The organism is Polynucleobacter asymbioticus, from assembly GCF_018687575.1.
Taxonomy (GTDB): Bacteria; Pseudomonadota; Gammaproteobacteria; order Burkholderiales; family Burkholderiaceae; genus Polynucleobacter; species Polynucleobacter asymbioticus_C.
Genome location: NZ_CP061297.1, coordinates 57672 through 284516 on the forward strand (window position 1 = coordinate 57672; position 226845 = coordinate 284516).

241 protein-coding genes, 1 tRNA gene and 3 pseudogenes (2 of these 245 running past the window's edge) are annotated in these 226845 nt (G+C 46.1%); 158 read left to right on the forward strand and 87 right to left on the reverse strand.

What is annotated here, in order from left to right; all coding sequences use genetic code 11:
- The 19 genes from rplX to dsbD all read left to right on the forward strand — a co-directional run.
- Positions 1-295, forward strand: the 3' portion of a protein-coding gene (rplX, locus tag AOC19_RS00325; RefSeq protein ID WP_015420242.1) for a 50S ribosomal protein L24. The gene continues 14 nt to the left of window position 1, outside the view; only the last 295 of its 309 coding nucleotides appear in the window; its start codon lies beyond the left edge, outside the window; the stop codon is at positions 293-295.
- 16 nt (positions 296-311) lie between these two features.
- Positions 312-854, forward strand: coding sequence for a 50S ribosomal protein L5 (gene rplE / locus AOC19_RS00330; RefSeq protein ID WP_046329383.1), 543 nt, complete (start codon positions 312-314; stop codon positions 852-854).
- A gap of 9 nt (positions 855-863) precedes the next feature.
- Complete coding sequence (gene rpsN / locus AOC19_RS00335; RefSeq protein ID WP_046329384.1) at positions 864-1169, forward strand: 30S ribosomal protein S14; 306 nt, start codon at positions 864-866, stop codon at positions 1167-1169.
- Positions 1170-1193: 24 nt separating this feature from the next.
- Positions 1194-1589: a 30S ribosomal protein S8 gene (gene rpsH, locus AOC19_RS00340; RefSeq protein WP_015420245.1), complete on the forward strand. Its 396-nt coding sequence runs from the start codon at positions 1194-1196 to the stop codon at positions 1587-1589.
- 10 nt (positions 1590-1599) lie between these two features.
- The gene (gene rplF, locus AOC19_RS00345) at positions 1600-2133 is read left to right on the forward strand and encodes a 50S ribosomal protein L6 (protein WP_215302347.1); all 534 of its coding nucleotides are present in this window, start codon (positions 1600-1602) and stop codon (positions 2131-2133) included.
- A 13-nt stretch (positions 2134-2146) separates the two neighbouring features.
- Positions 2147-2500 carry a 50S ribosomal protein L18 gene (gene rplR / locus AOC19_RS00350; protein WP_015420247.1) on the forward strand — a complete coding sequence of 118 codons (354 nt, stop codon included), beginning with the start codon at positions 2147-2149 and terminating at the stop codon, positions 2498-2500.
- Positions 2501-2518: 18 nt separating this feature from the next.
- On the forward strand, positions 2519-3037 hold the full coding sequence (gene rpsE / locus AOC19_RS00355) for a 30S ribosomal protein S5 (protein WP_015420248.1): 519 nt from the start codon (positions 2519-2521) through the stop codon (positions 3035-3037).
- Between the two features lie 24 nt (positions 3038-3061).
- A complete protein-coding gene (gene rpmD / locus AOC19_RS00360) occupies positions 3062-3250 on the forward strand; it encodes a 50S ribosomal protein L30 (RefSeq protein WP_015420249.1) in 189 nt (62 codons plus the stop codon).
- 27 nt (positions 3251-3277) lie between these two features.
- On the forward strand, positions 3278-3718 hold the full coding sequence (gene rplO / locus AOC19_RS00365; protein WP_015420250.1) for a 50S ribosomal protein L15: 441 nt from the start codon (positions 3278-3280) through the stop codon (positions 3716-3718).
- A 17-nt stretch (positions 3719-3735) separates the two neighbouring features.
- Positions 3736-5073, forward strand: a complete 1338-nt coding sequence (secY, locus tag AOC19_RS00370) for a preprotein translocase subunit SecY (RefSeq protein WP_215376438.1) — start codon at positions 3736-3738, stop codon at positions 5071-5073.
- A 4-nt stretch (positions 5074-5077) separates the two neighbouring features.
- The gene (infA, locus tag AOC19_RS00375) at positions 5078-5296 is read left to right on the forward strand and encodes a translation initiation factor IF-1 (RefSeq protein WP_015420252.1); all 219 of its coding nucleotides are present in this window, start codon (positions 5078-5080) and stop codon (positions 5294-5296) included.
- 35 nt (positions 5297-5331) lie between these two features.
- On the forward strand, positions 5332-5448 hold the full coding sequence (gene rpmJ, locus AOC19_RS00380; protein WP_012357167.1) for a 50S ribosomal protein L36: 117 nt from the start codon (positions 5332-5334) through the stop codon (positions 5446-5448).
- A gap of 24 nt (positions 5449-5472) precedes the next feature.
- Complete coding sequence (rpsM, locus tag AOC19_RS00385) at positions 5473-5838, forward strand: 30S ribosomal protein S13 (protein ID WP_015420253.1); 366 nt, start codon at positions 5473-5475, stop codon at positions 5836-5838.
- A gap of 18 nt (positions 5839-5856) precedes the next feature.
- Positions 5857-6264, forward strand: coding sequence for a 30S ribosomal protein S11 (gene rpsK / locus AOC19_RS00390; RefSeq protein ID WP_015420254.1), 408 nt, complete (start codon positions 5857-5859; stop codon positions 6262-6264).
- A 116-nt stretch (positions 6265-6380) separates the two neighbouring features.
- Positions 6381-7004 carry a 30S ribosomal protein S4 gene (gene rpsD / locus AOC19_RS00395; RefSeq protein ID WP_068320135.1) on the forward strand — a complete coding sequence of 208 codons (624 nt, stop codon included), beginning with the start codon at positions 6381-6383 and terminating at the stop codon, positions 7002-7004.
- Positions 7005-7027: 23 nt separating this feature from the next.
- Entirely contained in the window at positions 7028-8008 is a 981-nt protein-coding gene (locus AOC19_RS00400; RefSeq protein WP_015420255.1) for a DNA-directed RNA polymerase subunit alpha, read from the forward strand.
- Positions 8009-8024: 16 nt separating this feature from the next.
- On the forward strand, positions 8025-8417 hold the full coding sequence (gene rplQ / locus AOC19_RS00405; protein WP_015420256.1) for a 50S ribosomal protein L17: 393 nt from the start codon (positions 8025-8027) through the stop codon (positions 8415-8417).
- A 68-nt stretch (positions 8418-8485) separates the two neighbouring features.
- On the forward strand, positions 8486-8818 hold the full coding sequence (gene cutA / locus AOC19_RS00410) for a divalent-cation tolerance protein CutA (RefSeq protein ID WP_215376440.1): 333 nt from the start codon (positions 8486-8488) through the stop codon (positions 8816-8818).
- A gap of 5 nt (positions 8819-8823) precedes the next feature.
- A complete protein-coding gene (dsbD, locus tag AOC19_RS00415; RefSeq protein ID WP_215376442.1) occupies positions 8824-10497 on the forward strand; it encodes a protein-disulfide reductase DsbD in 1674 nt (557 codons plus the stop codon).
- Between the two features lie 50 nt (positions 10498-10547).
- Here the strand turns inward: dsbD and hemB are convergent, their stop codons facing one another.
- The gene (hemB, locus tag AOC19_RS00420) at positions 10548-11567 is read right to left on the reverse strand and encodes a porphobilinogen synthase (RefSeq protein WP_215376444.1); all 1020 of its coding nucleotides are present in this window, start codon (positions 11565-11567) and stop codon (positions 10548-10550) included.
- On the reverse strand, positions 11551-12216 hold the full coding sequence (gene yihA / locus AOC19_RS00425; RefSeq protein ID WP_215376446.1) for a ribosome biogenesis GTP-binding protein YihA/YsxC: 666 nt from the start codon (positions 12214-12216) through the stop codon (positions 11551-11553). The genes hemB and yihA overlap by 17 nt, the downstream gene beginning before the upstream one ends.
- 114 nt (positions 12217-12330) lie before the next feature.
- Here yihA and AOC19_RS00430 point away from each other — a divergent pair, with 114 nt between their 5' ends.
- Positions 12331-13065, forward strand: coding sequence for a c-type cytochrome (locus tag AOC19_RS00430; protein WP_215376448.1), 735 nt, complete (start codon positions 12331-12333; stop codon positions 13063-13065).
- A 90-nt stretch (positions 13066-13155) separates the two neighbouring features.
- On the opposite strand, the gene lysA is transcribed toward AOC19_RS00430, so the two are convergent.
- Together lysA and lptM are read right to left on the reverse strand one after the other, a co-directional pair.
- Positions 13156-14454 (reverse strand): diaminopimelate decarboxylase, encoded by a 1299-nt coding sequence (gene lysA, locus AOC19_RS00435; protein WP_215376450.1) that lies wholly within the window; start codon positions 14452-14454, stop codon positions 13156-13158.
- Positions 14451-14642 carry an LPS translocon maturation chaperone LptM gene (gene lptM, locus AOC19_RS09370; RefSeq protein WP_215376453.1) on the reverse strand — a complete coding sequence of 64 codons (192 nt, stop codon included), beginning with the start codon at positions 14640-14642 and terminating at the stop codon, positions 14451-14453. Before lptM ends, lysA begins: the two co-directional genes overlap by 4 nt.
- A gap of 2 nt (positions 14643-14644) precedes the next feature.
- Between lptM and cyaY the strand changes: the two genes are divergently transcribed.
- Positions 14645-15073 carry an iron donor protein CyaY gene (cyaY, locus tag AOC19_RS00445; RefSeq protein ID WP_251368034.1) on the forward strand — a complete coding sequence of 143 codons (429 nt, stop codon included), beginning with the start codon at positions 14645-14647 and terminating at the stop codon, positions 15071-15073.
- 19 nt (positions 15074-15092) lie between these two features.
- Here the strand turns inward: cyaY and aroB are convergent, their stop codons facing one another.
- From aroB to AOC19_RS00465, 4 genes are read right to left on the reverse strand one after another with little or no spacing between them, the layout of a single operon-like run.
- A complete protein-coding gene (gene aroB / locus AOC19_RS00450; RefSeq protein WP_215376455.1) occupies positions 15093-16175 on the reverse strand; it encodes a 3-dehydroquinate synthase in 1083 nt (360 codons plus the stop codon).
- A gap of 8 nt (positions 16176-16183) precedes the next feature.
- On the reverse strand, positions 16184-16708 hold the full coding sequence (locus AOC19_RS00455; RefSeq protein ID WP_285896593.1) for a shikimate kinase: 525 nt from the start codon (positions 16706-16708) through the stop codon (positions 16184-16186).
- A 12-nt stretch (positions 16709-16720) separates the two neighbouring features.
- Complete coding sequence (locus tag AOC19_RS00460; protein ID WP_251368035.1) at positions 16721-17824, reverse strand: secretin and TonB N-terminal domain-containing protein; 1104 nt, start codon at positions 17822-17824, stop codon at positions 16721-16723.
- A 14-nt stretch (positions 17825-17838) separates the two neighbouring features.
- Positions 17839-18519 (reverse strand): hypothetical protein, encoded by a 681-nt coding sequence (locus AOC19_RS00465; RefSeq protein WP_215376457.1) that lies wholly within the window; start codon positions 18517-18519, stop codon positions 17839-17841.
- Positions 18520-18659: 140 nt separating this feature from the next.
- Here AOC19_RS00465 and AOC19_RS00470 point away from each other — a divergent pair, with 140 nt between their 5' ends.
- From AOC19_RS00470 to hisD, 16 genes are all read left to right on the forward strand, one after another.
- Positions 18660-20996 (forward strand): penicillin-binding protein 1A, encoded by a 2337-nt coding sequence (locus AOC19_RS00470; protein ID WP_215376459.1) that lies wholly within the window; start codon positions 18660-18662, stop codon positions 20994-20996.
- A 12-nt stretch (positions 20997-21008) separates the two neighbouring features.
- Positions 21009-21713: a transposase gene (locus tag AOC19_RS00475; protein WP_215376461.1), complete on the forward strand. Its 705-nt coding sequence runs from the start codon at positions 21009-21011 to the stop codon at positions 21711-21713.
- A gap of 194 nt (positions 21714-21907) precedes the next feature.
- Entirely contained in the window at positions 21908-26653 is a 4746-nt protein-coding gene (locus tag AOC19_RS00480; protein ID WP_215376463.1) for a glutamate synthase-related protein, read from the forward strand.
- Between the two features lie 46 nt (positions 26654-26699).
- On the forward strand, positions 26700-28163 hold the full coding sequence (locus AOC19_RS00485) for a glutamate synthase subunit beta (protein ID WP_215376465.1): 1464 nt from the start codon (positions 26700-26702) through the stop codon (positions 28161-28163).
- 10 nt (positions 28164-28173) lie between these two features.
- Positions 28174-29040, forward strand: a complete 867-nt coding sequence (locus AOC19_RS00490; RefSeq protein ID WP_251368036.1) for an ABC transporter ATP-binding protein — start codon at positions 28174-28176, stop codon at positions 29038-29040.
- On the forward strand, positions 29037-29834 hold the full coding sequence (gene mlaE / locus AOC19_RS00495) for a lipid asymmetry maintenance ABC transporter permease subunit MlaE (RefSeq protein ID WP_215376468.1): 798 nt from the start codon (positions 29037-29039) through the stop codon (positions 29832-29834). Before AOC19_RS00490 ends, mlaE begins: the two co-directional genes overlap by 4 nt.
- Before the next feature lie 21 nt (positions 29835-29855).
- Entirely contained in the window at positions 29856-30338 is a 483-nt protein-coding gene (mlaD, locus tag AOC19_RS00500; RefSeq protein ID WP_215376471.1) for an outer membrane lipid asymmetry maintenance protein MlaD, read from the forward strand.
- Complete coding sequence (locus AOC19_RS00505) at positions 30338-31084, forward strand: MlaA family lipoprotein (protein WP_215376474.1); 747 nt, start codon at positions 30338-30340, stop codon at positions 31082-31084. Before mlaD ends, AOC19_RS00505 begins: the two co-directional genes overlap by 1 nt.
- A gap of 73 nt (positions 31085-31157) precedes the next feature.
- Positions 31158-31805 carry an MlaC/ttg2D family ABC transporter substrate-binding protein gene (locus AOC19_RS00510; RefSeq protein ID WP_215376476.1) on the forward strand — a complete coding sequence of 216 codons (648 nt, stop codon included), beginning with the start codon at positions 31158-31160 and terminating at the stop codon, positions 31803-31805.
- Between the two features lie 34 nt (positions 31806-31839).
- Complete coding sequence (locus tag AOC19_RS00515) at positions 31840-32100, forward strand: STAS domain-containing protein (protein ID WP_215376479.1); 261 nt, start codon at positions 31840-31842, stop codon at positions 32098-32100.
- 1 nt (position 32101) lies between these two features.
- Positions 32102-32854 (forward strand): ABC transporter ATP-binding protein, encoded by a 753-nt coding sequence (locus tag AOC19_RS00520; RefSeq protein ID WP_215376482.1) that lies wholly within the window; start codon positions 32102-32104, stop codon positions 32852-32854.
- Positions 32851-33639 carry an ABC transporter permease gene (locus AOC19_RS00525; protein ID WP_215376485.1) on the forward strand — a complete coding sequence of 263 codons (789 nt, stop codon included), beginning with the start codon at positions 32851-32853 and terminating at the stop codon, positions 33637-33639. The genes AOC19_RS00520 and AOC19_RS00525 overlap by 4 nt, the downstream gene beginning before the upstream one ends.
- A 63-nt stretch (positions 33640-33702) precedes the next feature.
- On the forward strand, positions 33703-33951 hold the full coding sequence (locus AOC19_RS00530) for a BolA family protein (RefSeq protein WP_215376488.1): 249 nt from the start codon (positions 33703-33705) through the stop codon (positions 33949-33951).
- A gap of 33 nt (positions 33952-33984) precedes the next feature.
- Positions 33985-35259, forward strand: coding sequence for a UDP-N-acetylglucosamine 1-carboxyvinyltransferase (murA, locus tag AOC19_RS00535; RefSeq protein WP_215376491.1), 1275 nt, complete (start codon positions 33985-33987; stop codon positions 35257-35259).
- Between the two features lie 20 nt (positions 35260-35279).
- A complete protein-coding gene (gene hisG, locus AOC19_RS00540; protein ID WP_015420282.1) occupies positions 35280-35906 on the forward strand; it encodes an ATP phosphoribosyltransferase in 627 nt (208 codons plus the stop codon).
- Positions 35907-35918: 12 nt separating this feature from the next.
- The gene (hisD, locus tag AOC19_RS00545; protein WP_215376494.1) at positions 35919-37241 is read left to right on the forward strand and encodes a histidinol dehydrogenase; all 1323 of its coding nucleotides are present in this window, start codon (positions 35919-35921) and stop codon (positions 37239-37241) included.
- 2 nt (positions 37242-37243) lie between these two features.
- On the opposite strand, the gene hisC is transcribed toward hisD, so the two are convergent.
- Positions 37244-38317 carry a histidinol-phosphate transaminase gene (gene hisC / locus AOC19_RS00550; RefSeq protein ID WP_215376496.1) on the reverse strand — a complete coding sequence of 358 codons (1074 nt, stop codon included), beginning with the start codon at positions 38315-38317 and terminating at the stop codon, positions 37244-37246.
- Positions 38318-38443: 126 nt separating this feature from the next.
- Here hisC and hisB point away from each other — a divergent pair, with 126 nt between their 5' ends.
- The 10 genes from hisB to tatC all read left to right on the forward strand — a co-directional run bounded on the left by hisB (position 38444) and on the right by tatC (position 44179).
- On the forward strand, positions 38444-39031 hold the full coding sequence (gene hisB / locus AOC19_RS00555; RefSeq protein ID WP_173959420.1) for an imidazoleglycerol-phosphate dehydratase HisB: 588 nt from the start codon (positions 38444-38446) through the stop codon (positions 39029-39031).
- Positions 39032-39093: 62 nt separating this feature from the next.
- Positions 39094-39756, forward strand: coding sequence for an imidazole glycerol phosphate synthase subunit HisH (gene hisH, locus AOC19_RS00560; protein WP_215376499.1), 663 nt, complete (start codon positions 39094-39096; stop codon positions 39754-39756).
- Between the two features lie 20 nt (positions 39757-39776).
- Positions 39777-40538, forward strand: coding sequence for a 1-(5-phosphoribosyl)-5-[(5-phosphoribosylamino)methylideneamino]imidazole-4-carboxamide isomerase (gene hisA, locus AOC19_RS00565; RefSeq protein WP_215376502.1), 762 nt, complete (start codon positions 39777-39779; stop codon positions 40536-40538).
- Between the two features lie 11 nt (positions 40539-40549).
- Entirely contained in the window at positions 40550-41308 is a 759-nt protein-coding gene (hisF, locus tag AOC19_RS00570; protein ID WP_215376505.1) for an imidazole glycerol phosphate synthase subunit HisF, read from the forward strand.
- Between the two features lie 41 nt (positions 41309-41349).
- Positions 41350-41754, forward strand: a complete 405-nt coding sequence (hisI, locus tag AOC19_RS00575; RefSeq protein WP_215376508.1) for a phosphoribosyl-AMP cyclohydrolase — start codon at positions 41350-41352, stop codon at positions 41752-41754.
- A 44-nt stretch (positions 41755-41798) separates the two neighbouring features.
- Positions 41799-42200: a phosphoribosyl-ATP diphosphatase gene (locus AOC19_RS00580; protein WP_215376511.1), complete on the forward strand. Its 402-nt coding sequence runs from the start codon at positions 41799-41801 to the stop codon at positions 42198-42200.
- Between the two features lie 44 nt (positions 42201-42244).
- The gene (locus AOC19_RS00585) at positions 42245-42601 is read left to right on the forward strand and encodes a histidine triad nucleotide-binding protein (protein WP_215376514.1); all 357 of its coding nucleotides are present in this window, start codon (positions 42245-42247) and stop codon (positions 42599-42601) included.
- Positions 42602-42616: 15 nt separating this feature from the next.
- Positions 42617-42847: a Sec-independent protein translocase subunit TatA gene (gene tatA, locus AOC19_RS00590; protein ID WP_215376516.1), complete on the forward strand. Its 231-nt coding sequence runs from the start codon at positions 42617-42619 to the stop codon at positions 42845-42847.
- Between the two features lie 28 nt (positions 42848-42875).
- On the forward strand, positions 42876-43352 hold the full coding sequence (gene tatB, locus AOC19_RS00595; protein WP_015420293.1) for a Sec-independent protein translocase protein TatB: 477 nt from the start codon (positions 42876-42878) through the stop codon (positions 43350-43352).
- Positions 43353-43384: 32 nt separating this feature from the next.
- Entirely contained in the window at positions 43385-44179 is a 795-nt protein-coding gene (tatC, locus tag AOC19_RS00600) for a twin-arginine translocase subunit TatC (protein ID WP_215376519.1), read from the forward strand.
- On the opposite strand, the gene AOC19_RS00605 is transcribed toward tatC, so the two are convergent.
- A complete protein-coding gene (locus tag AOC19_RS00605; RefSeq protein ID WP_215376522.1) occupies positions 44164-45639 on the reverse strand; it encodes a tetratricopeptide repeat protein in 1476 nt (491 codons plus the stop codon). The genes tatC and AOC19_RS00605 overlap by 16 nt on opposite strands.
- A 208-nt stretch (positions 45640-45847) precedes the next feature.
- On the opposite strand from AOC19_RS00605, the gene AOC19_RS00610 reads away from it, so the two are divergent.
- Positions 45848-47026 carry a porin gene (locus AOC19_RS00610; protein WP_215376524.1) on the forward strand — a complete coding sequence of 393 codons (1179 nt, stop codon included), beginning with the start codon at positions 45848-45850 and terminating at the stop codon, positions 47024-47026.
- Positions 47027-47148: 122 nt separating this feature from the next.
- Here AOC19_RS00610 and AOC19_RS00615 read toward each other — a convergent pair whose 3' ends face one another.
- From AOC19_RS00615 to AOC19_RS00625, 3 genes are all read right to left on the reverse strand, one after another.
- Complete coding sequence (locus AOC19_RS00615; protein ID WP_215376527.1) at positions 47149-48306, reverse strand: phage integrase SAM-like domain-containing protein; 1158 nt, start codon at positions 48304-48306, stop codon at positions 47149-47151.
- A 176-nt stretch (positions 48307-48482) separates the two neighbouring features.
- The gene (locus tag AOC19_RS00620) at positions 48483-49718 is read right to left on the reverse strand and encodes a porin (protein WP_215376530.1); all 1236 of its coding nucleotides are present in this window, start codon (positions 49716-49718) and stop codon (positions 48483-48485) included.
- Between the two features lie 66 nt (positions 49719-49784).
- The gene (locus tag AOC19_RS00625) at positions 49785-50312 is read right to left on the reverse strand and encodes a hypothetical protein (protein WP_215376532.1); all 528 of its coding nucleotides are present in this window, start codon (positions 50310-50312) and stop codon (positions 49785-49787) included.
- A 173-nt stretch (positions 50313-50485) separates the two neighbouring features.
- Between AOC19_RS00625 and AOC19_RS00630 the strand changes: the two genes are divergently transcribed.
- Positions 50486-50836, forward strand: coding sequence for a winged helix-turn-helix domain-containing protein (locus tag AOC19_RS00630; protein WP_215376535.1), 351 nt, complete (start codon positions 50486-50488; stop codon positions 50834-50836).
- Positions 50837-50849: 13 nt separating this feature from the next.
- Here AOC19_RS00630 and mscL read toward each other — a convergent pair whose 3' ends face one another.
- Positions 50850-51272 (reverse strand): large conductance mechanosensitive channel protein MscL, encoded by a 423-nt coding sequence (gene mscL / locus AOC19_RS00635; RefSeq protein WP_215376538.1) that lies wholly within the window; start codon positions 51270-51272, stop codon positions 50850-50852.
- Positions 51273-51409: 137 nt separating this feature from the next.
- Here mscL and petA point away from each other — a divergent pair, with 137 nt between their 5' ends.
- From petA to AOC19_RS00665, 6 genes are all read left to right on the forward strand, one after another.
- On the forward strand, positions 51410-52012 hold the full coding sequence (gene petA / locus AOC19_RS00640) for a ubiquinol-cytochrome c reductase iron-sulfur subunit (protein WP_215376541.1): 603 nt from the start codon (positions 51410-51412) through the stop codon (positions 52010-52012).
- 10 nt (positions 52013-52022) lie between these two features.
- Positions 52023-53423 carry a cytochrome b gene (locus AOC19_RS00645; RefSeq protein WP_215376544.1) on the forward strand — a complete coding sequence of 467 codons (1401 nt, stop codon included), beginning with the start codon at positions 52023-52025 and terminating at the stop codon, positions 53421-53423.
- A 28-nt stretch (positions 53424-53451) separates the two neighbouring features.
- On the forward strand, positions 53452-54225 hold the full coding sequence (locus tag AOC19_RS00650; protein ID WP_251368037.1) for a cytochrome c1: 774 nt from the start codon (positions 53452-53454) through the stop codon (positions 54223-54225).
- A 79-nt stretch (positions 54226-54304) separates the two neighbouring features.
- A complete protein-coding gene (locus AOC19_RS00655; protein ID WP_015420301.1) occupies positions 54305-54916 on the forward strand; it encodes a glutathione S-transferase N-terminal domain-containing protein in 612 nt (203 codons plus the stop codon).
- A gap of 31 nt (positions 54917-54947) precedes the next feature.
- Positions 54948-55349, forward strand: a complete 402-nt coding sequence (locus AOC19_RS00660) for a ClpXP protease specificity-enhancing factor (RefSeq protein WP_215376547.1) — start codon at positions 54948-54950, stop codon at positions 55347-55349.
- A gap of 18 nt (positions 55350-55367) precedes the next feature.
- A tRNA-Thr gene (locus tag AOC19_RS00665) sits at positions 55368-55443 on the forward strand.
- Between the two features lie 79 nt (positions 55444-55522).
- Here the strand turns inward: AOC19_RS00665 and AOC19_RS00670 are convergent.
- The 6 genes from AOC19_RS00670 to hemA form a co-directional block, all read right to left on the reverse strand.
- Complete coding sequence (locus tag AOC19_RS00670) at positions 55523-56839, reverse strand: MFS transporter (RefSeq protein WP_215376550.1); 1317 nt, start codon at positions 56837-56839, stop codon at positions 55523-55525.
- A 14-nt stretch (positions 56840-56853) separates the two neighbouring features.
- The gene (rmuC, locus tag AOC19_RS00675; protein ID WP_215376553.1) at positions 56854-58128 is read right to left on the reverse strand and encodes a DNA recombination protein RmuC; all 1275 of its coding nucleotides are present in this window, start codon (positions 58126-58128) and stop codon (positions 56854-56856) included.
- 28 nt (positions 58129-58156) lie between these two features.
- Positions 58157-58465, reverse strand: a complete 309-nt coding sequence (gene grxD, locus AOC19_RS00680) for a Grx4 family monothiol glutaredoxin (protein ID WP_215376557.1) — start codon at positions 58463-58465, stop codon at positions 58157-58159.
- 105 nt (positions 58466-58570) lie between these two features.
- The gene (gene prmC / locus AOC19_RS00685) at positions 58571-59389 is read right to left on the reverse strand and encodes a peptide chain release factor N(5)-glutamine methyltransferase (RefSeq protein ID WP_251368038.1); all 819 of its coding nucleotides are present in this window, start codon (positions 59387-59389) and stop codon (positions 58571-58573) included.
- A gap of 40 nt (positions 59390-59429) precedes the next feature.
- Positions 59430-60509 (reverse strand): peptide chain release factor 1, encoded by a 1080-nt coding sequence (gene prfA / locus AOC19_RS00690; protein ID WP_215376563.1) that lies wholly within the window; start codon positions 60507-60509, stop codon positions 59430-59432.
- Complete coding sequence (gene hemA, locus AOC19_RS00695; RefSeq protein ID WP_215376566.1) at positions 60510-61826, reverse strand: glutamyl-tRNA reductase; 1317 nt, start codon at positions 61824-61826, stop codon at positions 60510-60512.
- A 1-nt stretch (position 61827) separates the two neighbouring features.
- Between hemA and AOC19_RS00700 the strand changes: the two genes are divergently transcribed.
- Positions 61828-62127, forward strand: a complete 300-nt coding sequence (locus AOC19_RS00700) for a hypothetical protein (RefSeq protein WP_251368039.1) — start codon at positions 61828-61830, stop codon at positions 62125-62127.
- Here AOC19_RS00700 and AOC19_RS00705 read toward each other — a convergent pair.
- The 4 genes from AOC19_RS00705 to AOC19_RS00720 are packed head-to-tail and all read right to left on the reverse strand — an operon-like array spanning position 62124 to position 66680.
- Entirely contained in the window at positions 62124-62900 is a 777-nt protein-coding gene (locus AOC19_RS00705) for a uracil-DNA glycosylase (protein ID WP_215376568.1), read from the reverse strand. The two genes, AOC19_RS00700 and AOC19_RS00705, sit on opposite strands and share 4 nt — an antisense overlap.
- Positions 62900-64684 (reverse strand): M61 family metallopeptidase, encoded by a 1785-nt coding sequence (locus AOC19_RS00710; RefSeq protein ID WP_215376572.1) that lies wholly within the window; start codon positions 64682-64684, stop codon positions 62900-62902. Before AOC19_RS00710 ends, AOC19_RS00705 begins: the two co-directional genes overlap by 1 nt.
- Positions 64685-64696: 12 nt before the next feature.
- Complete coding sequence (locus tag AOC19_RS00715; RefSeq protein WP_251368040.1) at positions 64697-65413, reverse strand: DsbC family protein; 717 nt, start codon at positions 65411-65413, stop codon at positions 64697-64699.
- Entirely contained in the window at positions 65406-66680 is a 1275-nt protein-coding gene (locus tag AOC19_RS00720; protein ID WP_215376578.1) for an FAD-dependent monooxygenase, read from the reverse strand. Before AOC19_RS00720 ends, AOC19_RS00715 begins: the two co-directional genes overlap by 8 nt.
- Positions 66681-66719: 39 nt before the next feature.
- Here AOC19_RS00720 and ychF point away from each other — a divergent pair, with 39 nt between their 5' ends.
- On the forward strand, positions 66720-67814 hold the full coding sequence (gene ychF, locus AOC19_RS00725) for a redox-regulated ATPase YchF (protein ID WP_215376581.1): 1095 nt from the start codon (positions 66720-66722) through the stop codon (positions 67812-67814).
- Positions 67815-67876: 62 nt separating this feature from the next.
- Here ychF and AOC19_RS00730 read toward each other — a convergent pair whose 3' ends face one another.
- Complete coding sequence (locus AOC19_RS00730) at positions 67877-68227, reverse strand: hypothetical protein (protein ID WP_215376583.1); 351 nt, start codon at positions 68225-68227, stop codon at positions 67877-67879.
- A 110-nt stretch (positions 68228-68337) separates the two neighbouring features.
- Between AOC19_RS00730 and AOC19_RS00735 the strand changes: the two genes are divergently transcribed.
- The gene (locus AOC19_RS00735; RefSeq protein ID WP_215376586.1) at positions 68338-68892 is read left to right on the forward strand and encodes a hypothetical protein; all 555 of its coding nucleotides are present in this window, start codon (positions 68338-68340) and stop codon (positions 68890-68892) included.
- Here the strand turns inward: AOC19_RS00735 and trpC are convergent.
- The 5 genes from trpC to rpe are packed head-to-tail and all read right to left on the reverse strand — an operon-like array spanning position 68889 to position 73530.
- A complete protein-coding gene (gene trpC, locus AOC19_RS00740; RefSeq protein WP_215376589.1) occupies positions 68889-69692 on the reverse strand; it encodes an indole-3-glycerol phosphate synthase TrpC in 804 nt (267 codons plus the stop codon). The genes AOC19_RS00735 and trpC overlap by 4 nt on opposite strands.
- A gap of 11 nt (positions 69693-69703) precedes the next feature.
- Positions 69704-70726 (reverse strand): anthranilate phosphoribosyltransferase, encoded by a 1023-nt coding sequence (gene trpD, locus AOC19_RS00745; RefSeq protein ID WP_215376592.1) that lies wholly within the window; start codon positions 70724-70726, stop codon positions 69704-69706.
- A 23-nt stretch (positions 70727-70749) separates the two neighbouring features.
- A complete protein-coding gene (locus AOC19_RS00750) occupies positions 70750-71316 on the reverse strand; it encodes an aminodeoxychorismate/anthranilate synthase component II (RefSeq protein ID WP_215376595.1) in 567 nt (188 codons plus the stop codon).
- On the reverse strand, positions 71300-72805 hold the full coding sequence (gene trpE, locus AOC19_RS00755) for an anthranilate synthase component I (RefSeq protein ID WP_215376598.1): 1506 nt from the start codon (positions 72803-72805) through the stop codon (positions 71300-71302). Before trpE ends, AOC19_RS00750 begins: the two co-directional genes overlap by 17 nt.
- The gene (gene rpe, locus AOC19_RS00760) at positions 72805-73530 is read right to left on the reverse strand and encodes a ribulose-phosphate 3-epimerase (RefSeq protein ID WP_215376601.1); all 726 of its coding nucleotides are present in this window, start codon (positions 73528-73530) and stop codon (positions 72805-72807) included. The genes trpE and rpe overlap by 1 nt, the downstream gene beginning before the upstream one ends.
- A 49-nt stretch (positions 73531-73579) precedes the next feature.
- Between rpe and apaG the strand changes: the two genes are divergently transcribed.
- From apaG to AOC19_RS00775, 3 genes are all read left to right on the forward strand, one after another.
- Positions 73580-73954 (forward strand): Co2+/Mg2+ efflux protein ApaG, encoded by a 375-nt coding sequence (gene apaG / locus AOC19_RS00765; protein WP_015420328.1) that lies wholly within the window; start codon positions 73580-73582, stop codon positions 73952-73954.
- Positions 73955-74078: 124 nt separating this feature from the next.
- Positions 74079-75233 (forward strand): murein transglycosylase A, encoded by a 1155-nt coding sequence (gene mltA / locus AOC19_RS00770; protein ID WP_215376604.1) that lies wholly within the window; start codon positions 74079-74081, stop codon positions 75231-75233.
- A gap of 25 nt (positions 75234-75258) precedes the next feature.
- Positions 75259-76035 carry an enoyl-CoA hydratase gene (locus AOC19_RS00775; RefSeq protein ID WP_215376607.1) on the forward strand — a complete coding sequence of 259 codons (777 nt, stop codon included), beginning with the start codon at positions 75259-75261 and terminating at the stop codon, positions 76033-76035.
- A gap of 21 nt (positions 76036-76056) precedes the next feature.
- Here AOC19_RS00775 and AOC19_RS00780 read toward each other — a convergent pair whose 3' ends face one another.
- The 4 genes from AOC19_RS00780 to bioA are packed head-to-tail and all read right to left on the reverse strand — an operon-like array spanning position 76057 to position 80561.
- The gene (locus tag AOC19_RS00780; RefSeq protein WP_215376610.1) at positions 76057-77250 is read right to left on the reverse strand and encodes a M20 aminoacylase family protein; all 1194 of its coding nucleotides are present in this window, start codon (positions 77248-77250) and stop codon (positions 76057-76059) included.
- 19 nt (positions 77251-77269) lie between these two features.
- Positions 77270-77992: a dethiobiotin synthase gene (gene bioD / locus AOC19_RS00785; RefSeq protein WP_215376613.1), complete on the reverse strand. Its 723-nt coding sequence runs from the start codon at positions 77990-77992 to the stop codon at positions 77270-77272.
- A complete protein-coding gene (locus AOC19_RS00790) occupies positions 77989-79218 on the reverse strand; it encodes an aminotransferase class I/II-fold pyridoxal phosphate-dependent enzyme (protein WP_215376616.1) in 1230 nt (409 codons plus the stop codon). Before AOC19_RS00790 ends, bioD begins: the two co-directional genes overlap by 4 nt.
- Complete coding sequence (gene bioA / locus AOC19_RS00795) at positions 79215-80561, reverse strand: adenosylmethionine--8-amino-7-oxononanoate transaminase (protein ID WP_215376619.1); 1347 nt, start codon at positions 80559-80561, stop codon at positions 79215-79217. Before bioA ends, AOC19_RS00790 begins: the two co-directional genes overlap by 4 nt.
- A gap of 89 nt (positions 80562-80650) precedes the next feature.
- Here bioA and bioB point away from each other — a divergent pair, with 89 nt between their 5' ends.
- From bioB to lpxC, 19 genes are all read left to right on the forward strand, one after another.
- On the forward strand, positions 80651-81688 hold the full coding sequence (bioB, locus tag AOC19_RS00800) for a biotin synthase BioB (RefSeq protein WP_215376622.1): 1038 nt from the start codon (positions 80651-80653) through the stop codon (positions 81686-81688).
- Positions 81689-81701: 13 nt separating this feature from the next.
- Entirely contained in the window at positions 81702-82331 is a 630-nt protein-coding gene (coq7, locus tag AOC19_RS00805) for a 2-polyprenyl-3-methyl-6-methoxy-1,4-benzoquinone monooxygenase (RefSeq protein WP_215376625.1), read from the forward strand.
- Between the two features lie 274 nt (positions 82332-82605).
- Positions 82606-83034, forward strand: coding sequence for a division/cell wall cluster transcriptional repressor MraZ (gene mraZ / locus AOC19_RS00810; protein WP_215377940.1), 429 nt, complete (start codon positions 82606-82608; stop codon positions 83032-83034).
- A 12-nt stretch (positions 83035-83046) separates the two neighbouring features.
- Positions 83047-83997, forward strand: a complete 951-nt coding sequence (gene rsmH / locus AOC19_RS00815) for a 16S rRNA (cytosine(1402)-N(4))-methyltransferase RsmH (protein WP_215376629.1) — start codon at positions 83047-83049, stop codon at positions 83995-83997.
- Positions 83994-84260, forward strand: coding sequence for a cell division protein FtsL (gene ftsL / locus AOC19_RS00820; protein ID WP_015420340.1), 267 nt, complete (start codon positions 83994-83996; stop codon positions 84258-84260). The genes rsmH and ftsL overlap by 4 nt, the downstream gene beginning before the upstream one ends.
- Positions 84257-86029, forward strand: a complete 1773-nt coding sequence (locus tag AOC19_RS00825; protein WP_215376632.1) for a peptidoglycan D,D-transpeptidase FtsI family protein — start codon at positions 84257-84259, stop codon at positions 86027-86029. Before ftsL ends, AOC19_RS00825 begins: the two co-directional genes overlap by 4 nt.
- Before the next feature lie 5 nt (positions 86030-86034).
- Complete coding sequence (locus tag AOC19_RS00830) at positions 86035-87579, forward strand: UDP-N-acetylmuramoyl-L-alanyl-D-glutamate--2,6-diaminopimelate ligase (RefSeq protein ID WP_251368042.1); 1545 nt, start codon at positions 86035-86037, stop codon at positions 87577-87579.
- A 35-nt stretch (positions 87580-87614) separates the two neighbouring features.
- Positions 87615-89024: a UDP-N-acetylmuramoyl-tripeptide--D-alanyl-D-alanine ligase gene (locus tag AOC19_RS00835; RefSeq protein WP_215377941.1), complete on the forward strand. Its 1410-nt coding sequence runs from the start codon at positions 87615-87617 to the stop codon at positions 89022-89024.
- On the forward strand, positions 89015-90184 hold the full coding sequence (mraY, locus tag AOC19_RS00840; protein ID WP_215376638.1) for a phospho-N-acetylmuramoyl-pentapeptide-transferase: 1170 nt from the start codon (positions 89015-89017) through the stop codon (positions 90182-90184). Before AOC19_RS00835 ends, mraY begins: the two co-directional genes overlap by 10 nt.
- A 10-nt stretch (positions 90185-90194) precedes the next feature.
- Positions 90195-91814 (forward strand): UDP-N-acetylmuramoyl-L-alanine--D-glutamate ligase, encoded by a 1620-nt coding sequence (murD, locus tag AOC19_RS00845; RefSeq protein ID WP_215376641.1) that lies wholly within the window; start codon positions 90195-90197, stop codon positions 91812-91814.
- Positions 91811-93082, forward strand: coding sequence for a putative lipid II flippase FtsW (ftsW, locus tag AOC19_RS00850; protein ID WP_215376643.1), 1272 nt, complete (start codon positions 91811-91813; stop codon positions 93080-93082). Before murD ends, ftsW begins: the two co-directional genes overlap by 4 nt.
- Positions 93079-94152, forward strand: coding sequence for an undecaprenyldiphospho-muramoylpentapeptide beta-N-acetylglucosaminyltransferase (murG, locus tag AOC19_RS00855; RefSeq protein WP_215376646.1), 1074 nt, complete (start codon positions 93079-93081; stop codon positions 94150-94152). The genes ftsW and murG overlap by 4 nt, the downstream gene beginning before the upstream one ends.
- Entirely contained in the window at positions 94149-95585 is a 1437-nt protein-coding gene (gene murC / locus AOC19_RS00860) for a UDP-N-acetylmuramate--L-alanine ligase (protein ID WP_215376649.1), read from the forward strand. Before murG ends, murC begins: the two co-directional genes overlap by 4 nt.
- A complete protein-coding gene (locus tag AOC19_RS00865) occupies positions 95578-96591 on the forward strand; it encodes a D-alanine--D-alanine ligase (RefSeq protein ID WP_215376652.1) in 1014 nt (337 codons plus the stop codon). The genes murC and AOC19_RS00865 overlap by 8 nt, the downstream gene beginning before the upstream one ends.
- Positions 96588-97454 carry a cell division protein FtsQ/DivIB gene (locus tag AOC19_RS00870; protein ID WP_251368044.1) on the forward strand — a complete coding sequence of 289 codons (867 nt, stop codon included), beginning with the start codon at positions 96588-96590 and terminating at the stop codon, positions 97452-97454. Before AOC19_RS00865 ends, AOC19_RS00870 begins: the two co-directional genes overlap by 4 nt.
- 9 nt (positions 97455-97463) lie before the next feature.
- Entirely contained in the window at positions 97464-98693 is a 1230-nt protein-coding gene (gene ftsA / locus AOC19_RS00875) for a cell division protein FtsA (RefSeq protein WP_173959480.1), read from the forward strand.
- Positions 98694-98738: 45 nt separating this feature from the next.
- Positions 98739-100079, forward strand: a complete 1341-nt coding sequence (ftsZ, locus tag AOC19_RS00880; RefSeq protein WP_215376654.1) for a cell division protein FtsZ — start codon at positions 98739-98741, stop codon at positions 100077-100079.
- Positions 100080-100190: 111 nt separating this feature from the next.
- Positions 100191-100691, forward strand: a complete 501-nt coding sequence (locus AOC19_RS00885; RefSeq protein WP_215376659.1) for a peroxiredoxin — start codon at positions 100191-100193, stop codon at positions 100689-100691.
- Positions 100692-100719: 28 nt separating this feature from the next.
- Positions 100720-101634: a UDP-3-O-acyl-N-acetylglucosamine deacetylase gene (gene lpxC, locus AOC19_RS00890; protein WP_215376662.1), complete on the forward strand. Its 915-nt coding sequence runs from the start codon at positions 100720-100722 to the stop codon at positions 101632-101634.
- Between the two features lie 2 nt (positions 101635-101636).
- Here lpxC and AOC19_RS00895 read toward each other — a convergent pair whose 3' ends face one another.
- Positions 101637-102170 (reverse strand): hypothetical protein, encoded by a 534-nt coding sequence (locus AOC19_RS00895; protein WP_251368045.1) that lies wholly within the window; start codon positions 102168-102170, stop codon positions 101637-101639.
- Between the two features lie 24 nt (positions 102171-102194).
- On the opposite strand from AOC19_RS00895, the gene secA reads away from it, so the two are divergent.
- The 4 genes from secA to AOC19_RS00915 all read left to right on the forward strand — a co-directional run bounded on the left by secA (position 102195) and on the right by AOC19_RS00915 (position 107568).
- Positions 102195-104960, forward strand: a complete 2766-nt coding sequence (gene secA, locus AOC19_RS00900; RefSeq protein WP_215376666.1) for a preprotein translocase subunit SecA — start codon at positions 102195-102197, stop codon at positions 104958-104960.
- Positions 104961-105030: 70 nt separating this feature from the next.
- Positions 105031-106266 (forward strand): bifunctional glutamate N-acetyltransferase/amino-acid acetyltransferase ArgJ, encoded by a 1236-nt coding sequence (argJ, locus tag AOC19_RS00905; protein WP_215376668.1) that lies wholly within the window; start codon positions 105031-105033, stop codon positions 106264-106266.
- Positions 106267-106277: 11 nt separating this feature from the next.
- Entirely contained in the window at positions 106278-107138 is an 861-nt protein-coding gene (locus AOC19_RS00910) for an ATP-binding protein (RefSeq protein WP_215376671.1), read from the forward strand.
- Positions 107139-107151: 13 nt separating this feature from the next.
- Complete coding sequence (locus tag AOC19_RS00915; RefSeq protein WP_215376674.1) at positions 107152-107568, forward strand: NUDIX domain-containing protein; 417 nt, start codon at positions 107152-107154, stop codon at positions 107566-107568.
- Here the strand turns inward: AOC19_RS00915 and zapD are convergent.
- Genes zapD through AOC19_RS00945 form a run of 6 tightly spaced genes read right to left on the reverse strand, consistent with a single transcriptional unit; the run spans position 107565 to position 112890 of the window.
- Positions 107565-108317 (reverse strand): cell division protein ZapD, encoded by a 753-nt coding sequence (gene zapD, locus AOC19_RS00920; protein WP_215376677.1) that lies wholly within the window; start codon positions 108315-108317, stop codon positions 107565-107567. The genes AOC19_RS00915 and zapD overlap by 4 nt on opposite strands.
- A gap of 35 nt (positions 108318-108352) precedes the next feature.
- Positions 108353-109015 (reverse strand): dephospho-CoA kinase, encoded by a 663-nt coding sequence (gene coaE / locus AOC19_RS00925; RefSeq protein WP_435367676.1) that lies wholly within the window; start codon positions 109013-109015, stop codon positions 108353-108355.
- Positions 108970-109428 carry a prepilin peptidase gene (locus AOC19_RS00930; protein ID WP_215376679.1) on the reverse strand — a complete coding sequence of 153 codons (459 nt, stop codon included), beginning with the start codon at positions 109426-109428 and terminating at the stop codon, positions 108970-108972. The genes coaE and AOC19_RS00930 overlap by 46 nt, the downstream gene beginning before the upstream one ends.
- Positions 109429-109469: 41 nt before the next feature.
- A complete protein-coding gene (locus tag AOC19_RS00935; RefSeq protein WP_251368047.1) occupies positions 109470-110543 on the reverse strand; it encodes a type II secretion system F family protein in 1074 nt (357 codons plus the stop codon).
- The gene (locus tag AOC19_RS00940; protein WP_215376682.1) at positions 110534-111604 is read right to left on the reverse strand and encodes a GspE/PulE family protein; all 1071 of its coding nucleotides are present in this window, start codon (positions 111602-111604) and stop codon (positions 110534-110536) included. The genes AOC19_RS00935 and AOC19_RS00940 overlap by 10 nt, the downstream gene beginning before the upstream one ends.
- Complete coding sequence (locus tag AOC19_RS00945) at positions 111601-112890, reverse strand: HlyC/CorC family transporter (RefSeq protein ID WP_215376683.1); 1290 nt, start codon at positions 112888-112890, stop codon at positions 111601-111603. Before AOC19_RS00945 ends, AOC19_RS00940 begins: the two co-directional genes overlap by 4 nt.
- A 117-nt stretch (positions 112891-113007) precedes the next feature.
- Here AOC19_RS00945 and AOC19_RS00950 point away from each other — a divergent pair, with 117 nt between their 5' ends.
- Entirely contained in the window at positions 113008-113502 is a 495-nt protein-coding gene (locus AOC19_RS00950; RefSeq protein WP_215376686.1) for a methylated-DNA--[protein]-cysteine S-methyltransferase, read from the forward strand.
- Here the strand turns inward: AOC19_RS00950 and AOC19_RS00955 are convergent.
- Positions 113499-114488 carry a squalene/phytoene synthase family protein gene (locus AOC19_RS00955; RefSeq protein WP_215376689.1) on the reverse strand — a complete coding sequence of 330 codons (990 nt, stop codon included), beginning with the start codon at positions 114486-114488 and terminating at the stop codon, positions 113499-113501. The two genes, AOC19_RS00950 and AOC19_RS00955, sit on opposite strands and share 4 nt — an antisense overlap.
- A gap of 108 nt (positions 114489-114596) precedes the next feature.
- Between AOC19_RS00955 and AOC19_RS00960 the strand changes: the two genes are divergently transcribed.
- Together AOC19_RS00960 and AOC19_RS00965 are read left to right on the forward strand one after the other, a co-directional pair.
- On the forward strand, positions 114597-116012 hold the full coding sequence (locus AOC19_RS00960; protein WP_215376692.1) for a sodium:solute symporter family protein: 1416 nt from the start codon (positions 114597-114599) through the stop codon (positions 116010-116012).
- A 101-nt stretch (positions 116013-116113) separates the two neighbouring features.
- Positions 116114-117133: a 2-dehydropantoate 2-reductase gene (locus AOC19_RS00965; RefSeq protein ID WP_215376695.1), complete on the forward strand. Its 1020-nt coding sequence runs from the start codon at positions 116114-116116 to the stop codon at positions 117131-117133.
- A 123-nt stretch (positions 117134-117256) separates the two neighbouring features.
- Here AOC19_RS00965 and AOC19_RS00970 read toward each other — a convergent pair whose 3' ends face one another.
- Positions 117257-118024 carry a fumarylacetoacetate hydrolase family protein gene (locus AOC19_RS00970; protein WP_215376697.1) on the reverse strand — a complete coding sequence of 256 codons (768 nt, stop codon included), beginning with the start codon at positions 118022-118024 and terminating at the stop codon, positions 117257-117259.
- Positions 118025-118080: 56 nt separating this feature from the next.
- On the opposite strand from AOC19_RS00970, the gene AOC19_RS00975 reads away from it, so the two are divergent.
- Positions 118081-119016, forward strand: a complete 936-nt coding sequence (locus AOC19_RS00975) for a glycine/sarcosine/betaine reductase selenoprotein B family protein (protein WP_215376701.1) — start codon at positions 118081-118083, stop codon at positions 119014-119016.
- On the opposite strand, the gene AOC19_RS00980 is transcribed toward AOC19_RS00975, so the two are convergent.
- On the reverse strand, positions 119013-120017 hold the full coding sequence (locus AOC19_RS00980; RefSeq protein WP_215376703.1) for a polyprenyl synthetase family protein: 1005 nt from the start codon (positions 120015-120017) through the stop codon (positions 119013-119015). The two genes, AOC19_RS00975 and AOC19_RS00980, sit on opposite strands and share 4 nt — an antisense overlap.
- Before the next feature lie 75 nt (positions 120018-120092).
- Between AOC19_RS00980 and rplU the strand changes: the two genes are divergently transcribed.
- The 4 genes and pseudogenes from rplU to proB form a co-directional block, all read left to right on the forward strand.
- Complete coding sequence (gene rplU, locus AOC19_RS00985) at positions 120093-120404, forward strand: 50S ribosomal protein L21 (RefSeq protein ID WP_041484800.1); 312 nt, start codon at positions 120093-120095, stop codon at positions 120402-120404.
- Between the two features lie 33 nt (positions 120405-120437).
- A complete protein-coding gene (gene rpmA / locus AOC19_RS00990; RefSeq protein ID WP_215328605.1) occupies positions 120438-120698 on the forward strand; it encodes a 50S ribosomal protein L27 in 261 nt (86 codons plus the stop codon).
- Positions 120699-120785: 87 nt separating this feature from the next.
- Complete coding sequence (gene obgE / locus AOC19_RS00995) at positions 120786-121880, forward strand: GTPase ObgE (RefSeq protein WP_215376706.1); 1095 nt, start codon at positions 120786-120788, stop codon at positions 121878-121880.
- Positions 121881-121909: 29 nt separating this feature from the next.
- A pseudogene (proB, locus tag AOC19_RS01000) lies at positions 121910-122686 on the forward strand (glutamate 5-kinase); the annotation flags it as partial.
- A gap of 30 nt (positions 122687-122716) precedes the next feature.
- Here the strand turns inward: proB and AOC19_RS01005 are convergent.
- Together AOC19_RS01005 and AOC19_RS01010 are read right to left on the reverse strand one after the other, a co-directional pair.
- A complete protein-coding gene (locus AOC19_RS01005) occupies positions 122717-123286 on the reverse strand; it encodes a CNP1-like family protein (RefSeq protein ID WP_251368048.1) in 570 nt (189 codons plus the stop codon).
- On the reverse strand, positions 123283-123879 hold the full coding sequence (locus tag AOC19_RS01010; protein ID WP_215376709.1) for an RNA pyrophosphohydrolase: 597 nt from the start codon (positions 123877-123879) through the stop codon (positions 123283-123285). Before AOC19_RS01010 ends, AOC19_RS01005 begins: the two co-directional genes overlap by 4 nt.
- 50 nt (positions 123880-123929) lie before the next feature.
- Here AOC19_RS01010 and AOC19_RS01015 point away from each other — a divergent pair, with 50 nt between their 5' ends.
- Positions 123930-125672 carry a proline--tRNA ligase gene (locus AOC19_RS01015; protein WP_215376712.1) on the forward strand — a complete coding sequence of 581 codons (1743 nt, stop codon included), beginning with the start codon at positions 123930-123932 and terminating at the stop codon, positions 125670-125672.
- An 18-nt stretch (positions 125673-125690) separates the two neighbouring features.
- Here the strand turns inward: AOC19_RS01015 and ffh are convergent, their stop codons facing one another.
- Positions 125691-127073, reverse strand: a complete 1383-nt coding sequence (gene ffh / locus AOC19_RS01020; RefSeq protein ID WP_215376715.1) for a signal recognition particle protein — start codon at positions 127071-127073, stop codon at positions 125691-125693.
- A gap of 20 nt (positions 127074-127093) precedes the next feature.
- Here ffh and AOC19_RS01025 point away from each other — a divergent pair, with 20 nt between their 5' ends.
- The 5 genes and pseudogenes from AOC19_RS01025 to AOC19_RS01045 all read left to right on the forward strand — a co-directional run.
- Positions 127094-127942 carry a cytochrome C assembly family protein gene (locus tag AOC19_RS01025; RefSeq protein WP_215376718.1) on the forward strand — a complete coding sequence of 283 codons (849 nt, stop codon included), beginning with the start codon at positions 127094-127096 and terminating at the stop codon, positions 127940-127942.
- Between the two features lie 43 nt (positions 127943-127985).
- Positions 127986-128762, forward strand: coding sequence for a 1,6-anhydro-N-acetylmuramyl-L-alanine amidase AmpD (gene ampD, locus AOC19_RS01030; protein WP_435367682.1), 777 nt, complete (start codon positions 127986-127988; stop codon positions 128760-128762).
- A 274-nt stretch (positions 128763-129036) separates the two neighbouring features.
- The gene (locus AOC19_RS01035; protein ID WP_215376721.1) at positions 129037-132003 is read left to right on the forward strand and encodes a ribonucleoside-diphosphate reductase subunit alpha; all 2967 of its coding nucleotides are present in this window, start codon (positions 129037-129039) and stop codon (positions 132001-132003) included.
- 47 nt (positions 132004-132050) lie between these two features.
- Positions 132051-133235, forward strand: a complete 1185-nt coding sequence (locus tag AOC19_RS01040) for a ribonucleotide-diphosphate reductase subunit beta (RefSeq protein ID WP_215376724.1) — start codon at positions 132051-132053, stop codon at positions 133233-133235.
- Positions 133236-133575: 340 nt separating this feature from the next.
- A pseudogene (locus AOC19_RS01045) lies at positions 133576-134006 on the forward strand (histone H1-like repetitive region-containing protein); the annotation flags it as partial.
- A gap of 81 nt (positions 134007-134087) precedes the next feature.
- On the opposite strand, the gene AOC19_RS01050 reads toward AOC19_RS01045, so the two are convergent.
- From AOC19_RS01050 to AOC19_RS01075, 7 genes and pseudogenes are all read right to left on the reverse strand, one after another.
- On the reverse strand, positions 134088-135047 hold the full coding sequence (locus tag AOC19_RS01050; protein WP_215376730.1) for a carbohydrate kinase family protein: 960 nt from the start codon (positions 135045-135047) through the stop codon (positions 134088-134090).
- A 57-nt stretch (positions 135048-135104) separates the two neighbouring features.
- Entirely contained in the window at positions 135105-135677 is a 573-nt protein-coding gene (locus tag AOC19_RS09285; RefSeq protein WP_251368085.1) for a DUF3426 domain-containing protein, read from the reverse strand.
- Positions 135678-135731: 54 nt separating this feature from the next.
- A pseudogene (prmA, locus tag AOC19_RS09290) lies at positions 135732-136652 on the reverse strand (50S ribosomal protein L11 methyltransferase); the annotation flags it as partial.
- A gap of 27 nt (positions 136653-136679) precedes the next feature.
- Positions 136680-138050, reverse strand: a complete 1371-nt coding sequence (gene accC, locus AOC19_RS01060) for an acetyl-CoA carboxylase biotin carboxylase subunit (RefSeq protein WP_215376736.1) — start codon at positions 138048-138050, stop codon at positions 136680-136682.
- A gap of 53 nt (positions 138051-138103) precedes the next feature.
- Entirely contained in the window at positions 138104-138565 is a 462-nt protein-coding gene (gene accB / locus AOC19_RS01065; RefSeq protein ID WP_215376739.1) for an acetyl-CoA carboxylase biotin carboxyl carrier protein, read from the reverse strand.
- Positions 138566-138601: 36 nt separating this feature from the next.
- A complete protein-coding gene (aroQ, locus tag AOC19_RS01070; protein WP_215376742.1) occupies positions 138602-139051 on the reverse strand; it encodes a type II 3-dehydroquinate dehydratase in 450 nt (149 codons plus the stop codon).
- A gap of 249 nt (positions 139052-139300) precedes the next feature.
- Complete coding sequence (locus AOC19_RS01075) at positions 139301-139828, reverse strand: TlpA family protein disulfide reductase (RefSeq protein ID WP_215376745.1); 528 nt, start codon at positions 139826-139828, stop codon at positions 139301-139303.
- A gap of 26 nt (positions 139829-139854) precedes the next feature.
- Between AOC19_RS01075 and mpl the strand changes: the two genes are divergently transcribed.
- From mpl to mtgA, 6 genes are read left to right on the forward strand one after another with little or no spacing between them, the layout of a single operon-like run.
- On the forward strand, positions 139855-141261 hold the full coding sequence (mpl, locus tag AOC19_RS01080) for a UDP-N-acetylmuramate:L-alanyl-gamma-D-glutamyl-meso-diaminopimelate ligase (RefSeq protein WP_215376747.1): 1407 nt from the start codon (positions 139855-139857) through the stop codon (positions 141259-141261).
- A 5-nt stretch (positions 141262-141266) separates the two neighbouring features.
- Positions 141267-141995 carry a 3-oxoacyl-ACP reductase FabG gene (gene fabG / locus AOC19_RS01085; RefSeq protein WP_215376750.1) on the forward strand — a complete coding sequence of 243 codons (729 nt, stop codon included), beginning with the start codon at positions 141267-141269 and terminating at the stop codon, positions 141993-141995.
- A gap of 2 nt (positions 141996-141997) precedes the next feature.
- Entirely contained in the window at positions 141998-143986 is a 1989-nt protein-coding gene (locus AOC19_RS01090; protein WP_215376752.1) for a ribonuclease catalytic domain-containing protein, read from the forward strand.
- Positions 143970-144830 (forward strand): energy transducer TonB family protein, encoded by an 861-nt coding sequence (locus tag AOC19_RS01095; protein ID WP_215377955.1) that lies wholly within the window; start codon positions 143970-143972, stop codon positions 144828-144830. Before AOC19_RS01090 ends, AOC19_RS01095 begins: the two co-directional genes overlap by 17 nt.
- A gap of 40 nt (positions 144831-144870) precedes the next feature.
- On the forward strand, positions 144871-145779 hold the full coding sequence (gene aroE, locus AOC19_RS01100) for a shikimate dehydrogenase (protein WP_215376755.1): 909 nt from the start codon (positions 144871-144873) through the stop codon (positions 145777-145779).
- A gap of 17 nt (positions 145780-145796) precedes the next feature.
- On the forward strand, positions 145797-146537 hold the full coding sequence (gene mtgA, locus AOC19_RS01105) for a monofunctional biosynthetic peptidoglycan transglycosylase (protein ID WP_215376758.1): 741 nt from the start codon (positions 145797-145799) through the stop codon (positions 146535-146537).
- A gap of 26 nt (positions 146538-146563) precedes the next feature.
- Here the strand turns inward: mtgA and pyrF are convergent, their stop codons facing one another.
- Complete coding sequence (pyrF, locus tag AOC19_RS01110) at positions 146564-147409, reverse strand: orotidine-5'-phosphate decarboxylase (protein ID WP_215376761.1); 846 nt, start codon at positions 147407-147409, stop codon at positions 146564-146566.
- 74 nt (positions 147410-147483) lie between these two features.
- Between pyrF and corA the strand changes: the two genes are divergently transcribed.
- A complete protein-coding gene (corA, locus tag AOC19_RS01115; RefSeq protein WP_215376764.1) occupies positions 147484-148455 on the forward strand; it encodes a magnesium/cobalt transporter CorA in 972 nt (323 codons plus the stop codon).
- Positions 148456-148473: 18 nt separating this feature from the next.
- Here corA and AOC19_RS01120 read toward each other — a convergent pair whose 3' ends face one another.
- Genes AOC19_RS01120 through thiL form a run of 3 tightly spaced genes read right to left on the reverse strand, consistent with a single transcriptional unit; the run spans position 148474 to position 150595 of the window.
- Positions 148474-148998: a CinA family protein gene (locus AOC19_RS01120; RefSeq protein WP_215376767.1), complete on the reverse strand. Its 525-nt coding sequence runs from the start codon at positions 148996-148998 to the stop codon at positions 148474-148476.
- Complete coding sequence (locus tag AOC19_RS01125; protein WP_215376770.1) at positions 148995-149576, reverse strand: phosphatidylglycerophosphatase A family protein; 582 nt, start codon at positions 149574-149576, stop codon at positions 148995-148997. Before AOC19_RS01125 ends, AOC19_RS01120 begins: the two co-directional genes overlap by 4 nt.
- Positions 149573-150595: a thiamine-phosphate kinase gene (gene thiL / locus AOC19_RS01130; protein ID WP_215376773.1), complete on the reverse strand. Its 1023-nt coding sequence runs from the start codon at positions 150593-150595 to the stop codon at positions 149573-149575. The genes AOC19_RS01125 and thiL overlap by 4 nt, the downstream gene beginning before the upstream one ends.
- A gap of 84 nt (positions 150596-150679) precedes the next feature.
- Here thiL and AOC19_RS01135 point away from each other — a divergent pair, with 84 nt between their 5' ends.
- Both AOC19_RS01135 and AOC19_RS01140 read left to right on the forward strand, forming a co-directional pair.
- On the forward strand, positions 150680-153007 hold the full coding sequence (locus AOC19_RS01135; protein WP_215376776.1) for an NADP-dependent malic enzyme: 2328 nt from the start codon (positions 150680-150682) through the stop codon (positions 153005-153007).
- Positions 153008-153145: 138 nt separating this feature from the next.
- The gene (locus tag AOC19_RS01140) at positions 153146-153766 is read left to right on the forward strand and encodes a barstar family protein (protein ID WP_215302474.1); all 621 of its coding nucleotides are present in this window, start codon (positions 153146-153148) and stop codon (positions 153764-153766) included.
- 32 nt (positions 153767-153798) lie between these two features.
- On the opposite strand, the gene AOC19_RS01145 is transcribed toward AOC19_RS01140, so the two are convergent.
- Positions 153799-154560 carry a 16S rRNA (uracil(1498)-N(3))-methyltransferase gene (locus AOC19_RS01145; RefSeq protein ID WP_215376779.1) on the reverse strand — a complete coding sequence of 254 codons (762 nt, stop codon included), beginning with the start codon at positions 154558-154560 and terminating at the stop codon, positions 153799-153801.
- A 43-nt stretch (positions 154561-154603) separates the two neighbouring features.
- On the opposite strand from AOC19_RS01145, the gene tkt reads away from it, so the two are divergent.
- Together tkt and gap are read left to right on the forward strand one after the other, a co-directional pair.
- A complete protein-coding gene (gene tkt, locus AOC19_RS01150) occupies positions 154604-156598 on the forward strand; it encodes a transketolase (protein ID WP_215376782.1) in 1995 nt (664 codons plus the stop codon).
- Between the two features lie 54 nt (positions 156599-156652).
- Entirely contained in the window at positions 156653-157681 is a 1029-nt protein-coding gene (gene gap / locus AOC19_RS01155) for a type I glyceraldehyde-3-phosphate dehydrogenase (protein WP_215376785.1), read from the forward strand.
- A 105-nt stretch (positions 157682-157786) separates the two neighbouring features.
- Here gap and fur read toward each other — a convergent pair whose 3' ends face one another.
- Positions 157787-158245: a ferric iron uptake transcriptional regulator gene (gene fur / locus AOC19_RS01160; protein WP_215377957.1), complete on the reverse strand. Its 459-nt coding sequence runs from the start codon at positions 158243-158245 to the stop codon at positions 157787-157789.
- 76 nt (positions 158246-158321) lie between these two features.
- Here fur and AOC19_RS01165 point away from each other — a divergent pair, with 76 nt between their 5' ends.
- The 10 genes from AOC19_RS01165 (at position 158322) to hemL (ending at position 169122) form a co-directional block, all read left to right on the forward strand.
- On the forward strand, positions 158322-159008 hold the full coding sequence (locus tag AOC19_RS01165; protein WP_215376788.1) for an outer membrane protein assembly factor BamE: 687 nt from the start codon (positions 158322-158324) through the stop codon (positions 159006-159008).
- Between the two features lie 68 nt (positions 159009-159076).
- A complete protein-coding gene (gene dapB / locus AOC19_RS01170; RefSeq protein WP_215377959.1) occupies positions 159077-159877 on the forward strand; it encodes a 4-hydroxy-tetrahydrodipicolinate reductase in 801 nt (266 codons plus the stop codon).
- A gap of 54 nt (positions 159878-159931) precedes the next feature.
- On the forward strand, positions 159932-162604 hold the full coding sequence (leuS, locus tag AOC19_RS01175) for a leucine--tRNA ligase (RefSeq protein ID WP_215376790.1): 2673 nt from the start codon (positions 159932-159934) through the stop codon (positions 162602-162604).
- A gap of 35 nt (positions 162605-162639) precedes the next feature.
- On the forward strand, positions 162640-163167 hold the full coding sequence (gene lptE / locus AOC19_RS01180; RefSeq protein WP_215376793.1) for an LPS assembly lipoprotein LptE: 528 nt from the start codon (positions 162640-162642) through the stop codon (positions 163165-163167).
- Positions 163168-163186: 19 nt separating this feature from the next.
- On the forward strand, positions 163187-164248 hold the full coding sequence (holA, locus tag AOC19_RS01185; RefSeq protein WP_215376796.1) for a DNA polymerase III subunit delta: 1062 nt from the start codon (positions 163187-163189) through the stop codon (positions 164246-164248).
- Positions 164249-164281: 33 nt separating this feature from the next.
- Positions 164282-165568 (forward strand): glutamate-5-semialdehyde dehydrogenase, encoded by a 1287-nt coding sequence (locus AOC19_RS01190; protein WP_215376799.1) that lies wholly within the window; start codon positions 164282-164284, stop codon positions 165566-165568.
- Positions 165569-165619: 51 nt separating this feature from the next.
- The gene (locus AOC19_RS01195; protein WP_215376802.1) at positions 165620-166045 is read left to right on the forward strand and encodes a CopD family protein; all 426 of its coding nucleotides are present in this window, start codon (positions 165620-165622) and stop codon (positions 166043-166045) included.
- A 68-nt stretch (positions 166046-166113) separates the two neighbouring features.
- On the forward strand, positions 166114-167580 hold the full coding sequence (locus AOC19_RS01200; protein WP_215376805.1) for a THUMP domain-containing class I SAM-dependent RNA methyltransferase: 1467 nt from the start codon (positions 166114-166116) through the stop codon (positions 167578-167580).
- Positions 167581-167604: 24 nt separating this feature from the next.
- The gene (locus AOC19_RS01205) at positions 167605-167775 is read left to right on the forward strand and encodes a rubredoxin (RefSeq protein ID WP_011902084.1); all 171 of its coding nucleotides are present in this window, start codon (positions 167605-167607) and stop codon (positions 167773-167775) included.
- 54 nt (positions 167776-167829) lie between these two features.
- Entirely contained in the window at positions 167830-169122 is a 1293-nt protein-coding gene (gene hemL, locus AOC19_RS01210; protein ID WP_215376808.1) for a glutamate-1-semialdehyde 2,1-aminomutase, read from the forward strand.
- Between the two features lie 33 nt (positions 169123-169155).
- Here the strand turns inward: hemL and AOC19_RS01215 are convergent, their stop codons facing one another.
- Together AOC19_RS01215 and AOC19_RS01220 are read right to left on the reverse strand one after the other, a co-directional pair.
- Positions 169156-169995 carry a symmetrical bis(5'-nucleosyl)-tetraphosphatase gene (locus tag AOC19_RS01215; protein ID WP_215376811.1) on the reverse strand — a complete coding sequence of 280 codons (840 nt, stop codon included), beginning with the start codon at positions 169993-169995 and terminating at the stop codon, positions 169156-169158.
- A gap of 36 nt (positions 169996-170031) precedes the next feature.
- Positions 170032-171522 carry a cryptochrome/photolyase family protein gene (locus AOC19_RS01220; protein WP_215376813.1) on the reverse strand — a complete coding sequence of 497 codons (1491 nt, stop codon included), beginning with the start codon at positions 171520-171522 and terminating at the stop codon, positions 170032-170034.
- Positions 171523-171649: 127 nt separating this feature from the next.
- Between AOC19_RS01220 and AOC19_RS01225 the strand changes: the two genes are divergently transcribed.
- The 4 genes from AOC19_RS01225 to AOC19_RS01240 are packed head-to-tail and all read left to right on the forward strand — an operon-like array spanning position 171650 to position 174161.
- A complete protein-coding gene (locus AOC19_RS01225) occupies positions 171650-172249 on the forward strand; it encodes a YqgE/AlgH family protein (RefSeq protein WP_251368086.1) in 600 nt (199 codons plus the stop codon).
- Positions 172242-172664: a Holliday junction resolvase RuvX gene (gene ruvX / locus AOC19_RS01230; RefSeq protein ID WP_251368049.1), complete on the forward strand. Its 423-nt coding sequence runs from the start codon at positions 172242-172244 to the stop codon at positions 172662-172664. The genes AOC19_RS01225 and ruvX overlap by 8 nt, the downstream gene beginning before the upstream one ends.
- Before the next feature lies 1 nt (position 172665).
- Complete coding sequence (gene pyrR / locus AOC19_RS01235) at positions 172666-173172, forward strand: bifunctional pyr operon transcriptional regulator/uracil phosphoribosyltransferase PyrR (protein ID WP_435367683.1); 507 nt, start codon at positions 172666-172668, stop codon at positions 173170-173172.
- A complete protein-coding gene (locus AOC19_RS01240) occupies positions 173169-174161 on the forward strand; it encodes an aspartate carbamoyltransferase catalytic subunit (RefSeq protein WP_251368050.1) in 993 nt (330 codons plus the stop codon). The genes pyrR and AOC19_RS01240 overlap by 4 nt, the downstream gene beginning before the upstream one ends.
- A 27-nt stretch (positions 174162-174188) precedes the next feature.
- Here AOC19_RS01240 and AOC19_RS01245 read toward each other — a convergent pair whose 3' ends face one another.
- Entirely contained in the window at positions 174189-175253 is a 1065-nt protein-coding gene (locus AOC19_RS01245; protein ID WP_215376819.1) for a glycosyltransferase, read from the reverse strand.
- Positions 175254-175417: 164 nt separating this feature from the next.
- On the opposite strand from AOC19_RS01245, the gene AOC19_RS01250 reads away from it, so the two are divergent.
- Positions 175418-175966, forward strand: a complete 549-nt coding sequence (locus AOC19_RS01250; RefSeq protein ID WP_215376822.1) for a methyltransferase domain-containing protein — start codon at positions 175418-175420, stop codon at positions 175964-175966.
- 29 nt (positions 175967-175995) lie between these two features.
- Positions 175996-176967, forward strand: a complete 972-nt coding sequence (locus tag AOC19_RS01255) for a hypothetical protein (protein WP_215376825.1) — start codon at positions 175996-175998, stop codon at positions 176965-176967.
- 8 nt (positions 176968-176975) lie between these two features.
- On the opposite strand, the gene AOC19_RS01260 is transcribed toward AOC19_RS01255, so the two are convergent.
- Complete coding sequence (locus tag AOC19_RS01260; protein WP_215376828.1) at positions 176976-177950, reverse strand: hypothetical protein; 975 nt, start codon at positions 177948-177950, stop codon at positions 176976-176978.
- Positions 177951-177981: 31 nt separating this feature from the next.
- The gene (galE, locus tag AOC19_RS01265) at positions 177982-178995 is read right to left on the reverse strand and encodes a UDP-glucose 4-epimerase GalE (RefSeq protein ID WP_215376831.1); all 1014 of its coding nucleotides are present in this window, start codon (positions 178993-178995) and stop codon (positions 177982-177984) included.
- 156 nt (positions 178996-179151) lie between these two features.
- On the opposite strand from galE, the gene AOC19_RS01270 reads away from it, so the two are divergent.
- The gene (locus tag AOC19_RS01270) at positions 179152-180456 is read left to right on the forward strand and encodes an O-antigen ligase family protein (RefSeq protein ID WP_215376834.1); all 1305 of its coding nucleotides are present in this window, start codon (positions 179152-179154) and stop codon (positions 180454-180456) included.
- 14 nt (positions 180457-180470) lie between these two features.
- Positions 180471-181574 carry a glycosyltransferase family 4 protein gene (locus AOC19_RS01275; RefSeq protein WP_215376837.1) on the forward strand — a complete coding sequence of 368 codons (1104 nt, stop codon included), beginning with the start codon at positions 180471-180473 and terminating at the stop codon, positions 181572-181574.
- Here AOC19_RS01275 and AOC19_RS01280 read toward each other — a convergent pair whose 3' ends face one another.
- Positions 181575-182399 carry a glycosyltransferase family 2 protein gene (locus AOC19_RS01280; protein ID WP_215376840.1) on the reverse strand — a complete coding sequence of 275 codons (825 nt, stop codon included), beginning with the start codon at positions 182397-182399 and terminating at the stop codon, positions 181575-181577.
- 136 nt (positions 182400-182535) lie between these two features.
- Between AOC19_RS01280 and rfbB the strand changes: the two genes are divergently transcribed.
- From rfbB to waaC, 5 genes are read left to right on the forward strand one after another with little or no spacing between them, the layout of a single operon-like run.
- On the forward strand, positions 182536-183594 hold the full coding sequence (gene rfbB, locus AOC19_RS01285) for a dTDP-glucose 4,6-dehydratase (RefSeq protein WP_215376842.1): 1059 nt from the start codon (positions 182536-182538) through the stop codon (positions 183592-183594).
- Positions 183595-183618: 24 nt separating this feature from the next.
- Positions 183619-184587: a dTDP-4-dehydrorhamnose reductase gene (rfbD, locus tag AOC19_RS01290; protein ID WP_215376845.1), complete on the forward strand. Its 969-nt coding sequence runs from the start codon at positions 183619-183621 to the stop codon at positions 184585-184587.
- Between the two features lie 25 nt (positions 184588-184612).
- Complete coding sequence (gene rfbA, locus AOC19_RS01295; protein WP_215377968.1) at positions 184613-185536, forward strand: glucose-1-phosphate thymidylyltransferase RfbA; 924 nt, start codon at positions 184613-184615, stop codon at positions 185534-185536.
- Positions 185533-186099, forward strand: coding sequence for a dTDP-4-dehydrorhamnose 3,5-epimerase (rfbC, locus tag AOC19_RS01300; protein WP_215376847.1), 567 nt, complete (start codon positions 185533-185535; stop codon positions 186097-186099). Before rfbA ends, rfbC begins: the two co-directional genes overlap by 4 nt.
- 41 nt (positions 186100-186140) lie before the next feature.
- Positions 186141-187172 carry a lipopolysaccharide heptosyltransferase I gene (gene waaC, locus AOC19_RS01305; protein ID WP_215376850.1) on the forward strand — a complete coding sequence of 344 codons (1032 nt, stop codon included), beginning with the start codon at positions 186141-186143 and terminating at the stop codon, positions 187170-187172.
- Between the two features lie 22 nt (positions 187173-187194).
- On the opposite strand, the gene AOC19_RS01310 is transcribed toward waaC, so the two are convergent.
- Positions 187195-188811 (reverse strand): TolC family protein, encoded by a 1617-nt coding sequence (locus AOC19_RS01310; protein ID WP_215376853.1) that lies wholly within the window; start codon positions 188809-188811, stop codon positions 187195-187197.
- Positions 188812-188929: 118 nt separating this feature from the next.
- Here AOC19_RS01310 and AOC19_RS01315 point away from each other — a divergent pair, with 118 nt between their 5' ends.
- From AOC19_RS01315 to trmB, 3 genes are read left to right on the forward strand one after another with little or no spacing between them, the layout of a single operon-like run.
- Positions 188930-189778 (forward strand): undecaprenyl-diphosphate phosphatase, encoded by an 849-nt coding sequence (locus tag AOC19_RS01315; RefSeq protein ID WP_215376856.1) that lies wholly within the window; start codon positions 188930-188932, stop codon positions 189776-189778.
- A 40-nt stretch (positions 189779-189818) separates the two neighbouring features.
- A complete protein-coding gene (locus AOC19_RS01320; RefSeq protein WP_215376858.1) occupies positions 189819-190277 on the forward strand; it encodes a DUF2721 domain-containing protein in 459 nt (152 codons plus the stop codon).
- Between the two features lie 38 nt (positions 190278-190315).
- Positions 190316-191113: a tRNA (guanosine(46)-N7)-methyltransferase TrmB gene (trmB, locus tag AOC19_RS01325; protein ID WP_215376861.1), complete on the forward strand. Its 798-nt coding sequence runs from the start codon at positions 190316-190318 to the stop codon at positions 191111-191113.
- A 70-nt stretch (positions 191114-191183) separates the two neighbouring features.
- Here the strand turns inward: trmB and AOC19_RS01330 are convergent, their stop codons facing one another.
- The 4 genes from AOC19_RS01330 to ribBA form a co-directional block, all read right to left on the reverse strand.
- A complete protein-coding gene (locus AOC19_RS01330; protein ID WP_215376863.1) occupies positions 191184-192662 on the reverse strand; it encodes an NAD-dependent succinate-semialdehyde dehydrogenase in 1479 nt (492 codons plus the stop codon).
- Positions 192663-192800: 138 nt separating this feature from the next.
- Entirely contained in the window at positions 192801-193310 is a 510-nt protein-coding gene (gene nusB / locus AOC19_RS01335) for a transcription antitermination factor NusB (RefSeq protein ID WP_215376866.1), read from the reverse strand.
- Positions 193311-193318: 8 nt separating this feature from the next.
- On the reverse strand, positions 193319-193837 hold the full coding sequence (gene ribH, locus AOC19_RS01340) for a 6,7-dimethyl-8-ribityllumazine synthase (RefSeq protein ID WP_215376869.1): 519 nt from the start codon (positions 193835-193837) through the stop codon (positions 193319-193321).
- A gap of 11 nt (positions 193838-193848) precedes the next feature.
- Entirely contained in the window at positions 193849-194991 is a 1143-nt protein-coding gene (ribBA, locus tag AOC19_RS01345) for a bifunctional 3,4-dihydroxy-2-butanone-4-phosphate synthase/GTP cyclohydrolase II (protein WP_215376872.1), read from the reverse strand.
- 411 nt (positions 194992-195402) lie between these two features.
- Between ribBA and AOC19_RS01350 the strand changes: the two genes are divergently transcribed.
- The 5 genes from AOC19_RS01350 to AOC19_RS01370 are packed head-to-tail and all read left to right on the forward strand — an operon-like array spanning position 195403 to position 198730.
- A complete protein-coding gene (locus AOC19_RS01350) occupies positions 195403-196029 on the forward strand; it encodes a hypothetical protein (RefSeq protein ID WP_215376875.1) in 627 nt (208 codons plus the stop codon).
- A gap of 34 nt (positions 196030-196063) precedes the next feature.
- Positions 196064-196366, forward strand: coding sequence for a hypothetical protein (locus tag AOC19_RS01355; protein ID WP_215376878.1), 303 nt, complete (start codon positions 196064-196066; stop codon positions 196364-196366).
- Entirely contained in the window at positions 196359-196907 is a 549-nt protein-coding gene (locus AOC19_RS01360; RefSeq protein ID WP_251368051.1) for a GspH/FimT family pseudopilin, read from the forward strand. The genes AOC19_RS01355 and AOC19_RS01360 overlap by 8 nt, the downstream gene beginning before the upstream one ends.
- Positions 196908-196954: 47 nt before the next feature.
- Positions 196955-198070 carry a bifunctional diaminohydroxyphosphoribosylaminopyrimidine deaminase/5-amino-6-(5-phosphoribosylamino)uracil reductase RibD gene (ribD, locus tag AOC19_RS01365; RefSeq protein WP_215376881.1) on the forward strand — a complete coding sequence of 372 codons (1116 nt, stop codon included), beginning with the start codon at positions 196955-196957 and terminating at the stop codon, positions 198068-198070.
- A gap of 42 nt (positions 198071-198112) precedes the next feature.
- Positions 198113-198730, forward strand: coding sequence for a riboflavin synthase (locus AOC19_RS01370; RefSeq protein ID WP_215376884.1), 618 nt, complete (start codon positions 198113-198115; stop codon positions 198728-198730).
- Positions 198731-198740: 10 nt separating this feature from the next.
- Here AOC19_RS01370 and queC read toward each other — a convergent pair whose 3' ends face one another.
- The 3 genes from queC to pal are packed head-to-tail and all read right to left on the reverse strand — an operon-like array spanning position 198741 to position 200742.
- A complete protein-coding gene (gene queC / locus AOC19_RS01375) occupies positions 198741-199481 on the reverse strand; it encodes a 7-cyano-7-deazaguanine synthase QueC (RefSeq protein ID WP_215376887.1) in 741 nt (246 codons plus the stop codon).
- Between the two features lie 29 nt (positions 199482-199510).
- Entirely contained in the window at positions 199511-200242 is a 732-nt protein-coding gene (gene ybgF / locus AOC19_RS01380; RefSeq protein WP_215376890.1) for a tol-pal system protein YbgF, read from the reverse strand.
- The gene (gene pal, locus AOC19_RS01385; protein ID WP_215376892.1) at positions 200242-200742 is read right to left on the reverse strand and encodes a peptidoglycan-associated lipoprotein Pal; all 501 of its coding nucleotides are present in this window, start codon (positions 200740-200742) and stop codon (positions 200242-200244) included. Before pal ends, ybgF begins: the two co-directional genes overlap by 1 nt.
- 174 nt (positions 200743-200916) lie before the next feature.
- Between pal and parS the strand changes: the two genes are divergently transcribed.
- Together parS and AOC19_RS01395 are read left to right on the forward strand one after the other, a co-directional pair.
- Positions 200917-201417 (forward strand): type II RES/Xre toxin-antitoxin system antitoxin, encoded by a 501-nt coding sequence (gene parS / locus AOC19_RS01390; protein ID WP_215376895.1) that lies wholly within the window; start codon positions 200917-200919, stop codon positions 201415-201417.
- Entirely contained in the window at positions 201414-201902 is a 489-nt protein-coding gene (locus tag AOC19_RS01395) for an RES family NAD+ phosphorylase (protein ID WP_215376898.1), read from the forward strand. Before parS ends, AOC19_RS01395 begins: the two co-directional genes overlap by 4 nt.
- Here the strand turns inward: AOC19_RS01395 and tolB are convergent.
- The 4 genes from tolB to tolQ are packed head-to-tail and all read right to left on the reverse strand — an operon-like array spanning position 201899 to position 205114.
- A complete protein-coding gene (tolB, locus tag AOC19_RS01400) occupies positions 201899-203206 on the reverse strand; it encodes a Tol-Pal system beta propeller repeat protein TolB (protein WP_435367677.1) in 1308 nt (435 codons plus the stop codon). The two genes, AOC19_RS01395 and tolB, sit on opposite strands and share 4 nt — an antisense overlap.
- 3 nt (positions 203207-203209) lie before the next feature.
- Positions 203210-204016, reverse strand: a complete 807-nt coding sequence (tolA, locus tag AOC19_RS01405) for a cell envelope integrity protein TolA (RefSeq protein WP_215376902.1) — start codon at positions 204014-204016, stop codon at positions 203210-203212.
- 19 nt (positions 204017-204035) lie between these two features.
- Positions 204036-204455, reverse strand: coding sequence for an ExbD/TolR family protein (locus tag AOC19_RS01410; protein WP_114651896.1), 420 nt, complete (start codon positions 204453-204455; stop codon positions 204036-204038).
- A gap of 2 nt (positions 204456-204457) precedes the next feature.
- The gene (gene tolQ / locus AOC19_RS01415) at positions 204458-205114 is read right to left on the reverse strand and encodes a protein TolQ (protein WP_215376905.1); all 657 of its coding nucleotides are present in this window, start codon (positions 205112-205114) and stop codon (positions 204458-204460) included.
- Positions 205115-205190: 76 nt separating this feature from the next.
- Between tolQ and glyA the strand changes: the two genes are divergently transcribed.
- Positions 205191-206435: a serine hydroxymethyltransferase gene (glyA, locus tag AOC19_RS01420; RefSeq protein ID WP_215376908.1), complete on the forward strand. Its 1245-nt coding sequence runs from the start codon at positions 205191-205193 to the stop codon at positions 206433-206435.
- A gap of 11 nt (positions 206436-206446) precedes the next feature.
- Positions 206447-206893: a transcriptional regulator NrdR gene (nrdR, locus tag AOC19_RS01425; RefSeq protein ID WP_215376911.1), complete on the forward strand. Its 447-nt coding sequence runs from the start codon at positions 206447-206449 to the stop codon at positions 206891-206893.
- 163 nt (positions 206894-207056) lie between these two features.
- Here nrdR and AOC19_RS01430 read toward each other — a convergent pair whose 3' ends face one another.
- The 7 genes from AOC19_RS01430 to AOC19_RS01460 form a co-directional block, all read right to left on the reverse strand.
- On the reverse strand, positions 207057-207971 hold the full coding sequence (locus AOC19_RS01430) for a hypothetical protein (RefSeq protein WP_215376914.1): 915 nt from the start codon (positions 207969-207971) through the stop codon (positions 207057-207059).
- 104 nt (positions 207972-208075) lie between these two features.
- On the reverse strand, positions 208076-208741 hold the full coding sequence (adk, locus tag AOC19_RS01435) for an adenylate kinase (RefSeq protein ID WP_215376917.1): 666 nt from the start codon (positions 208739-208741) through the stop codon (positions 208076-208078).
- 104 nt (positions 208742-208845) lie between these two features.
- Positions 208846-209595: a 3-deoxy-manno-octulosonate cytidylyltransferase gene (gene kdsB, locus AOC19_RS01440; RefSeq protein WP_435367684.1), complete on the reverse strand. Its 750-nt coding sequence runs from the start codon at positions 209593-209595 to the stop codon at positions 208846-208848.
- 31 nt (positions 209596-209626) lie between these two features.
- Positions 209627-209806, reverse strand: a complete 180-nt coding sequence (locus AOC19_RS01445; RefSeq protein ID WP_215376924.1) for a Trm112 family protein — start codon at positions 209804-209806, stop codon at positions 209627-209629.
- A 19-nt stretch (positions 209807-209825) separates the two neighbouring features.
- A complete protein-coding gene (gene lpxK, locus AOC19_RS01450; protein ID WP_215376927.1) occupies positions 209826-210917 on the reverse strand; it encodes a tetraacyldisaccharide 4'-kinase in 1092 nt (363 codons plus the stop codon).
- A gap of 42 nt (positions 210918-210959) precedes the next feature.
- Positions 210960-211406, reverse strand: a complete 447-nt coding sequence (locus AOC19_RS01455; RefSeq protein ID WP_215376929.1) for an ExbD/TolR family protein — start codon at positions 211404-211406, stop codon at positions 210960-210962.
- Positions 211403-212029, reverse strand: a complete 627-nt coding sequence (locus AOC19_RS01460) for a MotA/TolQ/ExbB proton channel family protein (RefSeq protein WP_215376932.1) — start codon at positions 212027-212029, stop codon at positions 211403-211405. Before AOC19_RS01460 ends, AOC19_RS01455 begins: the two co-directional genes overlap by 4 nt.
- 314 nt (positions 212030-212343) lie before the next feature.
- Between AOC19_RS01460 and xseA the strand changes: the two genes are divergently transcribed.
- Positions 212344-213558: an exodeoxyribonuclease VII large subunit gene (gene xseA / locus AOC19_RS01465; RefSeq protein ID WP_215376934.1), complete on the forward strand. Its 1215-nt coding sequence runs from the start codon at positions 212344-212346 to the stop codon at positions 213556-213558.
- Here the strand turns inward: xseA and murB are convergent.
- A complete protein-coding gene (gene murB / locus AOC19_RS01470; RefSeq protein WP_215376937.1) occupies positions 213555-214595 on the reverse strand; it encodes a UDP-N-acetylmuramate dehydrogenase in 1041 nt (346 codons plus the stop codon). The two genes, xseA and murB, sit on opposite strands and share 4 nt — an antisense overlap.
- A gap of 118 nt (positions 214596-214713) precedes the next feature.
- Between murB and AOC19_RS01475 the strand changes: the two genes are divergently transcribed.
- The 7 genes from AOC19_RS01475 (at position 214714) to AOC19_RS01505 (ending at position 218840) form a co-directional block, all read left to right on the forward strand.
- A complete protein-coding gene (locus AOC19_RS01475) occupies positions 214714-215199 on the forward strand; it encodes a YajQ family cyclic di-GMP-binding protein (protein WP_215376940.1) in 486 nt (161 codons plus the stop codon).
- Complete coding sequence (gene xerD / locus AOC19_RS01480; protein WP_215376943.1) at positions 215192-216115, forward strand: site-specific tyrosine recombinase XerD; 924 nt, start codon at positions 215192-215194, stop codon at positions 216113-216115. The genes AOC19_RS01475 and xerD overlap by 8 nt, the downstream gene beginning before the upstream one ends.
- Positions 216116-216194: 79 nt before the next feature.
- On the forward strand, positions 216195-216830 hold the full coding sequence (gene plsY / locus AOC19_RS01485) for a glycerol-3-phosphate 1-O-acyltransferase PlsY (protein WP_215376946.1): 636 nt from the start codon (positions 216195-216197) through the stop codon (positions 216828-216830).
- Complete coding sequence (locus tag AOC19_RS01490) at positions 216827-217198, forward strand: MAPEG family protein (RefSeq protein WP_215376949.1); 372 nt, start codon at positions 216827-216829, stop codon at positions 217196-217198. The genes plsY and AOC19_RS01490 overlap by 4 nt, the downstream gene beginning before the upstream one ends.
- Before the next feature lie 51 nt (positions 217199-217249).
- A complete protein-coding gene (gene folE / locus AOC19_RS01495; protein ID WP_215376953.1) occupies positions 217250-218080 on the forward strand; it encodes a GTP cyclohydrolase I in 831 nt (276 codons plus the stop codon).
- Positions 218081-218112: 32 nt separating this feature from the next.
- Entirely contained in the window at positions 218113-218352 is a 240-nt protein-coding gene (locus AOC19_RS01500) for a hypothetical protein (RefSeq protein WP_215376956.1), read from the forward strand.
- Positions 218353-218531: 179 nt separating this feature from the next.
- Positions 218532-218840, forward strand: a complete 309-nt coding sequence (locus AOC19_RS01505; protein ID WP_215376959.1) for a high-potential iron-sulfur protein — start codon at positions 218532-218534, stop codon at positions 218838-218840.
- A gap of 61 nt (positions 218841-218901) precedes the next feature.
- Here the strand turns inward: AOC19_RS01505 and AOC19_RS01510 are convergent, their stop codons facing one another.
- Positions 218902-220812: an acyltransferase family protein gene (locus AOC19_RS01510; protein ID WP_215376962.1), complete on the reverse strand. Its 1911-nt coding sequence runs from the start codon at positions 220810-220812 to the stop codon at positions 218902-218904.
- A 135-nt stretch (positions 220813-220947) separates the two neighbouring features.
- Between AOC19_RS01510 and AOC19_RS01515 the strand changes: the two genes are divergently transcribed.
- From AOC19_RS01515 to AOC19_RS01540, 6 genes are all read left to right on the forward strand, one after another.
- Positions 220948-221487, forward strand: a complete 540-nt coding sequence (locus tag AOC19_RS01515; protein ID WP_215376965.1) for an HPP family protein — start codon at positions 220948-220950, stop codon at positions 221485-221487.
- A gap of 74 nt (positions 221488-221561) precedes the next feature.
- Entirely contained in the window at positions 221562-223100 is a 1539-nt protein-coding gene (locus tag AOC19_RS01520) for a mannose-1-phosphate guanylyltransferase/mannose-6-phosphate isomerase (RefSeq protein ID WP_215376968.1), read from the forward strand.
- Positions 223100-224074: a GDP-mannose 4,6-dehydratase gene (locus tag AOC19_RS01525; protein WP_215376970.1), complete on the forward strand. Its 975-nt coding sequence runs from the start codon at positions 223100-223102 to the stop codon at positions 224072-224074. Before AOC19_RS01520 ends, AOC19_RS01525 begins: the two co-directional genes overlap by 1 nt.
- 32 nt (positions 224075-224106) lie before the next feature.
- The gene (gmd, locus tag AOC19_RS01530; protein WP_215376973.1) at positions 224107-225237 is read left to right on the forward strand and encodes a GDP-mannose 4,6-dehydratase; all 1131 of its coding nucleotides are present in this window, start codon (positions 224107-224109) and stop codon (positions 225235-225237) included.
- An 18-nt stretch (positions 225238-225255) separates the two neighbouring features.
- Positions 225256-226242, forward strand: coding sequence for a GDP-L-fucose synthase (gene fcl, locus AOC19_RS01535; RefSeq protein ID WP_215376976.1), 987 nt, complete (start codon positions 225256-225258; stop codon positions 226240-226242).
- Positions 226243-226291: 49 nt separating this feature from the next.
- Positions 226292-226845, forward strand: partial view of a DegT/DnrJ/EryC1/StrS family aminotransferase gene (locus AOC19_RS01540; protein ID WP_215376979.1) — the beginning only. The gene runs 562 nt beyond the window's last position; 554 of the gene's 1116 nt are visible here — the first part of the coding sequence; it begins with the start codon at positions 226292-226294; its stop codon lies beyond the right edge, outside the window.

The window sequence follows — 226845 nt, forward strand, 5'->3', positions numbered from 1 at the left end:
TAAAGGTGATTCAGTAGTTCTCTTGACTGGCCGCGATAAAGGCAAACAAGGAACTGTTACAGCCGTTCTCGAGAACAAGTTAGTGATCGAAGGCGTAAACATTTATAAAAAGAGCGTTAAGCCAAATCCAGCAGCCGGTGTTACTGGCGGCATGATTGACAAGACGATGCCTGTTCACATTTCTAATGTGGCTTTGGTTGACGGTAACGGCAAACCATCACGTGTTGGTATCAAACTCGTTGATGGTAAGAAGCAGCGTTTCCTCAAAACCACTGGCGCGACTTTAAGCGCATAAGGGGCACGGAGAAATTATGAGCACACGTTTTCAAGAACACTATCAAGCTAAAGTAGTTGCTGATTTGATCGCCAAGTTTGGTTACAAGTCAGTAATGGAAGTTCCACGTATCACTAAGGTAACCCTGAATATGGGCTTAGGCGATGCAGTGAACGACAAGAAAATTATCGAAAATGCAGTTGGTGATTTGACTAAAGTAGCAGGTCAAAAGCCAGTTGTGACAAAAGCGAAAAAAGCGATTGCTGGTTTCAAAATTCGTCAAGGCTACCCAATCGGTGCCATGGTTACATTGCGTGGTGCACGCATGTACGAATTTTTAGATCGTTTCGTAACTGTTGCTTTGCCACGCGTACGTGACTTCCGCGGAATTTCCGGTAAGGCATTTGACGGCCGTGGTAACTACAACATTGGCGTTAAAGAGCAAATCATTTTCCCTGAAATCGAATACGACAAAATTGACGCCCTCCGTGGTCTCAATATCAGTATTACGACAACCGCTAAGACTGACGAAGAAGCAAAAGCTTTGTTAGCAGCGTTCAAATTCCCTTTCCGCAATTAAGAGGCTAACGTGGCAAAACTATCCCTAATTGAGCGCGAGAATAAGCGCACAAAAACTGTAGAGAAGTACGCTGTAAAGCGTGCTGAACTCAAGGCAATCATTGCTGATCAATCACGCAGTGATGAAGAGCGCTATGAAGCTCGCTTGAAGCTACAGGCACTTCCACGTAACGCAAGCCCGATTCGTCAAAGAAATCGTTGTTCATTAACCGGTCGTCCGCGCGGTGTATTCAGTAAGTTTGGTTTAGCGCGTAGCAAAATTCGTGAAATCGCCTTCCGTGGCGAAATCCCCGGTTTAACCAAGGCCAGCTGGTAAGCGGCGAAAGAATTAGGAGAACTCATGAGTATCAGCGATCCAATCGCCGACATGTTGACAAGGATCCGCAATGCGCAAGCAGTGCAGAAACCCGTAGTCTTGATGCCGTCGTCAAAAGTTAAAGTAGCTATTGCAAAAGTCTTGCAGGATGAAGGTTATATCGATAGTTTTGAAATCAAAGGTGAAGCAGCTAAGCCAGTGCTACACATTGAACTCAAATACTATGCAGGCCGCCCTGTTATTGAGCGTATCGACCGTGTTTCTACACCAAGTCTACGTATCTACAAAGGCCGCCATGACATTCCTGAAGTAATGAATGGCTTGGGCATTGCAATTATTTCAACCCCACAAGGCGTAATGACAGACCGCAAAGCACGTGCAAACGGCGTTGGTGGCGAAGTTATTTGCTACGTCGCGTAAGGAGAGAAATATGTCCCGCGTTGGTAAATCACCTATTCCAGTCCCAAAGGGCGCTGAGATCAGCATCAACGGTGCAAACATTACTGTTAAGGGCCCATTGGGAACTTTGACACACAACTTGCATCCTTCTGTTGGTTTGAAACAAGAAGATGGCGTATTGACAGTTGTTTTAAATAACGACACACCAGAAGCTGGTGCACAGTCAGGTACAGCTCGCGCCTTAGTAAACAACATGGTTGTTGGCGTAACTACTGGCTTTGAGCGCAAGCTTAGCTTGGTAGGCGTTGGTTATCGTGCTGCTGCTCAAGGCGAATCACTTAAATTGCAGTTAGGTTTCTCACACGACATTATTTACAACCTGCCAAAGGGTGTAAAAGCTGAGACTCCAACTCAAACTGAAATCATTATCAAAGGTTCCAACAAGCAACAGGTTGGCCAGGTCGCAGCTGAAGTTCGCGCATACCGTTCACCAGAGCCATATAAAGGCAAAGGCGTTCGCTACGTGGATGAGGTTGTACACCTGAAAGAAACTAAGAAGAAGTAAGCGAGATTAGAAAATGAATAAAGACGAATCCAGACAAAGACGTGCTAGGCAGACTCGTATTCGCATTGCCGAAGCATTGGCAAATCGCTTAACAGTTATCCGTAGCAATTCACATATTTCTGCACAGGTATATAGCCCATGCGGAACCAAAGTTGTAGCAGCTGCTTCAACAATGGAAAAAGATTTGCGCCAAGCGATCAAAAACGGCGGCAACGCTGATGCGGCAAAACAAATCGGCAAATTAGTTGCTGAGCGTGCTGTTAAGGCAGGCATTGTTGATGTTGCTTTTGATCGTTCCGGTCATCGTTACCACGGCCGTATTAAGGCCTTAGCTGAAGCTGCGCGTGAAGCCGGCCTGAAGTTCTAATAGGGTTTAGGAAAAAACATGGCAAAAATGCAAACCAAGATGCAAAACGAAGAGCGTGATGATGGTCTTCGCGAGAAGATGATTGCTGTTAATCGTGTAACTAAAGTGGTTAAGGGTGGTCGTATTCTCGGCTTCGCTGCACTCACTGTAGTTGGCGATGGCGATGGTCGTATCGGCATGGGCAAAGGCAAATCAAAAGAAGTTCCAGTTGCTGTTCAAAAGGCAATGGACGAAGCACGTCGCAAGATGATCAAAGTTTCCTTACGTAAAGGTACTTTGCAACACACTGTGATTGGTAAGCATGGCGCGTCACGCGTGATGATTTCTCCAGCTAAAGATGGTACTGGCGTTATCGCCGGTGGCCCAATGCGCGCAATTTTCGATGTAATGGGTGTAACTAACGTTGTTGCTAAGTCACTTGGCTCTACAAACCCTTACAACATGGTTCGTGCAACGATTGATGGTTTGAGCAAGATGAGCACTCCTTCTGAAATTGCTGCTAAGCGCGGTAAGTCAGTTGAAGAGATTCTCGGCTAAGACCAAAAGATTAGGAATCTATAAATGACAACATCTAACTCCAAAGTCAAACTGCAATTAGTGCGCAGCTTGATCGGCACACGCGAAAGCCACCGTGCAACTGTTCGTGGCTTAGGCCTCGGACGCATCAATTCTGTTTCAGAATTGGAAGACACTCCAGCTGTTCGCGGAATGATTAATAAAGTTTCTTATCTAGTTAAAGTCATTGGCTAATAACTAGCAAGTAAATAGGCGAAGAATATGCAACTCAATACACTCAAACCCGCAGAGGGATCTAAGAAAAACCGTCGTCGCGTAGGTCGCGGCATCGGCTCTGGTCTTGGTAAAACTGCTGGCCGCGGTCACAAAGGTCAAAAATCACGCTCAGGCGGATTCCACAAGGTTGGATTCGAGGGCGGTCAGATGCCAATGTACCGTCGTTTGCCAAAACGTGGTTTCGTGTCTTTGACACGTCGTCACGTTGGTCAAATCACTTTGAATGACTTAGCAAAAATCAACTTGCCAGAAGTGGACTTGTTGGTTTTGAGAGCTCACGGTTTTGCTGGCGAGCAAATCAATGCAGTCAAAGTAATCAAGACTGGCGAATTGTCAATTGCTGTGACCCTCAAAGGTATTACAGCAACTGCAGGTGCGAAAGCGGCTATTGAAGCAGCTGGCGGCAAATTGGTTGACTTGGTTTAATTAGTTTTTAGTAAACGATGGCACTCGCACCTACCAACACAGCAAATATTGCTCAATCAGGAAGCAAGTTTGGCGAATTACGCCAACGCTTGATATTCCTGGTTTTGGCATTGCTCGTGTTCCGTTTGGGCGCACACATTCCTGTTCCAGGTATTGATCCTGACCAATTGGCTCAATTGTTCTCCGGTCAAAAAGATGGCATCTTGGGAATGTTCAATCTGTTCTCAGGTGGTGCTTTATCTCGCTTTACAGTTTTTGCTTTAGGAATCATGCCGTACATCTCCGCGTCGATCATCATGCAATTGATGACGATTGTTGTTCCCTCGCTAGAGTCCTTGAAAAAAGAAGGTCAAGCAGGACAGCGCAAGATTACCCAATACACCCGTTATGGCACTGTATTCTTGGCAACATTTCAGGCTTTAGGCATTTCAGTTGCATTACAGGCGCAACCAGGTTTAGTAATTAATCCAGGCTTGATGTTTGAACTCAACACAGTAGTTACTTTGGTGACTGGCACGATGTTCCTAATGTGGCTAGGTGAGCAGATTACTGAACGCGGACTTGGTAACGGCATCTCCATCATTATTTTTGGCGGTATTGTTTCTGGATTGCCTTCAGCAATTGGAAGCTTGCTTGAGCTAGTACGTACAGGCTCTATGAATATTTTGTCTGCTCTGTTGATCGTGGTGATTTGCGTTGCAGTGACTTATTTTGTAGTGTTTGTTGAGCGCGGTCAGCGCCGTATCTTGGTGAACTACGCCAAGCGCCAAGTTGGTAATAAGGTTTATGGCGGTCAGTCTTCATACTTCCCATTGAAGTTAAATATGGCTGGTGTTATTCCCCCAATTTTTGCTTCATCAATCATTTTGTTTCCTGCAACAATTGCCGGCTGGTTTACATCAGGCGAGCCAACCAATATGTTCAGCCGAGTGATTAAAGATTTGGCAGCAACATTGGCCCCGGGTCAGCCCGTGTACACAATTTTGTATGCCGCAGCGATTATTTTCTTCTGCTTCTTCTACACAGCTTTGGTTTTCAATAGCCGTGACACAGCAGATAACTTGAAGAAGAGCGGTGCTTTTGTTCCAGGTATTCGTCCTGGCGATCAGACTGGTCGCTATATCGACAAGATCTTGGTTCGCTTAACATTGGCTGGTGCGATTTACATGGTTTTGGTTTGCTTGTTGCCAGAATTCTTAGTCTTGAAGTACAACGTGCCGTTCTATTTCGGCGGTACTTCATTGTTGATTATTGTCGTTGTTGCAATGGATTTTATGGCTCAAGTTCAGTCATTCGCAATGCAGCAACAGTATGGTTCTTTGATGAAAAAAGCTAATTTTAAGATGGGCGCTTAACTGAATGTCTAAAGACGATGTAATTCAGATGGCGGGAGAAATTATTGAGAATTTGCCGAACGCGATGTTTCGCGTGAAGCTAGAGAACGGACATGTGGTTCTAGGGCACATTTCTGGAAAGATGAGGATGCATTACATCCGCATATTGCCAGGAGATAAGGTAACGGTGGAGATGACTCCTTACGACCTAACGCGCGCCAGAATCATTTTCCGAGCGAAGTAAAGATTAAGTAGTACATATTTTTTTAGAGGTGAGTTATGAAAGTTTTGGCATCCGTTAAGTGTATTTGCAGAAATTGCAAGATCATTAAGCGCAAACGCGTTGTGCGTGTGATCTGTTCTTCAGACGCACGTCATAAGCAGCGTCAAGGCTGATCTGGTTAATTAAGAGGAAATCTCATGGCACGTATCGCTGGGGTAAATATCCCAAATCATCAACATACTGTTATCGGTTTAACAGCAATTTTTGGCATCGGCACAACACGTGCTCGCAAAATTTGTGAAACCACAGGTGTTGCTATCGACAAAAAAGTTAAAGACCTTACTGACGGTGACTTGGAAAAGTTGCGTGATGAAGTAGGTAAGTTCATCACTGAAGGTGACCTTCGTCGTGAAGTAACGATGAGCATCAAGCGTTTGATGGACTTAGGCTGCTATCGTGGCGTTCGTCATCGTAAGGGCTTGCCTGTACGTGGTCAACGTACTAAGACAAACGCGCGTACCCGCAAGGGCCCACGTAAGTCTGGCGTGCAACTCAAGAAATAATCAAGAAAGTTTATTGACATGGCAAAACAACAATCCGCTTCTGCAGCTTCACAGCGTGCACGCAAGAAGGTTAAAAAGAACGTTGCTGACGGTATTGCACACGTTCACGCTTCTTTTAATAACACCATTATTACGATCACTGATCGCCAAGGTAATGCTCTCTCATGGGCAACATCTGGTGGCCAGGGCTTCAAGGGCTCACGTAAATCAACACCTTTTGCTGCTCAGGTAGCTGCTGAAGTTGCTGGTAAGACAGCCATTGAGTGCGGTATTAAGAATTTGGAAGTTCAGATCAAGGGCCCAGGCCCAGGTCGTGAATCAGCAGTTCGTGCATTGAACTCATTGGGCATCAAGATCACTGAGATTCAAGACGTAACTCCAGTTCCACACAATGGTTGCCGTCCTCCAAAGCGTCGTCGTATCTAAGCTAGGTAGTTGGCAGTACAAGTTTTAGTAGTTTTTTATTAAAGCCCACCGTTCATCTGAATTAAAGGGTGAACTCACCGTAGGTCGTAAGACTGCGGCAAAGAAAGGAAAGCATCGTGGCACGTTACTTAGGGCCTAAGGCCAAATTAGCACGTCGGGAAGGTACCGACTTATTTTTAAAGAGCGCACGTCGCGCCCTGTCAGACAAGTGCAAGTTAGATACTAAGCCTGGTCAACATGGCCGTACATCTGGCTCAAGAACATCTGATTACGGTAATCAATTGCGTGAAAAGCAAAAGGTTAAACGTATCTATGGCGTATTAGAGCGTCAATTTCGTCGTTACTTCGCAGAAGCTGAGCGTCGTAAGGGCAACACTGGTGAAACATTGCTCCAGTTGCTTGAGTCACGTTTAGACAACGTGGTGTATCGCATGGGCTTTGGTTCAACACGCGCTGAAGCACGTCAGTTGGTTTCTCACTGCGCAATTTTGCTCAATGGCAATCCAGTAAACATTCCATCTATTCAGGTTAAGCCTGGTGATGTAGTGGCGATTCGTGAAAAAGCGAAGAAGCAAGCGCGTATTACAGAATCACTCAATTTGGTTGGGCAAATGGCAGCAGTTACTTGGGTTTCAGTTGACGCAGCCAAGCTCGAGGGAACATTTAAGCAAGTGCCTGACCGCGAAGATATTAGCGGCGAAATTAATGAAAGTTTGATCGTCGAATTGTATTCACGCTAATTAGGCACTCTCAAGGAAAAAATATGCAAACAAATTTGCTCAAGCCAAAAATTATTTCTGTTGAAGCGCTTACCGCCAACCAAGCTAAGGTTGTTATGGAGCCGTTCGAGCGTGGCTATGGCCACACACTCGGCAATGCATTACGTCGTGTTTTGTTGTCCTCGATGGTTGGTTATGCACCAACTGAAGTAGCAATTGCTGGTGTTGTTCATGAGTACTCCACATTAGATGGCGTTCAAGAGGATGTTGTTAACCTTTTGTTGAACCTCAAAGGTATCGTATTTAAGTTGCAGTCACGTGACGAAGTTACTATCAATTTGCGTAAAGAAGGCCCAGGCGTTGTTACTGCAAAAGATATCGATTTGCCACATGATGTAGAAATCATTAATCCTGATCACGTTATTGCTCACTTGTCAGCTGGTGGCAAGTTGGATATGCAGATCAAGGTTGAAAAAGGCCGTGGCTATGTACCAGGCAATATGCGTCAATACCATGACGAAGCTACCAAGATTATTGGTCGCATCGTGTTGGATGCCTCATTTAGCCCAGTAAGCCGTGTTAGCTATGCTGTTGAGTCTGCTCGTGTTGAGCAGCGTACCGACCTCGATCGTCTCGTAATGACAATCGAAACAAATGGTGTGTTGTCTCCTGAAGAGGCGATTCGTCAAGCCGCTACCATTTTGGTTGATCAGTTAGTTGTATTCGCAGCCCTTGAAAGCAGCGAAGTTTCTGGTGATCTCGCACCAAGCCGCTCTTCAATGGTTGATCCAATGTTGATGCGTCCGGTTGATGATCTCGAACTCACAGTTCGCTCTGCAAACTGCTTGAAGGCTGAGAACATTTACTACATCGGTGACTTGATTCAACGTACAGAGAATGAATTGTTGAAGACGCCTAATTTAGGTCGTAAGTCTTTGAATGAAATCAAAGATGTATTGGCGGCTCGTGGCTTAAGTCTTGGCATGAAACTCGAAAGCTGGCCTCCAGCTAACCTCGAGAAATAATTAGAAAGGAAGCATCATGCGTCACGGAAACGGCTTACGCAAACTAAATAGAACATCATCACATCGCTTGGCGATGCTGCGCAACATGTCCAATTCTCTTTTGGAGCACGAAGTGATTAAAACCACTTTGCCAAAAGCAAAAGAATTGCGCATGGTTGTTGAGCCTTTGATTACCTTGGGTAAAAAAGACAACTTAGCAAACCGTCGCTTAGCATTCAATCGCACACGTGATCGTGACATCGTGACCAAACTCTTCACAGAGCTCGGCCCACGTTACGCAACCCGTCCAGGCGGCTACCTTCGCATTTTGAAGTTCGGCTTCCGTCATGGTGACAATGCACCAATGGCTTTGGTTGAGTTGGTAGATCGTCCAGAAGTTGAAGAAACAGCAGTAGCTGAAGAGGCTTAAGCCCTTTAGCAAGATTAAAAGCCAGGCTTCGGTCTGGCTTTTTTCATTTATACGGTTATAAATACGCCATGACCCAAGAGAAATCTTTCGAATTACTGATTGTCCTTACTACTTTTGCATCACTTGAAGATGCAAAGAAAATGGCGCATCAACTGATTGAAAGGAGTCTGGCTGCCTGTGTGCAAATTCAAGAGGGCGTGCATTCCGTTTATAGATGGGACGGCAAGGTATGCGAAGGACACGAAGTTCTGTTGTCTGCAAAGACAGTTGCAGATAAATGGGTAGATATTTCTCATTTCATCAAAAGCCATCACCCATATGACCTACCAGAGCTGATTGCCTATGCTCCTGAGAAATATGAAGCGCAGTATGGCAAGTGGGTGCAGGCCGAGTTAAAGTGAGTCCCATGAGATTGATTAATAAATTCATTCCGGTTCTGGCTGTATTCTTATTCTTTATTGGCAATGCTTTTGCAGCCCCAGAATTTCTGCCGCCTGAGAAAGCCTTTCAGGCTGAAGCAACATGGGCGGTGAATACGAATGACATCGAGTTGGAGATTTTTCCAGCCAAAGGTTATTACATCTATCAAGAGTCCCTGCATTTCAAGATGGGCTCCCAGCCCAACAAATTAGAGGCAGTAAAGGCAACATTACCGGCAGGCATTGAAAAATTTGATGAAACTTTTCAAAAGAAAATGCAGGTTTATAAACAAGCATTTCTCCTCACGCTGGATAAAAAAGCAGAAATAGGCAAGCCACTGTACTTCGAGTTGGAATTGCAGGGGTGTGCTGAAGCCGGGATTTGTTATCCACCCATGACCCTGAAGTTTTTACTTGCAGGGCCTGGTGTGAAGGCTAGTCCAATCCCTGAAATATTGGATGGGGTGGGCGCAGGGAATGCTGCCAAAAAAGAATTTAGCTTGATAGATGTATGGCGTGAGCGTGATGATGTCAATGCCATCAGCCGATTCTTAGAAAGTACGCCAACAGGCTATTTATTTTTAGCCTTTTTTATTCTTGGCTTAGCTTTAGCGTTTACGCCTTGCGTTCTCCCGATGTTGCCTATTTTGTCGAGCATCGTGTTTGGAACACAAGGCAAACAATCTATTAGCAAGACCCGCGCAAGCCTCTTGGCAGCAGCCTATGTGCTCGGAATGGCCTGTGTATACGCATTGGCAGGGGTCTTGATGGCAGCCTTGGGTGGTAGCGTTCAAAGAGCCCTACAGAGCCCTGTAGCGCTAATTGGGTTTGCATTGCTGCTATTGGCCTTATCAGGCAGTCTATTTGGCTTATACGAGCTCAGAATGCCCCACTCATGGCAGCAAAAGGTGGATCAATTGGCAGGCCGACACAAGGGTGGCAGCTTCGCGGGTGCCTTTGCATTGGGCGGCATTTCAACATTAGTTGCCAGCCCATGCATTACGGCCCCATTAGCCGGGGTGCTGGCCTTTATTGCGCAAACAGGCTCAATGAGTTTGGGGGCAGGCCTCCTGTTTGTGATGGCCTTGGGCATGGGCTTACCACTGCTGTTTATTGCGATTGAGGCTCGTATTTTGATCCCATCAACTGGCATGTGGATGGTTTGGCTGCAAAGAACCTTGGGCGTTTTATTGGTCGCAACGGCGGCTTGGATTGCATCTCCTTTAATGCAAATGAATGGTGGCGAAGTTGGCAAGACAATAGCCAATGGTCAGCGCCAACATCAGATTGGAAAAGCCAGTTTTGCTGTAATTGACTCAAGCGCTCAGCTGGATCAATTTTTATCTCAAGCAAAAGAACAAAAGAAATTAGTGCTCTTGGATTTCTATGCTGACTGGTGCATCTCTTGCAAGGAGATGGAGGTCAACACTTTTGCCAATCCTGAAGTAAATCAAGAGCTGCAGAAATTTGTTTTGCTACAGGCTGACGTAACAAAAAACAGCCCTGAGAATCAGGCGTTATTGAAACGCTTTGGATTGTTCGGACCACCTGGAATTTTGATCTTTGATCTCAATTCTGAAGAGTTAAAAGAACAGCGGGTGATTGGCTATATGCCACCTCAACGTTTTGCTGAGCGCTTGAAAAAAGCACTAGGAAATTAAATTATCTGAGGCTGAATCAGCAAGAACTGATTCAGTTTTTACCATCAAATTTATTTACTTGCCTTGAGAAGGCGTGCAGCTTCGAGTGCGAAGTAAGTCAAGATACCATCGGCACCGGCACGTTTAAATGCGAGCAATGACTCCATCATCACCGCATCATGATCAAGCCAACCATTTTGTGCAGCAGCTTTCAGCATGGCATATTCACCACTGACTTGATAGGCATAAGTGGGGTAGTTAAATTCATCACGCACCCTACGAACAATGTCCAGGTAAGGCATGCCAGGCTTGACCATCACCATATCAGCACCCTCGCCGATATCAAGTACAACCTCCCTCAAAGCCTCATCAGTATTGGCGCAATCCATTTGATACGTTTTTTTATCAGCCTTACCTAGATTTTTTGCTGAACCTACTGCATCACGAAACGGACCATAAAAAGCTGACGCATATTTAGCCGAGTAAGCCATGATGCGAGTGTGAATGAGTTTCTTCTGCTCTAGCGCTTCACGAATTTTTCCGATGCGACCATCCATCATGTCTGATGGCGCAACAATATCAACACCAGCTTCAGCCTGAGCAACAGCTTGTTGCACCAAGATAGCCGTAGTCTCATCATTCAGAATACGACCTTGCTCATCTAAGACACCATCTTGACCATGACTTGTGTAAGGGTCAAGTGCAACATCCGTCATGATGCCCAAGTTAGGAAAGCGATTCTTCAGTTCGCGTACTGCAGTTGGAATTAATCCCTTGGGATTAAAAGCTTCTTTACCATCAGGTGTTTTTAGTGATGCATCGATTACCGGGAAGAGTGCCATCACCGGAATGCCTAATGCAACGCACTCTTCGGCAACGTTAAAAAGTAAATCGAGAGATACGCGATTGACTCCAGGCATCGAAGCAACGGCTTGAGATTGATTCTTACCCTCAAGCAAGAAGACTGGATAGATTAGATCGCTCGAGCTGAGATGATTTTCTTGCATCAGGCGACGGGACCACTCATCACGTCGCATGCGACGAGGGCGGTGCGCCGGAAAGTTCAATAAAGAGTTAGCTTGTGATTTCATCTTCTTGAGTCTCTGCTTCAAATAACCATTTAATAACAATATTGTCGGCCTCTTCAAGACCAATGCGCTTGGTGCTAGAGAATAATTGTGCCGTAAGTTTCTTGGATTCACCGTTGCCATCAGGCAATGCTGGATCGTATTGTTGTAGTTGCTTACGCACAGCCTCTAGAGCATGCTTGCATTCACTCTTATTGAGCTTGTCGCACTTGCTGAGCAAAATATGGATTGGTTTGCCGGTTGGTACAAACCACTGAATCATTTGCTCATCCAGATCGGTGATGCCGCGCCTGGAGTCCACAATCAAGACCATGCCTACCAACTGCTCTCGCTCCTGCAGATAATCGCTTAAAAGGGCATTCCAGTGGTATTTGGTCTCGTGGTTGACCGCCGCATAGCCATAGCCAGGCAAATCCACTAGATAGGCTAAAAGATCGTCTTTTGCAAAAAGCCCAAAATAGTTAATGTGCTGAGTACGACCTGGCGTTTTACTCGCAAAAGCAAGGCGTTTTTGGTTACAAAGGACGTTAATTGCGCTAGATTTGCCCGCATTTGAGCGCCCAGCAAAGGCCACCTCTCGGAGCGGGGTGGCAGGAAGGCAATGGGTGTCATTGACTGTGGTCGCAAATCGGGCTTGAAAGAGTTTAGACATGTCTAGAAGCTATTGTAAAATCACGCCAAATCATGAAATATCTCATGGTGTTGGGTAAAAGGTTGTAAAAGTAGGGCCCAAACACTTTTAGGAATTTTTGCCAAGGTAAACATAATGCGTCAAACCTCTCAAATCTCCAAATTAACTAGCGTAAGCGCTAGCCTAGCCGCCAGCTTCTTTCTGGCAATTACCAGCTTCTCTAGCGTGGTTAGTGCTGCAGATCCTGCGCCTGCCGCTGCTCCGATGGCTGAAGCCGCAGCAAAGCCGGCAGTTCCAGGTAAGCCTAAGGTCGATCTGGCTGTTGGTGAAGCCCTTTATTCAAGTGGCGATGCTAGCCGCGGTGTAACTGCCTGCCTTACATGTCATGGTCCTAAGGGTCAAAGTGCAACCCCAGCTTGGCCTAAGCTCGCTGGGCAGCATGCCGCTTACATCACCAAGCAACTGAAAAATTACAAAGACGGTACCCGAGCTAACCCAATCATGATGGGTATGGCCGCCACCTTAACTGAGCAAGATATGAATAATATTTCTGCTTATCTGGCTAGTCAGCGTGCATCCCAAGGCGTTGCCCAGAACAAAGACACAATTGAGCTAGGTCAAAGCATTTACCGTGGCGGTATTGCAGCCAAAGGTGTTCCAGCATGTGCAGGATGTCATAGCCCAACTGGCGCCGGCATCCCATCACAGTATCCACGTATGGGTGGTCAATGGGCTGATTACAACGCAGCTCAGTTGCTAGCTTTCCGCGAAGGCACTCGTAAAAATAGTACACAGATGACTACGATTGCAACTAAGCTTTCTGATCAAGAAATGAAAGCCGTTGCTGATTACATGGCAGGCTTGCATTAATTTACGTTAGTAGGAAACAAAAACCCCGCTGATGTAGCGGGGTTTTTTATTGCCCAGAATTCACCAAGCTCAATAAATTATGCATTGAATTTAGTTTGGCAAGACAGTTTCACTCGCAAAGAGGTCGCCAACATTCTCACGCGCACGTATGACGTATGCATTTTTTCCATCAACCATAATTTCCGCAGGCTTTGGTCTGGTGTTGTAATTCGATGCCATGACAAAACCATATGCACCCGCTGACAGAATGGCGAGTAGATCACCCTCTTCAACGGCAAGCTCACGATCTCTTCCGAGCCAGTCACCAGATTCACATACGGGCCCAACGATGTCATAAGTAGAGCTTGCAACATTCTTGCTTTGGACTGGAACGATGCCGTGATAAGCCTCGTAGAGGGCTGGACGCATCAGCTCAGTCATTGCTGCATCCACAATACAAAAGTTTTTCTCAGCACCGGGTTTGAGATACTCCACTTGGGTCAACAGCACGCCAGCATTACCTACTAGGGATCTGCCAGGTTCTAACACCACATCGAGATGCGCAAAGCCGCGCTCAGCAACGCGATTGAGCAAGGTGTTGGTGAACTCAGTAATATCGGGCGGGTTATCGTCGCCATAGGAGATACCAAGACCACCACCCAAATCGAGATGATGAATCTCGATACCTTCTTTTTTCAATTGAGCCACTAGCTCGAGTACTTTATCGAGCGCATCTAGATAGGGCGCAGTCGTTGTGATTTGTGAGCCAATATGACAGTCAATACCAACCACATCAATTTGTGACAGTAGTGCGGCTTCACGATATGTTTTTAGAACCTCGTGATAAGCGATACCAAATTTATTCCCTTTTAATCCAGTAGAAATATAAGGGTGGGTTTGTGCATCAACATCGGGATTCACACGTAAAGAAATTGGCGCGCGGCAATTCAGCTTAGTAGCGACGCGATTAATTTGATGCAGTTCTGCAATCGATTCTACGTTGATACATTTAACGCCAGCTTCTAATGCCTGCGCAATTTCGGGGGCGGATTTACCAACACCTGCGAATACCAAGCTCTTTGGATCTGCGCCAACTGCAAGAGCACGAGCTAATTCTCCGCCACTCACTAAGTCAAAGCCAGAGCCTAATTTTTTAAAACAGTCGATCACCGCTAAATTGCTATTAGCCTTCATCGCATAGTGGACGCGAGCACGTCTTTTGCCGGAAGAATCTACACAAGCTTTGTCATAGGCCTGATAAGCCTCGGCCAATGCTTTTTTGCTATAGACATACAAGGGCGTGCCAAATTCTTTTGCCAAATCTGACAAAGGAATTTCTTCTGCATACCAAGTGCCATTGCGTTCTGTAAATCCAGCTAAGTCGGGGGGTGGAATCGCTTTACTTGTCATTGCTTGGTCGATATTGGGTTAGTAGCAGCTGGGCTTTGGGGTGGATAGAGCTTACCTTTGGGTTCTGGCTCAGAGGGAGGGCTGGGTGCTGGTGGCACATTTGGCAGATATAAAGGCCCTCTAACCCCACATCCAACAAGGGATATTAGAAGGCTAATGCCGAGAGTTCTTTTAAGAATCGCTATCATGAATGTCTCTAAAACGAATGATTGAATATAGCATGCAGGACTCTAATATGAAGCCAGGCAATTTAACGGTGGAAACCATTGATGACAAGCAATTCCATCAGCTGGGCAGTAATTTATTGCAGTCAATAGAAGTGGCCTTGGAAGCTGCAGACGATACGCTGGATCTAGATCTCGATGTAGAGCGTCAGGGTGGTAATGTCATCAACATCCGATTTAGGGATCGCAGTGTCATTGTGGTCAATACACAGCCACCATTGCATGAAATCTGGGTAGCTGCGAAATCTGGCGGCTATCACTATCGCTGGGCTGGTACTGTTGCCTCCCCGTTATGGCTGGATACTAAAACTGGGCGCGAGCTCTTGGGTGACCTGTCAGAGTTTGCTAGCGCTCAATCTGGGCAGACAATTACTATTGGTCTGCTGCAGAAATAGCATCCAATATCATGCGAAATTAAACTGCCCCAGTGGCAGTTAGGGTCTCGATGACCTGAGCATCAGGAACGCTTTGAATTTGTGCCTTGCCAATCTTTTCTAAGACGACATATCGAATCTGACCGCCCTCAGTCTTTTTGTCGACTTGCATTAATTCCATATAGCGCTGTGCGCCAAATTTTGGGGGCGCAATCGGCAGATTCATAGCCTGAATAATTTGAGTCAGGCGATTGACTTCATCCTGAGTGATGAAGTTCAGGCGTCGTGAAAGGTCTGCACCCATCACCATCCCGCAGCCAACAGCCTCACCATGTAACCATTCGCCGTAACCCATGCCAGCTTCTATTGCATGACCAAAGGTATGTCCGAAATTCAGCGTGGCACGAATGCCACCTTCTCTTTCATCTGCTGACACAACGGCTGATTTAATTTCACAAGAGCGCAGCACTGCATGTGCCATTGCCTCTGTATCGCAGGCTAGCAATGCCTTTGCATTTGCTTCTATCCAGTTTAAGAACTCAGCGTCTGCAATGGCACCATGTTTAACCACTTCAGCCAGGCCTGCAGAAAGCTCGCGGGCAGGCAATGTCTTTAAGGTATTCAGGTCGGCAATGACCGCTGCTGGCTGATGAAACGCCCCAATCATATTTTTTCCGAGCGGGTGATTAATGCCTGTCTTACCGCCGACAGAAGAGTCCACTTGAGCCAATAGGGTTGTTGGCACTTGAATGAAGCGAATGCCGCGCATAAAGCTGGCAGCAGCAAAGCCAGTCATATCGCCAATGACACCTCCACCCAAGGCTACCAACATAGTTTGACGATCTGCGCCAAATTTGAGAAGGTCATCAAATATCAACTGGAGATTTTTCCAGTCCTTATAAGACTCTCCATCAGGCAAAACAATGGTTCTGACGGGCTTACCGAGTTTTTCTAAAGTCTGGGTGAGGCGTGCTGCATATAAAGGGGCAACAGTCGTATTGCTCACAATATAAATCGATGTCGCTTTTTCACAGGCGCTAAATAATTGTGGTTGATCGATTAAATCCGTACCAATATGAATGGGGTAGCTGCGATTGCCTAGATCAACTTCTAATGTTTTCATGGATAAATTTATGCGGAGAGTTCGAGTTGCATGATTAAGGTGTTGACCAACTGATTGACGCTGGGCTTTCCAGTCTCAATCACATAGTCAGCAATTTCGCGATAGAGTGGATCGCGGATAGCATAGAGATTTTCTAAAATCTTTTTGGCGTCGCCATTTTTAAGGAGTGGTCGACCTTCGCCGCCTTTAGTGCGGTGCCACAGCTCCATAGGATTAGCATGGAGATAAATTACGGTTCCTCTTTCACTGAGAAATTGTCGATTCTCCGGAAGCAGTACAGCACCGCCACCGGTTGCCAAGATGACATCAGGTTCTGCGGTAATGTCTTTGATGGCCTGAGCTTCACGTTTGCGAAACCCATCCTCACCTTCCATTTCAAAAATGACTGGGATTTTGACTCCACAACGATCTTCAATCACATGGTCCGCATCTAAAAAGCGACGACCCAATTTCTTGGCCAGCAATTTGCCGACGGTCGACTTCCCAGCGCCCATGAGGCCAATGAGGAAGATATTGTTGGATGAAGAGTTCACCCTTTGATTTTATTAGTGTTTGTCCAGTACGGTGGGGGTTAAGAAGACTAATAGTTCCGTTTTATCCGCTAACTTCGATTTATGCCGAAATAAATACCCAATTAACGGAATATCTCCTAGGAGTGGAACTTTGACCTCATCATCACGCTCGGTAGTTTGAAAGATGCCCCCAATGATGGCTGTTCCCCCATTTTCAACCGTCACTTCAGAGCTGAGGTTTTTGGTGTCAATCGCATAGCCCTGCTCTGTTTTCATACCAATAGTGTCTTTATTGATGCCTACCAGCATGGAGATCATTCCGTCTGGATGAATTTTGGGCAAGACCTCTAGGCGCAAATTAGCCTTACGAAACTGCAATTTGCTCCCGCTTTGAGAGCTCACTTGATACGGCAACTCGGTTCCTTGCTCAATCGTGGCTTTCACCTGATCGCCAGTCATGATGCGGGGGTTGGATAGGATCTTGCCCTGACCATCGGATTCTAGGGCTGAGAGCTCAATCTGTAAAAGACGGGCCGCATTCTTCGAAATCAGGGTTGCAGCTAAGGTAGCTGGGTTAAAGCCGGCTAAGCCAGTTCCTGCAAGATCCAGGTTGGTGCTTGCGTTTTGGCCTGGCTGCTTGCCAATGTCATTGACCTGGTATCCCAGCTTCACGCCGAGTTCACGGGCAAAGCGCTGGTCAGCTTCAACAATGCGGGCTTCTATCAGAATCTGGCGAGGGCTATTAATATGGTCGCCTCCAAATGGCAGGGCAGCATCCTCCCGCCTAAATTTTTGGAAACTTTGAATTTCTGCGTGAGGCCCAATCCAGTAGATATCGCCATTTCGGACTAGTCGCAACCCTCGGCTAGCTAAGATCGAGTGAAGGGCGGTTTGCCAAGGAGTGTCCTTGAGGTCAACCGAAATCTTGCCCTGAATAGATTCACTAAGAAGAAAGTTGGTATCCCCCATTTTGGCTAAAACCTGCAAAAGCTCAGTTATTTCAATTTGGCTAAATTGCAGGCTAATGCGACTATCTTTGGGTTTGCTGGATGCGCTAATTTCGGGCTGATTTCCGAATGCTGGGCTGAGTAAGAAAACCAGGATTATCAGCGCCAAGCTGGGAGAGAATTTTGGCAAGATCGTTATCACTGTCACTCCGATTGGGTGGATTTAAAAGGAATGGATTTGCCTTTGGGATGGGTCAAGATAGCCAGCTCTTTTGCTGCCTGAGTCAGGCGCCACTCGCCTAGGGCCAGATCCCCATTGCCAACCATTCTGGTGGTCTTGCCGGTATGAAAAAAGGCCTGTTCCGTAGATCCCATTCGGGTGACGCCTAGATATCTCCAGCGACGAAGTTCTGCCTCATGGGGAATGGCTATAGACTTGATTTGGGTGGTCTGAATTGGCGGCTTTAGCTCTAATGAGTGAATGCTTACTTCTATTTCATCTATTAACTCATATAGATCTTCCTGCTCAGACTGCCATTCGCTTTGGGAGAATTCAAATTCTTCTTTGAGGGTTAATAGTTGATTTTGTAGGGCGATTATTTCCACCTCAACCCCTGGTTTACTGAGACCAAAATAAAAAAAGAGGGTGCCGCCGCAGATACATGAAATGACAAAAAGGATCCAAATTGGATTGAAGTTAAGTTTGTTTAGCTCAAAGGATTTGGCCAAAAAAGCGGGTTTTGGAGCCTTGGCTTGGGGTGATGGATCAACCCTGGGTGGGTTGGATGTTTTGCGAATTCCATGGGGGTCTGGAATGGCGGGGTCATCTCCCAACTCACTCAGAATGTCGTCAAACGATTGGGGGGAGATATGGCGTGGAGGCATGCCATATTGTTCGCCCTGGGGATAGTAAAAACGATCAGGAAAAGCAGAATTTAGTGTCAGAGTAATCTGCCAAAAAATATTTCAAACAAGGGTATTGGAGCTTTAAGGAAAAGTACGTAAGCACCCTATAATTTGACTCTATGGCTCTACCCCCAAAAGACAAGCCGCCACTAAACCGGCGGTTTAACCGACAGCCTGATAGACGTCTCGGTCAGCCAAGAGCGGACCATTTCTCGTCCAGAAAATCAGGAAGTAATCCCCTGATTAAGGCGCTGCTGATTATCAGCATGGTCTTTGCGGTGGTGATTACCTTGTTGCTGGGATACGCCTTCTTAATAGCAAAACCGAATTTGCCGAAGATCTCGGCATTGGTTGATTACAACCCGAAAACACCGTTGCGGATTTACACGGCTGATAAGGTGCTGATTGGCGAGTTTGGAGAAGAGCGCCGCAAGGTGATTCCTTTAAATGAAATACCCATGAGCATGCGTAACGCAGTTTTGGCTATCGAAGATGATCGCTTTTACTCTCATGGTGGGGTCGATTACGTCGGCATCCTGAGGGCTACGCTCACCAATTTACGTGGCAACCTCTCCCAAGGTGCATCCACCATCACCATGCAGGTTGCTCGCAACTTCTTCCTGAGTAATGAGAAGACTTTCAGTCGCAAGATTTATGAGGTGCTCCTGTCTTGGGAAATTGAGTCTCAACTAAGTAAAGATAAGATTCTGGAGATCTACATGAATCAGATCTTCTTGGGTCAGAGGGCATATGGATTTTCGAGTGCGGCCCAGATCTACTTCGGTAAAGAATTGAAGGACATCACGATTGCAGAGTCAGCGATGTTAGCCGGCTTACCAAAAGCGCCATCCGCTTATAACCCTGTCAGTAATTTCCGTCGCGCAAAAATTCGCCAGGAATATATCTTGCAGCGTATGCGGGATTTGTCTTACATCACACCCGAGCAGTATCAAATTGCCATGGCGGAAGAGCTGCATATTCGAGGCCTTGGAAATGAATTTAGTACTCGCGCTGATTTTGCTGCAGAGATGGTACGTCAATTGTTGTTTACCCAATACGGTGAAGCAATTTATTCTCAGGGGATAGATGTCTACACCACGATCTTGAAGGCAGATCAGGAAGCCGCCTACAGGGCAGTGCGTCGCGGTATTTTTGAATATGATTTGCGTCACGCCTATCGTGGACCAGAAGGATTTATTGATTTACCAGAAGACACAGTGAAGCGTCAGCGGGCAATTGATGAAGCTTTATTAGCTTATCCTCAGTTAGATGATTTGCAGTCTGGGGTTGTGCTCGATGTCAAGCCAAAAGAAATGCAAGTGATGATTTCTACTGGAGATACCATCACACTCAAGGGTGAGGGCATGAAGCTTGCTGCGGCCTCTTTAACTGACAGTACTCAACCTAAAAAACGTTTACGTCCTGGTGCGATTGTGAGATTGCTTTCGGATGGCGGCATTTGGAAACTGGCGCAATTGCCACAAGTTGAAGCAGCTTTTGTCTCTATGAATGCCGAGACAGGCGCGATTCTCTCCTTGGTGGGTGGCTTTGATTTCCGCCGCAATCAATTTAATCATGTGACTCAAGCACAACGTCAACCAGGCTCATCATTTAAGCCATTTATTTATGCTGCTGGAATTGAAAAAGGCTTTTCTCCAAGCACAATGGTGAATGATGCCCCGCTATCGATTGGTAGCATGGAAACTGGAAGTAAAGCTTGGGAACCAAAGAACTATGATGGTAAGTACGAGGGCATGATGCGTTTGCGTACTGCTTTAGCTAAATCAAAAAATTTGGTATCGGTACGATTAATTCGCGCTATTGGCCCATCTTACGCACAAGAATATATTCAACGTTTTGGATTTGAGGCAGAGAAGCATCCTCCTTACTTAACAATGGCTTTGGGTGCAGGCTCTGTGACACCTTTGCAAATGGCGTCGGCTTATAGTGTGTTTGCCAATGGAGGCTATCGCGTAGATCCATTCTTAATTAATAAGATGACGGATTCAAAAGGTGTTGTTCTTTTTGAAGCGAAGCCTACACGTGCGGGTGAGGATGCTACCCGAGTACTAGATGCTAGAACTGCTTTTGTGATGGATAGCATGTTGCAAGAGGTTACAAAAACTGGCACGGCTGGAAGTGCGAGAGCGAAATTAGGCCGCAGTGATATTGCAGGTAAAACAGGTACAACCAATGACTCACATGATGCTTGGTTCGCAGGATATAACCCGAAGGTGGTAGCTATTGCATGGATTGGTTTTGATAAGCCGGCAAGTTTAGGTGATCGTGAAACTGGTGGCGGGCTTGCTCTGCCGATGTGGACCTCTTACATGAGTACTGCGTTAAAAGATCAACCGCAACAAGGGCGCGAAGTGCCTGCTGGTGTGACCCAAGTTGATGGCGATTGGTTTATCCCCGAGTTCTCTAGTAATGGCGGTGTGCGCGAACTGCAGTAGTTCGTATTAGCAATGGCAAGGCAAGCGCGCACCATTATTCCTGGCCAAGCAATGCATGTCATGGTTCGTGGCAATAATCGGGAAACACTCTTTTTTAATGATGCTGATCGCTGCATCTATTTAGATTGGCTGCGAGAGGCGGCAAAACAATTTGGCAGTTCGGTACACGCATTCGCCTTGATGCCAAATCATGTTCATCTCTTAATGACCCCCCAAAATGCAGATTCGCTTGCAAAGACCATGCAGTCTTTAGGCAGGCGTTATGCCCAGTATTTCAATCAACAGCACAAGCGCTCGGGAACGATTTGGGAAGGGCGCTATCGCTCTTCACTAATAGACCCAGATTATTTTTTACGTTGCCAGCGCTATATAGAGCTTAATCCCGTGAGGGCCGGCTTTGAATCGAGCCCCCAGGATTCCACTTGGACGAGCTTTGCTTCCCACATTGGCGGCAATGCAGAACCTTGGTTGGTGGATCACCAACACTTTTGGAGGCTAGGTAATACACCATTTGAGCGACAAATGACTTGGGCAGGATTTGTGAAAGAGGGGGCGCCACATTGGGAGGATCGCCAAATTACCGATGCCCTAGTTAGGTCTAAGCCGTGGGTGAGCGACATGTATGCCCAAAAGTTATTTAAGGACAATCCTGATCAGGTATTAATCCGTCATCGCGGGCGCCCAAAGAAATTAAATGCAACGAATTCAATAAGTTAGGCAGTTTTCTGGCGGATTAGTTTTTAGCCTTACCGACTTGAATCTATGACTCTGTCCCCTTAATAGAGGTTCAATTTGCTGGCGACCTCATTTAAATGGGACAGACTCATTTTATTTCTATTGCATCAGCATGGGTATTCCCCTATATTTGATCCTCCAAAAGTAATCAAGCCCTAGGGGCCAACGGAAATACCATGACTACACAAATGAATACAGACCTTCGTCCAATTGCACAAGGTCTATACGACCCACAAAATGAGCACGATGCTTGCGGCGTAGGATTCGTCGCTCACATCAAGGGCAAGAAGTCACATGAGATTGTTGCTCAAGGATTGAAAATTCTTGAGAACTTAGATCACCGGGGCGCAGTTGGTGCTGACCCATTGATGGGTGACGGTGCAGGAATATTGATTCAGGTTCCCGATACTTTGTATCGCGAAGAGATGGCTAAGCAAGGCATTGAGCTACCTCCATTCGGTGAGTACGGTGTTGGTATGATTTTCTTGCCTAAAGAGCACGCCTCTCGCTTGGCTTGCGAACAAGAGTTAGAGCGCACGGTCCGCTTGGAAGGCCAAGTGGTTTTAGGTTGGAGAGATGTGCCGATTGATGTGAAGTTGCCGATGTCTCCAACCGTTCAAATGACAGAGCCATTTATTCGTCAAATTTTTATTGGACGTGGCCGCGACATCATGACAACCGATGCGCTTGAGCGTAAGTTATATGTGATTCGTAAAACTGCAAGCCATGCAATTCAAGACTTACATTTAAAGCATGGCAAAGAATATTTTGTAGCATCGATGTCTGCTCGCACCATTGTTTATAAGGGTTTGCTGTTAGCGAATCAGGTAGGCGCGTACTACAAAGATTTGCAAGATCCACGCACAGTATCTGCCTTAGCATTAGTGCATCAACGCTTCTCTACCAATACATTCCCAGCTTGGGAATTAGCTCATCCATATCGCATGATCGCGCACAACGGAGAGATTAATACTGTTAAAGGCAACGTGAACTGGGTGAATGCACGTGAAGGTGCAATCAGCTCACCAGTGTTGGGTGATGATCTCAAAAAATTATGGCCACTGATCTATCCAGGTCAATCTGACACCGCATGTTTTGATAACTGCTTAGAGTTGTTGGTAATGTCGGGTTACCCATTGGCACAAGCCATGATGATGATGATTCCAGAAGCGTGGGAACAGCACTCATTGATGGATGAAAATCGCCGCGCATTCTATGAATATCATGCAGCAATGATGGAGCCATGGGATGGTCCAGCAGCAATGGCATTTACTGATGGCCGCCAGATTGGCGCTACTTTGGATCGCAATGGATTGCGCCCAGCACGTTACTACGTAACTGAAGATGACTTAGTCATCATGGGTTCTGAGGCCGGTGTACTACCAATTCCAGAGAGCAAGATCGTTCAAAAATGGCGCTTGCAGCCAGGCAAGATGTTCATGATTGATATGGAGCAGGGTCGCATTATTGATGACGTTGAATTAAAGGATGCCGTCTCTAAAGCAAAGCCTTATAAGAGCTGGATTGATGCAGTGCGCGTGAAGCTTGATGAAGTTGATGCAAGTAAGGATGACTTGGTTGATGAAAAAACCACGATTCGTCCAGCAGCCAAATTGTTAGATCGTCAGCAGGCTTTTGGTTACACCCAAGAAGATATTAAGTACCTCATGGCACCAATGGCTATGAATGGTGAAGAAGCAATTGGATCGATGGGTAACGATAGCCCATTGGCCGTACTCTCTAATAAAAATAAGCCTCTCTATAACTACTTCAAGCAGTTGTTTGCGCAGGTGACCAATCCTCCGATTGACTCTATCCGTGAAAACATGGTGATGTCTTTGGTGTCTTTCATTGGACCAAAGCCAAACTTGTTGGACACCAACAATATCAACCCACCAATGCGCTTGGAAGTGAGTCAGCCGATATTAGATTTTGATGATATGACCAAGATTCGTCATATCGGTCATTACACCAACGGTAAGTTCCGCTCATATGAGTTGGATATTTGCTACCCAGCGTCTTGGGGCAAAGCAGGTATTGAAGCTCGCTTAGCGTCCTTGTGCGCAGAAGCAGCAGATGCCGTTCGCTCTGGTTACAACATCTTGATCGTCAGCGATCGTCAGGTTGATGAGCAGCACGTAGCCATTCCCGCGTTGTTGGCGACTTCTGCAATACATCAGCACCTAGTAGAAAAAGGTTTGCGTACTAGCGTTGGCCTGGTTGTTGAAACAGGTAGCGCGCGTGAGACCCATCACTTTGCACTTTTAGCTGGCTATGGCGCTGAAGCAGTTCATCCTTATTTAGCAATGGAAACTTTGGCTGAAATGGCCAAAGGTTTATCGGGTGATCTGTCAGCAGAAAAAGCGGTTAAGAATTTTGTCAAAGCAGTTGGTAAGGGCTTGCAAAAAGTGATGTCCAAAATGGGTATCTCTACTTACATGTCTTACACCGGCTCACAGATTTTTGAGGCGATTGGTTTAAATAAAGACGTCATCGATCATTACTTCAAAGGTACGCCATCTAACGTGGGTGGCATTGGCGTATTTGAAGTGGCTGAAGAAGCTTTGCGCATGCACCAGTCTGCATTTAGTAATGACCCAGTATTGACCAATATGCTCGAAGCGGGTGGTGAGTATGCATTCCGTATTCGCGGTGAAGATCATATGTGGACTCCAGATACGATTGCGAAGTTGCAGCACTCCACTCGCATTGGTGTAGAGAAGGGCTATCAAACCTATAAAGAGTACGCCAATCTCATCAATGACCAAACCAAACGTCAGATGACATTGCGCGGCTTGTTTGAGTTCAAGATTGATCCATCTAAAGCGATTCCATTAGATGAAGTCGAGTCCGCAAAAGAAATCGTGAAGCGTTTTGCAACGGGCGCGATGTCTTTGGGCTCTATTTCTACTGAAGCCCATGCTACTTTGGCCATTGCTATGAACCGTATTGGCGGTAAGTCTAATACGGGTGAGGGCGGTGAAGATCCAAATCGTTATGTGAATGAACTTAAAGGCATTCCAATCAAGAAGGGTGAAACCTTAGCCAGCATTTTGGGTGATGATGTTGTTGAAGCAAATATTCCTTTGCTCGATGGCGACTCATTGCGCTCCAGAATTAAGCAGGTTGCATCAGGTCGTTTCGGTGTTACTACTGAGTACCTACGTTCTGCTGATCAGATTCAGATTAAGATGGCCCAAGGTGCTAAGCCTGGTGAAGGCGGTCAGTTGCCAGGCGGCAAAGTTTCTGATTACATCGGTAAGCTACGCTTCTCCGTGCCGGGCGTTGGTTTGATTTCTCCTCCTCCGCACCACGATATTTATTCGATTGAAGATATTGCCCAGTTGATTCACGATCTGAAGAACGTGAATCCAGCTGCTGACGTATCTGTGAAGCTGGTATCTGAAGTCGGTGTTGGTACGATTGCAGCCGGTGTTGCCAAGGCGAAAGCAGATCACGTCGTGATTGCTGGCCATGACGGCGGTACAGGGGCATCACCACTGTCTTCTATTAAGCATGCTGGTTCCCCATGGGAATTGGGCTTGGCTGAAACCCAACAAACATTAGTGCTCAATGGTTTGCGTAGTCGTATTCGTGTGCAAGCTGATGGCCAAATGAAAACGGGTCGTGACGTCGTGATTGGTGCCTTGTTAGGTGCTGACGAGTTTGGTTTTGCAACTGCACCATTGGTTGTTGAGGGTTGCATCATGATGCGTAAGTGTCATTTGAATACCTGCCCGGTTGGTGTTGCTACACAAGACCCTGAGTTGCGTAAAAAGTTCTCTGGTAAGCCAGAACATGTCGTGAACTTCTTCTTCTTTATTGCTGAAGAAGTGCGCGAGATCATGGCGCAACTCGGCATTCGTAAGTTTGATGATTTGATTGGTCGTGTTGATCTCTTAGATACCCGTAAGGGCATTGAAAACTGGAAAGTACATGGCTTAGACTTCAGTAAGATTTTTGCTGAGCCAGCAGTGGCTAAAGATGTGCCGCGTTATCAGGTCCTGACTCAAGATCACGGTTTAGACAGTGCGCTAGATAAGGTTCTGATTGAGAAGAGTGAGCCTGCACTGCAGCGTGGTGAGAAAGTCTCATTCATTGTTCCAGTGAAAAACGTGAATCGTACTGTTGGTGCAATGCTCTCCGGAGAAATCGCTCAGCGTTACGGTCATGCTGGTTTGCCTGATGACACGATTCATATTCAATTAAATGGCACTGCTGGTCAAAGTTTCGCCGCCTTCTTGGCTCGCGGTATCACCTTGGACTTAGTTGGTGATGGCAATGACTACGTCGGTAAGGGCTTATCTGGTGGACGCGTGATTGTGCGTGCTCCACATGAGTTCCGTGGCGACACAGCAAAGAACATTATTGTTGGTAACACTGTTCTCTACGGTGCAATCGGCGGTGAAGCATTCTTCAACGGCGTTGCTGGTGAGCGTTTCGCAGTTCGTAACTCTGGCGCTACAACTGTTGTTGAAGGTACAGGCGATCACGGTTGTGAGTATATGACTGGTGGCACGGTAGTGGTCTTGGGCGCAACTGGCCGTAACTTTGCGGCAGGTATGAGCGGCGGTATCGCTTATGTTTATGACGAAGATGGTCTCTTTGAGAAGCGTTGCAATACCAGCATGGCGACTTTAGAAAAAGTACTACCTTCCGCTGAGCAGATTGCCAAGATGCCTCAATCACAGTGGCATGCCCCTGTTGATGTGAAGGATGGTGGCGAGCGTATGACGGATGAGCAAATTCTGAAAAGCTTGATCGAGCGTCATTTCCGTCACACAGGTTCAGAGCGTGCAAAAGCACTCTTGGCTGATTGGGAAAATGCCCGCGGTCGTTTTGTGAAGGTCCTACCTACTGAGTACAAGCGTGCTCTAGGCGAGTTATGGGAAAAAGCGCAAAACAAAACTGTAGCTGCGTAAGTTGCTTAATTAATAAAACATTAAGAAAAGATACTAAGGATTCAATATGGGTAAGGTCACTGGATTTATGGAGTTTGAGCGCGTAGACGAAACCTACGAAGCTCCTGTTAAACGTCTCCATCACTACAAAGAGTTCGTTGCAGCACTAACGGATGATGAAGCTAAAGTGCAGGGTGCGCGCTGTATGGATTGTGGCATTCCGTTTTGCAATAGCGGATGCCCTGTAAACAACATCATTCCAGACTTCAATGATTTGGTATTTCATGATGATTGGAAGAATGCATTAGATGTTTTGCAATCTACCAATAACTTCCCAGAGTTCACTGGCCGGATTTGCCCAGCACCTTGCGAAGCTGCATGTACCTTAGGAATTAATAGTGATGCGGTAGGTATTAAGTCTATTGAGCACGCCATTATTGATAAGGGCTGGGAGAATGGCTGGGTTAAGCCGCAGCCATCTAAAACTAAAACAGGTAAGAAGGTTGCCGTTGTTGGTGGTGGCCCTGCTGGTATGGCAACTGCACAGCAATTAGCTCGTGTTGGTCACGACGTTACTGTGTTTGAAAAGAATGACCGTGTTGGTGGATTATTGCGCTACGGTATTCCGGATTTCAAAATGGAAAAGTGGTTGATCGACCGTCGCGTTGAACAAATGCAAGCTGAGGGCGTGAAGTTTGAGACTGGTGTATTTGTGGGTAAAGAGGCTATTGGTGCTGAAGTAAAAAACTATTCCACAAAAACAGTTTCACCTGATCAGTTGATGAAAGATTTTGACGCTGTTGTGATTAGCGGTGGATCAGAGCAGCCACGTGATTTACCAGTTCCTGGTCGTGAGCTAAAGGGCGTTCACTATGCCTTGGAATTCTTAATTCCACAGAATAAAGAAAACGCAGGTGATTTCAAAAACGAAATTTCTGCAGCTGGCAAGCATGTAGTGGTGATTGGTGGCGGTGATACTGGATCTGATTGTGTAGGAACATCTAATCGTCATGGCGCTGCCAAGATTACGCAGTTTGAATTGTTGCCACAGCCACCAGAAACTGAAAACAAGCCTTTGGTATGGCCTTACTGGCCAACCAAGTTACGCACATCCTCCTCACATGAAGAAGGTTGTGAGCGCGATTGGTCTGTTGCTACTAAGCGTTTTGAAGGTAAAGATGGCAAATTAGAGAAATTAATCTGTGTGCGTTTGGAGTGGAAAGACGGCAAGATGTCAGAAATGCCAAACTCTGAGTTTGAGATTAAGGCAGACCTGGTTTTCTTGGCAATGGGCTTTGTATCTCCCGCAGCTCAGGTCCTAAATGCCTTTGGTGTTGAAAAAGACGCTCGTGGCAACGCAAAAGCCACTGTTGACGGCCAAAATGCTTACCAAACTAACGTTCCTAAGGTATTTGCTGCGGGTGATATGCGTCGCGGACAATCTTTGGTAGTTTGGGCAATTCGTGAAGGTCGTCAAGCGGCTCAGGCAGTAGACGAGTATTTAATGGGGTCTTCTGTTCTGCCGCGATAATATCGAGGATATGAATAGTGGCCACTCCAATTCGGTGGAAGTGAAGCAAAAAACCTCTAGTGGTGGCCAGGGCGAAGTTGTAGTTCAGATTAAGGACGTCAACTTTTCCTATGCCCCTGGTGAGCGGCAAATTTTATCGGGGCTCAATATGGAGTTCCGCCGCGGCCAAGTCGTTGCGGTGATGGGCGGTTCTGGTTGTGGCAAGACCACGATCCTAAGGCTTATCGGCGGTCAGTTCACTGCACAGTCGGGCGAAGTTTTATTTGAAGGCCATGATATTGGCCAAATGAATGGCGCTGAATTAATGGCTGCCCGTCGAAGAATGGGAATGCTCTTTCAGTTTGGCGCACTCTTTACCGATCTTAGTGTTTTTGAAAACGTCGCCTTTCCTTTGCGCGAACACACCGACTTAAGTGAAGAGTTATTACGCTCTTTAGTACTGATGAAACTCAATGCAGTCGGCTTGCGTGGTGCACGCGATTTGATGCCGGCACAAATTTCTGGTGGCATGGCACGTCGTGTTGCTTTGGCAAGAGCGATTGCGCTTGATCCTCCCTTGATCATGTATGACGAGCCTTTCGCGGGCTTGGATCCGATTTCACTGGGAATTACTGCACGCTTGATTCGGGATTTGAATCAGGCTCTAGGTGCAACGAGCCTATTAGTTACACATGATGTCGAAGAGACTTTTGAGATCGCAGATTATGTGTATTTCATTGCTAATGGCCGCATTGGTGCCGAAGGTACGCCAGAAGAATTGAGTCGCTCAAGCGATCCTTTCGTTCGTCAATTCCTAGATGCATCACCGGATGGTCCTGTGCCATTCCATTATCCAGGCCAAAGCCTTGCAGAAGATTTTGGGGTGAGTCTGAAATGAGCATGCTTCATAAAGCCTTGGACCTCTTTGGCGATCTTGGATTTTTTATTCGTCGCAACTTAACAAGCCTTGGTCTAGCTGCACGTATGTTTGCAGCCGTCATTTGGCGCTCTGGATTTTTATTAAAAAGACCGCGCTTAGTTTCGGATCAAATTCTGTTTGTTGGTAATCACTCATTTGTAATCATTGCGGTATCTGGTTTGTTTGTTGGCTTTGTTCTGGGTCTGCAGGGCTACTACACCCTGAACCGTTATGGCTCAGAGCAGGCTCTAGGTTTGTTAGTTGCGCTGTCGCTTACCCGTGAATTAGGCCCCGTGATTACAGCATTGTTATTTGCTGGTCGCGCTGGCACATCTCTCACCGCTGAGATCGGTTTAATGAAAGCGGGTGAGCAGCTTAGCGCTATGGAAATGATGGCGGTGGATCCATTGAGCCGTGTGATTGCACCGCGACTATGGGCCGGCATTATTGCGATGCCAATTCTGGCTACGATCTTTACGGCTGTTGGTGTGATGGGCGGTTACTTTGTTGGGGTACCCTTAATTGGGGTGGACTCCGGCGCCTTCTGGTCGCAGATGCAGGGCGGGGTAGATCTCTTTTCTGATATTGGCAATGGCCTGATTAAAAGCCTGGTTTTTGGTGTCGCAGTGACTTTTATTGCCTTGTATCAGGGTTATGAGGCAAAACCGACACCTGAGGGTGTATCGCAAGCCACCACGAGAACTGTGGTGATCTCCTCTTTATCGGTTTTGGCATTGGACTTCTTGCTCACTGCGATGATGTTCTCGAATTAGAAAGAATAAACTGGGACTCTTATGAGAAAAAGTGCAATTGATGTTTGGGTCGGAATCTTTGTAGCCATTGGTTTATTGGCTGCTTTGTTTCTCGCATTGAAGGTCGGCAATATGAATGCCGTTTCCTTTGCGCCTACCTACAAAATTTCTGCGCGTTTTGACAATATCGGTGGACTTAAGCCACGTGCACCAGTCAAAAGTGCTGGAGTAGTTGTCGGCCGTATTGCCAATATTTCCTTTGATGACAAGACTTATCAAGCAACTGTCACTATGACGATTGAAGACACCTATAAATTCCCGAAAGATTCTTCCGCAAAGATTTTGACTTCAGGTTTATTAGGCGAGCAATACATTGGGCTTGAGGCCGGCGGCTCTGATGATATGTTGGCCGCTGGAGATAAGATCACTCAAACGCAGTCTGCAGTGGTTCTGGAAAATCTGATTAGCCAGTTCTTGTACAACAAGGCTGCCGACAGTGGTAAAGATAAGGGCGCTGAAAAGTAATGCAGTGGCTTGTGAAACTGAAACGTCTTGTGCTGCTTGGTTTGGTGGCTGGCATGGTGGGCTGTGCATCTATTCCCGCTGGAGTAGAGCCTTCCCCACATGATCCCTGGGAGCCGTTTAACCGTTCTGTTTTTGAATTCAATGAAGGCTTAGATGCCTACCTGCTCAAGCCAGTAGTTGCTGGCTACCGTTTTGTCTTGCCAGAGTTTGTGCGTGACGGTATTTATAACTTCTTTAGTAACTATAGCGATATCTACACTGCATTACAGAATCTGTTGCAGGGCAAGCCAGGCGATGCTTTTAGTGATTTGATGAGGGTGGTAGTCAACACTACCTTTGGTTTGGGTGGCTTGATTGATATGGCTACACCTGGCGGCCTACCAAAGCATAAAGAAGATTGGGGTCAAACCTTTGGTGTCTGGGGCATTCCTTCTGGCCCCTATGTGGTTTTGCCATTCTTTGGACCAAGTAGCGTACGCGATACGTTTGGTACAGCAGCTGATATGGAGTCTGATTACTTATTTAGACTGCTACCAGACGTTGCTCTCCGAAACAGTATTACTGGTTTAAGGGTAGTCAATGCGCGTAATACGTATTACGAGGCTGGTGATCTATTGGATGGCGCTGCAATCGATAAATACAGCTTTATGCGAGATGCCTATATTCAGCGACGTGAGTATCAGATTAATGAGGGACGTGAAGGTGAGGAGACATTAATGCCTCCTTATCAGAATCCCTATGAATAAAGGCCCTCAAGCCTAACCCGGTTTCCTTAAAGAGCTAAAATGGGCTCCAATGACTAGCATTAATCGAGGACACATGAAAAGCCAAAAAACTATTCAAAAATACTGTGCAGCATTGCTATCCAGCTTGTTTTTGTTTGCCGGCAGTGCTTCTGCCCAAGCAGTTGATCAGTCCACGCCAGACGGTTTGATTAAGGCTGTAGTTTCTGACGTGATGGCCTCTGTGAAGTCTGATCCGGAAATTCAAAAAGGGAATATTCCGCGTATTGTGGATTTAGTGGATAAGAAAATTGTTCCCTACACTGATATGCGCCGCACTACCGAAATGGCAATGGGCCCCAATTGGAAAAAAGCAACTCCAGAGCAGCAAGCCCAATTGGTTAGTGAGTTTAAGAATTTGTTAATTCGTACTTACTCAGGCGCCTTAAGCCAACTGCGTGATCAAACTATTCAATTCAAGCCTTTGCGTGCAGCTCCAGATGATAAAGAGGTGGTTGTAAAGACTGTAGTGATTGGTCGCGGTGATCCCATACCACTCGACTATCGCTTAGAAAAAACCGCTAACGGCTGGAAAGTCTATGACATGAACATCATGGGCGTCTGGCTGGTTGAGGCTTATCGCAATCAGTTTGCGAATCAAATTAGCCAGAATGGTATTGAAGGTTTGGTGAAGTTCTTGCAGGACCGTAATAAGCAGCTTGCTGCTACAAAGCCGGCAAACTGAAGACTACACAAGCTCAATCAAAGATAAACATCAGATGCCATTTTTATTGCCCGCTTCAGTGACGCAGAACAATGTCCTGCAGTTGGAAAAAGATGGCCTGTTAAATCTTGCGTCATTAAGAACTATAGATTGCATCCATCTCCAGGATTTTGACTCTACTGTGCTCACAGTTTTATTAGCATGGCAGAAAAAATTACATGCCAATGGTGAGCAAATCTCCATACAAAACGCACCGAAAAAATTAACCGTATTGGCTGGCGTATATGGCGTTGCTGAGTTGCTAGGCTTGTCATAGCATGCACTCCGCAATATCGATTAAAAACGTATCAAAAAATTATGGCGTACTCCAGGCGCTAGATGATGTTTCTTTATCAATTGAGCAAGGCGAGTTCTTTGGCCTCCTTGGTCCGAATGGTGCCGGTAAGACAACGTTGATCTCCATTCTGGCTGGTTTAGTGACTGCGGATAGGGGTCATGCTGCCATCATGGGCGCTGATGTGCAAAGTCAATTCCGTGATGCACGCCGGATGTTGGGAGTCGTGCCGCAGGAGTTGGTATTTGACCCTTTCTTTACCGTCAGAGAAACGCTGCAATTTCAGTCGGGCTATTTTGGGATTCGTCACAACGATGCCTGGATTGACGAGATCATGGCCAACCTAGATCTCACCAATAAAGCTGACAGTAATATGCGCTCTTTATCTGGTGGTATGAAACGACGTGTGTTGGTGGCTCAGGCTTTAGTTCACAGACCGCCAGTGATTATTTTGGATGAGCCAACAGCAGGTGTTGACGTAGAGCTGCGCCAATCTCTCTGGCAATTTATTAGTCGACTAAACCAAGATGGTCATACGATTGTTTTAACAACCCATTACCTTGAAGAGGCTGAGGCTTTATGTCAGCGCATTGCCATGCTCAAGCAAGGAAAGATTGTGGCTTTAGATACCACTGCGAATCTATTGAGCCAATATGGTTCAGTAAAAATAGATGGTGAGGGTAAAACAGATCTCGAAGATGTGTTTGTCAACATCATGTCGGGGGGTGTTCGATGAAGTCCGTCTTGAAGAAATTGCCAATTGCTTATGGCAGCGGCTTCCCCACGTTGTTGCGTAAGGAAATTAAGCGTTTTTATAAAGTGGCGTTTCAGACGGTAGCTGCCCCAGTGCTTACTGCTGTTTTGTATTTAATGATTTTTGGTCATGTACTAGAGGGTAAAGAGGTCTATGGGCGTCTGAATTACACAGCCTTTCTCATTCCAGGTTTAGTCATGATGAGCGTATTGCAGAACGCATTTGCAAACACCTCATCATCCCTCATTCAGTCGAAGGTGACCGGTAACCTTGTCTTTGTTTTACTGGCTCCATTTAGTCATCTCGAGTTTTATGCTGCGTATGTTTTAGCCGCAGTATTTCGTGGAATCGTTGTTGGTGCCGGTGTATTGCTGATTACTGCATGGTTTGCCATGCCATCTTTTGAATACCCCTTATGGATCATGGCATTCGCGCTGTTGGGCGCTGCAATTTTGGGAAGCATGGGTCTAATTGCGGGTATCTGGGCCGATAAGTACGATCAATTAGCAGCCTTCCAGAATTTCATCATCATGCCGGCAACGATGTTGTCAGGTGTGTTTTATTCCATTCATTCTTTGCCGGCAGCATGGCAAGTGGTGTCTCACTTCAATCCATTCTTTTACATGATTGATGGTTTCCGTTACGGTTTCTTTGGGGTGTCAGACATATCCCCTTGGAGTAGTTTCGCGATTGTGGCGTGTTTCTTTGCCGTAGTGTCAGCGATTGCTTTGCGCTTACTGCAAAAAGGCTACAAGCTTAGAAACTAGCTGTTAATCCTTCCTTAAATACGCATTAAAAATTACCAAGAAATTAGAAATTAGGAGATTGTGATGTTGCCAACCCCAGAACAAATTGAAGGCTATATTCAGCAAGGCCTTGCATGCACCCATGTCAAAGTTGAGGGTGATGGCCAGCATTTTTTTGCGACGATTGTGAGTCCGGAGTTTGAGGGTAAGCGTTTGATTCAGCGTCATCAGTTGGTATATGGCGCTATGGGCGATCGTATGAAAGCAGAGGTACATGCTTTATCAATCAAAGCTTTCACTCCTGAAGAATTTACACAAAACACCCCAACATAAAATACGACATTAGCTTTTAACTGGAATAGATTCATGGATAAATTACGAATGGTTGGCGGCACCCCCCTGAAAGGTGAGGTAGCGATTGCTGGCGCAAAGAATGCAGCGTTACCAATTTTGTGCGCTTGCTTGCTAACAGATCAACCCATTACTTTGCGTAATGTTCCAGATTTGCAAGATGTACGCACCATGCTCAAGCTCCTCCAAGAAATTGGAGTGACAGTTACTTTTCCAGATGCAAATGATCGTAATTGTGTCGTTCTCAATGCTGCCAATATTAAGAGTTCAGAGGCAACTTATGAGATGGTCAAAACCATGCGTGCCTCTATTTTGGTTTTGGGTCCATTGCTTGCCAGAATGCACAGCGCTAAGGTTTCACTGCCAGGCGGCTGCGCTATTGGGGCGCGTCCAGTAGATCAGCACATTAAGGGCTTGAAGGCCATGGGTGCCACTATCAAGATTAAGAGTGGCTACATTCAGGCAGAAACTAAATCTGCTACGGGTCGCTTACAAGGCGCTTCTATCTTGACTGACATGATCACTGTAACCGGGACAGAGAATTTATTGATGGCCGCTACTTTGGCATCAGGCACAACGATTCTGGAGAATGCTGCACGCGAGCCTGAAGTAGGTGACTTGGCTGAGTTGCTCGTTAAGATGGGTGCAAAGATTACCGGTATCGGAAGTGATCGCTTAGTCATCGAGGGTGTGGAGAAGCTCCATAGTGCAGAGCATGCTGTCATTGCTGATCGTATTGAGGCGGGCACATTCTTATGCGCAGTCGCAGCTGCTGGGGGTGAGGTGTTGGTGAAGCACTGCCGTCCAGACACATTGGATGCAGTAATCGTCAAACTCAAAGAAGCCGGTTTAGAAATGGAAGTCGGTCCTGACTGGATAAAGGCCTCTATGAAGGGGCGCCCTAAGGCTGTCAGTTTCCGTACCTCTGAATACCCTGCTTTCCCAACCGATATGCAGGCTCAACTCATGGCAGTCAATGCGATTGCCGAAGGTAACGCCACCATCACGGAAACTATCTTTGAAAACCGCTTTATGCACGTGCAAGAGATGAACCGCCTCGGCGCCGATATCGCAATTGAGGGAAATACGGCGATTGTGCAAGGTGTAGAAAAGCTGTCAGGAGCCATCGTGATGGCTACTGACTTGCGAGCCTCAGCCAGTTTGGTGATTGCCGGCTTAGCCGCCCAAGGCGAAACCCAGGTAGATCGGATTTATCACTTGGATCGTGGATATGACCGTATGGAGCAAAAGTTGACCCTCTTAGGTGCCAACATTCAGCGAATCAAGTAAGCCTGATAGATAATTAGTCCATGAAGTTAACTTTAGCCCTCTCGAAGGGGCGCATCTTCGAAGAAACCGCTGAGATCTTGTCTAAGATCGGTATTCGCCCGCTCGAGGATCCGGAAAAGTCACGCAAGCTCATTATCGAGACCTCTAATCCTGATGTCCGCCTGATTATTGTGCGTGCTTCGGATGTGCCGACCTATGTTCAGTTTGGCGGAGCTGATTTTGGGGTTGCTGGCCTGGATGTCTTGATGGAAAACGGTACTGATGGTCTATATGTACCTTTTGATTTAAACATCGCTAAATGCCGTATGTCAGTTGCAGTGCGAGAGGGTTTTGATTACGCCGCTGCAGTAAAGCAAGGTTCTCGTTTGAAGGTCGCAACAAAGTACGTCAATTGCGCGCGTGAACACTTTGCTAATAAAGGTGTTCACATCGATACGATTCATTTGTATGGCTCAATGGAGTTGGCTCCATTAGTTGGTTTGGCTGATGCGATTGTGGATTTGGTATCTACAGGCAACACCTTGCGCGCTAATGGCCTCGTTGAAGTTGAGCCAATCGCTGATATCAGCGCACGCTTGGTGGTTAACCAAGCTTCGTATAAACGTAAGCGCACACAGCTCCAACCATTCTTTGAATTATTGAAGTAAAGAAAAATTCATATGTCAGCGCAAGTTAAAGTCAAACGCCTTAATAGCAAAGACACAGGGTTCAAAGAAACCCTGCTCTCCAGTCTTTCTTTGCCAATGGCGGATGACGAAGCGATTGATGCTGCTGTAGTCAACATTCTGGCGAAAGTCAAAAGTGAGGGCGATGCTGCAGTGCTCTCCTTTACAAAGCAGTTTGATCGCCTCAATGTTTCCAGTGTGGCTGAGTTAGAAATTTCTCAAGAAGAATTAAAAAAATCTTACGAAGCCTTATCGGCTGAACAAAAAAATGCCTTGGATATTGCTGCACAAAGAGTCTGCGCGTATCACGAGAAGCAAAAGATTGAGGCGGGTTGCCACTCTTGGGAGTATGAAGAGGTTGATGGCACACGCTTGGGCCAGAAAGTCACGGCCTTAGATCGCGTCGGAATTTATGTTCCGGGTGGTAAAGCAGCCTATCCATCTTCTGTTTTGATGAATGCGATTCCTGCAAAGGTGGCTGGTGTTAAGGAAGTCATCATGGTGGTGCCTACTCCAGATGGCGCTCGCAATAGCTTGGTCTTAGCTGCTGCTTACTTATCCGATGTTGATCGCGTCTTCACGATTGGTGGTGCACAAGCTGTAGGTGCTTTAGCTTATGGTACTCAAACTATTCCGCCGGTGGATAAGATTGTTGGCCCTGGTAATGCTTATGTAGCAGCTGCTAAGCGCAGAGTTTTCGGCACTGTTGGTATCGACATGATCGCTGGTCCTTCAGAAATCTTAGTTCTCTGTGATGGCTCTAGTAATCCTGATTGGATTGCAATGGATTTATTTTCTCAAGCAGAGCACGATGAGTTAGCACAATCTATTTTGCTTTGCCCAGATGAGCAATTTATTGAGCAAGTGCAAGCAAGCATTAATCAGTTGTTGCCTCAGATGCCCAGAAAGAAAGTGATTGAAACATCACTTACGAATCGTGCTTTATTGATTCAGGTAAAAGATATGGGCGAGGCTTGTGAGATTGCCAATGCCATCGCTGCTGAGCATTTAGAAATTTGTGCAACTGAGCCACGCAAGTGGGCTGAATTAATTCGTCATGCTGGCGCTATCTTCATGGGCAACTACACCAGTGAATCTTTGGGTGATTATTGTGCAGGTCCGAATCACGTTTTACCAACAGCACGTACGGCACGCTTCTCTTCACCTTTGGGTGTATATGACTTTATCAAGCGCTCAAGCATGATTGAAGTGAGTGAGGCGGGTGCTCAAACTCTAGGTGCTGTAGCCAGTACTCTCGCTCACGGTGAGGGTTTGACGGCCCATGCACGTGCTGCTGAAATGCGACTGAAAAAATAAACTTAGGCGCTAGCCAGAATTTCTTTCAAAGCTGCAATCAATTCATTCGTTTGATCATCAGTACCGATGGTGATGCGCAAAAATTCTTCAATGCGTGGCGATTTGAAGTGACGCACAATGATTCCGCGATCACGTAAGGACTGATACAACTTTGCACCAGCGTGTTTTGGATGGCGCGTAAAAATAAAGTTGGCTGTCGACTGCAAGGTATCAAAACCCAGTGAGGCTAACTCAGTCACTAAACGCTCTCGAGTTTGAATAACTTTTTTGCTCGTCAATTCCAAATGGGCTTGATCTTGTATTGCAGCAACTGCTCCCGCTTGAGCCAAGCGTCCAAGTGGATAGGAGTTAAAGCTATTCTTCACCCGCTCCAGACCTTCAATGAGAGCTGGATGCCCCACTGCAAATCCAACGCGAAGTCCAGCTAGGGCGCGAGATTTAGATAGAGTATGTACAACCAAGAGGTTTTCTGGGCAAGCGCTGCCGCGAAGCAGCGGAATGCAAGACTCGGTTCCATAATCGACGTAGGCTTCATCAATGACCACGACTGAATCTGTATTTCTGCGCAGAAGGAGTTCTATATCGGATCTGGGGATGGCTCGACCAGTTGGGGCATTCGGATTGGGGAAAATAATTCCACCATTAGGGGTTTTGAGGCCCTGAGTTTGAATCTCAAAATTAGGGCCTAGGGGGACCGTTTGATAGTCAATGCCGAATAATTTGCAATAGACTGGGTAGAAGCTATAAGTGATATCCGGAAACTGGACTGGTTTAGCTTGCTTTAGTAGGCCTAAAAATACGTGGGCTAGGACCTCATCGGAACCATTTCCTAGAAACACCTGTTTCGGGTCCAGACCATGTAAATCGGCAATGGCTTTTTTGAGTGCTGCCCCTTCGGGGTCTGGATAGAGTCTTAAATCATCTGTATTTTGCTGGGTTATGGCAGCTAGAGCCCTGGGGGATGGGCCATAAGGGCTCTCATTGGTATTGAGCTTTACCAGCCGCTCCATCTGCGGTTGCTCCCCGGGAACGTAAGGGGTGAGGGTCTGAACAACGGGGCTCCAAAAGCGGCTCATGAGGGACTCTAGTCAAAAATCAGCAAAAGTGAATAAACGCCAGCAATCAAAATCAGCATTTATATCTGTATTAGGAATGATATTATGAGGCTTCAATCAACACTTCGCCTCGCGGCGCACTGAAGCATGCGGCAAGCCGACGTTACCCGAAACACTTCGGAAACCAAAATTCAAATTGCTATCAATTTAGATGGCACAGGTAAGGCTGAGCTAGCCTCTGGCGTACCCTTCCTGGATCACATGTTGGATCAAATTGCCCGTCACGGCATGATTGACCTCAAAGTGGTCGCAAATGGCGATACCCACATTGATGATCATCACACCGTTGAGGATGTAGGAATTACTCTGGGACAAGCATTTGCTAAGGCAGTTGGCGATAAGGCGGGCATTACCCGCTACGGCCACTCTTACGTTCCTTTGGATGAAACCCTTTCCCGTGTAGTAATCGACTTTTCTGGTCGCCCAGGCTTGGAATTCAACGTTCCATTTACTCGTGCGCGTGTGGGTGACTTTGACGTGGATCTCAGCATCGAGTTCTTCCGTGGTTTTGTAAACCATGCTGGAGTCACTTTGCACATCGATAACTTGCGTGGCATTAATGCCCACCACCAGATTGAAACTGTGTTCAAGGCCTTTGGTCGTGCCTTGCGCATGGCTTTAGAGTTAGATCCACGCGCTTCCGGTGTTGTTCCTTCGACTAAGGGCAGCCTCTAATCTAGAAAATTTCTAGTGTTGAGTAGAAGACTGTCAAAACACTTCAGAATATAGGCTAACCATTGGCGCAAACCATTGCGATCGTTGACTACGGAATGGGTAACCTACGTTCCGTGTATCAGGCCTTTCATCATGTGGCGCCTGAGGCCAATATCCTGATAGCTCACACCCCAGAAGAAATCCTCTCCGCTGAGCGTGTTGTTCTTCCGGGGCAGGGTGCTATGCCCGATTGCATGAAACATCTCCAAGAGTCTGGTTTATTAGAGGCATTGCTAGATGCAGCCAAAAACAAACCGCTCTTAGGCGTTTGTGTGGGCGAGCAGATGCTCTTTGATCAAAGTGCTGAAGTGCGAGCGAACTCCAATACCGCCTGGACACCTTGTTTGGGATTAATTCCTGGTGAAGTCAGACGATTTGAATTGGCTGGCAAATTACAACCAGATGGCTCGGCATACAAAGTGCCCCATATGGGTTGGAACCAAGTACGTCAGGATCATCAGCACCCACTTTGGGATGGCATTCCAGACTTGACTAGTTTTTATTTTGTACATAGTTACTATGTTGTGCCGCAGCGTAAGGAAGATATCGCAGGCTCAACTGAATATGGTGATTGGTTTACTTCTGCTGTTGCAAGGGATAATATTTTTGCAACGCAATTTCATCCAGAAAAAAGTGCAGAATACGGATTAAAGCTCTACAAAAATTTTGTTTCTTGGCAACCTTAATACTTCTATAACGTACCGCTATGCTGCTCATTCCCGCGATTGACTTAAAAGATGGTCACTGTGTTCGACTCGAACAAGGTGACATGGATAAAGCTACCGTATTTTCTGAAGATCCAGGGGCGATGGCTGCGCATTGGATTAGCAAGGGCGCACGTCGCTTACACCTCGTTGATTTGAATGGTGCATTTGCTGGCAAGTTAAAGAATGAATCTGCTATCAAATCTATTCTGAAGGCAGTGGGCGATGAGATTCCAGTTCAGTTGGGTGGCGGTATTCGTGATCTTGAAACGATTGAACGTTTATTGGACGACGGTATTAGTACAGTGATTATTGGTACAGCTGCGGTGAAAAGTCCTGGCTTTGTGCAAGATGCTTGCACCGCTTTTCCTGGCCACATCATGGTGGGTTTGGATGCACGTGATGGCAAGGTTGCAACAGATGGTTGGAGCAAGATTACGGGTCATGAAGTAATCGACCTTGCCAAGAAATTTGAAGATTATGGTGTTGAAGCCATTATCTATACCGACATTGGTCGCGATGGCATGATGAAAGGCATCAACATGGATGCCACAATTAAATTAGCGCAAGCGATTCGGATACCGGTAATTGCTAGCGGTGGTTTATCTAATAATCACGATATTGAAGCGCTGTGCGAAGCAGAGGCTGAGGGTGTGATGGGCGTGATTGCAGGTCGATCAATCTATGCTGGTGATTTAGATTTAACCGCGGCACAAAAATATGCTGATGAGTTAACTCTGAAGTTTGCTAAGAAAATTATCTAGATTGTTCAATAGTGCTCACTAAACGAATTATTCCTTGCCTTGATGTGACGGCAGGGCGCGTTGTGAAAGGCGTAAACTTTGTTGGGCTGCGTGATGCGGGTGATCCTGTAGAGATTGCAAAACGCTATGACACACAAGGTGCTGACGAGTTAACGTTTTTGGATATCACGGCAACCTCCGATGGGCGTGATTTGATATTGCACATCATTGAAGATGTTGCTTCGCAGGTATTTATTCCTCTGACTGTTGGTGGTGGTGTTCGTGCGGTAGCGGACGTGCGCCGTTTACTGAATGCAGGCGCTGATAAGGTGAGTATGAATTCATCTGCAGTGGCGAATCCAGATTTAGTTTCTGACGCTGCTGCGTATTACGGTTCGCAGTGCATCGTGGTTGCGATCGATGCTAAAAAAACGGAAGCGGGTAATTGGGAAGTATTTACTCATGGCGGACGAACTGCGACAGGCATGGATGTCGTTACATGGGCTTCTGAAGTTGCGAAACGTGGTGCTGGCGAAATTCTTCTCACCAGCATGAATCGTGACGGCAGTAAAGATGGTTTTGATTTGGAGTTAACTGCAGCAGTAAGTGATGCGGTGAGTGTCCCGGTGATTGCTTCTGGTGGCGTCGGTAATTTGCAGCACTTGGTCGATGGTATTACTAAAGGTCATGCCGATGCAGTTCTCGCAGCCAGCATTTTTCATTATGGTGAATACACTGTTGGCCAAGCGAAAGAATATATGGCAAGCCAAGGAATTCCGGTTCGGATTTAATGTGTAGACAGATCAACTGAGAAAACCAGACGAAGATGACCATGAAAAATACCTTCACTCCGATGGAGTCTTTAGAGGCTGGAGCATGGCTTGATGCCGTCACCTGGAATGAACAGGGTCTGGTCCCAGTCATCGCTCAGGAAGTCGGCAGTAAAGACATCTTGATGATGGCTTGGATGAATCGTGATGCCTTATTGGCAACTTTGCATTTAGGGGAGGCCGTATATTGGACTCGCTCTAGGCAGAAACTTTGGCATAAAGGTGAAGAATCTGGTCATACCCAAAAGGTGAAAGAAATTCGCCTCGACTGTGATGGCGATACGATTTTGCTTATGGTGGAGCAAAAAGACGGTATTGCTTGCCATACTGGCGAGCACAGCTGTTTCTTTCTGAGGTGGGATTCTGGTAAATCTGCCTGGGTGGATGAGTCCAAAGCTCATAAATAAGACCATCCCAGCATTCCCGGCAATAAAAGACATAAAATCACTTTATGACTAGTCCAGCACAAAACCCTTCTAATTTAGACTCCGCCTTAGCCTATCTGGCTGATGTGGTGGATCAACGACGTGATGCGTTTAAAGCTGGAGTGGCCGACCCCAAGACTTCCTATACCGCCTTGCTCTTTTCTAAGGGTGATGATGGGATTTTGAAGAAAATTGGTGAAGAAGCAACTGAGGCTGTAATGGCGGCAAAAGATGCGCGTAATTCCAACCTAGCTCCTGAGCAGCAAAAGCTCTTGGTTGGGGAGATGGCTGACCTTTGGTTCCATTGCTTAATTGCGCTTTCCCAGTTTGGCTTACGCCCAGAAGATGTGGTGGCTGAACTGAATCGTCGCCTAGGTACCTCGGGTATCGAAGAAAAAGCAGCCAGAAAAGCTGCTGGTGCAGAGTAAATTTAGAAAAACCCCATAAATTCATCAAAACTAGAGGCAAAAGCGTGAGCCACGATCCTAATTGCTTGTTTTGCAAAATCTCCAAGGGCGAAATCCCATCCCAAAAGGTATATGAGGATGAGGAGATTTATGCGTTTAAGGATATCAACCCAGCTGCGCCGGTCCATTTCTTAATAATTCCTAAAAAACATATCCCTATGTTGGAGTCTGCGGAAGTGGTGGATGCGCCATTGCTAGGTAGAATGATGGAATTGGCACCGCGTCTTGCCAAAGAGCAAGGTTGTCGCCCTGGAAAAGATGGCGGCTTTCGATTGGTAGTGAACAATGGTGCAGATGGTGGGCAAGAGGTTTATCACTTGCACTTGCATGTGATGGGCGGTCCGCGCCCCTGGAAAAAATAGTCCGAGGAGATAAAAATGGGTTCATTTAGCATTTGGCATTGGTTGATTGTTTTAGTAATTGTGATGTTGGTATTTGGTACCAAAAAATTACGTAATATCGGCTCTGACTTAGGTGGTGCCGTTAAAGGCTTCAAAGACGGCATGAAGGCGCCTGAGGCGGCTGAAGAGCCAAAAGAGCAAATTCAGAGCGCTGCTGCATCAACAGAGAAAACTGTAGATGTTCAGGCAAAAGACATCAATAAATAATTGTTGATAGAAATAATGCGCAGCTGCAATGATTGACCTCGGAGTTTCAAAGCTTGCACTCATTGCAGTAGTTGCATTGGTAGTGGTCGGCCCAGAGCGTCTTCCTAAGATCGCCCGCATGGCGGGTAATTTGTTTGGACGCGCGCAACGCTATATGGCGGATGTCAAATCCGAAGTGAGTCGGCAAATGGATGTTGAGGAGTTCAAAAAACTCCGTGAAGAAAGTGTCTCCGCTTTTAAAGATGTCGAGAGCTCCATTCAATCTACCGTTCAAGAAGCGGGCGCCAATTTAAGTGACCAAGCTGATATCGGTTCGAATATGTATACACGAGCCCCTTTGGATGAAAAAGAAGTCCTGCAAAAATCGATACGCCAGGGTCGCAAGAGCTGGGGTGTGAGACGCGCAGCAAGGCCGGTGTGGTTCAAGCGTTCGACTGGCATGCGCACAAGAGTTCAGTCTGGTGCTGCACGCATGAAGCGCTTTCACCACAGCGCGGGCAAATAATTTAGCCCAAAGAAAAGTAAATACCAATATCAATGACGCAAAATAACTCAACAGAAGATTCCGGCTTACAAGAATCCTTCCTATCTCATTTATTTGAGTTGCGTGATCGCATCATTAAGTCAGTATTAGCAATCATCGCAGTGTTCGTTTGCCTTGTTTATTGGGCGCCGGATATTTTTCATTTGTTCTCGCAGCCACTCTTAAATGCTCTGCCCTCTGGTGGCAAGATGATCGTGACAGATGTAACGGGTTCATTCTTTGTGCCGATGAAGGTCACCATGTTGGTAGCTTTCTTAATTGCACTGCCCGTAGTGATGTATCAATTATGGGCGTTCATTGCCCCGGGGCTGTATCAGCATGAGCGCAAACTGATTGTGCCTTTGGTGGTGAGTAGCTATAGCCTCTTTATATTTGGCATGGCATTTGCTTACTTCTTAGTATTTCCGACGGTGTTTGAGTTTATGGCTAGCTACAACGCTCCCTTGGGCGCGGAGATGTCAACGGATATTGATAAGTACCTTGGTTTTGCCATGAATACCTTCCTAGCTTTTGGACTTACTTTTGAAGTGCCCGTTGTAGTGGTGGTTTTAGTGCGTATGGGTATGGTTCCCCTAGAAAAACTCAGAGAGATTCGTCCTTACGTAATTGTTGGTGCTTTTGTGATTTCAGCAATTGTGACGCCACCAGATGTGTTGTCTCAACTGTTGTTGGCTGTGCCAATGTGCCTGCTCTATGAGTTGGGACTTCTCATAGCACGATTTTATGTGCCTAAGCCCTCGGACGACGAGGCTGGCACAACAAACTCAGATACTCAAGCAACTGTTTGATCTTGGGAGAAGGTGGCAGTGAGCCACTCTGTTACCCGATCAAATCGATAACGTCTTTGCCTGAGATTTCCTTCCAAGTCTGATTCGCTTCCTGCGAATACTTTTCCTGCCGCAAGTAAAGAGCGGCGCTGTTGAGTGGTATCAATCTGAATCAATCTAGGTAGTATCTTCGGCAATTCATGGCGAATATCGACAACGACACAATGTTCGTGTTGCAACTGCCCAACCTGGCATAGTAATAACTCTGCTTTACTCAAATTAAATTGATTGGCGATGATGAGTCGGTGGCATAGCAAGATCCACTCCTCATCTAATTTGTGTTCAGCGTGATGGCTTAATGCCTTTTCAGCATAAGTGGCTAATTCGAACCAATCATTTTTCTTTGGGCTTGAGACATTCTCTAAAATTTTCCCAAGTAATTCTTTTGCTTCGGGTACGCCTTGTTGGTGTGCCTGCCAAATCCAATAGGAAGCTTGTAGCCCCCGAACCTTTTCTTCAATCTTTTCACGCTTGCGCCATAAATTGGCACCTTTTCTAAATTGCGAATATGCATGCCCTAAGTCTGCAGCGCGATCAAAGCATCGATCACTTTCACTGGCGTTATATCCAGAGAACTGTGGGCGACGATAAATCTCCCCAAGTGCAAACCAGGCATCGCGATCACCATCTTTTGCGGCAAGCTCTAACCAATAGGCTGCTTTCTTAAGTGAGGCATTCGACTTGCTGCTGCCCACCCCAATCAAATCTTTCGCATCAGAATCAACTTCATTGAATTGGGCTAGGCGTAAACCTAAGGTAAGTTTTGCAATCGTTAGGCCAAGTTCTGCTGCTTGTATTAATGCCGCCTCATTCTTTTCTGAGGTCCAAGCATTCCAAAGCGAGGAGAGTGCCTCATCTTTTGGTTGTAGCTTAATAAGTAGCTCTTTGGCAGAATTGGTGAAAGGCGTTTCTGAGTCTGCTAACTCATGAAGGAAATCTTTTGCGGTTTTTTGAAGTGCAGAAAAATCACGTTCACCATCCTGCTTAGAAACCCAACTAGCAATTTCGGTTTGCAGATCTTTTTTATTGGGATCGAGTAATAACTCCGCGAGTTGCCATTGCGCCGCATATCTCGCAGAAACATTGGTTTGCGCTAGCTTCCAAAACGAGTTCCATCCAAAAGGGAATGCTGGCGAGCTCAGGGTGGCAGCAAGTGGAACCGCTGAAATCTGTTCAAACATTGCCAAAAAATCTGGGGAAGCTGCTTCAAGATGGGTAGTTTCAATATCGCTTGAGCTTGTAGCGCTAACCAACTGATTTTTAAGTAATAAATATGATTTTTCTAACCAAATCAAAGCATTAGCAGGCTGGATTGGGGTTTTAAAGGCCCCCGTAAGATAGGCTGAGGCCAAATTTTGTTGTGCAGAAACGTCACCTATGCGGGCTAATTGGAGGATTTTTAAGAATTCACGGCTTGCCATATGACAATTTTGACATTCAAGGCCCCAAAAAGACAGAAATCAAAGCCCTTGTTGCCCTGATACAACGAAGAAAGCCAAAAAACTGCCTTTTGACAAGCAAAAAGAGCTCCTAAATACCCTTACCCCCAGTCTAGCAAGGCAAAACAAGCAAAATTCATAGGTCCCAGTTTTGTTTGGGCATTACTTTCAATTTATGGAGATTTAAAGAATGAAAAAATCGCTATTAGCAGTTGCAGCAATCGGCGCATTTGCGTCAGCAGCTCAAGCTCAGTCATCAGTAACCGTATACGGTATCATGGACGTTGGTTTCCAAGGCGTTACAACACGTAATGGCTCAACAAAAACTAACGTAACTCGTTTCTCAGGCGAAGGCTCTGAGACAACTTCACGTTTAGGCTTCCGCGGCACTGAAGATTTAGGCGGCGGCATGTCTGCTTTCTTCACAGCTGAATTTGCATTGAATTCAACCAACGCAACTCTCTCTGGTGATGCAAACAATGGTTTGTTTAACCGCCAATCATTCGTTGGTTTGAAAAAGAATGGTATTGGTCAAGCTGCAATCGGTACTCAGTACACACCAATTCATTTGGCAGTTGGTCGTACAGACCCAGGCCAGCAGAACAACATGTTGGGTAACGTAATTTACGCAACTTCAGCAGCTCAAGGTTCAGGCCAAACAACGGCTTCTTACACAGTTCGTTACAACAATGCTTTGACATTGGCAACTGACCGCATGGCTGGCTTTGTAGTTAGTGCAATCTATAACAACAACAACAGCGATACAAACCAAACTGCAACTGGTGGTGGTTCTGCCAATAACAATGCATGGGGCGCTGGTGTTAACTATGTATGGAACAAGTTAAACGTTGATGCAGCAATCCAGAATTCAAGCTCTTCAAACTGGGCAGCTCAACAAACTACTGGTCCAGCTTTGCCAGCAACGCAAACTGTTGGTTTAGCTCCATCAAACCCATTGGGCGCGGCTGTTCAAATGTCCCAACAGTACTACGGCGCAACTTATGACTTCGGCATCTTGAAGGCATACGCTGGCTATGTAAGCAACAAAGTTCAGGCTCAAGCTAGCAATGCTCAGCTCGAAAGAACTGCTCAGCAGATCGGTGTTCGTAGCTTCGTAACTCCAAAAGTTGAAGCTTGGGCATCTGCTGGTACAGGTCGTTACACAGCACAAAACTTGTCAGCATTGTCAAGTGCAACTGCTGCTTCAGCATCACAAAACTTCACTGGTTACCAGTTGGGTTCTAACTACTGGTTGAGCAAGCGTACAAACATGTATGCAATTTTCGGCTCAACACAAGTATCAAGCTCTTCAATTGCTGTATCTGAAGGCGGTTCAAGCTACGGTGTTGGCGTACGTCACACTTTCTAATTTAACGCTAGCGTAAGCTAGTTAGAATTAGTCTTGCATCAAATTAACCCACTGCTGAAACGCAGTGGGTTTTTTATCGCCTATATAGGTGCTTAGTTTATTAAAATAGCTAATTATGGACGCTACTGCTTCACGGATGTTCTTTTAGATTGAAGCATTTCAATATTCATCTCAGCAGTTAGATTCGATGAATAAAATCGCTCTATCATTTCTACCGACGTTCTGGCATTTCTTGCAAGAGTAAGCAGGTCGATTCCCTGACCATATAGAAGCCTGAATGTAATCGCTGTATGTCTGAGGCTATATAGCGTCCTTGTTTGACCCTCTTGACCAATAGTGCCGCCACTCTTTTTAAGAATTTTTCTAAAATGAGACGTAATTAGCTGAATTGCTCCAGCCCTATCTTTTGCTTCGGGTAGAAATAGGTAGTCTTCACTTTTACCGTATCCTCTAGATGCTTGATAACGCTTTAATCTCTCGTAGATAAAAGCGCCAGCTCTTAGGGTAACTATCTGACCAGTATGAGACTTTGTTTTTGGCAAACTTAATCTTAAATAGGTATTAGCCCCTAAAATCATCTCAACATGCTTGTGTTTAATGATTTTTATATCTACTGGCCTGACAAATGAATTCACCATAAATTGTATGAGCCAAGTCATTTCCATCGGGACCGTATCACGATGCATATATGCCCCACCAGAAGTTACTCGATGGTTATTCGGTACGGTATGGCAAGTTCTAGAGAGCTGCCTACTAGCTTGCAAGATTTTCCTATACTCTTTGCATGTAAAGCTCCCCCTTGGAGTGCTTTTGGCTTTAATTTTTGGGAAAAGAGGTATCTTATAAATCCACTCTAACTCTAGTGCAATTTGTAGGATTCTTTTCAGTAGACCTAGATATTGTTTAATTGTTATTGGTTTAATGTCTTTTGAATTTAAAAAATTCACGAATTGAGCCACGGTACTGTAGTCAATTTCAATGATATTTATACCGGTAAAAAATGGAAGAAGTTTTGACTTAAGTCGACTTTGAAACATTCCAAGGGTCTGGGCGGTAATTTCACCCCGGGAATGCTTGGCAATCTCCCTTCTGAGTGCAATTTTTACTGCGTCGTCAAAAATGATTGGGTTAGGCTTCGCTATAAATTCAGAAAGAAATTGAGAGGACTTCTGAGATGGCTTGGCTACCAAGTATTCAATATTTATCGGATTGACCGCTCCGATGCAGTCATCATTGGCTGCATTGCATTTGATATGGGGATGCAAATAAATACTTATCATTTTTAATTATAAATTTGATGTATTTATACAACCCAACAAAATGATTTCATACGAGTATTTGTAATGATTGGCAATAATAGTTATAAGATTGACACTAAAAAAATTTAATAAAAAAACCACCCCGAAGGGTGGTTTTTAAGAAGACCTAATTCTGACTAGCTTACGCTAGCGTTAAATTAGAAAGTGTGACGTACGCCAACACCGTAGCTTGAGCCACCTTCAGACATGGCAACACCAGAGCTAGATACTTGTGTTGAGCCGAAAATTGCATACATGTTTGTACGCTTGCTCAACCAGTAGTTAGAACCCAACTGGTAACCAGTGAAGTTTTGGCTAGCTGAACTCTTAACTGCTAAGGCTGCTGCAGATTGTGCAAGGTTCTGGCCTTCAAAACGGCCTGTACCGGCAGATGCCCAAGCTTCGATTGTTGGAGTTACGAAGCTACGAACACCAATTTGCTGAGCAGTACGTTGTAAGTAGCTGCTTGGTGTAGCTTGGTTTGAGTACTTTGCTGAAATATAGCCAGCGTATGCCTTCAAGATACCAAAGTCATAAGTTGCACCGTAGTACTGTTGAGCCATATTGATTGCTGTACCTAATGGGTTAGCTGGCAAGTTAGCTGCGGCAGTGCTGGCTGAAGCTGGCAATGCTGGACCAGTAGTTTGCTGAGCTGTCCAGTTTGAAGAGCTTGAATTCTGGATTGCTGCATCAACGTTTAACTTGTTCCATACATAGTTAACACCAGCGCCCCATGCATTGTTGTTGGTAGAGCCACCAGCAGCTGCGGTCTGATTTGTATCAGTGTTGTTATTGTTGTAGATAGCGTTTACCTGAAAGCCAGCAATTCGATCAGTCATTAATGTCAAAGCATTGTTGTAACGAACTGTGTATGAAGTAGCTGTTTGACCTGAACCCTGTGAAGCATTAGTTGCGTAAATTACGTTACCCAACATGTTGTTTTGCTGACCTGGGTCTGTACGACCAACTGCCATGTGGATTGGGGTGTACTGAGTACCGATTGCAGCTTGACCAATACCATTCTTTTTCAAACCAACAAATGTTTGACGGTTAGCTAAACCATTGCCGTATGTGCCAGATAGTGTTGCATCTGTTGGCGAGAGTTGAAATTCAGCCGTGAAGAAAGCAGACATGCCGCCGCCTAAATCTTCAGTGCCGCGGAAGCCTAAACGTGAAGTTTGCTCAGAGCCTTCGCCAGAGAAACGTGTTTGATTAGATTTACCACCAGCTACTGGGTTTTGAACTGCTGTGCTTGTTGATGAAGCAGCAGTACCACGTGTTGTTACACCTTGAAAACCAACGTCCAAGATACCGTATACGGTTACTGATGACTGAGCTTGAGCTGCTGACGCAAATGCGCCGATTGCTGCAACTGCTAATAGCGATTTTTTCATTCTTTAAATCTCCATAAACTAAGGGATGAAGATTTAAAGATTTTTTGACGCTGTTTTTATTTAAGACTAGCGCCGCATTCTTCGATATAGATGATTTGAGAGCTTGATGGTGTATAAAAAGAAAATAGCCCCAGAAATATTCGACGCTAGAGTGTTGATGATCAGAGCGCTCGAAACTTGATTATCGTTATAAAAAATGTATGAAAACCTCAATAATGAAGTAACCATGCCGTTTAAAGCAATTAGATAAAAAAGCTGAAGAGGACTTACTCCGCTAAATGAATCACTTATGGTGGCTAGCTTTTGCCATAACTTGTAAGAAAATAGAGCGGCAGAGGACGATAGTAGCGCTAACCAGATGGCATCGTTTGGTTCGTAATCACGCCAAAGGATGCTTGAAAATGCATTTCCAAAAAAGATGCCGAAGAATCCAACATAGCCAAATAATATAACTGCCAGCAATCTTAGGCCTGCCAATAAATATACTGAATAAAGAAATTTTTCAGATTTAAGAAAATGAAGTGCTTCATGATTAATAAAATCACAAATACTCCAGATTACTGCTATGCAGATAACAGTTAAAGCTTGGATCATTTTTTCTTGATTTATTAATCGATATTGGTAATTACAGATAATTCTAATTTGAATCAAGAAAATACACACAGTGGGGGGTAACCCTGAAAGCCTTTTAAAAAAATCGGACCTGCGTGAGGTTTGGTTTAAAGTAAGGGAATAAGAAAATAAAAAACAAGTAGCTGGAGGCAAATATGCAATCTTCTTTACTCAATGATGCGTATCTCAGATTTACGCAATTGCTGGAGGCCCTAGAGGCATCCCCATCTTTTCCAAAGTTGGATCATGTTGAGAAAAAATTACTCGAATTTATTGTCACCCATGAAAAGCAGGGTAAGCCACTCTTAGTTGGGGATGTGATTTATGCAAATGACATAGGATCCCCTGCCACCCTGCATAGGCGTATTGCATATTTAGAAAAGCAGGATCTTATTCGCTATGGTCCCGACACTGACGGTCGTAAAAAGTGTATTGAGCTGACACCCAAGGCTCGAGACTATTGGGCTAAGCTGAGCAAATGCGTTATCAAGGCGGCTGGGAAGTAGGCTTCCCGCCCTTCTATCTCTTGAGGCTATCCCGAATTTCCCTCAGCAGCACAATATCTTCTGGTGTAGGAGGTGCTGGAGGGGCATCCATTGCCCTAACTCTATTGACTAACTTCACCATCTGAAAGATGACAAAAGCTAAAAGGATGAAGTTAATTGAGATTGTGATGAAGTTCCCATAGGCAAAAATTGGTATTCCTGCCTTTTTAAGAGCATCAAAGGTGCGTGGAACGCCTTCTGGAATCTTGCCCAAAACGAGGAAGAGATTGGTGAAGTCAATATGACCCCCCAGGAGGGTCGAAATGACGGGCATAACAATGTCATTTACGAGTGAGTCAACAATCTTGCCAAAGGCCCCGCCAATAATGACACCAACGGCCAAATCAATGACGTTACCCTTGACCGCAAAGTCCCGAAATTCCTTTAAAACAGCCATAAATCCCTCTCTTTTCTAATTCGTTGGGATTATCTCAAGATTAACCCCATAACTTTCTTGCATACCCCACTTTTTACTTTAAAATCTTACCTTTAAGCAATTTCCATCTAAAAATGCTCTATCAAGGAATTCTGTAAATGAGTGACAAGCCCTGTATGGATAAGGATCGTCGTAATTGGTTGATCGCGACCTCGGCGGTCGGTGGTGTTGGTGCAGCCGCAGCCCTTTACCCTTTTGTGAACAGTTTTGAGCCTTCCGAGCGTGCAAAAGCCGCTGGAGCCGCTGTTGAAATTGATATCTCTGGCATGCAGCCAGATGAGATGCGTATGGTTGAGTGGCGCGGTAAGCCAGTTTGGGTTGTGCGTCGCACGCCTGAGCAAGTTGCCGAACTGTCTAAAATTGATTCTGAGCTTGCAGACCCTGATTCTTTAAGGGATCCAGCCCAATTTACTCCTCCTTATGCCCAGAACCAATGGCGTTCAATTAAGCCTGAGTACCTTGTTGTAGTGGGTATTTGCACCCATTTAGGCTGCTCTCCAACAGCGAAATTTGAGTCAGGTCCACAGCCTTCTTTACCAAATACTTGGCCAGGCGGCTTCTTGTGCCCATGTCATGGCTCTACATTTGATATGGCAGGCCGCGTATTTAAGAACAAACCAGCCCCAGACAATATGGAAGTACCGCCACATATGTATTTGAGCGATACCAAGATTCTGGTTGGCGAAGATAAGAAGGCCTAAGGAGAGATAAATGGCATTTCACGAAAAAGAAGTCCCAGCAAACGCTTCAGGCGCACAAAAGCTCATGGCTTGGGTGGATTCACGCTTGCCAGTAACAGAAGCGTTTAAGCGTCACATGAGCGAGTACTACGCTCCTAAAAACCTGAATTTCTTCTATATTTTTGGTGCGTTAGCAATTGTTGTATTGGCAATTCAGATCATTACCGGCATTTTCTTGGTAATGAACTACAAACCAGATGCAGCGAAAGCATTTGAATCAGTTGAATACATCATGCGTGAAGTACCATGGGGTTGGTTGATCCGCTACATGCACTCCACTGGCGCTTCAATGTTCTTTGTTGTTGTGTACATGCACATGTTCCGTGGCTTGATCTACGGTTCATATCGTAAGCCACGTGAATTGATTTGGATCTTCGGTTGCGCAATTTTCTTGTGCCTCATGGGTGAAGCATTCTTTGGCTACTTGCTCCCATGGGGTCAAATGTCCTATTGGGGTGCTCAAGTGATCGTAAACTTGTTCTCTGCTATCCCATTAATTGGTCCAGATCTTTCTTTGTGGTTACGTGGTGACTACGTAGTTGGCGATGCAACACTAAATCGCTTCTTTGCATTCCATGTCATTGCGATTCCATTGGTGTTGATTGGATTAGTTGCCGCTCACATTCTTGCTTTGCATGAAGTTGGTTCAAACAATCCAGATGGCGTTGAAATTAAAGACACGCTTGATGCAAATGGTCATCCAGTAGATGGCATCCCATTCCATCCTTATTACAGCGTCCATGACGTCATGTATTTGGGCGGATTCTTGATGGTATTTGCTTGCATCGTATTCTTTGCACCGGAGATGGGCGGTTACTTCCTCGAGGCAAATAACTTTATCCCTGCAAATCCATTTGTAACTCCAACACACATTGCACCGGTTTGGTATTTCACACCGTTCTACTCCATGTTGCGTGCAACGACTTCTAACTTCCTATTGCCGTTGTGGATTTTCTTGGCAGTGATTTTAGGAATGTTTGCCCTGAAGTCTAAAGATCTTAGGGTCAAAGGTGCATGTGCTGCAATTGCAGTAGTGTTAGCTGCTGGCTTCTATGCATTTGATGCGAAGTTCTGGGGTGTTGTGATCATGGGTGGTTCTGTTGTGATCCTGTTCTTCTTGCCATGGTTAGATCACTCCCCAGTGAAGTCTATTCGTTACCGTCCGAAGTTCCATAAATACATCTATGGAGTATTTATTGTGAGCTTCGTGATCTTGGGTTATTTAGGTATCGAGCCACCATCACCAGTATTTGAAAAGATTTCTCAGATTTGCACTATTTATTATCTGGGCTTCTTCTTAGCAATGCCTTTCTGGAGCAAGCTTGGCACGTTCAAGCCAGTTCCAACTCGCGTTACTTTTAAGTCCCATTAATTCAGATACCGAGAAATTAGGAACTAGTATGAAACGAATTCTGCAAACTTTGATGGGCATCTGCCAAGCAACTGTTCTAGTTGCTGCCCTAGGCTTTGGCGTAAGTGCTAATGCCAGTGAAGGCGGCTTTCCATTGGATAAAGCGCCAGATCGCGTCAGTAACAACGCATCTCTACAAAATGGTGCCAAGTTGTTTGTAAACTATTGCTTGAACTGTCACTCAGCTACCAGCATGCGTTACAACCGCTTGCGTGATATCGGCCTGACTGATCAGCAAATCAAAGATAACTTGATTTTTACTGATGCTAAGGTTGGTGATCTGATGACGATCTCCATGACACCAAAAGAAGGTAAAGCGTTCTTCGGTAAAACTCCGCCTGACTTATCTGTAGAGGCGCGCGCACGTGGCACCGATTGGCTCTATACCTATTTCCGTACTTTCTACAAAGACGACACTACTCAAACCGGGTGGAATAACTTGGTATATCCAAACGTTGGTATGCCACATGTTCTATGGGAGCTGCAGGGTGAGCGTGCTGCGAAATTTGAAGAGCGCAAAGATCCACATGATGCAACCCGCATGGAAAAGGTATTTGTTGGTTTTGAGCAGTTGACGCCTGGAACCATGAAGCCACAAGAGTATGACGACAACATGGCTGACTTAGTTGCCTTCATGTCATGGATGGCTGAGCCAGTACAACTAGAGCGCAAGCGTCTGGGTGTGATTGTGCTGATCTTCTTGGCAATCTTTACGCTCTTAGCTTCACGTTTGAATAAGGCTTACTGGAAAGACATTCACTAAGCCAAGGTTTTCTAAGATTTAAAGTCGCAGTTGTTTGTGCGTTTGTTGTATTGAAGTAGATATTTAAGGAAATAAATTTATGATGGTGTTGTACTCGGGCACAAACTGCCCATTCTCGCAACGCTGCCGTTTGGTGCTTTTCGAAAAAGGCATGGACTTTGAGATCCGTGATGTTGACTTGTTTAACAAGCCAGAAGATATCTCGGTGATGAACCCTTATGGCCAAGTGCCAATCTTGGTTGAGCGCGACTTGATTTTGTATGAGTCAAACATCATCAATGAATATATTGATGAGCGTTTCCCTCATCCACAATTAATGCCGCCTGATCCAGTTGCTCGCGCACGCGCACGCCTCTTCCTCTTCAATTTTGAGAAAGAATTGTTTGTACACGTTGCAGCCTTGGAGAACGAAAAAGGTAAGGCAGCAGAGAAGTCTCACGAAAAGGCTCGTTTGGCTATTCGTGATCGCCTAACTCAGCTGGCACCTATTTTTGTGAAGAACAAGTACATGCTGGGTGAAGAGTTTTCTATGCTTGATGTGGCTATAGCTCCATTACTATGGCGTTTAGAGCATTACGGCATTGACCTCTCGCGCAATGCAGCCCCTCTCTTGAAGTACGCTGAGCGTATTTTCAGTAGACCTGCTTATATCGAGGCTTTAACGCCTTCAGAAAAGGTAATGCGTCGCTAAGCGGCTCATTGTCCATGCTGGCAAGATAAGCATGTCTGATATCCCAAGCAATAAACCTTACCTAATCCGTGCCCTACATCAGTGGTGCACGGATTTTGGTTTTACACCCTTCATGGCAGTTTTTGTTGATGAAAACGTCGAAGTGCCCATGGAGTTTGTGAAGAATAATGAAATCGTTCTCAATCTTTCTCTTGAGGCCTGTCATCAGCTCAATTTAGACAATGACTGGATTAGCTTCCAGGCAAGATTTGGCGGAGTCCCAAGAAAAATCATGGTTCCAGTAAGCCATGTTTTAGCTATCTATGCCCGTGAAAATGGCCAGGGCATGTCCTTTCCATTTGATGCTAGCCAGTCAGTTAAACCTCAAGATTCGGATCCCGAGAATCCTGAAAAACCAAAAGCTGGCAGACCTTCCTTAACGATTGTGAAATAGGTTAAAATATTATCCGTTGCCCCTTTAGCTCATCTGGTAGAGCAACTGATTTGTAATCAGTAGGTGGTCTGTTCGAGTCGGACAAGGGGCACCAAAAATTTAAAAAAACCTAAGTTCTCGCGAATTTAGGTTTTTTCTTTTTATGGGATCCAATAAAGCATATTGCAAAGAATTTAATTCAGTAGATTCGTTTTTCTAGTTTCCGGCAAATAGAGTATTGCCACAATTGCACCGCTAGCCAAGAATATAGTCGGATACCAGAGTCCTGCAATGCTACTTTCCCAGTATTGATTCAACCAGGTCACAATTAAAGGAAGCAGTCCACCAATCCAGCCTGCAGCTAAGTTATGTGGAAGAGTGGCTGCACTATTTCTGGTTTTAGCTGGAAATAATTCTGCAAGAAGGGCTGTTTGTGGCCCAACCACTAGTGCCAGGATTGCTGATAAAGCAATTAAGATTAGGCTTATCAATAGAGTGGATTCACCATTAGCTTGCAGAAGATGAAATGCCGGCAGTATTAGTGCGGCTCCCAAGATCAGACCACTGACTACAACAGGTTTTCTACCAACCTTGTCTGAGAGCCATCCTGCGAATACGGTGAGGGGTAGCAGAGCAACTGTTGCATAAACGCTTAACTGGTCAACTACTTGTGGTGCAAGCTTTACGGTAGTTTTCAGAAAGATCGAGGTGTAGACCTGCACGCAGAAAAAAAGTACTGCGCCACCAGCAGATATGCAGAAGAAAAGTAGAAACATTCTCTTTCTGGTTTCAGGATCTTTGAGATTGTCTCGTAATGGGCTCTTGGATTGAGATTCTGTTTTACTGAGCTGCAAGTAGATCGGCGTTTCCTCTAAAGCCATGCGCGCTTTAAATGCAATCAATAAAAGAATGAGAGAAACCCAAAATGGCACACGCCAGCCCCAAGATAGAAATTCTTCTGGAGTCAGGTAGAGCTGAAGCAGGGCAATTTGTAAGGTGGATACCAGGATCCCCAGCGGCCCCATCAGTTGTAAAAAGCTTGTCTTAAAACCACGATTAGAGTCGCCAGCATGCTCTGTTAGGTAGACTGCGCTTCCTCCAATTTCACCGCCGGCTGAAAGGCCTTGAAGCAATCTTAAGCTGACTAGCATGGTGGGCGCCCATATTCCAACTTGAGCATAGGTCGGCAAAAAACCAACGCAGACCGTTGCGATACCCATGAGGGTAATGGTGATCATAAAAACAGGACGGCGCCCAATACGGTCACCAATGCTGCCGAATATGGCCGCACCAATGGGCCTTACCACCATACCTACCCCAAAGGTTGCTAGGCTGGCTAATAAGGCTGTGCTGGGATCACTAGACGGAAAAAAGAGTGGACCAAAAACTACAGCCAGAGTGGCAAAAGTAAGAAAGTCATACCACTCTAGAAATGTTCCAAAGCAGGCTGCGATGGCAACTTTTCTATAGGAATGAGATGGGGCTTGAGAGTCTGATGCTGTAGCAGTCAATTTTTGTTCTGCGTTTATTCTGGATCTGTTGAAGATTCAATCAGGGGTGCAGGGATGTTTTTACTAGGCTTAACGCCAAGCTCGCGCACCTTCTCAGCGGTACGAATCAGATTACCCTTACCTGATTTCAGTTTATTAAAGGCATCGTGATAACTGGTTTGTGCTTGATCTAGACGTTGACCTAGTTTTTCAAGATCATCTACAAAACCAACAAATTTATCGTAGAGCGTGCCACATTGTTTTGCAATTTCTAAGGCGTTGCGATTTTGGTGATCCTGACGCCATAAGTGAGCAACGGTACGCAGTGTGGCCATCAAGGTGCTGGGGCATACCAGCACAATGTTCTTCGCTAGCGCTTCTTGGTAAAGGTTGGGTGCAGTTTTTAGGGCCAATAGAAAAGCTGGCTCGATGGGCACAAACATCAAGACAAAATCTACCGAGCCAATGCCATATAAAGAACTGTAGTTCTTGCTCGAGAGCCCCTGAATATGTTGTCTTAGCGACTGGATGTGTGCAGCCAACTCTTGTTCTGAGACTATCGGATCGGTTGCTTCAGCATGGCGTGAATATGCTGTGATGGAAACCTTGCTATCGACCACCAAACTCCTGCCTTCCGGCAATTTAACAACAACGTCTGGTTGAAGGCGTGAGCCATCAGTCTGGGTATGGCTGTCTTGAACAAGATATTCTTCGCCCTTGCGCAAGCCTGAAGATTCAAGGATGGACTCGAGAACCAATTCACCCCAATTGCCTTGTACTTTCGAATCGCCCTTGAGCGCTTGGGTCAGCGAACGCGTTTCATCTGACATACGTAAATTTAGATTAGCTAGACGCTCGATCTCGCTCTTGAGGGCAAAGCGTTCACGTGCTTCATTACCGTAGGAGGTATTTACCTGCTCTTTAAATTCTGAAAGCTTGTTTTGCAGTGGTTTGAGTAATGCATCTAGATTGGCAACATTTTGTTCGGTGAAGCGCTTCGACTTATCTTCCAGAATTTCATTAGCTAAATTTTTGAACTGATTGGTCAGCGCTTCTTTAGCCTCATTGAGGGATTCAATTCTGCCAAGACCTTGCTTGCGCTCGGAATCTAGCTCCGCCTCGAGGCGAATTGCATTTTGTAAGGCCTGGTCTCTTTCAGAGCGCAGGCTGATAGTAAGGGCTGCTTCAGTTTGCGCTTCTTGTTCGCTACGCTGCAGCGCGGACCTCAGATTGAGCGCGTAAACCAAAAGGCCTGCGCATAAACCGAATGGCAGGCCAAAAAGGAGTAGGGCGCTGAAATCAAAAGTCACAAATACAGTCTATGCAAGCTATGAAGTCTTAGCCTTGAACTAACTTTTGCAATTCACCGCTTTGGAACATCTCAGTCATGATGTCAGAGCCACCAATGAATTCACCATTGATATAGAGCTGAGGAATGGTTGGCCAGTTAGCAAATTCTTTAATACCCTGACGAATTTCTGCATCCTCTAATACGTTCACTGTATGTAGCTTGTCTACGCCACAAGTGCGCAGAATATTGACTGCATTTCCAGAGAAACCACATTGTGGAAATTGAGCATTGCCCTTCATGAACAATACAACGGGATGGCTGCTAACGATTTCTTGAATTTTTGCTTGGGTATCCATAATTTTCTTCCTGAATTAGCGCTGTAAGGCGATCTTGAATTGCAATTAACAATGAGGGTAATTTTAAGGCTATCTGCAGAAAAGGGTTAATTCCCTTTATGGGTTTTAGAGCCTTTTTCGTCCAGAGGCTGCACGGCAGTGGCCCGCCAAATCGAGATGAGCCTGCACATCTATTAGGCCTGCTTCTTTCATAAGCTCTAGCACCGCTTGAGATTGATCAAAGCCATGCTCGACGGCAATCAAGCCACCAGCTTTCAGATATTGATCTGCCCCGGCAATAATGACCTCTAGGCAGCTCAGCCCGCTAGCGTAATCGGTCAGCGCAGATTCAGGCTCAAATCGGAGATCCCCCTGGGTGAGATGGGGGTCTTGGTTAGCGATATAGGGCGGATTGCTGACAATGACATCAAATTGGTTTCCTTGGACTAGCGCCTCGTACCAACTGCCCTGTGAAAACTGGACTCGATCCGTCAGGTTGAGGAATTCAGCATTTTGCTTGGCGATACCCAGAGCATGTTCTGATTGATCTGTTGCAAACAGTAACGCCAGAGGCGCAGCACTAGCAATCGAGAGGGCAATAGCGCCAGAGCCGGTGCCGAGGTCCAATACCTTGGTAGCCCTGTTGAGCTTGGTGATATCGGTAAGAGCAATCTCTACCAGGAGCTCGGTTTCTGGGCGGGGAATCAGTACTCCAGGCCCTACCTGTAACTCAATATTATGAAAACCCTTCTTACCCAAGATATAAGCGATGGGCTCACCATGCAATCTTCTGGAGACTAGACTTTCCCATTCTTCAAAGGCTTGCTCATTCAGGCCCATATCGTCGCGCGATAGGAGGGCAGAACGTGGGAGTTGATAGTGCTTCTCTAGTAAGTGGGCTAGCAATATCCGCGCCTCATTGACTGGCAATGCGCAGTTGCTCATTAATTCTCGTAAAGACTGGCTAATACTCATCCTACCTACATTAACTATCACCAAGTGCTGCAAGAAGCTCTGCTTGATGTTCTGATGCCAAAGCATTGCACAGGTCGTCTAAATCTCCATCCATCATGGCATCAATCTTATAGAGCGTGAGATTAATACGATGATCAGTAATGCGACCTTGCGGAAAGTTGTAAGTACGAATTCGGTCGCTACGATCACCAGAACCAATCAGAGACTTTCTGGTTTGGGCTTCGAGCTGATGTTTCTCGCGTTCACGCGCATCCATGATGCGTGATACCAGCACTTTCATCGCTTGTTCACGGTTACGGTGTTGGCTACGGTCATCCTGACACTCAACTACTGTGCCCGTGGGTAAGTGCGTGATACGTACTGCAGAATCTGTTTTATTAATATGCTGGCCACCAGCACCTGATGCTCTAAAAGTATCAATACGCAGTTCAGCGGGATTAATTTTGACTGCCTCTAATTCATCTGCCTCGGGCATCACTGCCACTGTACAAGCAGATGTATGTATACGACCTTGGGTTTCTGTTTGGGGTACACGTTGCACGCGGTGACCACCAGATTCAAATTTGAGGCGCGAGTAAACGGATTGACCAACCAAGCGAAGAACAACTTCTTTGTATCCACCAAGATCAGATTCGGCGGCATTTACCACTTCCACCTTCCAGCCTTGACGCTCAGCGAAGCGCGTATACATCCTCAATAAGTCGCCAGCAAAGAGGGCGCTCTCATCACCACCCGTACCCGCACGAATTTCTAAGAAGACGTTGCGCTCGTCATTCACATCTTTAGGTAATAGTAGTTTTTGAAGTACGCCCTCAAGCTCCTCCATAGTAGCCTGAGCTTGCTTCTGTTCGTCATCGGCAAAGTCTTTCATCTCCGGATCTTTGCGCATCTCTTCAGCGGCTTGAGCATCAGCCTCAGCTTGTTTGTATAAGCCAAACTGCTCAACTACCATCGCAATATCAGAATGCTCACGCGTGAGCTTCCGATAGTTGTCCATGTCCTTCGTGGACTCTTCGGTAGTTAATAGGGAATTGAGTTCGGCTAAGCGCGTGTCTAGGTGGTCTAGCTTAGCCCGCATGCTGGGCTTCATCTAATGGTCTTCTGGCTTGGAGTGCGAGGCGAACAATTTGGGAAGCAACTTAATCAGGGCGTCACGCTCAGCGCCATTAGAGTGTTGTAAAGCATGTAGTGAGCCATGCAAGAACTTATTGGTTAAGCCTTGAGCCATCGCATTAAGAACTTCTTGGGGATCCTCGCCACGCATCAATCGTTTCATGGCGCGATCGAGTTCGAGCTGTCTGAGATGTTCACCTTGTTGCTGAATATCCTGAATCAATGGCACAGTCTTGCGACCCTGCATCCAATGCATAAAACTACCAACGCGATCTTCAATGATCGCTTCAGCTTGGCTTACAGCAGCTTGGCGTAGAGACGTTCCCGTTTGAATCATGACGCCTAAATCATCGACTGTATAAAGATAAATGTCATTTAAACGAGCAATCTCAGGCTCAAAGTCACGAGGTACCGCTAAGTCAATCATCACCATCGGTTTATGGCGACGTTGCTTCAGAGCGCTCTCCACCATTCCCAAGCCAATGATCGGAAGCGATGAGGCAGTGCTTGAAATAATGATGTCGAATTCATGTAATCGTGAAGGTAATTCTGAAAGCTTGAATGATTCCGCCTCAACATCTTGAATTGAAATCGAATCTGCTAATTCTTGGCCACGCTCAATGGTGCGATTAGCAATTGCAACGGCCTTGGGTTTACGTGCCACAAAATGGGTTGCACATAAAGTGATCATATCGCCAGCACCGATAAACAGAACACGTTGATCAGCAATACTTTCAAAAATACGTTCGGCTAATCGAACTGAGGCAGCTGCCATCGAGATTGAATGAGCGCCAATTTCTGTAGAGCCACGAACTTCTTTGGCAACGGCAAAAGTTTTCTGAAAGAGTTGATTGAGATAAGTACCAAGGACGCCTGCATCATTTGCAGTGCGCACAGCATCTTTCATCTGACCCAAAATTTGGGTTTCACCAATCACCATGGAATCCAATCCACAGGCAACCCGAAAGGCGTGACGTACCGCATCAGATTGCGGTAGTGAATAAATATGCGGCTCCAAACTGCTTGGAGCAAGTTGTTGGGTTTTGGCTAGCCAGTCAAACGTTGCTTCATGCAAAAGACTTGCAGCGTCTGCGTCATTAGCGGCGCAATAGACTTCAGTGCGATTGCAGGTCGACAAAATAGTGGCCTCAGGCAGGCCGGCCTGATTCGCGCCAACGAGATGTTGGCGAAGATCATGCAACGCTTCTTGAAGAAATTCGGGGTCAAAGGCGACCTTTTCCCGAATGGCGACCGGCGCTGTGTGATGATTGATGCCGAGTGTCAACAACTTCATAATGGTGATTATAGATTTGATGTCAGCAACAATGGGGGTAGCAATGGGGTTTTTAGCTTTTCTGGTGATTGGCGGTCTATCTAGCGTATTTGCTTTGGTTTTTTACCCCAGACAAGGTAAATCCAAGCCAAAGACCAAGAAATTCCTCATGGCAGTCTTAGTTGGCAGTATTGCTGCCCTAGCTAGCTCCTATATAGGGCAATTTGTAGGTTTATTTCAGGCTGGCCAGATGCTGGAATGGCTCAGTGCAATAGTGGCCGCATGTTTGGCTGGCTGCCTGTATGCAGCAGCCAAACCTTAGTTAAAGAGCTTGGCTTGAAGGGCGACGCTGGCTGTGGGCTCGTTCGAGGTGACCCAGCAAATAGGGGTTTCATGGCGCCTCATGAGCCACTCATTGGCTTTAGTGAAGTGCCCGCAGCTTGCCCTTGCACCAGGCTGTAGAAAGGGTTGATCCGTTTTGTAGACTCCCAGCCCAGAGGGGTGGGAGGATTGCAGAATCAATTGATCTGGGGCTGCCTCAATCAGGGGTAGCTTGGATTGGGCGTGACCACCCCACAGCATCCAAACCAGGCAAGGTTTTTGCTTTGCCAAGGTACTGATCAGTCTATCAACGAGGGGCTTCCAGCCTATGTTGGTATGGCTGCCCGCTACGCCTAATTTGACGCTGAGGGCGGTATTAATAAGGAGGACACCTTGCTCAGCCCAAGTATGAAGATCACCGTTGGGAAGGGTACCAAAACCTTCCAGTGCTAGGGCTTTGCTGATATTGCGCAAGGAACTAGGAAATTGTCGGGAATTAGTTGGAATATTGCTGGGTATCGAAAAAGCCAAGCCCTGAGCTAGACCGGGGGAGTGGTACGGATCCTGCCCCAAAATGACGACCTTAACTTTAGTAAGCGGGGTTAATGTCAGCGCTTTGAAGAAATTCTGGGGCTCAGGACACATCATTCCTGCAGATGTATTTAGCTCGGCCCTGAGATTAGTTTGTAGTTGTTGCCACTCAGGCGATTCAAAATAGTCTCCGAGGAGCGCGCGCCAATCTTCTGGAATATCAGCTGCAGAAAATGAATGCATTACTCAGTTGGCGTGAGGGTGTATTGGTTTGGAATTTGCTCGTCTTCAAGAACTGTCATGCACTCGTGCTCTAAATCATCTCGATAAAAACAAATCTGAATAACTTGTCCAGGGATCAAGCTAGCTAAAACCTTATCCCAGCGGGCAGTTGTGATGCGCTCGCCATTAATGCTAGCCAACAGATCTCCAGGTGCTAGGCCTGCTAATTGTGCAGCTCCACCATCAAGCACATGCGTTACCTTTAGCCAGCCATTGCTATCACTATGACGCATTCCGAATTGCAGCTTTATTTGCTCTAGTTTGGAATGTTTTTTTGGTCTAGCTGTAATGAATTTGGAGTCAATCCATTTCTGAATTGGAATATCTTCCGCGCCAAAAATATAACGAGATTTAAATTGAGCCCAAGTTTTGGAGAATCCTTTGCCAAGCAGCTTGGATATCAACCCATCCAAACCATCTTCAGTAATACCATCCAGAGTGACCCCATGTGTTTTCCAGATGAGGCGCATCAAATCATCTAAAGACTGACGGTTATTTGTAAATGCGCGAATCTGGAGATCCAATCCTAAGGCGAGCAATGCGCCCTTACCGTAATAGCTCACGACCGCATTGGGCGTGTTCTCATCAGCTTGGTAGTACTTGGTCCAGGCATCAAAAGAGCTGTCTGCCAGACTTTGCTTCAATCGTCCAGGGCCACGCAAAATACCGTTCCAATTATTCGCAACTAGCTTGAGGTAGGTTTTGAGATCAATGCGTTTGCTGCGGAATAATTGCAAGTCATCGTAGTAACTCGTAAAGCCTTCAAACAACCAGAGTAGGCGAGTATGGTTTCTGCGATCGAGTTGGTAAGGTTGAAATGCTTTGGGCTGAATCCGTTTGACTAACCAAGCATGAAAGTACTCATGACTACAAAGACCTAAGAACTCACGATAGGATGCCTCATCTAAGGGAGTGTTGACTTGAGGAATCTGATCGCGACGGCATAGCAGAGCAGTGCTATTACGATGCTCAAGTCCACCATACCCAGAAAGAACGGCATTAACTAAAAATAAATAATTCTGGAAGGGTGCGTTTTTAGTTTTCGGTTCAAAAAGATTGATAGTGCAAGTGCAGATAGCCTGAAGGTCTGTTGCCAAGCGCTCTAGATCAATTTCATGAATGCAACCTTGTATCGCCATACTGTGTGACACACCATTGGATTTCCAGTAGGTAATCTGGAACTCGCCCATGGCAATTGGATGATCAAGTAAGTCATCATAGTTTTTGGCAAGATAAAAGCCATAACCTTGACTATCTATTTTGGCGGGTTGTAAGCCTGTCTGAACGATCCATGAGTTTGCGCAAGTATCTTTAGGCGGAATCAACACTAAAGCGCAGGGCAAAGATTCTTGACCTTTGACTGCCAAACACAAGCTGCTTGGATTAATAAATGCACGTTCAGTATCGAGATAGGCGGCGCGCACAGAAGAATCAAATGCATAAACAGTTGTCAGAATTTCTACTGCACCAGCTACCTTGGGTAAGCGCCACTGATCATTGTCGATTCTTTCTAATTCCAATGCTTGATTTGGATTTTCAAGTGCAAATGCTTCAATCGTTTCAATTTGTTTGCTGAAGTCTCGTATTAAATAACTTCCTGGAATCCAGGCAGGCATTTGCAGAATTTGCCCATTCGGCAATGGGTTTTCAATGCGCAGCTTCACATGAAAGCGGTGACCGTGTAGATCAGCTGACCAAATGGTGTATTGAATTGCAGGTAGATCAGAAGTATTTAATTTGTTCATCAGCGTTACCTATTACTTCAAACTACTAAATTTCTTTTCAATATCAGTGATTTGAACTGCGCCTGGAAAGCGACTGCCATCTGTAAAGAAGATGGTCGGAGTTCCTGTAATGCCATAGGTTTTAGCAAAGGCTATATTTTTATCTAACGGAGTCGTGCAGTCACCCTTACCGCTGGGTGCAATCCCATTAATCATCCAATCAACATAGGCTTTCTGGGGATCCGCAGAGCACCAAATTTGTTTGGACTTCTGCGCAGAGTCGGCTGACAGAATCGGAATTAAATAAGTATAGATAGTCACGTTATCGAGTTGCTGCAACGATTTATCTAAACGCTTACAGTAGCCGCAATTAGGATCAGAGAAAACCGCCAATTGTCGACTACCATTTCCACGGACCGACTTTAAAGCGTTAGATGGAATAAGTTCAGACCATTTAATGCGATTGAGGTCTGCCTGCTTTTGTTCGGTAATATTTTTTCCTGTAGCGATCTCAATGATTTCACCTTGGATTAAATATTTACTATTCGCATCGGTGTAGAACACATCATTTCCAACTAAGACCTCATAAATGCCTGGAATAGGGGATTGAGACACACCTTTAATTTTCGTATTGGAACCAATCTTTTTTTGTAGCTCAGACCGGACTTGCTGTTCTGGTTGTGCATTGACTACTCCCACTAAAAAGGTAAGAGAGCAAGCTAAAGCAATTGTAGAAAATAATTTATTCAAAATCAGCATCTCCGAGGGCGCGTTCAATGAGGCGCCGTTTAATAAAGTGACTGCGATTGACCATACCGAGCCCCCAATTGCGTAATTGCTTTTCAGTGCTACTACTCGCTGAAAATAGTTTCTTAAGCCTATCCGTGACCCATAGCAATGCACTCGTATCGCCTTGGCGTTGCCGCTCGTAGCGGCGTAATAAAACTTTATCGTTTGGCAGGCGGAAGGATTCGCGTTTGCTCAAAATATTGAGTAGGGTTGCGACATCTCTTAATCCTAGGTTCAAGCCTTGCCCTGCCAATGGATGCATCACATGGGCTGCATCTCCGACCAGGATTACCTTGGGATTTTCATCTGGACCAATAAATCGGCTTGACCGCATTCTTCTTAATGGAAAGGCAGCCGGTATGGAATTGAGTTTGAGTGATCCGAGTTGTTCGACTATTGCCCCATTGGCAATGGCGAAAAACTTTTTAGTCCATGCTGCTTGATCAAGCTTTAAGAGTTCCGCGGCATTTTCGGGCGAAGTTGACCACACCATCGAGACTTGTTGATTTGGTAGCGGTAACATCGCCACAATATCGCCACCTGGTAAAAACCATTGATAGGCAGTTTCTAAATGCGCATGACTACAAAGCCAATTTGCTACCACCCCATTTTGTGAATAACTTTCTTCTTGCGCGGAAATACCTAGCTCGCTACGAATCGGAGAGTTGGCGCCATCAGCAGCAATCACGAGTTGGGCGCGTAATGTAGAACCATTTGTGAGCTGGAGGCTCGCACCATCGGCATCTACTTGAATATTTTCAACTGCATCAGATATACGCTCCAATTTACTTTGGAAGCGTGAGGCTTGATCCAAAGTGTGTTCGATCACATTCGACTCACCAATCCAGGCTAATTGAGGTGTCCCCGCCTCAAAAGCAGATAAATGAAGTTGGTCCTGCTTTTCTCCGCGATCGCCAAAAATCCGCATATCTCGAACGGGCTGCATGCGGCTGTGATCAATCGCATCCCAAACTTGAAGATGGGCTAGTAATTTTTGAGTGCTGGGAGAAAATGCATAAATTCGCTGCCCCCATTGATTTCCTTGGGGTAGAGCGACTGCTTGCCCTAAGTCGGGGGCAATCTGAATGGTTTGCAGACCAAGCTGAGCTAAACCTAAGGCGCAAGCCTTGCCTGTTATACCTCCACCCACTACGGCGACGTCGATCATCCGGATTTGAGAGGTATTTTTAGGCAATTTAGCCGAGGTATTTTGGGAGACTTCTGACATATCTCGATGATATCGAAACTAGCCCTTTACAATACGGCTATGTCTTTGAAATGTGGCATCGTCGGCCTGCCTAACGTCGGCAAATCTACCCTCTTTAACGCGCTTACCAAGGCTGGAATCGCGGCGGAAAACTATCCTTTCTGCACGATCGAGCCTAATGTGGGTGTGGTCGAGGTTCCTGACCCCCGTCTTGCCGCTTTGGCTGAGATCGTCAAGCCTGAGCGCATCCTGCCTGCGGCTGTCGAATTTGTCGACATTGCTGGCTTAGTGGCTGGAGCCTCTAAGGGCGAAGGCCTGGGAAATCAATTTTTAGCCAATATTCGTGAAACTGACGCTATTACCCATGTAGTGCGCTGTTTTGAGGATGCTAACGTGATTCACGTGGCCGGCAAGATCGATCCTATCTCTGATATCGCAGTGATTGATACAGAGCTGGCCTTATCGGATTTAACTACGGTTGAAAAAACGCTACAGCGCTCAAGCAAGGCCGCCAAGTCAGGTAACGATAAAGAGGCAACTGCTTTAGTCGCTGTTCTCACTAAGGTGCAGGCCCATTTAGACCAAGCGCAGCCAGTGCGTAGCCTCAAGCTGAGCGATGAAGAGAATCTACTCTTAAAGCCACTTTGCTTAATTACTGCAAAGCCAGCGATGTACATCGCTAACGTCAAGGAAGATGGCTTTGACAATAATCCGCATCTAGAGGCAGTTATTCAGCATGCAGCTAAAGAGGGTGCGCCAGTAGTTGCAGTCTGCGCCGCAATCGAAGCTGAGATTGCCGATTTGGATGACGCTGACAAAGTGGAGTTTTTGGCAGACCTCGGTATGGAGGAGTCTGGATTAGATCGCGTGATTCGTGCGGGCTATAAGTTATTGGGCCTCCAGACCTACTTTACTGCTGGCGTCAAAGAGGTTCGCGCCTGGACAATCCATCAAGGTGATACTGCTCCGCAGGCTGCCGGGGTGATTCATACGGATTTTGAGCGTGGCTTTATTCGTGCGCAAACGATTGCTTTTGAGGACTTTATTCAATTTAAAGGTGAGTCTGGCGCCAAGGAAGCTGGAAAGATGCGTGCTGAAGGTAAGGAGTATGTCGTTAAAGATGGCGATGTTTTGAACTTCCTCTTTAACGTCTAAATTTGCCCCGCCAAATGAAAAAAGCCCTTACTAGTAAGGGCTTTTTGCTATCTAAGGGCTAATTAGCTCGCTTCAACTGCCTTTTTGAGGCACTTAGCAATTTCTTCATAGCGCTTGATAGCGATCTTGCTAGGAACTACTTCTTTTTTACGCCCATCTTCATTGGCAGCCATTTTGATGTAACCCATAGCGCTCAGATTCTTCAGTCGTCCATGGAGGGTCGCCTGGGATCCTAGATCAGAAAGGGAAATCAGGTCACCAACCAAAATAGACTGTTTGGCATGAAAGCTCAAGATAATTTTATCCAGAAGACTCTCTTCAATGGAGTCGAGTTTCTTGCCAGGGTTAATTCGATCAAGAACATCAATCAAGTTCAGAAAGCGAATGTAGCAAGAAGATTTGGTTGTTGACATTTTTTGGTAGGTTTATGAAGTGTAGTTAGCCTTAGGGTTAACGCTATTGTAGGCTCATTTACCTTGTTCGTAACTTGTCTGCATTTATAAAATCAACCATACTGACAATAATGGATAAAAGAAGAAGTGAATGGGTGATGGGATTGATGGTGAGCGCAATTGCTTACTTCAGCCTCTTTTACATTAACGATTGGCTCACCACACACCTTGCATATGGCCTTGGCGTTAACTGGATTTATCTTCCAGCTGGTTTACGTTTGCTCCTAACGCTGATCTTTGGTTTATCTGGTGCAGTAGGAATTGCCATGGCCTCATTCCTAATTTGCTTCTTTGGTCAATTTCCACCTGAGCTGATTACTTGCATCGGTATCGGCTTGATATCCGGCTTTGCCCCCTATATGGCAAGAGTTCTTGTAGTAAGTAACATTAATATTGCACCTGATTTAAGTAACTTGAGCTTACAGAAGTTGGTAATCTGCACTTTGATTTATGCCGCCTTAAGTGCCGGCTTTCATCAATGGTGGTTTGCCATTCGAGGTCTTGATGAGGCTGGAACCCTAAATCACTTTTTAGTAATGTGGATTGGTGATGTGCTGGGCACAGTTCTTTTGATTGGCCTTATTAAAGCTGGGCTTGATTTACTCAAGCCTTCTAAGCTTGCTTAATTAAACAGCTCGCTTAAAGCCGCGCCAGGATCATTGGCGCGCATAAAGGCTTCACCCACTAAGAATGCATTGATTTGGTGATCACGCATCAGCTGCACATCGGCGCGACTCATAATTCCAGACTCGGTAACTAATGTTTTTCCTGCCGGAAGCATGGATAGCAGTGAGAGCGTGGTTTGAAGAGTTACTTCAAACGTTTTCAGGTTGCGATTATTGATACCGAGTAGCGGCGTCTTTAATTCCAGGGCTTGCTCTAATTCAGGCGCGTTATGAACTTCAACGAGTACATCTAGTCCCAGTTCATGGGCACACGCTTCTAACTCTTTCATTTGATTCAGTTCTAGGCAAGCCACAATCAACAAAATGGCATCAGCTCCAATTGCTCTAGCTTCGTAGACTTGGTATGGATCAATCGTAAAGTCTTTGCGTAAGACTGGAATGCTGCAAGCAGCCCTTGCAGCTTGAAGATAAGCATTCGATCCTTGGAAATAATCCTTGTCTGTAAGAACGGATAAGCAGGCCGCGCCATTTTTTTCATAGGACTGAGCAATATCAGCAGGCTGAAAATTCTCTCGCAAGATTCCTTTGCTAGGACTGGCTTTCTTAATCTCAGTAATTACACCGGCTTTGCCAGCTGTAATCTTTTGCTCGATAGATTGAATAAAGCCACGTGGCATTAACAGTGCATCACGATTATTTTCTTCGGCCTGATCACGCTGATTAGCTAAAGAGATTTTTTTTGAATCAGCAGCTACCTCAATCTTCTTGGTGGCAACAATTTTATCGAGGATATCGCTCATGAAGATCTTAATTAATTTTGGGTTGCAGCAACAAATTGGTTTAGCTTATGAAGGGCAGCACCAGATGCAATAGCTGCTTGCGCCATCTTAATGCCGCTAGCAATACTTGTGGCTACATCAGCTACATACAGGACTGCTCCAGCATTAAGGCAAACAATATCGCTCGCTGGGCCAGGTGTTTTATTGAGTACATCTAAAACTATTGCTTTAGATTCTTCGGCATCAGCTACCTTGAAGCTATTCGTTGGAGCTGTATTCAAGCCAAAATCTTTTGGATGAATTTCATATTCACGGACCTGCCCATCTTTTAATTCGCCGACGAAAGTAGGACCCTCTAGGGAGATCTCATCCAAGCCATCGCGGCCATAGACCACTAGTGCATGATCCATTCCCATGGCTTGCAATACACGTGCCTGGATACCCACTAAGTCTGCATGAAACACACCCATGAGGATCCGTTTGGCATCGGCTGGATTTGTGAGCGGCCCTAGGATATTAAAAATCGTACGTACACCCAAATCTTTACGAATTGGCACCACATTCTTCATGGCAGGGTGATGATTGGGCGCAAACATAAAGCCTGCCCCTACTTCTGAAATGCATTTAGCCACTTGCTCAGGAGAAAGCGATAGCTTCACACCTAGAGACTCCAGAATATCTGCGCTGCCTGATTTACTGCTGACGCTGCGATTGCCATGTTTGGCAATTTTTGCCCCTGCGGCTGCTGCCACAAACATCGCTGCCGTAGAAATATTGAAGGTGTGGGCGCCATCACCACCAGTCCCCACTACATCAACTAAATTTTTTCTATCTTCTACATGCACCGGTGTCGCAAATTCACGCATGACTTGAGCCGCTGCTGCAATCTCACCAACAGTCTCTTTTTTGGTGCGCAGGGCAACTAATAGTCCGGCAACCAAGGTCGGCGACATCTCACCGCTCATGATGAGGCGCATCATGGCAGTCATCTCATCATGAAAGAGCTCGCGATGTTCAATGCAACGTTGTAATGCTTGCTGTGGAGTAATGGACATGAGGTCGACTGATTGCTTTTGAGTTATTTGGCTTGCAAAAAATTCTTGAGCAGCGCGTGGCCATGCTCGGAAAGAATCGATTCTGGGTGGAATTGCACACCCTCAACCGCGAGCTCTTTATGGCGTACACCCATGATTTCACCATCGGAAGAAGTGGCTGTCACTTCGAGCACCGCTGGCAAGGAGCCCTTTTCAATCGCGAGTGAGTGATAACGCGTCACTTTAAATGGATTGGGCAAATCCTTGAAAACGCCAACACCAGTATGGTGAATATCATCGGTTTTGCCATGCATGACTTTTTGGGCGCGAATAATCTTGCCACCGAATGCTTCACCAATTGCTTGGTGTCCAAGGCAGACGCCTAGGATCGGAATCTGTCCGGCATAGCGTTGAATCGTAGCCACTGAAATTCCTGCTTCTGCTGGACTACAAGGTCCTGGTGAAATGCAAATACGCGCCGGATTAATTTTGGCAATCTCTTCAACAGAAATTTCATCATTACGGAAAACCTTTACCTCTTCACCAAGCTCTGCAAAATACTGAACGAGGTTATAGGTAAACGAATCGTAGTTATCAATCATGAGGAGCATCGAGTCCTCCTTGTACTAAATCAGCCGCCATCAATACTGCTCGGGCTTTGGCTTCTGTTTCTTTCCACTCAGCGGTGGGGTCAGAGTCTGCAACTACACCGGCACCTGCCTGTGAATGCAACACGCCATCACGAATCACCCCAGTGCGAATAGCGATAGCCACATCCATATCGCCGGAGAAGGAGAGGTAGCCAACCGCGCCGCCATAGACACCGCGTTTCACAATTTCCATCTCATCAATAATTTCCATCGCCCGAATTTTTGGGGCACCCGATAAAGTGCCTGCCGGGAAGGTTGCACGCAAAACATCCATATTGCTCATATTGTCTAGTAATTCACCTTCAACAGAACTCACAATGTGCTGTACGTGGGAATACTTTTCGATCGACATTGAATCAGTCACTTTGACAGTACCTGTTTTTGCAATACGACCTACATCGTTACGCGCCAAATCAATCAACATGACATGCTCAGCAATCTCTTTTGGATCGGCAAGCAATTCTGTGGCAAGGCGCTCATCTTCTTCGGGTGTTGCGCCACGGGGGCGTGTACCAGCCAATGGACGAATGGTCACAATCTTCTGACTCTCACGTTGCTCTTGGCGTACCAAGATTTCTGGTGATGAGCCCACTACCTGCAGATCACCAAAGTCGTAGAAGTACATATAAGGTGATGGATTTAGAGAGCGCAAGGCGCGGTAGAGGGCAAGCGGTGAATCTGTGAAAGGTTTGCTAATGCGCTGGCCAATGACGACCTGCATGCAATCGCCAGCCAAAATATATTCTTTGGTTTTGAGAACGGCATTTTCAAAATCTGCCGCTTTAAACTTGCGAATCAACTCTGTTTTAGTGCTTGGCAATGAAGCTGGCATGCTCACTGGTTTGCTGAGGCAAGCAAGTAATTCTTTTAATCGAGCTTGACCCTTGTCAAAGCTATCAGTCACGCTAGGGTCTGCATAGACGATTAAATAAATGCGACCTGCAACGTTATCAATCACCGCTAACTCTTCAGTCAACATCAATTGAATATCGGGCACACCTAATTCATCTGGCAGCTTATGTTTTGCTAAACGCGATTCAATATAACGAACGGTGTCGTAGCCGAAGTAGCCGGCAAGACCGCCACAGAAGCGTGGGAGACCGGGTTGTACCGCTACTTTGAAGCGCTTGAGATAAGAATCTACAAAATCCAATGGGTTGTCATGATTGGTTTCAATCACTTTGTCATTGAAGAGTACTTCAGTCAGTGGTGCATCTGGAGTGCCAACAGTTCTTAAAACAGTTTTAGCAGGTAGACCAATAAAAGAGAAGCGACCAAAGCGCTCACCACCTAAAACGGATTCGAGTAGGTAGGTGTTCTTTTGCCCAAAGGCTTGAGTGAGTTTGACGTACAGCGAAAGAGGCGTCTCTAAGTCGGCTAAAACTTCTTTCACCAACGGAATGCGATTGAAACCCTGTTTTGCTAGGGCAAGAAATTCTTCGTGCTGCATTACGCTTTTCCTGACGTCGCTAGTTCTGCGCGCATCGCTTTAATCACGTCGGCATAATTTTCTTTGCCAAAGATTGCGGAGCCTGCAACAAATGTATCTGCACCAGCTTTAGCTACTGCTGCAATGTTGTCGACTTTTATTCCACCATCTACCTCAAGGCGAATATGGCGTCCTGTTTCTTGTTGGTGGCGATCCAAGCGGGCACGTACTTGAGTAATTTTATTCAGCGTACTTGGAATAAATGATTGACCTCCAAATCCGGGGTTTACTGACATCAGCAAAACAAGATCGAGTAACTCTAAGGTGTGGTCGAGGTGATCAAGAGGTGTAGCTGGATTCAGAACCAAGCCAGCTTGACAGCCTTGGTCGCGAATCAAATTGATGGTGCGGTTCACATGAGGGCTTGCCTCTGGATGAAAGCTAATCAGGTTTGCACCTGCTTTTGCAAAATCTGGAATAAGGCGATCTACTGGCTCCACCATCAGGTGAACATCAATCATGGCCGGCTTGCCATTTTTTGTTGCGTGCGGGCGAATCGCCTCGCAAACTAAAGGTCCAATAGTAAGGTTCGGAACGTAATGGTTGTCCATCACATCAAAGTGAATCCAGTCTGCACCTGCCAAGAGGACATCTTGAACTTCTTTGCCTAGGCAGGCAAAGTCAGCCGACAAAATGGAGGGGGCAATGACAAACTGGCTATTTGAGGGTGATTTCTGGCTATCCATCCCTAGATTCTAGCTTGCAGTTGGCCTAAGGATGGAGCAGAATTCGAGCATGAATCCTCATGAAATCAGCATTACGGTCAAAACCCAGTATTTGCCCGACCAGTCCGACCCCGATAATCGCCAATTTGCGTTTGCTTATACCGTCACCATCAGAAATACTGGTACGGCCAGCATTCAGCTCATTGCTCGCCATTGGTTCATCACCGATGGGGATAATGATGTCCAAGAAGTCCGTGGTCTGGGGGTTGTAGGGCAACAGCCTCTTTTGCGGGCGGGTGAGCAGTTTGAGTACACCAGCTGGGCTACTTTACCAACGCCAGCGGGAACAATGCGTGGGGAGTATTTCTGCGTAACTGAGGAGGCTCAGTTTTTCCAGGCCCCCATCCCCGAATTCGCCTTGGTAATGCCAAGAACCCTGCATTAGGCTCTCAAAGCGCTATTTTTTACCTTTACCGGTCCAAAGGACAATGAATAGCAGGAGGGCTAAGGCGATACCTCCCTCGACAGCAAATAGGATCATGGGGTATTCATCGAGTAAATTGGCAATCATGATTTCTATATCCAGATTAATTAGTCGCAACACTACTTCGCGCATTCTTCTTTGCAGTGTATTCGTTATCAGTATCGTCAGCTTATTGACGGCTTGCTCTACGCCCTCTACCCGTGGATCAGGTTATCGGTCTAGTGGTGCCGCCCCGGCTGCCTATAACTCCTCAATCGCTAATTTTCGATCTGTTTCCTGGCAAGATTTACCTGGTTGGCAAGAAGATGATCTAACCCAGGCTTGGCCAGCTTGGCTCAAGAGTTGTGATGCCCTGCGCAAACGCAATAGTGATATTAATTGGCGCCAGACATGTGCTCAAGCCGGCAATATTTCGGCTCGTGATGGCCGCGCAATTCGCCAATATTTCGAGGGTAATTTTCAGGTCTACGAAGTGAGCAATAGCGCTACTGGGAAAGAGTCTGGACTCATAACAGGTTATTACGAGCCTGTGATGAATGGCTCCCAGACTCGAACTGCTACTTACTCTGTTCCTTTATATGGCTTGCCAACTGCCTGGAAGGTCTCTAAACCAAGCCCTGCGCCAACACGCGCAGAGTTAGTGAGCTCAGGAGTGCTCCGAGGTTCAGAAATTGCTTGGGTGCAAGATCCTGTAGCGGCTGCCTTTATGCAAATCCAAGGTTCAGGAAAAATTCGTTTAGAAGATGGGCGGGTATTGCGACTGGGTTATGCCGGTACTAACGATCAGCCCTTTAAGTCTTTTGCGCAGTGGTTGCTAGACCGAAAAGAAATTACTCGTAGTCAGGCGACTATGCAAGGCATTAGTGCGTGGGCTAAACGTAACCCAGGCCAAGTGGAAGAAATGTTAAATGCCAATCCACGCTTTGTATTCTTCAAAGAGTTACCAAGCAATGTGAGCGCTGATCTGGGGCCTACTGGCGCCTTGGGTGTGCCTTTAACTGCTGAGCGCAGTATTGCCATTGATTTAAAGGCCATGCCTTTGGGCGCCCCAGTATTTTTGAGCACCACCAGGCCGCTGAGTAGCCAAGTCTTGCAAAAATTGGTGATGGCCCAGGATACGGGCAAAGCCATTGTAGGTGGAGTGCGAGCGGATTACTATTGGGGAACAGGAGATTCTGCAGGTGAGCTGGCAGGACGTATGAAGCAAGATGGCAAGATGTGGTTATTGTTGCCACGCTGAACAAATTATTTTTTGAAAGAGATCGATGACTTACAACACCATATTGACTGAAGTGGATGGCAAGGTTGCTGTCATTACTCTTAATCGCCCGCAAGTATTAAATGCCCTGAATGATGAGTTAATGGATGAGTTGGGTACAGCGCTATTGAGCTTTGATGCTGATGACAACATTGGCTGCATCATTGTGACGGGTAGTGAAAAAGCATTTGCTGCCGGCGCAGATATTGCAACAATGGCCAAGTATGGTTTTGCGGATGTCTATCGCGGCGACTTTATCTCGCGCAACTGGGAAGAGATTAAAAAAGTGCGCAAGCCAGTGATTGCAGCAGTATCTGGATATGCTCTGGGTGGTGGATGCGAGTTGGCCATGATGTGCGATACCATCATGGCCGCTGACAGCGCTAAGTTTGCGCAACCGGAAGTGAAGTTAGGAATTATTCCTGGTGCTGGCGGTACACAACGTTTGCCACGCGCGGTTTCAAAAGCAAAGGCAATGGATTTAGCTCTAACGGGCCGCATGATGGATGCTGCTGAAGCCGAGCGCTCAGGTCTAGTTGCCCGTATTTTCCCTCAAGCGGATTTATTAAAAGAAGTGAAAGCGATTGCCAAGACGATTGCAGACATGCCATTGCTGACAGCCATGATGGTGAAAGAGGCAATCAATACTGCTTATGAAACCACACTCTCGGAAGGTATTCATTTTGAGCGTCGTTTATTCCACTCTTGCTTTGCGACCAATGATCAAAAAGAAGGTATGGCAGCTTTTATAGAAAAGCGCACAGCTCAATTTACAAACTCGTAAAAAATTACTGCTCAGGCTGAATTATTTTTCTAAGTACCGTTGAGCTAGCTTGACCCAGTAGCTCACGCCAACAGGAATCAGTGCGTCATTGAAGTCATAGGAAGGGTTGTGAAGATGGCATGGACCCATGCCGTGACCTACCGCGCGGTGATCTCCATCACCATTGCCTAGAAACACATAGCAACCCGGTTTCTCTAGCAGCATGAATGCAAAGTCTTCTGCGCCCATCGTGGGGTCGATAGAGGTATTGACGTTTTGTGCTCCAACCAATTCACTCATGACCTCGCTTGCAAATCCCACTTCCTTGTCATGATTAATGAGTGGGGGATAGTTGCGAGCAAAGCTAACCTCTGCTTGACAGTCAAATGCGCTCGAGACGTTATGAGAAATTTCTCGTAAACGTTGCTCAATCAAATCCAAAACCTCCAAGGTAAACGTGCGAACAGTTCCGCCGATAAAGGCACTATCGGGAATCACATTGCTAGTCTCGCCCGCATGAAACTGTGTAACGGATAAGACTGCTGCATCCACAGGGCGTTTATTGCGAGTAATGATGCTTTGTAAGGCTTGGACAACTTGAGCGCCCGCAAGGACAGGATCAGCGCTGTTGTGTGGCAAGGCAGCATGTCCACCTTTACCTCTAATAGTGATTTCAAAAGTATTGCTGGAGGCCATCATCGGGCCAGACGTCACGCCAAAATGACCTTCAGCTAGTCCTGGCCAGTTGTGTAGGCCAAAGACGGCATCGCAAGGGAATTGTTTAAAGAGTCCATCGTTAATCATTTCTTGCGCGCCAGCACCACCTTCTTCAGCTGGCTGAAAAATAAAAATGACTGAGCCTTTGAACTCGCGATGGTTGGACAGGTATTGAGCTGCCCCTAAAAGCATAGCGGTGTGACCATCATGGCCACAGGCATGCATCTTGCCGGGATTCTTTGAAGTGTGTTCAAAGGTGTTGTGTTCTTGAAGTGGTAGCGCATCCATATCCGCACGCAAACCAATCATCTTGCCGGGCCCTAAGTCACCATCAAGCTTGCCTACAACCCCAGTTTTTCCAAGACCTCGATATACCGTGATCCCCCAGCTCGAAAGTGCTTCAGCTACGAGATCAGAAGTGCGGTTTTCTTCAAAACGTAATTCTGGATGCGCATGAATATTACGGCGAATCTCTTGAATGGCGGATGCGGAGTCGATGATTTCTGGCAGTAATCGCATAACTTCATCTTATCTGAATTTATTCAGGCAGTTTTATATGCCCTGCAGCAAATCGTAAGGCCTCTAAGGAGTAGGGGGCATTCTCTGATTTCTGCAGCTGCTTGGGAAGAGTGGGGATGACGCCTAAAAATGGAGCGAAAATTCGGTCTTGTAGGGTTCGAATATTCTCTTCTAGAAGAGGCATTTCCTCTGAAAGTGTGTTGGCAACCCAGCCAGCAATAGTTAATTGACGTGACTGAATTGCTTCGCAGGTGAGTAAGGCGTGATTAATGCAGCCCAAACGCATACCTACTACTAGGATGACTGGTAAATCAATTGCCTGAGCTAGATCACCTAAATCTTCATGCTCATTTAGGGGTACCAAAAATCCACCCGCACCTTCAACAACGACCACATCAAATTGTTGACTCAGGGAATGCAAATCACCCAAGATGATGGAGGGGTCTAGGTAAACATCATTTTTCTTGGCAACCAGGTGCGGAGCAGCTGGTTGATCTAGGATGTATGGGCAGAGACTTTGCACCTGAGAAATGAATCCCGAGGCAATGCGCAATGTTTCAAGGTCCTCATTCAGTTTTTGACCGCTGGAGTCAATATAAGTTCCAGCTACAACCGGTTTAAAACCAGCTGCTTGGACACCCGCTTCTCTCAGCTTCAGAATCAGCGCACCGGCAATTAAAGTTTTTCCAACTTCTGTATCGGTGCCTGTGACAAAAAAACCGGTTGACGTATTGAATGTCATGAATGCTTTCCAACTTGTTGTTCTATGACTTGCAGAGTCTTCATGAGTTCACGCAAATCATCGGCACTGTGGTTGGCGGAAAAAGTAATGCGCAATCTAGAACTACCAAGGGGAACGGTAGGTGGCCGGATAGCTGGGATCCAATAGCCCGCTTCATCCAATAACTTAGCAGCCGCTAATGCACTAGCGTTACTTCCCAAGATCACCGGTTGAATTGGGGTGGATGAGGGCGTTTTTTCCCAGTTTTGGAAAGTCATCTCATCGCACCAAATGTGAATGAGCTGATTTAATTGTTTGCGACGTGCAACACCTTCCTTGCCCTCAATCAGTTCTAGACTCTTAAGGAGAGCATGCGCAATTGCAGGTGGTGTAGCTGTGCTGTAGATATAGGGACGCCCTTTTTGAATTAGCCATTCAATGAAGGGTGCTGCTGCACAAATAAATGCACCGCTGACGCCCGCTGCTTTGCCAAGTGTGCCGATATAAATAATTCTTTCTGAATGCACACCGACTTGCTCCAAGAGGCCATGGCCATGATGACCGAGTACACCAAATCCATGGGCATCATCGACCATCAAGAGCGCGTCATATTGTTCGGCAATCTGGAGTAATTCTTTTATGGGTGCGATATCCCCATCCATACTAAAGACCCCATCGACCACAATCAATTTGAGTGGGCGGTCATCTTGTTTTAATGATTCCTCTAGCAAATCCAGTTGTTGGTGGTCAAACAAGGTCACCTTAGCCTTAGTTTGCGCACTCGCTAGCCGAACACCATCAATCAAAGAAGCATGATTGAGTTTGGCTGAATAAATGCTAGCCTCACCTTGTTCAGCCAGTCTAGACAGTCCAGTAATGGCATTGATATTGGCAAGATAGCCGGTGCTAAGGAATAGCGCTCTGGCATCGGGAATATATTGACTCTCACAGGCGGCCAATTTTTTTTCAAGTAAGTCATGCGCAATGCTGTGGCCGCTAATCAAGTGCGATGCTCCGCTACCAACCCCATACAGTCTTGCGCCTTCTGCAAGGGCGGCAACTAATTCAGGATGGTTGGCTAGGCCTAAGTAGTCGTTGCTACAAAATGCTTTTAGCTCTCGCTGAGCAACTTGAGCCTTGACGTCGCAGGGTGACTCAGTAGTGCGCAGCTTACGCCTCAGTAGTTGCTCATCTAGGTCAGCAATCTGCTGCCCTGCCATAGCGCGAGCTCTAAAGTTTGTACTCATGCCAGCGCCCGATTGAGAGCGCGTTGTACTGCAGTGCCCATTTGCATCGCTTCTTCAGCAGAAAGAATGTATGGCGGCATGACGTAAATCGTGTTGCCAATTGGTCTGATGAGAATGCCTTCGTTAAGACTTGCTGAAAACATTTCTCGTGAAAAAGTAGCTGAATTTTTTATTGATTCAGGCTTGATATCAAAAGCAAGAATCATGCCTTGCTGACGCCAATGTTCAATACGAGAATCTGTTCTCGCCCAAGCAAATGCATTGGCAAGATCTTTACTACGCTCAAGATTTTTTTCGAGAACAGATTCAGTTTCAAAAATTTCTAAACACGCAAGTGCAGCAGCGCATGCCAATGGATTGCCTGTGTAGGAATGTGAATGTAAGAAACCTTGTTGCATTTGATCGCCATAGAATGCGCGATAAATTTTGTCAGTCGTCATGGAGAGTGAGAGTGGAAGATACCCGCCGCTAATACCTTTGGACAAGGTTAAGAAATCTGGCCAAACCCCCGCATGCTCGCAAGCAAAAAACTTTCCTGAGCGACCACAGCCCACGGCAATTTCATCGGCAATCAGATGAATGTTGTAACGGTCACAGAGTGATCGTACTAAGCGTAGATATTCTGGAGAGTGCATCGCCATCTGACCGGCGCACTGTACCAGCGGCTCCACAATGATGGCGGCAATATTGTGATGTTCTATTGCGAGCAGTTCTTCTAATTTTTTAGCAGCTTGTCTGGCAACATCATCAGCACTTTCACCAGGCTTTGCTTTACGTGCATCGGGTGATGGCACTGTAAATACATTCTGCAAAAGTTCACCATATGCTTCACGAAAAATCGCAACATCCGTCACTGCTAATGCGCCTAAAGTTTCACCGTGATAGCCATTTTCTAAGCAGACAAATTTTTTCTTTTGAGCTTGATTGTTCAGTCGCCAGTAGTGATGACTCATCTTCAATGCGATCTCCACTGCAGATGCGCCATCGGATGCAAAAAATACGTGACCCAAATGACCTTGAGTTAAAGCGGACAATTTCTCGGACAGCTCCACAACGGGAGGGTGGGTAAATCCGGCGAGCATGACATGCTCAATTTTTTCAAGCTGATTGCTAATGGCTTGGTTGATGCGGGGATTCGAGTGTCCAAACAGATTGGTCCACCAAGAACTAATGCAATCGAGCAGTGCATTTCCCTTGTCATCAAAGAGCCAAACACCCTTACCCTTGGTAATGGCAATTAATGGCAATGACTCGTGATGCTTCATCTGAGTACAGGGATGCCAAACGGCATCAAGGCTGCGATCAACCAGGGAGGTTTGATTCGGATCAGAAATAAGCTTCATGTTTGGTATTTGACCACTAGTTTTTCCTAATTTAGCCCTGTATCTGTTATGTTTATGGCTTGAATTAATCTATTTTCCGGAATTCGACCATGCAGGCCACCCAAACTACTGAAAAACCCCTCACGCAAGTCAAGTCTCAAAAGGATCTGCATAAAGAGGTCGATGCATCGGGCGCTTGGTCAGTGGCTCAGATCGAGGCTCTATTTGATCTCCCATTTAGCGAGCTCATGTTCAAGGCGCAAGAGACGCATCGCGCCAACTTCCCTGATGGTGATGTGGAATTGGCCACCCTTTTATCCATTAAGACTGGTGGCTGCCCTGAGGATTGTGGCTATTGCCCTCAGGCAGCTCGTTACGACACTGACGTGAAGGCCAATAAGTTGATGGACCTGGATGAGGTGCTGGAGGCAGCCAAGGCTGCCAAAGCCGCTGGATCGAACCGCTTTTGCATGGGCGCCGCTTGGCGGGAGCCCAAAGATCGTGATATTGAAAAAGTTACCGCCATGATCAAGGGCGTGAAGGCCTTGGGTCTAGAAACTTGTGCCACCTTAGGGATGCTGGAGGCTAATCAGGCCCAAGCCCTTCAGGAAGCAGGTCTAGATTTCTATAATCACAATTTGGATACCAGCGAGGATTTTTACCGCTCAGTTATCTCCACGCGGGGCTATCAAGACCGTTTAGATACTATTTCCAATGTACGTGCTGCTGGCATGTCAGTGTGTTGCGGCGGTATTGTGGGCATGGGTGAGTCCCGTGAACAGCGCGCAGCTTTCTTAGCTCGTTTGGCCAATCTAAGTCCATATCCAGAGTCAGTGCCAATTAACCATCTGGTTCCTGTTGCGGGCACCCCGCTGGCGGATCAGAAGCCATTGGATCCACTCGAATTCGTGAGAACGATTGCAGTTGCCCGCATCACCATGCCACGCGCACGCGTGCGTTTATCGGCCGGTCGCCAGGAACTTGGAAAGGCAGTTCAAGCCATGTGTTTCCAAGCTGGGGCTAACTCTATTTTCTATGGTGAGCAACTACTCACTACCGGTAATCCCGAGGCAGAACAAGACCGCGAGCTCTTGGCTGAGTTGGGTTTGAAGACTAAGCAAAGCTGCAAAGCAGAGGTTTTGGTCTAGTTTTTAAATGCCTATGGCCCCAATCGATCGCTTCATTATTGAGTTTGATACGGCCTTGCGCTCGGTAGTTGGAGGTGCTCATGCGCATCGCTCAATCCCGGGTGCGGATAAGTCATCCACCACTTTCTTGGATGCCAAAGAGCGGGAGCATGCCGCAGGATTGATGCGTGTGAATCATGTGGGTGAGGTCTGTGCCCAAGCCCTGTATCAATCTCAAAAATTAGTAGCTCGCAACCCTGAAATTCGGCAGATGTTGAAGCACTCTGCTCATGAGGAAATGGATCATTTGGCCTGGTGTGAAACGCGCCTCCAAGAGTTGGGTTCGCACACAAGTTACCTCAACCCAATTTGGTATGCAGGATCCTTTGTAATCGGCTTGGTTGCTGGCTTAGCGGGTGATAGGTGGAGTTTGGGATTTGTTGCCGAAACAGAAAAACAAGTAGAGAATCATCTTGAGAGTCATCTCGAAAAATTGCCTGCTGAAGATGAACGCTCTCGTGCAATTGTTGATCAAATGCGGATCGATGAAATCGAGCATGGACAGGCTGCAATTTCTGCTGGTGGCGCGGTCTTGCCGGAGCCGATTCAGAAACTCATGCAGGCGATGTCAAAAGTCATGACAAGCACTGCTTACAAAATCTAGTTCTAAATTAATTATTTTGCATATTTTTATTTAGAATACTGTTAATTAATACAGTATATTTACCCATTATTGGGCTAAATAGCTAAGACCTATTCTTAAGTATATTTTCCAAGCCATTGTTTCAAGTAGCATTTTTATAGGCACCATTTTATCAAGACATGACGCTAAGTGTTTGTAATCACTAGGAAATTTCCTAAAAAATTACCCAAAAACACTTGACCCTCTTATTACGATCCTCTAAAGTGGGAGGAAGTGTGAAAAAGTGGGGTAAATGGTGTTTCAAGGTGCGTCAGCTCTCAATTTAGATGCAAAAGGTCGCATGTCTGTGCCGGCAAAGCATCGTGACGCCTTGTTAGTTCAAGGTGAGGGTCGAATTACGCTCACAAAACACCCTGATGGATGCCTCCTTTTGTTCCCACGCCCTGAGTGGGAAACCTTCCGCTCACGCGTTGCCCAATTGCCAATGGATGCTCATTGGTGGCGCCGCATCTTCCTTGGTAATGCTGCTGAAGTCGATTTGGATAGCGCTGGCAGAATTTTGGTGAATCCAGAGCTGCGATCGGCTGCTGGCATTGAAAAAGAAGTGATGCTGCTCGGAATGGGCAGTCATCTGGAGTTGTGGGACGCCGCTACTTACGCTGCAAAAGAACAGGCTGCCATTGCACAAGGTATGCCTGAAGCCCTGAAGCAATTTAATTTTTGATGACAGGGTGCCATGAACATAACTCATCGCCCAGTATTACTGGCCGAGGCGGTGACGGCGCTGATCAGTGGCCCACGCATCACCTCTCCCGATACTTCAAAAAATCTACTCTTGATCGATGGAACCTTTGGGCGTGGCGGTCATACGCAGGCACTGCTTTCGCAATTGCCACCGAGCGCGCGAATGATTTCCTTCGACAAGGACTTAGATGCGATCGCAGTCGCGGAAAAAATCAACGATCCCCGTTTGCGCATCGTGCACGACAGCTTTGCGCAGATGGATCAGTACGCAGAGCCAGAATCGGTCGATGGCATTTTGTTGGATCTCGGTATCAGCTCTCCACAAGTGGACGAAGCGCATCGCGGCTTTTCCTTTCGCAAGGATGGTCCGCTCGATATGCGCATGAATACGGATCAGGGTTTGACGGCAGCACAATGGTTAGAGCAAGCATCACAAGAGGACATCACACGCGTGATTAAGACTTATGGTGAAGAACGTTTTGCATTTCAGATCGCAAAAGCTATCGTGGCTAAGCGAGAGGAAGGTTTATCGCCAAAAACTACTTTGCAATTAGCAAGCTTAGTGGCCAGCGTAGTTCGCACCAGAGAGATCGGACAAGATCCTGCGACTCGCACTTTTCAAGCACTCCGAATTTTTATTAATCGTGAGCTAGAAGATTTAGAGCTCGGATTAAAAGCAGCTCTCAATGTATTAAAGCCGGGTGCACGTTTGGCGGTGATTAGTTTTCACTCTTTAGAGGATCGCATTGTGAAGCAGTTCCTGCAGTCACATGCCAAGGTTGATGTGCCACGGGGTTTGCCTGTCCGCGATCGAGATTTACCACAAAGCGCTTTAGAGATTATTGGACGCGTTAAACCGAGCGATGAAGAAGTTCGAGAGAACCCTCGTGCTCGTTCAGCCATCATGCGTGTTGCTGAAAAACGTGCAGGAGTGCCAGCTTGAATCGCGCTACGCTGACCTTGCTGGTATTGCTATTAGTCTGCGCACTATCTTTGGTAGCAGCTCAGCAGCGCGCGCGCAAATTATTCATTTCTCTAGAGCGCGCGCAAATTGAGGAGCGCAAGCTCAACCAAGACTGGCTACGTTTAGAGTATGAGCAGCGCAACTTATCCAAGTCCGCACGAATTCGTGATGTTGCTCGTAATCAGTTACGTATGGTCCCAATATCTCCAGAACGTACTTTGTACTTGAAGGAGGCTAGATGAGACCGGTAGGTTTTTCAACTACGCCCAACTTAGTATTGCGCCTGCCAATGTGGCGGTCACGCCTCATGCTGTTCATGCTGTTCTTCGTATTTATGCTGCTACTGATCCGCGCTTTCTGGATTCAGGGTCCAGGAAATGCTTTTTATGAAGCTAAAGGCGTACGCGGTACACAGCGTGAGTTGGAGTTACCCGCTTCTCGCGGAAAAATATTGGACCGAAATGGCCAGGTGATTGCGACCAGCTTGGAAGCAAAGTCGGTGATTGCCTATAACGATACTGTGCCTGATGATTTGGCTGCGGATAAGGTGCAGAAGTTGGCGAGTCTCTTACAGATCAGCGAATCAGACTTGCGCAAAAAATTAAAAGAAGAGCGCAAGCAGATTTTCTTGAAGCGCCAAGTAGATCCTGAAGTTGCTCAACAGATTAAGCAATTAGAAATTCCAGGGATTGGTTTGAATAACGAATATCGTCGCTTTTATCCAGAGGGTGAAGCGATGGCGCACGTCGTTGGCTTTACTAATGTGGAAGATCGCGGCCAAGAGGGGATGGAGCTCTCTCGTGAAAAAGACTTAGCTGGACATCCAGGGGCGCGTCGAGTAGTTGTGGATCGTCTGGGTCGCGTTGTCGAGGATGTTGCCATTTTGCAGTTACCGCAAAACGGTAAAGATTTGCAACTCTCCATTGATAGCAAGATTCAGTTCCTAGCTTATAACGCTGTTAAAAATGCGGTTGAGCAACACCGTGCAAGTGCTGGTGGTGCAGTGGTACTAGATACGCATACTGGTGAGATCTTAGCTCTAGCAAATTACCCAAGCTATAACCCTAACGATCGTAAAAAATTGACGGGTGAGCAGTTGCGTAATCGTGTGTTAACTGACACCTTTGAGCCTGGCTCAACAATGAAGCCCTTAACCGTAGCGATTGCTTTGGAGAAGGGGGTTATTGCTCCTAATACCAATATGGCTATCGGCGCTAAATATTTGGTTGGACCAAAACCGATTACAGATACTCATCCATACGGTAGCCTTACCGTCTCTCAGATCATTCAAAAGTCCAGCAATATTGGCACAGCCAAAATTGCTATGAATAATTTATCCGCAGAAGAGATGTGGAATTTCTACACATCGGTTGGCTTGGGTCAGGCGCCAAAGATTGGCTTCCCCGGTGCGGTAGCAGGTACGGTTCATCCTTATAAAAAATGGATGCCAACAGATCAAGCGCGGATTGCATTTGGTTATGGTATTTCTGGTTCACTTTTTCAGGTGGCTCGTGCATATACCATCTTTGCTCGTGATGGCGAATTAGTTCCTCTTACGATTGAACGCAGTCCAGAGTTCAAGCCTGGAACACACATTATTTCTGCTAAAACTGCGATCGAAATGCGCAACATGATGGAGTCAGTAACGGAGCCTGGTGGCACGGCCATCAAAGCGCAAGCTGAAGGTTATCGGGTTGGTGGAAAAACAGGTACAGCGCATAAATTAGTGGGCAAGAGCTACGCCAATAAATACCGCGCTTACTTTGCAGGTCTTGCGCCAATTAGTGCACCACGCATTGTGGTTGCTGTCATGATTGATGAACCAACTGGTGGCAGTCATTACGGTGGTGATGTTGCAGCCCCGGTGTTTTCTACTATTGTGAGCGAGACTCTTCGCACTTTAAATGTATTGCCGGATAGCAATGTGAAGCAGATGGCACTTCAGGATAAAAATCCTGCGGAAATTCAGAGTGCTGCAGTAAAAACGAATACAACGGTTTTAAAAAGATGATGGCAATGGTGAATATTGAACCCCATCTCTTGATCTCTCATTTACGCGATCTCACATCGGCGGATGCAAAAGTGACTGCGGATAGCCGTCAAATTGAATCTGGCGATATTTTCTTTGCCTACCCAGTTGGTCATGGCAATGCCTTGCGAGATGGTCGTGATTACATTGCTGCTGCTTTAGCAAATGGTGCAGCTGCGGTTGTATTTGATCCTGCTGATGGTATTACGAATGATTACTTAGACCGCCCTGAATGTTTTGCGCTTGAGAATTTATCTAGCGTAGTTGGGGAGCTCTGTGCTGAGTGGTATGGCTACCCAAGCAAAAGTCTGAATGTCATTGGTGTTACAGGCACTAATGGCAAAACCAGTATTACTCAATGGCTAGCGCAGGCTTTGGACGAATCAAATCATCGCACTGCAGTATTAGGCACTTTGGGGACTGGGTTTCCGGGTGTGTTGATTCAGACTGGTTACACCACACCTGATGCACCACGTTTACAAACGCAATTAAAAGAATTGCTCGATGCAGGGGCACAGCAGGTGGCTATAGAGATTTCTTCTCATGCTCTCGATCAAGATCGTATTGCGGGCTTGGATGTTCGTACTGCAGTATTCACTAATCTGACTCAAGACCATCTTGATTATCACGGCACGATGGGCGAGTACGCTGAAGCAAAGGCAAAACTATTTCAGTTACCTCAGATTGAAAATGCGATTATTAATTTTGATGATGCATTTGGCCGCGAATTGGCGATGAAGCTTCTTGCTGTCAATGGCCCCAAAGTATGGGGCTATGCCTTAAGCAGTAATGCGTTCGCTGGATTCGAAAAGTTTGGCGATCATTTGAAGCGTAGCTACGCAGAAAACACCCTATTTACGACCTTGGGTTATGAGTCTCAATTCAATTGTGATGCTCAAGGTTCTAGCGCTGCCCAGCTTGCAGTTTTAGGCGAATTTAATCTCAGTAATTGCCTCGCTGTTTGGACGGTTTTACTGACCCAAGGGTTGAGTCCATGCGAGGCCTCTAAGCGCATGAGTAAGTTGAGTGCTGTTCCGGGCCGCATGGAATTGATTCGCTTGAATAAAACGCAAAGAACTGAGGGTCCATTGATCGTCGTGGACTATGCGCATACACCAGATGCTCTCACCAAAGCATTGAACGCATTAAAGCCAATTGCAAATCAACGTAATGGAAAGGTCTGGTGTGTCTTTGGTTGTGGTGGCGATCGAGATCCAGGTAAGCGCTCGCAAATGGGTAAGGTTGCTCAAGAGTTTGCTGATCATATTGTGATTACAAGCGATAACCCCAGATCTGAAGATCCAATGTCCATCATTGCCATGATTCAGTCTGGTATGTCGGGTGACTTAAGAGATATACAGGTGCTACCAGATAGAGCAGCTGCCATTATGGCTGCCGTTCGTCATGCGGAGACCAAAGATATTGTTTTGGTTGCTGGTAAGGGGCATGAGTCGACTCAGGAAATCAATGGCAAGAAATTTGATTTTTCTGATCAAGAGCATATTCGTTTAGCGGCAGGAGGTCAGGTATGAGCACGCCTATGACTACTCTTGCCCAAGTTCATGCCATGCTGCCAGACAGTCAATTGATTCATGTTGACGCAAAGTCTGCTGGAGCAATCTCTATTTCTCGTGTTGGCAGCGATAGTCGTCAGATTCAGTCAGATGAATTATTTATTGCTTTGTCGGGTGATCGCTTCGATGCGCATGACTTCCTAGGCGATGTGGCGGCAGCAGGTGCAAGTGCAGCGCTGATTAGCCATCAAGAAAAATGTCCTGCAAACTTACCTGCAGTATGTGTCCGTGATGTAAAACAAAGCTTGGGTGCGCTAGCAAAAGCATGGCGTTCACAGTTCTCTATTCCAGTGGCTTTGGTAACGGGATCTAATGGCAAGACCACTGTAAAAGAGATGATTGCTTCGATCTTCAAGGCGGCTGCAGGTGAAGAGTGCACTCTGGTCACTAAAGGTAATTTTAATAATGATATTGGCCTACCTTTAACTTTGCTACGCATGCGATCAACCGATCGCTTAGCAGTGATTGAGTTGGGGATGAATCATCCTGGCGAAACAGCAGAACTAGCCTGCATCGCTCAAGCTAATATTGCCCTAATTAACAATGCACAGCGGGAGCATCAAGAGTTTATGTCGACTGTGGAAGCTGTTGCAAGGGAACATGCAACTGCTGTGAGTTCGCTGCCGTCAGATGGTGTTGCAGTCTTCCCAGCGGATTCAGAATTCTCTTCAGTTTGGCGTCAAGCCGCTGCAGGGTGCAAGGTAATTGATTTTGCTTTATCCGCTAACTCTCCCTCAGTCATGGCCTCTGTGACAGGTAAGTTATTGGCTAGCGGAAAAATTGAGATTGCAACTGAACTGGGCAAGGTTGAGGTTCAGCTCAATACCTTAGGAATGCACAATGTCCGCAACGCTTTAGCAGCTAGTGCCGTTGCCTTAGGCGCTGGTTTAAGTCTGGAACAAATCAGGGTCGGCCTAGAGTCTTTTGTTCCAGTAAATGGACGTATGCAATCGAAGCCTCTGAATGTAGGTCGCACCTTGATTGATGATAGTTACAACGCAAATCCTGATTCTGTGAGGGCTGCTATTGATGCATTGAAGCAGTCTGGAAATGCTTCCTGGTTGGTGTTGGGTGATATGGGTGAGGTCGGTGATCAAGGCCCTGCGTTCCATGAGGAGGTTGGTGCCTATGCTGCAGAGCAGGGGGTTGGCAAGTTATTTGCCCTTGGAGAGCAGTGCAAATTTGCTGTACAGGGATTTAATGATTCACAGAAAACTCAGCTTGCTAAGAGTGCTACTCATTTCACAAGCTTGGATCAGTTGCTTCAGGAGTTAAATACAGCACTAGCCGATCAAGAATCGAGCAAGCACATGCATTTGGATATTTTGGTTAAGGGATCTCGTTTTATGCGTATGGAGCGTGTAGTGCAGGCCTTATTAGAGGAGGCGAAAACATGCTCTTAATATTGGCCCAATGGCTGCAAGATGATTTTGGATTTTTTCGAGTCTTTAACTACATCACTTTTAGAGCGGTGATGGCAACCGTGACAGCCTTGCTAATTGGTTTAGCGGCTGGTCCGTGGGTTATTCGGAAGTTAACTGCGTTAAAAATGGGTCAAGCAGTTCGTACAGATGGCCCACAAACCCATTTAGTGAAATCAGGCACCCCAACTATGGGTGGCGTATTGATTCTTTTAGGTATTTTTATCTCTTGCATGTTGTGGGCTGATTTGAGTAATCGCTTTATTTGGATTGTGATGATTGTGACCTTTGGATTTGGCTTGGTGGGTTGGGTTGATGATTACCGCAAAGTAGCACGCAAAGATCCCAAAGGAATGGCTTCAAGAGAAAAATTCTTTTGGCAAACTTTGATTGGATTATTTGCTGCTATTTACTTGGCTTTTTCTGTATCCGAAGTGAATAACCTCAAAGTCTTGCAGTTGTTCTTTGATTGGCTTAAGAGTGGCTTTGCTTTGGACCTGCCCGCTAAATCAAACCTACTCATTCCTTTCATGAAAGAGGTGAGCTATCCATTGGGTGTGATGGGCTTCATTATTTTGAGTTACCTAGTGATTGTTGGTAGTAGCAATGCCGTGAATCTCACAGATGGTTTGGATGGTCTGGTGATCATGCCGGTGATATTAGTTGGCGCTGCTCTGGGTGCTTTTGCTTATGTGATGGGTAATGCAATCTACGCAAAGTATCTGTTGTTCCCGTACATTCCTGGCGCAGGTGAGCTCATGATTTTCTGTGGTGCCATGGGTGGTGCTGGATTGGCATTCCTTTGGTACAACACGCATCCTGCTCAAGTCTTTATGGGTGATGTTGGCGCTCTTGCTTTAGGTGGAGCACTTGGAACGATTGCTGTGATTGTTCGTCAAGAAATTGTGCTCTTTGTAATGGGCGGAATCTTCGTAGCAGAAACGGTCTCAGTGATGATGCAAGTGTTCTGGTTCAAATTTACCAAGAAGCGTTTTGGTGAAGGCCGTCGCATTTTTAGGATGGCTCCACTGCATCACCATTTCGAATTGGGTGGATGGCGCGAAACACAAGTCGTGGTTCGCTTCTGGATCATCACCATTTTATTAGTCCTCATTGGCCTGTCCAGCCTGAAATTACGGTAAGCCAAAGAATATGCATAACTTAGACCAAGCCTTCGCCAACCCAGCACTCATCGCAGATGAGGGTTATAAAGCACCTCAACATTTCTTGATTTTAGGATTGGGTGAATCTGGCTATGCCATGGCCAAGTGGTGTTTGCGAAATGCAGCAAAGGTTAGCCTGGCCGATACACGTGATCGTGAAAAGCTGAATGAGCGACAAAAAGCTTGGTTAGCTGATCTTGAATTTGCAGGGCTTCAAGAGGCTTATTTTGGCCCGCTGGATGATCTTCATTTGAAGGGTGTTGATGTCATCGGTATTAGTCCTGGTTTATCACCACTACAGGAACCGATCGCTTCATTCTTAGCGAAAGCGCAAGAAGCTAGTATTGATATCTGGGGAGAGCTGGAATTTTTTGCTAGGGCTATTGCCGCATTGGACCGCATGGCTCAAGCTGATCAGTCTCAATATAAGCCTGCTTTATTGGCGATTACCGGCACAAATGGAAAGACAACAACAACTGCGCTCACAGGGCAGCTGTGTGAGCGCGCCGGCAAGCGAGTTGCTGTTGCTGGAAATATTAGTCCAGCAGCTCTTGATAAGTTAATGTCTTGCCTTGATCAATGCGATCAAGTTGTAGACATGCCTGAGATTTGGGTGCTTGAACTCTCTAGCTTCCAATTGGTTTACACAAGTACCTTCAATGCAACAGCAGCAACTGTATTAAATATTACGCAAGACCATTTAGATTGGCATGGTGATATGCAGGCTTATATTGATGCAAAAGCCAATATCTTTGGGCAAGATACTGTCTGCATTCTGAATCGTGATGATTCGCTTGTAATGAATCTGCTGACTGACGAGCAAAAGGCCAATAAAGCAATCATTACTTTTGGTGCAGGCCGACCTGATGAGCAGGGTGCTTTTGGAATTGAGCATGATCTACGCGCTGGTGGAATTGATTGGTTAGTTTGGGCGGAGGTGGATGAAGATCTTGAGCCTCAACCGAAGCGTCGCCGTAAGGTGGCTCTTGTGGAAGAAGAGCCATTGAGACTTAAGCGTTTAATACCCGCTGATGCTTTACGTATTCGCGGTCGCCATAATGCATTAAATGCATTAGCCGCATTAGCTTTAGCCCGAGCAGCCGGCTTACCAATGAATATGCTCTTACATGGGTTGCGTGACTACCATGGCGAGCCGCATCGTGTTCAAAGTGTTGCGATTGTCTCTAATGTTGAATATGTAGATGACAGCAAAGGCACCAATGTGGGTGCAACAGTTGCCGCATTAAATGGCCTGAGTGCTAATGAGTCTGGCAAGCGAATCTGGTTGATTGCTGGTGGTGACGGCAAGGGTCAGGACTTTAGTCCATTACGTGATCCTGTACTACGGTTTGTAAAAGGGGTATTCCTGATTGGCAAGGATGCTCCAGTCATTGCTGAGGCTTTGGCTGAATCAGCGTCTTGCGTCATGAGCCAGACGCTCCAGAGCGCAGTAGCAGAAGCTGCAAAACAAGCTCAGTCTGGCGATATCGTTTTGTTATCTCCAGCGTGCGCAAGTTTTGACCAGTTTAGTGATTACGTAGCACGTGCCGAAGCCTTTGTTGCTGAAGTTCAAGAGTTGGGAATGCAATTCGAAGGAGCTGATGCATGAGTTTGAAGGAAAAACTTTTTCCTGAGAATCGTTTGGGTCTTGGCCGCTTCTGGAATTTTTCCAGAGGTGGGATAGATAATTTCCGCAGCGGTCTGAGAGATGCGGTCTCTGGTGTTGAGCAAACCCGCTCACGCATGATGGACTATGACCAGCTATTGGTATGGGCAGTATTGTCCCTAGCCTTAATTGGCTTGGTGATGGTCTACTCGGCTTCGATTACCTTGGCTGATGGGCCTAAGTATGCAAATTACAGCAGTAATTTCTTCCTCATTCGGCATTGCATTTCATTAGCGATTGCCATTGGGGTTGCTATTTGGGTATTCAAAATCCCAACTCATGTGTGGGATCGTTATTCACCGGTGATTTTTGGTTTGACGGTTTTACTATTAATTGCCGTACTCATTCCTGGTGTTGGGAAAGGGGTGAATGGTGCCAGACGCTGGATTCCATTGGGTCTCATGAATTTCCAGCCATCAGAATTAATGAAGTTTGCAGCAATCATCTTTGCAGCAAGCTATACAGTTCAACGCCAAGAATATCTTCACTCGTTTGTGAAGGGCATGTTACCAATGGGTATTGCAGTTGCTTTAGTTGGTGGATTGCTGATGGCTGAACCTGATATGGGTGCATTCGTTGTAGTTGCCTTGATTGCATTTGGAATTTTGTTCTTAGGCGGTATCAATGCGAAGTTATTTGGTGGCTTGATTTTGGTTGGCATCATGAGCGGTGCCATCATGATTGCACTCTCACCATTCCGTCGTGGCCGCATGCTGGCATTCATGGATCCATGGCAAGTAGATAACGCAGCCAACAAAGGTTATCAGCTAACCCACTCTCTAATGGCATTTGGTCGTGGGGAATGGTTCGGAGTAGGCTTAGGTGGAAGTGTCGAGAAGCTACATTACCTTCCAGAGGCGCATACCGATTTCATCATGGCGGTGATTGGCGAAGAGCTTGGATTCGTTGGTGTTGTAGTGATGATCTTTTTGTTTTATTGGATCGTGCGTCGCGCGTTCCTCATTGGTCGCACTGCTTTACAGCTGGATCGCAGTTTTGCTGGTCTCGCCGCTAAGGGTGTTGCGATATGGATTGGTTGGCAAGCATTTATCAATATGGGTGTGAACTTGGGCTTGCTTCCCACCAAGGGGCTGACTCTTCCTTTGGTCAGCTATGGCGGCTCAGGAATTTTGATGAATGCAGTCGCAGTCGCAATGCTCCTACGTATTGATTACGAAAATCGTATCTTGATGCGAGGTGGTAAGTTATGACCAAGCCATCCATCTTGATTATGGCCGGTGGTACTGGGGGACATATTTTCCCAGGTCTAGCTGTTGCCGAATACCTACGTGTTTGTGGTTGGAATGTTTTTTGGCTTGGCAACGAAAGTGGTATGGAATACCGCTTGGTCAAAGCTTGCGACTTCCCATTTGAAGCCGTTGACTTTGGTGGCTTGCGTGGCAAAGGCATTAAAACCAAACTCATGTTGCCATTTAACCTGGCAAGAGCCAGTCTGCAGAGTTTGAAGATCATGCGACGCATTAAGCCAAATGTGGTTTTAGGGATGGGTGGATACATTACATTTCCCGGCGGCTTAATGACTAAGTTTTTAAAGAAGCCACTGGTTTTGCATGAAGCCAATTCCGTAGCTGGAAGTGCGAATCGCGCTCTAGCCAAAATTGCTATGCGTACTTTGACAGGCTTTCCAGATACGATGGCTCATGCTGAATGGGTTGGTAATCCAATCCGCGAAGAATTCGAAGCTGTTGGCGCGCCAGCCAAACGATATGAAACACGCACTGGGACACTATCGATCTTGGTGGTTGGCGGCAGCCTGGGTGCGACTGCTTTGAATGAGGTAATTCCAGCTGCTTTGGCATTGATGGATAAAGATGCGCGTCCACAGGTGATTCATCAGGCAGGTGATAAACATCTCGCAGATCTACAGCAACGATATGCTGATTTAGGTGTTTCTGCTGACATTCGTCCTTTCATTGACGACATGCCAACTGCTTATGCTCAAGCAGATCTCGTTATCTGCCGCTCTGGTGCCATGACTGTTTCAGAAATCGCAGCCTGTGGTGTTGCATCTTGTTTGATTCCATTCCCATACGCAATTGATGATCATCAGACTGCAAACGCACGATTTTTGTCGGATGCGGATGCAGCTATTCTCTTGCCACAGCAAGATCTCAATGCACAGGATCTGGCATCCATGATTCAAAACTTTAGTCGCCAAGATTTACAGGTGATGGCTGAGCGTGCTCATGCTTTAGCTAAGCCCCATGCAACTCAGCGAGTGGCTGAAGTATGTGCAGACTGTGCGGGAGTAGGTATATGAAACATATTGTTCAGCAAATACATTTTGTTGGTATCGGCGGAGCAGGCATGAGCGGCATTGCCGAAGTCTTACTGAATTTGGGTTACCAGGTATCTGGGTCAGACTTGGCTGAAAGTGCTTCAACCAAGCGCCTTACAGATTTAGGTGCAGTTATTCATATTGGCCATGATCCTAAAAATATTGGCACTGCAGAGGCGGTAGTGATTTCTACTGCAGTTGCAGGCAATAACCCTGAAGTGCTGGCTGCTCGCGCGGCTAAGGTTCCTGTTATTCAGCGTGCCGTCATGCTCGGTGAACTCATGCGATTGAAGCAGGGTATTGCAATTGCAGGCACCCATGGCAAAACAACGACAACCAGTTTAGTTGCTTCAGTTTTGGCGGAGGGAGGTTTAGATCCTACCTTTGTAATTGGTGGAAAGTTAAATTCTGCAGGTGCTAATGCGCGCTTAGGTCAAGGCGATTTCATTGTTGTTGAAGCAGATGAGTCTGATGCCTCTTTCTTGCAATTATTCCCAGCAATGGAGGTAGTCACCAACATTGATGCTGATCATATGGATACCTATCAGCATGATATGGCGAGATTAAAGCAAGCATTTGTTCAGTTCATTCAACGTATGCCTTTTTATGGCGTTGCAGTTTTGTGTATTGATGATGCCAACGTTCGGGACATTATCCCGTTTGTATCTCAGCCAGTATTACGCTATGGCTTATCTGAAGATGCGGATATTCGTGCGAGTAACGTACGTGCTGAAGGCACTCGTATGCACTTTACGGTTGATCGTAAAACTGTGCGTCGCCATGGTAATAAACCGGGCCGCCTTGAAGTGCAATTAAATTTGCCTGGTTTGCACAACGTTCGAAATGCATTGGCAGCAATTGGTATTGCAACGGAATTGGGTGTTGGCGACGAAGCCATAGTGAAAGCTTTATCTGAATTTAGTGGTGTTGGCCGCCGTTTCCAAAGGTATGGAGAAATTCCTTTGGCAGCTGGTGGAAGCTTTACTTTAATAGATGATTACGGTCACCATCCCGTTGAAATGGCGGCGACGTTATCCGCAGCTCGTGGTGCTTATCCAGACCGTCGATTGGTATTAGCGTTCCAGCCCCATCGTTTTACAAGAACGCGTGATTGCTTCGGTGAATTTGTACAGGTACTCAAAAACTTTGATGCACTTGTACTTACAGAAGTGTACCCAGCTGGCGAGGCCAAGATTCCAGGTGCTGATGGTCAAAGCCTTATGAAAGCAGCGCTGACAACTGATAAGGCTTTGAACGGCTCCTTAGACAGCTCAGCCGTAGCCTTTGCTCCGAGTGTTGCCGACATGCCTGAAAAACTCTCTACCTTATTGCGTGATGGCGATGTCTTAATCACGATGGGTGCAGGCTCTATCTCTGGCTTGCCTCATGTATTAGCGGAGACAAAACATGTCTAAGCAAAATCAACAATTGCTTTCTTGGGGTGAGCGCGTGAAGCAGGAGCTCGCAAATCTAGATGTTAAATCTCTTGGTCGGGTCGGTGTATTGTTTGGCGGTCGTTCTGGTGAGCGTGAGATTTCTTTGATGTCAGGTAATGGCGTATTAGAGGCACTGCTTTCTAAAGGTGTTGATGCCCATCCATTCGATCCAGGTCTGCGTTGCCCAACCGAAATAGCAAAAGAAAAATTTGACCGTGTATTTATCTCCTTGCATGGGCGCTATGGAGAGGACGGTACGATCCAAGGTTTGCTTGATCTCTTAGGTTTGCCCTATACCGGTAGCGGTGTATTGGCGTCCGCATTAGCGATCGATAAAATTGCAACCAAGCTTGTGTGGCTTAGTAGCGGTCTTTCAACACCAGAGTTTCAGGAGTTGAAAGCCGATAGCGATTGGAATGCAGTTGTGCAGCACTTGGGTTTGCCATTAATTGTCAAGCCTGCACACGAAGGTTCTTCGCTAGGCTTAACGAAAGTGAAATCCGTCGATGAATTACCTGCTGCCTATCGGTTGGCTGCTGGAATGGATAAAAAGGTGATTGCAGAGACTTGCATTGTTGGTGACGAGTTGACTTGCCCGTTAGTGGGATTCGGGGCGGATGCTGAGGCTTTGCCTGTAATCAAAATTATTCCGCCTGAAGCTAATTATGATTTCCACAATAAGTACTTCTCAGATGAGACGCAATACTTATGTCCAACTGGCTTAGCGCCAGAAGTCAATAAGGCAGTTCAAGAATTAGCTTTAGCTGCCTATCGTGCTCTCGGCTGCAGGACCTGGGGTCGTGCTGATGTGATGCTCGATCAAAAAACTGGCAAACCATATCTTTTGGAGATGAATACATCACCAGGCATGACTTCACACTCTTTAGTTCCAATGGCTGCAAAAGCTGCTGGTGTTGAATATGCCGAACTAGTTCTTTGGGTGATTAGCCAAACTTTGAACATCAAAGGGGCTGCGCGAGCATGAGTCGGATAGGCGCCTTCATAAACGGCTTCGGTGAAGTATTTACTTCATTGGCATCTCCACTTTGGAATCATCCAGAGCGGATGCAAAAGCTAAGTCGTTTCTTAATGCGCTGTTTCGCAGTGATGGTTTGTATTGGAATTTTGGTTTGGCTAAGTCAGCGTCCTGTCTTTGCTTTGCGTCAAATTGTCATTGAGCCAGTGGCTGGACAAACACTTAAGCATATTAATAAACCCGTAGTGAAGCAACAGGTTTTGGAGACTGTTCAGGGAAATTTTTTCAGCGTGAGATTAGAGGATGTGAAGCGTGGTTTCGAGTCCATGCCTTGGGTGCGTCACGCCAATGTTCGCAGAGTTTGGCCTAATGGATTGATTGTGAGTATTGAAGAACAAAAGCCATTTGGTACTTGGGGTGGGGCTGATAGTCACACCTTAATGAATAACCATGGTGAGCTATTTGCTGGTCGTATTTCTGATGTGGGGGATGGAATTCAGTTAATTGATTTCTCAGGCCCAGAAGATTCAAGCAAAGAAGTACTGCGCCTATATGAAAAAGCAAATACCTGGTTTAAGCCTTGGAACGCAGAAGTAAAAAGCTTAACCCTTTCCGAGCGCTATGCCTGGCATGTCAAGTTATCTAACGGCATGAAAGTGGAGTTCGGTAGGGATGAAGAGAACTCAGACAAAACACTAACTGAAGATCGTGTGGCGCGACTATTTAAGTATTGGCCGCAGGTTCAAGAGAGATGGGCTAATCGCGTAGATGCAATTGATTTGCGCTATGCAAATGGTTTTGCAGTGCATCTTGCTTCGGCAAGTTTGAAAAAGAATGAAGCAGACAGCAAAAAAAGTGAGCAGAAGCAATGAGGAATGAGAATGAGTAAAGACAACCGCGATTTATTGGTCGGATTGGATATTGGAACCTCCAAGGTGGTTGCTTTGGTTGCTGAATTGGCGCCAGATGGCCAATTTAATGTCGTTGGCGTTGGCCAAACTGCATCCAAGGGTTTGAAGAAGGGTGTAGTTGTCAATATTGAGGCTACTGTCCAATCCATTCAAAAAGCGCTTGAGGAAGCTGAGGTCATGGCAGATCGCCAGATCGTCCAAGTCTTTACTGGTATCGCTGGAAATCACATTGTGAGTTTTAACTCCAGCGGTATGGTGGCCATTCGCGATAAAGAAGTCAGTGCTGGTGATGTTGAGCGTGTTCTAGAAACTGCTAAAGCAATCAATATTCCAACTGATCAGCAAATCCTCCACATTCTCGTTCAAGAATTCATTATTGATGGACAAGAAGATGTCCGCGAACCAATTGGCATGAGCGGTTTGCGCCTAGAAGTCAAAGTCCATATCGTTACTGGTGCTGTGAGTGCTGCGCAGAATATTGTGAAGTGCGTTCGCCGTTGCGGTCTAGAGGTCAACGATTTAATTTTGCAGCCTCTTGCGTCCAGTTTGGCGGTTCTAACTGAGGATGAAAAAGAATTGGGCGTTGTCTTGGTGGATATTGGTGGCGGCACCACCGACATTGCTATCTATTGCCAGGGCTCCATTCGACATACTGCTGTGATTCCGATTGCAGGCGATCAAATTACTAATGACATTGCAATGGCATTACGTACGCCAACGATTGATGCGGAAGATTTAAAAATTCAATACGGTATTGCTCGTCAAGATATGGCGGATCCAACCACCATGATTGATGTCCCAGGTGTTGGTGATCGTGAGCCACGACCAATGTCAAAACAAGCCTTAGCTGCTGTGATTGAGCCACGCGTTGAAGAGCTATTCACATTAGTTCGTGGCGTTGTACGTGATTCTGGTTACGAAGATATGGTGTCTTCAGGAATCGTACTGACCGGTGGAACATCGTTGATGCCAGGCATGGTTGAGCTTGCTGAACAAGTGTTCTTACGTCCAGCGCGTATCGGTACGCCTGAGTACCGTGGCCACCTGCATGAAGTTTTACGTAGCCCACGTTTCGCTACCAGCATCGGTTTATTAATGGAAGGTCAGGCACAGTTATTGCGTGGCCGTCGAGTTTCGCAGTCAGGCGCGTTGCAAAGTGTGATTTCGCGCATGAAGGAATGGTTCGCAGGAAATTTTTAAGTTTTTCGTCGTCGTCAATGTAGTACTTATTACCTAGGAGGGTATATGGAATTTGAAATGTTAGATCAAGAAACAGCCGGCAAAACCATCATTAAAGTGGTTGGAGTTGGTGGTGCAGGCGGTAATGCAGTTCAGCACATGATTCGTCGCGGTGTTAACGGCGTAGAGTTTATTTGCATGAACACCGATGCTGGCGCTTTACAGCGTTCTGAGGCATCTGTGAATTTGCAACTAGGCTCTAGCGGACTCGGTGCTGGTGCAAAACCTGAAATCGGCGCAGCTTCTGCTGAAGAAGCACGCGCACGTATTGCAGATACATTGCAGGGTGCGCATATGGTATTCATTACTGCTGGTATGGGTGGTGGTACTGGTACTGGTGCAGCACCAATCGTTGCTCAAGTTGCCAAAGAGATGGGTATCTTGACCGTCGGTGTTATCAGCAAGCCATTTGACTTTGAAGGTGTAAAGCGCCTTAAGGTTGCGGAAAATGGCGCAGCTGAGCTTGAGTCATATGTAGATTCATTGATCGTGGTTCTCAATGAGAAACTTTTTGAAGTAATGGGTGAAGATGCTGAGTTTGATAAGGCATTCGCATGTGCTGATGATGTTCTTCATAACGCTGTTTCAGGTATTGCAGAAATCATTAACGTACAAGGTTTGATTAACGTCGACTTTGAAGATGTGAAAACTGTGATGGGCGAACAAGGCAAGGCGATGATGGGAACTGCAACAGTTTCTGGTATGGATCGTGCTCGCTTAGCTGCTGAAGCCGCGGTTGCTTCACCGTTGCTCGAAGGCGTTGATTTATCTGGTGCGCGTGGCGTATTGGTCAACATCACAGCTAGCCGTTCATTGAAGTTGTCTGAGACTCGTGAAGTGATGGCAGCGATTCGTGGCTATGCCGCAGATGACGCTACTGTGATCTTTGGTACTGTGTACGACGAGAGCTTAGGTGATGCATTACGTGTAACAGTTGTAGCGACTGGTTTGAATAATCCGCAAGCACGTCAACATCATCAACCAGAAGTAGTTTGGAGACAGGCTACAGGTACGCATGATGCAATGCCAACAATGGCTGACTTAAATAGCTTTGCTCCAGCAAGTGCTTCAGCAGCAATGAGCAAAGTAAGTCTTGATTCAGCTTTGAGCACTAGCGCTGGTTTGGCAATGACGGGTGCAGGTAGTGCGCCTTCAATGGCCGCTCAACCAGCCACTAGCGGTGTTGATTACAGTCAATATGATTTGCCACGGGTATTCCGTAGTTCACGTGAGGCTACACCAGCTCCTACATTAGGTGCTGATAGCTCGCCACAGGCTAAAACCATGTTGGATAAAGGGGCTGATTACTACGAAATCCCAGCTTTTTTACGTAAGCAAGCAGACTAAACCACTGCTCAATACAATAGATTGTGCAGAATGCCAGCGCGGCGCCCCTCCGGACGACGAATCCCGCGCTAGCGTTGGCATACTCATGACAACTATTTCATTGGAGACTTTATGATCGCAGTCGGACAAAAATTACCAAACGCTACTCTTTATGAGTTTTTAGATGAGGCCAGCGAAGGTTGCGCTATTGGCCCAAATGCATTCGAAGTTGAAAAACTCACTGCTGGTAAAAAGATAGTGATCTTTGCATTACCTGGCGCATTTACACCGACTTGTTCAGCAAAGCATGTTCCTAGTTATGTTGAGCACTTTGATGCAATCAAGGCAAAAGGTGTGGATGAAATTTGGTGTATCTCAGTAAACGACCCATTTGTGATGGGTGCCTGGGGCCGAGATCAAAAAGTTGGTAAAAAGATTCGCATGTTAGGTGATGGTAGTGCTGAGTTCACCAAGAAACTTGGCCTTGAGTTGGATTTGACTGCTCGTGGCTTGGGTGTTCGTTCAGATCGCTATGCCATGATTGTTGAAGATGGTGTAGTGACAACTTTGGATCGTGAAGCACCAGGTAAGTTTGAAGTGAGCGATGCCGCTTCAATTCTGAAGAAGCTTTAAGAAACTATTCCTGAATTTATATAAAACTATGATGAAGCAACGCACAATCGCTACTCCGATTAAAACCGTAGGGATTGGCTTACACTCTGGGCGCAAGGTGACTTTGTCTATTAAGCCTGCGCCGATCAATTCAGGAATCTTGTTTGTGCGTGTAGATACTCCAGAGCAATCGGTTGTGCCGGCTACTGCTCTGGCGGTTTGCGATACCCGCTTGGCCTCAGTCATTCAAAAAGATGGGGTACGCGTTTCTACAGTGGAGCATTTGCTTTCAGCGTGTGCAGGCCTAGGGCTAGATAATTTATTGATTGAGCTTGATGGTGAGGAAGTGCCCATCATGGATGGCAGTGCAGCTTCATTCTTGTTCTTAATGGAGTCAGCTGGTATCGCTGAGCAAGAGGCTGCAAGACAGTTTGTAGTAATTAAAAAATCTGTAGAGGTTAAGGAAGGCGACAAGCTCGCGCGCCTTGAGCCATTCTTTGGGTTTAAGTTGGATTTCACAATCGACTTTAAGCACCCTGCAGTAGATAAGACTGGTCAGCGCTTTGTGGTGGACTTTGCAGAACACGCATATCGAAGTGAGATTGGGCGTGCTCGAACTTTTGGTTTTGCTCATGAAGTTGAGGCATTGCGAGAAATGGGATTGGCGCGTGGTGGAAGTTTGGATAACGCGATCGTTCTCGATGAGCATCGTATCCTGAATAACGAAGAGTTACGTTATGAGGATGAGTTTGTTCGTCATAAAATCCTGGATGCCATTGGCGACCTCTATTTAGTTGGGCACCCCATCGTAGGCTCTTATGTAGCTGAAAAATCAGGACACGCCCTCAATAACGCGCTCTTGCGTAAGCTTTTAGAAGACCCGAATTCTTACGAAATCAGTAGCTTTCCAGAAAATAAAGCTCCCGCGGCCTATTCCAAAGAGAGTCAACCCCTCTTTTTCTAGGTTTATTTGGGCTTACTTTGAAGCAGGCGTTCAACCGCCTTGCGCAGATCAGAATCTGGCGCCAATTTCTCGAGTAAAGATTCCCAAGAAGTCCTTGCTACTGCATTAAAGCCTGTTGGCTTTTGGCTAGCCTGCCGCCCCTCTCGAGGCTGAATTTCCCAAGAGGGTGGTGCTGGCTTGAGGCGCACCTTAATACTAGTGCAGACCACCCCTTTTTTTGCTAACTCATTGATTAGGCTGGGTAAAATTTGTTGAAGGCGGGTAGCGATACTTGCCCCATTAACCAATAAAAACAGTTCATTTTGACTACCAGAACGCCATCCAGCCTCAATTTTGGGTGCCAAGTTATCCAAATCCAACTCAAATAGGGCAGCTTTCAAGGCAATTTTGAGTTTGGCTAGATCTTCTGTTTTAGCCAAAATTCCACCCAAGCCCTCTGAGTCACGCAAATACTCCAACCACTCATGGGCGGCTTTCGTACGGACAGGTTTAGGGGCAAAGTTCATATAAAAAGAGGGTGTGGGTGATAAACTCAAGGTCTTAATTTACTTCAATATCCCATGGTAATCGGTCTTCTTAAAACCCTGGTCGGCAGTCGTAACGACCGCCTCTTAAAACAGTATCGCAAAGTAGTTGCAAAAGTTGGTGCTTTCGAGCCTGGCATGCAAGCTTTGGATGATGCTTCCCTGCAAGCGAAAACTGCTGAGTTCAAGTCGCGTTTGGCTGCTGGTGAGTCATTAGATGATATTGCTCCAGAGGCTTTTGCAGTAGTTCGTGAGGCGAGCACGCGAGTGATGAAGATGCGCCATTTTGATGCGCAGATGATGGGTGGCCTTGCATTACATCAAGGCAAGATTGCTGAAATGGGAACTGGTGAAGGTAAGACCTTAACCGCCACGCTTCCTGTGTATTTAAATGCCCTGACCGGTAAGGGTGTCCACGTTATTACGGTCAACGATTACTTAGCTCAGCGTGATGCTGAATGGATGTCAACGCTCTACAACTTCTTAGGTATGACGGTGGGCGTGAATCTATCGCAGATGGATCACACGACTAAGCAAGAAGCTTATGCGGCTGATATCACCTACGGTACCAATAATGAGTTTGGTTTTGACTATCTCCGTGACAACATGGTTCAAGACTTGGGTCAGCGTGTTCAACGTGGCCTAGCTTATGCGATTGTTGACGAGGTTGACTCTATTTTGATTGATGAGGCACGCACCCCATTGATCATTTCTGGTCAGGCGGAAGATCACACCGATTTGTATATCAAGATCAATGCATTGCCTGCTTACTTGGAGCGCCAAATTGGCGAAGAAAAAGCAGATGGCACTGGTGTTGAAAAGTCAGGCGATTACTGGGTAGATGAAAAGACGCAACAAGTCTACTTAACAGAGCGTGGCCACGATAAGGCTGAGACAGTTTTGGTTGAGCTTGGCGCCCTCAATGATGGCGACTCTTTATATGCTCCGCAAAATATTACTCTGATGCATCACGTGTATGCGGCATTACGTGCTCATACTTTGTATAACCGTGATCAACAGTATGTTGTTCAGAATGGTGAAGTCATTATTGTTGATGAGTTCACGGGTCGCTTAATGCAGGGTCGTCGCTGGTCTGATGGCTTGCATCAAGCTGTGGAAGCCAAAGAGGGTGTGCAGATTCAGAATGAGAATCAGACCTTGGCCACTATTACCTTCCAGAACTACTTCCGTATGTACGGTAAGTTGGCTGGTATGACTGGTACTGCTGATACTGAAGCATATGAGTTCAAGGAGATTTATAACCTTGAAACGGTAGTGATCCCACCAAATCGAATCAGTCAAAGAAAAGATCGTCAAGATCAAATCTATAAGACATCTCGTGAGCGTTACGATGCGGTTATCAAAGACATTGAGGATTGCTATCAGCGTGGCCAACCCGTACTAGTTGGTACAACTTCAATTGAGAACTCAGAATTAATTGCGGGCCTGTTAGACAAGCGTCAGTTAGCGCATCAGGTATTGAATGCAAAGCAGCATGCTCGCGAAGCAGAGATCATTGCTCAAGCTGGTAGACCAAAGATGATCACCATTGCTACCAATATGGCCGGTCGTGGAACAGACATTGTTTTAGGCGGTAACGTTGGCAAACAGTCTTCATTAATTGAAGCAGATGCTGGTTTATCTGATGTAGAAAAAGCTGCCAAGATTAAAACTTTGCAAGATGAATGGCAAAGCTTGCATGATCAAGTCTTAGCCTCCGGTGGTTTACATATTATTGGTACAGAGCGTCACGAAAGTCGCCGTATTGATAATCAGCTGCGTGGACGTGCTGGCCGCCAGGGTGATCCTGGTTCTTCCCGTTTTTATCTTTCTCTAGATGATTCACTCCTGCGTATTTTTGCTGGAGATCGTCTACGTGCTGTGATGGATCGTTTGAAGATGCCTGATGGCGAGCCGATTGAGGCGGGCATGGTGACCCGTTCTATTGAGTCTGCTCAGCGTAAGGTTGAAGGTCGTAACTTTGATATTCGTAAGCAACTCTTGGATTATGACGACGTTGCTAATGATCAGCGCAAAGAAACTTACCGTCTCAGAAATGAGGTTCTAGAAAGCGCTGATGTTGGCGATTTAATTGCGAATTTGCGTGAAGATGTCTTGCGTAGCATTTGCGCCCTATATATTCCTTTAGAGTCGATGGAAGAGCAATGGGATTTGCTTGGTCTAGAGAATGTATTAGCCAGCGATTGGGGTTTAACGGTTGACCTCAAAAATTGGGTTGAAAATGCTGAATCCATGGATGACGAGCAAATCGTTGATCGCGTTCTAGCGGCAGCAAAAGAAACTTACGATGCAAAAGTAGAGCTTTCTGGACGCGCGTCTTTTGCTGGATTTGAGCGCTCTGTTTTGCTTTACAGCTTAGATACCCATTGGCGCGAACATTTGGCCGCTTTGGATCATTTACGTCAAGGCATTCATTTGCGTGGCTATGCTCAGAAAGATCCAAAACAAGAATATCGTCGTGAAGCGTTTGAGTTATATGGTGAGCTGCTGAATGTCATTAAGAATGATGTTGTGAAAAGCATCATGACAGTACAAATTCGTAGCGCTAGTGAGTTAGATGAAGCTTCTGAGTCAATGAATGAAGATTTAGCGAAACTCTCAGGTGTGCAATATCAGCACGCTGATGCAGACCTTGAGGTAGCTGGTTCGACCGGCGACCGTGGTGCGGCAATTGAAATTGCACCTGCACCCATGCGCTCTGGCCCTAAAGTAGGCCGCAATGATCCTTGCACCTGCGGTAGTGGTAAGAAGTACAAGAACTGCTGCGGCGCATTAACTTAAATTGACTGGGATTTGAACAGAGCTGCCAGACTCGGCAGCTCTCTAATGCCTCATCTACAATTGTCAGATCATGACAGTTAATCTACCGCTCCCCCAAAAAGACCAACTCAAGCCTGTTCAAGGTTTTCAGATGGGCATCGCTGAAGCTGGAATTAAGAAAGCTAATCGCAAAGATTTATTGGTGATGACTTTGATGCCCGGCTCCCAGGTTGCCGGCGTTTTTACTTTAAACCGATTCTGCGCTGCGCCAGTTCAGGTTTGTAAGGAGCATTTAGCTCTGAATGGTGCCAAGGGTGAGATTCGTGCACTGGTAGTGAATACTGGTAATGCCAATGCAGGAACTGGTGAGCGAGGCATGCAAGATGCTTTAGTAACTTGTGCTGAGTTAGCAAAAGAACTCAAACTCAATCCAGAGCAAGTTTTGCCATTTTCAACTGGCGTGATTCTGGAGCCCCTGCCAATTGATAGATTAGTTTCTGGATTACCTAATGCAGTTGCAAACCTGGCTGAGGATCATTGGCTTGATGCTGCAGAGGCTATCATGACAACCGATACACAACCTAAAGCTGCATCTATTGCTGTAGATACCCCTTCCGGACTGGTGACTATCACCGGTATTTGTAAGGGCGCGGGCATGATTCATCCGAATATGGCGACCATGTTGGGATTCATTGCGACTGATGCTGGATTTGCACCAGGACTTCTTTCCTCTCTGACGCGTGAGATTGCTGATCTTTCGTTTAATGCTATTACGATCGATGGGGATACCTCAACGAATGACTCATTCATCATTATGGCAACCGGCCAGTCATCGGTAAAAATTCAATCAACTACCGATGCTAGTTATGGTTTGGTTCGAACTGCATTAATTGATCTTGCCCGTAAGCTCGCTCAAATGATCGTAAGAGATGGTGAGGGCGCTACTAAATTTATTACGATTGATGTGCAGGGTGGCAAGACAGAAGATGAGTGCCGCTTAGTAGCAGAGGCAATCGCCCACTCACCTTTAGTTAAAACCGCTTTCTTTGCCAGTGATCCCAATTTAGGGCGCATCCTGGCAGCGATTGGCTATGCTGGTATTGCTGACCTAGATGTCAATCAAGTGCAAATGTGGCTCGGAGATGTATGGGTTGCCAAAAATGGTGGCCGTCACCCGGATTACCAAGAGGCTGATGGTCAAAGGGTGATGAAGGCTTCAGAAATCACCATCAAGATTGATTTGGGGCGGGGGTCAGCGCAGCAGACGATGTGGACCTGTGACTTATCGCATGACTACGTTTCCATTAATGCTGATTATCGCTCATAGGAATTTGTGAAATGAATGAAAAACTAGAGCAGCTCTTAAGTCATCTTGAAACATTTTTACCTAAAGCCTTGACCGAAGAGCAGTGGAAATCTTCAACTGCTTTTAGATGGCGTCGTCGGGATAGTATCTTTGGAAGTATTGGATTTTTACAGCCCGTAAAACATGTTGCAGATATTACTTTTGAAGACCTAAAAAATATCGATCGTCAACGCGATGCAATTCGTGACAACACGAAGAACTTCATTCAAAAAAAGCCTGCTAATAATATTTTATTAACTGGCGCACGCGGTACAGGCAAGTCATCGCTCATTAAAGCAAGCTTGCATGAGTTTGCTAGCCAGGGATTGCGCTTAGTTGAAGTTGAAAAAGAGCACTTAGCTGACTTGGCTGATATCACTGATTTGTTAGCTGATCGTCCAGAGCGTTTTATTGTTTTTTGTGATGACCTCTCATTTGAGGATGGCGAATCTGGCTATAAAGCTATGAAGTCTGCTTTGGATGGCTCTGTATCAGCTCAAGTGGACAATATTTTGATTTACGCCACCTCCAATCGACGCCACCTCTTGCCTGAATATATGAAGGACAACGAGGGATATGTGCATGGTGATGATGGTGAAATTCATCCGGGCGAAGTGGTTGAGGAAAAAATTTCCCTCTCAGAGCGTTTTGGATTATGGCTTTCTTTCTATCCGCCAAAACAAGATGAGTATCTCGAAATTGTTGCTCACTGGTTGCGTCATTTTGGTTTGAGCGATGTACAGATTGAAGGTGCTAGAGCTGAGGCATTGGTTTGGGCTCTGGAACGTGGCTCACGTTCTGGTCGCGTGGCTTGGCAGTTTGCTAAGCACTGGGCGGGTTCACATACTGCTTAATTGTTAAAGACGCATGAGTGACTCTAATCGCCCCGTAACAGAAGTTGCTGCCGGCATTCTTCTCGATGCAGAAGGACGCTATCTTCTAGGTCAGCGCCCCGAGGGAAAGCCTTATGCCGGTTACTGGGAGGTGCCGGGAGGTAAGATTGAAGCCGGCGAATCAGTATTTGCCGCACTCAAGCGTGAATTACAGGAAGAGCTCGGAATTGATATTGAGTCCAGCGAAGAGTTGGTCGTCTTGGAGCATGACTATCCACATGCTTATGTCCGTTTGCATGTCAGCATTATTCGAAAATGGACTGGCACACCTAAAGGCTGCGAGAGTCAGGCGCTATCTTGGCAACTACTCGGAGATGCGCCCCCAACGGTTGAACCTTTATTGCCAGCTGCGTGGCCAATGCTTGAAAAGCTGAAGCTACTAAAGCCTTAGAGCTGGCAGAGGGTAAGCCTAAAAGGCACGTCCGCATTCATGATCTGCGGCTTTTTATCTTGATCAATCTTCAAGAAGCGAATGGAGAGTAGATATTTATTCGCACTGATTTCAGAAAAGAGGCTGTCATCTTCTACAGCAATCCGCATCAATTGATATACCTTGCCTGATGGCGCTTGTTGATAAGAGCCTTGATGTGCAACAACATCCTTAGCTTCGCCAGATTGACGAAGTAATCTCAAGAAAATTTGACAAGCTTCATGCCATGGCAAAAGCGGAGCAATGTATTTTTCTAACAACTCTCGGCGCTGAGTCGAAGAGGTATTTTTCCAAGCATGGTAGCTCGGTAAATCAATCGGGCTTGTTCCGCCTGGAATATTTAATCGAGTACGAATAGCATTGAGCCACTCACTCTCAGTAATTGCAGAATTTGGCTTCCCCATCGACTGATTAATGTTCAGTGCAGCTTTATCAATTTCAGAGAGAGTTTGTGTGAGCGCTGCTTGATCAACTTTTTGAGAAGACTTTAAACCATTCAATGCGTATTTTTGACGCTCGAATTCTTTGAGTAGTAATGATTTGATGTCACCTCGTGAACCAATATCACCGAGGTCAAATAACATCGCAATTGCATTGTGGTGAAGCTCGGGATCATCTGATCGAAGGAAGTGATTGAAGCGGGCGAACAAATACTCCAGCCGAAGCATGCTTCGAACTAATTCATTGAAGGGGTATTCGTAGACAATCACAAGCCTATATTCTATGACGAACTTAGGCGTTCTTATTAAATTTTGAGCAATTGTTGGTGCAGACTCAAAACCTTTGATTTGAGCTCATCCAGACTACCCTGATTTTCAATAACGGCGTTAGCTAGCTCTAAACGAGCCTTGCGGCTTGTTTGTGCTTTGAGAATATTCTCTACGTCTAGGCGGGTCATATTGTTGCGGTGCATCACTCTCTGAATTTGGGTATCTTCCGCACAATCCACGACCACGAGATAGTCGATGAGCTTTATCCAAGATCCAGACTCAATGAGTAAGGGGACTACAAAAACAAGGTAAGGCACTCCAGACTTAGCTAACCCAAAGGCTTGTTTGACGGTTTCTTGCTGAATCAAGGGGTGGGTTATTGTCTCCAAAGCTTGGCGAGCATTTGGGTCTGCAAAAACTATGCTCCGCATTTTGGCTCGATTCAGCGCACCTTCAGGGTTGATAAAGTCATCCCCAAATTCTTTAGCAATCAGCGGGATAGCATTTCCGCCAGGGGCGGTGATTTGATGAGAAATCAAATCGGTATCAATGATCCCGGCTCCAAGTCCAGCCAGTAAGTTGCTTACCGCAGTCTTGCCCGACCCAATGCCACCAGTTAAGCCAATCAAAGGAATTTCTCCCTTTAAGGCTTTTAGATCAGCTTGGGTAGGATCCAGGTTGGAATGAGTTGAGGCCATAACAGCTCAATGATGCCAGCAATAGCCAAAAAGGGTCCAAAAGGGAAGGCTTGTTGAAGCTGGTGCCCCCGCCATTGAAGCCAAATGATGCCGCCGACAATTCCTGTGGTGGAGGCAATGAGCAGGATGCTGGGGAGAGTGCCCCAGCCTAACCAGGCTCCCAAAGCTGCCAAGAGCTTGGCATCACCCATGCCAATGCCATTGCGGTTTTTAAGGAGGCGATAGCCGGTATTGAGCACCCAAATCGATGCATAGCCTAGGCATGCCCCGACGCATGCAGAACTTGGGCTGGTAAGTCGCAGATCTGAAGCTGCGTTAAAAGCAATCCCCAAAAAAATCAGCGGGAATGTAATTGCATTGGGTAAGCGAAACGTCCTCCAATCAATATAAGCTAAGTAAAGTAAAGCCAGCATCAAGAGAGATTTGATTATCCAGATGCTTGCTGCCTGATCCACTATACGATTTGTCCTAAATTAAAAATGGGTAGATATAAGATGATGACCAAGCTACCAATAATGGCGCCAACAAAAAGAATGAGTGCTGGCTCCAAACTTTGACTAAGTGTATTGAGTTTGCCACTCAACTGTGCTCCCAGTGAAGCGGCACGTTTATTAAGCATCTCAGCTAATGCGCCACTTTCGGCACCGATATTCAGTAGTAGCAATGTCTCCACATCAAGCAGTCGTGACTTAGGATCTGCCCTTTTGAGTGATTCCCCTAGTGGCCAGCCACGAGTGAGGTGTTTAAATATCTCAGCACTAAAGTCGTGACTCACCCAGTGATTTGAAGATTGCGCAGTGACTCTCAGGGCGTCTGGAAGTGGTAAGCCAGTTTCCAGTAAATGCCCTAAGGTTCGACACCAATGACTCAGTGTTGCCAGTCTAAAGAGATTGCCGAACAAGGGTGTTCGCAATAAGAGAGCGTCACAATATTTTTGAAGTGAGCTAGATTTGATCCAGGCGCATACAAAGCCTGCGGCTATTACGAGCGTGCCGAGTAATATTTCTAGAAAGTAAGCTTGGATGCCACTCGAGATGGAGATGAGAATTCTGGTTGGTACCGGTAGCTCAGCCTGAAAGTGACCGAAGACTTCTTTAAATACAGGCACAACCCAAATCATCATCACTAGCACTAATAGGAAGGAGGTGGCTAAAGTAACCATAGGATAAGTCAGTGACTGCTGCACTTTTCTTCTCAGTTCAATCCGGGCTTCTAATTGCTGTGAGATAGTGCGTAGTGCCAAGCTAAGATCACCCGTTCTTTCGCTAACTCTGATGAGGTTTGAAAACTCTGGCGAAAATTTACCGTCTAGTGAGCTCAAGCAAAAAGAAAAGCTATTGCCTTTCTGAAGCAGTGTATGAACGTCTGCTAACCAAGTCTGCCAGGACTTTGGTGCGGAATGAATTAATAGCTGTATGGCATTCAGTAAGGGAAGTCCAGCCTGAATGAGCGCCAACATTTGTTGGGCAAAATATAGCTGCTCAGACTGACTGAGTTTTTTGTTTAGTAGCATCGGGACTAATGCCATGTACCAAGTTCGGAATCTAGTGAGATCTGATCTATTAAACCGGACTTCAGTAACTGCATTCCTGCTGAATGGATATCGAGAGCTTCAATAGATTGAAATAACTGTTTGGCCCCCAAAACCTCATGGACACCAATGCGACCAAAATAGCCCGATCCCTTACAAAGATTGCAGGGTGACTTTTGTGGAATTGAATTGCACTGCTTGCAGCGCTTTTGAATTAATCTTTGAGAGCTGACACAGCGAAGGCAGGATTCAATTGATTCTTGATCTATACCGAGGCTTTTAAGTCTTGTTAAAGCACCAATGGCGTTACGAGTATGAAGCGTGCTGAGCACTAAGTGCCCGGTTTGCGCAGCCTGAATAGCAAGCTGTGCGCTGGCAGAGTCCCGTATTTCACCAATCATGATGACATCTGGATCTTGGCGCAGAAGAGCGCGAATAATGGTTGGAAAGTCCAAGCCTGCTTTTGGGTGGTAAGCCACTTGATTGACGCCAGGAAGTCGGATTTCAATAGGATCCTCAACAGAGCAAATATTCCGCTGTACTTGGTTCAGGGCGCTTAAGCAGCTATATAAGGTGCGCGTCTTCCCGCTTCCAGTAGGACCTGTTACCAGAATTAGTCCATTGGTTTGGCCAATAGCATCTCGGACTATTGCAAGTTGCTCTGGCAGTAAGCCAATCTGATCTAGTGCCAACTCCTCTAGGCGGCTAGGCAAGATACGAACCACAGCTTTCTCACCATGCAAGGTAGGCAGAATGGATACTCGGCAATCAATATTGGGATGACTAAAGTCATAGCCAATCACAAGGCGTCCATCTTGAGGTAAACGCTTTTCTGCAATATCAAGGCGCGCTAATATTTTGATGCGCGTAATTAATCGCTCATGTAAATCAATAGGGTATTGATTTTGTAGAGTGAGGCGACCATCTACTCTCGTGCGAACTATCGTTTCTTGAGATCTCGCCTCAATATGAATATCCGTTGCCCGATTATTTAATGCATCAACAGCGATCTCATGCCAGGTCCGGATAATGTGAGAGTCATGTAGTGACTTACTCAATCTTGATTGGTCTGAACAAGAGGTTGGTATAGCTTGACTGTTTTCACCCCGTGCTCATCAAACTGAACAATCTCCATCACTACGCCAGCAATCCGAATGCTGACATCGTAATCAGGAATCGCTTCAAGCTTTTCTAAGATCAGGCCATTTAGGGTGCGCGGTCCGTCGAGCGGGAGGTCTAAGTTCAGAAGTCGGTTCAAATCTCGCAATGATGCGCTACCGCTAGCAAGATATGTCCCATCGGCTAACCAATGAGGGTCATTGGACAGATTCGAGAATGAAGTGGTGAACTCGCCGATGAGTTCTTCAACAATGTCTTCAAAAGTGACCAGGCCAAGTACCTCGCCGTACTCGTTCACTACTAAACTCAAGCGCTGTTGGTTGTCCTGGAAAAATTGCATCTGCTGCAGAACAGGCGTCCCGCTGGGAATGAAGTAAGGCTCATTTAGCAAGGATCTGAAGTCTTCATGGTGAAGCTCTGCATTACCTAGCAATGAAAGTGCTTTTTTTACAGACAGAATACCCACGATGCGCTCAGAGTCGCCATCGCATACTGGCAACTTGTTGTGATAGCAAGTCTCCAGTTGCTCAATCACTTCATCAATTGGACGAGAAAGATCTAATACTTCAATCTTGGAGCGGGGCGTCATCACATCATCGACCAAGATATTTTCAAGATTAAAAAGGTTGAGCAGAATATTGCGATGATGGGCAGAAACAAAGCGATTCGATTCTAGAACTAGGCTACGCAATTCTTCTTTACTCATTACCCTAGCATCAGTTGAAGTTTGCAATCCAGAGACCTTCATCAAGCCCGATACAAAGCTATTAATGAACCACAGTAGGGGTTTAAGAATGAACGTGAGGGGAAGAATGAACCAACCCACATTGCTAGCAATTTTTTCTGGGAAGGCTGCGCCAATCACTTTCGGCGTGATCTCGCTAAAAATAATGATGAGCAGTGCAACAACTAATGTAGCAATTGACAATACCAGACCGCTATCGCCAAAAATATGTAAGGCGATGCCAGTAACTAAAATTGGGAGAATGGTGTTGATGAGATTGTTGGAGATCAGTAGCACTGAAAGCAGGGAATCAATCCGCTTTAATAATTTTTCAGCGAGTGCGGCTCCAGCATTGCCACCATGAGCCATTGCACGTAGGCGATGACGATTGGAGGACAGCATGCTGGTTTCGGCCATCGAAAAGAAGCCGGATAGTGCGAGTAAAAACAGGACTAATGCGACTTGGCCAATAAAGGGCCAATCATCAAAAAAAGTGTCCATCAGTGATGCCTACAAAGAATAAGGAATAACCAATATAGCAAAGTGCTACTTCACTAGCTATAGCTACAAGGAAATCCTGTGTGAATTTATTCCGCAATGTATGTCAGAATCTTCGGCATGACTATTTCTACATCTGCTGAGTATTGCGTGATACCCGCCCCTTTTGGGCGCCTAGGGGTGCAAACAGAGCTGGTAGATGGTAGCTTGATGATCTCAAAAATCGATTATCTGCCTCCAGGCGCCACATTAATCACTCCCAAAAATGCCTTGGCTAAAGCATTTTCAAAACAGTGTGCTCAGTATTTCAAAGATGCTGCATTCTTATTTGATGTTCCATTAAAGCCAGCTGGAACAGTTCATCAGCAAAAAGTCTGGAATGCCACCCTGGGTATTGGAGTTGGCAAGACAAGCACCTATGGTGAGATCGCACAGGAGATTAAAAGCGGACCCCGTGCAGTTGGGACTGCTTGTGGCGCCAATCCTTACCCTCTGGTCACCCCGTGCCATAGAGTGATCTCTGCACAAGGTCTTGGGGGATTTATGAAGGAAGATGCCCCGGGTTTCTATCGCCAGGTCAAAATTTGGCTCTTAAAGCATGAGGGTGTGCTTTAGGGAGTTTTTAAAGATAGTTGTCTGAGTTGACTAGATGCTACATAAAAGAATGATTTCATGAGAAGGCTATTGCTAGCCGCAATCTTTGTGAATGCATAAAAGATCCAAACGGTATTTCTGGATAGTTTCACTTCAGACTTATGACTAAACTCCCTTCTGGCGGCAATCTTCTCCAGCGTCATGACTGCGAGGCCGAAGGCAAGAAAGCAGAAGCGCCTCATGCCTTCTTCATTTTCCGGAATGAGCAAAATGTAGCGCATCGAGTCTTGTAGTTTTTCGTAGGCAATTTTAAGAAGTGCAACTTGGGACATGGCTGCTGGTTTCCAAGAAACTCCACGGGCATGATCTTCTGGTGAGTCCTTCAGAATATTGGTCATTTGTAGGGCCTGGCCAAAATCGATTGCAAGCTGCTCATGCCCTTTAATCTGCTTTGCAAATCCAGAAGAGTAGTTGCTAAAGATGGTTGTCAGTAGCTCTCCCACCACGCCAGCCACCGCATAGCAGTACTCCTCAAACTCTGCGAGGTCCTTTAATCCCTTCTGGGTTTGTCGGCCATGGAAGTGCGACATGCCGTTAGACATAATTGAAACGCAACGACTAATTGCTGCCTTGTCTGCATCGGGAAAGGATTGGAGAATACGCAGAACGGTTGGGGTGTGCGCAATTAAATCAAGCTCATCGACATTGGAGTAGTCTTTCAATGCTTCAAGGCAGGGACTTACAAATGCCTCTACCGGAATGTTACCCAGAACAGCCTCTAAAAATAATCTCGATAAATCCTGTTTCTCTGTTGGGCTCAGTTCAGCCGCATCTTCAATTGTGTCAACAATCCGACATAGTAAATAGGTATTGCCAACTACGACTTCAATCGCTGGAGGTAGTAGGGGGATGGTGAGTGCAAAAGTACGTGATACAGAACCCAAAATCGCCTTCTGATAGGCTAAATCGCTATTGGGGTTCTCTTTTGGGTGTATGGCGGAATTCACCCATGAATTATGTCAGACCAGCTCGCCCAATTTTTGCCCCGATTGATTAAATGACATAAGTAACAAGGCCATATAATTTGACCAAATTCCTGAAGGAGAGATTGGGCGATGTTGATTTGGTTTGTCATCATCTATTGGGTGGTATCTGTAGGTATTGGCCTGTGGGCTGCACTACGGGTCAAAAACACAGCTGACTTTGCTGCAGCAGGGCATAGCCTTCCTTTGCCTATCGTTACCGCTACAGTCTTTGCTACCTGGTTTGGGTCCGAGGCGGTCTTAGGTATCCCGGCCACCTTTCTAAAGGAGGGGCTTGGTGGGATTGTTTCTGATCCCTTTGGATCCTCTTTATGCCTGATCTTAGTTGGGCTCTTTTTTGCTCGTCATCTCTACAACCGCCGTATGCTCACCATCGGCGATTTCTTTCGGGAGAAATATGGCCGTACCGTAGAGGTTTTGGTAACACTCTGCATTGTGGTTTCCTATTTGGGGTGGGTTGCTGCGCAGATTAAAGCCTTAGGACTTGTTTTTAATGTTGTGTCTGAAGGCAGCATCACACAAACGGCCGGCATGTTAATTGGCGCTGGTAGCGTGCTGATTTATACACTTTTTGGCGGCATGTGGTCAGTGGCAATTACCGACTTCATCCAGATGATCATCATTGTGGTGGGCATGCTTTATATCGGCGGCGAGATAACATCTCAAACTGGCGGTGTTGGCGTAGTGTTTGAGCATGCAGCTGCTGCTGGTCAGTTTTCCAACTTCTGGCCAGAGATGAATCTCGCTTCTATCCTCGGCTTTACAGCCGCTTTATGCACGATGATGTTAGGTTCTATTCCGCAGCAAGATGTATTTCAGCGGATTACATCCTCTAAGAATGTGAATATTGCAGTGCAAGCCGCTTTGCTAGGTGGAGTGCTGTATTTCGTCTTCGCATTTGTTCCGCTCTATCTGGCTTACTCTGCAACCATCATTAGTCCAGATCTAGTGAAGCAGTACTTATATACAGATCCACAAATGATTTTGCCAAAGCTCATTTTGAATCACGCGCCACTGATTGCACAGGTAATGTTTTTTGGTGCCTTACTATCAGCTATCAAGAGTTGCGCCAGCGCTACATTGCTTGCGCCATCAGTTACTTTTGCGGAGAACATTGTGCGCGGCTTCTTTAAGCATTTATCCGATCAAGACTTGCTAAAAGTCATGCGCATTACCGTTCTCTGTTTTACAGCAGTAGTAACTTTTTTTGCTATTAACTCTAATTTATCGATTTTTAAGATGGTCGAGAACGCTTACAAAGTCACTTTGGTCGCAGCTTTTGTACCACTGGCTTTTGGGGTGTACTGGTCTAAGGCAAATTCCTTAGGTGGATTGTTATCCGTGGTTTGCGGACTTGTAGTCTGGATTAGCTGTGAAGTACTTGCCCCTGAGGCTATTCTCCCCCCTCAGTTAGCAGGTCTTTTAGCCAGCATCACCGGCATGCTTTTGGGTGGTTTAGTGCCCAGAGCTAGATTGATCGCAAGTTGACCCAAATTGCTTAAATATTAGGCACAATATTTTGTTGCACCGCAAAATATTCTCATCTAATATGACACTAATTCAAAATTTTTTATCTTTATGGAGTTCTTATGAAAATCTGTGTGATCGGTGGAGGGGGCGCTATTGGCGGTTACCTTGCTGTTATGTTGGCGCGCGCTGGCAATGACGTTACTGTAGTTGCGCGTGGCGCCACATTAGCCGCAATTAAAGAGCGTGGCCTTGCATTAATTATGGATGACCAGCCTGAGCCTCTAGTGGCGCAGGTAAAAGCAGTTGAAAAAATTCGCGATGCTGAAACTCCAGATGTGGTGATTTTGGCAGTAAAGGCGCACCAGGTTGAGCCGATCATCGAAGATCTTGCTGCCATCATGGGGCCAGAAACCATTTTGATTCCGATGCAAAACGGAATTCCTTGGTGGTACTTCCAGAAGTTGGGTGGCGACTATCAAGATCATTCAGTTGAAACGGTTGATGCTGGCGGTGTTGCTAAGAATGCAATCAATCCAAACAACATTATTGGTTGCGTAGTGTATCCAGCTACCTTTACTCAAGCACCTGGTGTGATTCGTCACGTTGAAGGTAATCGCTTCCCATTGGGTGAGCTGGATGGCAAGCAGACTGAACGTATTCAGAAGATGTCTGAGATGATGTCGTCGGCTGGATTTAAATCACCTATATTGGATGACATTCGTTCTGAGATTTGGCTCAAGTTGTGGGGCAATATGACATTTAATCCAATCAGCTCTTTGACTCATGGAACATTGGAAGGTATCTGCCAATATCCACTTACCAAAGAGTTGGCTCGCAACATGATGGCCGAAGCGCAAACTATTGCTGAGAAGTTGGGCGTCACTTTCCGTGTGGATATTGAGCGTCGTATTGCTGGCGCTGAAAAAGTGGGTAAACATAAAACATCCATGTTGCAAGACTTGGAGGCTGGTCGTAGCTTAGAGATTGATGCCTTGTTGGGATCCGTGATTGAGCTTGGCAAGATTACCGAAACACCAACGCCTTGCCTCAATACGGTTTTTGCATTAACAAAGTACCTTGATGAAAATGTCCAAGCCTCTAAAGGTAGCTTGGCTCTGCCATCAGTTTCTGGTTACTAAGAGTTTGCAGAAATATTGAGATTGAGTATCTAAAGTAATCGAGTAATAAAAAACCCTCACCACTGAACATGGTGAGGGTTTTTATTTTTGAGGTTTCGGATTTAGATCAACAGTCTTGATAGCTTATTCGAAGCGATTATCTAAGCGTCCAACCCCATCAATGATGATGCTGACATTGCTACCGGGTTTCATGGAGCCAACACCCACAGAGGTTCCGCAGGCGATGATATCCCCAGCTTGAAGTGGTACATCTTGAGAGATCAGGCTAACTAATTTTGCCGGTGGAAAAATCATGTCAGCGACGGGATAGTTTTGACGCTCTTGCTCATTCAAGATCGTTTTAATCGTGAGTTTGCTTGGATCTACATCGGTAGTGATGTAAGGGCCGAAGACGCCAAAGGTGTTGAAGCTCTTGGAGCGCGTCCACTGAGCATAGCCAGGATCACGATTCAAAATCTCAATGGCTGTGACATCGTTAATACAGGTATAGCCAAAAATGGCAGCAGCAGCTTGCGCCTCATCTACTTCATGGCAGGCTTTGCCGATGACGATGCCGAGTTCGCCTTCATAAACGACTTTTCCAGAGTAAGACTTTGGAGTGCGAATAACTTGATTGGCTGCTAAGAAAGAATTATTACCTTTCAAGAAATATAAGGGTTCTGCTGGCACAGCATGCTCGAGTTTGGTAACCAGCGCATGAAAGTTATCTACCATCGCAACCATTTTGGATGGAGTGCATGGGATATCGATAGTGACATCGGATAGCTTTAGGCTCTCGCCAGTAGCTTGGGGATGATTAAATAAATCACCGGTATACACGGCGATCTGATCGCCTTGAACTTGTCCTAAGCCGGATTTGCCTTGATGTTGAAATCTGAGCCATTGAGCCATAATGAATTCTCCTGATAGTTAATATTTGATAAGCAATATCTTACAGGGATGGATTAATGACCAAGAATTCTGAATTGCAATTTGCGCCTGAATTGGACCAGCCAGTTCGCTACATTGAGCGAACCCGTAACTACTATCTAGGCTTGGGATATGAGACACCCTATGTTTGGGCGCATTACATTGATGTACCTTTTATCCAACCCCAAAAGCCCCTCAATCAGTCGATCCTGGGTTTAGTCACTACGGCGGTACCCTTTGATACCAGCAAAGGTCCTCAAGGACCAGGCGCTCCTTATAACGCTGCAGCTAAGTTTTACGATCCCTATGCTCGCTCGATTGATGTGGATGCAGACTTGCGTATTGCGCATGTTGGTATTGATAGGCGTAACGCTAATATGCAGGACAGTAATTGTTGGTTCCCATTAGACGCGGCAAAACGGGCTGTTCAAAAGGGGCGTATTCAATCCCTATCTAAGCACTTTTACGGACTACCAACCAATCGTAGTCAACGCCATACTCTGGAGATTGACGCACCCCTCATTTTAGAAAAGCTACGTGAGGATTATGTTGATGTGGCTGTGCTAATTCCGAATTGCCCCATTTGCCATCAAAGTCAAAGTTTATTGGCGCGGTATTTAGAGGCTGCTGGTATTCCTACAGTCATCATGGGTGCAGCGAAAGACATTGTGGAATATTGTGGCGCCCCCCGTTTGCTCTTTAGCGACTTTCCGCTAGGCAACGCGGCTGCACTCCCCAATAATTTGCAATCGCAAGACTCCAATTTTGAATTGGCTCTGCGTTTGCTTGAGGGTGCACCCGGACCGCGCACAACGGTGCAGTCGCCTTTAGTGTGGGCTTCAGACTCTGCTTGGAAATTAGACTATTCCAATTTAGAAAAGCTTAGCGCACAAGAGATCGAACGCCTGCGTGATGAGGCTGAGAAAGCGCGCATTACTGCGCGCGATATCAGAGTAAAAAGTGTTGGCGCTTAAGTTTGCCGAGACAAAGAGTATTTGCACAAGGCATGTAGAGCTGTTGTCGCCTCATTTTGAGGAAAGTCTTTGAGGCATTCGAGGGCGAGATCAACCTCTCGTTTTGCAGCGGCTTGGGTGTAATCCAAGGCGCCAGAATTTTGGACTGCATTCAGAATCTGTTGAAAGACATCATCGGGCAAATCTTGATTTTGTTCGATTGCTGCACGAACTAATAGGCGTTCTTCTGTGCTGCCATTTTCAAGAAGATAAATGAGTGGCAGCGTCGGCTTTCCTTCCCTCAAATCATCACCGGCATTTTTTCCCATTTGGGATGCATCAGCGGTGTAATCCAAAAGGTCATCCATTAACTGGAAGGCGGTACCAATATGGCGTCCAAAAGCGGCAGATTGTTCTCGTTGCTTGGCATCAGTGCCAGCCAAAATTGCCCCAAGCTCGGTAGATGCTTCAAATAACTTGGCGGTTTTATAGCGAATCACCCGCAAATAGCTCTCTTCGTCTACTTCAGGGTCGTTCATGTTGAGGAGTTGCAAAACCTCCCCCTCGGCAATCGTATTGGTTGCATCAGACAGGATTTCCATTACCCGCAGATCATTGGGGCCCACCATCATCTGAAAGGCCCTGGAATACAGAAAATCGCCTACCAGCACACTTGCAGCATTGCCAAAAGCGGCATTCGCAGTCTCGCGACCCCTTCTCAGAGTGGATTCATCGACAACATCGTCATGGAGTAGGGTGGCTGTGTGGATAAATTCCACCACGGCTGCCAGCTCTAGGGCATGAGGGGTTTCTCTACCATTAGCTAAAGCCTTGCTAACTAGTAGCAAAAGGGCTGGTCGAACCCGTTTTCCACCTGCTTGGATGATGTAAGTCGAGATTTGGTCAATTAAAGCCACTTTCGAGGCTAAGCGTAGGCGAATAACCTCATCTAAGGCCTTGAAATCTAAGGCAATTGGGGCCAAAATTTGGCTTAATTCATTGATTTTGACAGTGCTCGTCATGCAAGATATAATAATCGGCTTAGCTCATCCAGGGTGGATTAGCTTAAATGTAGATATTAATTGAGGTTTCAAACCATGTACGCGGTCATAAAAACCGGTGGCAAACAGTATAAAGTTGCTGCAGGCGAAAAATTGAAAATAGAACAGATACCAGCGGAAATCGGCAGCGAAATCACTCTTGACCAAGTCTTAGCCGTAGGCGAAGGCGCTTCACTCAAATTGGGTGATCCATTGGTTAATGGTGCAGCTGTGATGGCCACTGTCGTCTCCCAGGGACGTCACGATAAAGTGACAATCTTTAAGATGCGCCGTCGCAAGCATTATCAAAAGCACCAAGGCCATCGTCAGAATTACACAGAAATTCTGATTAACACGATTAAAGCCTAATTTAGGCTAACGGCTAAATAGCAGGAGAAAGATATGGCACAGAAAAAAGGCGGCGGCTCGACACGAAATGGCCGCGACTCAGAATCGAAACGCTTAGGCGTTAAAGTTTTTGGCGGCGAGCAAATCAACGCTGGCAGCATCATCATTCGTCAACGTGGTACACGAGTACATCCGGGTATGAACGTTGGTATTGGTAAAGATCACACTTTGTTTGCCTTAATTGACGGACAAGTGGAATTTGGCGTTAAGGGTGCTTTGAAGAAGGCCCAGGTTTCAGTTCTCCCGCGTTCATAAGACGCCTGACTGAGACACGTTTGATTCAGATTTATTCCGAATTTAACTCTTAGGAACAGGCCTCGCTAAGCGAGGCTTTTTTTATTCATGAAATTTATAGACGAAGCTCGTATTGAAGTCATAGCTGGCCAAGGTGGCGCCGGGAGTGCCTCCATGCGCCGCGAAAAGTTTATCGAATTCGGTGGACCCGATGGTGGTGATGGCGGTAAAGGCGGAAGCGTTTGGGCTACTGCTGACCGCAATATCAACACCTTGATTGACTATCGCTACGCTAAAACGCACACTGCAAAAAATGGTGAGCCTGGCCGTGGCGCTGATTGTTATGGTCGCGCAGGCGATGATATCGAGTTGCGTATGCCAGTTGGCACCATCATTTCTGATTACGAAACTGGTGAGCCGATTGCCGACTTAACTACCCATGGCGAGCGTCTTTGCTTAGCCCAAGGTGGCGTTGGTGGTTGGGGAAATATTCACTTTAAGAGTAGTACAAACCGCGCTCCTCGCCAAAAGACAAATGGCAAAGAGGGTGAGCGTCGTAAGCTCAAGCTCGAATTAAAAGTATTGGCTGACGTTGGTTTGTTGGGTATGCCCAATGCAGGTAAATCGACTTTGATTACTGCGGTATCTAATGCGCGCCCAAAGATTGCAGACTATCCATTCACAACGCTGCACCCGAATTTAGGTGTGGTACGCGTAGGTGCTGAGCGTAGCTTTGTGATTGCTGATATCCCAGGATTGATTGAGGGTGCTGCGGAGGGTGCTGGCTTGGGTCACCGCTTCTTAAGACACTTGCAACGTACAGGCGTGCTCTTGCATTTAGTCGACATTGCACCATTTGATGACAACATTGATCCAGTGGCAGATGCTGTAGCCATCGTGAATGAATTACGTAAGTACGATGAAGCTCTAGTTGAAAAACCACGCTGGTTAGTGCTAAACAAAGTGGATATGATTCCCGAGGAAGATCGCAAAAAAGTAGTTGCAGACTTTATTAAGCGGTTTAAGTGGAAGGGCCCTGTCTTTGAGATCTCTGCTTTAACAGGTTTGGGTTGCGATAAGCTGTGCTACTCATTGCAAGATTATCTAGACTCTATTCGTAAGGATAGGGATGATGAGGATGAGCGCGCTGCTGACCCACGTTATCAAGAGCAAACTCAAGCAGAAGATAAAGCCCCGGATTAATCAACAGTCATTTGAGCGCCACATTTGATATGAATATTCAGAAAGCTAAACGAATCGTTGTGAAAGTAGGTTCAAGCCTAGTCACTAATAATGGTGAGGGCTTGGATCGCGCTGCAATCGGTATGTGGGCTGAGCAAATGGCTGCCTTGTTAGCCGGTGGTCATGAGGTATTGATGGTGAGTTCCGGTGCGATTGCTGAGGGCATGCAACGCCTTGGCTGGGGTAAGCGCCCAACAGAAATTCATCAGCTACAAGCTGCAGCTGCTGTTGGTCAAATGGGTTTGGTACAAGTTTACGAGAGTTGTTTTGCGCGCTTTAATTTACGTAGTGCGCAAGTCTTGTTGACTAATGCTGACTTAGCACATGCAGAACGTAATGCAAATGCCAAAGCAACTTTGGATACTTTGCTAAAACTCGGCGTAGTTCCAATCATCAATGAAAACGATACCGTAGTTACTGATGAAATTAAATTTGGTGACAACGATAGCTTGGCTGCTTTAGTGACCAATTTAATTCATGCAGATTTACTGGTGATCTTGACTGATCAAGGTGGCTTATTTACAGCCGATCCACGCCAAGATGCTTCCGCTATTTTATTGAGCGATGCTACTGCTGGTGATCCTGCTTTAGAAAAAATGGCTGGGGGTGCTGCCAGTGAACTTAGCAAGGGCGGCATGCTGACCAAAGTATTGGCTGCGAAAGTCGCTGCTCAAACAGGCGCTGCAACTGTCATTGCCTCTGGGCGCGAGCCTCAGGTTCTCACGCGCTTAATGAGTGGCGAAAAAATCGGTACCCGCCTGACCGCTGCTTAAGCTTTAAAACGCAATCAATAGTTTTTAATTAATTACACCAAAGGAATTGGTAGGCTTTATCTGCCCGGTAAACCCATTCGGATTGAGTGAATTAATGATGTTCTTGATATTCTTTTCTTGATTATTGAAGTTGCAGAATGCGCCTTGAGCTAGTGCTGCCTGGTAGCGATTGGGTATGTTGTTTTGGATTGTGCGCCAAGTAGACAGAGGATTTTCTTGCCATGCGCTATTTTCAAAAGTGCCATAGAGGCGCCATTGAAAAGAATCGCAACGAATACCTTCGTACTGCACTTGGCTGTTGCCATTAGGGCTTGTCAAAATAACGATATATCTAGTGATGCCATCGTTACCAATCAAAATAGAGTCGGTGTCCACGGCAAACTTAAAAATAGTTTGTTGTGAGACATAAAAAGGCTGAATAGTTGCTTTATTGGGAGGATTCAGGGGCATTGCCGTAGCACCCTCTTTGAAGACCATCGGCGCAAAAGGATCAACCCCGCTTTCCAAGGGATCACCTGCACATCCTGCTAGGGCTAAGCTGAGAACTAGGCCAAGAGTTGAAAGTCGAAGACTGGAATTAGAGAGTTTCATCATGGCTTATCAGTGGGTTTTGCTTCTTTAGGTTCGTCTTCATCGCCCCCATAAAGGGATTGAAATAGGTCGAGCGGGGATCCCCAGGCAAGCTGCTGCATGCGCATGCCGCGGGACAAATAGCGCGCAAGCTCAGAAAGGGCCAATTGATAGACCTCGCGCTTGAAATCGATGACGGAATCGAGTTGGATCCAAAAAGGTACCCAGCGCCAAGCATCAAATTCAGGATGTTCTGAAGCGCGCAGATGAATATCACTGTCTAAACCCACCAAACGCAGCAAAAACCAGATTTGTTTTTGGCCGCGATAGCTGGCCCGATGAGTTTTAGAGGCATGTTGACGACGCAAGAACTCCTCCGGGACGTCGTAACGAAGCCAGTCCCTGGTTCGTCCAATAATTTGGACATGTTCCGGCAGCAAGCCAACTTCCTCATGCAATTCGCGGTACATGGCTTGCTCTGGGCTCTCACCATGCTGAATCCCGCCCTGCGGGAACTGCCACGAATGCTGCCCAACGCGTTTTCCCCAGAAAACCTCGTTATGGCTATTGAGGAGGACTATGCCGACATTGGGTCGATACCCTTCACGGTCAAGCATGAGATCGTGCCTCAAATCCTTTAAAATCAATGATTTGATTATATCCATACATGAAAGCTTCACAGTCATTTCTCGCCACGCTAAAAGAAGCCCCCTCTGACGCTGAGGTGGTTTCGCACAAGCTCATGGTGCGCGCCGGTTTAATTCGCAAGCTGAGCGCTGGCATCTACAACTATTTGCCTTTGGGTTTGAAGTCTATTCGCAAGGTTGAGAACATCATCCGTGAGGAAATGAATCGTGCAGGCGCAATCGAATTACTCATGCCCATGATTCAGCCAGCCGAGTTATGGCAAGAGACGGGTCGCTGGGAAAAGATGGGGCCAGAGTTACTCCGCATCAAAGATCGTCATGATCGTGACTTTTTAATTCAGCCAACCTCTGAAGAGGTGGTGACTGATTTGGCGCGCAATGAAATCAAGAGCTACAAACAGTTGCCGGTGAACTTCTATCAAATTCAGACGAAGTTCCGTGATGAGCGCCGCCCACGTTTTGGAATCATGCGTGGGCGTGAGTTCAGCATGAAGGATGCTTATTCATTCGATCGTGATACCGAGGGATTGAAGAAGTCTTACCAAATCATGTTTGATGCTTACACCCGAATCTTCAAGCGCATGGGCTTGAAGTTCCGTGCAGTAACGGCGGATAACGGTGCTATTGGCGGCTCTGGTAGTCAAGAGTTTCATGTGATTGCTGATACTGGCGAAGATGCAATTGTGTATTGCCCCAATTCAGATTACGCTGCCAATTTAGAGGCTGCTGAGTCAGCCTCATTAATTGCGGTACGCGGTGCTGCAACGCAAGCAGTGACAAAGGTTGCGACGCCAAATCAAACAAACTGTTCAGAGGTTGCCAAGTTTTTAAACCTGCCGCTAGAGCAGACTGTGAAATCCTTGCTGTTTGCTGCCGATCAGGAAGAGGGTCCGGCTAAATTATTTATGGTGCTGGTTCGTGGCGATCATGAGCTCAATGAAATTAAGGCTAGCAAGATTCCTGGTATGGCGGAGTCACGCTTTGCTAGTGAAGCTGAAATCAAACAAGCCTGTAATGCACCAGCGGGCTATTTAGGCCCCGTTGGAATTTCTGCGGATGTGACTGTAGTTGCAGATCATACCGTTGCCAATATGGCTGATTTTGTGTGTGGTGCGAATGATGCTGGTCATCACTTAACCGGTGTGAACTGGGGTCGTGATTTACCAGAGCCTTTAGTAATGGATTTGCGTAATGCTGTCATTGGCGATCCCTCGCCTGACGGTAAAGGTGTTGTGGATATTTGTCGTGGCATTGAAGTGGGCCATGTATTTCAGTTGGGTACACGCTATTCCGAGGCAATGGGTTGCACTTACTTAGATCAGCAAGGCAAAGCGCAGCCCATGGTGATGGGTTGTTACGGCATCGGTGTAACGCGTTTGCTTGGCGCTGCAATTGAGCAGGGCAATGATGAGCGTGGCATTATTTGGCCGATTTCGATGGCGCCATTTGAAGTGGTGATCTGTCCAATGGGCTACGATAAATCAGAAGCTGTGAAAGCTGCTGCCGATCAGTTGCATGATGAGTTGCTTGCTGCTGGAGTGGATGTAGTGCTGGATGATCGTGGCGAAAGACCGGGTGCCATGTTTGCTGACTGGGAATTGATCGGCGTTCCATTCCGCGTAGTGATCGGTGATCGTGGTTTGGCAGATGCTCAAGTGGAATTTAAAGGCCGTACTGATGCTGAATCAGAGAATATTCCACTGCCGGAAATTAAAGCAAAAGTGATTGCTGCGGTTGATGCAGCCAAGAAACTCGTTTCTTAGCTGATCTGTTTTTAACTATTATTTTTTGAAGAGTCCGCCAATACCCTTGGCGGCTCCTTTGGCTGCCATGGATGCCATGGTGCGCGCCATTTTGCCGCCCTTAAACTGCTTCATCATAGTTTGCATTTGCTCAAACTGCGCCAGCAGACGATTAACTTCTTGAACCTCTACGCCTGCACCAGCTGCAATGCGACGTTTGCGAGTTGCTTTTAGTAATTCTGGTTTTGCACGCTCTTTTGGGGTCATGCTATCGATGATGCCGCGCATGCGCCGTGTTTGTTTATCAGCCGCACTTAAATTGGTTTTGGAGGCTGCTTGTGCCATATGATTTGGTAGCTTATCCATCAAGCTAGCCATACCTCCCATTTGCTGCATCTGCGCCAGTTGATCTCGGAAGTCGCCTAAATCAAATCCACCTTTAGAAATCTTAGTCGCCAGTTTCTCTGCTTTAGCAACGTCGACATTTTGTTGGGCTTGCTCAACTAAGGCAAGAATATCGCCCATACCCAAAATACGGTTTGCCATGCGGTCGGCATCGAATGCTTCAAGGCCGTCCATTTTTTCGGCAACACCAATGAACTTGAGCGGCACACCGGTAACTTGGCGTACTGACAGCGCAGCACCACCACGTGAATCACCATCTAACTTAGTGAGGATGACACCAGTGAGCGGGAGTGCTTCATGGAATGCTTTGGCTGTGTTGACAGCGTCTTGACCCAACATGGCATCAACCACAAACAGTGTTTCAACCGGATTGAGATTGGCATGCAAGGTTTTGATTTCTTGCATGAGCGCCTCATCAATACCAAGACGACCGGCTGTGTCGACTAAGAGCACATCAAAATAATGACGACGCGCCCAATCAAGGGCAGCCGCGGCAATTTCACTGGGTTTTTGATTGATATTGCTTGGGAAGAATTCAGCGCCAACTTGTTTGCTGACAGTTTCTAGTTGCTCTATAGCTGCAGGGCGATATACGTCACAAGAAACTGTGAGGACTTTCTTTTTCTTTTTTTCTTGCAGAAACTTGGCCAACTTACCTACTGAGGTAGTTTTACCTGCGCCCTGTAAGCCCGCCATCAAGATTACTGCTGGAGGTTGAGTGGCTAAGTTGAGTTCGCCACTTTGAGAAGTGTCCCCACGCATGACCTGGGCTAATTCACGCTGTACTACCCCGACTAGTGCTTGGCCTGGGCTCAGGCTACCAACCACTTCTTCGCCAAGGGCTTTAAATTTAATTTGCTCAAGTAAAGACTTCACCACGGGAAGCGCAACATCGGCCTCCAGCAAGGCTAGGCGGATCTCTCGTAGCATTTCTGCTGTATTGGCTTCGGTCAGGCGAGCTTGACCCCGCATTGTTTTAACAACGCGAGATAGGCGGTCGGTGAGATTCTCTAGCATTTATCGATTAGACTTTCCAGATGGATATTTTAGGTTACTCAGGCTCTGGATGGCTTCCATCTGCACTTTATTTGCTTCTTTTGGTCTTTTTAAGTTTGCGACCTAAGGGGAAGATTGAGTCCCCGGCTTTTACAGGCCTGGTTCAGGCCTTCATTCTCTTGATTTTATTGGTGCACGGGATCGTGTTGCACGACTCGGTCTTTACGCCTGAAGGGTTTGTGTTTGGTTTCGCCCAGGATCTTTCTCTGATTGCTTGGGTTGGCCTTGCCTTTTATTGGTTTCAGTCTTGGTTTTTGCCAATTTCTAGTTTGCGCTGGCTGGTTTTGTGTTTTGCGCTGATCTGTTCGGTATTGCCCGCCATTTTCTCTGGCACCCTGATTTCTCCAAAGGCTGTCTCTGATCCTTGGTTTAAGGGGCACTTTATCGTGGCTACTATCTCGGTTGGATTATTGAGTTTGGCTGCAATGCACGCCATGTTGATGAGTATTCAGGATCGAGCATTGCATCGTCAGCTGGCGATCATCCCAAACAGTCGAGTAGCCCACTGGTTGGAAGATTTGCCGCCCTTGATGACAATGGAAAGCCTGCTTTTTAATTTACTTTATGTGGGCGTGGCACTGTTGAGTTTGACCGTTTTTTCTGGCCTACTCTTTTCCCAAACCTTATTTGGTAAGCCGCTAGTTTTTGACCATAAGACTATTTTTGCTCTGATTTCCTGGGTTTTGTTTTCTGGGCTCCTGATCGCCCGTTGGCGTGTCGGCTTACGAGGCCGCGTCGCTGTGCGTTGGGTCTTGAGTGCTTATACCGCCTTGCTCCTAGCCTACGTTGGCAGCAGATTTGTTTTGGAAGTCATTCTTCAGAGAGCATGACGATTTGATTAAGTGGCTTCTACTATTTGCTGGCGCAGGCGCCTTGTACCTTTGGATAAAAGGGAAAAAACAAACGAAGCTCAATAAAGATGAGGCTGCCAAGATCAAGGCTGAGCGAAGTAAAGCTGCTGAATCAGAAGTGATTGTTCAGTGCACCCATTGTTCAGTGCACCTTCCAAAGTCTGAGGTAATCAAGCGAGAGGATCGCTTCTATTGCTCGCAACAGCACCTCAACAGTATGGATGATCGCGGCTGGCTGGGTTCTGCTGCCTGGCGAATCTCACCCAATCAAGACGCTCGACCAGTGGGCATTGCGCCAGATTTGGTGGTGATTCATCACATTAGCCTACCGCCGAGCGGTTTTGTGGACGGAAATTCCACCGAATTTATTGTGGATTTTTTTCAGAATAAGTTAGATTCTTCATTACACCCTTACTTTGAAGAGATTGCGGATCAAAAGGTATCAAGTCATTTCTTGATTTCACGCGGTGGTGAGGTGTATCAGTTTGTCTCCACTCAAAACAAAGCCTGGCATGCTGGCGTTTCATCCTTCTTGGGTCGTGAAAAGTGCAATGATTTCTCCATTGGGATCGAGTTAGAAGGCGATAGTGAGCATCCTTTTGAGGATATTCAATACTCGGCTCTTGCTAAATTAAGCGCTCAACTCAATGCTACCTACCCGAATCTTCACTTTGCTGGGCACAGCGATATTGCCCCAGGAAGAAAGGCTGACCCAGGCGTGCAATTTGATTGGAAAAGGTTTCAGAATAAAAACAACATTCCCGTCGAAAAATTACCGTTTGGTTTAGACCCGCGCTAGGTCTCTAAATTAGTATGTGAGCACACGCTCACTTTCTTGCCCTTTGGCTAAAAAGGGCTGCAAAAATTGCACCAAATTGAGCCCTAATTTATTGAAAATATAGGGAAAAATACTTATAAATATTCGTCAGAAATATCTTACTAAATTCCGAATATTTCCCTATACTTAGTGTCAAATGCACTTCGAGACACTAGATGTAGTGTTTGAATACAGCAATACCCTATTGTTTTTTAACGATTTTTTGTCCAAATAACTATATAAAAGCAGGAAAAATATGACATATGCCAACCCCCAGACAGCAGGACAGACTGCAGGCACAAATAATCCAGGAATGAACCCCTCCGAAGCCATGAACCAAGCCCCTTCTGCTGGCTTTGTTGCTGGCGGTGTTGGCGGTGGTCAAGCAACCCAATTATCTGATTACAAAATCATTCGCCGTAATGGTTCGGTGGTGGCGTTTGAGCCATCCAAGATCGCGATCGCGGTTACTAAAGCATTTTTAGCGGTTAATGGTGGTCAAGGCGCGGCTTCTGCACGCGTTCGTGAGCAAGTAGAGCAATTAACCCACGCAGTAGTGCGCGCCTTGTTGCGCAGCCGCCCAAACGGTGGCACTTTCCATATTGAAGATATTCAAGACCAGGTTGAGTTGGCATTGATGCGTAGTGGTGAGCACAACGTTGCTCGTGCCTATGTTCTGTATCGCGAGAAGCGCAATCAAGAGCGTGCAACACAGCAAGGCATTACTCAAGAGACGCAAGCTGCAACTCAAGTTGGTGAGTCTGGTATCAAGGTAACTGACAACGGTGTAGAGAAGTGGTTGGATATGGCCGCTTTGCGCACTATTATTGGCGCGGCATGCGAAGGTCTTGGCAACAATATTGATGCAAGCCCAATCATCACTGAAACCATCAAGAATTTGTACGATGGCGTACCAATGGCTCAGGTGTATGACTCCGCAATTTTGGCATCACGTACATTGATTGAAAAAGATCCTGCGTACAGTCAAGTCACTGCACGCATCTTGATGCACGTGATTCGCAAAGAAATTTTAGGTCGCGAAGTATTGCAAGGCGATATGCAAGCGGAATACAGCACTTACTTTGCTAAGTATATTAACGAAGGTATTTCTGCTGAACTCTTAGATCCGCGTATGCGTGAGTTTGACCTGCCACGTTTGGCTGCCGCTTTGAATGCTAGCCGTGACTTGCAGTTCAACTACCTCGGTCTGCAAACTTTGTATGACCGCTACTTCTTGCATATTGAAGATCGTCGTATTGAAATGCCACAGGCTTTCTTTATGCGCGTTGCAATGGGCTTATCTTTGAATGAGTTAGATCGTGAGCGTCGTGCAATCGAGTTCTATGAAATCCTCTCTACATTTGATTTCATGTCCAGCACACCAACTTTGTTTAACTCAGCAACAACACGCCCACAGTTATCCAGCTGCTACTTAACGACAGTGGACGATGACCTTGATGGCATTTACGAAGCTTTGAAAGAGAATGCACTCCTATCTAAGTTTGCCGGTGGTTTGGGTAACGACTGGACAAATGTGCGCGCTTTGGGCAGTCATATCAAAGGCACTAACGGTAAGTCACAAGGTGTGGTGCCATTCTTAAAAGTAGTGAACGACACAGCGGTTGCTGTGAACCAAGGTGGTAAGCGTAAAGGTGCGGTTTGTGCGTACCTAGAAACATGGCACTTAGATATTGAAGAGTTCCTCGAGCTGCGTAAGAACACCGGTGATGATCGTCGCCGTACGCATGACATGAACACTTCTAACTGGATTCCAGATTTGTTCATGAAGCGCGTGATGGAGGGTGGTGAGTGGACATTGTTCTCGCCTTCAAATACACCAGACTTGCATGACAAATTCGGCAAGGCATTTGAAGAGGCTTATGTTGCCTATGAGAAAAAAGCGGATGCTGGTGAATTGAAGCCATTCCGTCGTATTCCTGCGCAACAATTGTGGCGCAAGATGTTGGGCATGTTGTTTGAAACTGGTCACCCATGGATCACATTTAAAGATCCTTGCAATATTCGCAGCCCACAACAACACATCGGTGTAGTTCACTCCTCTAACTTGTGTACAGAAATTACTCTGAACACAAACGAGAGCGAAATTGCAGTATGTAACTTGGGTTCTGTGAATTTGACAGCGCACATGACTACCGATGCATCTGGCAAGATGATTTTGGATCACGAAAAGCTCCAGAAAACAATTCGCACCGCAATGCGTATGTTGGATAACGTGATTGATATCAACTACTACGCTGTTGCTAAAGCGCGTAACTCGAACTTGAAGCATCGTCCAGTTGGTATGGGCATCATGGGCTTCCAGGATTGCTTGCACATGCAGCGTATTCCTTATGCTAGTGATGAAGCAGTGAAGTTTGCAGATTCTTCAATGGAAGCAGTTTGCTACTACGCCTACCAAGCCTCTAATGAGTTAGCTGAAGAGCGTGGCGTTTACAGTACATACAAAGGATCCTTGTGGGATAGAGGTATTCTTCCACAAGACTCAGTTGCATTGTTGGCAGCAGAGCGTGGCGGCTACCTTGAAGTAGATGGCTCTTCCACAATGAATTGGGATGGTTTGCGTGCCCGCATCAAGCAGCACGGCATGCGCAACTCCAACTGTGTGGCGATCGCACCAACTGCAACAATTTCTAATATTATTGGCGTGTCAGCTTGTATCGAGCCAACTTTCCAGAACTTGTTTGTGAAATCCAACCTTTCAGGTGAGTTCACCGTAGTAAACGAGTACTTGGTTCGTGATTTGAAAGATCGTGGCCTCTGGGATGAAGTCATGATTGCTGACTTGAAGTACTTTGATGGCACTTTGTCCAAGATTGACCGTGTTCCACAAGACTTACGTGACTTATATGCCACGGCATTCGAAGTGGAGCCAAGTTGGTTGGTTGAAGCTGCCTCACGTCGTCAGAAGTGGATTGACCAGGCACAGTCACTCAATATTTACATGGGTGGCGCATCAGGCAAGAAATTGGATGACACCTATAAGTTGGCTTGGTTGCGTGGCTTGAAGACCACTTATTACCTCCGCACAATGGCTGCAACGCACGTTGAGAAATCGACTGTTGCAAGCGGCCAGCTAAATGCAGTATCTAGTGGTGGCGGTGTGAATGGTACGGATGCATCAGCAGCACAGGAATTAGACGGTCCTGCTTGCACAATGCGCCCAGGTGACGCTGGATTTGAAGAATGTGAAGCATGTCAGTAAGCTATTTGCTAACTGATCTATAAAAGAAAAGAATTTAGGAGATTGTTATGTTGAATTGGGAAGAAGAAGTTGCACCGGCACTAGCGAAAGCGGGTCTCGCACAGCAACCAGTTGTGGCTGAGCCGCAACGCCCACAAGCAGATGAGGTCGCAATTGCACCTCAAGTTGTGGCACCTGCAGCAACTGCGAGTGCAGCGTTATCTGGTGGCGCAGCTTTGCGCGTCAACGCTGCCGATAAGCGTGTGATTAATGCCAAGACTGACGTAAATCAGCTGGTTCCATTTAAATATAAGTGGGCTTGGGAGAAATATCTGGCCGGTTGCGCAAACCATTGGATGCCACAAGAGATCAATATGAATCGCGATATCGCGCTTTGGAAGGATCCTAATGGTTTAACTGAAGATGAGCGTCGCATTATTAAGCGCAACCTCGGTTTCTTTACAACTGCAGATTCTTTAGCGGCCAACAACATTGTTTTGGGCACTTATCGCCACATTACTGCCCCAGAATGCCGTCAATACCTATTGCGCCAAGCGTTTGAGGAGGCAATTCATACTCACGCCTATCAATATATTGTCGAATCTTTGGGTTTAGATCAGAGCGAAATCTTTAATGCGTACAACGAAATTGAGTCTATTCGCGCCAAAGATCAGTTCTTAATTCCCTTTATTGATGTGTTGACTGATCCCAATTTCAAAACCGGGACACTAGAAACTGATCAAATGTTGCTTAAATCATTGATCGTTTTTGCCTGCGTAATGGAAGGATTATTCTTTTATGTTGGTTTTACGCAAATACTTGCAATGGGTCGTCAAAACAAAATGACGGGTGCTGCTGAGCAGTATCAATACATCCTTCGCGATGAGTCTATGCATTGCAATTTTGGTATCGATTTAATTAATCAAATCAAGCTGGAGAACCCGCAGTTATGGACTTCTGCGTTCAAAGATGAGATCAAAGCCATCTTCGAAAAAGCAGTGGAATTAGAGTACCGTTATGCAGAGGATACGATGCCTCGTGGAGTGCTCGGATTGAACGCGCCGATGTTCAAAGGGTACCTAAGATACATCTGTAATCGTAGATGTTTGCAAATAGGACTTGACGCGATGTTCCCAAATGAAGAGAATCCATTCCCATGGATGTCAGAAATGATTGATCTGAAAAAAGAGAGAAACTTTTTTGAGACACGCGTTATTGAGTATCAAACTGGCGGTGCGCTAAGTTGGGAATAAGTAGTTAATTAGAAAGCGCATGGCCGGCTAAATAGGAGATTAGACGGTTGGATAGTTTTAAAAGTCAGCAAAACCAGACTCAAATCCGAAAACCCTTGTCCAAGGGTGTCTGGACTACTCTCTCTATTTTTTCCAGCAAATTTAAGAAGCCGTTGTCCTTTGGGGCCACGGCTTTTTTTCCAGGATTCATTAGCGTGCAGCACTTAGCATCAAGCCGCGCGCCGATGAATGGCTCGCTCGTCGGCTCCAATCGGTTGCAAAACCAGGCGGAAATGAATGGTCGGGTCTTCTTAATCGGTAGTTTGTACTAATCCTCACGTGAAGGAGCATTACTATGGCAATCGCCAAGAAGAAAGTTGCTGCAAAGAAACCAGCTGCGAAGAAAAAAGTAGCTGCTAAGAAGCCTGCTGCTAAAAAAGCTGCTGCTAAGAAGCCTGCTGCGAAGAAAAAAGTAGCTGCTAAGAAGCCTGCTGCTAAGAAAGTAGCTAAGAAGAAGCCTGCTGCTAAAAAAGCTGCTGCTAAGAAGCCTGCTGCTAAAAAAGTAGCTAAAAAGAAGCCTGCTGCTAAGAAAGTAGCTAAAAAAGCTGCTGCTAAGAAGCCTGCTGCTAAAAAAGTAGCTAAGAAGCGTGTAGCTGCAAAAAAAAAGTAAGTAAGCCTGCTGCGAAGAAAGCGGGCAAAGCTGTAAAAAAGCCCGTGGCTAAAAAAGCTGCCGCTTCAACAACGTTGAATCCTGCTGCTGCTTGGCCCTTCCCAACTGGCACACGCCCATAAGCTCTGCTTGTAGGCGGGTGAAGTTCAAAGGGATCTCTCGCGAGATCCCTTTTTTATTGGCACTTCCGAGAATGATTGGGTTTAGAGGGCAAATCCAAAAGCGGTTTTGAATTGAGCGGCGATTTTATCTTTGCTCATTTGGTGATTTTGTGGTCCCTGATGGGTAATTTTGATTGAACCCATCAAGCTAGCTAAGCGGCCTGTGGTTTCCCAATCCATACCATTTTCCAATCCAAACAATAATCCACCTCGGAATGCGTCACCGCAACCAGTTGGATCAACTACTTTTGAGGCTGGTACTGGTGGAATTGCAATACATTTGCCATCAAAGTAGATATCTGCACCTTCAGCACCCTTGGTCACAATCAAGGCTTTCACTCTTTCAGCCACTTTTGCCAAGCTCAGCCCCGTCCTTTGAGAAAGCATTTCGCCTTCATAGTCATTTACGGCGAGATAGCTCGCAATGTCTACGAGTTCTAGAAGTTCTGGACCGTTAAACATCGGCAAGCCTTGGCCTGGATCAAATACAAATGGAATGCCCGCCTCCGCTAGTTGATGGCAGTGCTCCCACATTCCTTGGCGACCATCTGGGGCAACGATGCCAAACTTTGCTGCACCTTTTGCATTTTTGCTACGTTCAGCTACTACCGCAGAAACTTGATTTAGATGAGATTCACCCATGGCACCTGGGTGAAAAGCAGTAATTTGATTGTTTGCTTGATCGGTGGTGATCATGGCTTGAGCGGTAAATGCCTGCTCAATTTGACGAATGTGCGTTGCATCAATCTTGAGTTGCTTGAGGCGATCAAGGTAAGGCGCTGCATCACCGCCCACTGTGGCCATGATGATGGGATCGCCACCAAGTAGATTCAGGTTGTAAGCGATATTGCCTGCGCAACCACCAAATTCACGGCGCATTGTAGGAACTAGGAAGGCGACATTCAGGATATGAATCTGCTCTGGCAGGATTTGATCAGCAAATTTGCCTTCAAAGTTCATGATGGTGTCGTAAGCAATAGAACCACAGATCAAGCTAGACATAAATAATTACTTTCTAATAAAAATCAATTGAAATGAGTGTGAAGTGGAGTTTGGGGTCTACTTTTCGGGGTAAAAAATTCGGACGCGATAGCCCGCAGCATTTTGTGGATGAGAAATTGGGAGTTCAGAGGAAAAAATTTCACCAGAAGGCGCACCTTGGCGTAAAAAATCAGGATGTGATTCTTGCCAAGTTCTTGGCAACCATTCTTGCGGAGTAAATTGAATGGTTTTGATCTCCGATTCTTCTGCATCAGTGAGAGAAATTTCTAAATTCGGGAATAAAACAGCTAAGGCAAGACGATTTTGTATTTCAACTTGCAATACAAATTGATTTGAAGCGTTTTTAAGGCCCTCTCGCGCGTTTTCAGGCGAAAGAGTGACTGAAGTTATTTTCCAAGCGGCAAAATCGCTTAGAGGGCGATCTACGCACCCTAGTGCACGACATAGTTGTTCATCTAACTTCTGCAAAAGAGAAAAGGCACTGCTTGCAATCGGAGAAGAGCTGCCATCAACCCGTGTTGCTAATGTCGGCAGTAGAGAATTTCTAGAGAGGTGCTCGCCAAAAAACAGGAGCAAGAGTAAAAAAAGACCAAGAAAAATTAATTTAAGACTTTTTTTTTGAGCCGGCACTGAGATATCTGTGTTTTTGTCGGTCAGACTTACTTTGTTGCCCTGTGTAGCTAGCGTGCCGTGCAAACAGACCCAACCTTCACTTTCTTTCCAAACAGAAAGGTTTAACCATTGGCTGTAGGTGGCAATGACTTCCTCTGCTTGGCGCGCAAGCACGCCTGAGAGAACAATTTTTCCACCGGGGCGCATCTTGTTTACCAATGCTGGGGCTAAAACCTGCAGTGGATTGGCCAAGATATTGGCCATCACGATGTCGTATTTAGTTTCTGCTGCGAGTTCTGGTGCATTTTCGTTAGGTAGGACAAAACGAATGCTTGTATTGTTGATTTCTGCATTGCTGCGCGCCGCAACCATAGCTTGTGGATCAATATCAGTGCCTACCACTGGTTTGCATCCCAGTTTTGCAGCGGCAATAGCCAGAATTCCAGATCCACAACCGTAATCGAGCAAGCTTTGGTTCGCAAGCTGGGTATTTTGTTCAAGCCAAAGAAGGCAAAGGTGTGTAGTCGGGTGACTACCGGTTCCAAATGCTAAGCCTGGGTCGACTGCCAAGCAAATTGCGTTGGGGTCAGTAGGTGCTTCATGCCAGGAGGGTACTACCCAAATACGCTCACCAATCTGAATCGGCGCAAATTGGCTTTGGGTTAGGCGAACCCAATCTTGTTCTTCAACAATCTTTTCTTGGGGGGCTGGGAGATTGAATCCCGCCTCCTTCAGAGCAGCAAGAAGCTCGGGGATAAAGTTCACCGCATCCGAATCATCGATCTCTGGATTAAATAATGCGGTTACAGAAGAGCGATCCCAGGCCTGAACTTCAGGTGAGAGTCCTGGCTCGCCATAGAGCGGGTTTTCATCATAGCCACCCGCAGCATCATCTTCCACCGTGACCGAGAGTGCGCCCACTTCCAATAAGGCATCACCCAAAGGCTCTGCAATCTCTGCTGGGACCGTGAAAACGAGTTCACGATAGGACATGCTTACTCCAAATCAACATCAATTGGCCTAAGACTTCGGGTTGCCGCGGCTAGCGGCTTGCTCTTCGAGACGATGCTCTAAGTAGTGAATGCTAGTTCCGCCTTCCATGAAGTTCGGATCAAGCATGAGTTCACGATGTAGGGGTACGTTAGTCGTAATGCCATCAATCACCATCTCGGAAAGCGCGATCTGCATACGACGAATCGCTTGTTCACGAGTATTACCGTAAGAAATCAACTTGCCAATCATGGAGTCGTAATTCGATGGCACCACATAACCGCTATAGGCATGTGAGTCGACACGAATACCAGGACCGCCTGGCATATGGAATGAACTAATTTTTCCTGGGCTTGGCGTGAACTTGAAGGGATCTTCTGCATTCAGACGGCATTCGATGGCATGGCCACGGAAAACGATGTCTTTTTGGCGATAGCTGAGTTTCAAGCCAGCAGCAATACGAATTTGTTCTTGGACAATATCTACGCCGGTAATCATTTCGGTGACGGGGTGCTCTACTTGAACGCGGGTATTCATCTCAATAAAGAAGAATTCACCATCTTCGTACAAGAATTCGAAAGTACCTGCACCACGATAGCCAATTTTTCTACAGGCTTCAGCGCAACGCTCACCAATTTTGGCAATCAAGCGACGATCAATGCCTGGCGCTGGAGCTTCTTCAATTACTTTTTGATGGCGACGTTGCATAGAGCAATCACGCTCGCCCAACCAAATGGCATTGCCATGGGTATCAGCCAAAATTTGAATCTCTACATGGCGAGGCTTCTCTAAAAACTTCTCCATATAGACTTCTGGGTTGCCAAAAGCGCGACCAGCCTCTTCTTTGGTCATATTGACCGCATTCAGAAGGGCAGCTTCGGTGTGAACTACGCGCATACCGCGACCACCACCACCACCGGCAGCTTTAATGATGACCGGATACCCAACTTTTTTTGCAGTAGTAATAATTTCTTTTGGATTGTCTGGCAATGCGCCTTCTGATCCCGGAACGCAAGGAACACCTGCTTTGATCATGGCGCGCTTAGCTGAAACCTTATCACCCATCAGGCGAATTGAGGCTGCAGTAGGCCCAATGAATGCAAAACCGGATTTCTCAACACGTTCAGCAAAGTCGGCATTCTCAGAGAGAAAGCCATAACCTGGGTGAATTGCTTCAGCATCGGTTACTTCCGCCGCTGAAATGATGGCAGGCATATTGAGATAGCTCAGTGGTGAGGGAGCAGGCCCAATGCAGACGGCTTCGTCTGCAAGCTTCACGTATTTAGCCTCTTTGTCTGCGGTCGAGTAGACCACCACAGTTTTAATTCCCAACTCGCGACATGCGCGTTGGATACGGAGAGCAATTTCTCCGCGATTGGCAATCAGAATCTTATCGAACATGTCGGCTCTGAGTTAAGTAACGGTGGATTGGAATAAATCTAAGGAGAGGGCAATTAAGCAATGATGAATAGCGGCTGATCAAATTCAACGCCTTGACCGTTTTCACACAGAATCTGTTTAATGACGCCAGCTTGCTCGGATTCGATCTCATTGAGAAGCTTCATTGCTTCAATAATGCAGAGTGTTTGGCCCACTTTGACTGTATCGCCGACTTTGACAAAGTCTGGAGACTCAGGGTTTGGTGCGCGATAGAAGGTGCCGACCATAGGTGAACGAGCTACGAAACCAGTATCTGCAGGTGCTTCTTCAGCAACTGGTGCAGCCGCTGGTGCAGCTGTGGGAGCAGCTTGCATTACTTGAGCTGGTGCAGGATTGGCGTAAACCACCTGACCAGCAGGGGCTGAAGATCCGGCATTCACAATGCGAACGCGATCTTCACCTTCATTCACTTCCAGCTCAGAAATTCCTGATTCAGAAACAAGGTCAATTAGGGTTTTTAGTTTTCTCAAGTCCATGGAAAGGCTTCCTCTCTTGTAATTCTTAATTAATCTTTACTTTTGTAAACGTGCAATTGCTGCTTGAAGGGCTAATTCGTAACCAATAGCGCCTAATCCACAAATAACGCCAGTGGCAATATCCGACAAATAGGAGTGTTTGCGGAACTCTTCACGTTGGTGAATGTTCGACAGGTGTATTTCGGTAAAGGGTATGGCAACTCCAGCCAATGCATCGCGTAAGGCAACGCTGGTGTGGGTAAATGCACCAGGATTAATGATGATGAAATCCACCCCGTCTTGTTTAGCCTTTTGTACTCGGTCAATGAGCTCGCCTTCGTGATTACTTTGGAAGGTAGATAAATCGACTGAGTGAGACTTGGCGATTGCGCCAAGCTTTGTATGTATATCCGCTAGGGTAGTTTTGCCATAAACCTCTGGCTCACGAGTGCCCAGCAGATTGAGGTTAGGGCCTTGGATAACGAGAATTGAAGTATTTTTCGACATAAATCGATATTTTTAGAGGCAGTTAGGTTTAATTACGTTAATAAGGCATTTCTCTAAAACTGCTTACTTCATGAAGAATCTTCTTCACCAAGCACAGGGAAAGTATACCTCCAGAACCTGATGACGAACTCAAAAAATAGGCTGAAAACTAGCTAATTTTAGTGATTTTAAGAGCAGATATTGCAAAATTCAGATAAGAAATAAGTAATTCTCGCCTGAATGTTGAATACTAATTGTATCTAAAACACTTTATAAAGCTGATTTAATTGACTTTCTGAGCTCTTCTTCGCTTATCTTTCCTAATTTACTGCTAGTAGCTTTGCCTTGTGCATTAATGATGACGGTGTAGGGTAGGGCGCCTTGAGAGTTGCCCATCTGCTTGGAAAGATTGCTACCCTCAAGCCCGCCAATCACAATGGGATAGGAAACGGGGGTCATTTCTAGAAATTGACGAATGTTAGATGGTGAATCGATGCCAATACCGACAAATAAGACATTTTTACTCTTGAACTCGGCTTGCAGCTTGTCCAAAGTCGGCATTTCTTCAACACAGGGAGGGCACCAGGATGCCCAAAAGTTCACCACGAGGACTTTTCCACGCCACTCCTGGGTATCGACTGATTTTCCATCCGGTGTTTGCCATGGATTCGCAAAAAAAGCTTTAATTGCAGGATCGTCTGCTAGTTCTGTTTTGAAGATCCATTGGGAGGTAGCGACTCCCGCAGCAAGGGCTACGAGGTTAAATCCAATGATGCTAATCCACTGTCTACGATTCATTGCTACTCCTTAGCTAAAATTCCCCAATGCATATTCATATCTTGGGCATTTGCGGTACTTTCATGGGCGGCATTGCCGCAATCGCTCGGCAGGCCGGACATCGCGTTACTGGCTGTGATGCCAACGTGTATCCGCCAATGAGTACTCAGCTTGAAGCCCAAGGTATTGAGCTCATTGAGGGATTCTCGCCCGACCAATTATTACAGTTTGAAACGATGCCGGATTTATTTGTCATTGGTAACGTCGTTTCTCGTGGCAATCCGCTGATGGAAGCCATCCTCAATCAAGGACTTCCTTACACATCTGGGCCACAGTGGTTGGGAGAGCGGGTACTCTTTGGCAGACATGTTTTGGCTGTTGCCGGGACGCACGGCAAAACAACTACCTCGGCTATGCTGGCCTGGATTTTGGAGTTCAATAATTACAAGCCGGGTTATTTAATTGGTGGCGTGCCATTGAATTTCACCGTATCGGCTCGCTTGGGTGAAAGCCAATACTTTGTGATCGAAGCGGATGAATACGACACGGCGTTTTTTGATAAGCGTAGTAAGTTTGTTCACTATCGTCCGCGCACTGCTTTGTTAAATAATCTCGAGTTTGATCACGCAGATATATTCGCCGATCTGGCTGCAATCGAAACGCAGTTTCATCATTTGGTCCGCACGGTACCGGGCAATGGTCTCGTAGTGGTCAATGGTGAAGAGCCTGCTCTAGAGAGAGTGATTGCTAGAGGCGCTTGGGCGCCTGTTGAAAAGTTTGGCCAAGATAAAAATAATGCCTGGTCATTAATTTCTCAAGCAGCAGATGGCTTCATTGTTCTGCATGATGGTAAAGAAGTTGCAACGGTGACCTGGGCCTCAGACTCTGGTGTCATGGGTCGACATAACCAACTCAATGCATTGGCAGCAATTGCTTCCGCAAATCATATTGGCATTTCGCCGGCTGATGCGGCACGTGCGCTTGCTGGGTTTAAGAATGTGAAGCGCCGCTTAGAAACAATTGGCGTGGCGAATGAGGTGACGGTCTACGATGATTTTGCACATCACCCGACAGCAATTATTACTACGGTAGATGGCTTGCGCCGTCGTGTAGGCCAGTCTCGTATTTTGGCAGTCTTAGAGCCACGTTCTAATACCATGAAGCTCGGCGTCATGAAGGCCCAGTTACCAAATAGCCTAGAGGCGGCCGACAAGATTTTTGCTTATGGCGCCAGCTCTGGTAAAGATTCTTTAGGTTGGGATTTAAATGAAGTCTTGGCCCCATTAAATACGAAGAGTGACGATCGTGCTACAGCTTTTGATGATCTATCCGCTTTGGTTGAGGCCGTTGCAAATGAAGCAAGGCCTGGCGACCATATCTTAGTGATGAGTAACGGCGGCTTTGGTGGTGTACACCACAAAATATTGACCGCAATACAAGAGAAAGCAAAGTGATGGGCATGAGATTAAAAGATAAAGTAGCCATCATTACTGGGGCGGCAAAAGGAATTGGTTTTGCAACTGCAAAACGTTTTGCGCAAGAAGGCGCGAAGGTCATGATTACCGATGTCAATCCTGAAGCTGTTGAGACTGCGGTTGATCTGATTCCTGGCTCAGAAGCCTATGTTATGAACGTGACTGATCGTGCAAGCGTTGAAGCGGCTGTTGATCAAATCATGCAGCGCCATGGACGCATTGATATCCTCATTAACAATGCTGGGATTACACAAGATGCACGCTTAGTCAAAATGACAGAAGCGCAATTTGATGCGGTGATTGATGTCAATCTCAAAGGTGTATTCAATTGCACCCAATTGGTAGTGCCGCATATGTTGGAAGCAGGCAAAGGTGCTGTTGTTAATGCTTCAAGCGTTGTCGGTATTTATGGAAACTTTGGCCAGACAAATTATTCAGCCACCAAATTTGGTGTCATTGGTTTTACTAAAACTTGGGCGCGTGAATTGGGTGCAAAAGGCATTCGGGTAAATGCAGTGTGCCCAGGCTTTATTGCCACTGAGATGGTCAAGGCTATGCCAGAAAATATTCTGAAGGATATTGAAAGACGCAGTTGGCTAGGTCGCTTAGGTACTCCCGAAGAAATGGCGAATGTCTATTTATTCCTAGCAAGCGATGAAGCTAGCTATGTGAATGGCGTAGCACTTGAGGCCAGCGGCGGGATCTCACTCTAACAATGCATCTTTTATATGAAGAGGGTGGCGACATTAAGGTCGCTACAGTCCAGTCTGCCTCTGGCGCTGGAGATGCTGAATCTTGGCAAGCAACTAGTTTGTCTGGAAAAAAGATTAAGTTAAAGGCAAAAGAAGTTTGGCTTCGTTTTGAAAAGCCAGAGCCTCAGGCGCTGATGGATGAGGCGAATGCTTTATCTAAAGAGATTGATCTGCAGTTCTTGTGGGACTGTGCCCCTGATGAAGAATTTGCTTTGGTGGATGTTGCCCATGAGTACTTTGGTGCACAAGCAAGCATTGTGCAGCAGACTGCATTAGCCATTGCCTTACAGGGTGCGCCAGTATTTTTCCGTCGGAAAGGGCGGGGACGTTTTCAGCGAGCGCCGCTGGAGCAACTACAGGCTGGTTTAGCAGCGCTTGAGCGTAAGCAAAAAGAACTAGAGCAGCAAGCTGCATGGCAACAAGAGCTGGTGGCTGGCGTGTTTCCAGAAACACTCAAGTCTCAAGCAAATCAACTCTTATTTTCACCCGATAAAAATACCTCTGCCTACAAAGCATTGATTGCTGCTTGTACTGAGTCAGGTGAATCGCCTGCACAGTTGATGATCCGCTGTGGCGCGATTGATTCGCCCTTGCAATATCACCAGGGGATGTTCTTAAAGGCGCATTTCCCTCAGGGTGCTGCACATGACCCAAGTTTGGTGGTTGATCAGACTGCATTAGATGCAGCTATTTCAGAATTACCTTTAGCTAAAGTGACTGCATTCTCAATTGATGATTCGGGCACTACTGAAATTGATGATGCTTTATCGGTTACTGCACTTGATGGTGGCGGACATCGTATTGGTATCCATATTGCAGCGCCAGGCTTGGTGATTACGAAGGATGATGCCTTAGACAAAGTTGCGCGCACTCGCATGTCTACGGTGTATTTCCCCGGCGACAAGATTACGATGTTGCCCGATACAGTGATTGCACAGTTTTCCTTGGATGAGGGCGCTGCTCGTCCAGCTTTATCGATTTATGTGGATATCGATGCAGCTGGAGTGGTCGATAAAGAGACTCTGCAGTTGCGCGCCGAGATGGTTCCGATGGGTGCAAATCTGCGCCTTGAGAATTTAGAGCATTTGGTGACAGATGAAAGTTTGGCTGATGAATCAGCCGACTATGCTTATCGTCAAGAGCTCAGCGTCTTGTGGGCCGCAGCTAAGTTATTGCATGCAGGGCGCCAGGAACAGCGTGTGGCTAATGGATTGCGTGCTGAGCAATTAGGAGTATTGGATCCCAATGCCCTAGCGAGAGACTTTCATTTTCAAATTAAAGAAGTAGATGGTTCGCAGCGAGTAGACATTACTCCGCGTCAACGTGGCTCCATCCTCGATACCATCGTTGCTGAGTGGATGATTTATTGCAATAGCGCTTCAGGACGCTTGTTAGCAGATCATGGAATACCTGGTTTATTCCGTACTCAAAAGGGCTGGGGCCCTTTGCGTACACGAATGCAGACGACACCTGGTCCACATGAGGGATTAGGCTTGGACTACTACGCCTGGTGCACTTCACCCTTACGCCGTTATTCGGACTTAGTGAATCAGTGGCAGTTGATTGCGATAGCCAAGCATGGCATCACTGCCAAAATGGTGGCGCCATTCCCTCCGCGTGATGCTGCATTAATGGGTATCGCCGCCGACTTTGAAGCTTGCTATTCAGCCTACGGCGAATACCAGGATCGTCTTGAGAAATACTGGTGTTTGCGCTGGGTTGCTCAGGACGAAGTTCCTAAACAAGTCTTTGCAAGACATCTCAAAGAAGGTATGTCTCGAGTAGAGCCCGTTCCACTGCATTTACCAGTCCCAGAGTTGGCTTCGCACCCGCGGATGACTCGAGCTGAAGTGAGTATTGCTGATGTAGATCTTCTGCAGCTCACTGCGGGAGTACGAGTAATTCATATCGAAACACCAGAAGTTCCCGAGAGTGATGCAAGTCCCACCTAAGTTTGCTAAGTTAGTGGAGCGCTTAGATAGCAGTTGGCGCCGCTACCCATTTCGCTATGCCTTGGGCCTCTCGATTTTGGCTCACTTGATTTTTCTATCCTTTCGCTGGGGTCTTGGTGAAATAGAAAATCGTCGTTTAAATACGCCGCTTAGGGTTGTCTTAGTCAACGCTAGTAATCAAGTAGCACCTAAGCAGGCGAACAAATTGGCACAGGCAGATCTGCATGGGGGCGGCAATACCCCCAACCAAGATGCAAGCGCATTACACCGAGCAAGGCTTGGTGCGGATGCTCGCCTTGAAGTTTTGGAGAAACAGCAAAAGCAAATGTTGGCTAAGCTCGAAGCAGATCGAGCGCTCTCGGGTGGACGTAAAAGTGGTGATGAGAAAAAAGCGACATCGCAGTTGAACTCCTTAGAGGCTGAGCTGGCCAAGCGTTTACAGGTCAATGGTCGCGAACCCCGACGTAAGGTTTTAACTGGAGCTAGTACAAAAGCAGTTGTCTTTGCGCAGTATTACGATGCCATGCGTCAAAAGATAGAGGCTTATGGAAGTGCATTTTTCCCGCGAGCCAACGGACGTCCTTTGTATGGCAGTTTGGTAATAGTCGTGAGCGTCGATGCCCAGGGACGCATTGCTAACAATGCTCAGGGTAAAGATGGCTTGAGCATTGGGCGAAGCTCTGGCAATCCTGAGTTAGATCGCCAAGCCTTGGCGATTGTTCGTGCTTCTGCTCCCTTTGGAGTTTTCCCTATAGAAATGCGCAATCAGATTGATGTCTTGGATTGGGTTTCCACTTTTGATTTCACGCGGGATGGATCTGATCGCTTAGATCTACGTCCTTAATTCATAGGCATTACTCAATTTCGCTTATCCTGTAGTCACTATGAGTCAAGCTACTTCCGCTGAGTTACATACCGACCCCACCCAATTTCCTGGTGTGGATGTCTATGCGGTCGCAGGCAACCCCATCTCACATAGCAAATCGCCTGCCATCCATAAACGGTTTGCTGAGCAGTCAAATCAAAAAATGCATTACGGGCTTTTGCAGCCTGAACTTGGTGAATTCAAAACCGTTGTGCAAGCGTTCTTTGCTGCTGGCGGAAAAGGGATGAATGTCACCGTACCATTTAAGTTGGATGCCCAAGCACTTGCGGATGTATTAACACCGCGTGCGCAGCTCGCCGGAGCTGTAAATACTTTGCGCATTGAAGATGGAAAAATCTTTGGTGACAATACTGATGGTGCTGGCTTAGTCAGAGACTTATTGGCGCAGGGAATTCAGATTCAAGGTGCTCGAATCTTATTGCTGGGAGCGGGCGGTGCTTCACGTGGAGTGCTTGGACCTTTGCTAGAGCAGTCGCCTAAAGAGCTCATCATTGCCAATCGATCGAATGCTAAAGCTGATGAATTAGTGCAATTGTTTCGTGATTCGGCTAGCTCCCTCAATGTTGTTCTACAAGCAGTGACTTTGGGTGACCTGGAGGATGCTGCTAAGACTACATCTCCTTTTGATCTCATTATTAATGCAACTGCAGCCGGCCTATCCGATGCATCGCCGATTAGCGATCTAGCTGCAAGCAATATCTTTATTCCAAAATCGTTTGCCTATGACATGGTCTATGGCAAAGCTACTGCGTTTATGCAACAAGCATTACATCGCGGTGCACGGGTGAGTGATGGCTTGGGCATGCTAGTAGAGCAGGCTGCTGACGCCTTCTTAATCTGGCGCGGCTCTCAGTTTGCTGATGCGATTGATCCTCGCGCTGTATTGGCAGAGCTTCGTACTTCCTAGTTTCTGGCTGAGCTTTGATGCGCTGGCTTTCTTATCTCCTGAAATGTTTGCTGGGTGGTTTTATTGCCATGCAAATCTACTTTGTCATTCAGATTGGAATGTGGGCGGCGCTGGATCCAAGTAGTACTGCATTTCAGAGGGCGGAGCGTTGGCGCCTTTGTGGCCTGTCTTGGTCTTGCTCAGTGAAGTCAAACTGGGTTCCTTACGAAAAGATCTCTAGCAATCTCAAGCGTGCTGTTTTAGTGAGTGAAGATGACATCTTCTTTCAGCATATGGGTGTGCGATTTGAGGATATGAAAAAAGCTTGGACTAAAAATGCACAGCTCAACCAACCAGGGGGTAAAGCTAAAACCGCTTTACGTGGTGGCTCCACTATTACTCAACAACTAGCAAAGAATCTTTTTCTCTCTTCCGAGCAGAATTATTTTCGCAAAGGACAGGAACTCATCATTACAGGCTTACTCGAGGTCATGCTGCCCAAGCAGAGATTATTCGAAATCTATTTGAACTCGGTAGAGTGGGGTGAAGGAATCTTTGGTATTGGCGCCGCCTCTCAGCATTACTATGGGGTTAAGCCGGCATTGCTTGATCGAGAGCAGTCTGCAGCTTTGGCTTCAGCATTACCAGCGCCGAAGTGTTTTGACAAAGCGCAATACTGTCGTAAGGCCAATATTCACTTCCCGACACGGCAAGACTTTATTTTGGAAAATATGGATAGAGTGGCTTTAGCGCCCACTCCAAAACCAAAGGCGCGATAGGTCTGTTGTAACTCGATCTAACATTTTTATTTACTAGCTGCAGCACTTAACGCATCTCTAGTGGTGATGGCTGCTTTTCTAGCGGCTTCAGCAAAATCACTGCCTGAGCTCGCATACAAGATTGCTCTGGAAGAGTTGATCATCATGCCCGTGCCTGGCTGATTGGGGATGCCCCCAGCTTTAACGGTGGCATCGATATCGCCACCCTGAGCACCAATGCCGGGAATGAGTAATGGCATCTTGCCCACAATAGATCGTACTTTGGCAATTTCTTCAGGGAAGGTTGCGCCAACTACGAGACTAATTTGGCCAGAGGTATTCCACTGTTGTGCTGCGAGTTTGGCAACGTGCAGATAGAGCGGCTCACCATTCGGGGTGACATTCAGAAACTGAAGGTCAGAGCCCCCTGGGTTGGAGGTGCGGCATAAAACAATCACACCCTTGCCTGCGTGCTTTAGGTAAGGCTCGATTGTGTCAAAGCCCATGTAAGGGTTAACGGTCACCGCATCTGCACCGTAGCGCTCAAAAGCCTCTAGGGCATAGTGGTCGGCAGTGCTGCCGATATCGCCGCGCTTGGAGTCCAGAATAACGGGGATATGGGGGTATTTGTCTTTCAGGTATCGAGTCAGCTTTTCAAGCTGGGCTTCAGCTCTTTGGGAGGCAAAGTAAGCAAACTGGGGCTTAAAGGAGCAGACGGTATCCGCAGTAGCGTCAGCGATCTCGCGGCAGAACTCAAAAATCCCCTCAGTCTTACCCTGAAACACAGCGGGTAGACGCTGAGGATCCGGATCAAAGCCCACACACAACATGCTGCCTTGGGAAGCCCATGCAGACTGGAGTTGTTGGGTAAAGGTATTTGGGCTAGAGTTCATTGGGATTAGGCTTATTTTAGTGAAACTGTCATGAGCTATAGGATAAACTAGCGACCATTCCTTAGGAGTTCACCATGATCAACTTGTTCGTCCTGCAAAATGGCCGCCTCTCTCAAGAGCAAGTGGAAGATCGCAATGAATTGTTGCAATACTCCAACCCTATCTGGATCGATGTAGTTGACCCTGAAGAGGAAGAGCTTCTATGGATTAAAGAGGCTTTTGGCGTTCTTTTGCCTGAATTGGATGATTTGGGTGACTTAGAAGCTTCTGCGCGTTATTTCGAGGCAGATGACGGCCACCTCCATATTCGTACTGATTTCCTATTGGATGAAGAAGAAACTTCTCGTAACGTGCGAGTTGCTTTCGTCATGACCAAGCAAGTTTTGTTCTCTATTCATGATGAAGATTTGCCAGTATTCCGTTTAGTGCGTTTGCGTGCCCGTTTGCGTCCTGGTTCAGTAAGTAATGCAAAAGACGTTTTATTAGATTTGTATTCCACTGATGCTGAGTATTCCGCCGATGCTTTGGAAGAGGTTTATGAAAACCTCGAGCAAGCAGGTAAGCGCGTTCTGCAAGATGACATCACTGATAACGATGCAGAAGAAGTGCTCGAAACGATTGCCAAGGAAGAAGATACCAACGGACGCATTCGTCGTAATGTGATGGATACCCGCCGCGCATTGTCTTTCTTAATGCGAAGCAAGTTATTGTCTGATGAGCAGCAAGAAGAAGCGCGTCAGATTTTGCGAGACATTGATTCACTAGAAAACCACACTGCCTTCTTGTTCGATAAGATTAACTTCTTGATGGATGCGACAGTCGGTTTTATTAATTTGAACCAAAGTAAGATCATCAAGATCTTCTCAGTAGTATCTGTTGCTTTAATGCCGCCTACTCTATTGGCTAGTGTGTGGGGTATGAACTTCCGCTACATGCCAGAGCTAGAAGAGACTTGGGGTTATCCAGTCGCCATTATTTCTATGGTGATTTCAGCGATGATTCCACTAGGCTACTTCCGCCATAAGGGCTGGTTAAGCTCACGCTAATTCTGTAGTACTGCCTTATTAGGCATTTTTTGGTTTAAGTAATTCCAGAAATTTCGAGAGCGCAAAATCACGCGCTTGTTCTCGCACAATTTGGCGATCGCCGTTGAAGTGCTTAGTCAGCGTGGCGGTATTGATGACATCATTTCCAATACTTTCTTTAATCGCCCAGCCAAAGCAGACAGTGCCAACTGGTTTTTCTGGGGACCCACCTGTTGGCCCAGCAATGCCAGTAATGGAGATGGCAGCGTTGACATTGGCATTACGAAGTGCCCCCTCAGCCATGGCTTTAGCAACTTGCTCGCTAACCGCGCCAAAGGATTCAATCATTTCTACTGGAACATCTAAGCATTCAGATTTCGCAGCATTGCTATAGGTGATGTAGCCTCGCTCTAGCCAATCGCTTGAGCCAGCTAAATCCGTTAGAGTTCCGCAGACAAGGCCGCCGGTGCAGGATTCAGCCAGAGCAATTTTCCAAGCTCGACTGATTAAGGTCAGCGCAATCGCTCTCGCTAATTCATGCTGAGGATCGTTGTTATTTTTCATGAGAGGTAGCTCAATCCAATATGTAAAAGCGCAATGGTGAGTAGGGTGAAAAATGCTGCAGCCAAATCGTCGGCAATGATTCCAAAGCCGCGCCAAAGTATTAAACCAAAATTGGATGGAGAGGAATTATCGCCATCTGCTAATTTTTTAAAGTGTCGATCAATCATTTCAATCGGACCTGGCTTGACGGCATCAAAGAATCTGAAAAGTACAAACGCCAAAATCTGCATCCACAAGTTTGTAGGCATGATGAAGATCAATACAAGCCAGAAGGCGACAACTTCATCCCACACAATTCCGCCAAAATCTTTTTTGCCTAACTCTTCGCTGACTTGTCCGCAGATCCAGCAGCCTAGCAGTATTCCAGTTCCAATGATCCACAGCCAAGCTTCGGTAGAAAGAAAATATTCTCCTATCAGGAATGCGACCCAAGCCCATAGTGTTCCTGCGGTGCCAGGGGCGAATGGCGCTAAACCACTACCCATGCCGAATGCTAGGGCGCGACTAGGTTTACTAAATACCCATTTGAGGCTGGGATTTAATGAGGAGGAGTCTGGCGCATTAGTTCGGGTATTCATGCGAAGTGATCAAAAGATTTCAATAGTAAATTGGCTTCTTGAATGTTTAATGGTTTCCCATCGTTACCGATGATGTGTATCTCAGGTGTTGAGTGTTGCATGGATTTGATGCTGCCAATTTGAGTCAGCGGAAGATTGAGTTCTGCACTGATTTTGGCGATGGCATCTCGCTGATTACCAGGAGCGGTAAAACACAGCTCGTAATCATCCCCGCCACTTGCGGCGCATTGGTTTTGGATGGCTTGTGATTGCTTGAGTAGGATGCTGGATTTCGGAATTCTGCCTAAGAAGACTTCAGCGCTTTTGCCAGACTCATCGAGGATATGTTTGAGATCGCCTAATAGGCCATCAGAGACATCCAAAGCGGAGTTGGCAATGCCTCTTAAGGCAATGCCTAAATCCAGCCTCGGAGTTGGTCGATGCATGCGCCCTTCAATGCTTGCCAAATCCTCTTGAGGTAATTGAATTTCATGACGCAGTGCAGCAAGAGTAAGTCTGGCATCGCCAACAGTTCCTGAAACCCAAATGTCATCACCCTCTAATGCCCCTGATCTACGAATGGCTTTCTCTGTCGGAATACTGCCAAAAGCAGTGATACAAATATTGAGTGGGCCGGCAGTGGTATCGCCACCAATTAGCGGGCAGTTGTAATGATTTGCAATAGCAAATAATCCCTTGCTAAAGGCTTCCAGCCATGCTGAATTAGGCCCTGGTAAGGCTAACGCTAAAGTAAAGCCCAATGGCTTAGCACCCATGGCTGCCAGGTCTGAGAGGTTGACTGCTAGGGCTTTCCAGCCCAGCCACTCTGGATTGGCGTCCGGGAAAAAGTGTCTGCCTGAGACCAGCATATCGCTGGTTATGGCAATTTCTTCGCTAGGGTCGATTTTTAGTAAGGCGCAGTCATCACCAATTCCCAATTTCACGGAGCCGGGATTCTTTCTGAGCATGAGTTCTGACTGCGTTTTAAAGAAGCGCTGAATCAGGTCAAATTCGCCAAGTGAGGAAGTTTGAGATTGCATGCCCCATTTTATGGCTCTTGGGAGTCCTCCACCCGAGAGGAATAGAATTAGAAGCTTGAATACGTCTGATTGATGAGTGAACTGATGAGTAAACCAAGCAATAGCAGTAAAGAACAGCAAATAGCGGATTTAAGAGCAGCCGCTCTCCACTATCACGAGTTTCCTGTCCCAGGAAAAATCGAAATTGCCCCAACAAAGCAGTTAACCAATCAGCGAGACCTAGCGCTGGCCTATACACCTGGTGTTGCTGCAGCCTGCGAAGAGATTGCTAAAGACCCTGCCAACGCATTCCGTTACACAGCCCGCGGCAATTTAGTCGGCGTAATTACTAACGGTACAGCTGTCTTAGGCTTAGGAAATATTGGTCCATTGGCAAGCAAGCCGGTGATGGAGGGTAAAGCAGTTCTCTTTAAGAAATTTGCTGGTATCGATGTATTCGATATTGAAGTGAATGAAAATGATCCAGACAAATTAGTTGAAATCATTGCTGCGCTTGAGCCCACTTTTGGTGGTATCAATTTAGAGGACATCAAAGCACCAGATTGTTTTGTAGTCGAACGCAAGTTACAAGCGCGCATGAAGATTCCGGTCTTCCATGACGATCAACATGGAACTGCGATCGTGGTCGCTGCTGCAATTCTCAATGGCTTGAAGGTTGTTGGTAAAGACGTGGGTAACGTGAAGCTAGTTACCTCGGGTGCTGGCGCTGCCGCATTAGCTTGTTTGGACTTATTGGTTGACCTCGGTATCCCACGAAAAAATATTTGGGTAACTGACTTAGCTGGTGTTGCCTATAAAGGCCGTAAAGAATTAATGGATCCTGAGAAGGAGCCGTTCTGCCAAGAGACAGAACTGCGTACACTCGATCAAGCAATTGAAGGTGCAGATATTTTCTTGGGTCTTTCTGCTGGCGGTGTTCTCAAGCAAGACATGGTCAAGAAGATGGCGCCTAAGCCATTGGTCTACGCCTTAGCAAATCCAACCCCAGAGATTCTTCCTGAAGAGGTAAAGGAAGTTCGTCCTGATGCAGTGATGGCAACTGGCCGTACCGATTATCCAAACCAGGTTAATAACGTATTGTGCTTTCCATTCATCTTCCGTGGTGCATTAGACGTTGGCGCCACTACCATTACACGTGGCATGGAAGTCGCCGCTGTTAAGGCTGTAGCGGAATTGGCACAAGCTGAGCAGAGCGAAGTAGTCACCTCTGTGTACGGTATTGAGAACTTATCTTTTGGTCCAGAATATTTAATTCCGAAGCCATTTGACCCACGTTTGATTACTGTTATCGCACCTGCAGTTGCTAAGGCGGCGATGGATGATGGTGTTGCTCAACGTCCGATTAAAGACTTTGATGCGTACCGTAATCAGTTACAACAATTTGTGTACCATTCCGGCACCTTGATGAAGCCATTGTTTAGCATTGCTAAACGAGTGCCTGCTGCACAAAAACGTATTGTGTTTGCTGAGGGTGAGGATGAGCGTGTATTGCGCGCAGTACAAATCATCATTGACGAGCATTTAGCGACACCAATTTTGATTGGCCGTCCTGCAGTCATTGAGCATCGCATTGGTAAGTTTGGCTTGCGCATTAAAGCGGGTGAAGATTTTGAGATTGTGAACCCGGAGAGTGATTCACGTTTCCGTGATTTCTGGCAAACCTACTTAGCTTTGACAGAGCGTAAAGGTGTTACTGAATCTTTCGCTAAGCTTGAAATGCGTCGTCGTAATAGCCTCATTGGTTCAGTGATGATTACCAAAGGCATGGCTGATGGAATGATTTGTGGAACCGTTGGAAACTTAGCAACACACTTGAAATATGTTGACGAAGTAGTGGGTCGTGAACCTGGCGCCAATGTTTATGGCGCAATGTCAGGACTGATTTTGCCGGGACGCCAAGTATTTTTGTTAGACACCCACGTTAATATTGATCCAACTGCAGAGCAATTGGCTGAGTTGACATTGATGGCCGCGAGCGAAATGCGTAAATTAGGCTTGGCGCCTAAGGTTGCACTCTTATCCCATTCCAACTTTGGTTCAAGCAGCGCTCCTTCCGCAGTCAAAATGCGTGAAGTATTGGCTTTGATTCAAAAGGCAGATCCAACTCTCGAGGTTGATGGTGAAATGCATGGCGATAGCGCTTTGGATGAAACCATTCGTGCTACTGCAGTGACTTCGTCTCCTCTAAAAGGCGATGCCAACTTGCTAGTGTTGCCGAATATTGATGCTGCCAACATTTCCTACAACTTGCTCAAGACTGCTGCTGGTAACGGTATTGCAATCGGCCCATTGCTCTTAGGTGCTGCTAAGCCGATTCATATTCTGACGCCATCTGCTACTGTGCGCCGTATCGTCAATGTCACCACTTTGGCGGTAGTTGAGGCAGCAAGTAACGCCAGAGGTGTAGCTTAAGGCTTAGTAGCAGACCTTTATTTATGTTAGTTAGCAATAACTAACATAAATAATTATTATATAAATCAATGGTTTATATAAAATGTACTGTAAATGGGCTTGATTTGATGGCGTGTTAAGGGTAACCTAGCACCCATCATGAATAATCGCTCTGAAAACGGCACTACAGTAAGCTTCGACGAACACAGTCGCGCTGAAAGTTGGGATAGTAACGATCGACTTGAAACAGAGTCGTCTGCTGCCAACATCTATGCTGAGGGTGGTTTATCTCGTTTACAAACCTATGCAGCAAATCAAGTTTCGGGGAAAAAAGTGACAGCTTCTTGGCGTGCCGCTTTGGCCGTTCGCGATGCCGGACCGCCGGCAATGTTGCGCAGTGTGCGCCCTAATATCGTGCAATCTATTCGTGCTTTCCGCACTCCTGATCTCCAGGAGGCGGCTACAGAGCTTGGTCAGCACTTCATTTACGCTAATTGTGCAAATGCAATGACTAAAGGCGAAGTGTTGGAAGCGATTGCGATTGCCTATACATTTACCAAGCAACAGGCTAAGAATTTCGATCCTTTGCTAGATGCTTTGACGACTACGGTTGATAAGTCTGGCCCACAGCCAGGTTTCGTAGTGGTACTAGAAGGTTTGCCTTGTACTCAGAAGTTTGACAAAGAAGCTCGCGAGACCCTCTTAGATGTATTCCGTGATGCTGTGGACTTCTGGTCTGAGCGACGTACGCCTTATCGCGTGTTCTACTCTTTTGCTTAAGCAGTAAATCCATAAAACAGCACAAATCGCCTCTACTTGAGGCGATTTTGCATTTCTGGATCCCAAATGCTATGAACAGCAGTAATTGCCACAATGCCAGCAGTCTCAGTTCTCAATACCCGGTCCCCTAAAGAAACAATCTGATAGCCAGCTGCTTGAGCTTGCGCCTCTTCTTCGGGCGAGTGTCCACCTTCAGGGCCAATCATCAAAATAATATCTTGTGGCGGACTGCTGATTAAGACTGAATACAGGCTTTTGTCGGTATCAGGGCTTAAAAGTAGTTTAAGTGTTGCTTTTTGTGGCTTCTTTAGATAACTTTCAAAACTTTGTATGGGCTCTACTGAAGCTAAAACGGTTCGATCGCATTGCTCACAGGCTGCCTGAACAATGCCCTCCCAGTGCAAAAGGCGTTTTTGAGCCCGCTCCGCATCACTGGAGCGTGTTAATTTGATGACTGAGCGCTCACACTGCAGTGGGGCAATGACTTGAGCGCCGGTCTCAATAACCTTTTCTACCACCCAGTCCATCTTGTCGCCACCAGCTAGGCCTTGTGCAAGGGTGATGGCGTAGGGGCTCTCACGATGGGTATCTTGACGAATATTACTTAACTCTGCTTCCCCCGACTTATTGCCAAGAGCAAGCAATTTTGCCTGGGCAACTTGGCCTTTGCCATCAAAGATTGGGAAGGATTCACCAACTTGGATACGTCGCACGCGCAAGTGATGTGCGAGCTCAGGGGTGAGGGTATTTGGCTTTTGGGTTTCCCATGGCCCGGGAAGATAAAATTGAGGCATTACTGAAATATAGCTAATTAATTTCCTAGAGACCCAATTTACGATGTCAAACCTTCAAATTCGTATGGCAAACGCCATTCGTGCTTTATCCATGGATGCAGTTCAACAAGCCAATTCTGGGCACCCCGGAATGCCAATGGGTATGGCTGATATTGCGGTCGGTCTTTGGAATGAGCACTTGCAACACAACCCAACAGATCCGCATTGGATGAATCGTGACCGCTTTGTTTTATCTAATGGTCACGGCTCGATGTTGCTGTATTCCTTATTGCATCTGACTGGTTATGACTTGCCGATGAGTGAGTTGAAAAACTTCCGACAGTTACACAGCAAAACTGCAGGCCATCCGGAATATGGAATTACTCCCGGAGTAGAAACCACTACCGGTCCCTTGGGTCAGGGTATTTCAAATGCAGTGGGTATGGCACTTGCTGAAAAATTATTAGCGCAAGAATTTAATCGCCCAGGTCATGACATTGTTGACCACTACACCTATGTATTTTTAGGTGACGGTTGTTTGATGGAAGGCATCAGTCATGAAGTATGTTCATTGGCTGGCACACTCAAACTGAATAAATTGATTGCACTGTGGGATGACAATGGCATCTCGATTGATGGCAAGGTTGTTTCCTGGTTTAACGAAGATACGCCAAAACGTTTTGAGGCTTATGGCTGGAATGTCATTCGTGATGTTGATGGTCATGATGCTGAAGCAGTATCTAGCGCCATTGCTAAAGCTAAGAAGAGTGATAAACCAACATTGATTTGTTGCAAGACGGCAATCGGTCAAGGCTCTCCTAATATGGCGGGCAGCGATAAGGTACATGGCTCGCCATTGGGCGCAGCTGAAATTGCTGCAACCCGTGTTGCATTGAACTGGCCATATGCGCCGTTTGAAATTCCAAATGATATTTATGAGGCTTGGGATTTCAAGAAGCGTGGCCAAGCTGCTGAGCATGAGTGGAATAAAGAATTTCAAGCCTACAAAAATAAATATCCAGAATTGGCTTCTGAATTACAGCGCCGTATGCAGGGTGATTTATCTAAAGACTTCTCTAAGACCTTAGATGCTTACTTAAAAACTTGTGAAACCAAGGCAGAAACAATTGCTACTCGCAAGGCCAGTCAAAATGCCATCGAGGCATTGGCGCCAGCATTGCCGGAGTTCATGGGCGGCTCTGCTGACTTAACAGGCTCTAACTTAACCAACTGGTCCTCATGTAAAGCTGTACGCGGTGACCAATGGGGTAATCACATCAATTACGGTGTGCGCGAATTTGGTATGAGCGCCATCATGAACGGTATCGCTTTACATGGCGGATACATTCCATTTGGTGGCACCTTCTTAACCTTCTCCGATTACAGTCGCAATGCCTTGCGCATGGCTGCATTGATGAAGTTGCGTAGCATCTTTGTCTTTACGCATGACTCAATTGGCTTGGGTGAAGATGGTCCTACACACCAGTCTGTTGAGCACGTCGCGAGCTTGCGTCTCATTCCAAACCTGATGGTTTGGCGTCCCTGTGACACCACCGAAAGTGCGGTTGCCTGGGGTGCTGCGATTGAACGTAAGCATGGCCCAAGTGCTTTAATTTTTAGTCGTCAAAATTGCCCATTTGTGTCACGCAATAGCCAGCAAGTAAAAGATATTGCGCGCGGTGGATATGTTTTGCGTGATCCCAAGAAATCCAAGATCGATGCAGTGATTATTGCCACTGGATCTGAAATTGCCTTGGCATTGCAAACGGCAGAGCGTTTGGAAGGTGAAGGCTTTGGTATTCGTGTGGTGTCTATTCCATCAACGACAGTATTTGATCAACAAGATGCCGCTTATAAAGCAACAGTCTTGCCGGCTGCTATTCCACGTATTGCTGTTGAAGCGGGTGTGAGTGATTTCTGGTGGAAGTATGGTTGTGCAGCAGTGCACGGTGTTGATACCTTTGGTGAGTCAGCTCCAGCGCCTGTGCTCTATGAATACTTTGGCTTGACTGTGGATCAGATCACTAAAACCGTGAAGCAATGCATCGCAAAGAAATAGAAAAGATAAGAAAAAGTATTTATTTAAGAATTCAAAATTAGCAAGGGGAATGGAATGACAATTCGTGTCGCAATTAATGGTTATGGTCGTATTGGTCGCATGGTCTTACGTGCTTTATATGAAGATCAAGTAAACGGCAAGCCAAGACGTGATATCAAAATCGTCGCAATCAATGCTATGGGCGATATCGATATCAATGCGCACCTGACGCAATATGATTCTGCGCACGGTCGTTTTCCTGCTGAAGTAAAAGTGGATGGTGATTGCATGGTGGTTAACGGCGATCGCATCAAAATGTTCTCCACTCGCAATCCTTTAGAAACTCCATGGGGTGAGTTGGGTGTGGACTTGGTGCTCGAGTGCTCTGGCAAGTTCACTTCAAAAGAAAAAGCCATGGTGCATATCTCCCAGGGTGCGAAGAAAGTATTAATTTCTGCTCCCGGTGAAAAAGATGTGGATGCCACAATTGTTTACGGTGTAAACCAGCAAGTTCTCAAACCAAGCGATGTCGTGGTTTCTAATGCGAGCTGCACAACTAACTGTTTGGCTCCATTGGTTAAGCCACTGTTAGAAAAGATTGGTATCGAGTCTGGCTTGATGACCACGATTCATGCATTTACGAATGACCAGGTTCTAACTGATGTGTATCACAAGGATATGCGCCGTGCGCGTTCTGCTGTGAGCAGCATGATCCCAACTAAGACAGGCGCAGCAAAAGCAGTTGGTTTGGTATTGCCAGCCCTAGCAGGACGTTTTGACGGTTTTGCGATGCGCGTGCCCGTGATTAACGTTTCTGTTGTGGATTTAACCTTTGCCGCTAGCCGTGCTACTAGTGTGGATGAGGTGAACTCCATCCTCAAAACAGCAAGCGAAGGTGAATTGAAGGGTATCTTGGGTTTCAACACCTTGCCTTTGGTATCCATTGACTTTAACCATGACCCACGCCCAAGTATTTATGACGCTTCCCAGACTCGCGTTTCAGCGGATGGCAAGCTGGTCAAAGTGCTGGCTTGGTACGACAACGAGTGGGGTTATTCAGTGCAGATGCTCAATGCCGCTGAAGCATTGATGGCTGTAAAGTAAGTAATTAAGTGGGTTTTACCCCTAAAATCTCTTAAAAACTTACTTTATATGTAAAAAAGACCTCAATTGAGGTCTTTTTTCATTATCTGCTCTTATCTTCCTAAATTAGGGCTTGGGCTTATTGCGGCAATTCTTCTTTTGGCAGTGGCCATACATCGCCAAAGAGTGCTCCTGAAGCTTAAAACCGAGGTTTTTGGCAATGTCACGCTGCCTTTTTTCAATGGCCTCGTCGACAAACTCCTCTACATGCCCGCAATCCAAGCAAACCAAATGGTCATGGTGCTGCCCCTCATTTAGTTCATAAATAGCTCGGCCATCGCCTTTGCTGGACTCAAAATGACTACGGAGCAAGAGCCCTGCTTGTTCAAACTGGGTGAGGACCCGATAAACCGTGGCCAAACCAATTTCTTTGTCTTCCTTGGCTAAGGCTATAAACACATCTTCAGCGCTAAAGTGGGTGCCGCCATTTTGATGGAAAAAGTCCAAGATTTTCATGCGCGGACCTGTTGCCTTAAGGCCAATGTCGCGTAAATCTGCCGGAGTTGGGTTTTGGTTCATATTCATGGGTTTGGGAGCTAAAATCAATGTCTTAATGATACGGCCTGCCATGCAAAATTGCCTTCAACTTTTTACCCGTCTAATGAACTCCATTTATGGGCTTTTTGACCTCGCTCGGACAGGATTAGTAATTGCTGCGCTTGGCTCAGTAATGATTGTTACAGGTTGCACTAGCGCTGTTGATGATACGCAACGCGCTTGGATGAATAAAGTCTTTCAACCCTATGTTCCTGATGTGGTGCAGGGCAACTTTATTTCGAGTGAGCAGTACGCCAAGTTGCAAGTGGGTCAGAGTCGCGAGCAAGTCCGCCAAATTCTGGGAACACCTTTGTTGGCTAGCTATTTCCATGCCAATCGCTGGGACTACGTTTTTGAATTTAAGCGTGCTAATCAGCAAATGAGTAAAGAGCGTCGCGTCACCGTATTTTTTGAGGGTGATAAGTTGGTGAAGTTCCAAGGTGATGCCTTGCCGACGGAAGTGGAGTTGGTTGCCGAGATTGATGGTTACGCAAAAACCAAACGCTCCTTCTGGGATGTCATGACCGGATCGAACAAGCCTCCAGTAAAAAAGCCATTACAGCAACCTGAGTTACTGGTGCCCAGTCCAACTAATAATTTGCCAGCTGGTGCAGCTGTGCCTGCGGCTCCCGCTGGCAGTTCTTTTTGGGACTTTTTTAGTTTTTCAAAAAAATCGCCAGACGCTCAGCCAGTGCCTCAACAGTTAGGTCCTGGCGCTCTCAACGTTCCGCAGGCTAGTGAAGTTAAGTAAAGATAAAGTTGTGCTGATGTCGAATGATTTCTTTCGACAACCTTGAATAAGAAACGAAGATACAAATGATGAAAATCGCAATCGCTGGTGCAACCGGCCGCATGGGAAAAATGTTGATCGAGGCTGTGCTCAATTGCCCCGATGCTGAGCTAGTTGGCGCGTTGGATCATGAGTCTTGTCCGCTGCTTGGTGAAGATGCCGGTGCGTTCTTAGGAAAAAAAACAGGCGTAGCCATTACATCGGATATTGCGAAGGCCTTGACTGGTGCTGAGTTCTTAATTGATTTCACTCGCCCAGAAGGCACGATGGCCCATTTAGCCGTTGCGCAAAAGACAGGCAGCAAAATGATTATTGGCACTACTGGTCTTAGCTCAGAACAAATTGATAGCCTGAAAAAAGCTTCTGCCAATTTGGCAATTGTTTTTGCGCCAAACATGAGTGTGGGTGTGAATGCCACATTCAAATTATTAGAAATAGCTGCAAAGATGTTGAACGAAGGTTACGACATTGAAATCATTGAGGCTCATCATCGCCATAAGGTAGATGCCCCATCAGGCACTGCACTCAGAATGGGTGAAGTAATTGCTGATGCACTTGGTGAGAAATTAGACGATGTTGCCGTCTATGCCCGCGAAGGTCACACCGGCGAGCGCAAAGCTGGCTCGATTGGTTTTGCAACGATTCGTGGCGGAGATATTGTGGGCGACCACACTGTGTTGTTTGCAGGTGAGGGCGAGCGGATTGAGATTAGCCATAAGTCTTCTAGCCGCCAGTCTTATGCCCAAGGCTCCTTACGTGCCGCACGCTTTTTACAAAGTCAGCATTCGGGCTTGTATGACATGCAAGATGTTCTTGGTCTGCGCAAGTAACTCACCAAATACGATTACCACTAACTAAAGAATAGAAGAAAAGAGTTGTATTGAATGAGCAAGGATTACGATCACCGCAGTATTGAAGCTGCAGCACGCGCTGATTGGGAGAGCGCACAAGCCTATCGGGTTACCGAGAATGCAGTAGATGCTTCTGGCAAGCTAAGACCAAAATACTATGCCTGCTCAATGTTGCCCTACCCATCAGGTAAGTTGCACATGGGCCACGTTCGTAACTACACGATTAACGATGTAATGGCGAGACAGTTGCGTATGCAGGGCTATAACGTACTCATGCCAATGGGTTGGGATGCGTTTGGTATGCCCGCAGAAAATGCGGCGATTCAGAATAAAGTACCACCAGCTAAATGGACCTACGACAACATTGCTTATATGAAAAAGCAAATGGCGGCGATGGGTCTGGCAATAGATTGGTCACGCGAAGTGGCTACTTGTAGTCCTGATTACTATCGCTGGAATCAATGGCTCTTTTTGAAGATGCTGGAAAAAGGTATTGCTTATCGCAAAACCCAAGTCGTGAATTGGGATCCAATCGATCAAACAGTATTGGCTAATGAGCAGGTGATTGATGGGCGCGGTTGGCGCTCTGGTGCCTTAGTGGAGAAGCGTGAGATTCCTGGGTACTACTTCAACATTACGGCCTATGCAGAGCAACTACTGACTGGTTTAGATGGTTTGGGTTGGCCTGAGCGCGTCAAGATCATGCAGCAGAATTGGATTGGCAAAAGTCGTGGCGTGCGTTTTGCGTTCAAGCACGAGATCCAAGACGCACACGGCAATTTTGTTCAAGATGGTCAGCTATATGTGTTTACTACGCGTGCTGACACCATCATGGGTGTTACTTTCTGCGCAGTTGCAGCGGAGCATCCTTTGGCGACATTGGCCGCTGCTAATAATCCAGAGTTATCTGCATTTATTGAGAAATGCAAAACCGGTAGTGTGATTGAAGCTGATCTTGCCACTCAAGAAAAAGAAGGCATGTTCACTGGTCTGTATGTGACACATCCACTGACCAATGAGCCAGTACCAGTTTGGGTTGGTAATTATGTTTTGATGTCCTACGGCGATGGCGCTGTCATGGGTGTACCTGCACATGATGAGCGTGACTTTGCTTTTGCGCTCAAATACAACTTACCGATTAAGCAAGTGATTGCTTTACGCACTCCATCGGAGATGTTCAACACCAGCCACTGGCAAGATTGGTATGCCCAGAAGGATGACGTCGTTTGTCTTAATAGCGGTAAGTACGATGGCCTATCGCATGAAGAGGCGGTTGATGCAGTAGCCAAAGATTTAGAGCAAATGGGTATTGGTGAAATCAAAACCACCTATCGTTTGCGAGATTGGGGTATCTCTCGTCAGCGCTATTGGGGAACACCAATTCCGATTATTCATTGTGGTGATGAGCAAAACTCAGGTTGTGGCGCTGTGCCAGTGCCTGAAGCAGATTTGCCAGTGGTGTTGCCGGAAGATTGCGTACCAGATGGCAGTGGCAATCCGCTCAATAAGCGTGCTGATTTCCTAAATGTTAAGTGTCCAAAATGTGGCAAGCCTGCGCGTCGTGAGACTGACACCATGGATACTTTTGTAGATTCATCTTGGTACTTCATGCGTTACACCGGTCCAGATGCAAAGACTATGGTCGATGAGCGTAATGAATACTGGATGCCAATGGATCAGTACATTGGCGGTATTGAGCATGCGATTTTGCATTTACTCTATGCACGCTTCTGGACTAAGGTCATGCGCGATCTCAATCTCATTACTTTTGATGAGCCCTTCCAGAACTTGCTCACCCAAGGTATGGTGCTCAATGAGACCTATTACTCTGAAGAAGTCTCTGGCAAAAAGACTTGGTTAAATCCCTTGGATGTAGAACTTGAGCTCGATGAAAAGGGCCGCCCTCACAGCGCTAAGCTGAAAGGCGATACTTCTGGCACACCAGTCATTATTGGTGGCGTTGAGAAGATGTCTAAGAGTAAAAATAATGGCGTTGATCCTCAGGCTTTGATTGATCAATACGGTGCTGATACTGCACGTCTCTTCGTGATGTTTGCTGCTCCTCCTGAGCAGCAGCTTGAATGGTCTAGTGCCGGTGTTGAAGGAGCTTCTCGGTTCTTGCGTCGCGTATGGATGTATTCCAGCAGTCAGGCTGATACAATCCGCGCTGCCGGTGAAACCTTGCCAAGCGATTTGAATGATGCTGAAAAAGAATTGCGTCGTGAAGTGCATACCATTCTGAAGCAGGCTAACTTTGACTATCAGCGTCGCCAGTACAACACCGTAGTTTCTGCAGCAATGAAGATGCTGAACGTCTTAGAGCCCGTGAAATTAGGCGATAAGTCTGCAGTGCGACCTGCTGTATTGCGTGAGTGTTTAAGTATTTTGATTCGAGTGCTGTACCCAGTAGTGCCGCACTTGACGCATGCTCTTTGGAATGAGCTTGGGTGTGATCAAACTTTTGGCTCGTTATTAGATGCGCCATGGCCCGTAGTAGACGAGACTGCGCTGATTCAAACAGAGTTGACCATCATGTTGCAAATTAATGGCAAGTTGCGTGGCGATATCCGTGTGCCTGCCGATGCCACTAAAGAGCAAATTGAGGCTTTGGCATTACAAAGCGAGCCTGCTGTGAAAGCACTAAACGGCGCAGCACCTAAAAAGGTGATTGTGGTGCCTGGTCGCTTGATTAATATTGTTGCTTAAATTGTTCAAACGTACCTTAACTACGGGCTAATCACATGCACACCGACCTCCTTCGAAGAACTGTGCTTGGTATGTTAGTCACGATTCCGCTCAGTGGCTTATTAGCTTGCGGATTTCGCGTTAGGGGTATGGTCGATTTACCTTTTAAAGTAATAGCAATTACTGGTAATCCATCGCCACCATTGCGCACTGATCTACAGACAGCCATACTGACTGGTACCGATGCGAAGTTGGCAATTAATCCTAGGGATGCCGACCTTATCTTGGAGATTACCAATGATCTGAATGGTCGCGAGGTGTTGGCTTACAACTCGAATGGGCAGGTTTCTGCTTATCGCTTAAACATTCGTGTTGGATTTAGAGCCTATGATAATGCTGGGGCGGATATTGTTCCTGAAGCTGAAATTTATATGACTCGCGATATGGACTTCTCGGTATCGACTGTGTTGGCAACGGACGTTCAAATGCAGCAATTTCTATCTTTGATGCGTCGAGATCTTGCAGTACAAATTCTGCGTCGAGTCTCTGCATCTGCTCGAGCACCGCAGGCTCGCAGTTTTTAAAAAATGATGAGCAAATCGCATGGTTAAGAGCGATGCCCTGCAGGTTCATTTGAAGTCGCTTAATTCGGCGGCTTCATTAAAGCCCCTCTACATATTTAGCGGTGATGAGCCTCTCCTCATGATGGAGGCGATGGACCAATTGCGTTCTACTGCCAAAAAAATGGGTTACACCGATCGTGAAGTTTTATTGCAAGAGCGTGGATTTGATTGGGGTGCTTTATTAAGCGCAGGCCAAACCATGTCCTTGTTCGGAGACAAGCGCTGGGTTGAGCTGCGTATACCCACAGGTAAGCCTGGGCGTGATGGTGCAGATGCGCTGAAGCAGTTCTCTGCCCAAATTGGGTCTCAGTCAGTGGGGTCTGAGGGCCCAGACACCATTTTTTGCATCATTCTGCCCAAATTAGATGGGAAGACTAAAACCTCTGCTTGGTTTACTGCTTTGGATGAAGCAGGTATGGGGATTCAATTGGATTCCTTGGATCGTACGCAATTGCCGCAGTGGATTGCAGGCCGTCTAAAAAAGCAGGGTCAAGAAGTTCAGTCAGGCCCAGATGGGCAGCGTGCTTTAGCCTTCATTGCTGAGCAGGTAGAGGGCAACCTCATTGCTGCTCATCAAGAAATTCAGAAGCTGGGTTTGTTGCATCCTGCGGGTGTTTTAACTGAGGAACAAATTCGGTCTGCTATTTTGAAGGTCGCTCGTTATAACATCTTTGAATTGACAGAAGCAATGTTAGCTGGCGATCTAGCTCGCCTTAATCGCATGTTAGATGGCCTCAAAGGTGAGGGCGAGCCTTTGGTCTTGATTCTGTGGAGCGTAACTGAAGAGCTTCGGATACTATCGAAACTGAAGGCGGCAAGCGATGCTGGGGAGTCGGTTCAGAATTTAATGCGTGCTAACCGCATCTGGGGTAACAAAGAGCGTTTATATCCGATGGCCTTAAAACGGGTGCAGCCTTTGAGGTTGCGCAGAGCGATGCAGGTGGCTGCAGGCTTAGATCGTCAAGCCAAAGGATTGCATGCGGCTGAATTACCAGCGGATCCTTGGGATGGTTTGCGTTTAGTGGGCAATCTATTGCGCTAGATAAAACAAGATTAATTTTGACATAGTAAATATATGAGTAATTCAACAAATACCATTCAGCAAATGATGCAAGACATTGGCCGTCGTGCTCGTCAGGCTTCACGTGCCATGGCGCGAGCATCCAGCGAACAAAAAAACAAAGCTTTATTGCATATCGCCAAATTAGTTCGTGAGCGCTCTGATGAAATTATGCGAGTCAATGCACTTGATGTTGCTCGTGCAAAGACCAATGGTCAAGACGCTGCATTTATTGATCGTCTCACCATGACACCAAAGACGATCGAGTCGATGGCCTTGGGTTTGGAGCAAATTGTTTCTCTGGACGATCCGATTGGCAAAATAACGCCATTGCAAAAACAGACCTCCGGTATTGAGCTCGGTCAGATGCGTGTGCCTCTGGGTGTGATCGGCATTATTTATGAATCTCGTCCAAATGTGACGATTGATGCTGCTGCACTGTGTCTCAAATCCGGAAATGCAGTGATTTTGCGCGGCGGTTCAGAGGCGATTGATTCAAATGCCTTGCTAGCGCAATTGATTCAAGAAGGTTTGGATGCGTCCAATCTACCCATGGATGCGGTACAAGTTGTAACCACCACAGATCGCGCTGCCGTTGGCGAAATGATCACCATGACTGAATATATTGATGTGATCGTTCCACGCGGTGGCAAAAGCTTGATTGCCCGTTTGATGGCAGAAGCGCGCGTGCCGATGATTAAGCATTTGGACGGCATCTGTCATACCTATATTGATGCTGATGCGGATGTCGCAATGGCAATCAAGGTTTGTGATAATGCAAAGACCCAGCGCTATGCGCCATGTAATGCGATGGAGACACTCTTAGTCAACAAAACTATCGCACCTCAAGTATTGCCAGCTCTTTGCAAAATCTATCAAGATAAAGGTGTGGAGTTGCGTGTTGATGTACAGACCAGAAACACTCTTGAGGCGGTAGGTTTTAAAGATTTAATCAATGCTACTGAAGAAGATTGGCAAACAGAATATTTGGCACCGATTTTGTCAATTAAGACTGTTGCGAATATGGACGAGGCAATGAGCCATATTGAGCAATACGGTAGCAAACATACCGATGCCATCATTACCAACAATCAAACGCAGGCCAATCGCTTCTTACGTGAAGTGGATAGTGCTAGTGTGATGGTGAATGCCAGCACCCGTTTTGCCGATGGCTTTGAATACGGTCTAGGTGCCGAGATTGGCATCTCGAATGACAAGTTACATGCCCGTGGCCCCGTTGGCTTAGATGGTCTCACTTCCCTTAAATACATCGTCATGGGTCATGGCGAGATTCGTACTTAATGAAGCCTTATTAACGAATTACAGAAAAATACAGAACGGAAATTATTCATCATGGGCAATGCATATTTATGGACTAAGACACTTCACATTGTCTTGATTGCCTCTTGGTTCGCAGGTTTGTTTTATCTCCCGCGTATTTTTGTGAATCTCGCAGATGAGAAAAATCCAGAGGTGTATGCGCGTCTTCTCGGTATGGCCAGTCGTCTGTTTCGTTTTATGACTATTTTGGCTGTGCCTGCAGTCTTCTTAGGTCTAACACTTTGGTTGCATTTCAGGATTGGTGCTGGAGAAGTTTGGATGCATGCCAAATTTTTCTTTGTCATCTTGGTTATCGGCTATCACCATGCTTGTTGGAGCTTGCTTAAAAAGTTCCGCAATGGTGTCAATACCCGCTCTGGAGTTTGGTATCGCTGGTTTAACGAGGTGCCAGTAATTCTTTTGTTAATCGTGACAGCCTTGGTTGTGATTAAGCCTTAACGCTGATCCCCAGCTAATTGTTGAATTGTTTTGATTTTTTACTTTCCCTTTTTTAGATTGCTAGCCTCATGAGATTTTTTGTTGTTTGTCCAGGCGGACTGGAAGTGCCACTTGCACAAGAGCTAGCAAGTATTGCGCAGCGTCCTGACTGCAAGGCTTTGGGCGCTTGGGTCATTGACCCAACACCTACGAGCCCTACTGGTGGAGTGGGTTTGGCGGCTCCTATCTCTGCAGCGATGGCTTTGAACTTACATTCCCGCATTGCAAGTCGAGTCTTGCTGCAAATGGCTGAATCCCCATATCGTCAGGAAGAAGATTTATATAAGCTGGCTAGCGGTTTAGCTTGGGAGGAGTGGTTTTCCTCTAAACAAACCCTGCGCGTTGATGTCACTGCACATCGCTCCCCACTAAAGAGTTTGAATTTCGCAACTCTGAAGATTAAGGATGCGATTGTTGATCGTCTCCGCGATGTCACTGGTGACCGTCCAAGTATTGATACCGCGTTTCCAGATGTGCGTGTTCAGGCTCATCTGACGGCAACACATGCCACAATCTATTTGGATACTTCTGGTGAGGCCTTATTTAAACGGGGCTGGCGTGATGAAAAAGGTGATGCACCTTTAAAAGAAAATCTCGCAGCAGGCATCCTGTCAATTACTGGCTGGAAACCTTCACAATCTTTATTCGATCCAATGTGCGGTAGTGGAACCTTTTTAATTGAGGCTGCACAAATGGCCTTAGCTATTCCGCCAGGGGCCATTCGGGCGGGGATGTATGGCGATGATGCCAAGCCGAGCCGCTTGGCTTATCGCCCATTGGTTACTTCAGCCCATGGCTTTGGTTTTCAACGACTCAAGCCTTTTAATGAGGCTGCTGAGCAAAAGCGCTGGGGCTCTCTGAAAGACGCTGCACATGCTGAAATGATGGAAAAGCGTAAACAGTTCCCAGATTCAGAATCGTTGGGGATTAGCGGTGGCGATATTAATGAGCGCCTAGTGGCCATGTTTAAGGGTAATTGGCAGCGTGCGCAGTTGCCTGGGCTGCCAGTGACTCGTCAGATTGACGCTTTAGCTAGCAAGCCCCCAGCAAATGCTCAAGGTGGTGTGATGCTCTTGAATCCCCCATACGGCGAGCGCCTAGTAATCAAGGGTGGACGAGGTCAAGATCGTAATGTAGGTGGCGATATAGAGCGAGATGACTATGAGCAAGCCGAGGAGCCAGAAGATCGCTATGCCTTTAATCTAGAGACAGGTCGTCAGAGCGCTAAACGCTCTAGCCGCGAGTCTCTCAAAAAGTTACAAGCTCAAGAAGAGCAAGATCCAAAGTTTGTCGAGTTCTTAAGACAGTTTGGTCAGCACCTTAAGGATGATTTTGGCGGTTGGAATGTTTTTGTATTAACGGCAGATATGGCCTTACCAGGGCAATTGCGCATCAAGGAATCTAAGCGCACACCATTATTTAATGGCCCCCTGGAATGCAGGCTGTTCAAGTTTGAGATGCATCAAAAACGCGATGCAGTAGCAGATTTAAAATAAAAAATATAGACAAGGAAGACGGCGATGGAATTTAAAACATACATGTGCTTAATTTGCGGCTGGGTTTACGACGAAGCTGCTGGCTTACCGGAAGAGGGTATTGCACCGGGCACGCTTTGGAAAGATGTGCCCATGAATTGGACTTGCCCAGAGTGTGGCGCACGTAAAGAAGATTTTGAAATGATGGCGATTTAATCGCTCCACATTAATTAACTACAAAAAATACTTTAGCGAAAGCAGGGCAGCATCTTGGGACAAAACGACATCTTATTTGAGCGTGCACAAAAAACGATTCCTGGAGGGGTGAACTCTCCAGTGCGCGCTTTTCGTCAGGTGGGTGGTACACCCCGTTTTGTTGCTAAGGCTAAAGGTCCTTATTTTTGGGATGCCGAAGGTACGCGCTATATTGATTTGATTATGTCTTGGGGTCCGATGATTGCGGGTCATGCGAATCCAGAAGTGGTTGAGGCGGTCAAGCAGGCAGCAGAAACCAGCTTTAGCTACGGCGCCCCTACCGAAGGTGAAATTGCATTAGCTGAACGCATCTGCCAGTTAGTCCCTAGTATTGAGCAAGTTCGTATGGTCTCGAGCGGAACTGAAGCCACTATGAGCGCTCTGCGTCTTGCACGTGGCTATACCGGTCGTGATCTCATTATTAAATTTGAAGGTTGCTATCACGGTCATGCTGATAGTTTGCTCGTTAAAGCGGGTTCGGGTCTTTTGACCTTTGCAGATTCCACTCAAAATGCTCCATCATCTGGTGGTGTGCCACACGATCTGGTAAAGCATACGATGGTGTTGCCATACAACGATGTGGCAGCGCTGAAGGAAGTCTTTCAGAAGCAAGGCAACCAGGTTGCCGCGGTGATTATTGAGCCGTTTGCTGGCAATATGAATCTCATTAAACCCTCAAAAGAATTTCTGACAACACTGCGTCAATTGACTAGCCAGCATGGCAGCGTATTAATTTACGACGAAGTGATGACGGGCTTTCGGGTTGCCTTGGGTGGCGCTCAATCTCTGCAAGGGATTACTCCTGACCTGACTTGTCTTGGCAAAGTCATGGGTGGCGGCATGCCGATGGCTGCCTTTGGCGGTAAAAAAGAAATCATGTCTAAGCTAGCCCCGCTGGGTAATGTGTATCAGGCGGGCACCTTATCAGGCAATCCGGTAGCCGTTGCTGCAGGCTTAAAGACCTTAGAGATTATTTCTAGAGAAGGTTTTTATGAGTGCCTGACTAGTCAAACTGAAAAGCTCATGGCTGGTTTAAAACTAGCTGCTGACGATGCGGGTGTGCCATTTTCGGTAGATAGCGTTGGTGGCATGTTCGGCTTTTACTTTGCCAATGAGGTTCCAACTTCTTTTGAAGCGGTGACTAAAACCGATATCGAAGCGTTTAAGAAATTTTTCCACCTGATGCTGGATCAAGGTGTGTATTTAGCACCGTCGGCATATGAAGCTGGATTTACCTCAATTACGCATGACAACGCCGTACTTGATGAAATCATTACTGCAGCAAAAACTGCATTTAAGAAGTTATAAGAGAATTTCTTAGTAAGGAGCTGCTAGCAAGCATTACATTCTGAGTGGATGGTCGTAGCCATCTACTTGGATAATCTTGAGATTCTTGCTGGGCTTGCCTGATTCTGGAATTTCCATTGCGGTGAGTTTTCCACCCCAGACGCAGCCTGTATCTAGTCCAATAACATTCTCATGTCGCAGTAGTCCTAGCGTTGACCAGTGCCCAAAGTAAATGAGGGAATCTTGGGTTTTTCTCTTGGGAGACTTGAACCAAGGGATATAACCCTTCGGACCATCTTCAAAACCTTCTTTACTCTCAAACTCCATGGTGCCTGTAGGGGTGCAAAAACGAATACGGGTTAGCGCATTGGTAATAGCGCGTAAACGGTCATACCCCTTGAGTGAGTTACTCCACTTATGGGGAGCATTGCCATACATATTCGCTAAAAAATCTTTATAGGATTTTTTGCGAAGCACTTTTTCTACTTCTTGTGCGCACTCAATTGTTTGTTGGAGATCCCATTGAGGTACCACGCCTGCATGGACGGTCAATACCTTGCCATTGCTTAATGCCATGGGTCGATGGCGTAGCCAATTAATTAATTCCGCTCTATCGGGTGCATCTAGAATGGGTTGTACGGTATCTAGCCCTTTAGTTCTTCGAATGCCAGCATCTACTGCAAGTAAATGAAGGTCATGATTTCCGAGAATGCACTCAATACGTTTTTCTTCTTGTAATTGCTTGAGGTAGCGTAAGGTGCCTAAAGAGTCGGGACCTCGATTAACCAGGTCACCCAAAAAAATCATCCTAGATTGAGTCGGGAGTTTTTTGACGAGTGCCTTCAAAGAGGGCGCGCAGCCCTGAATATCACCTACCGCATAAATCTTGTTCATACCCTATCTTAAAGCGGAACGAACTAAGACCCGCAATTAAGTTACCGAATCCTCAGAAGTCACTTTTTTAACTACGCTATAGCGCACTAATGTCTTTTTGCGTGCTTGGTCATGATTAACAACTGGTAGGGGGTAGTCACGACCCAGAAGGATTCCAGCCGCTTCTAGTTCAATGTGACCAGCTTCCCAAGGCGCATGAATGGATTTTTTGGAGAGCTTGTCGAGTTGCGGTAAATAGCGACGAATGAACTTTCCTTCGGGATCAAACTTTTGGGATTGGGTGATTGGGTTAAAAATGCGGAAGTAGGGTTGTGCATCACATCCTGAGGAGGAGGCCCATTGCCAGCCACCATTATTGGACGATAGCTCAAAATCGTTGAGGTGTTTTGCAAAATACATTTCGCCCCAGCGCCAATCAATTCCTAAATCCTTAGTAAGGAAGCTGGCAACTACCATGCGAAGACGATTATGCATATAGCCACTTTGATTGAGTTGATGCATTGCGGCGTCTACTAGTGGGTAACCAGTTTTGCCATCGCACCAAGATTTAAATAGTTTTTTGGCAGTGGCACCACTTTCCCATTCGATATTGTCATAGTCTGCTTTGAAGGCTGCACCTTCAGCAAGACGTGGATGGTTCGCCAGAATCATGAAATAAAAATCACGCCAGATCAGTTCGCTTAACCAGATCGTTGCACCCATGCTGCCTGCCAGCATGCGGCGGTGGGCTTCACGTACCAAGCCTCTAATCGAGAGCATACCAAAGCGTAGGTGTGTCGACAGATAGCTCACGCCCTTAATGGCCGGGAAGTCGCGACCGATTTGATACTGATCGATGCGATGGAGGAAGTCTTCTAAGAAGCTCTGGCCACCCTCAGATCCTGGCGGGAGATAAGTTTCAATTCCAGTCGGGCTAAAGCCCATTGATTGTAGAGGTGGAATAGGAGATTCCAAAGTATGTGGGATGGCTGCGAATTGCCCTTTCTTAGGAGTGCAGTCATATGCTGCGATATCTTTTTCTTGTAGCGTTTTGAGCCAATTATTCTTATAGGGGGTAAAGATTGAGAACACCGTATTTGAGTTAGTTAGAATTTCTTTCTTCTCAAAAATCACTTGGTCTTTAAAAGAGTCGAATTCAATGCCCCGCTTTTCTAGTGATTGCCTTACAGAGTCATCGCGGGCAATTGCCGATGGTTCATAGTCATGATTAGCATAGACGCTGTTGACGCCTAATAATTTCGCGATTTTAGGAATGCATTCCGTAGGTTTGCCATGCTGTACAACAAGTCCGCCACCTTGTTTTCTTAAGGCTTCATCAATCTGTTTTAGCCCTTGCCAAATAAAATCTACACGTCGATCATGCCTTAAGCCTGTCTCGTCCAAATCCTCGCTGCGGAGTGGTTCTAGGATGTCAGTATCGAAAATAAAGGTCAGCCATACCTGCGCATTATTTTTAAGGGCATGATGGAGAGCGGCATTGTCATAGAGGCGAAGGTCACGACGGAGCCAAACGAGAGCTTTTTTCATAGCCAACATCTTAGGGCTTATTGATGAAAAGTGCTTGAATTCAGTGGAATTTCTGTAAAATCAATCCCATATGAGCATGGCCAAAAAAGCCTCCACAGAAGCCGTTCAGGCTTCGCATTTAGCTAAGATGCTAGATTCATCAATTTCCTTTTCTGCAAACCACCTTGCCAATCAATTTTTGATTGCTATGCCAGGGATGTTGGACCCCAATTTTGAAGGCTCTGTCATTTACCTTTTTGAGCATACCGAGCGCGGTGCCATGGGTTTGGTTGTTAATCGTCCGACCGAGGTCGATTTGGCAACTTTGTTTGATAAGGTTGAGCTGAAGCTAGAAATTACCCCATTATTGGATCAGCCCGTGTACTTTGGCGGTCCTGTCCAAATCGAACGGGGGTTTGTTTTGCATGAGACCTCCACAGAGGTGGCGTATAGCTCTTCATTATCCGTTCCAGGCGGCCTCACGATGACTACTTCTAAAGATGTGCTTGAGGCTGTAGCAGCAGGTAATGGCCCCAGTAAGTTTCTAATGACTTTGGGGTATTCAGGCTGGGGTGCGGGACAGCTTGAAGAGGAAATTACCCTCAATGGCTGGATGAATGTTCCTCTATCTCAGCAGCAAATGATCGATATTATTTTTGATACCCCCTCTAGTCAGCGCTACGAGAGAGCGATCAGTCATCTGGGCTTTGACCCTTCCTGCTTATCAGGTCAAACGGGGCATGCCTAAGGATATGGGCGCAAAAGAGTTAACCATCATGGCTTTTGACTATGGCACTCGCCGTATCGGCGTAGCAGTGGGCAATACCTTGACCCAAGCGGGACAGCCCTTGAAAACCATTACAGAGGCTTCTAGTGATGCAAGTTTTAAGGTGATCGAGGAATTGCTTAAGGAGTGGCTGCCTAACCAGTTAGTGGTTGGTTTGCCATGTCATCCAGATGGCACCGAACATGAAATGAGTGCAAGGGCGCGGCGTTTTGGCAATCAGCTTCATGGACGTTTTGGGTTGCCAGTAGCCTGGGTGGATGAGCGCTATACCTCAGCAGTTTTAGAATCAGACCCAGAGATGCGGGACAATTTAGATGCCAAGTCAGCAGCCTTAATTTTGGAGCAGTATTTTCTTGAAAAGAATTGGATTGGTTGAGATGAATGCAGAGCGGTCGTATCGGAAACTATTAGAGGTAATCAAGCTTCGTAAAGATGCAAATGAGGTCTTTGAGTTGGCTGGTCTTGCGATGGGTGGTGCTTGGATTGCGGAGCGTTTGGCTGTCGATCTCAATTTGCCCCACTACGGTGTGATTAATGTGGCTTTTCATCGGGATGATTATGCAGAGAAGGGGATGACCGCGCTTCGTACTGCTAGCACGATGTCGACGAATCTTCCCTTTGAAGTAAATGGTGCAAATATGATCTTGATCGATGATGTTTTATTGACGGGTCGTACAGTTCGAGCAGCCCTTAATGAACTATTTGATTTTGGTCGGCCGGCACAAGTGCAGTTGATGGTATTGGCCGATCGTGAGAATCGTGAGTTACCAATCTCTGCTGATTTTGTGGGGGAGCAAGTGAGTGTTCCAGACAATAAAATATTAGTTTTAGAAAAAGATGATGCTGGCAAGTTCAGCTTTCAATTAGAGGCGCGCACAGCATGAGTCTAGATACCACTTTAGTGAATACTCCATTGAGCAGCCCCGTAAACCAATTTAATAGTTCTGGTGAGCTAACTCATCTTCTCACCCTAGAGGGTTTACCTAAGGAGCAGATTCTACATATTTTGGATACCGCTCAGCAGTTTGTGAGCATTACGGATCCTGCTAGAGAGGTAAAAAAAGTACCTCTACTGCGAGGTAAAAGCGTATTTAATCTCTTTTTTGAGAACTCTACACGCACGCGAACTACTTTTGAGATTGCTGCCAAACGTTTATCGGCCGATGTAATTAATCTGGATATCTCCACTTCTTCTACGGCTAAAGGTGAGAGTCTTTTAGATACCATTGATAACTTGGTAGCTATGCAGGCAGATATTTTTGTTGTACGCCACAGCGTCTCTCGGGCGCCGATTGAGATTGCTCAACATGTTCCACCACATGTGCACGTTGTGAACGCGGGTGATGGTAGTCATCAGCATCCTACGCAAGGCTTGCTTGATATGTATACGATGCGCCACTTTAAGAAAGACTTTAGTGGACTAAAGGTCGCTATCGTTGGCGATATCGTGCATAGCCGTGTTGCTAAATCCAATATCTGTGCATTGAGAACTTTGGGCTGTACTGATATCAGGGCTATTGGCCCTGAGAGCCTGCTACCAAGTGACTTGGATATGCTTGGGGTTAAGGTCTTCCATAGCATGGAGGAGGGTCTTAAAGGTGTTGATGTGGTGATGACTCTGCGTATTCAGAAAGAGCGCATGGAAGCTGGTCAGGTACCTGAGGGCGATGCCTTCTTTAAGCAATATGGCTTAACCCCTACACGCCTAGCCTTAGCTAAACCCGATGCCATTGTGATGCATCCAGGCCCAATGAATCGTGGCGTAGAGATAGATTCAGCAGTTGCAGATGGCCCGCAATCTGTCATCTTGAATCAAGTGACCTTTGGTATTGCGGTGCGGATGGCGGTGATGTCGATTGTTGCGGGGAACTAGAGGCAATTCATGGCCTCAACAGCAGTTCTATGAAGATGTACCGTCTTGAATTTCTTTAAATTTAGCAAGAATAGTCTTTGCCATTTCATCATAAGAGAAGCGGCCTTCAATGAAATCTCTTCCTAATGCTGCAACATTCTCAATTTTTTTCTTGTCATCAAGCAGCATAGAGAGTGATTGCTTGAATTCATCAATATTATTAAAAAGAATTAAGTTCTGATTATTAATTAATTCTGGATGGAGTTCATCGTAATTGTCAGAGCAAAGAATTGATCCCGAAGCCAAAATTTCGTAAGGCCTCATGTTGATTCCGCTTTGAGCCTCTAGTGCATTTTCTGGCCTTGCAATAATGCTCAGAACAACTTTGGATGAGTTGTAGAGCTTATTTAACTTTTCCCCATAGCATTCAATGCCTTTGATTGCTTTAAGTAGCGACGGCTTAGATAAAGCAGGTGCCACCCACCTTGAGCCATAGAGACTAACTTTATTGGTTACCTCTAATGCCGCTAGAATAAATTTCTCCCGGTGTACGCTATGTTTGCCAACAAACGAGATATCAATTGATTTTTTAGTGCCAGGAATATAGCGGAATTCATGATGATCGACTGCGTGTGGCAAATAACTTGTATTTGTAAATCCCAGCTCATTCAATACTCTTATCGCAATCTTGCTATAAGAAAAATACCAATCAAGATCCTTAGAAAATAAAGCTAGTCGATTAGGGTCTTGAACTGGGTCAACTAACCAGGCAATCTTAGGGACATTAATTTGGGTGAGCGTTGATTCTGAATAATGAATGCCGTGTATAAAAAATACGAAATCAGGATTATTTTCTTTGTAAAACTTCACTAGCTCTGTATTGAGATAGTTCCAATGCGTTAATGGGTGTCTTGAAAAAAGAAACTTCCCCTTTTTAAGAATCCGAAGGTTGTGAGCCCACTTATTAATCGCGTGGAATACGTACTTATCGACCCAATGGTGATGTTCATTTGCCAGGAAGGTAATTGTTTCTACCCCAGCATTTTCAAACCCCTTTTCCAGTCCTGGAACGATGGCTGGCTTAGATTGATAAACAATAAGAATACGGGTCATGAGGGGTGAGGCCTTGGTGGCGATGATTTGTAAGTTTACAATGCCATTGAATACTTCTTTTGTTGCTAAGAGAAACTTTAATCAATGCCAGAGGCTATATGAGGCTCCTAAAGTATTTTAAAACCCTGAAAATGATGTTTCGGTCTCTTAGCCATATTGTAGATATGGAAGAGGTTGAAGATTTAGAGCCTTTCTACTCTAAATTCCGCGCCAAAACGTCTAGCAATACAAATTCTAAGACTTTGGATCTAGGGTGCGGGGGTATTCCTAGGAATCCATTTAAGGCAGATCTTCTTTATGGGATTGATATCCGAGATAGCGCTAATCCCAACATTACTAGATCTGATCTTGCGCAAGAGGGAATTCCCCATGGGGATGCCTCCATGGACTACATTACCGCATTTGATTTTATCGAGCACGTCCCTCGGGTTGTTTATTTGCCGCAAATTCGCTACTCTTTTATAGAGTTAATGAGTGAGATTTATCGCGTTCTTACTCCTGGAGGGCTCTTTCTGGCTCAAACCCCTGTGTACCCATTTTCCGCATGCTTCACAGATCCAACCCATATCAATCCAATAACGAGCGAAACGTTCTCCCAATATTTTGATGATCAGCTTCAGTGGGGGAGGATGTATGGATTCAATGGCGCCTTCAAGATAGAGAGTCAAGTTCGCCATTCGACCCATTTAATCAGTGTGCTGAGAAAAGTTTGAGCTTGGTGAGAGACGCTGCACTCGAATCTATGGTGGAGGCCAATAAAGTATTGGTGCTCTACCATTACTTTGAAAAAGACCAGTCATACATTGATAACTTTGCCCACTTTTTGAGATATGGGTATGACCCAAGCTTAAATTATTTAATTATTGTTGCCGGAGAATATTCAATTGAACTGCCAGTTTTGGATAATATTGAGTACCTATTTACTGAAAATAAAAATTTTGACTATGGCGGGTATTGTGTGGCCATAAAAAATTTAGGTCTATGGCGACAATACGATTTTTATTTCTTTATTAACTCATCCGTGCGCGGCCCTTTTCTTTTGGGCTACTGCAATCAAAAATGGACTGACCTATTCATTGAGAAGTTTTCGGATGATGTTGGAATCGTCGGATCTGTTATCAGCATTACTCCCCATGAGCATTCTATTGCAAAGATGTACTATCAAAAGTACGGAATTCTTGACCGAAATGATCGGTTCTTGGGTCATGTTCAAACCACGTGTTATGTATTGAGTCGTCATGTTCTCAACCGGCTTATTGAGAGCGGTTTTTATGAGGGGGTTGACGCTCTCAGTAAGGATGAAACGGTACGAGACTATGAAATTCGGCTCTCTCAACTCATTTTGGATATGGGTTTGAATTTTCAATGCATGCTTCCTGAATACAACCAAGTAGATTACCGAGAAGCCTTGGTAGATATAAATCCTAGCTCAAGAGAGGGGGATAGTGGGTTTCAGGGTTCTTATTTTGGGAGAAGTGCCCACCCTTATGAGACCACCTTTATTAAGACAAGTAGAAATACTTTTTCTGATGAAGAGTTGCAGCGTTTTGCATTTTCTATGTCGACTCAATTTAAAGCTAATGACTATTTAGCGCAGCAAGGTCTAATAATGACCTATATTCAAAAAATTCAATCTTGCGCATTGAGGGTGGATGAAAATACAAAGCTGAATCAGCGCAATTTACTTAAACATTTTTTTAGGAGATTTAAGTAAATTTCGAATTACTTGCAGAAGTAATCGGCGATTTGTTGTTTGAATATTCTCGGCTCATCTTGTAACCACTTCCTATAAGTGCCAAAGTCTACATAGTGTTTTGGAAAGTTTTCCATCACATCGTTAGCGAGTTCACCGAAGGCTTCCACAAAGTTTGGGGCATTGCTATCAAATTTGTATTGCGATGGTATCGGTAGGTCGATTGCATTTCCGGCTGAACCCAATTTTCCTGTGATCAAGCAGCATCCATGCATTGCCGCCTCGCGTGGCATACGGTCCCTACCAGGATGGTGCCCAAAATCAATATATAACTTTGCGCTGTAGAGTTTTTCTGAGAGCTGGTCTCGGTTTAAACCCTTGAGGGGCAGAAATTGCCATTGAGGATAGCGCGCAATCAGTTGTTGTGTCACCTTCCAACCCTTGGTTGGGTTGTACAAAATAATATTTTTCTTGTGATCAATCTTGTCTAGATATTTATCCGTGAGGAAATCTTCATTGATGGAGTCGATTAATGGAATTGGGTCAATGCCACACGATTTTAGGTATTGAGTAGAATGCTCGGTCTGTGAAAAGTGCAAAAGACTTTTGAGATTCTTTGCTCCACCCCAGGGCCTCCGCTTTTGCAGGACTCGCTTGAAGTAACGTACGCGATCATGAAGGGGCCAAATATGTCGGCGTTCCAAGAAGTTTTCTAAGGATAACCACCAAAGAGCGGCTTTTGCATGCTTAACCTTAAGTGCAAGCATGGGATCCACTTCAGGGAAAATGATCAGGTTGCCTGGCGCATCCTCATAGGGTGCTGATTGAGTTTGATAGCGCTCATAAGGTGCGGGTGGCTTTGCTGTCTCTGAGAAAGGGAGGTAGCACATATAGGCTGGTAGGCCTAGACTGTTCATGTGTGCTGTCAGTTGGTGCAGCGCTTCGGGGCCGCCGGTAACTGCGCCAGCCGGGCAAACTACGAGTATCTTTTTATAGTTATGCATCTAAAAGTATTTGATTCTCAGTAAGTGATATTTAAGACTGTGCTGAATCTAATTGCTTATAGAAGCGCCAAGTATCCTCGCACATTCGCTCAATTCCATGTTTTGCTTCCCAGCCTAAGACTGTTTTAGCTAGGTCTGAATTTGCATAATACTCCGCCAAATCTCCAGATCTCCGCTCTACTAAATCGTATGGAATTTTCTTGCCACTGACTTTTTCAAAGGTGGCAATCATTTTAAGAACACTATAGGGTTTTCCAGTTCCCAGGTTGACTGTGAGTGCCCCAGGGTGATCCTCTAGATGCTGTAAGGCCAGTAAATGGCCTTGGGCTAGATCATCCACGTGGATATAGTCTCTGAGGCCAGTGCCATCTGGTGTTGGGTAATCATTTCCAAAGACTTTCAATTTTGGGAGGATGCCTAAAGCAATCTGACCAATATAGGGCATTAAGTTATTCGGTGTCCCAACAGGGTTCTCGCCAATCAAGCCTGATAGATGGGCTCCTACGGGGTTGAAGTAACGTAAGCAGGCGACTCTGAGTCCAGGATTGGCTTTTGCACTATCCCTGAGGATTTCCTCAACCATGAGTTTGGTGCGGCCATAGACATTAATAGGGGCGGTAGGCATACCCTCTTGGTATTGAGTAGTCCCTGGCTCTCCATATACGGTTGCAGATGAAGAAAATACAAAGGTATCTACTTTGGCTTGAATCATCTCTTCTAGGAGTGTGATGCTGCCAGCCACATTATTATCGTAATACTTAAGTGGCTCGCTTTGGGACTCGCCCACCGCCTTTAGTCCTGCAAAATGAATCACCCCATCAATAGGGTGATTTGCAAAGATATTCCTCAGTAAAGTGCGATCTCGAATATCACCTTGGTAAAAAGTAGGGGCTTGGGCGCTAATTTTTTCAATACTGTTAAGGGTGATTGCTTTGCTATTGCAAAGGCTATCTAGTATCACAACTTTATAGCCACTCTCTTGCAGGGCTACTACAGTATGTGAGCCTATGTATCCCGTTCCACCAGTGACCAAAATTGTCTTCATATTTCTCTAGATATTAAAAGTAAGGTGACGCTAGGTTCCTAATGGTATTCTCTCTATGGAATGTCCCTGGGGAGTCGAAAACACATTAATTAGGCATTATTTCCATAAATAATAATCCCCAGCAACTGATGATTACAGTAAATTTCTAGAATACCCATGAAACAGAATATAAATCACACGTATACAAAGCTCGACTGGTTTGTAATTTTGTGTGTTTTTATGTTCCCAGTGACATTTTTAACTGTTCGTCATGGCGTGCATGTCTCATTATTCGCTTTGCTCCTGGTTGCTGCTTTTCAGTTCTGGCATGCTGGTGTAAAAAATATCCAACTTGATTACCCGCGGGACTTTTTCATCCTGTTCATTTTTTCGGGCTTGCTTCTTTCGGTTTTAATTTCCCAAATATTTCGTGGGGCCATTCATCCTGCAGCATTTGATGGACCATCCCGAATCTTGTTTGCCGGGGCAGTCTTTTTATTGCTTAAGAATCTAAACATTCCTTACATAAAAATATTGGGTATGGCGATCCCAATTGCACTTATATGTATTTTTACTGTGATTATTTTGAGCCCCCTTGATCCACATTGGATGGGTAGATACTCCATGTATTTTGTTGATCCGAATACCTTGGGATCTCAAACCTTCATTCTTGGCCTCCTATCTCTCCTGATGATTGGTTGGAGTGGAAAAAAATCCGCCTTATTAATTGCCTTGCAAGTGCTTGGCGGCTTGCTGGGCTTATATGTTTCTATTGGCTCTGGATCGCGCGGTGGCTGGCTCACTGCACCATTTATCCTTTTGCTTATTTTATTGCTAAGGCTTGGTGATATTTCTCATGCCAGCCAATCGCAAAAGCAGAAAATGTGGCTACAGACGATTGCGGTTTGTATTGCTATCTTCCTTGTATTTTTAATGGGATTTTATTTTTCAGAAAAGCTATCTACTCGAATTATTAGCGGTTATTTTGAAGTTCTCCATTGGTTTAGTGGGGCTAATTTAGATACATCTGCTGGTACTAGACTAAGTATGTGGAAGTTTGGCTTTCAGTTTGCAAACGAGAGTTTGTTATTTGGCTACGGCGAAGAGAAAAATATGATGCAGGTTTTACAAAACAGCCCGCTTAATATCGCTGCTAACGAAACTGCCATTAACACTATGGCATTAACTGGCCCACACAGTGATATTCTGAGCAAGCTCTTGTCTGCAGGCCTCTTTGGATTGGGTGCTTATTTAGGCCTATTGCTCGTACCATTTTCTATCTTTTGGAAGCAGCGTAATGCCCAGGATTTCAACGTAAAGCAAGCCGCCAGAATTGGTCTTTTTTATATCACTGGCATATTGATTGCTGGGCTTTCAAATGAGCAGTTGTCCCTCAAGTACTTATGTACTTTTTATGGGCTGATGATTGCTGTGCTATTGGCGCAGGTACTACATAAGCCTTCAGCAGGGCGTATCAATTAATGTGGCTTTGATCTATGACTGATGCAAAAGTCATTCTATTTTCTGACTCGTCTATCAATATTGGTGGTCAAGAGTTGCAAGAGTTACAGCAAATGCGCTCGCTCAATGCATTGGGGTTTCAAACAATTTTGCTATGCAAACCCATGAGTGCAATATCTACTCGTGCCAAGAGTGAAGGCTTGGATGTAATTGAGATTCGCTTTCGAAATGCTTTTCATATTCCGAGCTTGCTGCAGCTCTTCCGCTTGGCCAAGGAGAAAAATCCCACAGCAATGTTTTGTCATGGCAGTCATGACGCATTAATTTCTGCGCTAGTGGGTATGGTGCAAGTGCTTCTTGGTCGTAAGCGTATTCCTGTTTTTCGAGTAAAAACTTTTCAGCATGGTTACCCGCTATCGTTTGCCTATAACTATCTTTTTTCTGGGACGGTAATTCCTAGTGACTACCTACGTTCACGGTTTTTGGCGAATTCCGCCATCAACCCTCAGAAGCTCAAGGTTGTTTATCCGGGAATCGATTTTTCAGCACTGGATTGCTTGGCAGATCAACTGCCAGATCCTGTTTTGAATTGGTTAGATACCCATCCGGGACCGGTGATATCGCATGGCGCAATTCTGAGGAGTGAAAAAGGGCACAGCACGATTTTGAAGGCTCTCGTTGAGGTAAAGAAGGTGATCCCAGATGTGCGCTATTTAATCGCGGGAGAGGGGCAAGATAAGCCGCTGTTGGAAGCCGAGATTGCAGCGCTTGGTCTTGGTGAGAATGTATTGTTAACGGGAATATTAAAAAAGATCGCGCCATTACTCAGGAAGAGTGACTTAGCTGTTTTTCCTTCTTTAATTGAGCCTCTGGGGATGTTTCAGATTGAAGCGCAATATTTAGAGGTGCCGACTATTGCAAGTAAGGTGGGTGGCATTCCAGAAACGATGCTAGATCAAGAGACTGGCCTGATGATTGAGTCCGGCAATGTTGAGCAGTGGGCTAAGGCCATCGTCTGGATGCTATCGAATGCTGACCATGCAAAGCAGATGGCAAAAGCAGGAAAACACATGGTTGTGGAGAAATTCTCTCTTAATGCAAATACCAAAAGCCTGATTAGCTTGTTTGAAAAAGCTTAATTAAATCCACTCAAAGGCATTATTTTTTCTGAGTCCATGTATGGACATGCCATGCTCTTTGACTTCATTTCGGCTCGCTTCAGCTTGTTGCTTTTTAGCTTGAATCTTCCCAAGCTTTCTTTGCATCCAGCTCTGATTCAGTAATTTGTAGTTGTAGCGATTCGCTAAGCCATCTTTTTCTGCGAGCCCTCTTTCTTGTTTCATAGCAGTTTGGGTGATCGAGCCAAAGTGATGTAGCCACGATGCACCAGTAATCGCAGTTTGAATATTCGACTTCTTGAGCTCATTGAAGAACAAGGTGTCTTCATAGCCAAGGAGCTTAGGGATTGGCTGGAAATAGCCTACGTCCATCCAGACTGACTTATGAATGGCTAGGCACACTGCATGCTTACTGCCAAAGCGATGTACATCCTTCATTTCTGAGCTAGCGTGAAGGTTGAATGCTTCAAAGTCGTAGTCCAGTGGCCCCTCAATGAGCGCTGGGCTAATGACTTTGAGGTTTTTGGATTCTGCAGCGTGAATCAGGTTCTCAATCCACAGGGGTGACACGAGAACATCATTGTTCATGATGATGCTCCATTCGCTTTGAAGTGCGAGCGCCCCTTGATTCCAGGCTGTCCCACATCCCAAATTAGTGGAGTTGAGGATTCTTCCGCCTAAAGGCAGTGTCGAGAGGTAGTCGCGCGTCCCGTCGGTAGAGTAGTTGTCCACCACTACAAGCCGATCTAATGGGGTGCCATGCTTCACCATGCTATCAATACACATTTTTGTGTATTCAACAGAGTTGTAGCAGGCAAATGTCAGGCTATATTTGTTAGGATTCACGATTTGATGGTGGTAATGTTTTGTTAAAATGTACTTATAAGCTGAAATTCAGGGTTGTAGGGCTTTAATCTGAATTAAATAATGCTCTTAGCTATCCTTATCGTATTACATTTCGCACTTCATTTATTGGTAAATCATGATTTTAATAACGGGCGGTGCAGGTTTTATTGGTAGCAACTTTGCCCTAGATTGGCTGGCCGATCCAAAGGCTGAAGGGCTGATTAATCTCGATAAGCTGACCTATGCCGGCAACCTGGCTAATTTAGCGGCCCTGAAGGATGATCCCCGCCATATTTTTGTTCATGGGGATATTGGCGATAAAGAGTTGGTTGCCAGCTTGTTAAAAGAGCATCAGCCCCGTGCCATTGTCAATTTTGCTGCTGAGAGCCATGTGGATCGATCAATTCATGGTCCTGCTGAGTTTGTGCAAACCAATATTCTGGGTACCTTTAACTTACTGGAGTGCGCAAGAGCTTATTGGAATAGCTTGGATGAGTCTGCCAAGAAAGCATTTCGTTTTCACCATGTCTCCACTGATGAAGTGTATGGGTCTTTGTCATCCACCGATCCTGCTTTTACCGAAAAGAATGCTTACGAGCCCAATAGTCCTTATTCTGCATCTAAGGCTGCTTCAGATCATTTAGTGCGTGCTTGGTTCCATACCTATGGTTTTCCGGTAGTCACTACCAATTGCTCCAATAACTATGGCCCATATCACTTCCCAGAAAAGTTGATCCCGCTGGTAATTCTCAATGCCCTGAATGGCAAGCCTTTGCCAATTTATGGTGATGGTCAGCAGATTCGTGATTGGCTTTATGTTAAAGATCACTGCTCCGCTATTCGTGAAGTTTTAGCTCAGGGCTCATTAGGTGAGACCTACAACATTGGTGGCTGGAATGAAAAAGCCAATATTGATGTCGTAAAAACGATCTGTACGATCTTGGATGAACTAAAGCCACGTGCTGATAACAAGTCCTATGTAGAGCAAATTACTTTTGTTACAGATCGCCCTGGTCATGATCGCCGCTATGCGATTGATGCTAGCAAGGTGGAGCGCGAGTTAGGTTGGCGGCCTGCTGAGACATTTGATACGGGGATTCGTAAGACAGTGCAGTGGTATTTGGATCATCCAGCCTGGGTAGAGGGCGTTGTTAGCGGCAGCTATCGTGACTGGTTACAGAAACAGTACAGCTGAACCGCTGAACCACACAGGCCTCCAATGAATATCCTCATATTTGGTAAAGATGGGCAGTTAGGTAAAGCATTTCAAGTTCTATTGGATTCGCTAATACCCACTTTGGTGGAAAAGCCTCATGTTCAATATATTGGACGCGCTGAATGTAATTTATCGGATGCTACTAAATTAAATTCTCTCTTAAATCAATCCAATCCTCAGTTAATTATTAATGCCTCAGCGTATACCGCTGTTGATAAGGCAGAGACTGAGTCGGAATTAGCATTTGCAGTGAATGCAACAGCACCTGCGCTGATGGCTCAATATGCGGTTCAGCATGGAGCTACTTTTTTGCATTACTCCACAGATTATGTTTTTGATGGCGAGAAGTATGGTTTTTATCTAGAGGATGACATGCGAAATCCTCTCGGTGTTTATGGCAAGAGTAAGGCGGCTGGAGAAGAAGCTATTGCTCAAGCATTTGCAAGCGGTTCCTCAGGAAGCGCTGGTCAATATGCGATTTTTAGAACAAGCTGGGTGTATGGAGACGGCGGTAATTTCATTCGTACGATTTTGCGATTGGCAAAAGACCGAGATGAGCTGAAGGTGATTGAAGATCAATATGGCGTTCCCACCAGTGCTCAGTGGCTTGCGCAAGTGAGTTTAGGTTTGGCAATAAACGAAAAAGGGTATTTGAGTGCATTCCCGTCCGGTATCTATCATGCCGTTCCAGTCGGTGAGACAAGTTGGCACGGTTTAGCCTGCTGGGCTGTTCAAGCTGCTTTAGATGCTGGGGTGTCGTTGAAGGCGCCCCCCCACGCTATTAAGCGAATTCCTGCAGTGGAGTACCCTTTGCCAGCCCCACGGCCCATGAATTCACGGATGTCGACAGATAAGCTCCGGAAGGTCTTAGAGGATCAGGGTGATATGTCAAAATTGGAACTATTAAATCAGCCCTGGGATGGAGCCGTTCGCTCTTATGTCCACCATTTGGCTAAAGATGGATCTATCTAAAGAGAGAGCTATGGCAGTAAATCAGATGAATCGCAAAGGCATTATTTTGGCAGGGGGTTCCGGTACCCGTTTGTATCCAGTGACCCAAGCTGTTTCCAAGCAGTTAATGCCTGTATATGACAAGCCGATGGTGTATTACCCATTAACCACCCTGATGCTTGCAGGCATTCGAGATATCTTGTTAATCTCTACACCCCACGACACTCCGCGATTTGCGGAGTTGCTTGGTGATGGCTCGCAATGGGGTTTGAATATTGAATATTGCGTACAACCTTCGCCAGATGGTTTGGCACAAGCATTCACACTAGGAAAAAACTTTGTTGGCAATAACCCAAGTGCTTTGGTGCTAGGCGACAATATTTTTTACGGCCATGAGTTAGTTGATCAGCTTGATAGCGCTAATGCTCGTCATGATGGCGCAACTGTATTTGCCTATCATGTCACTGATCCAGAGCGTTATGGCGTTGTTGAATTTGATAAAGATTACAAGGCGCTTTCGATTGAAGAAAAGCCCCTCAAACCCAGAAGTAGTTATGCTGTAACAGGACTGTATTTCTATGACAACCAGGTATGTGATATCGCTTCGTCCATCAAGCCAAGTGCACGTGGTGAGCTCGAGATCACGGATGTCAATCGCGTTTACCTAGAAAAGAATGAACTCAGTGTAGAAATCATGGGCCGTGGTTTTGCATGGCTAGATACTGGAACACATGATTCATTATTGGATGCTGCTGGTTTTATTGCCACATTACAAAAGCGCCAAGGCCTCATGGTGGCATGTCCTGAGGAGATTGCTTATCGCCAAGGTTGGATTAGCGTCGAAGATGTGCTTAAAGTTGCCGCTCAATTGAGTAAGAATAGTTATGGTCAATACCTGAATAAGATTGTGAATGAGCTCAATAACTCCGCTCAACCCGTTGCTTTATCTCACAAGAAGATGATTGGATGAGCACAACTTCAAACCTAGTGCTTACGCCGACAGCTATTCATGATGTGCTGATTATTGAGCCTAAAGTATTCGGTGATGAACGTGGTTGGTTCACTGAATCTTTTAATGCGCAAGACTTCTCCGCTGCTACAGGTTTGAACATCGATTTTGTACAAGACAATCATTCTTTCTCTCGCCAATGGACTTTGCGTGGTTTGCACTATCAACTAGAGCAGACTCAGGGTAAGTTGGTGCGTGTTGTGACTGGTAGTGTCTTTGATGTTGCAGTTGATATCCGAAAAGATTCGCCAAGCTACGGTAAGTGGGTAGGCGTTGAGTTAAGCGCACAAAACCACAAGCAAATGTGGATCCCGCCTGGCTTAGCGCATGGTTTTTTAGTGCTATCTGAGACGGCCGAGTTTCTATACAAAACTACTGATTACTATCACCCCCAAAGTGAAGCCTGCTTAGCATGGAATGATCCTAGTGTTGGCATTCAGTGGCCGCTACCCCAGGAAGTGACTCCCAATATGAATGCCAAAGACTCGGCTGGCCTATCGTGGGATGCTGCCCCCAAGTTCTAATTAAATTTAGGTGCATTTTCAAAAGATAAGATAATGCCCGCATGAGCGCTTCTCCTAAAATCCTGTTAGTAAAGCTATCCTCTCTCGGAGATGTTTTGCATAATTTACCGATTGTGTGGGATTTGCGTGCGCGCCTACCACATGCTCAAATTGATTGGGTAGTAGAGGAGGGTTACGTCTACTTACTTGAGCCCTTATTATCTCGTGATGGTTTTAGAGGGATTGATCGTATCATTCCTTTTGGACTTCGTCGCTGGAAGAAGAATCTGTTCAAACTGTCTTCTTGGAAAGAGTTTTTCTCTTTTAGAAAAACACTCCAATCCACCACCTACGATGTATTAATCGAAACCCAGGGCCTATTGAAGTCTGCCGTTGTGTGCGCCTTGGCTAAGAAGAGTTCAGGATCGGTCGTTGCCGGCCTTGCTAATGCCACTGAGTTTTCAGGCTATGAGCCTCTCGCAAGAACGTTCTATAACCAGTCAGTCCAAGTGCCAACACACTGTCATGCAGTAGATCGCTCACGTTGGGTCACGTGCTCTGCCTTAGACTGGCCTTTAATAGAGCGAGATCATGCACCTCAGTTTTATCCCTCGGAATGCATTGCAGGCATTTCAAAGAATGTCATCCTGGGCTTAAGGACTCCTTATGTCCTGTGCTTTCATTCGACTGCTAGACAGTCTAAGCGTTGGTCCCATAGTCATTGGATTGAATTTGGTAATGCACTTTCTGCTCTGGGATACCAAGCCGTTTTTCCATGGGGCAGCGCCTCAGAAAGGGTGATCAGTGAATTGCTGGCTGCGCAGGTAGCCAATGCTTTTGTGCCGCCTGCATTTTCTATTGAGAATGCATTCTCTGTAATTACAGATGCTGCGTTAACGGTAGGTGTAGATACTGGCTTGACCCATTTAGCTGCAGTGCTCGGTAAACCTACAGTAGAAATCTATTGCGACTCACCGCGCTGGAAAACTGAAGGTTATTGGTCTAATTGCATTGCTAATGTGGGCGATATTCAAAATCCACCAAGCGTTCAAGAGGTTCTTGATGCCTCGTTGAGACTTCTGCAGCAAGCTTAAAACCCCTACTTGTTTTTAGTGCTTAGCGTAGTAAGGTATTGATAGAAATCAGATCTTCATCTGATAGTGCGGCAGCATGTGCTTTTAACTTAATAGCGTTGAGAATGGTGCTGTAACGTGCCTGCTGTAGTTGTGAGCGAGTAGTAATTAGCGTATCCAAGGCAATAAGCACATCAATGTTAATGAGTGTGCCTACTTGGAAGCCTAGCTTGCTCGATTCCAGCGCAGAGCTGGATGAGCGCTCTGCTGCTTCATAAGCTTTAACACTAGCCAAGCCTCCGTAAAAGCCAGTAAATGCTGCTCTCGTATTTTGTGCCGCAGTACGCCGAGCATTATCGTAATTCGCTTTAGCGGCATCTAGTAATGCAGCATTTTGACGAATAACAGAGCTATTAAACCCGCCAGAGACTAAGGGAATGGTCATTTGCAATGCAATAGTGTTGTTGTAAATGTTCGTTTGTGCAGGCGTTAAGCTATTGGATGTTCCATTGGAGGTGTTATATCCAGCTGTTCCCACAAAGTTTAATGAAGGGTAATTAAGTGACTGTGATGCTCTATAAGAGCTCTCTGCTAAGTTGACAGAAAGCTGACCAGCCAATACGTTGAAGTTTGCAGTCTCTGCTTGCAAAATCCAGTCATCTAAAGTTTGGCCTTTTGGTAGTTGTGGGTTAACGCTATCGGCAATCGGAACACTATTGTTATCTTTATTTTTTGAGCGAGGATCTTTTAAAACCCCATCAATTTTTGCTTCTTTAACAAGGGGCTTTAAAGGGCCAACTGGGCGGCCAGTCAATTGCTCTAAGGCGCCGCGCTTCACTACAAGATCTGCCTGAGCGGCTATTTCTTGAGAATTCGCAAGATCCAGTCCCGCTTGAGCTGTATTGACGTCAACAATGGTAGCTAGGCCAGCATCAAATTTAGCTTGCGCTATCTCAAGCTGTTGCTTAATGAGACTTTTCTTATTTCGAAAAAGTTCGACATTGTCTTGGCTGGTAAGTGCATCAAAGTAAGCTTGTGAGACTCTCAAGATCAGATCTTGTTGCGCTAAGTAAAACCGCATGTCTGCGATTTTGGTGTTGAGGTCGCCTTGCTTAAATGCTTCTAGTGCAGCCATATTGAAGACGGGCTGCGTCAAGGTGACGGTGTAGTTTTTTTGGTCGTAGACCCGGGAGCCTGTTACAGCCCCAGCGGGTGCATTGCCTGCGGTGTGCTGATAGTAGCGTGTGCCTCCAGGCACTGCATTTGCTTGCGGCAGCAATAGTGATAAGCCTTGCCAATAGAGTTCTTTACTTGCCTGGTAGTTGAAACGTGCCGCATTGAGGACGGGGTCACTAAATGCAGCCTCCTGATATAGGCGGATCAGGTCTGAAGCCTGACTTATACCAGCGGCTGTGTTGTTTCCATTTAGGTTTGAGGGTGCAGTAGCAGTCGGTATGGCCTGCTTAGAAATGAATGCCATTTGCGGGGGTATTTCTAGCCCAACCAAGGTCTGAGCACTCATTGGAGTGGGTAGTGATGGCTTTACCCCGTTGGCAGCTTGTGCAAATGCATGGTTTGAGGTCAAGCCTAGCCCAAGCACCTGTCCCAGGATCAAACCTAGGGCGCTGAGTTGCGAGCGGCGAAAACGGACTGAGGTCATCTAATTTAGTTACTTTTTGTGTGCCATGAAGTTTAAGGCCTATTTAAGTGAAACGTCTTAATCCAAGCTCATTTTGCCAAATCCTCTACAGGACTTCATCTATCTATAAAATTATGCAATGGATCTAATTTTGCTAGGTAAAGCTTTAATACTGGGGATAGTTGAGGGCTTGACAGAGTTTTTACCCATCTCCAGTACAGGGCATCTGATTTTGGTTGGCGACTTGCTTAACTTCAATGATGAACGGGGAAAGGCCTTCGAGGTCATTATTCAGTTTGGTGCCATTTTGGCTGTCTGCTGGGAGTTCCGCGAAAAGCTTTGGAAAGTGGCATCTACCGCTCGAACGAGTTCCAGCTCCCGACGCTTCATCCTCAATCTATTAATCGCCTCAATCCCCGCAATGGGCTTAGCCTTCATTTTTGGTAAGCATATTAAAGCCGTTCTATTCGCCCCTATTCCAGTAGCTAGCGCTTTTATCGTTGGCGCTTTGATTATTTTTTGGGCTGAACGTCGGCAAGCTAAATTAGTTCATTCGGGCAAATCCTATATTCAGTCTGTGGATGACCTCACCCCATTGGATGCTTTAAAGGTAGGGTTAGCGCAATGCGCTGCGTTAATTCCAGGAACCTCTCGCTCAGGTGCGACCATTATTGGCGGCATGTTGTTTGGTTTGCCTCGTGCGGTAGCTACCGAGTTTTCCTTCTTCTTGGCTATTCCGGTAATCGGTGGGGCAACCGCATATGAACTGCTCAAGCTTTGGAAGAATCCAGTCCCCCTCTCAGGAGATTTTGCTTGGGCCATTGTGATTGGCTTCATCGCCGCTTTTATTTCTGCATTTATTTGTGTGCGCTGGTTAATTAGTTATGTTGCAGGACATAATTTCATTCCATTTGCCTGGTATCGAATTGTCTTTGGTGCGCTGGTATTGTTGAGTGCATATAGTGGTTTAGTTGCTTGGTCTCATTGAGGTAACGCTTAGAAACATAAACAGATCGACTGGAATTCTCATGGATGTCTCAATAGACGCAATCACGAATAATATTCAACTAGCTTTAGCCCCAGTGTTTTTACTGACGGCAGTAGCTACCTTAATTAATGCCATTTCTGCTCGCTTAGCGCGTTCAGTGGATCGTATGCGCGCCATTCAGCATCGTATTCAGGAGGGCGGCATTCAGGATCAAGCAATTTTGACTCATATGATGAAAGAGGCTAATGAGGCAAAAGTAAGGGGGCGTCTTTGTACGGCTGCGATTTTCTTTGATGTGCTGAGCGGTGTCTTCATTTCCTTAACGGTCCTAGAGCTATTCTTTTTTCAGGCTGGCGCAGTAAGATCATTGCAGGCTACTTATGTCATTTGGACATTTGTACTGGGATTGATATCGTTTATGACATCACTCTCTATTGTCTTGGGTGAGGTGGTGTATGCCTATCGTTCAGCAGGCTGGAACACACCTTTCCCGAAATAGAAGATCAGAAATCTATAAAGTATGAAAGTATTTTTCTCATGAATTTTTCAAGAACTGAGCGCATTCGCTCTTTTGTTTTAAGGGCTGGCCGAACCACTGCTGGTCAACAGCGTGCCATAGATGAATTAGGCCCTCAGTTTTTAATTCCGTTTCAGGAATCCGCCCTAGATCTGCTACAAGTATTTAATGGCTCTTTGCGTCCCAAGATATTAGAAATTGGCTTTGGCATGGGTGAGACTACCGCCAAAATTGCTGCCTTACGCTCTGAAGATGATTTCCTGGCAATTGAGGTACACCCTCCAGGAGTAGGCGCTTTGCTGAAATTGATTGGCGAGAACAATCTCACCAATTTGCGTTTGATTCGTCATGATGCCGTTGAGGTTTTGGAAAAAATGATTGCCCCAAGCTCGTTGGATGGAATTCATATTTACTTCGCAGACCCATGGCATAAGAAGCGTCACCACAAACGTCGCCTGATTCAAGCGGGGTTCGTAAGACTGCTGATTTCTCGTTTAAAGCCTGGGGCCTATTTGCATCTTGCTACTGATTGGCACAATTATGCGGAGCAAATGCTTTTAGTTTTAAATGCTGAAACTGAATTATCAAATACATCAACCCAGCAAATGAGTGTTGAAACTTTTTTAGCTGCTGATATTGCTAGCGAGAGTGAGCTTGCCAAAGGGTCCTTTAAAGAATTCAAGCCGACTCTTGAGCAGTTAGAGGCTAAACATCCTGGGTACGTCGAGAGACCTGCATATAGACCAACCACCAAGTTTGAAACCCGCGGTATTAAGCTGGGGCATGGTGTGTGGGATTTGGTCTATAAGAAAAAATAAAGTTGGGTTGATGTTAAAAAAGCCGCTCACTTAAGCTAAGAGAGCGGCTTTATTAGTTTCTGATCTTGACTTACAAACCTAGACAAACATATTTGAGTTCCAGGTATTCATCCATACCGTAGGCGCTCCCTTCACGACCTAAGCCCGACTGTTTAATTCCACCAAATGGTCCTACCTCATTGGAAATGATTCCAGAGTTGACGCCCACGATGCCGTATTCAAGGGCTTCAGCGGCTTTCCAGATACGACCAATATCACGGCTATAAAAATAAGAAGCCAATCCAAATTGGCTATTGTTAGCCAGCCTAATTGCTTCTTCATCGCTTTCAAATGGAATGATTGGGGCAACTGGCCCAAAAGTTTCTTCATGGGTGATGAGCATGTCATTGGTGACATTGGACAAAATAGTGGGCTCATAAAAAGTGCCGCCTAAAGGAGAAGGTTTGCCACCAGCAACAAGTTTTGCACCCTTACTAATGGCATCAGCTACATGCCTCTCCACCTTCTCAAGGGCAGCCTGCTCAATCAATGGTCCTTGGGTATTGCCAGCTTCCATGCCATTACCCATCTTAATCACTTGAATCGCTTTAGCAAACTTCTCGACAAACTCATCCTGTACTTTTTTATGCACATAGAAGCGATTTGCACAAACGCAGGTTTGACCAGAGTTGCGATATTTAGACGCCATCGCACCAGAAACCGCCGCATCAATATCGGCATCTTCAAAAACAATAAAAGGGGCATGACCGCCTAGCTCAAGACCTAATTTCTTAACCGTGGGAGCGCATTGCGCCATCAAGATTCGGCCAACTTCGGTGGAGCCTGTGAATGACAGGTGGCGTACTGTAGGTGATGCGCAGAGTGTTTTGCCAATCTCAATAGAGTGATTAGCATCTGCAGTGAGAATATTAATAACCCCTGCCGGAACCCCAGCGCGCTCAGCAAGCTCTGCCAGTGCTAGTGCGCTCAGTGGCGTGAGTTCGGCTGGCTTAATCACAATAGTGCAGCCTGCTGCCATTGCCGGTGCAATCTTGCGCGTAATCATAGCGATTGGGAAATTCCAAGGCGTGATGGCAACGCACACACCAATTGGCTGCTTCATGACGATCATGCGCTTATCGCTCCAAGTGGTGCTTGGAATAGATCCAGCAACCCGCTTGGCCTCTTCAGCAAACCACTCTACAAAAGACGCGGCATAGGCTACTTCACCAGCTGCCTCAGCGAGCGGCTTGCCTTGCTCTAGGGTCATGAGGGTGGCTAGATCTTGGGTATTCTCAATAATCAGGTCAAACCATTTACGCATCACCTGAGCGCGCTCTTTTCCAGTTTTACTCTTCCAGATTTGAAAGGCATGCTCGGCAGCTTCAATCGCTCGCTCAGCATCTATTGGTTCAAGGTTGCTGACATCTGCAATGAGCTCGCCAGTAGCGGGGTTGTGAACCGCAAATGTGTTTCCTGAATGTGTTTTGAACCACGCACCATTAACGAAAGCCTCTTCTTTAAATAGGCTTGGATCTTTAAGTAATTTGCGGATATCCGTTTTCTGCATGATGGCGTCTCTTTGGGTGAAAGTTATTTTTATTTTATCTCTGAGTGTAGTTTGGATTACTACCCAAAGCTATGGACAAAATAAACCCCCTGGACCTCTTGGAGGCGCAGGGGGTGAGATCTGAATAGAGTCGTGCGTCTAAGTCGCCTTCACCTCAGTGCTGCGTAACTGTTGAGCTAGGAGATCCAGCACGCCATTGACATATTTATGGCCATCAGTGCCGCCAAATGTTTTGGCTAATTCCACAGCTTCATTGATAGCCACTTTATAGGGAACAGCCAAATCCATAGCCAGCTCGTAGGTGCCGATTAGAAGGGCGGCGTGCTCTACAGGAGACAGCTCGTTAATAGGGCGATCGAGCGCCGGGGTAATGAGACCCTCTAGCTCATCGGTACGCTCTAGCACTCCAGTAAAAATGCCCTGAAACAAATCATGCTGGCAACGGCGAAAGCCAGGATCTTCAGCTAGCTGCTTGGCAATTGCCGCAGCGTTAGGAAGACTGCCAGCGCGGCGCATGACTAGGCTTTGATAAACGCCTTGTAAAGCATATTCACGGGCACGACGACGTGGTGTGAGTGAGCGCTTAGGTGCGCTTGGTGCACTGGGTGTACCAGGTGCTGCCTGTGGGCTGGGAACATTTTTATTCATCTTGGGAATTACTCTTCGGAAGAATTGATTTCAAAATCAATATCAGGAGTAAGGGCTAAAGCCAGATTGGCCATCTCAACAACTGCTCTTGCGCAATCTGCGCCTTTTACTTGAACACGCACCTGAGCTTGCTCATCCGTCTCACAGGTGAGCACACCATTAGCGATTGGTAAGCCAGATTCAAGGCATACGCGGGTAATGCCAGCGCCAGATTCGTTGGACACGAGTTCAAAGTGATAAGTCTCACCACGGATGATGGCGCCTAATGCAACCAGGCCATCAAACTCACCAGTCTCAGCTAGCTTTTGTAGGGCAAAAGGAATCTCCAGTGCGCCTGGTACGGTGACTAATTTGATATCAGATTGCGACACACCTAGTTTGATTAATTCTTCAATACAAGCAGTAGTCAAGGCAACGCAATGATCTTCATTGAAGCGCGCTTGCACAATACCGACACGTAGGTCTTGCCCGTTAAGGTCAGTAGCAAGTACGCCTACAGCAGATTCGTCATTGGATGTATTCATCATGTTTCCTAGAATTACTTATTTTTAGATTCAAATGGGGTGTAGCCCGTAACTTCAAGCTTGTATCCCGAAAGGCTGGGAACTGGACTAGGGTTAGCGAGTAAACGCATTTTCCCAACACCAAGATCTTTCAGGATTTGTGCGCCAATGCCGTAAGTACGGAAATCTGTTTTGCGAGCTGGTGGTGTTCCAACATTTTCTGAGTGCGTGCCATTGAGTTTGTGAAACTGCACCAGCCAATCCGCATCTCCGGGAGCTGCAATGCCAGATGCATTAAGTAAAACAGCAACACCAGCCGGTGATGAGGCTATTTTTTGGAGTGCTTGAGCAAGCGGCCAAGAATGGGTGCTCACATTGGCATCTAAGAAATCCAATGCTGTAAGGGGCTCGTGTACACGCACTAAAGTTTCTACGTTCTCTGAAGGCTTGCCATGAACTAAAGCTAAGTGAATGCATGAGCTTGGCGTATCGCGATAGACGATGCCTTGAAACTTGCCCCAGGGAGTGTCGAACTCGCGCTCACCCTCGCGCACCACAATGCTCTCATGCTGGCTCCGGTATTGAATCAGGTCAGCAATACTGCCAATTTTTAATTGATGTTCTTTTGCAAACTCTAGCAAATCTGGCAAACGTGCCATGCTGCCATCGTCTTTCATGATCTCGCAAATGACAGCAGTTGGCGAGCAACCTGCCATCGCAGCTAAATCACAGCCTGCTTCTGTGTGACCAGAGCGGATCAATACACCACCAGGTTGTGCCATTAAAGGAAAGATGTGACCTGGCTGAACTAGATCATTCGGCTTTGCGTTTGCGGCAACTGCCGTCTTAATGGTGTGGGCACGATCTGCTGCTGAGATGCCAGTAGTGACACCGCTAGCTGCTTCAATTGAAACTGTGAAATTGGTACCCATAGAGGTACCGTTATCGCGCACCATTAGTGGCAGGTTAATTTGTTGGCAGCGCTCACGCGTCAAAGTAAGACAAATGAGTCCACGACCATGCTTGGCCATGAAATTCACAGCCTCTGCAGTGACATGGTCGGCAGCCAGTACTAAATCACCTTCATTCTCGCGATCTTCTTCATCGACCAGAATGACCATCTTGCCAGCTTTGAGCTCAGCAACGATTTCTTCTGTGGAGGCAAGGTTATTTTGCATAGCCCTCTATTTTAAGCTGAGGAGGGGGTTTTAGGCACTGGGCTGGGATCCTAGGGTCGATATTGGAGCAATATCCAGTCTTTCTGACAGTAAGCACCCATGAAGGGCCTATTTTTGCCGCTCTAGTCTCAAGAAAATGAGCTGTGCTCCCCCTCATTCAAAAATCCTTACCCTCGCTTAATTCAAACACCAAAGCCAATGGATTCATCTTATTGGAGGTTCTGGTGGCAATGAGCCTAGTAGCAAGCAGTTGGATCGGTTTGAGCAATATCTACCAGGGGATGATTTTGCGCTTAGGTCAACTGCAAGAGAAAAAGGTAGAGCTTAGAAAAGAGATGGATAGACATGAGCTGACCATATTGGCAGCTGCACAACTAAATAACTCAAACCCAACTGCACGAAAGTTAGCGGATGAATCTATTGGAATGTCTCGTCGGCCTCGCCCTCTCCCTAGTCTTGGTCGCACCGCTCATCAAAAATAGCGGTGAGTTCATCGCCAAGCAAATTCAACATGAAAAATCACAGTCTCTGACTGCAGAAGCAGATCGCGCATTGGAATTGATCGGGCGCGCTATTCGGATGGCCGGTTATCAAAATACTCATGCATCAACTGCATCTGCAAGAAAAAATACTGCTTCGATTGGTTACCTTCAGGTTCAGAAAAACAATGGATATCGAGGATCTGATTCGCTGATGGTGAAACAGGAGATTTCTCAAGGGGTGGACTTTGATTGCATTGGTAATACTTTGTCAAAAGAGCGCACTAAAAATAATTTGGCCCATCAAGGATTTTTAGTAGATCGACAAGCATCTGCACCCAAAGGTGTAAAGGTTAACGGTGGCTCATTGATTTGCCAATCGCTAGATCGACAAGGCCGCATTCAAAACACGACCTTAATGAATGGTATTCACCATCTTTCCTTTGAGCCGCTTCCAGCCAGTACTGGTAAGGCTTTTAAGGTAAGGTTGGAGATGACTGACGGCGCATCCATTCACCAGAAGTTTGAGCGAATATTTACTACTCGTAATCTACTCTGAATCTACTGTGATTATTGCTTGGGTTCTATCGCTAATGACGCTACTCTCTATGTTGGTAATGCAGTTAGAGCGATTAGCTGCGCTTGAGGTGATGAGCGTCAACACTTATGTCGAGTCTCAAAAAGAATTTATTGCGGCAGAAAAAGCACTCATTGAATGTGAACAACATCTTTCTAATATCACCGTCCTAGAAAATCCTGCTTGCCATATACAGTCTGCTGGAAAAAATCTTTGGTTGATATCTAGCAAATCAAAACCCAGGTTAGAGGCTCTTATATTTCTTGATGACAAAACCTATATTGCTACACGAGTCAATTGGCGGCAGAACTTTGAATAAGCACGATCAAGGTCATAGTTTGCTGGAGTTGATGGCGGTTGCATTGATCATCACCATCACCGCGATATCGACATTACCTCTATTGCATGAACAAATGGCCGTTCGAGAAATCGACATCATTGCCAGACGTTTTATTGCGCATGCTCAATTTGCAAGAGCCCAAGCATTGCTATTGGGCGCGCCTGTACGTATCACTCCATTGAAAGAGGGTCTTTGGGAAGAGGGTTGGGTAGTTAAAAGTGTTTGTGAAGAGCGCCAGCCGCAGCCAACTTGTACTGAGCGGCGCTGGATTTTCCAAGGGGATCTTGTGCAGGTGTATTTCAAGGGTGGGGGCAAGCAGTTTATTGACCCTCATACATCCAAGAGGGGTATTTTGTTTAATGCTGCTGGTGCTGCCAAAACAGCCCAAGGGGGATTTGTAGCTAATCGCTTGGTATTGGGCCATGACCGAGATTCCAGGCTCGAGCGGCATCTGATACTGGGTAGCGGGGGACGCTGGCGAATTTGTGATCCGAGTAAGGACTCCAAAGCCTGCAAATAGGGCGTATAAATTTGCAGGCTCTGCCCACAATCGGTTTTAATAGACCCATGTACACCGAAGTTGACCACCAATTGATGAGTCAGGCATTAGACCAGGCTCAAAATGCCCTGTATCTATCGAATCCCAACCCGCGGGTGGGATGCATCATTGTGAAAGACGGGGTAGTGATTGGGCAAGGACACACCCAAAGAGTGGGTGGGCCCCATGCAGAAGTTCAGGCGCTGGCTGATGTCAAGATGAATGGTTTTGACGCTGCTGGATCAACAATCTACGTCACATTAGAGCCCTGTAATCACACTGGTAGAACGCCGCCTTGTGTCGATGCCTTAATTGCAGCTAAACCGGCTCTGGTGATTGTGGCGATGTCTGATCCTAACCCCCTGGTTGGCGGGAAAGGTCTGGAGCGATTAAAGGCCGCTGGCATTGATGTTCGTTGCGGCTTATTGGAATCTGAAGCTCAAGCATTAAACCGGGGATTCATCTCTAGGATGACTCGAGGTTTACCTTGGGTTCGTATGAAGATTGCCGCCAGCTTAGATGGCAAGACAGCCTTACCAAATGGCCAAAGCCAATGGATTACAGGTCCTTTAGCTAGGGCAGATGGCCATCATTGGCGTGCTCAAGCTTGTGCCATATTGACTGGTGTAGGTACCGTTAAAGAAGATGACCCAAGCCTCAACGTTAGAGATGTCAAGACTGAGCGCCAGCCTTGGAGAATTATTGTGGACTCTAAGCTGGAGACACCGCTGAATGCAAAGGTATTGAGTAACTCCAAGGGATCGGGCGTCATCTTGGTTTGCGGTTCATTGGCTTCTCAGGAGAGTCAAGACAAGGCAAAATCATTTGAGGCTCTCGGTGTTGAAGTTATTGCCATGGCTAACGCCAATGGCAAAGTAGATTTACCAAAACTCTTTTCGTATTTAGCAAAAGAGCGCCACATGAATGAAATCCATGTCGAGGCTGGATTTAAGTTAAACGGATCTTTGCTGAGAGAAGATTGTGTTGACGAGTTATTGCTCTACTACGCACCCTTCTTTATGGGTGATGGTATTGGTATGGCGAACATCTCTCCGCTGACCGCCTTGGATCAGCGTCAAGATTGGCAAGTCTTCGATCAAGCTCTGTTTGGTTCTGACCTTCGTTTACGCTTGAGCAAGAAATAACCTTTCAAGAAAATTACATAAAACCTTATTTAAGATCTCACTATGTTTACTGGAATTATTACGGCAGTTGGTCAAATCAAAAGCGCTCAAGCTAAAGGCGATGGCCTGCACTTGGTAGTTGAAGTACCTTCTGGGTATCTTGATGATGTAGCTCTGGGTGACAGTATTGCGATTCAGGGTGCCTGCATGACAGCTACTGAATTGACTGAAACTACCTTTGCCTTAGACATCTCACGCGAGTCTTTGAATAAGACGATTGGCTTGGATAAAGTAGGATCGGTGAACCTAGAAAAAGCCCTGCGACTCAATGATCGCTTAGGCGGTCATTTGGTAAGCGGCCATGTGGATGGTGTTGGCAAGGTTGCACACTTTGCAACGGTTGTTGATGATGCTTATGGCTCTTGGCTGCTTCAAATTGAAGCCCCTAAAACATTGGCACCATTCTTGGCATACAAAGGATCGATTGTTGTTAATGGAGTTTCGTTAACAGTTAATAAAACGCAAGACAGCAAGGATGCTTGCATAGTGGATATCAACATCATTCCGCATACACTTGAGAACACCACCTTGGGCAAGCTAAAGCAGGGTGATGCCGTGAATCTAGAAGTAGATTTAATTGCGCGTTATGTTGCGCGCATGATGGAAACAAAAGCTCAGTAGAGCTGCAGACTTACTTATTTTGGTAGCGCGTTGGATCGCTCAAGTTGGCTTGCTTAAAGCCTGCCTGTCTTAGGCGGCAAGATTCACATTCTCCGCAGGCTTCACCCAAATCATTTGCTTGGTAGCAAGAAACGGTTTGCGAATAGTCGACACCCAAAGTGCTGCCCAGTTGAATGATCTCTGCTTTGCTCATGCTGATGATCGGCGCATGAACCCGAAAGCGATTCTCATTATTGATAGCTTCTACACCAGCTTTAGTGGCTAAGTTCGCCATAGTCTCAAATGAGGCAACATATTCTGGGCGACAGTCTGGGTAGCCTGAGTAATCAACGGCATTAGCGCCATAAAAAATATCCAATCCACCTAATGACTCTGCCCAGCCTAAAGCAAGCGATAACAAAATCGTATTGCGAGCGGGCACATAAGTAATGGGGATTTCTAGATCTTTACCTGGGATAATCGGAATGTCGATTGATGAGTCAGTCAAGGCCGACCCACCAAAGCGCGTGAGATCTAAATTCACCACCTCATGACGCACAACACCCATTTTCTTAGCAATATGTTTTGCCGCTGCTAACTCAGAAGAGTGGCGTTGACCGTAACCAACGGATAAAACATAGGGCGCGTAACCAAGGTCTTTTGCGAGAGCCAGAATTGTGCTGGAATCTAGGCCACCTGAAAACAAAATCACTGCCGGTGCATTGGGTTTGCGAGGAGCAATGCTTTCAAAAGCAGCGGATAACTTAGACATGGAAAAGTATGTAAGCCTTGGTTGCTGAATTACTTTGTAGCAGCCATCAGTTGCTGCGCATCTTTTGCCGCTTCAGTATCTGGATACTTACTGATGATGTCACTAAAAGTTTTCTTGGCAGCTACTTTATTGCCACTCTCTAATTGCGCATTGCCCAGAGTCAACATGGCCGATGGAATGCGGGGATGTGTTGGGTAACGCTTAATGAGATTTTGTAGTTGAGCAATCGCACCGGTGTAATCCTTATTTGCGTATTTGCTATTACCACTCCAAAAGAGTGCTAGAGGTACGTATGGGCTTTTGGGATAGCGATTCGCAAAGGCCGAGAAGCCTTCGTCTGCCTTCTTGAGGTTGCCTGCCTGGAAGGCTTTTAGAGCGTCGTCGTAAGCTTTCTTTTCGCCGGGTTGAACTATACCGCTAACCCCTTCGATAGTCGCAGTACGAGGCTCAAAATTACCTAAGCGAGTATCGAGATCTTCGTAGTAAGTCTTCTGACTGGTACTGATATCTTCGCCTTGCTTCTCCAGGTTTTCGATCTTGCCGCGAAGCTCTGCATTATCAGTCTTGAGTTTCTCAATCTGATTTTGCAAATCCATCTGCGCAGTAGCAAATGATTTACGTAAATCTAGGATGGCTTTGCGCGCGTCATCATCGGCAAAGAGTGCCCAAGCATTGCCAGAGGCACTTAAACAAAACGCGGCGGCACTTAAACAAAACGCTCGTGAGAGCGTTTGTTTAAAGGGATGTGAAAGGCTAGGCATTAGTTTGTAATGTAAACAATATCAGCACGGCGATTTTCTGCCCAAGCTGTTTCGTTATCACCTTCAGCTTTTGGTTTCTCTTTACCAAAACTGACTGCTTCCATTTGGTTTTCAGAGACGCCCATCAAGTTGAGTGACTTACGCACAGCATCCGAACGACGTTGACCTAAAGCCAAGTTGTACTCTGCAGTGCCACGCTCATCAGTATTACCTTGAATAATGATCTTCTGCTTTGGGTTTGCCTTTAAGAAGCTGGCATGAGCAGACAATTGTTTTTGGTATTTGGTTTGAACGGTGTATTCGTTCAAATCAAAGTACACGCTACGCTGGAAGAGAGGGCTGCTTGGATCATTCCATGGCTGTGAGCCAAAGTTACCGCTACCACCACCATTGGCGCCATCAACATCATCTAATTTGACGCTGGAGCAAGCCGCCAAAAATAAGGCTGTTACACCAACGAGAGTGAGAGTTGCGGCACGGCGTGCGATAGAAATCTTCATGATCTGTCCTTTTTCCTACAAAGTGAGTAACTAAATAAGCCAATAGCCAATATTATGCCCCCAAGATTGCTGGACTTGAATGAAAATTGCGCTGGGTAGCAGTCTAAATCTGCAGTAGATACTTTCATTATTGCTCAAATGAGTTAAAATAAAGCCTCATATGAGGACTTTAATATGCCCAGCGTAATCCATAAAAAAGCTACGACGAGAGTGCTTCGTAAATCTTCGCTGGAAATTACCCAGCAGGATTTATCTTTTGCCACTATTTATCGAGTGGAGCCTATGGATCGCATCAAGTTGATTCGAGGTGGAATTCCCGCTAGATATATCAACGTTATTTCTGATTCCATGGGAATTACAAAAGAAACCTTATTTAAGTTCTTGAATTTGCCGAAGTCGACCATTGACAAGAAGTCTGTGGCTAACCAAATGCTACCAATTGAGCAGGGTGAGCGTTTGATCGGTATGGCTAAGCTAGTGGGGCAAATAGAGTCAATCATTGCTGAGTCAGGGAACCCAGATGGTTTCAATGCCGCTAAGTGGATGGCAAGTTGGCTTGAAAAACCCTCCCCAGCATTAGGTGGTGAGAAGCCGTCAGCCTACCTAGATACAGTTTCTGGTCAAGAAATGATTTCTGATCTCCTTGCCAAAATTCAAACTGGAGCATACGCATGAGTGTGCAGGAAGTTTGGAGAATTGCCCTCGATGCACCCCTATTTAAGGCGGATGATCTTAGTGGGGAGGGTGCAAAAAAATCCGGTGGCAGATGGAATAAAAAAGGGACACCTGTTTTATATACCTCGGAGTCCATTGCACTTGCTTGTCTAGAAACTCTGGTGCATATCAATGCCCAAGGTCTTCCCCTGACCCGCTATCTAGTGCGCATTGATATCCCAACGAGAGTATGGAATTTAGCCAAGAGGCTAAATCCTAAAACGGCTGGTGCAGGTTGGGATGCATTGCCAGCGGGGGCTGCCAGTATTGAGAAGGGGCAGAAATGGCTGCAATCGAATGCAAGTGCTTTGTTGTTCGTGCCTTCAGTAGTTATTCCGCAGGCAAGCAATGTGTTGATTAATCCCATGCATCCAGATATCAAGCTGATTAAAGCTAAGAAAATTGAACAATTTTCTTATGACCCACGTTTAGTGGGTCAGCCTTAATCCATAAATGGTCCCCAAGATGGCTGACGGACATCAGACCCTGGAATGCTGAGTACCTGCTTCGAATTTCCATCGACCGATACCGCTGCCAAAACCCGCTTACCGCTCACCTTCATGGAATACAGGACATAACGACCATTTGCCGCAAAGGATGGGGACTCATCGCTAGTTCCGTCGGTTAGTGCTTGCGCATCACCTGTTGCTAGATTGAGGATATACAGACGGAAAGCCCCACCAATATTGGCGATATAAGCTAAATACTTACCATCTGGTGAAATGCGTGGCGAAGTCACAAACCCTTGTTTGAATGTGATGCGCTTTGCCCCTTCGACTTGTTCGCCTTCAGCGCTCATGCGATAAATCTGAGGATTGCCACCACGGTCACTTGTGAAGTAAATATAGCGACCATCCGCTGAATATTGCGGTTCAGTGTCAATGGTGTAGCCGCGGGTAAGGCGTTGTAAGCCTGTTCCATCAGCATTGATGCTGTAGATCTGGGTATTGCCGTCTTTTGAGAGGGAGATCGCTAGCTTCTTGCCGTCTGGTGACCAGGCTGGAGCACTGTTATTACCCTTCTGGTTAGAAAGTGGGATACGGCGACCAGTTGCAAGTTCGTGAACATAAATCACTGGCTTGCGATCTTCAAAGGATACGTAAGCCACTTTCTTGCCGTCTGGTGACCAAGATGGAGAGATGATTGGCTCACCGCTATTCATGGCATTACGAATATTTTGACCATCCGCATCGGAGATCACTAAACGATAGCGTTTACCTTCTTTAATGACGTAGGAGAGACGTGTCGAGAAGATGCCACGTTCACCCAATAATTTGAAGATGATGTCATCAGCAATTTTGTGAGCTGCTGCACGTAAATTGTCTGCGCTGGAATTGATATTCAAACCGCCAAGACTCTCAGATTTACGAATATCAAAAAGCTTATAGCGAATCTCAAACTGCCCAGCGCTAGTCTGCACCACCGAGCCTACAGCTAAAGCATCTGCCCCGCGAGCTGACCAAGATTTGTAGTTTGGTGTGCCTTCGTCACTTTCACTCGCATTGCCGTTCTCGGTATTTTTAAAATAACCACTGCGTGCTAAGTCTTGGCGAATGATGTCAGTCACACTGATGGGTAACTTGCTCTCATCCTTAAAACGCATCACGGCGATGGGATAGAGAGACTGCCCTACGCCAGTGATTTGAATATTCATTTGTGCTAGAGCTGAAGAGCTCATACCAGTCATCGATAGCATTACTACCAATACTGACACTACTAATGAAAAATGCTTTTTAGCAAATTGCAACATGCTTTAGTCCTTGGGTTTAAAGGTCAGCTTAACTTCTCTTTGAGGAATTTTGCCATTGTCGTCTTTCGGCAGACTTTCTGCGCGAGTGAGTGCGAGGAGAACTGCGCGATCCCATCCCGCATTACCGCTAGATGTAACGAGATCCGTACTCAAGATGGCGCCATCTGGGGCCAGATTCAGTTTAACGACTGCTGCAGGGTTGCCGCTAATCGATTCTGGATTAAATACGATGAGTGGTTTGACTTTCTTAACTACCTTATCCGTCCAGCCGGGCGGCGCATTGCCACCACCGCCAACACCGCTGCCACTAGTACCGCCGCTACCACCTTCAGCACCAGCTGCTGCACGTAAGCGTGCCAACTGATCCGCACGCACCTTTTCAGCAGCGGCATTGGCCTTAGTTTCTGCAGGTGTAGCGGCTTTTGGTGCTTCAGCCTTTTTGGGTTTCTCTTTTTCCTTCTCCTTGGGTGGAGGGGGTTTGACTGGAGTAACTGGCTTAGGTGTTTCTTTCACCTCTTTTTTAGGAGGCTCTTTCTCCACCTTCTTTTTCTTAATGGCGATGTCAGCTGCTTCTTCCTTCATCTCGGTTTTGATTTCAGGAACGACGGGCGTTTCAACTTGTTGGCTTGCATCCCAGAGCTCTACTTCAACTCCTGAAGGGGTTGAGTTATTCCAGCTAATGCCGATGACCAAGAAAGCAAGTAAGCCTAAGTGCGCAGCCAGTGAAAAACTAAAAGCACGTTTAGTGCTTTCGTTTTTAGTAGGGCGACCTCGGGAGAAGCTCGAATGAAATGTTTGCGCGCTATTCATGGATGCAATACAAAGAGACTTATTGACTCTTCACAGCAAGACCGACACGTTTCACACCATTTTCTTTTAGCTTGGACATCACATCCATAACCACTTCGTATTTAATGGATTTGTCTGCAGCAAGAACAACCGGTTGCTCAGCCGATTTTTCTGCTTGTGATCTTGCAAATGCACCAAGTTCAAATTTATTTAAAGTTTGAACCGGATCACCATCTTTGCGCACGATGACATTTTCATTGGCATCGATTGTTAAAAAGACTGGCGGTAAGGATTGCACTTTTGCACCGCCAACTGTTGGGAGGTTCACAACACCGGGATTCACCATGGGCGCGGTCACCATGAAAATGACTAGCAATACCAACATCACATCAATGTAAGGAACCACATTGATGTCGGCCATTGCCCGACGCTTAGAAGATTTTCTGAGTGAGCCAGCCATGCTTATTTGCCTGAAGCTTGACGTTGCAAGATGTTGGTGAACTCTTCAATGAAGGTTTCAAAACGAATCGCCAAACGATCGACATCCGTTGCTGCGCGGTTATAGGCAACCACCGCAGGAATCGCAGCAAACAAACCGATGGCAGTAGCTACAAGGGCTTCAGCAATACCAGGGGCGACTGCTGCCAGGGTGGCATTTTGTACGTTAGCCAGACCGCGGAAGGCATGCATGATGCCCCAAACGGTGCCAAAGAGGCCGATATAAGGGGAGACTGAGCCTACGGAGGCTAAGAAGGGTAGATTGGCTTCCAGCATGTCCATTTCACGCTGATAGGTGGCTTTCATGGCGCGGCGGGCAGCATCGATTTCGCGAACTTTCATGAACTCCTGCATGCCGGCTTCAAAGATATGCTCTAAAACGGCATCACTACGGGTATTGCGCTGGGCTGCCTCCAGGAGGGTATTGAGGTCGCCGCCAGACCAAAAGTCCCGCTCAAAGCGCTCGGTATCTTGTCTTACGCCACGCAAAATGGCGGTTTTCTTGAAAATAATGGTCCAAGAAGCCACAGACATACCTAGTAATAACAACATTACTAACTGTACTAACAGGCTGGCATTGAGGACTAGGGAGAGGAATGAGAGGTCTTGTGTGGTGGTCATGGTGGATTTTGTATGATGTAGGTTGATTTTACTAAGTTAATTCACTCAGCAATACAACTTCATCAGGATTATGACCATGTTTGACCGCCAAAACACCTTAGCTAAAACTGACCCCGAATTGTGGGCAGCGATTCAGAATGAGAATAAGCGTCAGGAAGACCATATTGAGCTGATTGCTTCCGAGAACTATGCCTCACCAGCAGTGATGCAGGCACAAGGCTCTCAGTTGACTAATAAGTATGCTGAAGGCTACCCAGGCAAGCGTTATTACGGCGGCTGTGAGTTTGTTGACGTAGCTGAGCAGTTGGCAATTGATCGAGTGAAGGCTTTGTATGGTGCTGAAGCAGCGAACGTACAGCCTCATTGTGGCGCGTCTGCGAACCAAGCAGTATTTTTAGCTTTTCTGAAACCAGGCGATACCTTCATGGGCATGAGTCTGGCTGAAGGCGGTCACTTGACCCACGGCATGGCCCTGAACATGAGTGGTAAATGGTTTAACCCGATTTCATATGGCCTCGATAAAAATGAAGCGATCGATTACGAGCAAATGGAGCGTTTAGCCCGTGAGCACAAACCGAAACTCATTATTGCTGGCGCATCTGCTTACTCTCTCGTGATTGATTGGGAGCGTATTGGTAAGTTGGCCAAAGAAGTCGGCGCCATTTTTATGGTCGACATGGCACATTACTCCGGTTTGATTGCTGCCGGCGTGTATCCAAACCCAGTGCCACATGCTGACATTGTGACTTCTACGACGCACAAGAGTTTGCGTGGCCCTCGTGGCGGCATTATCTTGATGAAGGCCGAGCACGAGAAAGCGATTAACTCGGCGGTATTCCCTGGCCTACAAGGTGGTCCTTTGATGCACGTGATCGCTGGTAAGGCGGCAGCGTTTAAAGAAGCGCAAGAGCCTAGCTTCATTAATTACCAAAAACAAGTGATTGCCAATGCCAAAGCTTTGGCAGAGACATTAATTGCTCGCGGCCTACGGATTGTTTCTGGTGGTACTGATTCACATGTGATGTTGGTAGACTTGCGTGCCAAGAAAATGACCGGCAAAGAAGCTGAGCGGGTATTGGGTGAGGCACACATTACTTGCAATAAGAACGGCATTCCGAATGATCCAGAAAAGCCAATGGTCACCAGCGGTATTCGTTTAGGTTCACCAGCGATGACTACTCGTGGCTTTAAAGAAGCTGAGGCACGTCAAGTGGGTAATTTCATTGCAGACGTTTTGGATAATCCAAATGACCCGGACAACATCGCCAAGGTTCGTGCGCAAGTTGCTGAGTTGACCAAGCGTTTCCCGGTTTACGGTTAAGCGAGTATCCATTGCGCTGCCCCTTTTGCCATAACGACGACACCCAGGTTTTAGATACCCGGGTGTCGGACGAAGGCGATACGATCCGTCGTCGCCGTCGTTGCTCAAAATGCGATAAACGATTTACCACCTATGAGCGTGTAGAGTTGGTTTTGCCGGCAATCGTGAAGAAGAACGGTAGTCGCGTTGAGTACAGTCATGACAAGTTGGTGAGCTCAGTGAAATTGGCTCTGCGTAAGCGCCCCGTCTCTTCTGATTCTGTTGACGAAGCGATTGCGCGTATTGAAGAGAAGCTACTGAGTTTGGGCGAAAAAGAAATTCCAAGTGAGCGCGTGGGTGAGTTGGTGATGCGCGAACTCAAGCGCTTAGATAAGGTCGCTTACATTCGCTTTGCTTCTGTCTATCGAAGCTTCGCTGATATTGAATCTTTTGAGAGTGCGCTTAAAGAGTTGAAGTGAAGTGCATATTGTGCTGTTAACATCTTTTAGTAGCTGCCTATTTGGAAAGATAACAATGCTGGTTGGGTCCCAGTTGAGCTCTTCAGATAATTTCCATAGTAAACTTAATGACAATTGAAGATTGCCATTATTTACATTTCAGGCTGTAGTTTGGATGCGTTAATTAAAGCTGCTCAATAATTTCTTTTTCAACCTCATAGACTGGCAACCCTCTTATCACATCAAGCCTTTTTTCTGCTGTTATGTGTGTAAGATTGCCACTCTCATCCCTACTTTCGCGATAGTTTGATGGTGAGTACGCGGATTCTGCTGTAAGCAGGGCAACCCTATCATTTAACAAATCATTGCGTATGTAAAAGGCATTATTACCGGCAGAATTTGTGCCGACTAGTGTGTAACCCTTCATTTCAGCAAGATAGGTCATCGCTGCTAATGATGCGCCCCAATATAGATTTGAATGATGAGCCGTGGTTCTTTGAAAGTCTGGCTGATAAGGGATTGCAATTTTTCTATTTGCTCCAAATATCGGGTTGTACTCGCAGATTAGTATGCGTGGTTTGTAGCTATTGATTGCCTCAAGAATAAAAAAGTCATTGCCATCAAGATCTATGGACAATAGCCCCAAATCCTCTTCAAAACCACTTGTTGCAAGTATGCTTTCGATATTTTCTTTTGTAATAAATGCGTCGACTGCATGCAAATGATGTTTCCAATAAAAATATGATGACTTCAATTTCTTAATATTAGAGGTTGATCCATCTATTACAAAGCCTTTCCAGTCATCTTTCATTAGCAAGAATCGACAGTTCGACTCAGAGAAGTCTTCTATACCGAACTCAATAAAAGTTTTATTTTTAATTTCTATTGAGTTTATGAGGTGTTGAATAATTCCATCTTCGCCCCATTGTGAAAAAACCTTGAACTCATATTCATGTAGATTTTTTGAGGACTTATTCTGATTCAAGGTTGCAAGAATAATTCCTTGATTAATCTTGACCTCATCAAATCGTTCATCAATTTTTAATATAGTTGCTAAGGCTAGCTTAAGTTTGACTATTACTTTTTTTACTAAGTTCATTATTTTCTATTGGTCTAGATATTAATTTGCAGGGTTGGGTCTAAATTACAATAAAAAAGGTTGCGCTAGACAAGCCACAGTTTTTGACTATTAAGGAAAAGTAATTATTTCAACTCTGCAAAGATTGAGGCAGTAATGTCGTCAACGCTACCGGTACCACTAACTTTGCGATAGGCTGGAGCTTTCACTTTATCGGCTGCATTGCTTTGTGTTGCCCAAGTAGAGTAATACTCCACTAGTGGACGAGTCTGGTCGTTGTATACCTGCAAGCGCTTGCGAACAGTTTCTTCTTTGTCATCATCACGCTGAATCAAGGCTTCACCAGTGACATCATCTTTACCTTCCACTTTTGGTGGGTTAAAGGTGACGTGATAAGTGCGACCTGAAGCTGGATGAACGCGACGACCGCTCATGCGATCGATGATGGCATCAAACGGTACATCGATTTCTAAAACGTAATCGATTGGCACGCCAGCATCTTTCATGGCTTGTGCTTGGGGAATGGTTCTTGGGAAACCATCAAACAAGTAACCCTTGCTGCAATCAGGCTGAGTTAAGCGATCTTTTACTAAGCCAATGATGATGTCGTCAGAGACAAGACCGCCAGCATCCATAATTTTTTTAGCAGCAATGCCAAGTTCAGTTCCAGCCTTAACAGCGGCGCGCAACATATCGCCTGTCGAGATTTGTGGAATAGCAAATTTTTCGCAAATGAACTGAGCTTGTGTTCCTTTGCCAGCACCTGGTGCACCGAGCAGAATTAACCGCATTGTTTTCCCCTTAGAAGACCCTCATTGTCCCGTATTTTTTCGGGATCCCTTGTAACTAATTCCTAGGATTATCCCCGAGAAGCTCCGGGCAAGCCGATTCTGGGCTAGCCGGCTAAGATGCGACGAACCCGCTCAAGGTCTTCGGCTGTGTCAACACCAGCTGGCGGGGCTTCACTAGCTGTATGAACGGCAATACGGTAGCCATTCCAGAGGGCGCGAAGCTGCTCCAGGGCCTCTGCTTGTTCCGGTGGTGCAGGCTCAAGGCGTGTATAAGCCTCCAAAAAGTCGGCGCGGTAGGCATAGATACCTAAATGACGTAAATGGGTGATGGCTTGCTTGGAGTCCGGATCCCGCACAAAAGGAATAGTGGCTCTAGAGAAGTAAAGCGCCTCGTTCGAGCGGTTGAGGACTACTTTAACTACGTTAGGGTTGGTAACTTCTGTAGCATCAACAATAGGCACTGCCATAGTCGAAATTGCACATGCAGTATTGTCGGCCAGAGTTTGAGCAACCTGATTGATTAGTTCTGGCGGAATGAGAGGTTCATCACCTTGCACATTTACAACTAAAGTGTCTGCTGGAAGTTTTAGCAGTTGAGCTACCTCTGCAATACGGTCTGTGCCAGTTGGATGATCTGCGCTGGTTAACAAACACTCGATACGATATTCATCACACGCTGCCTGAATTTCTGGTGAGTCAGTTGCAACTACAACGCTTTGGGCATTGGATTGCTGCGCGCGCTCAGCCACACGAATCACCATCGGCTTGCCACCAATGTCAGCTAGTGGTTTACGAGGCAGACGAGTAGAGCCAAGCCTTGCTGGGATGACGACTAAAAAATCTGGGGTCTTAATGCTCATGCGCTTGATTATGCTCAATCAATACTTAATTGATTTCATCGGCGGAAAGATTGCGGGCTTCATCAACCAGCATCACAGGAATGTCATTGCGAATGGGATAGGCTAGGCGATCGGCTTTGCAGATGAGCTCGTGTTTTCCTGCATCTAAATGCAAGGTACTTTTGCACAAAGGGCAGACCAAAATCTCTAACAAACGCTTGTCCATATTTAATCTTTACTATTTCTTATAAGGTGTACTGATTTGGATCGGGTCTCTGCAGAATAGACTGCAACCACTCTGCCAATATATTCGGGATCTCTAAACTCATCGGAACTACCCAAATGCGTTCATCCTGTATTGAGGTGCATTTTACGGCATCCTTTTCAGTAATAAGGATGCATTCAGCATGGATTGCAGAGAAAAATTCAGGGGTGTAGCTAGCGTGATCAGCCAAACCAATGCACTTGCTTGCAACGCCCTGTTTCAGTAAGTCATCAAAAAAGCGTTGTGGATTACCAATTGCAGCAACAGCGGTAATCTTGTTTGGAATATAGGTGTCTGCAATGGAAGATAAGGATTGTGTATTGCTTGGATTATTCAATTGATAGGGTGTACCCAGTTGACTAATCAGCATAAAAGCGCGTCGCCCCAAATAATATTCATTGATATGACTGGAGGGCAATGCAGATCCAGTCATTAAAGTAGCATCTCGCTCGCGTGATGCGGGTTCACGTAATGGGCCGGCAGGCAGCAGGAAGCCGTTTCCTTCCCCGCGTTGATCTCGTACCACCAATTCAATGTCACGACCCCCTTCGCGAGCAGGCCAGCGCAGCAGACTTCGATGTTGTAGGCCATCGTCACTGATGATGACATTCACCGACGGATCTTGTTTCAACAGAGACTGAATGCTGAGGGTTCTTTTGGGGTGCACCCAAATCGGAAATTGGTTGTGTGTGCGCTTAGCAATTAAAACGGGCTCATCTCCAACTTCTGAGGGATTGGAATCGCTTTTTACTTGGCGAGGTGCGTTTGATGCAGCAGCACCATAACCCCTGCTAATAATTCCGGGCTGCCATCCCATGCGAGCAAGCCGCTCTGCTAATGCAATCACAATGGGCGTTTTACCGGTACCGCCTACGCGGATATTACCAACAATAATGATGGGTACTGCTTGGGGTTTGCGTCTCGCTAAGTTCAATTCAGAGAGCAGATCTAAGCCTTGATTTAACCAACCATAAACCTTGGATAGTGGCCACAGCGCAAGACTCGTCGGCCCGCGCCGCTCCCAAAACTGAGGAGCCTTATTTAAAAAGGAAGATTTTTTAGACTTTGACATTAAAGTTTATTTGTTGAATTCAATTTCTCTGATGTATTTAATTTATTTCTTTGTAGTTTGACTACTAAACACAATATTGGAGAGATTGGCATCGCGAGCTGCCTCTAGGGCGCTCATAACAGCCTGGTGTGGCGCTTTAGCATCAGCATCGATATTGACTTGGATGGCATTATCTTTGTTAAGTGCATTGAGGTTGTTGCTCAGTTGGCTGCGATCAGTCACCTTGCCGTTAATAGCAAAGCGCCCATCACGGCTAACTGCAATATGAATTTGCTTCACCTCAGATTGGCTTGCTACGCCATTGGCGGTAGGCAGGGTGATAGCTAACTCTTGGTAGCGAGTAAATGTAGTGGAGATCATCAGAAAGATCAGCACCACTAACAACACATCAATAAAAGGAATGAGATTAATCTCAGGCTCTACCGAAGATGCATGCGTTCCTAATGAAAATTGACCTTGATGCTGAAGCTTATTTTCTAACCAACTCATTTTTTATCCGCATTGTTAGGATAGAGTTTTTTAAATAGTTGCCGAGTGAATTCTTCGTACTCATGTTGGCGTTGATTTGCCATTGCGCGCAGACCACGCCATGCGGCCAAGGCTGGAATCGCAATCAGCAAACCGAAAGCGGTGTTGTACAAAGCAACCGAAATTCCATGGGCAAGCTGTTGAGGGCTGCCGACACCTTGACTGCCGAAAATTTCAATCATGCCGACGACAGTGCCAAAGAGTCCGAGAAGAGGTGCCACTGTTGCAATGGTAGCTAGGGCGCCTAAATAACGATCTAACTTTAGCCAGGTAGTTTGGGCGCTGGCCTGCAATTCTTCTAGGGCAGAATCGGCTGGGTTGCCTGAAACCCTCTCGCGCAAGATGCAAGCAAAGAGTGGCCCCACTGGAGAAAGTTGGCTGATTTCTGTGATTTCAGCCTCAGAGACACTTTTCCCCCCAGAAATAGTATTGGCTAACTTAAATACTGATTCAAGACTATCTTTAGGGAAAATATGAATTTGGCGCAAATACCAAGCGCGCTCCAGGATGATTGCTAGCCCGATAATCGAGATGATAAGTAAAGGCCAAATAGGCCAGCCTGCAGACAGTAAGATTGAGTACATATGGTCAGTACTTTAGCTGAATTAATAATAGGTTTTCACAAAGGCGTCCTGTGGATAACTCTGTGCAAAACTTTTCAGCAAATGACATGTAAGTCCTTGATTAATCGTGACTGAGAGTATTTTGAGCTTAAATTCTCGTAAATAACTCAGAAAAATTCACTATATAAATCAATGATTTAAAGAATTACTGTTGGATTTATGAGACGTTTTGGGTCAGTAATTACTTACTTATGTAACTTAAACCCAGAGCGAATATGCTTCTGTGGATATTTATTGGTCGCCAAGCCTGATGGCTTTGTAGAAAAAGAGAAAAAATGTCGGAAATATCAAGAGAGATTCTGAGTGTTGGTGACCTAAACCGTGCCATTGCTAGCTCTTTGGAGGAGCGCTTCGATGCTGTCTGGGTAAGCGGGGAGATTTCCAATTTCAAGGCCTATGACAGCGGCCATTGGTATTTTTCCCTGAAAGATGAGGAAGGACAGATTCGCTGCGTTATGTTCCGGGGTCGCAATGGTCAGGTGGGTTTCATGCCCCAATCTGGCGATTTGGTAGAAGTAGCCGCCAACGTAGGATTTTATGTTCCCCGTGGTGATATTCAGCTCACGGTACAAAGCATGCGCCGTGCTGGCATGGGCGGTCTTTACGAAGCTTTTTTAAAGCTTAAGGCCAAACTCGCCAAAGAAGGCTTGTTTGATCTTGAGAGCAAGCGCCCAATACCCAGCCATCCGAGAGCGATTGGCATTATTACTTCTCCGCAGGCAGCAGCCCTAAAAGATGTGCTGAGTACATTGGCGAGAAGAGCGCCGCATATTCCGATTGTGGTCTACCCAACTTTGGTTCAAGGGCCAGATGCGCCAGCTGGAATAATTTCCGCACTTAAGGCTGCTGAAAAAGAAAATGCAGTCGATGTAATTTTGCTGGTGAGGGGTGGCGGCAGCATTGAGGATCTGTGGGCATTTAATGATGAGCAACTTGCCTACGCTATTGCTCAGTCTCCAATTCCGATTGTGAGCGGTGTTGGTCATGAGACCGATGTGACGATCGCTGACTTTGTTGCGGACTTGCGTGCACCGACTCCTACGGGTGCGGCTGAGCTAGCAGCACCACGACGCGATCAAATGTTGCAAGAGCTCGATGCCATCATGCAAGCATTGCTGCAACGGGTGAGTCAGCGAGTAGAGCGTGAAGCGCAAACCCTAGATCAATTGGCCTTGCGTCTTAGTCATGCTTTACCTAACCCTGATCGCATGCGCGAGCAAATTAGCGCATGGCAAAAACGACTGAATCAAGCATGGCTAGTGAGAGTTGAGAATTGGAAACGTGATCAAGGTCATTTCCAGTCCCAGCTTGAAATGCTCAACCCCCAAAGAACTCTGGAGCGGGGTTATGCGGTTATCTTGAGTAAAGAGGAGCAAGCAATGCATGCGGTCCGTAATCCAAAAGAGCTCAATACGGAAGATGCATTCAAGATACGCCTTGCTGAGGGGCAGGCAGAAGTGCAATTCATTCGGGTTGTGCAGCAAGATTAAAGAATATTGGGCTCAATATGGAGCTGAACTCCAAATGTTTGTTGCACTTTGTCTTGAATCGTTTTTGCAAGATGGAGAATATCGGTTGAATCCCCGCCGCCGTGATTGACAAGCACAAGCGCTTGCTTTTCATAAACACCCACGGGGCCCAGACGTTGGCCTTTGAAGCCACATTGATCAATCATCCATCCAGCGGCCAGCTTACGCATACCAGGAGTGTCTGGATAAGAAATTAGATTTGGAAACTTTTGAATTAGCAGCTCATATTGCTCGTTTGCCACGATTGGATTCTGGAAAAAACTTCCAGCATTACCAATCACTTTAGGGTCTGGCAACTTCTGTGAACGAATAGCGCAAACGGCTGCAAAAATTTCCTTTGCGCTAGGTGTGTAATTGGGGTCTGTAAATTGGTTGGCAAGGTCTGCATATTGGAGTCGTGGCTTCCAAGCTTTGGGGATTTTAAAAACAACCTTTGTCACGATAAATCGCTGGGGATGTTGTTTAAAGTAGCTATCGCGATAAGCAAACTGGCATGCTGTTTGAGGAAGAGTGATAAAGGCATGAGCTTCAGTATCAAACGCTTCAATGCTATCAATGTATTGCCCAATTTCAACACCATAAGCACCAATGTTTTGAATGGGCGCAGCACCAACTGTTCCTGGAATCAGAGCGAGGTTTTCTAAGCCGGGCAGGCTTTGCTCTAGCGTCCAAGAAACAAACTCGTGCCAATTCAGGCCAGCACCAACCGAGACCCAGGTGTTTTGCTCATCTGACTGGCTGATGTCTTGTCCCAGAATGTTGATTAGAAGGGTGGCTCCAGGCAGTTGATTGGGAAGAATGACATTGCTGCCCCCGCCTAGGGCGCGCCATACTTGTTTTTTATCTGCAAACTCCCTGAAAAGTGCCGGCAGTTGTTCGGCACAGGTGATTTCATAAGCCAGTTCCGCGGTAGCATCAAGACCAAAGGTGTTGCGGTCCTTGAGCCCCAAATTGGGGGTCAATTTCGCTGGATTGGGCGCAATTTTCGCGGAGTTCATGCCACAATCTTATTCGTGTTCAAGTTTCTAGCGGTAATTTACAGAAAAACTTGAAAAGTAACAGTGCAGGATATGCAATCTGTAGATTTAATGACCAAGATTATTTAAGGAGTTTGAGATGCCCTCATTTGACGTAGTTTGTGAGCCCGACATGATTGAGTTGAAAAATGCGATTGAGCAATCCAATAAGGAAATCACCAATCGTTTTGACTTCAAGGGCTCTGATAGCCGTGTTGAGCAAAAAGATGAGACTCTAATTTTGTTTGGTGATGATGACTTTAAGTTAGGTCAAGTCCGGGATGTCTTGTACAGCAAGATGGCGAAGCGTAACGTAGATGTTCGTTATCTTAAGGATGACAAAAAAGAGACTATTGGTAGCGATAAGCGCAAACAAACTATGAAAATCCAAAAAGGGATTACTTCAGAGCTAGCTAAAAAGGTAGTGCGCATCATTAAAGATAGCAAGATTAAAGTCCAGGCCAGTATTCAAGGGGATGCAGTGCGCGTCACAGGTACCAAGCGTGATGATTTACAAGAAACCATGGCTATGCTCAAGAAAGAAGTAACTGAAGCGCCATTGGGCTTTAACAACTTCCGTGACTAGAGATGTACTTCAGATTGCGCCAGCAAGCCAGGAAGCCATAGAGCGCTTCTGCGATGCTTGTTGGCTTGAGGATGGGCTGGCGAAAAACAGTTTGTCTGCGTATCGTCGAGATCTATTGCTTTTAGCGCAGTGGCTTCAAAAAGACTCGGGTGCGGATTTATATGCAGTAACTGAGAAAGATCTCACCGCCTACATTGCGCATCGACGCGCCGACAAAGCTACCACTGCAAATCGAAGGCTCACAGTATTCAAGCGTTTTTATCGTCACGCCTTACGCATGAACTTGGTTAAAAGTGATCCTTGCATTGGTTTGCGGGCAGCCAAGCAGGCATTGCGTTTTCCTAAGACGCTCAGTGAAGATCAGGTAAGCGCCTTACTCAACGCCCCCGATGTCGAAACTGCCTTGGGGCTGCGTGATCGCACCATGCTTGAGTTGATGTATGCCAGTGGTCTGCGCGTTTCTGAGATTGTTTCATTGAAGACTGTTGCCTTGGGTTTAAATGAAGGTGTCATTCGGGTTGTTAATGGCAAGGGTGGTAAAGAGCGTTTAGTGCCTTTTGGTGGTGAGGCGGGGCAGTGGTTACGTCGCTATCTAGCTGATGCCAGAACACCATTGCTAGAAGGTAAAAGCTCAGATGCTGTCTTTGTAGGCAGGCACACTGGTACTGGCTTAACGCGCCAGGCTTTTTGGGCGCTCATTAAGCGCTATGCCACGATTGCCAATATCCCTGTGGCTTTGTCTCCGCACACCTTGCGCCATGCTTTTGCTACCCATTTGCTTAACCATGGAGCTGATTTAAGGGTTGTTCAGCTACTTTTAGGGCATGCTGACATATCTACCACCCAAATTTATACCCATGTGGCGAGAGAGCGCCTCAAATCGATTCATCAGCAGCACCATCCTCGGGGTACTTGAGTAGATTAGTTCAGCCGTTTTGGCGATCAGCCCAAGCAGTCTAAAAATAACTTCTACGATAAGTGTTTAAGATATCAGTATGAATTTCACTTTAGACCTTTTACTGATTCCGCTTGCCTATTTGATTGGATCGATTTCCTTCGCGGTGGTGGTAAGTAAATGTATGCGTTTACCAGACCCCCACTCCTACGGTTCTGGCAACCCAGGTGCTACTAACGTTCTGAGAACTGGTAATAAGCTCGCCGCCATTTTGACTTTAATCGGCGATGCGCTAAAAGGTTTTCTTGCTGTGATGCTTGCCAGAATCCTTTTAGGTGATGAGTCGTTGACCTCCAACTTAAGTTCTTGGTTGTTATGTGGCGTAGTGCTGGCAGTTTTCTTGGGGCATTTGTTTCCGGTATTTCATGGCTTTAAGGGCGGCAAGGGTGTTGCTACTGCTTGTGGCATTTTATTGGGTATTAACTGGATTCTTGGCTTAGCTACATTGGGTACTTGGATTATTGTGGCAACATTCATGCGCTACTCATCTTTAGCGGCTTTGGCTGCAGCGATATTTGGCCCTATCTATTTTATATTTTTGTTTGGTTTCCAGCCGATGGGTATTGCTCTCTTAGTGGTTTGCTTGCTGTTGATTTGGCGTCACCGCAGCAATATCAAAAATCTGATGAATGGCACCGAGTCACGCATTGGTTCAAAGAAAAAGGCACAATCATGACCATTGCTTATTGGTGTGTGCTTTTTATGGGCTTACTCCCCATCGTTGCCGCCGGTATTGCTAAAAAAGGATTTGAGGGCTATGACAATGCCGCCCCTCGCCAATGGCTAGCAAAACAAACTGGATATCGGGCGCGCGCGAATGCCGCTCAAGCAAACCTCTTTGAGTCTCTCCCGCTATTTTTTGCCGCAGTCATTATTGCAGTCATAGCGGACGCACCTCAATATAGGGTGGATCTACTGGCACTGGGTTTTGTTATTGCCAGAATCGCTTACTTAGTTTGCTATCTTGCTGATTGGCCTACAAGCAGATCTATCGTTTGGCTTGCTGGCTTAGCCTGCGTAGTAGCGATCTTCTTTCAGATCTAAGCGCAGCAAAATAATTTAGAAATCACAACAGAAATTACGAGACAAACATTAATGGCAATTAAAAAGACAAGCACTAAAAACACCACCAAAAATTCTACCAACACTAAGCCCGCAAGTAAGGCAGAAAAAAAAGTAGTCAAGAAGGCGGTGCAGAGCGCTCCAGCTAGGACCCCAGCAAAGAAGGTGCCTACCAAGACAACTGAAGCGGGCACACCACTATCTGTGGTGATCCGCCGTCGCATCGAAGCCCAGAGGGCGCGCTTTCATGCGAATGACAATATCTCTGCATTTATTAAGCCAGGGGAGCTAGAGGGCTTAGTGGATGAGGTTGCAGAAAAAATGCAGGCCGTATTAGAGAGTTTGGTAATTGATACAGAGAGTGATCACAATACTAAAAACACTAGCCAGCGTGTTGCGAAGATGTTTGTTAAGGAAGTATTCAATGGTCGCTATGTTGAGCAACCAACACTCACGAAATTTCCTAATGTCAGCCGACTAAATGAGTTGATGATCATTGGCCCAATCACGGTTCGTAGCGCTTGCTCGCACCATCTGTGCCCGATTATGGGTCGTATCTGGATTGGCGTGTTACCAAGTAAAGAATCTGCATTGATTGGCCTGTCGAAATATTCACGTCTAACTGAGTGGGTGATGTGTCGACCACAAATTCAGGAGGAGGCAGTCGTGGAATTGGCGGATATGCTCGAGAAAAAAATCAAGCCTGTCGGCGTTGCTATCGTGATGGATGCAGATCACTTCTGTATGCAATGGCGCGGTGTTAAGGATCGCGATTCGAAGATGGTTAATAGTGTGATGCGTGGAGCATTCTTAAAGGACTCTAATTTACGTAGAGAGTTTTTATCTCTCTTAGAAAAGAGATAAGAATTAATGCAAACCCAATGCCCTACTTTTAAATGAGAAGGTATTCCTTACCCCAGCTTAAGTTGCAATTTTTAACTATTTCCTTGGTGATCACTTCCATCTTTGGCTGTGGATCATTGATCTATCCAGACGTGAATGTCGATCCTGCAAAGAACAACATAGCAACTTTTCGGCAGGATGCGATTGATTGTGCAAAGGCGTATCCCGTCGTTGACTCGGGGGCACACATCAAACAAAGAATTAGCTGCATGAATCTCAAGGGTTGGCGTTGATGTGTCGCTGGCATCAGTGCTGCATTCTTGGTGATTCACCATTTTCTTCTTTGAGAATAATTCTCAATAAAATAGTTAATTAAATCATATACTTACACTGCCTATAGTTGAGTAATTTGATCTGCTCTATGATCCCCCTTAGATGCAATCTTTGTTCTATCTCACCCTCTGGAGTTCATATGAAAAATAGTCGTCGCCAATTTATGATTTTGTCTGCTGCTGGTGCTTGCACCTTGGCTTTGAACGGTAAAGTTCAAGCTCAAGCTATGGTTGCTGAAACAGATCCACAAGCTGCTGCATTGGGTTACAAGGCCGATGCTTCCAAGGTGGATAAGGCAAAGTATCCAAAGTACGCTGCTGGTCAGGTTTGCAGTAACTGCGCTCTGTATCAAGGTAAAGCAGGCTCTGCAGCTGGTGGTTGCTCATTATTCGGTGCCAAGCAAGTTGCTGGTCCAGGCTGGTGCTCTGCTTACGCTAAGAAGGCTTAATATTCATTGATTTATAAGATTTCAAAAAGGCCGCTTAAACAAGCGGCCTTTTTTGATGGTATTACCTCTCAAAAATAGGGTTAAACAGTTTTTGAACTTTCTGTGTTCCGTATACGGACAGATGATTACTGTCTGAAAAGTAGCTTCCTTGCCCATCTGCGAAGTTGCAATGCTCTTGATCGCACAGTGCCTTGTGGGGCAAGATCAGTCTGCCGTCTAGTTGGCGCGACAAAGAGCTTATTAGGGGCTTGAATTGACTATCAAATGAGGCTCTCGTGATGGAGGAGTTTTCGCTAGTATTTCCGAACTTAATATTTCTGCTTGCCACTGATGCAAAGTCAAAATTAGGAATAGCGATTGGACCAACCAAGTAGATGTTTTTTCCTGTCCTCGCTAAATTATCCATCAGCATCATGATTGATTTTTCTCTATAGCTGAAATTGGGGTCTGAAATTAATTCCCCTGACTTATCAACTAAGTCATTTGAATACCAGGTCATCGCAATGATGATGGTTTTTAGATTTCTATCTTTTTCTATTGCTTGAAAATTTATCTCAGCCATCTTGAGGCATTCTGCAGAAATATTCAGATCAATTGTTGGCAGGCAACCATTGAGTGGAATAATTAGTCCTGCCTGATGATGTGTGTTGAGAGACTCAATAATTGCTGGTGCATACATCTGCGCATGTGAGTTGCCAAGAAGTGCCAATGAAGGAGCCTCTGTTATGTCCCCAATTAGGCAGCTACGAGATGCGCCATAAAGTCTATAGTTGCCTGGGGGGCAGCGGTAGTTTGAGTCAATTGCATTTGCAAATGAATTTGCAAGATCAACATCTCTGCTTGGCAGGCCTTTTAATGCCAGTAAGGTTGACGCATATATAACTAGTATGCAATAGATAGAGAGAATTGCAAGCAATGTGGTTCTGGTGGGGATTGAACTCCTAAATGGATTTTCAATATATTTCCAGCTCAAATACGAAATGAAGATAGTTGCTAGCAATGCGCTCATCAAGATATATAAAGGCACGTTATCTACATAGATGTACTTTAGAAAAACTAAAATTGGCCAATGCCATAGGTAGAGCGAGAAAGAGCATAGCCCCACTAGCCGCACTGGTTTTGTAATTAAATAACGAAGCAGTAGCGAGTTACTACTTAATTTGTTCCAAAGAATGAGGCCCGTGCCTAGAGTTAATAGAGTTGCGCTCGGAATTGGAGATAGCGGGTTTGTGAAATTAATAACAATAAGCGCTAGTCCCGCCATGAACAAAAAGTTCAGGCGCATCGAATTTTCTGGTCGTATAGTTGGTAGTAGTGCAAAACAACCACCGATTGCAAATTGCCAAATGCGCGTTGGGAGTAAAAAGAATGCTGGGTTTGAGCCACCAATATGCGTGAGGTAAATATTAGCGCCATATGAAGATATGGCTATTAATAGCAGCGCCAATATTTTTAGTGATTGGGGTCTAACAAATCTAATGACGATGATTAATATTGCTGGGAAGAGTAGATAAAATTGCTCTTCCACACCTAGGGACCACATGTGAAGCAAAGGCTTTAATTCATCGCTGGTTGAGAAATATCCACCCGTTCTCCAAAAATAAATATTGGCAATAAAGCTCAGTGTTGCAATTTGACTCTTTGCGTACCTCTCTAGATCTGGGGCAAGTAATATCAGGATGGCGGCAATTGAGCTAGCAACAAGCATAGCTAGCATCGCCGGCAAAATTCTCTTAATCCTCTTTAGATAGAACGAGGAAAATCGGAATTCATTCTTTGCTGCTTGTCTGCTAATTAAAAGAGTGATGAGGTATCCGGAAATGACAAAAAACAAGTCAACACCAAGATAGCCAGATGGCAGGGCGCCTGGGAAGAAGTGAAATGCGATTACCGCCGATACCGCTAGCGCTCTAAGCCCGTCAATTTCTTTTCGGTGATGTAAGTCCAGTTGATTAGTGGCTTGGCTAGTCATCTGTTGATTTTAAGGTAGACCAAACCGCTTTATTCGCCATCCATCTGCATGCGCTTATGATTGAAGGGGGAACTCTATTGATTACCCCTTAATTCCCCTACCCTTTTTGAGTGCTAACAATAAATTAAATTAGTGATGCGACCATCCCGTAAGCAACTCATAAAAAATCTTGCCTTTTACCTTGGCGGTGATCAGCCTTTTGTCTCTTGGTTGGAGCGGATACGCTCTGTATTTGGGGCATTTTTAGGACTTTTGTTAGTGATCACTACCGCTAAGTTCCTTGGTGAGCTTGGTGGTACTGATGAATGGTTGATGGCGTCGCTGGGTGCAAGTGCATTGCTGGTGTTTGCCTTGCCTCAGAGTCCGATGGCTCAACCGTGGGCTGTGATTGCAGGGAATACCCTATCGGCATTAGCTGGCATCTCGATATTCCGCTTTGTAAATGACCCCCTGTTAGCAATGCCTCTGGCGGCCAGCCTATCCATCTTGGGTATGTTTGCATTGCGTTGCTTACACCCGCCTGCCGCCGCAGTAGCCCTAATTGTTGTTTTAAGCCAGATTAACCATTATCAATATGCTTTTTTCCCAGTGATGGTGGATTCCATTCTATTAATCTTGGCGGGGACTATTTATAGCAATTTAACTGGAAAGCCTTACCCAAATAGGCCAAATTAAGCCTGATCGTGAAAATAAAGCCTATAAAATCAAGGCTTATTTACAAAAAACATAAAGGTTTAAATTAGGCGCCCATGACGACTTCCCAGTCATCTAACTCGATTTCAGTCCTGCCGATCATATTGTGTGGTGGCTCGGGTACTCGCCTTTGGCCCTTATCGAGATCGGGCTTTCCAAAGCAGTTTTTAGTATTGTCTGGCGATGATTCAGGCAAGAGCTTATTTCAGCAAGCAATTGAAAGAATTAATGCAATCGGGTCTGCCAATGATTTTGAGCTCGGCCCCACTCTAATTGTTACTAACGAAGAACATCGTTTTTTGGCTCTCGATCAACTACGAGAACTAAAGGGGATTCAGGCAAATTTACTGCTTGAGCCTATGGGGCGCAACACGGCGCCGGCACTTACATTGGCAGCCTTTCAGGCACAAGACTTTGCTGCAAATGCTAGCCCTCAGAAGGGCGATCCAATTTTAGTGATTACGCCTGCCGATCAGACTATTCGCAATCAATCAAGCTTTATTAAGTCTTTACAGAGTTGCATTGCGACCGTTGAAGCTGACCAATCTAAAAAAACAATTGCCATTTTAGGTATCACGCCATGTGCCCCTGAAACAGGTTATGGATACATCAAACGTCAGGGCGATTCTGGTATTCATGGTGAGTTTGATGTAGAGAGATTTGTTGAGAAGCCCGATGCCAGTACTGCTGAAGCTTATTTAAAAGAAGGTGACTATCTTTGGAATAGCGGTATGTTTGTATTGCGTGCCAGTACTTGGCTTGCTGCATTGAAAGAATTCAGGCCTGATATTTATATCGCCACTGAGAGTGCTTGGGGTGCGAGGGCGATTGATCAGGCTGGTGACGTTGCTTTTATTAGGCCAGGTGCTGAAATTTTTAAGACAGTTCCTAGCGAATCAATTGACTACGCGGTAATTGAGAGGTGTGCGAGCTCAAATGAACTGAATCATTTTTCCATCAAGATGGTGGAGTTGGATGCCGGCTGGAATGACTTGGGTGCATGGGACGCTGTATGGCAAGTTGGTAAGCAAGATAAAAACGCCAATGTCATTACCGGTGATGTCATTGTGGATGATGTAAAAAATTCTTTGATTTATTCCAGCAGTAGGTTGGTTAGTGCTGTTGGAGTTGATGATCTGATTATTGTGGAGACTGCAGATGCAGTTCTTGTCGCCAATAGAAAAAGTAGTCAAGCCGTGAAGTCTGTTGTTGAGCTACTGCACTCTCAGCAGCGAGAAGAGAAAAATTTACACAGAAAAGTGGCAAGGCCTTGGGGCTGGTATGACAGTATTGATCAGGGTGAACGCTTTAAAGTAAAAAGAATCCAGGTGAAGCCTGGTGCAAGTCTTTCTTTGCAAATGCACGAGCATCGGGCTGAGCATTGGGTGGTTGTCAAGGGCGTAGCCGAGATTACTAATGGCGATCAGGTGATTACCTTGACTGAAAATCAAAGTACTTATATCCCCAAAGGACAAACTCATCGCCTAGCCAATCCTGGCAAAGAGCCCCTGGAAATCATTGAGGTGCAATCAGGCGCATATTTGGGTGAGGATGATATTGTGCGATTTGAAGATATATATGGGCGGTCGAAATAATGACTAGTAAGGAAAGCTTTAACTCTCGTACCGCCTTAATTTGCGGGGTAAGTGGCCAAGATGGTAGTTACTTGGCGGAATTGCTCTTAAAGAAGGGTTATAAAGTTTTCGGTACCTCCAGAGATGCTCAGGGCTCGTCTTTTTCGAATTTACATTTGCTTGGATTAAGGTCTGATGTTGAGTGCCTATCCATGGTGCCGGAGGACTTTAGAAGTGTTTTGGTGGCATTGAGGAAAAGCAATCCTGATGAAATTTATTATCTTGCTGGCCAATCTTCAGTTGGCCTTTCCTTTGAGCAGCCTGCGGAAACAATTCAAAGTATTACCTTGGGTATGTTGAACATTCTGGAGGGTTGCAGAATGTTAGATCATGATATTAGGCTTTACCATGCAGGATCTGGTGAATGTTTTGGCGATACGGGCGGCATTCCTGCTAATGAATCAACCCCGTTCCATCCGATGAGCCCATATGCAGTTGCCAAGTCCTCTGCATACTGGTTGGTGAACAATTATAGGGATGCCTATAATTTGTTCGCTTGCACTGGAGTTTTGTTTAATCACGAGTCGCCTTTGCGCCCTGAGCGTTTTGTTACTCAAAAGATTGTGCGCTCAGTAAAACGTATTGCAGAAGGCAGTCGTGAAAAATTAAGACTAGGACGTCTAGATATTGCACGTGACTGGGGTTGGGCGCCAGAGTATGTCGAGGCAATGTGGTTGATGTTGCAGCAAGATAAACCACAAGATTTTGTCATAGCTACTGGCTCTACTATTACCTTGGAAGAGTTTGTGGCTGCAGCCTTTGAGGAGGCTGGTTTGGATTGGAGGGGCCATGTTCTCCAGGATCCTAATTTATTTCGCCCAACAGATTTGGGCGTAGGTCGTGCCGATCCCGCAAGTGCTTTGCAAAAACTGGGATGGCGTGCATCTATAAGCGGTATCGATGTCGCTAGAAAAATGTTCCAGGCACTAGTTTAAGTTACAAAAATTTTCGATATAAAGATGATGATATGAAAAACAAACAAAAGACCGCCCTTGTGACTGGAATTACTGGTCAAGATGGCTCCTATTTGGCTGAGTTTTTATTGGAAAAGGGATACGTTGTTCATGGGATTAAGCGTCGCGCTTCATCTTTTAACACCGATCGCATTGATCATCTGTATCAAGACCCTCATGTTAATCACCCAGATTTGATTCTGCATTATGGTGATTTAACCGACACCAGCAATTTAGTGCGCATTATTCAACAAACTCAGCCAGATGAGATCTATAACTTAGGTGCACAGAGCCATGTGGCAGTTTCTTTTGAATCCCCGGAGTACACAGCTGATGTTGATGCAATGGGTCCACTTCGTATGCTGGAGGCTATCCGGATCTTGGGTTTGGAAAAGAAAACTCGGTTCTATCAAGCCTCTACCTCCGAACTGTATGGTTTGGTACAAGAAACTCCCCAAAAAGAGAGCACTCCTTTTTATCCTAGAAGTCCTTATGCAGTGGCAAAACTTTATGCGTATTGGATTACGGTCAACTACCGTGAGGCATACGGCATGTATGCATGCAACGGCATTCTCTTTAATCATGAATCTAAACGTCGTGGTGAAACTTTTGTAACGCGAAAGGTCACGCGTGGACTAGCCAACATTGCTCAAGGGTTAGAAAAATGTCTTTATATGGGCAACATTGATGCTCTTCGGGATTGGGGGCATGCAAAGGATTATGTCCGTATGCAATGGTTAATGTTGCAACAAGAAAAGCCTGAAGATTTTGTTATTGCCACGGGTATTCAGTTTACCGTTAGGGAGTTTATTGTTCGCAGTGCAAAGTTGCTCGGTATTACCCTAAGGTTTGAGGGGGTTGCCGAGCAAGAAAAGGCAGTGGTTGTTCAAATCGATGGAAATAAAGCGCCCGCTTTGAAGGTTGGGGATGTGATTGTGCAAATTGATCCTCGCTACTATCGCCCGACCGAGGTCGAGACACTTTTAGGGGATCCATCAAAGGCAAAAGAAAAGCTTGGATGGGTTCCTGAGATTACTCTGGATGAGATGATTCAAGAGATGATCGAAAATGATTTGGATAAGGCTAGACAACATGCCTTACTTAACAAGCATGGATATTCAGTATCTGTCGGTAAAGAAAACTGATTGCCCTAAGTTAAATATATGATATCCAACTTACACCAAAAGATTTACGTGGCCGGTCATCGAGGCATGGTTGGATCAGCCATTGTCAGAAATTTACAAGCTAAGGGCTATCTTAATATCCTGACAAGAACACATGCTGAGTTGGATTTAACAAATCAGCTAATGGTAGAAAATTTCTTTAAGCAAGAAAAGCCTGATCAAGTTTACTTAGCTGCCGCAAGGGTGGGCGGGATCCACGCCAATAATACCTTCCCAGCCGAATTTATCTACGAGAATTTGATGGTTCAGAGTAACGTGATTCATCAATCTTTTATGAGTGGCGTCAAAAAGCTACTATTTTTAGGTTCGAGCTGTATTTATCCTAAGTTAGCACCACAACCAATGAATGAGGCTGCCTTACTCACGGGTAAGTTAGAGTCTACGAATGAACCTTATGCCATTGCAAAGATTGCAGGAATTAAGATGTGTGAAAGCTACAACCGTCAGTTTGGAATTTCGCACAACATTGACTACCGATCGGTAATGCCAACAAATTTGTATGGCCCCGGAGATAACTACCATCCTGAAAATAGCCATGTTATTCCTGCTCTCATTAGGCGGTTTCATGAAGCTAAGGTGAATAATGTGCCGGAGGTTGTAATTTGGGGAACTGGGTCCCCAAGGCGTGAGTTTTTATATGTTGATGATATGGCTGCAGCATCTGTATTTGTGATGGAGTTGGATAGGTCGGTATATGACCAACATACTGAACCAATGCAAAGTCATATTAATGTGGGCTCTGGTTCTGATATCACCATTGCTGAGTTAGCTGAGGCTATTTCTAAAGCTGTAGGTTTTAAGGGGAAGATTCAATTTGATCCAGAAAAGCCTGATGGCGCACCACGAAAGTGGATGGATAGTTCGAAGTTAAATAGGCTTGGATGGCATCCCGCAGTGCCCTTAGATGGCGGTCTCAAAATGGCTTACGATGAGATGAGGGCCCGCATTAATGGGCCTGCATCTTGAGCGTACCAATATTTAATATGATTTTTCTTAGATTAAGTAAAGAGATCAAATGAGTGATACGCCGATCTATGTAACGCAACCCTTTCTTCCTCCGCTTGAGGAGTTCTCAACATATTTGGAGCAAATTTGGAAGAATAAGATTATTACGAATGGCGGACCATTCCATCAGCAGTTGGAAAGTGCTTTATGTGAGTTTCTCGGTGTGAAGCATATTAGCCTTTTTAATAACGGAACCATTGCCCTCATTACCGCTTTGCAAGCTCTAAAAATAAAGGGTGAAGTTATTACAACTCCTTATTCATTTGTAGCAACAGCGCATTCACTTCTGTGGAATGGAATAGAGCCAGTTTTTGTTGATATTGACCAAGATACATTAAATCTAGACCCTCAAAAAATTGAGGCGGCGATTTCTCCGAGAACCACTGCAATCATGCCAGTTCACTGTTACGGAAATCCTTGCGATGTGGATGCTATACAGGCAATTGCAGACAAACATGGCTTAAAAGTAATTTATGATGCCGCTCATGCATTTGGAGTTAAATGCCACTGTGGCAGCGTGCTAAATCATGGCGATTTATCTGTTTTAAGTTTTCATGCGACAAA

Coding starts and splice junctions, on each gene's coding strand:
- AOC19_RS01455 (WP_215376929.1), bottom strand. CDS start 211,406: ATGAGTTGGTTAGAAAATAAGCTTCAGCATCAAGGTCAATTTTCATTA.
- prmC (WP_251368038.1), bottom strand. CDS start 59,389: ATGAGCAACTGCGCATTGCCAGTCAATGAGGCGCGGATATTGCTAGCC.
- aroB (WP_215376455.1), bottom strand. CDS start 16,175: ATGAAAACATTAGAAGTTGATCTAGGCAATCGCAGCTACCCCATTCAT.
- ybgF (WP_215376890.1), bottom strand. CDS start 200,242: ATGCCTAGCCTTTCACATCCCTTTAAACAAACGCTCTCACGAGCGTTT.
- holA (WP_215376796.1), top strand. CDS start 163,187: ATGGTTAAGAGCGATGCCCTGCAGGTTCATTTGAAGTCGCTTAATTCG.
- murC (WP_215376649.1), top strand. CDS start 94,149: ATGAAACATATTGTTCAGCAAATACATTTTGTTGGTATCGGCGGAGCA.
- tolQ (WP_215376905.1), bottom strand. CDS start 205,114: ATGACCACCACACAAGACCTCTCATTCCTCTCCCTAGTCCTCAATGCC.
- bioB (WP_215376622.1), top strand. CDS start 80,651: ATGCAGGCCACCCAAACTACTGAAAAACCCCTCACGCAAGTCAAGTCT.
- tkt (WP_215376782.1), top strand. CDS start 154,604: ATGTCAAACCTTCAAATTCGTATGGCAAACGCCATTCGTGCTTTATCC.
- AOC19_RS00965 (WP_215376695.1), top strand. CDS start 116,114: ATGAAAATCTGTGTGATCGGTGGAGGGGGCGCTATTGGCGGTTACCTT.
- cutA (WP_215376440.1), top strand. CDS start 8,486: ATGACCCAAGAGAAATCTTTCGAATTACTGATTGTCCTTACTACTTTT.
- apaG (WP_015420328.1), top strand. CDS start 73,580: ATGAATCCTCATGAAATCAGCATTACGGTCAAAACCCAGTATTTGCCC.
- lpxC (WP_215376662.1), top strand. CDS start 100,720: ATGATGAAGCAACGCACAATCGCTACTCCGATTAAAACCGTAGGGATT.
- AOC19_RS01445 (WP_215376924.1), bottom strand. CDS start 209,806: ATGGACAAGCGTTTGTTAGAGATTTTGGTCTGCCCTTTGTGCAAAAGT.
- mscL (WP_215376538.1), bottom strand. CDS start 51,272: ATGGCTGTTTTAAAGGAATTTCGGGACTTTGCGGTCAAGGGTAACGTC.
- AOC19_RS01315 (WP_215376856.1), top strand. CDS start 188,930: ATGGATCTAATTTTGCTAGGTAAAGCTTTAATACTGGGGATAGTTGAG.
- trmB (WP_215376861.1), top strand. CDS start 190,316: ATGAATTTTTCAAGAACTGAGCGCATTCGCTCTTTTGTTTTAAGGGCT.
- AOC19_RS00730 (WP_215376583.1), bottom strand. CDS start 68,227: ATGTCAACAACCAAATCTTCTTGCTACATTCGCTTTCTGAACTTGATT.
- AOC19_RS00775 (WP_215376607.1), top strand. CDS start 75,259: ATGACTTACAACACCATATTGACTGAAGTGGATGGCAAGGTTGCTGTC.
- murA (WP_215376491.1), top strand. CDS start 33,985: ATGGATAAATTACGAATGGTTGGCGGCACCCCCCTGAAAGGTGAGGTA.
- rfbB (WP_215376842.1), top strand. CDS start 182,536: ATGATTTTAATAACGGGCGGTGCAGGTTTTATTGGTAGCAACTTTGCC.
- AOC19_RS01090 (WP_215376752.1), top strand. CDS start 141,998: ATGCATCTTTTATATGAAGAGGGTGGCGACATTAAGGTCGCTACAGTC.
- AOC19_RS00520 (WP_215376482.1), top strand. CDS start 32,102: ATGCACTCCGCAATATCGATTAAAAACGTATCAAAAAATTATGGCGTA.
- rplU (WP_041484800.1), top strand. CDS start 120,093: ATGTACGCGGTCATAAAAACCGGTGGCAAACAGTATAAAGTTGCTGCA.
- AOC19_RS01320 (WP_215376858.1), top strand. CDS start 189,819: ATGGATGTCTCAATAGACGCAATCACGAATAATATTCAACTAGCTTTA.
- leuS (WP_215376790.1), top strand. CDS start 159,932: ATGAGCAAGGATTACGATCACCGCAGTATTGAAGCTGCAGCACGCGCT.
- rfbA (WP_215377968.1), top strand. CDS start 184,613: ATGAATCGCAAAGGCATTATTTTGGCAGGGGGTTCCGGTACCCGTTTG.
- rplR (WP_015420247.1), top strand. CDS start 2,147: ATGAATAAAGACGAATCCAGACAAAGACGTGCTAGGCAGACTCGTATT.
- AOC19_RS00480 (WP_215376463.1), top strand. CDS start 21,908: ATGACTACACAAATGAATACAGACCTTCGTCCAATTGCACAAGGTCTA.
- folE (WP_215376953.1), top strand. CDS start 217,250: ATGGCAATTAAAAAGACAAGCACTAAAAACACCACCAAAAATTCTACC.
- fur (WP_215377957.1), bottom strand. CDS start 158,245: ATGAATATGAACCAAAACCCAACTCCGGCAGATTTACGCGACATTGGC.
- rpsK (WP_015420254.1), top strand. CDS start 5,857: ATGGCAAAACAACAATCCGCTTCTGCAGCTTCACAGCGTGCACGCAAG.
- AOC19_RS00825 (WP_215376632.1), top strand. CDS start 84,257: ATGAGACCGGTAGGTTTTTCAACTACGCCCAACTTAGTATTGCGCCTG.
- gmd (WP_215376973.1), top strand. CDS start 224,107: ATGAAAAACAAACAAAAGACCGCCCTTGTGACTGGAATTACTGGTCAA.
- argJ (WP_215376668.1), top strand. CDS start 105,031: ATGACAGTTAATCTACCGCTCCCCCAAAAAGACCAACTCAAGCCTGTT.
- hisA (WP_215376502.1), top strand. CDS start 39,777: ATGCTGCTCATTCCCGCGATTGACTTAAAAGATGGTCACTGTGTTCGA.
- fabG (WP_215376750.1), top strand. CDS start 141,267: ATGAGATTAAAAGATAAAGTAGCCATCATTACTGGGGCGGCAAAAGGA.
- AOC19_RS01370 (WP_215376884.1), top strand. CDS start 198,113: ATGTTTACTGGAATTATTACGGCAGTTGGTCAAATCAAAAGCGCTCAA.
- coq7 (WP_215376625.1), top strand. CDS start 81,702: ATGGCCCCAATCGATCGCTTCATTATTGAGTTTGATACGGCCTTGCGC.
- ftsW (WP_215376643.1), top strand. CDS start 91,811: ATGAGTTTGAAGGAAAAACTTTTTCCTGAGAATCGTTTGGGTCTTGGC.
- lpxK (WP_215376927.1), bottom strand. CDS start 210,917: ATGTCAAAGTCTAAAAAATCTTCCTTTTTAAATAAGGCTCCTCAGTTT.
- rpsH (WP_015420245.1), top strand. CDS start 1,194: ATGAGTATCAGCGATCCAATCGCCGACATGTTGACAAGGATCCGCAAT.
- pal (WP_215376892.1), bottom strand. CDS start 200,742: ATGAAGATTTCTATCGCACGCCGTGCCGCAACTCTCACTCTCGTTGGT.
- ychF (WP_215376581.1), top strand. CDS start 66,720: ATGTCTTTGAAATGTGGCATCGTCGGCCTGCCTAACGTCGGCAAATCT.
- murD (WP_215376641.1), top strand. CDS start 90,195: ATGCATAACTTAGACCAAGCCTTCGCCAACCCAGCACTCATCGCAGAT.
- plsY (WP_215376946.1), top strand. CDS start 216,195: ATGAATTTCACTTTAGACCTTTTACTGATTCCGCTTGCCTATTTGATT.
- AOC19_RS00515 (WP_215376479.1), top strand. CDS start 31,840: ATGCCATTTTTATTGCCCGCTTCAGTGACGCAGAACAATGTCCTGCAG.
- lptM (WP_215376453.1), bottom strand. CDS start 14,642: ATGATAGCGATTCTTAAAAGAACTCTCGGCATTAGCCTTCTAATATCC.
- tolB (WP_435367677.1), bottom strand. CDS start 203,206: ATGTTGCAATTTGCTAAAAAGCATTTTTCATTAGTAGTGTCAGTATTG.
- AOC19_RS01520 (WP_215376968.1), top strand. CDS start 221,562: ATGACGACTTCCCAGTCATCTAACTCGATTTCAGTCCTGCCGATCATA.
- gap (WP_215376785.1), top strand. CDS start 156,653: ATGACAATTCGTGTCGCAATTAATGGTTATGGTCGTATTGGTCGCATG.
- AOC19_RS00960 (WP_215376692.1), top strand. CDS start 114,597: ATGTTGATTTGGTTTGTCATCATCTATTGGGTGGTATCTGTAGGTATT.
- AOC19_RS01310 (WP_215376853.1), bottom strand. CDS start 188,811: ATGACCTCAGTCCGTTTTCGCCGCTCGCAACTCAGCGCCCTAGGTTTG.
- AOC19_RS00615 (WP_215376527.1), bottom strand. CDS start 48,306: ATGATAAGTATTTATTTGCATCCCCATATCAAATGCAATGCAGCCAAT.
- AOC19_RS01095 (WP_215377955.1), top strand. CDS start 143,970: ATGCAAGTCCCACCTAAGTTTGCTAAGTTAGTGGAGCGCTTAGATAGC.
- AOC19_RS01225 (WP_251368086.1), top strand. CDS start 171,650: ATGCTAGATTCATCAATTTCCTTTTCTGCAAACCACCTTGCCAATCAA.
- AOC19_RS00655 (WP_015420301.1), top strand. CDS start 54,305: ATGATGGTGTTGTACTCGGGCACAAACTGCCCATTCTCGCAACGCTGC.
- AOC19_RS00885 (WP_215376659.1), top strand. CDS start 100,191: ATGATCGCAGTCGGACAAAAATTACCAAACGCTACTCTTTATGAGTTT.
- AOC19_RS01350 (WP_215376875.1), top strand. CDS start 195,403: ATGAATCTATTGGAATGTCTCGTCGGCCTCGCCCTCTCCCTAGTCTTG.
- prfA (WP_215376563.1), bottom strand. CDS start 60,509: ATGAAGCCCAGCATGCGGGCTAAGCTAGACCACCTAGACACGCGCTTA.
- AOC19_RS00750 (WP_215376595.1), bottom strand. CDS start 71,316: ATGCTCCTCATGATTGATAACTACGATTCGTTTACCTATAACCTCGTT.
- AOC19_RS00970 (WP_215376697.1), bottom strand. CDS start 118,024: ATGGCTCAATGGCTCAGATTTCAACATCAAGGCAAATCCGGCTTAGGA.
- AOC19_RS00525 (WP_215376485.1), top strand. CDS start 32,851: ATGAAGTCCGTCTTGAAGAAATTGCCAATTGCTTATGGCAGCGGCTTC.
- tatC (WP_215376519.1), top strand. CDS start 43,385: ATGACGCAAAATAACTCAACAGAAGATTCCGGCTTACAAGAATCCTTC.
- accC (WP_215376736.1), bottom strand. CDS start 138,050: ATGTTCGATAAGATTCTGATTGCCAATCGCGGAGAAATTGCTCTCCGT.
- AOC19_RS01015 (WP_215376712.1), top strand. CDS start 123,930: ATGAAAGCTTCACAGTCATTTCTCGCCACGCTAAAAGAAGCCCCCTCT.
- corA (WP_215376764.1), top strand. CDS start 147,484: ATGATCAACTTGTTCGTCCTGCAAAATGGCCGCCTCTCTCAAGAGCAA.
- aroQ (WP_215376742.1), bottom strand. CDS start 139,051: ATGTCGAAAAATACTTCAATTCTCGTTATCCAAGGCCCTAACCTCAAT.
- AOC19_RS00430 (WP_215376448.1), top strand. CDS start 12,331: ATGCGTCAAACCTCTCAAATCTCCAAATTAACTAGCGTAAGCGCTAGC.
- rplF (WP_215302347.1), top strand. CDS start 1,600: ATGTCCCGCGTTGGTAAATCACCTATTCCAGTCCCAAAGGGCGCTGAG.
- secY (WP_215376438.1), top strand. CDS start 3,736: ATGGCACTCGCACCTACCAACACAGCAAATATTGCTCAATCAGGAAGC.
- AOC19_RS01200 (WP_215376805.1), top strand. CDS start 166,114: ATGAGATTTTTTGTTGTTTGTCCAGGCGGACTGGAAGTGCCACTTGCA.
- mraY (WP_215376638.1), top strand. CDS start 89,015: ATGCTCTTAATATTGGCCCAATGGCTGCAAGATGATTTTGGATTTTTT.
- AOC19_RS00630 (WP_215376535.1), top strand. CDS start 50,486: ATGCAATCTTCTTTACTCAATGATGCGTATCTCAGATTTACGCAATTG.
- adk (WP_215376917.1), bottom strand. CDS start 208,741: ATGCGGTTAATTCTGCTCGGTGCACCAGGTGCTGGCAAAGGAACACAA.
- pyrF (WP_215376761.1), bottom strand. CDS start 147,409: ATGAACTCTAGCCCAAATACCTTTACCCAACAACTCCAGTCTGCATGG.
- mpl (WP_215376747.1), top strand. CDS start 139,855: ATGCATATTCATATCTTGGGCATTTGCGGTACTTTCATGGGCGGCATT.
- AOC19_RS00470 (WP_215376459.1), top strand. CDS start 18,660: ATGGCTCTACCCCCAAAAGACAAGCCGCCACTAAACCGGCGGTTTAAC.
- hemB (WP_215376444.1), bottom strand. CDS start 11,567: ATGAAATCACAAGCTAACTCTTTATTGAACTTTCCGGCGCACCGCCCT.
- AOC19_RS00835 (WP_215377941.1), top strand. CDS start 87,615: ATGCTGCCAGACAGTCAATTGATTCATGTTGACGCAAAGTCTGCTGGA.
- AOC19_RS00505 (WP_215376474.1), top strand. CDS start 30,338: ATGCAGTGGCTTGTGAAACTGAAACGTCTTGTGCTGCTTGGTTTGGTG.
- glyA (WP_215376908.1), top strand. CDS start 205,191: ATGTTTGACCGCCAAAACACCTTAGCTAAAACTGACCCCGAATTGTGG.
- mlaD (WP_215376471.1), top strand. CDS start 29,856: ATGAGAAAAAGTGCAATTGATGTTTGGGTCGGAATCTTTGTAGCCATT.
- AOC19_RS00935 (WP_251368047.1), bottom strand. CDS start 110,543: ATGGCATTAGTCCCGATGCTACTAAACAAAAAACTCAGTCAGTCTGAG.
- aroE (WP_215376755.1), top strand. CDS start 144,871: ATGAGTCAAGCTACTTCCGCTGAGTTACATACCGACCCCACCCAATTT.
- secA (WP_215376666.1), top strand. CDS start 102,195: ATGGTAATCGGTCTTCTTAAAACCCTGGTCGGCAGTCGTAACGACCGC.
- trpD (WP_215376592.1), bottom strand. CDS start 70,726: ATGTCCATTACTCCACAGCAAGCATTACAACGTTGCATTGAACATCGC.
- AOC19_RS00950 (WP_215376686.1), top strand. CDS start 113,008: ATGACTATTTCTACATCTGCTGAGTATTGCGTGATACCCGCCCCTTTT.
- infA (WP_015420252.1), top strand. CDS start 5,078: ATGTCTAAAGACGATGTAATTCAGATGGCGGGAGAAATTATTGAGAAT.
- AOC19_RS00650 (WP_251368037.1), top strand. CDS start 53,452: ATGAAACGAATTCTGCAAACTTTGATGGGCATCTGCCAAGCAACTGTT.
- AOC19_RS00610 (WP_215376524.1), top strand. CDS start 45,848: ATGAAAAAATCGCTATTAGCAGTTGCAGCAATCGGCGCATTTGCGTCA.
- rpmD (WP_015420249.1), top strand. CDS start 3,062: ATGACAACATCTAACTCCAAAGTCAAACTGCAATTAGTGCGCAGCTTG.
- AOC19_RS00910 (WP_215376671.1), top strand. CDS start 106,278: ATGAATGAAAAACTAGAGCAGCTCTTAAGTCATCTTGAAACATTTTTA.
- dsbD (WP_215376442.1), top strand. CDS start 8,824: ATGAGATTGATTAATAAATTCATTCCGGTTCTGGCTGTATTCTTATTC.
- AOC19_RS00790 (WP_215376616.1), bottom strand. CDS start 79,218: ATGAGTACAAACTTTAGAGCTCGCGCTATGGCAGGGCAGCAGATTGCT.
- AOC19_RS00400 (WP_015420255.1), top strand. CDS start 7,028: ATGCAAACAAATTTGCTCAAGCCAAAAATTATTTCTGTTGAAGCGCTT.
- AOC19_RS01330 (WP_215376863.1), bottom strand. CDS start 192,662: ATGCAGAAAACGGATATCCGCAAATTACTTAAAGATCCAAGCCTATTT.
- rpsE (WP_015420248.1), top strand. CDS start 2,519: ATGGCAAAAATGCAAACCAAGATGCAAAACGAAGAGCGTGATGATGGT.
- AOC19_RS01145 (WP_215376779.1), bottom strand. CDS start 154,560: ATGCCTCAATTTTATCTTCCCGGGCCATGGGAAACCCAAAAGCCAAAT.
- AOC19_RS00945 (WP_215376683.1), bottom strand. CDS start 112,890: ATGGACACTTTTTTTGATGATTGGCCCTTTATTGGCCAAGTCGCATTA.
- xseA (WP_215376934.1), top strand. CDS start 212,344: ATGTCGGAAATATCAAGAGAGATTCTGAGTGTTGGTGACCTAAACCGT.
- AOC19_RS00485 (WP_215376465.1), top strand. CDS start 26,700: ATGGGTAAGGTCACTGGATTTATGGAGTTTGAGCGCGTAGACGAAACC.
- accB (WP_215376739.1), bottom strand. CDS start 138,565: ATGGACTTGAGAAAACTAAAAACCCTAATTGACCTTGTTTCTGAATCA.
- AOC19_RS01140 (WP_215302474.1), top strand. CDS start 153,146: ATGAATAATCGCTCTGAAAACGGCACTACAGTAAGCTTCGACGAACAC.
- AOC19_RS01430 (WP_215376914.1), bottom strand. CDS start 207,971: ATGAACTTAGTAAAAAAAGTAATAGTCAAACTTAAGCTAGCCTTAGCA.
- bioD (WP_215376613.1), bottom strand. CDS start 77,992: ATGACATTCAATACGTCAACCGGTTTTTTTGTCACAGGCACCGATACA.
- AOC19_RS01040 (WP_215376724.1), top strand. CDS start 132,051: ATGTTGAATTGGGAAGAAGAAGTTGCACCGGCACTAGCGAAAGCGGGT.
- pyrR (WP_435367683.1), top strand. CDS start 172,666: ATGAATGCAGAGCGGTCGTATCGGAAACTATTAGAGGTAATCAAGCTT.
- mtgA (WP_215376758.1), top strand. CDS start 145,797: ATGCGCTGGCTTTCTTATCTCCTGAAATGTTTGCTGGGTGGTTTTATT.
- AOC19_RS01250 (WP_215376822.1), top strand. CDS start 175,418: ATGGAAGAGGTTGAAGATTTAGAGCCTTTCTACTCTAAATTCCGCGCC.
- dapB (WP_215377959.1), top strand. CDS start 159,077: ATGAAAATCGCAATCGCTGGTGCAACCGGCCGCATGGGAAAAATGTTG.
- AOC19_RS01190 (WP_215376799.1), top strand. CDS start 164,282: ATGAGTAATTCAACAAATACCATTCAGCAAATGATGCAAGACATTGGC.
- AOC19_RS00475 (WP_215376461.1), top strand. CDS start 21,009: ATGGCAAGGCAAGCGCGCACCATTATTCCTGGCCAAGCAATGCATGTC.
- AOC19_RS01165 (WP_215376788.1), top strand. CDS start 158,322: ATGAACTCCATTTATGGGCTTTTTGACCTCGCTCGGACAGGATTAGTA.
- AOC19_RS00620 (WP_215376530.1), bottom strand. CDS start 49,718: ATGAAAAAATCGCTATTAGCAGTTGCAGCAATCGGCGCATTTGCGTCA.
- tolA (WP_215376902.1), bottom strand. CDS start 204,016: ATGAATAGCGCGCAAACATTTCATTCGAGCTTCTCCCGAGGTCGCCCT.
- AOC19_RS00735 (WP_215376586.1), top strand. CDS start 68,338: ATGGATAAAAGAAGAAGTGAATGGGTGATGGGATTGATGGTGAGCGCA.
- tatB (WP_015420293.1), top strand. CDS start 42,876: ATGATTGACCTCGGAGTTTCAAAGCTTGCACTCATTGCAGTAGTTGCA.
- AOC19_RS00705 (WP_215376568.1), bottom strand. CDS start 62,900: ATGCATTCATTTTCTGCAGCTGATATTCCAGAAGATTGGCGCGCGCTC.
- AOC19_RS00580 (WP_215376511.1), top strand. CDS start 41,799: ATGACTAGTCCAGCACAAAACCCTTCTAATTTAGACTCCGCCTTAGCC.
- AOC19_RS01475 (WP_215376940.1), top strand. CDS start 214,714: ATGCCCTCATTTGACGTAGTTTGTGAGCCCGACATGATTGAGTTGAAA.
- AOC19_RS01490 (WP_215376949.1), top strand. CDS start 216,827: ATGACCATTGCTTATTGGTGTGTGCTTTTTATGGGCTTACTCCCCATC.
- AOC19_RS01460 (WP_215376932.1), bottom strand. CDS start 212,029: ATGTACTCAATCTTACTGTCTGCAGGCTGGCCTATTTGGCCTTTACTT.
- AOC19_RS00530 (WP_215376488.1), top strand. CDS start 33,703: ATGTTGCCAACCCCAGAACAAATTGAAGGCTATATTCAGCAAGGCCTT.
- ftsZ (WP_215376654.1), top strand. CDS start 98,739: ATGGAATTTGAAATGTTAGATCAAGAAACAGCCGGCAAAACCATCATT.
- AOC19_RS00865 (WP_215376652.1), top strand. CDS start 95,578: ATGTCTAAGCAAAATCAACAATTGCTTTCTTGGGGTGAGCGCGTGAAG.
- AOC19_RS01395 (WP_215376898.1), top strand. CDS start 201,414: ATGAGTGTGCAGGAAGTTTGGAGAATTGCCCTCGATGCACCCCTATTT.
- AOC19_RS00625 (WP_215376532.1), bottom strand. CDS start 50,312: ATGATCCAAGCTTTAACTGTTATCTGCATAGCAGTAATCTGGAGTATT.
- AOC19_RS01255 (WP_215376825.1), top strand. CDS start 175,996: ATGGTGGAGGCCAATAAAGTATTGGTGCTCTACCATTACTTTGAAAAA.
- nusB (WP_215376866.1), bottom strand. CDS start 193,310: ATGAATAAAAATGTTCCCAGCCCACAGGCAGCACCTGGTACACCCAGT.
- rsmH (WP_215376629.1), top strand. CDS start 83,047: ATGAACATAACTCATCGCCCAGTATTACTGGCCGAGGCGGTGACGGCG.
- AOC19_RS01410 (WP_114651896.1), bottom strand. CDS start 204,455: ATGGCTGGCTCACTCAGAAAATCTTCTAAGCGTCGGGCAATGGCCGAC.
- ffh (WP_215376715.1), bottom strand. CDS start 127,073: ATGCTAGAGAATCTCACCGACCGCCTATCTCGCGTTGTTAAAACAATG.
- tatA (WP_215376516.1), top strand. CDS start 42,617: ATGGGTTCATTTAGCATTTGGCATTGGTTGATTGTTTTAGTAATTGTG.
- parS (WP_215376895.1), top strand. CDS start 200,917: ATGCCCAGCGTAATCCATAAAAAAGCTACGACGAGAGTGCTTCGTAAA.
- AOC19_RS01215 (WP_215376811.1), bottom strand. CDS start 169,995: ATGAACAAGATTTATGCGGTAGGTGATATTCAGGGCTGCGCGCCCTCT.
- AOC19_RS01505 (WP_215376959.1), top strand. CDS start 218,532: ATGAAAAATAGTCGTCGCCAATTTATGATTTTGTCTGCTGCTGGTGCT.
- AOC19_RS00930 (WP_215376679.1), bottom strand. CDS start 109,428: ATGCTGGCTTTACTTTACTTAGCTTATATTGATTGGAGGACGTTTCGC.
- AOC19_RS01270 (WP_215376834.1), top strand. CDS start 179,152: ATGAAACAGAATATAAATCACACGTATACAAAGCTCGACTGGTTTGTA.
- rplO (WP_015420250.1), top strand. CDS start 3,278: ATGCAACTCAATACACTCAAACCCGCAGAGGGATCTAAGAAAAACCGT.
- rplE (WP_046329383.1), top strand. CDS start 312: ATGAGCACACGTTTTCAAGAACACTATCAAGCTAAAGTAGTTGCTGAT.
- trpC (WP_215376589.1), bottom strand. CDS start 69,692: ATGAGCGATATCCTCGATAAAATTGTTGCCACCAAGAAGATTGAGGTA.
- rpmA (WP_215328605.1), top strand. CDS start 120,438: ATGGCACAGAAAAAAGGCGGCGGCTCGACACGAAATGGCCGCGACTCA.
- thiL (WP_215376773.1), bottom strand. CDS start 150,595: ATGCAATCTCAAACTTCCTCACTTGGCGAATTTGACCTGATTCAGCGC.
- AOC19_RS01515 (WP_215376965.1), top strand. CDS start 220,948: ATGCGACCATCCCGTAAGCAACTCATAAAAAATCTTGCCTTTTACCTT.
- AOC19_RS00660 (WP_215376547.1), top strand. CDS start 54,948: ATGTCTGATATCCCAAGCAATAAACCTTACCTAATCCGTGCCCTACAT.
- AOC19_RS01205 (WP_011902084.1), top strand. CDS start 167,605: ATGGAATTTAAAACATACATGTGCTTAATTTGCGGCTGGGTTTACGAC.
- rfbD (WP_215376845.1), top strand. CDS start 183,619: ATGAATATCCTCATATTTGGTAAAGATGGGCAGTTAGGTAAAGCATTT.
- AOC19_RS00605 (WP_215376522.1), bottom strand. CDS start 45,639: ATGGCAAGCCGTGAATTCTTAAAAATCCTCCAATTAGCCCGCATAGGT.
- grxD (WP_215376557.1), bottom strand. CDS start 58,465: ATGGATACCCAAGCAAAAATTCAAGAAATCGTTAGCAGCCATCCCGTT.
- mltA (WP_215376604.1), top strand. CDS start 74,079: ATGATTTCTATATCCAGATTAATTAGTCGCAACACTACTTCGCGCATT.
- rfbC (WP_215376847.1), top strand. CDS start 185,533: ATGAGCACAACTTCAAACCTAGTGCTTACGCCGACAGCTATTCATGAT.
- hemA (WP_215376566.1), bottom strand. CDS start 61,826: ATGAAGTTGTTGACACTCGGCATCAATCATCACACAGCGCCGGTCGCC.
- ruvX (WP_251368049.1), top strand. CDS start 172,242: ATGCCTAAGGATATGGGCGCAAAAGAGTTAACCATCATGGCTTTTGAC.
- murB (WP_215376937.1), bottom strand. CDS start 214,595: ATGAACTCCGCGAAAATTGCGCCCAATCCAGCGAAATTGACCCCCAAT.
- AOC19_RS00490 (WP_251368036.1), top strand. CDS start 28,174: ATGAATAGTGGCCACTCCAATTCGGTGGAAGTGAAGCAAAAAACCTCT.
- rpe (WP_215376601.1), bottom strand. CDS start 73,530: ATGGATAGCCAGAAATCACCCTCAAATAGCCAGTTTGTCATTGCCCCC.
- murG (WP_215376646.1), top strand. CDS start 93,079: ATGACCAAGCCATCCATCTTGATTATGGCCGGTGGTACTGGGGGACAT.
- AOC19_RS01275 (WP_215376837.1), top strand. CDS start 180,471: ATGACTGATGCAAAAGTCATTCTATTTTCTGACTCGTCTATCAATATT.
- ribH (WP_215376869.1), bottom strand. CDS start 193,837: ATGATGAATACATCCAATGACGAATCTGCTGTAGGCGTACTTGCTACT.
- queC (WP_215376887.1), bottom strand. CDS start 199,481: ATGTCTAAGTTATCCGCTGCTTTTGAAAGCATTGCTCCTCGCAAACCC.
- hisG (WP_015420282.1), top strand. CDS start 35,280: ATGAAGTTAACTTTAGCCCTCTCGAAGGGGCGCATCTTCGAAGAAACC.
- AOC19_RS00645 (WP_215376544.1), top strand. CDS start 52,023: ATGGCATTTCACGAAAAAGAAGTCCCAGCAAACGCTTCAGGCGCACAA.
- AOC19_RS01125 (WP_215376770.1), bottom strand. CDS start 149,576: ATGAATACCCGAACTAATGCGCCAGACTCCTCCTCATTAAATCCCAGC.
- rpsM (WP_015420253.1), top strand. CDS start 5,473: ATGGCACGTATCGCTGGGGTAAATATCCCAAATCATCAACATACTGTT.
- trpE (WP_215376598.1), bottom strand. CDS start 72,805: ATGCAGCACGAAGAATTTCTTGCCCTAGCAAAACAGGGTTTCAATCGC.
- AOC19_RS00510 (WP_215376476.1), top strand. CDS start 31,158: ATGAAAAGCCAAAAAACTATTCAAAAATACTGTGCAGCATTGCTATCC.
- cyaY (WP_251368034.1), top strand. CDS start 14,645: ATGTCTCTAAAACGAATGATTGAATATAGCATGCAGGACTCTAATATG.
- AOC19_RS01050 (WP_215376730.1), bottom strand. CDS start 135,047: ATGTCTAGCTTGATCTGTGGTTCTATTGCTTACGACACCATCATGAAC.
- AOC19_RS01005 (WP_251368048.1), bottom strand. CDS start 123,286: ATGATGAAACTCTCTAATTCCAGTCTTCGACTTTCAACTCTTGGCCTA.
- AOC19_RS00975 (WP_215376701.1), top strand. CDS start 118,081: ATGACCAAGAATTCTGAATTGCAATTTGCGCCTGAATTGGACCAGCCA.
- petA (WP_215376541.1), top strand. CDS start 51,410: ATGAGTGACAAGCCCTGTATGGATAAGGATCGTCGTAATTGGTTGATC.
- AOC19_RS01525 (WP_215376970.1), top strand. CDS start 223,100: ATGACTAGTAAGGAAAGCTTTAACTCTCGTACCGCCTTAATTTGCGGG.
- AOC19_RS01500 (WP_215376956.1), top strand. CDS start 218,113: ATGAGAAGGTATTCCTTACCCCAGCTTAAGTTGCAATTTTTAACTATT.
- coaE (WP_435367676.1), bottom strand. CDS start 109,015: ATGGCCTCAACTCATTCCAACCTGGATCCTACCCAAGCTGATCTAAAA.
- AOC19_RS00465 (WP_215376457.1), bottom strand. CDS start 18,519: ATGCCTCCACGCCATATCTCCCCCCAATCGTTTGACGACATTCTGAGT.
- AOC19_RS00870 (WP_251368044.1), top strand. CDS start 96,588: ATGAGTCGGATAGGCGCCTTCATAAACGGCTTCGGTGAAGTATTTACT.
- ribBA (WP_215376872.1), bottom strand. CDS start 194,991: ATGCAAAATAACCTTGCCTCCACAGAAGAAATCGTTGCTGAGCTCAAA.
- AOC19_RS00980 (WP_215376703.1), bottom strand. CDS start 120,017: ATGACGAGCACTGTCAAAATCAATGAATTAAGCCAAATTTTGGCCCCA.
- hisD (WP_215376494.1), top strand. CDS start 35,919: ATGTCAGCGCAAGTTAAAGTCAAACGCCTTAATAGCAAAGACACAGGG.
- hisB (WP_173959420.1), top strand. CDS start 38,444: ATGCGGCAAGCCGACGTTACCCGAAACACTTCGGAAACCAAAATTCAA.
- bioA (WP_215376619.1), bottom strand. CDS start 80,561: ATGAAGCTTATTTCTGATCCGAATCAAACCTCCCTGGTTGATCGCAGC.
- lptE (WP_215376793.1), top strand. CDS start 162,640: ATGCACACCGACCTCCTTCGAAGAACTGTGCTTGGTATGTTAGTCACG.
- AOC19_RS00710 (WP_215376572.1), bottom strand. CDS start 64,684: ATGAACAAATTAAATACTTCTGATCTACCTGCAATTCAATACACCATT.
- AOC19_RS00700 (WP_251368039.1), top strand. CDS start 61,828: ATGGTGATTATAGATTTGATGTCAGCAACAATGGGGGTAGCAATGGGG.
- galE (WP_215376831.1), bottom strand. CDS start 178,995: ATGAAGACAATTTTGGTCACTGGTGGAACGGGATACATAGGCTCACAT.
- AOC19_RS01220 (WP_215376813.1), bottom strand. CDS start 171,522: ATGAAAAAAGCTCTCGTTTGGCTCCGTCGTGACCTTCGCCTCTATGAC.
- AOC19_RS01025 (WP_215376718.1), top strand. CDS start 127,094: ATGGATATTTTAGGTTACTCAGGCTCTGGATGGCTTCCATCTGCACTT.
- AOC19_RS01245 (WP_215376819.1), bottom strand. CDS start 175,253: ATGACCCGTATTCTTATTGTTTATCAATCTAAGCCAGCCATCGTTCCA.
- hisI (WP_215376508.1), top strand. CDS start 41,350: ATGAAAAATACCTTCACTCCGATGGAGTCTTTAGAGGCTGGAGCATGG.
- AOC19_RS01035 (WP_215376721.1), top strand. CDS start 129,037: ATGACATATGCCAACCCCCAGACAGCAGGACAGACTGCAGGCACAAAT.
- AOC19_RS01010 (WP_215376709.1), bottom strand. CDS start 123,879: ATGCTTGACCGTGAAGGGTATCGACCCAATGTCGGCATAGTCCTCCTC.
- ribD (WP_215376881.1), top strand. CDS start 196,955: ATGTACACCGAAGTTGACCACCAATTGATGAGTCAGGCATTAGACCAG.
- AOC19_RS01510 (WP_215376962.1), bottom strand. CDS start 220,812: ATGACTAGCCAAGCCACTAATCAACTGGACTTACATCACCGAAAAGAA.
- AOC19_RS00780 (WP_215376610.1), bottom strand. CDS start 77,250: ATGCGATTACTGCCAGAAATCATCGACTCCGCATCCGCCATTCAAGAG.
- AOC19_RS01135 (WP_215376776.1), top strand. CDS start 150,680: ATGAGTAAACCAAGCAATAGCAGTAAAGAACAGCAAATAGCGGATTTA.
- AOC19_RS01240 (WP_251368050.1), top strand. CDS start 173,169: ATGAGTCTAGATACCACTTTAGTGAATACTCCATTGAGCAGCCCCGTA.
- lysA (WP_215376450.1), bottom strand. CDS start 14,454: ATGACAAGTAAAGCGATTCCACCCCCCGACTTAGCTGGATTTACAGAA.
- fcl (WP_215376976.1), top strand. CDS start 225,256: ATGATATCCAACTTACACCAAAAGATTTACGTGGCCGGTCATCGAGGC.
- ftsA (WP_173959480.1), top strand. CDS start 97,464: ATGAGTAAAGACAACCGCGATTTATTGGTCGGATTGGATATTGGAACC.
- AOC19_RS00830 (WP_251368042.1), top strand. CDS start 86,035: ATGGTGAATATTGAACCCCATCTCTTGATCTCTCATTTACGCGATCTC.
- rplQ (WP_015420256.1), top strand. CDS start 8,025: ATGCGTCACGGAAACGGCTTACGCAAACTAAATAGAACATCATCACAT.
- AOC19_RS01355 (WP_215376878.1), top strand. CDS start 196,064: ATGACGCTACTCTCTATGTTGGTAATGCAGTTAGAGCGATTAGCTGCG.
- waaC (WP_215376850.1), top strand. CDS start 186,141: ATGAGCGCTTCTCCTAAAATCCTGTTAGTAAAGCTATCCTCTCTCGGA.
- rpmJ (WP_012357167.1), top strand. CDS start 5,332: ATGAAAGTTTTGGCATCCGTTAAGTGTATTTGCAGAAATTGCAAGATC.
- hisC (WP_215376496.1), bottom strand. CDS start 38,317: ATGAGCCGCTTTTGGAGCCCCGTTGTTCAGACCCTCACCCCTTACGTT.
- AOC19_RS00720 (WP_215376578.1), bottom strand. CDS start 66,680: ATGTCAGAAGTCTCCCAAAATACCTCGGCTAAATTGCCTAAAAATACC.
- AOC19_RS01195 (WP_215376802.1), top strand. CDS start 165,620: ATGGGCAATGCATATTTATGGACTAAGACACTTCACATTGTCTTGATT.
- AOC19_RS01260 (WP_215376828.1), bottom strand. CDS start 177,950: ATGCATAACTATAAAAAGATACTCGTAGTTTGCCCGGCTGGCGCAGTT.
- AOC19_RS01075 (WP_215376745.1), bottom strand. CDS start 139,828: ATGAATCGTAGACAGTGGATTAGCATCATTGGATTTAACCTCGTAGCC.
- obgE (WP_215376706.1), top strand. CDS start 120,786: ATGAAATTTATAGACGAAGCTCGTATTGAAGTCATAGCTGGCCAAGGT.
- AOC19_RS00915 (WP_215376674.1), top strand. CDS start 107,152: ATGAGTGACTCTAATCGCCCCGTAACAGAAGTTGCTGCCGGCATTCTT.
- yihA (WP_215376446.1), bottom strand. CDS start 12,216: ATGTCTAAACTCTTTCAAGCCCGATTTGCGACCACAGTCAATGACACC.
- AOC19_RS01120 (WP_215376767.1), bottom strand. CDS start 148,998: ATGAAAAATAACAACGATCCTCAGCATGAATTAGCGAGAGCGATTGCG.
- mlaE (WP_215376468.1), top strand. CDS start 29,037: ATGAGCATGCTTCATAAAGCCTTGGACCTCTTTGGCGATCTTGGATTT.